Origin of the sequence: Enterobacter quasimori (genome assembly GCF_018597345.1) — a bacterium.
Classification (GTDB): domain Bacteria; phylum Pseudomonadota; class Gammaproteobacteria; order Enterobacterales; family Enterobacteriaceae; genus Enterobacter; species Enterobacter mori.
Genome location: NZ_JAHEVU010000001.1, coordinates 461,374 through 686,232, shown reverse-complemented (window position 1 = coordinate 686,232; position 224,859 = coordinate 461,374). Strand labels below are relative to the sequence as shown.

The window sequence follows — 224,859 nt, the reverse complement described above, 5'->3', positions numbered from 1 at the left end:
CACCAGCAACCGTATCCACTCGCCAAAAGGGCGTGCGACGCTGGTGCGCGAGTGGCTGCGACTGCTGGCGGACCGCGGCGTCGACCCGCTCAAGCTTGAGCAAGAATTGCCGGAAAAACGCGCCAGCCTGCGTTCCCTTATCGAACGTACCCGCAACAGCTGGCACGCGAATAAAGGCGAATACGACTTCTCGCATGAAGTGAAAGAGGCCATGTCCGGCTGCCTGGCCTGCAAGGCCTGTTCAACGCAGTGTCCGATCAAAATCGACGTGCCGGAGTTCCGCTCGCGGTTCCTGCAGCTGTACCACACGCGCTATCTGCGACCGATGCGCGACCATCTGGTGGCGACGGTGGAAAGCTACGCCCCGCTGATGGCGCGTGCGCCGAAGACCTTTAACTTCTTTATCAATCAGCCGCTGGTGCGCAAGCTGTCCGAAAAACATATCGGCATGGTGGATCTGCCGCTGCTCTCGACACCGTCGCTGCAACGCCAGCTAGTGGGACACCGCTCGGCAAACATGACGCTGGAACAGCTTGAAGCCCTGAGTGATGCGCAAAAAGCCAACGTGGTGCTGGTGGTGCAGGATCCGTTTACCAGCTACTACGATGCGAAGGTGGTGGCCGATTTTATCCGTCTGGCGGAAAAAGTGGGCTACCAGCCGGTTGTGCTGCCGTTCTCCCCGAATGGCAAGGCGCAGCACATTAAGGGCTTCCTGACCCGTTTTGCGAAGACGGCGCAGAAAACGTCTGACTTCCTGAATCGCGTGGCGCAGCTCGGGATACCCATGGTCGGCGTCGACCCGGCGCTGGTACTGTGCTACCGCGATGAGTACAAGCAGGCGCTGGGCGAAAAACGCGGTGATTTCCACGTTATGCTGGTACACGAGTGGCTGCCTTCAGCGCTACAGCAGACTGCCGCACGTGAGGCCAGCGGTGAGCCCTGGTATCTTTTTGGCCACTGCACTGAAGTCACGGCACTGCCGGGCGCACCAGCCCAGTGGGCCGCTATTTTTGCCCGTTTTGGCGCGAAGCTGGAAAACGTCAGCGTGGGCTGCTGCGGTATGGCAGGTACCTACGGGCACGAAGTGAAAAACCACGCCAATTCGCTTGGGATCTATGAATTATCGTGGCAACAGGCAATGCAGCGTCTACCGCGTAACCGCTGTCTGGCAACGGGGTATTCGTGTCGCAGCCAGGTGAAACGCGTTGAGGGTAACGGCGTTCGCCATCCATTACAGGCTTTGCTGGAGATTATCGGATGATCTGGAAACGTGCGGTGACGCTGCAGGCGTTAAACGCCATGGGCGAGGGAAACATGGTGGGGCTGCTGGACATCCAGTTTACCCGCATTGGCGAGAATGAGCTGGAAGCGACGATGCCCGTCGATAGCCGCACGCATCAGCCGTTCGGTTTGCTGCACGGCGGCGCGTCCGTTGTGCTGGCCGAAACGCTGGGTTCGGTTGCGGGCTATCTTTGTACCGAAGGGGAGCAGAAGGTTGTCGGGCTGGAGGTGAACGCTAACCATATCCGCTCTGTTCGCAGCGGGCGCGTGCGCGGTATTTGCCGCGCGCTGCATGCCGGGAGCCGTCATCAGGTATGGCAGATCGATATTCTCGATGAGCAGGAGCGCCTGTGCTGCTCCTCAAGACTGACGACGGCGGTTGTGTAAAGTTTCATGATGTTTTTGCCTGTGGTCAAAAACTAGCCAGCGCGTTGTGGTATACTGGTCAGGTTTTGTACATAAGCGAGGACATCATGGATACTGAAATAACCCCAACACAGCTGGCAATTGAATATTTACGTCGCGATAAGAGCAACCTGTCTCCGGCGCAGTACCTGAAAAAGCTGAAACAGCTTGAGCTGGAATTTACAGATTTGCTGGCGCTCTCTTCAAACGAGCTGAAAGAAGAGATCTACTTTGCCTGGCGGTTGGGCGTTCACGTCCATTGAGTACGAATGAAAAGGCCGCGTATGCGGCCTTTTTTGTGTCTGGAATTCAGTATTTGGCGGGAAGCTTATTGATTTTTATCAGCCTGCCTTCATCGATTTCAATAAACCCGCCTGTTTTGAGATCGGCCAGAATGCGCATAACGCCGCTGCGGGAGAGGTGGGTTTTATCGCGGATATAGCGTTCAGCGGTTATCGACTTGCGAAAGGTGTCTTCTTCGCGCATCAAATCAATTAACTGACCACGAATAATCTCATAGGCAGAGGGCGCAATTCGATGAAGCATGTTTTTGTAGAGGCGATTGGTAACATGCATAATATGTTGAGATAGAATGTTCCAGAGATTGTGGGTTTCCACAACTTCCCGCGCTTTTTCTACCGAGATAACGCCCGTCAACCCCGGTGTAATGACTTTGCAGTATTCATCAAAAAAGACGTCCGTAACATTGCCTATCCCAAACAAAGCGGGGGCCTGCACGGTGAACAACAGGGTCTCATCATCCCGGCGGTAAGAGGCCACGCTTCCTTCCATAATGAGGTAGCACATGGCCTCACCATTAATTGTATGATCTAAACGCTCCCCGGCTACCGTGGTATGAAAGGATGCAAAAGGCCGCAGATGTACAATTAGTTCACTCGCGAAAGGTGATGAGCGATAACGATCATCTGCGATTTCCTCAAAATCTGGCATAGATAACGACCTTACAGTTTCATTGCATTATCGAAACATTATAGCGCCGACGGGGCTTTCAAGCTCTACCTCAGCAAGGTGTTATCAGTACTTTAACGGTAAATGATTTATCTCCTGTAGAACCCCGCGCTGCATCGTAATGTATCCGCCTGTTCTGAGTTCTGAGAGGATTCGCATGATTCCGCTACGTGAAAGCCATGTGCGGCTCTTAATGTAATTTGCCGCAGTAGTGTGTTCGCGAATGGACTCGGGTTCCTGCATGAGCTCCACGAGCTGAGTGCAGATAATATCGTACGCGGACAGCTGCGATATCATCGCGCAATGCTCGTATACCCGCGAAGCCGAGTACATTAGCAGCCTGGCGAAGTGTTCCCACAAATTGTCATTCGCAATGATCTGATTGAAGCTGGCGAGCGCCAGCATACCAATCTCAGATGTTTCCAACGCCCTGACGTACATATGACCGTTGGTATGCTGGTTACTGACGCCCAAGACAAAGGGAGCCGACTCAGAATTGAGAATAATGCCATCCCCCCGACGGTGCAGCGCAACGCTACCGCTTAACAATAAAAAGCAATAGCGTGCTTCGTCGCGATAATAGTGCATAACCTCACCTTTCTCGATTACCATCCGCTCTGAGAATGGCACCATGTGATTAATGAGTAATTCAATTGCGGAGAAAGGTTTTGTCGCTAAGGCGGAGATCCGCGCCTGAGGGGATAACGTCTCTAGCCTGGTATTCATAGTTAACCTCTGTTTTAACCGGTGCAGTTGAGCATGCGCACATAGCCGCATTATCTAAAACGTTAAGCACCAGGGAAATATACCCTACCGGTCTAAATGTAGACCGTTAAAGTAATAGTTATTATAAGTGCTTGATTTATTTATTGGCGAGTAGCTGGTCTATGTTTGGACTGGTTTTTTATTTGAGTGTAAGAATTTTCTTGGGCTTTGATTCTGTATGTGAAGTTATTAAAAGGTTAATGTTTTCTTTATAGCGTTAAGGTCTACAGTTGGACTGAAAATTAAATTGTCTTTTATCGGGCATTTTAATAAATTTCGTTTCAGCCAGTGAACAGCATTGAAGCTCCTGTCTTGTTTGCAGACGTTGTCTGTTATTTAAAGGGAGAGGGTTCAACGTTATGCTTACGGCACTTTTAAAACCGGCACATATAAATGGTCGAATAAACCATAGGGATGATGTTGCCGAAATGATAGTTATAAATAAAGTTACTAAGGATATAAATCATGAAAAAGACGATTATTGCTGCTGCTTTCGCTGCGACTGCTGCTCTGACCATGTCTAACGCATTCGCTTCTGCTGGTACCGTTAATTTCACCGGCGAAATTATCGATGCAGCGTGCACCGTTGACGCGGGTTCTGTAAACCAGACCGTTGATCTGGGCCGTTACAGCAAATCTGAATTTACCGCTGCTGGCGATAAAACCGCTGCGACTAAATTCTCTATCGTTCTGACCGACTGCCCGGCAACCGTAACAGGTGCAACCATCAAGTTTGACGGTTCTGCGGACCCAGCAAACTCCAACCTGCTGGCTGTAACCGGTGGCGCAACGGGCGTTGCTATTAACCTGATGACGGCTGATAGCCAGGATCTGCCGCTGGCGGGTGTTAACACCCACGTATACAGCCTGACTGAAGCCGTTCCAAACACGCTGGACTTCTTTGCTCAGTACGAAGCAACGTCTTCAACCATCGGCGTAGGCCCAGCAAACGGTGTAGCAAACTTCTCCGTTAGCTACCAGTAATCTTCCTGACCGGAAAAATACATTGGGGCCGGTATACGGCCCTTTTTTATCGAGGTGTAAAATGAATTTTCTTAGCAAAACTTTAATTGCCTGCGCAGTCATTTCAGTAAGCGTGTCCGCCGCCAATGCGGGTGTTATTATTGGCGGAACGCGTGTCGTCTATGATGGCAATAAAAAAGAAGCTTCCATTGATGTTAACAACCCGGATAAGACGCCGTACCTTATTCAGTCATGGGTTGAAACATTAAATGGTGGCGCTGAGAAAGCTCCTTTTATTATTACTCCTCCGTTATACCGACTCGATGGCGGCCAGCAAAACATTGAGCGTGTCGTGGTGACCGGCAACTTAGCACAGGATAAGGAAAGTCTTTACTGGCTAAATATTAAAGCAATACCGTCAGCGCCTAAAAAAGATAATACGCTGCAAATTGCGATCAAAACGCGCATTAAGCTGATTTATCGTCCCGCAGGATTAAAATCTCAGCAGCCGCAGGAGTTGAGTCATCAGTTAACCTGGCGCCGCAATGGAAACCAACTTCAGGTTACCAACCCAACCAGCTATGTCATTAACTTCAATGAAATCAGTCTGGGCGGTAAAAAAATTGAAAATGTTTCGTATGTACTTCCTGGGGAATCAATGAATTTCACGCTGCCTGCTGGCGCTAACTCAACCTCTATTAATTATAAAGTCATTAATGATTATGGGGCGGTGAGTGACGTGCAAAGCGCAAGCTTGTGAAAATAATTGGTTTTGGAATGTCGTTTCCAAGGTGACGTGAATGATGATAGTAAGGGAATATAATAATTTTAAACCTGCGCGATTGGCTTTACTGATTGCATTTGCCCTTGCTGGCTCAATGCAGAATGCTATGGCGCGTGATTACTTCAACCCGGACCTGGTTGAACTCGATAATCCGCAAAATGGAGGCAAAGCCGATCTCGCTGCGTTTGAAGCGGGCTCGCAGGCGCCGGGAACCTATCACGTCGATGTGATGCTGGATAACGAACTCGTTGATACGCGAGATATCGAATTCAAAACCTCAGGTGCTCCCAATGATGAGGGGAAATTAGAACCTTGTCTGACCGTGGAGCAGCTGAAAGAGTGGGGCGTAAAAACCGAGCTTTTCCCGGCGCTGGCAGTGGACAACGAGCGTTGTGCGAACCTGCACGCGATACCTTCCGGAACCACTGAATTCCAGTTTGGCGCACAGCGTCTGCTCATCAGCATTCCGCAGGCGGCGATTTCTCGTCAGGCCCGCGGATACGTTCCGCCAGAACAGTGGGATGACGGAATCACGGCTGCGCTGCTCAACTACAGCCTGAGTGGCGCCAATAACCGCTCGCGCAACGGGAGCAGTGATACCAGCAACACGCAGTACGCTAATTTGCGTCCGGGAATCAACATCGGGCCATGGCGTCTGCGCAACTACACGACCTGGTCACGAGATGAAGATGGCAAGGACAAATGGGATAGCGTCTATACCTACGCTCAGCGCGCGATCGTTCCTCTCAAAGCGCAGATGACGCTCGGGGACAGTACTGCGCCCGCTGATGTCTTTGACAGCATGCCGTTCCGCGGTGCGCAGCTGGCCTCCGATGATGATATGCAACCCGATTCACTCAAAGGGTACGCACCCGTCGTTCGCGGTATCGCGCGTACCAATGCGCAGGTGATTGTTCGCCAGAATGGGTACGAGATTTATCAGACCTACGTTGCGCCTGGTGCCTTCGAGATCACGGATATGTATCCGACAGGGGGAGCAGGCGATCTGCAAGTCACGATAAAAGAGGCTGACGGCAGCATTCAACAATTTACCGTTCCCTTTGCGTCACTGCCTGTACTGCAGCGAGAAGGGCGATTCAAGTACGCCGTCACGGGTGGGCAATATCGTTCCTACAACAGTAGCGTAGATAAAACACCATTTGCGCAAATTACGGGCATCTATGGCTTACCGTATGGCTTAACGGCTTACGGCGGTGGTCAAACGTCGAGCCACTACCAGTCGGTCGCTGCCGGTATGGGCAAGAATATGGGTGACCTCGGGGCGATTTCTGTCGACGTCATTCAGGCATGGTCTACCCCACAAAATCTGCCGAGCGATAGCGGTCAGTCCTGGCGCGCGCGCTACAGTAAAAACTTTGTCGAAACCGGCACTAACTTTGCTATTGCAGGCTATCGCTATTCGACCAAAGGCTTTTACGGTATGCAGGAAGTGCTTGATTCCTATGGCGATAATGGTGTGATGCAAAACAGACGTCGTAACCGTATGGAACTGACGATGAACCAGTCTCTGGGCGGTTCATTAGGTTCGATCATGGTGAGCGCCGTTCGTGAAGATTACTGGAACTCCGGGCGAGCCATGGAGTCCTGGAGTCTGGGGTATAACAATTTCTGGAACGGCATCAGCTACGGCCTGACGTATACCTCCACGCGAAACGGCACGCCAGGCACCTATGGTAACCCTACAAGCTATGACAAAGACCAGATGGTGGCCTTTAACATTAGCGTGCCGCTGGATAAATTCCTGCCGCAGACGTGGGCAAACTATAGCGTCAGTAACAGTAAAAATAGCGGAACGACCCATACGGTCGGCATCAACGGGACCGCGCTGGATAACAATGCCCTGAACTGGAACGTTCAACAGGGGTACGGCAGTGACAATGTCGGATACAGCGGCAACGTGAACGGTGATTACAAGGGTACCTATGGTGAGGTGACGGCCGGATACAGCTACGACCAGAATAATGAGCGTCTGAACTATGGTATTCAGGGCGGCGTCATCGCGCATGCTGACGGCGTAACATTATCGCAACCGCTGGGAGAAACGAACGTTCTGATAAAAGTGCCGGGAGCGAAAGGTCTGACGGTACGAAACCAGACGGGCGCGAAAACGGACTATCGGGGATATACAATGGTAAACAACGTCAACGTCTACCGTAAAAACGATATCGTAATCGATCCAGAAAGCCTGTCCGATGATGTAGAACTGGATCTTACTACCCGGACCGTTGTGCCGACGCGTGGAGCTGTTGTTCGCGCTGAATACACTGCAAACGTTGGTCAGCGCGCATTGTTTACGTTATTGCGCGGTAACGGGCAGCCCATTCCCTTTGGGGCTATTGTCAGCATCAATGGGATTAAAAACAGCGGCTTTATTGTCGGCGATAATGGACAGGTTTATCTCACAGGCTTAGGCGAGAATGTCGACCTTATTGCGCAGTGGGGTGAGGGAAGTGATAAACAGTGTAAAGCCTCATACGTTTTAAAACCTACCGATGTTAAAAATAACATTGCGGTTGTCAGTACTGTCTGTCGATAGGAAAGAAGATGAACACATTTAAATTTTTTTTGCTTTTGCTTTTGACGTTAATATCCGTGGAAAGCTTTGCAGGCTGCACTAACAATATCGCTACGCAAAACTTTAATTTGAATTTTAATACAATAACAGCGCAGCGGGATGTGATGCCGGGAACGGCTGTTGCTACTCAGACGGGTACTTATAATGTGAATTTTACATGTACTGATTCCAGTAATACCTATCAAGAAGCGGTAAACGGTTCTTCTCTGGGAGATAGCCTCTATGATATAGGTGTGAGCGGGTATGGCTTGCGTATTTCAGAAAATGATACAGGCGGCGGTTTCCACCACTACTTTCCTATGGGGTTTAATCTTGGCAGCTATAGTGCATCTTATATGTATAAAATTGAGTTGGTCAGGACATCTGGTACTGCCGCATCCGGCGCACTTCGCACTGGACAAGTTGCCAATGTGTCAGTGGTAAACCAATTTTTTGTTGCGACATGGAACATCACCGGTGGAAACATCAATACTTTGGCATGTAGCCTTAAAACAGGGACACTTACTTTCCCTATAGGGAATATTCCAGTTGCGAATTTTGGTTCGGCAGTAGGAACAACGCCAGTCATCGCACAAGCCAGTCAAGACCTTGGGTTAACATGCGATCCCGGCGCAAATATTAATATTTCTTTAAGTGGCCCGCAAAATCCTGATGTGTCCGATAGCAGCGTTTTAGCTTTATCAGGTCAGGGGGGGAATGGGGTTGCAAAGGGAATTGGTGTACAGCTTTTATATAATAGTGTTCCGCTTAACCTTAATGGAAAAGTTTTCCTGAAACAGTCTGTTGGTGGTAACGAATCATTTCATATTGTTGCTCGTTATTATCAGACGAAATCAGCTGTTTCTCCCGGAACAGCAAACGCAACAGCAACGTTGAACATTACCTACCAATAAGGGGGGAATATGAATATTAAATTTTTAGTCCTGAGCTTGTCAGCATTGATACCGATTTTGTCTTATTCAGCAGATACGGTAAATATTAACGTGACAGGGAACATCGTGGCATCACCCTGTATTGTCAACGGAGGAGCAAACAGCCTTAATGTTGATTTAGGTAATATACAGGCAACAGCACTCGCAGCTCCTGACTCATCATCTACTACAGTACCGTTTACACTGACAGTCACCAACTGCCCAACAGGCACCAGTACTGTCCGAGCAGATATAGGGGGGGCTGCATCACATGATGCGCCTAATCTTTATGAGAATTCAGGTACGGCAGGGAATGTTTATGTTGTTTTGTATAATGGCGTGACGGGTGATTATTTAGGTCCTGGTTCTGTAGAATTTTTACCAGTGCAGAGCGACCGTACAGCTTCGATGGCACTTAAAGTTGGCGCATATTCTCTTTATGGCAATACGACGCCTGGTTCGATAAATTCGGCTATCATTGTTACAATGAGTTATCAGTGAAAGTAAAATTATATGAATACTAAACTTTTTTTATTTTCCTTCGTACTGAGTTCAGCCCCTTTAATTACCTGCGCTGATACCACTATCAATGTTACCGGCCAGGTCATTGCCAGCCCGTGTGTCGTTGACACGGGCACCGTTTCTAAAGTGGTCAATCTGGGGGAAGATACAAAGCAGAATCTCATTAATGCCGGTGATGGGGGCGTTTGGTCTGACTTTGATCTGCTGGTGCAAAGCTGTCCTGCAGGCACCAGCAGCGTAACGGCCAAATTTACCGGTAATGCCGATACGCAAGATCCCACGGCATGGAAAAACAGCGGAACCAGCAACAATGTTGCATTACGTATCGCCAGCAGAGATCATGCGACATCATATAGCGTAAACAGCACAATGCAGGTGAATGTCGATAGCAGCACGCGCAGCTCAACATTTCCGCTGTCAGCGAGAATGTTTACGCCGCAAGGAAATTCCACTGCCGGAACGTTCCAGTCAGTAATGAACGTTGATTTTACCTATCAATAACGGCTGAAATATCTATTTTAAAATTATTAGTTTGAGACTTTCATGTTGATTAATTCCTTGCTTGAGCATGCTATATGTGGTGTTCGGTTCCAGCCTATCTATTCTTTACAGGAAAAAAAGATAAAGGCATGGGAGATGCTAAGTTTCTTACGCCAGGGAATCGACTGCGAAACATTTTTTGAAAAGATGTCGTTAAATGCTATCTTTCGTTTATTACGCTGGCAGTTGCGTATAACTTCACTGTGTGCAGAGAGTGAAGTCTATTTTATTAATGTGCCTGCAAAATTACTGTGCCGTTCGGCTTTGATTGATGAAGTATTGCCCAGCCTGCATTCTGGTATTGTTATTGAAGTACAAGATCCCTGTAATTTTATAGCATTGACAAAAGAAGAGCAGGAGGTTTTTTGCTTAACGCGCCAGAAAATAAAAAGCACAGGTGCACAGATATGGCTGGATGATATCAAAAGTGAACATTTGTCACTGCTGGGTGAACGCATTTGTTTATTTGACGGTGTCAAGGTAGATAAAATGAGCCTATGGGAAAACAGAGGTTCCCTATGGGTATTAAAGTCAATGATTGCCTACTGCTCTTTGATGGTAGAACAGGTGCTTATAGAAGGCATCGAAGATAACGAACTACTTGCTTTGGCTCAGGGTACAGGATGCAATTTAATGCAGGGATTTCTTTGGCCTGAAAAAAGGTTGAATATCGATTATACCTCGGTCTGATAAATGATAAATGTTTTAATTAAAGAAGATGATTTTTTATATCACCATAGCCTCAGGTCATTTATTGGCGATTTTTTTAAAAATGAATATGCGAAAGATGTCAATTTTCTCAAGGGCTATGTAGCGGAGAATATTGCTCGGGCGGCAATTATCGTTTATGCGTTCAGCAAGGGTGAACATTATACCTGTTTCCCGGAGTTAAAATGTACGCGTAAATGCGTCATGATTGGTATTACCGAAGCGGAAGAGCCGTCATCATCGTTTTTACCGTTCTGCATTCAGCAGACTTTTTTTGTATCCCGCTCAGCGTCACTCTATCTGTTGAAAAGGGTATTCCGCCAGGCATGGGGGGCATACAGTGCGTCAGTTATCCCTGACTTTTTAAAAGCCTGTGAAAGCTGTAAGCATAAAACCTTATCACAGCGCGAACTCAATATTATGGCCGGTCTTTACAAGGGTGAATCCATCAAAAACATAGCCGAGGAAATGATGCTCACGCCAAAGACAATCTATGCCCATAAGTATGCCGTTATGCATAAGTACAACCTGAGCAGTGAACACGAGTTGCTTGAGCTCCTGAACCGCTTACTGGAAAAACGCTGTAACCCCAATTTGTTTCGCGAAGCATTAGAGCAGTTTCGTTAGTGTTTACCCGGCTCCAAAAGCACTTATCCTTGGGCCGGGTAGACCAGAAGCTACAGGGTTTTTTCCTTAGACATTCACCGCGCTAATCAGCCGCGACTTCATGGACTGGTAGGCCGACGCCGCAAAGTCCTCGGCCCAGCGCTGGTCCTCAATCGCCTCCAGCTGCACCGCGCAATACTTCGTTTCCGGCGTTTTGGATACGGGGTCGAGGTTATCCTGGGTCAGCTCGTTGCAGGCGCCAATCCACCACTGATAGGTCATGTAGACGGCTCCGGCGTTGATGCGTTCGCTGATGCTGGCGCGGGTTATCACTTTACCCCGGCGTGAACGTACCCAGACCAGCTGGCCGTCTGCAATTCCCAGTCTATGGGCATCAGCAGGGTTCATCTGGACGCGTCCAGGCTCGTCGGCCAGGCTTTGCAGCGCCGCGCAGTTTCCGGTCATGGAGCGACAGGAGTAGTGTCCCACCTCGCGTACCGTGCACAGCACCAGCGGGTAATCCTCATCCGGGGTTTCCGCTGGGGCGCGCCAGGCGGCGGCAAAAAGTTGCCCTTTGCCCGTTGGAGTGTCGAACTGATTGTCCTTGTACAGGTAGGGCGTGCCGGGGTGATCGAGCGTCGGGCACGGCCACTGAACATGGCCCATCTCGCCCATTTTTGCGTAGGTCACGCCGTAGAACAGCGGGCACAGTTCGCGCATTTCGTCCCAGATCTGCTGGTTGTCGTCGTAATGCATCGGGTAGCCCATCTCCGTCGCCAGCAGGCTAATGATCTCCCAGTCTCGCTTCACGTTGCCGCTGGCCTCAATGGCTTTCCCGAAACGCTGGAAGCCGCGATCGGCGCAGGTAAAGACGCCGCCGTGTTCACCCCATGATGTGGCCGGTAACAGCACGTCCGCCACTTCCGCCGTTTTGGTCATAAAGATGTCCTGAACCACCACAAAATCGAGCGCGTCGAAACCGCGACGGACCAGGCCGAGATCGGCTTCTGTCTGAAGCGGATCTTCCCCCATGATGTAATACGCTTTGACCTTACCCTCCAGCGCAAGATGCGGCACCTCGGTGATGCGCGTCCCGACGCGATCGTCCATTCTGTTGACGTCTATCTTCCACGCATCGGCAAATTTCTGTCTGACTGCCGGGTCCGTTACCTCCTGATAGCCGGGGAACATATTGGGTAGAACGCCCATGTCACACGCGCCCTGAACGTTGTTTTGCCCGCGCACCGGGCCAACGCCGACCGCCGGACGGCCCAGGTTGCCCGTCAGCAGCGCCAGGCTGGAAAGGCCTTTCACCACATCGACCGCCTGACCAAACTGGGTAACACCCATCCCCCACATTACCGTCGCTGACGGTGCCGCCGCGAACGTGCGCATTGCCTGACGCACTTCGCGCGCGGGGATGCCCGTCAGATGCTCCACGCGCTCTGGCGCGTAATCTTTGACGATCTGTCGGTACGCCTCCAGCCCTTTCGTAAAACGTGCGACGTAGTTTTTGTCGTACAGCTCCTCTTCCAGCAGCACATAGCCAAAGGCATTCACCAGCGCCATGTTGCTGCCGTTTTTCAGCTGAAGATGCTGATCGGCAATGCGTGCCGTTTCAATGCGACGCGGATCGCAGACGATGATCTTCGCGCCATTCTCACGCGCTTTCAGCACGCGTCGGGCGACGATAGGGTGAGAGTCTGCGCAGTTATAGCCGAACACCAGCAGGCATTTTGAGTTTTCAATGTCGTTGATCGAGTTACTCATGGCGCCGTTACCGAGCGTCTCCTGCAAACCGGCAACCGAAGGGCCATGGCAGACGCGCGCGCAGCAATCAACGTTGTTGGTATTAAGCACGGCACGGGCAAATTTCTGCATGACATAGTTGGTCTCATTACCCGTTCCTCGCGAGGAGCCGGTGGTCATGATTGACCGTGGACCGAACTGTTCTTTGATGCTCTTGAGCCTGTGGGCGGTATAGCGAATGGCCTCTTCCCAGGTGACAGGGGTGAACGCCTCTCCTTTGTGGTAGCGGATCATGGGCTGCGTCAGGCGGGGGGTGAGCAGGCGGGTGTCGTTAAGGAAATCCCAGCCGTAGAATCCTTTCAGGCAAAGCGTGCCCTGATTGGTGACGCCGTCTGCTGCTTCGGCTCGGATAATACGGTTATTTTCAACGACGAGGTTAAGTTTGCAGCCTGCACCGCAGTACGGGCAGACGCTGGCGATTTTTTTCATCAATAACAGACCTGTTAAGAAATGAAGCAATGTTTAACTGGAAAGCCCAGTCCCTAATTGGGCTTAAGCAGGAACCATGCCACATTGCTTGTGCTTGATTTACAGGATGTTATTGACGAGCGGCGTGTCATCGTCAGGCTGTTCGTCAGAATTGACGATGACACGCTCGATTTTTTGTGAGGAGGGGGTCAAAGATCGTCCATGGTGTAACCGACGACGATTTCCAGCGTCTTGCGGATCACATCCGCCTGAACGACATCGTCAGTGGCTTCCAGCGTCTGGATCAGCCAGAGGATAATGGCCTTATTGGTCAAATGCCCTTCAGAGGCAAGGACACAGCGTACTGCAGTAGAAAAAACAGCGGACTCTTCAGCAAAACGTTCGCCTGCATGACGGAAGTACTCCGATAACGCACTGTCTAAAAAAGCAGAGTGAAATTCGGGTTGAAGCTGAATATTTTGTCTCATTTGTTCTCACCGTAGCTGTATGGTTGCAGTCAATGTATCTTCTTTGGATCGGATGGTTTTCCATTACCAAATAACGGCACTACATTGTCTCGACTCTCTCTGAGAGATCCCTCTCTTTTTGGTCGTCCGTGTGCGGTTCTGCGACGTTTAAAGGCGAGGTCATTTGAACCGATTTCGGCAATCACCTTCGTCAGCGTCTCCCGCCGCTGGGGATCCTTTTCATGCGCTTTCATATTGCGCAGACGCTGGATGAGACCTTCGGTTGTCACGGGGCCACGCTCTCTCAGAAGAGAAAGAACGGCTTCACCGATTAGCTGGTCGATCAGGCGATCTGCGTCACTACTGTTCATCACGTTACCGTTCGAAAAGCAGTCCAAGCAGCATGTGGTAATGCTGTTCCTCTTCCGGGCCTTCAGCCCTTTCAAGGCGACTTAAAAGTTTGGTACAGAGCGATTTGCGATTGAGATGTCGCCCGTCGCTAAGAATTTCAACAACCACCTGACCCAGCGTCTCCTGCTGAGTAGGTAGCGCGGCTTTCTCGAAGTACTGCGCGATTGCTGCTGCTGAATCTGCGACATAACCGTTCTGGTTCATGTTTCGCTCCTGTAAATATCCGTAATCAGTAACGTTACAATTAAGGTATACATATTTTTCAAATCTGTACATTCAAAATGTACAGTTTTTTAAATTTTTCTTGATATATTTTATAATATTTATAAATATCAGTTGGTTGTGGAGGCGTAGTTTAGCGTTATCGTTGCAGAATATATTGTACAATCTCGATTGTGAGCAAAGAGTTGTACAACGGCAAAACAAGGCTTTGTAAATGCGCTAAATCATTGACGTGTAAATTATTTGTTAAGCAATGAATGTGCTATAACAACACTCTATCCACGATCTTGTCGTGGCCGAACCTATAAACCCCCAGGAATAGCATGCTAACAACCATCATTTACCGCAGTCATATCTGCGAGGACGTTCCGGTGAAAGCTCTGGAAGAAATGGTAGCTGCTGCAAATCGTAAAAATCGGCACTCCGATGTCACGGGGATCTTGCTGTTTAACGGCACACATTTTTTCCAGTTACTTGAAGGGCCAGTCGATAATGTGACGGCCATCTATCAGCATATCTGCCGTGACCCGCGACATCATAATGTGGTGGAACTCATGTGCGATCACGGCCCCTTCCGACGCTTTGGCAACGTGGGCATGGAGCTTTTCGATTTACGTCAATATGATACAGACGAAGTGCTCCAGCAGGTGCTTGATAAAGGGACGACGAAGTACCGGTTGACGTATAACGACCGTGCCCTGCAGTTTTTCCGCACCTTCGTTGAGGCCACAGAAAAAGCGAACTATTTTGAACTGCCTCCGGCGAACAGCTGGGAATTTATTCCCGAAGAGATACCCTTATCCGCGCAGTCAGAGGTTGTGGCAAAAGGTGCAGATTGCAGCTTTGCGTTTCAACCTATCGTCGATCCCTTTATGCAACAGATTGTCTCCTGGGAAGCGCTGATTCGTACGCCAGAAGGGGATTCACCTGCGACCTATTTTCAGACTCTGCCGCAAGACACGCTTTATGAGGCCGATCTGAAGAGCAAGCAGGTGGCACTGTCGATGGCCAGCGCGCTGGGGCTACACACCCAAACGCTGTCCCTCAATCTGCTGCCGATGACGCTGGTTAACGTGCCTGACGCGGTTGATTTCCTGCTTACGGTCATTGAGGCGAATGGTTTTGTGCCGGAACAGATCGTTGTCGAGTTCACGGAGAGTGAAGCGATCTCCCGCTTTGACGAATTTACACACTCAGTCAGGCAGTTAAAGAGCGCGGGTATCAGCGTGACGATCGATCACTTTGGCGCAGGGTTTGCCGGGCTGCAGCTGCTGGCGCAGTTCCAGCCGGACAGAATTAAGATTAATCGGGATTTGATTGCCAACGTGCACAAAAGCGGCCCGCGCCAGGCGATTGTACAAGCCATCATCAAGTGCTGCGCGTCCCTGGAAATCCAGTTCTGCGCGGTGGGGGTAGAGCTGGCTGAGGAGTGGATGTGGCTGGAATCCGCCGGGATTTCGCAGTTTCAGGGGCATCTGTTCGCCAGCCCGCGTCTGGGCGGGATCCCGGCTGTTGCCTGGCCTGAGAAAAAGAACGATTTCTAAAAACCTGTACATGACACTCGAGAGTTAACTGTACGAAGAGAGAAATTTAGACAACAATAGATAAACGAGTGAAAGGATTTGGCCCCTTTCACTTGTCTCATAACGGGGAGTTCGTTATACAAATGCGTTGTACAATCTGATAAGGTTGGTGCGGTTAGGTATGAAAGTGTTGAGCGTGAGGGAGTTAATGGCCTATTACAGTATCGGTGAAGTCGCCGAACGATGCGGTATCAACCCCGTTACGCTGCGTGCCTGGCAACGCCGTTATGGTTTGTTGAAGCCGCAACGCAGCGAAGGGGGCCATCGTCAGTTTGACGATGAGGATATCCTGCGTATCGAAGAGATCAAGCGCCTGATGAAAACCGGCGTCTCGGTCGGAAAAGTCAAAGCGTTACTGGAAAACAAAGAAGAGCTGACGCAGGGCAACTGGGTCTCTTTTCAGGAAGAGATGATGACGGTTCTGCGTTACGCCAGCCCGGGTAAACTACGCGCCAAAATCGGCGAGTTCCGCCGCGATCATGCGATGGATGCGCTGATCGATAACATTATTTCTCCGGTCCGACAGCGGATGAATCAGGACCAAAATACCGTGCGTCACATGGCGAGTCTGCTTGACGGCGTACTGATCGAATTCGCGGTTGCAAGCCTCGCGGACTCCCGCAAAAAAGCCGGTAAAGACGCGCTCCTGATCGGCTGGGAATGCGACGACCGAACGCATCTGTGGCTAGAAGCCGCGCGATTGGCACAGAAGGGCTGGCATATTGACGTGCTGGCTGAGCCCATCGATTCGCCGCGTCCTGAACTGTTTCCGGGGCAAAAAATCTTCGTCTGGACGGGAAAATCCCCCACGCCTCGTCAGCAGGAACAACTCGATCACTGGCGTGAACAGGGGTTTGCTGTTTCATTTCATCACTCATCGTAAGAGGCCTTGAGGGCCTTTTTTTGTTTTTGTCACTTCCTGAGCAAAAGCTATCTCAAAAATAGGCATTTCCGATGCATATTTTGCTTTTCTCCTTTCCTCCACAAATGCCGCGACGAAATGCACTATTAATCAATGCATTGAACAATTAAATCCATCCTGCCTGCATCCTTCCACAGGGTCTATGCTTAATAAAAGTAACCAAAAAGGGCGGTTTACCCAGATGCCCCTACTGACAGGGGGTTGAAGTGATAATCGTTATCACTAACATGGTGTTATGCCCTGATGGCTATTCAGACGAGGTGGACCTATGGAACTGCATTCAGAAACCTTTAATCCGGCCGATTTTGCCTGGCGAGGTTTAACGCTCACGCCAGCGGCGGCGGCACACATTCACGAGCTGGTGGCAAAAAAGCCCGAGATCCTCGGCGTGCGCTTGGGCGTCAAACAGACCGGATGCGCAGGTTTTGGTTACGTGCTTGATACCGTCACCGAACCCGAGAAAGATGATCTGGTCTTCGAAACCGATGGCGCGAAACTGTTCGTGGCGCTGCAGGCGATGCCCTTTATCGACGGCACCGAAGTGGACTACGTCCGCGAAGGCTTAAACCAGTTATTCAAATTTCATAACCCGAAAGCCCAGAACGAATGCGGCTGCGGCGAAAGCTTTGGGGTATAGGCGGTACTATGTCTCGTAATACTGAAGCAACGAGTGATGTGAACACCTGGAGCGGCGGACACCTGAATTATAAAGAAGGGTTCTTCACGCAGCTGCAGACCGATGAGCTGGCGAAAGGCATCAACGAAGATGTCGTGCGGGCGATCTCGGCCAAACGTAATGAACCCGAATGGATGCTCGAATTTCGTCTGAGCGCCTTCCGCGCCTGGCTGGAAATGGAAGAGCCGCACTGGCTGAAAGCGCACTACGACAAGCTGAACTATCAGGATTACAGCTACTACTCCGCGCCCTCCTGCGGCAGCTGTGACGACACCTGCGCCTCGCAGCCGGGTGCGGTACAGCAAACCGGCGCAGAAAACAGCTTCCTGAGCAAAGAAGTTGAAGAAGCCTTTAATCAGCTTGGCGTGCCCGTTCGCGAAGGGAGAGAGGTGGCGGTGGATGCCATTTTCGACTCCGTCTCGGTGGCGACCACCTACCGCGACAAGCTGGCAGAGCAGGGGATCATTTTCTGCTCCTTCGGCGAAGCGATTCACGATCATCCGGAACTGGTGAAAAAGTACATTGGGACCGTGGTGCCCTCTAACGATAATTTCTTCGCGGCGCTCAACGCGGCGGTGGCCTCCGACGGCACCTTTATTTACGTACCAAAAGGGGTCCGTTGCCCGATGGAGCTGTCGACTTATTTCCGTATCAACGCGGAAAAAACCGGCCAGTTTGAACGTACCATTCTGGTGGCCGATGAAGGCAGCTACGTCAGCTATATCGAAGGCTGTTCCGCCCCGGTACGCGACAGCTATCAGCTGCACGCGGCGGTGGTGGAGGTCATCATCCACAAAGACGCCGAGGTGAAATACTCCACGGTGCAAAACTGGTTCCCGGGCGACGGCAATACCGGCGGCATTTTGAACTTTGTTACCAAGCGCGCGCTGTGCGAAGGCGAAAACAGCAAGATGTCCTGGACCCAGTCTGAAACCGGCTCGGCCATTACCTGGAAATACCCGAGCTGCATCCTGCGCGGGGATAACTCCATCGGTGAGTTTTACTCGGTGGCGCTGACCAGCGGCCATCAGCAGGCCGATACCGGCACCAAGATGATCCACATTGGTAAAAACACCAAATCCACCATTATCTCGAAAGGGATCTCCGCGGGGCACAGCCAGAACAGCTATCGCGGGCTGGTGAAAATCATGCCGACGGCCACCAACGCGCGTAACTTTACCCAGTGTGACTCGATGCTGATTGGCGCTGACTGCGGCGCGCATACCTTCCCGTACGTCGAGTGCCGTAATAACACGGCCCAGCTTGAGCACGAAGCGACCACGTCGCGCATCGGGGAAGACCAGCTCTTCTACTGCCTGCAGCGTGGGATCAGCGAAGAAGATGCCATTTCAATGATTGTGAACGGCTTCTGTAAGGACGTGTTCTCTGAACTGCCGCTGGAATTCGCCGTTGAAGCACAAAAACTCCTCGCCATTAGTCTTGAACACAGCGTCGGTTAAGGAAAGCACATGTTAAGCATTAAAGATTTACAGGTTAGTGTGGAAGAGAAAGCCATCCTGCGTGGACTCAATTTTGACGTCAAGCCGGGTGAAGTTCACGCCATCATGGGGCCGAACGGTTCCGGGAAAAGTACGCTTTCCGCAACGCTGGCAGGACGCGAAGATTACGAAGTCACCCACGGTTCCGTCGAGTTTAACGGCAAAGACCTGCTGGAGATGTCGCCGGAAGATCGTGCGGGAGAGGGCATTTTTATGGCCTTCCAGTACCCGGTCGAAATTCCCGGCGTCAGCAACCAGTTCTTCCTGCAGACGGCGCTGAACGCGGTGCGCAAGTATCGCGGTCTCGACGCGCTGGACCGCTTCGACTTCCAGGATCTGATGGAAGAGAAGATCAAGCTGCTGAAAATGCCGGAAGACCTGCTGACCCGTTCGGTCAACGTCGGCTTCTCCGGCGGTGAGAAAAAGCGTAACGACATTCTGCAGATGGCGGTGCTCGAGCCCGAGCTGTGCATTCTTGACGAGACCGATTCAGGCCTGGACATTGACGCACTGAAGATTGTCGCTGACGGGGTGAACTCCCTGCGTGACGGCAAGCGCTCGTTTATTATCGTCACGCACTACCAGCGCATTCTTGACTACATCAAACCAGACTACGTCCACGTGCTTTACCAGGGGCGCATTGTGAAATCCGGCGATTTCACGCTGGTTAAACAACTGGAGGAGCAGGGTTATGGCTGGCTTACCGAACAGCAGTAATGCACTCCAGCAGTGGCACCGGCTGTTTGAAACGCAGGGGCAATCGCGTTCTGAACAGGCCCAGCAGCACCTTCAGCAGATGCTGCGTCTGGGTCTGCCGACCCGTAAGCACGAAAACTGGAAATACACACCGCTCGATGGCCTGCTGAACGGCGAGTTTGTGACCCGCCTGGCGGATCTCACCCCAGCACAGCGCGACGCGCTGGCCTTGCGTGTCGATGCCGTGCGCCTGGTGTTTGTCGATGGCCAGTTCCGCCCGGAACTGAGTGACACGATCCAGGAGAGCGGCTTTGAGATAGCGATAAACGACGATCGCCAGCGTCTGAGCGCTCCGGTTCAGCCCGAGGTCTTCCTGCACCTGACCGAGAGCCTGGCCCACAGCGTGACGCATATCGCCGTGAAGCGTAACCAGCGTCCGGCGAAGCCGCTGCTGCTGATGCACATCACTCAGGGGCTGGACGGTGATGAAATCAACACCGCGCACTATCGTCACCATCTTGAGCTGGCGGAGGGGGCGGAGGCCACGGTGATTGAACACTACGTCAGCCTTAACGAGGTGCGCCACTTTACCGGATCGCGCCTGACGATGAACGTGGCGGCCAATGCCCAGCTACACCACATCAAGCTGGCGTTTGAGAATGCACAGAGCCACCACTTTGCCCATAACGACATTGTCCTGGGCCAGGATGCCGCCGCGTACAGCCACAGCTTCCTGCTCGGCGGGGCGGTGCTTCGCCACAACACCAGCACCCAGCTTAACGGTGAAAATACCACGCTGCGCGTTAACAGCCTGGCGATGCCGGTCAAATCTGAAGTGTGCGACACGCGCACCTGGCTTGAGCACAACAAAGGCTATTGCAACAGCCGTCAGCTGCATAAAACCATCGTCAGCGACAAAGGGCGCGCGGTATTTAACGGCCTGATTAACGTGGCGCAGCACGCCATTAAAACCGACGGGCAGATGACCAACAACAATCTGCTGTTAGGGCGACTGGCGGAGGTGGACACCAAACCGCAGCTGGAGATCTACGCCGACGACGTGAAATGCAGCCACGGTGCGACGGTCGGGCGAATCGACGACGAGCAGATGTTCTACCTGCGCTCCCGCGGTATCGATCGGCAGGCTGCGCAGAAAATGATTATCTACGCGTTTGCCGCCGAGCTGACGGAAGCGCTGCACGATGGCGCGTTAAAACAGCAGGTGCTGGCCCGTATAGGTCAGCGTCTGCCTGGAGGCGAAGCATGAGTTTTCCCGTCGATAAAGTACGGGCAGATTTCCCCGTTCTGACCCGTGAAGTGAACGGTCTGCCGCTGGCCTATCTGGACAGCGCGGCCAGCGCGCAGAAGCCGAATCAGGTGGTGGATGCAGAAGCCGAATTCTATCGTCACGGCTACGCCGCCGTGCATCGCGGTATTCATACCCTGAGCGCCGAGGCAACCCAGCGCATGGAAAACGTGCGCACGCAGATTGCCGCCTTCCTCAACGCGCAATCCCCTGAAGAGCTGGTCTTCGTGCGCGGCACCACCGAAGGGATCAACCTGGTCGCCAACAGCTGGGGCAATGCACAGGTTCACGCGGGCGATAACATCGTCATCACGCAAATGGAGCACCACGCCAATATCGTGCCGTGGCAAATGCTCTGTGAGCGCGCTGGCGCGCAGCTGCGGGTGATCCCGTTGAATGCCGACGGGACGCTTCAGCTGGAGCAGCTTGACGCGTTGCTGGATGAGCGCACGCGGCTGGTGGCGGTTACACAGGTCTCCAACGTTCTGGGGACAGAAAACCCGGTGGCAGATATCGTCGAAAAGGCCCATCAGGCGGGCGCAAAGGTCCTGATTGACGGCGCCCAGGCGGTGATGCACCACGCGGTTGACGTCCAGGCGCTGGACTGTGACTTCTACGTCTTTTCAGGCCATAAGCTCTATGGGCCTACCGGGATTGGCGTGCTGTATGTGAAAGAAGATATCCTGCAGGCGATGCCGCCGTGGGAAGGGGGCGGGTCGATGATCGCCACCGTCAGCCTGACGGAAGGCACCACCTATGCGCGCGCGCCGTGGCGTTTTGAGGCGGGCACGCCCAACACCGGTGGGATTATCGGTTTAGGAGCGGCGATTTCTTATGTCTCCTCAATCGGCCTTGATAGCATTCAGGAGTACGAACAGCTGCTGATGCACTATGCGCTTGAGGAGCTTGCCAGCGTGCCGGATCTGACCCTCTACGGGCCTGCCGACCGGCAAGGGGTGATCGCGTTCAATCTCGGGAAACATCACGCCTATGACGTGGGCAGTTTCCTCGATAACTACGGCGTGGCGGTCCGTACCGGACACCACTGCGCCATGCCGCTGATGGCGTTTTACCAGGTGCCGGCAATGTGCCGCGCGTCGCTGGTGATGTATAACACGACGGAAGAGGTCGACAGGCTGGTGGCGGGGCTTAAGCGCATTCACCAGCTGCTAGGCTAACGGAGAGGCGAAAGATGGCGGAACTGCCGGATAAAGATAAATTGTTGCGCAACTTCGGGCGTTGCGCGAACTGGGAAGAGAAATATCTCTATATTATTGAGTTGGGGCAGCGTTTAGCGCCGCTCAGCGAAGAGGCGCATAACCCGGATAATATTATTCAGGGCTGCCAGAGCCAGGTGTGGATTGTGATGAAGCAATCTGACGATGGCACTATCGAATTACGCGGCGACAGCGACGCTGCGATTGTGAAAGGGCTTATTGCCGTCGTCTTTATTCTCTATCACCGGATGTCGGCGCAGGACATTGTCGCCTTTGATGTTCGCCCCTGGTTCGAAAAAATGGCGCTCACCCAACACCTCACCCCGTCCCGTTCCCAGGGACTGGAAGCGATGATCCGCGGCATTCGCGCCAAAGCTGCAATCCTTAGCTAGACTTACAGAACAGCATTCATTCTGTTTCGCGAGGTGGTTCCCGCCTCGCTGGTTTTTCAGCTTTCTGGCGTTCTGTCAGTGAATAAGGAATCTCAGCATGAAGCGCGCGTCTCTAATAACTCTATTACTCCTTGGTTCGCTCGGTGTGCTTAATTCGGCCCGGGCGGTGGATTATCCGTTGCCGCCCGCGGGCAGCCGTCTGATTGGGCAAAATCAAACCTACACGATTCAGGAAGGCGACAATAAGCTGCAGGCCATTGCCCGCCGTTTTAATACGGCTGCGCAGCTTATTCTTGAAACCAATAATACCATTGCACCGGTGAACCCCGCGCCGGGGACGGTGATCACTATTCCATCTCAAATGCTTCTGCCGGATACCCCGCGTGAAGGGATCGTGGTCAATCTGGCTGAGCTTCGGCTTTACTATTTCCCGCCGGGGGAGAATATCGTTCAGGTCTTCCCGCTCGGTATCGGGCAGCTGGGGCTGGAAACGCCGGTGACGACCACCCGCGTGAGTCAGAAAATCCCTAATCCAACCTGGACACCGACAGCGGGCATCAGGGCGCGCTCTCTCGCGCAAGGAATTAAATTGCCGCCGGTCGTGCCAGCAGGGCCAAATAACCCCTTAGGACGCTTTGCGCTGCGTTTAGGCATAGGAAACGGTGAATATCTTATCCACGGCACCAGCGCGCCGGACAGCGTCGGTTTACGGGTCAGTTCAGGCTGTATGCGGATGAACGCACCGGATATCAAAGCGCTGTTCGAACAGGTGCGGGTGGGCACGCGGGTCCAGATTATCAATGAGCCGGTGAAGTTTGCCGTCGAGCCGGACGGGAAACGCTACGTCGAAGTACACCGCCCGCTGGCGCAGGTTGAGGGGGAAAACCCACAGGTTGCGCCCATTAGCCACTCCGAAGATTTCGTGACCTTCGTGTCCCAATCGGGCAGTGATAAAGCGCTTATCGATAAAGCCCTGTCACGCCGTGCGGGGATCCCGGTGGTCGTCTCTGCCGCTAATGGCCCATCAGCCAGCAACAGTGTGCTGTCGGTGCAGAACAGTCGGGTGTCAGCTGCGGTAGCCGAAGAGGAAGGGGAGAAGGTGACGCAGTAGGGGTTTGACGAAGGCAAAAAAAATGGCGCACAATGTGCGCCATTTTATTAACAGGTACTATTACTTACGGTATTTAGTAGCCTGGTTGTCCAGACGCTGGTTAGCGCGAGCTGCGTCGTCTTTAGCAGCCTGAACGTCGGAACGGATTGCGTTCACGTCGTTGCTCAGCTGGTCAACTTTAGCGTTCAGAGTCTGAACGTCAGAAGACAGCTGATCGATTTTAGCGTTGCTGGAGCAACCTGCCAGCAGAGTAGAACCCAGGATTACCGCGCCCAGTACCAGTTTAGTACGATTCATTATTAATACCCTCTAGATTGAGTTAATCTCCATGTAGCGTTACAAGTATTACACAAAGTTTTTTGGGTTGAGAATATTTTTTTGATGGGAATACGCCTATTTTTGATCGTTCGCTCAAAGAAGCAACGAATTTGGCATTTTTGTCGAAAAAGCTATGTTAAAAAAGGCATTTTTCATCGGATTCATCTTAGATAAATCGCAATTAAATAGAAAAACCCGATTTGCTTTTTGAATAGATAGGGCTAATGGCAGGAATAAAAAAAGCGCCCCGAAGGACGCTTTCTATCAAAAAATAATTCGTTCGGGAATTATTACAGTACGTGAACAGATGCAGTGTTAGTGGTACCTGCTGGAACCAGGGCACCAGAAACCATTACCACAACGTCACCTTTCTGTGCCAGACCGCTTTCCAGCGCCATGGCTTTACCCTGAATGTAGAAATCATCGGTAGACGCGATCTCTTTCACCAGATGGGCAACCACGCCTTTGCTCAGCACCAGCTGACGCGCGGTGGTTTCATTGGTGGTCAGGGCCAGGATGGTGGCATCCGGGAAGTATTTACGCACTGCACGAGCAGATTTACCGCCCTGGGTCGCTACCACGATCAGAGGTGCGTCCAGTTTCTCAGCGGTTTCAACTGCACCGCGGCACACCGCTTCGGTGATGCGCAGTTTGCGGCTGTCGTTGTTGAAGTCCAGACGGCTGGTCATCACGCGGTCAGTACGCTCGCAGATGGTCGCCATGATGCCGACCGCTTCCAACGGGTATTTACCCTTCGCTGACTCACCGGACAGCATCACTGCATCGGTACCGTCGAGGATGGCGTTCGCCACGTCGCCTGCTTCAGCACGGGTAGGGCGTGGGTTTTTGATCATGGAGTCCAGCATCTGCGTTGCGGTGATAACCACTTTACGCGCGCGAACACATTTTTCGATCATCATCTTCTGCGCGAAGATCACTTCTTCAACCGGGATCTCAACGCCCAGGTCGCCACGTGCAACCATGATGCCGTCAGACGCTTCGAGGATTTCGTCGAAGTTGTTCAGGCCTTCCTGGTTTTCGATTTTGGAGATGATCTGGATCTTCTCGCCGCCGTGCGCTTTCAGGTGCTCACGGATCTCAACCACGTCGGAACGCTTACGGATGAAGGAGGCAGCAACGAAATCAACGCCTTGCTCGCAACCGAAGATCAGATCCTGTTTGTCTTTTTCAGCCAGTGCTGGCAGCGCGATAGAAACGCCCGGCAGGTTAACGCCTTTGTTTTCGCCCAGGTCGCCGTTGTTCAGCACTTTACAGATAACTTTGTTGCCTTCGATAGCGGTGACTTCCATACCGATCAGGCCATCGTCTACCAGAACGGTATTACCGACGGACAGATCGCTGGTGAAGCCTTCGTAGGTCACTGCAACGATTTCGCTGTTACCGACGACGGATTTGTCGGTGGTGAAGGTGAAGGTCTGGCCCGCTTTCAGCGAAACGTCGTTACCGCCTTCCAGTTTGATGGTACGGATTTCCGGACCTTTGGTATCCAGCAGAATAGCGGCTTTTTTGCCGGTCTTGCTCATCACGTTGCGCAAGTTCTGGATACGCTGACCGTGCTCAGCATAGTCGCCGTGGGAGAAGTTCAGACGCATCACGTTCATGCCGGCATCCAGCATTTTGCTCAGCATCTCTTCAGATTCGGTTTTCGGGCCGATAGTACAAACAATTTTCGTCTTTTTCATGACAGTCTTAGTCTTTAAGTTGGGAAGGATATGGAAATCTCGCTCCGGGGGCGCACCGCCGCGGAGTCAAACCTGTGTTGCAAAAGAGTATATGACACGCACTAAGGATAGGAGACATCAAATGAGCGTGCAGAAGAAAGTGTGCCTGAGTGTCAGCCCAACGAAGGAGAGGAGAAGTTGTACGTTGTTTTTTGTATTCCAAGCGCTGAAACCATTCACCAGGGATTTGGCGCGCATTATACGCTGATTTTAAGATAAAAGGAAAATGGAAACAGCGTTTCAAAAATAATCTGTGCAGATTCACATAAGTTTGTTATCAAGGCGTTAAGGCATAATGACAACTTATGGCGGCAGGTGCCTGACCTGCCGCGGTTTGTTTATTTTTGCAGCGCCTGACTGAGATCGGCAATCAGGTCTTTCGGATCTTCAATCCCGACTGACAGGCGGATCAGCTGCGGCACAATGCCGTTGGCCAGGCGTTGATCCAGCGGAATTGACGCGTGGGTCATGCTGTAGGGCTGGCTCACCAGACTCTCCACGCCGCCCAGGCTTTCCGCGAGGGTGAACAACTTCAGGCTGCGGATCACCTCGGTAGCGCGTTGCGCATCGCCTTTGACCACGACAGAAATCATCCCGCCCGGCAGGGCCATCTGCGTACGGGCAAGCTGATATTGTGGATGCGATTCCAGACCGGGATAGAAAACGTTTTCCACCAGGGGATGCTGTTCGAGCCATTGCGCAATCGCCAGCGCGTTAGTGCTGTGCTTTTCGACGCGCAGCGCAAGGGTGCGAATACCGCGCAGGGTCAGGAAGCTGCTGAACGGATCCAGTACGCCGCCCACTGCGTTCTGCAGATAGCCCAGCTTATCCGCCAGTTCCTTGTTGTCCCCGACAACCGCCAGCCCGGCCACCACGTCTGAGTGGCCGTTCAGGTATTTGGTGGCGGAGTGCACCACGATATCGAAACCTGATTCCAGCGGACGATGAATAACCGGCGACGCGAAGGTGTTATCCGCCACGCTGATGACGTTATGACGACGGGCGATTGCCGCGATGGCCGCCAGATCCGCCAGCTTCAGCAGCGGGTTGGTTGGCGTTTCAACCCACACCATGCGGGTTTCCGGACGAATGGCGGCCTCAAGCCCGGCCAGGTCGTCCGGTTTAACCCAGCTGACCTGCAGACCGGTGCTGCGCTTGCGCACGTTTTCAATCAGGCGGTACGTCCCGCCGTAAACATCATCAATGGCGACAATATGGCTGTCTTTATCCAGCAGTTCGAGCACCGTGGAGATGGCCGCCAGACCGGAGGCAAACGCGTAGCCGCGCGAGCCGCCTTCCAATTCGGCGATGGCGGTTTCCAGCGCGTGGCGGGTGGGGTTGCCGCTGCGGGAATACTCATAGCCGGTATGCTCGCCGGGTGACGGTTGCGCAAACGTCGAGGTAGCGTAAATCGGCGGCATGACGGCGCCGTGCTGGTCGTTGAACTCGCCGCTGTGAACGCTCAGGGTTGCCAGGTTTTTCATCTCTTATTCCTTTATTGTTGTAGACGGTTGCGCCAGGCGGTCAGGACGTCGCTGCGCGTGATCAGACCCAAAAAGCGGTCGTTGTCATTAATAACGGCCACCAGGCCACGGTCGAAAATAGCGTTCAGGGCGCTCTCAGGGGCATGTTTATCAAGGAACTCCACCTGACGCGTCATGGCTGCCGTTACCGGAAGGGCGAAGCGATCGCCATCGCCGCCGATGTGCCGCAGGAGATCCCACTCGTCGATGATGCCCACCACCTTGCCGTTCTCCAGCACCGGAAGCTGGGAGATGTCATACAAACGCATGCGCGCCAGTACGGTGGAAAGCGTGTCGTCCGGGGCGGCGGTGACGGTGGCACCTTCATCGTGACGCAGGGCAATATAGTCTGAAAGATCGCCGGCCTGAGGGCGCGTGATGAGCCCTTGCTGACGCATCCAGTCATCGTTGAACATCTTCGAGAGGTATTTATTGCCGCTGTCGCAGGCGAAGGTCACCACGCGTTTCGGCGTGGTCTGCGCCTGACAATATTTCAGCGCCGCCGCCAGCAGCGTGCCGCTGGAGGAGCCCGCCAGAATGCCTTCCGTTTTCAGCAGATCGCGTGCGGTGGTGAAGGCTTCCCGGTCGGTGATGCGCCAGGCGCGATTCACCCCTTCGATGTGGGCCAGAGGCGGAATAAAGTCTTCGCCAATCCCTTCAACCAGCCATGAGCCTGCATCGTGATAGCGTCCGGTTTCCACCTGGTCGGCGAGAACGGATCCGGCCGGATCTGCCAGGACAAACTCCGTATCGGGGGAATGTTCCGCAAACCACGCCTGTAATCCCCCCAGCGTGCCGCCAGAGCCCACGCCGACCACGATAGCGTCGATCCGCCCATCTAGCTGTTCAAACAGTTCCGGCGCCGTCGTGGTGCGGTGCGCCAGCGGGTTGGCCTCATTATTGAACTGGTCGATGTAAAACGCGCCGGGCAATTCGTTGGCCAGACGCTGGGCGTAATCCTGGTAATAGGCCGGATGCCCCTTATTCACATCGGAGCGGGTCAACACCACCTGCGCACCCAGCGCGCGCAGGTGGAAAATCTTTTCGCGGCTCATTTTGTCGGGTACTACCAGGATCAGCGAGTAGCCTTTCTGCGCGGCAATCAGGGCCAGGCCGAGGCCGGTATTGCCCGCCGTCGCTTCTATAATCGTGCCACCCGGCTGCAGCTGGCCGGTGCGCTCCGCTTCGTTGATCATTGACAGCGCAACGCGGTCTTTAATCGAGCCGCCAGGATTTTGGTTTTCCAGCTTCAGGAACAAGGAGCAGGGACCGGTATCCAGTTTGTGCAGCTGGATAAGCGGCGTGTGGCCAATCAGTTCGGTGACGGAGTGATAAATCGTCATGGTCTTTTTCCTTTAACGAGGTCATGACCGGATGATAGGACCATGAAAATTTCTCAATAAAGAACGTTTCACTGCCTTTTAGAACGGAAAGGAATATTCAGCCTGTTTTCGGATGTAAGGACAGCAAGACGTAAAGTTGTCTGGATGTGAGGATGGCTATATCGGGATAAAATGCTGCAAAAATAACCATTTTTTTTGAGGGTCAGCCATCGAATATGCGTATGGCAGATAATCATTGCTGAAAATAATCTAAATGCTTTGCACCTGTTAAATTCGCTGTTTATTTCCGAAAGTTATAACACATTCTTTTTTGTTCATTTAAAACCTGATAACGCCTGTTTACTATCGTTTGGACATCCATACTGCTAAACCGCCATGGGCGGCACGGATAACGATTAAGAATGATTGTACTGAGCAATATTTCGAAGGTTTTTGACAACGGAAAGGTGGCACTGACCGCCGTTGATAATGTCAATTTGACGATAGCACAGGGACAGATTTACGGGATTATCGGTTACAGCGGCGCGGGGAAAAGTACGCTTATCCGCCTGCTGAACGGTCTGGAAAAACCCAGTACCGGCAGCGTAACCATCAACGGGCAGGATATTTCTGCCGCCAGGGGCGAAGCCTTACGTCAGGCGCGACTGAAGATCAGCATGGTGTTTCAGCACTTCAACCTGCTGTGGTCGCGTACGGTAAATGAAAACATTGCTTTCTCGATGCAGATTGCCGGCGTGCCAAAAGCAAAAATCACCGCCCGCGTCGCCGAGCTGGTGGATCTGGTCGGCCTGAAAGGGCGCGAGAATGCGTACCCGTCCCAGCTGAGCGGCGGGCAAAAACAGCGCGTGGGCATTGCGCGCGCGCTGGCCAATAACCCGGACGTGCTGCTCTGCGACGAAGCTACGTCGGCTCTTGACCCACAGACCACCGATCAGATCCTCGATCTGCTGCTGGATATTAACCGTCGTTTCAAGCTCACCATCGTGCTGATCACCCACGAGATGCACGTGGTGCGCAAAATCTGCGACCGCGTGGCGGTAATGGAGAATGGCAAGGTGGTGGAAGAGGGCGACGTCCTGAGCGTCTTTACCCATCCGCAGCAGCCGATTACGCAGCAGTTCGTCCGTCAGGTGAGCCAGTACGCCGAGGAAGAGACCTTCAACGCCGAGCTGGCAAACGAACTGGAAGGCACGGTTATCAAGCTGACCTTTACCGGACACAGCACGCATAAGCCTGTCGTCGGTGAGTTAACGCTGCGCTATGGCCTGCCGTTTAACATCCTGCACGGCAAAATGACGCAAACTGCCCACGGTGTTTTCGGGCAACTCTGGGTGCACGTGGTGGCATCTGATGAACAACTGAACAATATCCTCGCCGACCTGCAGCACAGCGATATTGAAGGCGAGGTGATTAAACATGACTGAGGATCTCTTTCCCCATCTGAAGTGGGACCAGCTGTGGGCAGCAACCCAGGAGACGCTGTACATGACCGCGCTCTCCGGCGTGGCGACCTTTGTTCTGGGCCTCGTGCTCGGTCTGGCGCTGTTTTTAACCGCGCGCGGCGGGCTGTTCCATAACCGCACGGTCTACAGCGTGATTTCGATTGTGGTGAACGTGTTCCGCTCCATTCCGTTCATCATCCTGATTGTATTGCTGATCCCGTTCACGAAAACCATCGTGGGGACCATCCTTGGCGCCAACGCGGCACTCCCGGCGCTGATTGTGGGCGCAGCACCGTTCTACGCACGCCTGGTGGAAATCGCCCTGCGTGAAGTGGATAAAGGCGTTATAGAAGCAACGCGCTCGATGGGCGCACGACTGAGCACGTTAGTGTTTCGGGTTTTACTGCCGGAATCATCACCTGCACTGGTTTCAGGTATTACGGTGACGCTGATTGCGCTGGTGAGCTATAGCGCAATGGCGGGGGTGATTGGTGCCGGCGGTTTGGGAAATCTGGCTTATCTGGAAGGATTCCAGCGCAACCATGGTGACGTCACGCTGGTGGCAACGGTGACCATTTTAATCATCGTTTTCATTATCCAGTTCTGCGGCGATGCCATTACTTCACTGTTAGATAAACGCTAATAAATACACACAGGAACCACATCATGAAAAAAACACTGACACTGATCGCCGCAGCAACCCTGAGCGCCCTGAGCTTCGCCTCCTGGGCCGACACCCTGACCGTGGGCGCGTCCAACACGCCGCACGCTGAAATTCTGGAGCAGGCGAAGCCGATTCTGGCAAAGCAGGGTATCGATCTGGAGATTAAACCGTTCCAGGACTACATTCTGCCGAACACCGCGCTGGCGGGACGCGACATCGATGCGAACTATTTCCAGCACATTCCTTACCTGAACAGCGTGCTGAAAGATCATGCGGGCGATAAGGACTACGATTTTGTCAGCGCAGGCGCGATCCACATTGAGCCCATCGGCATCTACTCCAAAAAATACAAGTCGCTGAAAGACCTGCCGGAAGGCGGCAAGATCATCATGCGTGACGCGGTTTCCGAAGAGGGCCGCATTCTCTCTATCTTCGAGAAAGAGGGCGTGATCAAGCTGAAGCCGGGCATTGATAAAGTGACCGCGCGCATCAGCGATATCGTCGAAAACCCGAAAAAGCTGCAGTTCACGCCTAACGTCGAAGCGTCTCTGCTGCCGCAGATGTACAACAACGACGAAGGCGCTGCGGTGGTGATCAACGCCAACTACGCGATTGATGCAGGTCTGGACCCGGTTCACGATCCGATTGCGGTAGAGAGCGGTGAAAACAACCCGTACGCCAACATCATTACCGTACACCGCGGTGATGAGAAGAAAAAAGATATCGTTGCGCTGGTGAACGTCCTGCACTCCAAAGAGATTCAGGACTGGATCCGCACCAAATACAAAGGCGCGGTCATTCCCGTAAACAACTAATTAGCTGATTTTACAGATGAAGCCCGGCGAGTCTCTCGTCGGGCTTCTTTTTTGTATCCGGCAGGAGAATCATTTAAGCTCAACGTTTAAAAGGCAATGGAGTGATGACGATGGGTAACGTGACCAAAGACGAAGCGCTTTACCAGGAGATGTGTCGTGTGGTCGGGAAAGTGGTGCTTGAGATGCGTGATTTAGGGCAGGAGCCAAAGCATATTGTGATTGCCGGCGTGCTGCGAACCGCGCTGGCGAACCAGCGCGTCAAACGCAGTGAATTGACAACCGAAGCGATGGAAACGGTGGTTAAAGCGCTGGCCGGGTAAGGCGCCAGCGCTTCGCAAGCTGCTCGAGCGAGCAGCACAGCAGGTAGTAAACCACGCCCGTAAAGATAAAGATGGCCGCCGGGTAGATTTGCACCCGGTTGTTCACCTGGCCCGCCACGGTGGTCAGTTCAGGTACGTTCACAATAAACGCCAGCGACGTATCCTTCAGCAGGCTGATAAAAATCCCCACCAGAGACGGCAGAATATTGCGCATTACCTGTGGGAGCAGCACGCGCCACAGGGTTTGCCGCGTGCTGAATCCCTGAGTCAGTGCCGCTTCATATTGCCCGGCGGGCAACGCGTTTAGCCCGGCGAGTACCGAATGCATAACCGATGCCGCCGTGAACCAGGCCAGCGCCAGCGTCACGGTAAGAGCGCCGGGCAGATCGCCGCCGGTCATCAGCGGCAGCAGATACCACATCCAGAAAATCACAAAGATGAGCGGAATGCCGCGTATCAACTCTGCCCACAGAAACAGCGCCTTACGCCCAGGTCCGGGATAGCGCCACGCGGCGCACGCCAGCGCAATACCGCAGGGCAGGGCAAGTATGGCGGCTCCCGCGGCCATCAGCAGCGAGAGCAACACGCCGCCGGGTTCACCCGCAGCAGCACGCCCCCACAGCAGATAATCCAGGTTATCAACAATCACGTTAAATCCGGCAATCATGCTGAGTCCTCCCTGCGCGAGGGCCGAGTCGCGTCAGTAGCATACCCATTAGCACGCCGGTAAGCAGATACAGTGCGGTTCCCACGGTAAAGGCCTCCAGCGCGTGCGCGTTATAGCTTTCAATCTGCCGCACCTGATAGGTGAGTTCGGCAAAGCCAATGCCGCTGGCGAGCGAGGAGAGCTTCATCAGGTTGAGATACTGACCGATGACAGGCTGCCAGGCATTCGCCAGTCCTTGCGGCAGCAGAATGTAGCGAAATAACCGCCAGGCAGAAAACCCCTGCGCCAGCGCCGCCTCCCGCTGTCCGTTGGGGACGGAACGTAGCCCGGACTCAATCTCCTCAATTAAAAATGCCGAGGTGAACACGCCCAGCCCCCAGGCAGAACATAAAAATTCAGGCGTGAACCACCAGACGTCACCGGGCAAAATCGACCAGGCGTGATCGGCATTCACGACGTCCCGAAACCCGAGCGGCAGCCCGTTCCAGGCGGCGAAGTACCAGAACAGGAGCTGCACCAGCAGCGGCGTGTTGCGAAATAGCGAGACCCAGCCGCTGACGACGGCATGACCGAACCGTCCTGCGGAGAGGCGAAGCAGCAGAAAAAACAACGCAAGCAGGGTGGCAAGTCCCACGCCCGCGAGCGTGACCCACAGCGTGGTGAGAAAACCGGATACTATCCACTGCAGGGGCTGCCCGGTCAGCACTCCCTGCCAGTCGAGCGCGGCCATTACAGCGGCTCCTGGTGAAGCGGGTCGAGCACTTTTTGCAGGAACCGCTGGGCGCGTGGATGCGACGGTTGACTGAAAAATTGCGCAGGCGGGGCGGTTTCGAGAATGTGCCCGCCGTCGATAAAGACGATCCGGTCAGCAATCTCCCGGGCAAACTGCATCTCGTGCGTCACCACAATCATGGTGATCCCGCTGTGGGCGAGGGCTTTCATCACATATAACACTTCGCCAATCATCTCGGGATCGAGGGCTGACGTCGGCTCATCAAAGAGGATGATTTGCGGCGACGAGGCCAGCGCGCGAGCAATCGCCACGCGCTGCTGCTGGCCGCCGGAGAGCTGTGCGGGAAAATGATGGGCTTTTTCCAGCATCCCGACCTTTTCCAGCAGCGCCAGCGCGCGCTCCTGGGCGGGCTGTGGCTTCCAGCCGTGAACGTGCTCCAGCGCCAGAGTGATGTTCTGGCTGGCGGTGAGGTGGGCGTAAAGGTTAAATTGCTGGAACACAAAACCGACGCGGCTGCGTAACTGGCGCAGTGCCGCAGTGGCAAGCCGGGCGGTGGGTTTGTTATCAATCAGAATGTCGCCGTCACTGAGGGTTTCAAGCTGGTTGATAAGACGAATCAACGTCGATTTCCCCGAACCGGATGGACCGAGGATCGCCACCACTTCACCCGGAGAAATGCTGAGGTTAATGCCTTTTAATACCTCATGGTCGCCGTAACGTTTTACAACATCACGAAACTCGACGCTGGCGTGTTCCAGATGTGAAAAATCCGCGGCACCGGCCGCGGAGTGTGAAAATAAACCTGAGAGCATTTTACTGGGCTTCTATTTTAAAGGCGCGAGGCTGTGGAGCGGGCGTGTTTGGGCCAAACCAGACATTGTAGATTTTTGCCGCCTGACCGCTCTTCTCGAGATTAACCAGCTCGTCGTTAACGGCCTTAAGCAGCGCGGTTTCACCTTTTTTCACCCCAACGCCAATCTCTTCCTTGCTGAGCAGATCGGGCAGGATTTTAAAGTTCGCTTTATCCGGTGCCTGTGCCAGCAGGCCTGCAAGAATAGTGCTGTCCTGGGTGATGGCCTGCACGTTGCCGTTGCGCAGCGCCGTCAGCGCCAGAGGAATGTCGTCATAAGAGAGCACGCGAGACTGCGGGAAACGCTGGTGCAGCGCCTGCTCGCCCGTTGTCCCTTTCACCGCGCCAATGCGTGCCCGGCTGTATTCATCCAGCTTATCGGGTGACCTGGCGGGAACCAGGAACTGTTGTCCGGTCACGAAATAGGGGGTTGAAAAATCAATCACCTGTGCGCGTTCCGGGGTGATGGTGATATCCGCCACGATCAGATCTGCTTTACCGGACTGCAGCAGCGGAATTCGGTTCGCCGGATTGGTGGCAACCAGTTCAAGCTTCACGCCGAGTGCTTTTGCCAGCGCTTTGGCAAAGTCCACGTCGTAACCCACGATGTCGTGCGTCTTTGCATCAATAGAGCCAAACGGCGGATTGGCGTCAAAGGTGGCGACTTTCACCACCCCTGCGGCCTTAATGTCCGCCAGCTGATCGGCCTGTACCTGCGCTGAAAGCAGGCTCCCGGCTGCCAGTAATCCCAGAACCCATGTCCGTTTATTAAACCTTTTCATTTTTGCTGCCATAGTCAAACCATTCCCGTCGTTTTTTGTTTTGTCCCGCTACGCTCCCATAAGCGAAAGCTCTCGCCAAATAAGAAATCGTTCTTTGCTTTAAGCAAAAAAGCATTAGTGAACAGGGTGTTATGAACAGGTAAATGAACGGGGACGCTATTTGCAGATACTGCACATGAACAGTCGATATTGGTATTTCCCACGCGCCGACGTTGAGTGTTTAACTTAGGTCAGGCAAAGCGAAGAGGGGTAAAGACAATGAAAAAATGGATAAGCACGTTACGGCGGTTTTTTGCGACCCGGCGGGTCAACGCGGAGAACAGCGCGCAACGGGTTCTTGAGTCGATACTGCCTGTCGCCAGCCTGTATGGCGTGGACGTTGCCAACATCGATCCGGAGTGGTTCTATGATAAAACGTCACGCTGAGCTGCGCCGGACGCGCGAAATGTACTGGAATGAGCTGTGCGCTTTTTTGTTATGAGCATCGTTAACTGTTAATGTGACGGGATGTAAAAACCTGTCAGTTAACGGAATGAAAAACACACTGTTCACGCGCGCCATCATTGTCTGGATCGCCGTCTGCTTTATCAGCGGTATCCTGCTCTATGCCGAACAAATCCGCCGACAGTACTGGGAGCGCGATCGTGAGTATTCGGCGCTCTTTTCTCAGATTAGCGCCGTCCTTACCCAGAACGAGTCTGTATTGCCGCTACTGAGCGGTGATGAAGATATCACGGCACTGAATAAAAAATTCCCCCATCTTCTTGCGCTGGAGAAAACAACCGGACGCGCGCTGGACGCCGCCCGCGTTGAGCCCGCCAGCGATAGCCAATACTGGCTCTACAATCCCTGGCGGCAAATCCGTGTACGGGTTGATCTTGCCCCGCTACTCAATACGCATCATGCCTTTGACCGCCTCGACGTCTATTATTCGACGCGAAGCGAACCACACTCTTCAGATGCTTTTTGGCACTGGGCTCGCCACTTCCCACAGGTAACGCAACCTTTCGTGCTTTCAGCCGATGCTCGGCCGGACTGGCTCGGTATTCAGTGGTTTATCTTCGCGGCCGTCTTTCTCGGATGGGGTATGGTCATTGCGGTGGGCAGCGTGGCGCTCTGGCAGCGCAAGGCAAGGCGAGACGCAGAGCAGCGCGCCTTGTATTACCAGCATGCCCGACTCAACATGCTGGGGGAGATCACGGCGGGTATTGTCCATGAGATCAACCAGCCGCTCACGGCCGTGCAGACCTGGATCCAGGGCGCGCAGCGGCAGCAAAAGCTGGACAATCCGCAGGCGGTGTCCCAGGCGCTGGCAGCAGCGCTGGTGCAAACACAGCGTATCAGCGCCCTGTTAACCCGTTTTCGTGAACACGTGGTGCAGGAGAAAGTGACGCTGCGCGAAACCGACCTGGCGCAATGCTGGCAGCAGGTTGTGAATTTACTGGAGCACGAGAGACGCGCTGAACATATTATCGTCACCCATGCGTTTGCACCGGAGGCAACGACGGTTCTGGCTGACAGACTCTGGCTTGAGCAGGTCCTACACAATCTGCTCAGCAATGCGATTCAGGCTCAGCAGGCGAACGCGCAGGGTTGGGTGCGGATCGAAAGCCGGAAAGGCGCAAATGGCATTCAGGTCATCGTGACGGATGGCGGCCCCGGTTTTAGCCCGGAGGCGCTACAGAATGCCTTTATGCCGTTTTACAGCGGCAGAGAAGAGGGAATTGGCCTGGGGATGACCTTAACGGAGTCACTGATGACGCGCATGAACGGATCGATTACGCTGGGTAATTCGCCGGAGGGAGGGGCGCGAATCGTCCTGCAACTGGCTAATGGAAAGGAGACGACGCATGGATAATATCATCTGGCTGATCGATGACGATGAATCCATCAGAGAGTCGATGGCATTTTTACTTTCGGGCATGGGCTGGGAAGTGAAGACATTCGGGAGTATCGACGCGTTTACCTCGGCCCATGTTAAGGACTCAACGCTCGTCGGCTGCCTGCTGCTGGATATGCGGATGCCGGGAAAAGGGGGGCTGACGTGGCTGGAAGAGGGCGAGTGGCCGTGGCCGCTGCTGCCGGTGATTATCATGACCGGGCACGGCAGCGTCGACGCCTGCCGCCGGGCGTTCCGTAACGGCGTCTTTGAGTTTTTCACCAAGCCGCTGGATGCGGACAAGCTTATTGAATCCGTGGGGCTGGCGTGTGAGGAGAGCCAGCGACGGTTCGCCGCCTGGCAGGCGATTTCACGGATAAAAGCGCGCTTTGAACAACTCACCGCGCGGGAACATGAGGTGTTGGCGGTGTTGATGGAAGGGTTCAGCAATAAAGAGGTGGCGGCGCGGCTTAACCTGTCGCCGCGCACGGTGGAAGCGCATCGTGCAGCCGCGTTTGCCAAGCTGGGCGTCACGAGCCTGGTTCAGGCAAGCCGCGAGTACGATAAATTGCAATCCGTATAATTACCAGGATACGTGCGTAATCAACCGAATTACGCGTCGCTGCCTGCCCCGGTATCCTCGAATGGTCTTCTGTTATTCTATTCGAGGTTATGCAATGAAAAAGTTAATGATGGCGGCAGCGCTGGTCGCGGGTAGCGTAAGTCTGACTGCGCAGGCAGATTCCGTGAGCCAGAAGAGTCTCTCCCTGGCGCAGGCCAATGCGCTGGCAAACTCTGCCGTTCAGGCGTGTCTGGCGAAGAACTATCAGGTTTCGGTGACCGTGGTTGACCGTGCGGGCGTGGTGAAAGCGGTACAGCGCACCGATAATGCGGGTCCACACACGATCAAAGCCAGTGAAATGAAAGCCTTCACGGCGCTCAGCGCGAAGAATGCCTCAGGCAAAGTGATGGAAGCGGCGCAGAATAACGCGGGCGCGCAGAACATGCGTGATATCCCAGGCTTCCTGCTGCTGGCGGGTGGCTTACCCGTTAAAGAGGGCGACGAGGTGATCGGGGCGATTGGCATCGGCGGGGCGCCGGGCGGTCATCTGGATGAGGCCTGTGCTCAGGCAGCCATTGACGGGCTGAAGAAGTAACCTCAAAAAAAAGCACCGGCTTTACCGGTGCTTTGCAATCAGATCTTACAGGCGTCGCCGCAGTCATCATCGGCAACTATCGCCTGCGCTTTTTTGTCTGCGTCGTCCAGACGTTCGGCGTTACGCTCTTCTGCTTCATCCAGTCCGTTAAAGACCAGGTTATCGAGATCAATTTCCATGTGGCACCTGCTATGTTCAGTTTTTGATACTGGCACAGTATAGGGCAAAAAAAACCAGGAATGTACCTCGCAGCACATAAGGATAATCCCTGCCATACTCAGTGCGTTGTCACTGAGGAAAGCACATGATTATACTCTGTAAAGCCTGCGGGACCTCGTATGCGTACCAGCCCGACAGATGCCCTGTCTGCGAGGATGAACGCCAGTATGTTCCCGTTACCGGGCAGGCGTGGACCGAACTTGAAGGCGTCACTGCCGCGCATACCAACAAATGGCAGCAGCTGGAACCGCAGCTCCTGAGCATCAAAACGGTGCCCGCCTTTGCTATCAACCAGCGGGCACTGTTGCTGCGCACCCCACACGGCAATATTTTATGGGATTGCATCGCCAACCTCGACCCGGCAACCCGAACGCTGATCGCCGCCCTCGGGGGTATCAGTGCCATCGCCATTTCACACCCTCACTATTACACCACCATGCAGGACTGGGCGAAGACGTTCGACGCGCCGGTGTATCTTCATGCAAGCGATCGGGAGTGGGTCATGCGCGACAGCCCGGCCATTCGCTTCTGGCAAGGCGAAACGCTGGAGATTTTCCCCTCCGTGACGTTGCTGCGTCTCGGCGGCCACTTTGCGGGCGGAACGGTGCTGCACTGGCAGGAGGGCGAAGGGGTTTTGCTGGCGGGGGATATTCTGCAGGTCACGCCGGGGAAAGACGCCGTTTCGTTTATGTGGAGCTATCCGAATATGCTTCCGCTACCCGCCCACACCGTAGCGTCCGTCATCCATCGCCTTGAAGGCAGAAAATTTGAACGTCTGTATGGCGCGTTCGAGGGCCAGAACATCCAGGCTTTCGCGGACGATATTGTGCAGCGGTCGGGCCAAAAATATATTGCTTGTCTGAAGTAAAGTACGGTGGGTAAACTTTACGAGTGTGATCGCGATCATACCTAAACTACAACAGATAAAAGAGAAATTGCTATGCAACATATCATTGAAGGTTTTCTCAGCTTTCAAAAAGAGATTTTCCCGCAACGTAAAGAGCTCTTCCGCAGTTTAGCGTCCAGCCAGAATCCCAAAGCGCTGTTCATCTCCTGCTCCGACAGCCGACTGGTGCCAGAACTGGTCACGCAACAAGAGCCAGGACAACTCTTTGTCATTCGAAATGCTGGCAATATTGTGCCGCCGTTCGGGCCAGAGCCAGGCGGCGTCTCCGCCACTATCGAATACGCGGTTGTCGCGCTGGGCGTGACCGACATTGTGATCTGTGGCCACTCTAACTGCGGTGCGATGAAAGCGATTGCCGACAATGCGAACCTCGAGCCGATGCCTGCGGTCTCCCACTGGCTGCGCTACTCTGACGCGGCGAAAGCCGTGGTGGAGAAGAAATCCTGGGACCAGCCAATCGATAAAGTGAATGCGATGGTGCAGGAGAACGTGTTTGCGCAGCTGAGCAATATTAAGACCCACCCGTCCGTCGCGGTGGGCCTGCGTAATAATTCCATCCGACTGCACGGCTGGGTGTACGACATTGAAAGCGGCGACATTCGCGCGCTGGATAAAGCGACGAAAACCTTTATCTCGCTGTCTGAAAACCCTGAGGTTTTCTTCGAGTAATCAGACCGTTCAGGGCAGGGAGGCCCTGTCAGCTATCAGTAAAAGGTAACTTTTTGCGCGTAACCGACGCAGGTTTATCCGCCGCTTTTGCCATTGCCTCCCCAATCTCTGCGCACTCTGCCAGCCCCTGAACAAAGGGGTGGTCGTGCATCAGCCACGGTATCGCACCAAAGGCAATACGTCCGCGAAGCGTATCGGGCGCCAGCAGCGTGTAGTCTTCACCGACATCGGGTATGTCGTCGCCTGTCGTTTGTAGCTGTTTACGCAGTGACGGGAAGGGTAAATCTTCTGTCTTGAGCGGTTTCTGCCCGCGCGCATCAATAAAGACGTCAAAGCGGTAGCGGTTCTCTTTGGTGGTAATGACCGTTTGAGCACTACCGATATCCAGAGCGTAATCCTCACCCAATGCCAGTACGCTTACGATCCCGGCCTCGCGCAGGGCAAGCAGCCTGCGAATTGACTGAGGGGGGATGGCGGCATAGTTATCAATAAACACGCGCTCCAGCCCGGCTTTGAACCGCGATCTGTCCTTTTCGTTCAGGGCGGGTACGATTTCTGCAACGATCTCGTGCAGGCGAAGTACGGTATAGCGCCAGGCCACGGTGCGCCGTTCACGTTTGTTTCGCTCGACCTCTTTGAGATTCTCTTCCGCCCAGCTAAAAGGACCGTGCCGTTTACGCTCTTCAAACCACGCGTCGCGAAGGCTGTCGGCATCCTGTTGCCGCAGCGCGATGGTCTTACACCACGCCGGGTCGGCGAGTTCAAGCTCTTCAACCATCAGGGCAAAGATGCGGTCCAGCAAGCCGTCGGCTCCTTTGGCAATCTCGGTTTGAACAGCGAACTCGGTCAGTACCGACAGCGGCTCGTAAGGAATCGGGCAGTAAAAATCGGCCTCTGGTAAAATGCCGGTCCGGGACATCAGGACAATTTTTAGCGCCTCGCTGCCTTTATCCAGAATGAACGCGTCGTCCACAAACTGACCATGCTGCATCACCACCGCCATGGCCGCGTCCAGACCGCTCAAAGACGTTCCCATAATGCCCACCTTGCAGGGGCGGATTTCGGCGTCCATGAGTCCTGACCACGGGCTTGGGAAGAACGTGCGCGTGGCTTCATCTTCGTCTGGCCAGACGTGGCCGGTGGCGATAACCGCAAGGTCATACCGATCGGCAAACGCCTCACCGTTAACTGTAAGCGTGATGGCGTTTGAGTTGACCTCGATATCTGTGACTTCCGAGGATTCATGGATCTCGACCTTGAATCCTAATCTTTTAGCCTCTTTTACAACCGTGAGGAAGCTGTCGCGGAAATACTCACCCAGCAGGAGCCGGGGCAGGAACTGCCGGTCATGCAAACGGGCTTTATCCACCTTGAAGCGCGCCAGATGGGCTTCGCTCTGGCCCTTAAGCCAGTCGAGGTAGGTCATAAAAATGGGCGGGATTTCAATGCTCGCAATGTTCGCCAGCATCAGACGAGAGTTTTCGTCGTCGTTATAGGGCATACCCACGCCAGCTTCATCAGCTTGTTCAAAGACGGAGACCGAAAGCGGCTGCGGGTTTTTAAGAAGTGCGTAAAAGGTGTAAATCCCTGTTGGGCCGGAGCCAATAATCGCGATTTTCTTCATCGGCGTTCTTCCTGCTTTTTGGTCATGAGAAAAGCGTAGCAGGAGAATAATTAAGAAATCAGGAGATTGGGATAATTCAGAACATAAAGAGAGGATTTGCACCATTTCAGGACTGAAATGGTGCGTCCGAGTGGACTCGAACCACCGACCCCCACCATGTCAAGGTGGTGCTCTAACCAACTGAGCTACGGACGCAGAATGGTGCGTTCAATTGGACTCGAACCAACGACCCCCACCATGTCAAGGTGGTGCTCTAACCAACTGAGCTATGAACGCAACGTGTTGTCGGTGACAACGGGGACGAATATTAGCGGCACAGCATCGAGGTGGCAAGAGGCAAAATGCATTTTTCTCTCTGATTTCACGCGATTGCTGTATTACCGCGCAAAGTGAAGAGAAAGTAGCCGCCAGCCGGCGGCTACTGCCTGTTTAACGTGCGGCGCGTTGCAAAATGACCGTGGAAGGCTGGCGTTGCAGAAAACGCATACGCAGCATCATCATGATGGCCGCAGAGGTCAGACCGATGATAAAGCCCATCCAGAACCCTGCCGGACCCATGCGATCCACCACCAGATCGGTAAGCGCCAGGATGTAGCCTGTCGGCAGTCCCAGCACCCAATAGGCGATAAACGTAATAAAGAAGATAGAACGCGTATCTTTATATCCGCGCAGCACGCCGCTGCCAATCACCTGGATGGAGTCAGAGATCTGGTAAATCGCGGCCAGCAGCATCAGGTGCGACGCCAGCGTGACGACTTCCGGATTGTCGTTGTAGAGCAGCGCAATCTGCTCGCGTAATGCAACGGTAAAGAGCGCCGTACAGACGGCCATGCAGACGCCGACGCCCAGCCCGGTCCGGGCGGCCGTTTGCGCATCCAGCGTCGACCCCTGGCCCAGACGGAAGCCTACGCGAATCGTCACCGCCGCGGCCAGCGACATCGGCAGGACGAACATCAGGGAACTGAAGTTCAGCGCAATCTGGTGGCCCGCGACATCAATAATGCCCAGCGGGGAGACCAGCAGGGCGACCACGGCAAACAGGGTCACTTCGAAGAACAGCGCCAGCGCGATAGGCAGCCCTAACTGCACCAGGCGCGTCATGATGTTCCAGTCCGGCGTGCTAAATCTGTTCTCGTTGCGAATATCGCGCATGGAACGGGCGCGTTTCACAAAGACGATCATTGAGAAGAACATCACCCAGTAAACGGCTGCCGTCGCCACGCCGCACCCGACGCCGCCAAGCTCCGGCATGCCGAAGTGGCCGTAAATAAAGATGTAGTTCACCGGGATATTCACCAGCAGACCGATAAAGCCCATCACCATCCCGGGCTTGGTTTTTGCCAGCCCTTCACACTGGTTACGCGCGACCTGGAAAAAGAGGTAGCCTGGCGCGCCCCAGAGCAGGGCGCGCAGATAGCCCACGGCTTTATCCGCCAGCGCCGGGTCGATGTTATGCATCGCGCGGATGATATGCCCGGCGTTCCAGAGCACCACCATAATCAGCACGGAGACAAACCCTGCCAGCCAAAAACCCTGGCGAACCTGGTGGGCAATGCGCTCGCGGCGGCCCGAGCCGTTCAGCTGTGCGATAACTGGCGTGAGCGCGAGCAGCAGACCGTGACCAAACAGGATGGCCGGTAGCCAGATAGATGTGCCGATTGCCACGGCAGCCATATCGGTGGCGCTGTAGCCACCCGCCATCACCGTATCCACAAATCCCATTGCGGTTTGGGCCACTTGCGCGACGATCACTGGTATAGCCAGTGCCAATAACTGGCGCGCTTCATTCATGTACTTCTGCACGTGAACACCTTTATTTTGTAGTTATTTGAGAGACTAAAAAAGCCGCCGTAACTGGCAGCAAGAAGAAAATGCAGGGGGGTGCCAGCTATTGTAGCGGGCTTTAACTATTTATCTAGTGAAAAAATCGCCAGAAAATGCGCTCCACTGGCAACCTGTTTTTCCAACTGTTATTGTGATGGGATTAAACGGTGTCACCACCGTCCGGAAAAAACAGGAGTTGTAAGCATGTTTACTGGTATTGTGCAGGGCACCGCCAAAGTGGTGTCCATTGATGAAAAACCCAATTTCCGCACTCACGTGGTTGAGCTGCCGGAATATATGCTCGACGGCATAGAGACCGGCGCCTCGATTGCACATAACGGCTGCTGCCTGACGGTGACCGAAATTAACGGTAACCAGATTAGCTTTGATTTAATGAAAGAGACGCTGCGTATCACCAACCTGGGTGAACTGGTGGTGGGGGATACCGTCAACGTTGAACGCGCGGCGAAGTTCAGCGATGAGATCGGCGGCCATCTGATGTCGGGCCACATTATGACCACCGCCGAAGTCGCAAAAATTGTGACCTCGGAAAATAACCGTCAAATCTGGTTTAAAGTTCAGGATCCGGCATTAATGAAATACATCCTGTATAAAGGATTTATTGGTATTGATGGGATTAGCCTGACGGTCGGAGAAGTGACGCCGACGCGCTTTTGCGTGCATTTAATTCCCGAAACGCTGCAGCGCACAACGCTGGGCGCAAAAAAACTGGGGCATCGCGTGAATATCGAAATCGATCCGCAAACCCAGGCGGTTGTGGATACCGTTGAACGCGTCCTGGCGGCAAAAGAGGCGGCGATAATAAAAGCCGTTGAGGAAGAATAAAAAATAACCCCGGATATCCGGGGTTATTTTTTTAGCGGGCGACACGTAATCCGTGTTCAATGCCGCGACTGAAAACAACCTGCCAGAGCTGAATATCCCGCGCACGGAACGCACCCGCACAGGCATTCAGGTAATAGCTAAACATGCGTTTGAACCGTTCGGAATAGTTGTCTGCAATCTCAGGCCAGGCTTCCTGAAAACGGGAGTGCCATGCCATCAATGTGGTGTCGTAATCCGCGCCGAAGTTATGCCAGTCTTCCACAATGAAGTGGGGCTCGCTGGCGTTAGCAATCTGGCGCACGGACGGTAAACAGCCATTCGGAAAGATGTATTTATTGATCCACGGGTCCACGTTATTGTCTGTGCGCTTAGAACCAATGGTATGGAGCAGGAAAATACCGTCAGGCTTCAGGTTTCGGTCGGCAACGTCAAAATAGGTTCTGTAGTTTTTCGGACCCACGTGCTCGAACATGCCAACGGAAACGATGCGGTCGAACTGTTCGTTCAGGTCGCGGTAGTCCTGAAGCCGAATATCGACATCCAGCTCCTGGCAACGTGTCTGCGCCATTTTTTGTTGCTCAGCTGAAATCGTCACGCCCACAACGCTGGCACCGTAATGCTTCGCCATAAAATACGCCAGACCGCCCCAGCCGCAGCCGATGTCCAGCACGCGCATACCCGGTTTTAACTGCAGCTTCTCGCAGATCAGACGCAGTTTATCTTGCTGCGCCTCTTCAAGCGTTGTGGCCTTTTTCCAGTAGCCGCAGGAATATTGCATTAAGGGATCGAGCATACGACTGAACAGGTCATTACCGAGATCGTAGTGCTCTTTACCGACGATCCATGCCCGCTTTTTACTTTGCAGATTGAACAGTCGAGCGGAGGCGATACGCAGCGTGTCTTTGAAGTGGCGCGGGAGCTGATTTTCAAGACCGGCGCGCAATACGCTGGAGAAAAACATGTCCAGCCGTTCACACTCCCACCAGCCGTCCATATAGCTTTCGCCCAGGCCTAACGATCCCTCCTGCAAAACGCGTTTAAAAAAATCGGGATGTTTGACCTGCGGATCGGCGGGGGAAGACCCATTAATCGTGATACCCGCACGCCCCAACAGTTCACTGACGATCCGGGACCAGTTATCGTCCGGAACGCTGACTTCTTCTATACACGATGAACTCATAGCTTCTCCATCACCTTGCTGTGATCAGAACCTTAAAACAGCGTAGACGCTTTTTTGGGTTTGTGAGAAATCTCACGGTAAATGCCCGCGAGGCTAATATCCGACGTAGAACAGAGGAAGGGAGATAACCCTTGCCGAAAAGCCTTCCATGGTAAAACGGGAGCACTCCGGCTCCCGTTAACACTTAATATTTATCGTATTTAATCGAACCAAATTTAGTATAGGCCTCAAAATTTGGTGATTCAATAGAAAATTCTTAGCAACCTAATCACTATGTCTTAACATAATTTCTGGCGCGATTATGCGTGCGACCTTTCTACCGGCTGACGCGCATTCTGCTCGCGCTGAGCGGAAGACTGCATACGGTAGCCAAGGGCAGCCAGCGCAACGGTCACCAGCATCACGCTGGTGGTGGTCAGGAGCGGCGTGGCAATCAACGCAGAAACCACCAGACTTGCCAGGAAGCACAGACCCAGCTGTAACGTGTTCTGCAGCGCGGCGGCGCGTCCCGTCGCCTGTGGGAACGGACGTAATGCCTGTGCTACTACGATGGGGTAAATAGCACCGTTAGCAACCGCCATGACGCAGAACGGAATCAAAACTTCTGTCAGGCCCGTACCCGGAATAAACCCGACGGCCCATGTGCCGAAAACGCTTAACGCGAACAGCCCCAGTAGCCAGGGCAGCATCTGCTGACCTTCCCACTTCTGCAGGGCTGCGCGACAGCCGTAGCCGCCGACCAGGAAAGCAATGGTCTGTGGAACATAACTCAGGCCGATTGCCGCCGGGCTGTATCCCATGTCGTGCAGAATGAACGGCGAGCCGGTCAGCCACGCGAAGAAACTGGCGGAACAGGCCGCGTAAATCAGGACGTTGCCGCGATACGCTTTTGAACGCAGCAGCGAGGCAAAGGTAATCGGCTTCGCGTCAGGATGCGTCTCTTTTTTATGCGCAGGCTTGAGGAAAAATGCAGGCAGCATCAGTACCAGCGTGATGGCAAAGAGCGTGGCGAAGATCGCCTGCCAGTCGAAATGGGCCAGGATCCAGCTTCCGAGCAACGGTGCCAGGGCAGGCGAGAGACCGACCAGCGGCATAATGGTGGCGAAAATCCGGTTAGTGCGGGATGCCGGATAATAATCGGTCACCAGCGCCTGCCAGGTCACCGCCGCAGCACAGACGCCCACGGCCTGAATAAAACGCAGCACCAGTAGCCAGGTGGCATCGCGCACCCACAGCATGCCCAGGCAGCCCACGGCAAAAATAGCCAGACCCAGCAGCAGCACCGGTTTACGACCAAAGCGATCGGAGAGCGGCCCCCAGAGCAGCTGCGCGAAGGCAAAACCGGCGAGGAACAGGCTCAGGCTGGCGCTGATAGCAGCCGCGGGGGTTTGCAGATCTTCCTGCATCGCGGCAAAGGCGGGCAGATACATATCGGTCGCTAAAAAGCCCAGCACGCTTAAGCCGCCGAGCCAGACTAAAAATCCTTTCCTGGGTTGCATTGTTTTATTCTCCTGAGGAGGCAGGTGTACGTTGGCGCAGAGTGTAGGGAGTGCAAAGCGGGTTGTGAAACGCTAATATTTGCTGAGTGCATTCAAATTTTTTGCAGGCAGAACATGTGGTCAGATTATTCTCTTGAAGTTGTCGATGCCGTTGCCCGTAACGGCAGTTTCACCGGCGCCGCGCAGGAGTTACACCGCGTACCCTCGGCGATCAGTTATACCGTACGTCAGCTCGAAGAGTGGCTGGCGGTTCCGCTGTTCGAGCGGCGTCATCGCGACGTGGAATTAACGCCCGCAGGCGCGTGGTTTTTGAAGGAAGGGCGTTCTGTCATCAAAAAAATGCAGATCACCCGCGAACAGTGTCAGCAGATCGCCAACGGCTGGCGAGGCCATCTCTCCATCGCGGTGGATAATATCGTTAAGCCTGAACGGACCCGGCAAATGATCGTGGATTTCTATCGTCATTTCTCTGATGTCGAACTGCGGGTCTCCCAGGAGGTGTTCAACGGCGTCTGGGATGCGCTGGCGGATGGCAGGGTTGAAATGGCGATTGGGGCAACGCAGGCGATCCCCGTTGGGGGGCGCTATGCGTTTCGCGATATGGGGATGCTGAGCTGGACCTGCGTTGTCGCCAGCGAACATCCGCTGGCGGCAATGGAAGGCCCGCTCAGCGATGACACGCTGCGCAACTGGCCGTCGCTGGTGCTGGAAGATACCTCGCGCTCGCTGCCCAAGCGCATCACCTGGCTCCTGGACAACCAGCGCCGCGTGGTGGCCCCTGACTGGGAATCATCGGCAACCTGTCTTTCTGCAGGGCTGTGCGTGGCGATGGTGCCCGTTCACTTCGCGCGACCGCGTATCGATACCGGTGAGTGGACAGCGCTGACGCTGGAAAATCCGTTCCCGGATGCGGCCTGCTGTCTGACCTGGCAGCAAAATGACGTATCGCCTGCAATGGCCTGGCTGCTGGATTATCTGGGAGACAGTGAAACGCTGAACCGGGAGTGGCTACGGGAGCCAGCATAGCTGGCCCCGTAAAGCGATTAACGGCGATAGTCGCGGAACGGACCGTCCGCCACGGAGCGGCGCTCGATCAGGCGCGGGTGAACTTCAATCGACTGGGATTCTTCACGCTTGTTGACGATCCTGTCCATCAGCATGTTGAAAGCCGTTTCGCCCAGCGAATCTTTTGGCTGGTGAATGGTGGTCAGCGCCGGAGTGAAGAAGCGCGCGTTACGCACGTTGTCATACCCGATCACGGAGATATCCTGCGGCACCCGCAGGCCCAGCTCGTCGGCGGCGCAGAGCGCGCCCATCGCCATAATATCGCCGCCACAGAAAACAGCCGTCGGGCGATGCGGTTGGGAGACAATCTGCTGCATGGCGCGGTAACCGGATTCCGGCTCAAAGTCGCCCTGAACAATCCAGTTTTCCGGTACGGTGATAAGCGCCTCTTCCATTGCCTTCATAAATCCGGCCAGACGGCCCGCACCGGTGTTGCGCTCCAGCGGACCCGGGATCACGCCAATCTCGCGGTGACCGCGCTCGATCAGATAACGGCCCGCCATATAGCCGCCTTCAAAGGCATTATCGATAACGGAATCGGTGAAGTCCGCGCGCGCTTCGCCCCAGTCCATCACCACCATCGGGATGTGGCGGTACTCTTCCAGCATGGAAAGTACGGACTCTGGGTACTCAGAACACATTACCAGCAGGCCATCGACGCGCTTTTGCGCCATCATCGACAGGTAGGCGCGCTGCTTCTCGATACTGTTCCACGCGTTGCCCAGAATCAGGGTATAGCCTTTCTGGAAGCAGTTTTTCTCAACCGCTTCGATGATCTCGGCAAAATAGGCCGCTTCACTGCTGGTTGCCAGCAAGCCAATTGACTTGGTGTGATTCACCTTCAGGCTGCGCGCAACCGCACTCGGGGAGTAATGTAACTCCTTGATCGCCGCCCAGACGGCGTTGCGCGTCTCTTCCGCGACGAAGCGGGTTTTGTTAATTACATGTGATACGGTTGTAGTGGAAACGTTTGCGCGTTTTGCTACGTCTTTTATTGTTGCCATTCAATGTCACTCCAGACCATATCCTAAACTCCTGAAAAACTTGAAGGTAAACGTTTGCCTTCTCTCACCCTTATTACGCAATCTTGAGTTGCGACACGCCGGGAAAACGACACAGGACGTCAGGAGGGGGTCAATGGCCGGTACGCTAATAAATTTAGCGTGGAATTTTGTCCTATCTTGAAGAAAAGGGGAAGAGCTAAAGTGGATATCAGTTTAAATCCAGGAAGATTTTTGACGTAAACTGTGTAAAAATGAGCAAGCTCACTTTTCGTGGGGTGATTAAAAGGAGAAAAATTGATGAGTTCCGATCTGAAGTTTTCGCTGGTGACCACCTTTATCGTGCTGGCATTGATTGTTGCCGGTGGTTTGACGGCTGCGCTGCACTGATTTACGCGGGGGGAGCGTCCTCTCCCTCCTCATTTGCTTCCTATTGTTACCTCTCCGGCAAAAATCTTTTGCCAAAATGTTAACTTCTCAAATTTTGTGATTGATGTCATGCTTTTGACTTCTTAGTTCTGTGTCGCGTGATGACACGGCATCCGGAGTTGACTCATGAAAATCAATTTTCCTCTGCTGGCCCTGGCGATAGGCGCCTTTGGGATTGGCACCACTGAATTTTCCCCGATGGGGTTACTGCCTGTTATCGCACGCGGTGTAGACGTCTCTATTCCTGCGGCCGGGATGTTAATCAGCGCCTATGCCATCGGCGTGATGGTCGGGGCCCCGCTGATGACGCTGCTGCTGTCGCACCGCGCGCGTCGCAATGCGCTGATCTTTTTGATGGCGATCTTTACGCTGGGCAACGTGCTCTCCGCGATTGCGCCGGATTACACCACGCTGATGCTGTCGCGTATTCTGACCAGCCTGAACCACGGCGCATTTTTCGGTCTGGGCTCGGTTGTTGCGGCAAGCGTGGTGCCGAAGCACAAGCAGGCCAGCGCGGTGGCGACCATGTTTATGGGGCTGACGATCGCCAACATAGGCGGTGTGCCTGCGGCCACCTGGCTGGGTGAAGTGATTGGCTGGCGAATGTCTTTCCTGGCGACAGCCGGGCTGGGCGTGGTGGCGATGGTGGCGCTGTTCTTCTCCTTACCGAAAGGGAGCGCCGGGGAACGTCCTGACGTGCGCAAAGAGCTGTCGGTGCTGGTGCGCCCTCAGGTGCTTTCCGCGCTGTTGACCACGGTGCTGGGGGCCGGTGCGATGTTTACCCTCTACACCTATATTTCACCGGTGCTGCACGATATCACCCACGCGACGCCGATCTTTATTACCGCGATGCTGGTGCTGATTGGCGTGGGCTTCTCTGTCGGTAACTATCTGGGCGGGAAACTGGCTGATCGTTCCGTGAGCGGTACGCTGAAAGGCTTTTTAACCCTGCTGATTGTCATCATGATTGCGATCCCGTGGCTGGCACGCAACGAGTGGGGGGCTGCGATCGCGATGGTCGTGTGGGGCGCTGCCACCTTTGCCGTGGTACCACCGCTGCAGATGCGGGTGATGCGTGTCGCCCATGAAGCGCCAGGACTTTCTTCTTCCGTGAATATCGGTGCGTTTAACCTGGGCAATGCGCTGGGGGCTGCTGCGGGCGGGGCGGTGATTTCCGGTGGTCTGGGATACAGTTTCGTGCCGGTGATGGGGGCAATTATTGCCGCACTCGGCCTGCTGTTAGTGCTGATGTCCGGTCGAAAACAGCCAGAAGCTGCCTGCGCGGCGGAATAAACTAAAACGCAGAAGGGCGAACCCTTCTGCGTGTCTCTTACGCGGCGAAGTTCTTCGCCACAAAGTCCCAGTTAGCCAGTGCCCAGAAGTGCTCCAGATAGTTAGGACGCGCGTTACGGTAATCAATGTAGTAAGCGTGTTCCCACACGTCCACGGTCATCAGCGGTTTAGCGCTGGTGGTCAGCGGGGTGCCCGCATTAGAGGTGGAAACGATAGCCAGTTTGCCATCCGCTTCTTTGACCAGCCACGTCCAGCCGGAACCGAAGTTTTTGATGGCCGCATCGGTAAACTTCGCTTTGAAGTCCGCGAAGCTGCCGAAAGCGGCGGTGATGGCGGTCGCCAGTTCACCGTCAGGTTCGCCACCGGCATTTGGTGCCAGGCAGTGCCAGTAGAAGGTGTGGTTCCACACCTGAGCCGCGTTGTTAAACACGCCACCCTCTGAGCTACGGACGATCTCTTCCAGCGTTTTGCCTTCGAAATCGGTACCTTTAATGAGGTTGTTCAGATTGGTGACATAGGTTTGATGGTGTTTGCCGTAATGGTACTCCAGCGTTTCCGCAGAAATGTGTGGTGCCAGGGCGTCTTTTGCATACGGTAGTGCAGGTAATTCGAACGACATTGCTTCTCTCCTTATTTTATTTGTACGTTGTCAATAACCCTACAGACAACAGGGAAAGGATAGCAAATTGAAAGGGTATGCAAAAGAGGAACTTACCCTGCCACACGTGCGGCAGGGCAGGGGTTAGCGAATGGTTTTTGGCGTCATCACACGGCGCGCGCCAACGTAATGGCGCACCCAGTAGTCTTCACTGAGAGAGGTAATCTGGATGTCCTGGCCGCTACGCGGTGACTGAATGAATTTTCCGTTGCCGACATAGACGCCGACGTGGTCAGCCGTGCCGCGACCCTGAGTACGGAAGAACACCAGGTCACCGTTCTCCAGCTCACCGCGATTGACCGGTGCGGCGTCGCGCAGGTGGTACATTTCATTAGCGGTACGCGGAATACGGAATTTCACCAGATCTTTATAAGCGTAATAGACCAGGCCACTGCAATCGAAACCCGTACGCGGAGAAGTGCCACCCCAGTGATACGGTTTACCTATTTGCCCCATTAATTTATTCATCGCCGTTTTTTGCGCTTTCTGCATACGGACTTTATGCACTTCGGCTAATTTCGTGACTTTCGTGCACTTCGCTTTGTGACCTTTACGCGTTGTGCATTTTTCTGTTACGAGGTTGGCGGCCGTTTGCGACGCTTTACGTCGGGTAGAATGTGCGGTGTGGGTTGGGGCTGTTTTCGTCTTGCTGGAGGCGGTCTTTTTGGTCGATGTGGCTGTTTTTTTCTTTACGGTCTTACTGGTGGTTTTTTTCTTACGTTCTGTGGACTTAGCCAGATGCGTTTTTTGTACAGCAGAATGCCGCGCCTGTTCAGAGGCGTTCGCCGCTGGCGTGAAAGTGAGTGATGTAAACAGTAAAGCACAGAGCGTGATCGAGATTTTATTTATCCGCGCCACTGGGCAGTCCCCTGATTAATGCAGGCCATCAATAATACCCGCGTATGATTTACAAAGCCTGTCGATTCTAATCCATAAAAAGCCGAGAAGTTAATAGCATTTTTCATTCTAAAATCATGTTTCGTTAGCAAGTGCAAAAAAATTCATCGTTCTGTCGCACTATTGTTCACTCCCTAAGCAAAACCGTACGGCAAACAGGGATAAGCGTCATTTGCAATGCATCTTTTACCGTTAACCGTTAAAATAGTAAGACGTGACAAAAATGTTATTTTCCGATGTCTGTCTGAACCGCTACAATGTCAGACGAACGCCGTAACAGAAGTTAAAGGAAGCAAGACATGAGCACCACTATTGAAAAAATTCAGCAACAAATCGCTGAAAACCCGATTCTCCTGTACATGAAAGGTTCTCCGAAGCTGCCAAGCTGCGGTTTCTCCGCGCAAGCGGTTCAGGCGTTATCTGCCTGTGGTGAGCGTTTTGCTTACGTTGATATCCTGCAGAACCCGGACATCCGCGCTGAGCTGCCAAAATACGCAAACTGGCCGACTTTCCCGCAGCTGTGGGTTGACGGTGAGCTGGTGGGCGGTTGCGACATCCTGATCGAAATGTATCAGCGTGGCGAACTGCAGCAGCTGATCAAAGAGACGGCGGCGAAGTACAAAACGGAAGAGCCGGACGCAGAGTAAGTTTCTGTGTTAATAAAAAAGCGACCCGCTTAGTGTGGTCGCTTTTTTTTTGCCGGGTGGCGCTGCGCTTACCCGGCCTACGATTGGCGATCGGCCTCATCACCCATCGGCAGCGGCCAGCCGCCCAGACGTTTCCAGCGGTTCACAATTTCACAGAACAGTTCTGCCGTGCGCTCCGTATCGTAGAGCGCCGAGTGCGCCTGGGTGCCGTCAAACGCAATCCCTGCCGTGATGCAGGCTTTGGACAGGACCGTTTGCCCCAGCGCCAGACCGCTTAGCGCGGCGGTGTCAAAGGTCACAAACGGATGGAACGGGTTGCGTTTCAGCGAGGCGCGCTCTGCGGCGGCCATCGTAAAGCTGTGGTCGAACGTCGCGTTGTGGGCCACCATAATGGCGCGGCTACAGTCATTCTCTTTCATGCCTTTGCGCACCATTTTAAAAATGGCGTGCAGCGCGTCATATTCGCTGACCGCGCCGCGTAGCGGGTTTTTCGGATCGATACCGTTAAAGGCCAGCGCCTCTGGCTGCAGGTTTGCCCCTTCGAAAGGTTCAATATGGAAATGCAGCGTAGTGTCCGGTGTAAGCCAGCCCTGTTCATCCATCTTCAGCGTGATGGCGGCAATTTCAAGCAGCGCATCGGTTTTAGCGTTAAATCCGGCTGTTTCTACATCAATGACAACGGGATAAAAACCACGAAAACGGTCGCACAGACCGGTAAATTGAGCGTTATCGGACATCAGGGTCTCTTACAAGGGGAAAAAAGCAGTGCGCATTATGGCAAATTTTGAAAGGGGATGCAGTAAAACTACGGGCGCATAGTGCGCCCTGCGGGATCAGTTGCCCAGACCGCGGCCAGCGTCTTTGGCTTCGATCAGTTCGATTTTATAACCGTCGGGATCTTCAACAAACGCAATCACGGTGGTGCCGCCTTTTACCGGGCCCGCTTCACGCGTAACGTTGCCGCCGTTGCTGCGGATGCGCTCGCAGGCTTCCGCTGCGTTGTCCACTTCCAGCGCGATATGACCGTATGCGGTGCCCAGCTCATAGCTGTCCACGCCCCAGTTATAGGTCAGCTCGATGACGGCTTCATCGGTTTCCGGGCCGTAGCCCACGAACGCCAGCGAGTATTTGTATTCAGGGTTTTCGCTGGTGCGCAGCAGCGTCATGCCCAGAACGTTAGTGTAGAAATCGATAGAACGTTGCAGGTCGCCAACGCGCAGCATGGTGTGAAGTAGGCGCATAATTTCCTCATTAACCAATAGAATGGAGTATCTTTTTGAACAGAAACGATGTTTTAGTATAGCGGCGAAATGTCGCCGCTATCAATGCACAATGGGGGATTACAGCGAAGGGTAGTCGGTATAGCCTTCCGCGCCACCGCCGTAGAAGCTTTCAGGGCGCTGCGGGTTCAGCGCCGCTTTCTTCTGCAGACGGGCAACCAGGTCCGGGTTCGCAATAAAGTCACGACCAAACGCGACCGCGTCGATCAGGCCTTTGCCGATCAGATCTTCCGCTTTTTCTGGGGTATAAGCACCCGCACCGATGATCACGCCGTGGAAGCGCTCACGCACTTTCTGGCGGAAGGCTTCGGTGTAAGGCTGGCCGCCTGCCCAGTCCGGCTCGGACATGTGCAGATAAGCAATACCGCGTTTCGCCAGCTCTTCAATCAGATACAGCGCGTCCGCTTCTTCGTTCGGGCCGTTGTCGACGTTCTGGAAAGAACCAATTGGGGAGACGCGAATACCAATGCGGTCTGCGCTCCACTCTTCGCAAACCGCATCCACCACTTCCAGGACCAGACGCGCGCGGTTTTCGACGCTGCCGCCGTACGAGTCCGTGCGGTGGTTAGAGGACGGCGAGAGGAACTGGTGCAGCAGGTAACCGTGCGCAGAGTGCAGCTCAACCAGGTCGAAACCGGCTTCACGGGCGTTCGCCACGGCCTGACGGAAATCGTTCACAATGCCAGGGATTTCGTTCAGCTCCAGCGCGCGCGGCATGGAAGTATCGACGCGGATTGCATTGCCGTTTTCATCACGCAGGGAAGTACGGGTATTTGCGCTCAGGGCAGAAGCAGAGACCGGTGCCTGACCGCCAGGCTGGATGCTGCTGTGCGAAATACGACCGGTGTGCCACAGCTGAACCGCGATGCGGCCATCTTCTGCGTGCACGCCTGCGGTGATTTTCTTCCACGCGGCAATCTGTTCCGGGCTGTGCAGACCGGGCGCACCGGCATAGCCTTTTGCCTGGGCAGAAATCTGCGTGGCTTCAGAGATGATAAGGCCTGAGCTTGCGCGCTGACGGTAATATTCACCCATCAGAGGCGTTGGGATGTCACCCGGTTCGATGCTGCGCAGACGGGTCAGGGGGGCCATAAACACACGGTTTGGCGCGGTAACGGCACCCACTTTCAGTGGGGTAAATAACTTTTCAGCGGACATAACGACTCCTGAGTAGACCAGTCGACTAGTAATGATGTAAATAAAAACGCCTGCTAAGCGCCAGGCGCAGTAATACTGCTTTTTACATGTGCCAGCGCGCTTTCGAGCGGCACGGCACTGCGAGAAATCTTGGCCTGCAGGTTGGCTCCTAACCAGAGGGAGTACAACACCTGAGCCTGCGTCAGCGGTTCACCTGGGAAGGTGAGCGTGTTTTCATCACGCCCCTTCGCCAGCGCCTGCGCGAGCAGGGCGATAACGCCGCTGGCACCTTTATCCATCGCCGCGCGCATATCTTCGGAAAGATCGCACACTTCTGCAGAGAGTTTTACCGTCAGGCAACCGCTGATGATGCCCTGCTGACAGAACTGCGTCAGCGTCTCCTGATAGTAGTTCAGAACCCGATCCCGGTAGTTACCTGCACCGCTGGCGAAGTGGGTGGCAAGGCGCTGATGGTAGCTGGCGTAGTGCCGCTCCAGCATGGCCACGCCGAAGGCTTCCTTGGAGCGGAAGTAGTGATAAAACGACCCCTTCGGCACCTCAGCGGTTTTTAGTAGCTCACTCAACCCCATACCGGTAAACCCGCGGTGCATGCAAAGACGCTCGCCGGTTGCCAGTAAATGTTCGCGTGTATCGTGTTCAGTGTGTCTGCTCATGGATGCACTCTAATAGACCGTTCGGTCTAATGCAAGCCCGCTCAGTGACGACATGGCGACAAAATATCCATCTGTTGCTGATAAACCGTTGATTTCACGTCCATCATACCCAGTACGGTGGAGAACAAATTGTCCTGCGAAACCGCATCTTTTGCTGCATGGTCACGCAAACACTGCTCGTTGACGCCAAAATTTTTCGCGTAGTCAGGGGAGAGCCAGAACATAAAGGGAATATGCGTTTGCTGCTCTGGCGCCAGCATGTACGGCGTACCGTGCAGATAAATCCCGCTTTCACCCAGTGATTCACCGTGATCGGAAAGATAAATCAGCGCCGTGTTCATGTTGGCCTGACGGGCCTTTAAGGCGTCAATCGTTTTACTGACCACACTGTCGGTATAGAGGATGGTGTTGTCATAGGTATTCATCAGCGCCTGATGATCGCAGTCCTGAATTTCGTTGGTATCACAGGTTGGCGTAAATTTTCGGAAACTGTCCGGATAGCGTTTGCTATACGCCGGACCGTGACTGCCCATCAGATGGATAACCAGTACCGTGTCTTGCTTCAGACCGTCCAGTACATTATCCAGACGATAGAGATCCACATCATCAAGGCAGGTTTTGTCTTTGCAGAATTGGTCCAGTTTCCACTGCGTCATGTCTGTGTGCGGCACGCGGTCGCAGGCACCTTTACAGCCGCCGTCGTTATCGCGCCACAGCAGATTGACGCCTGCATGGTTAAGCACGTCGAGCAGACCTTCCTGGTGACGCGCGAGGTCGGCATCGTATTTTTTCCGGGTCATGCCGGAAAACATACAAGGGACAGAAACGGCGGTTTCGGTACCACAGGACGAGGCCTGCGGGAAGTTAATGACGTCTTGCTTTTTCAGCTCCGGGTTAGTTTCGCGCCCGTAACCGTTGAGCGAGTAGTTTGCCGCGCGTGAAGCTTCACCGACAACCAAAACCAGCACGGTTTTTTTCTGCTGCCCGACAATCAGCGGGCCTTTATGGGCATCTTCACCGATGCGTACCAGCGTTTGGTCGCCCGCAAACCAGCGCATTTTGCTGTATTTCACGACGGCGCTGACGTAGTTTGCCGGCGTGACCATTTTGACAATGCTTTTATTATTCCGAAACAGCGAGGCGTAGTCTTTATAAAAGACGGCAGCCACCAGAATAATGACCAGCAGTGCCCCCAGCATCGCTGCAAAGCGCATCAGGAGGGCGTACCACCATTTCCCGGTGCGGATCCTTGTGAGAGCGAGTATGACGGAAGGGACAAAACCGGCAACGGCAATCCACAGGATCATCTGTGGCGTGAGCAGTGCCGTCGCTTCCTGGGAGTTGGTTTCAAACACGTTAACAATCATGTTCTGATCGATAACCGCGCCGTAGGTGTACATAAAGTAGGTCGCGGCAGCACATCCCATGGTCAGGACAATCAGCAGCGGCTTACGAATAAAGGGAATATTGAGCAGGCTAAAGACAATCACCCATCCGCAAAACAGCACCAGCGGTACGGAAGCGGCGAAGAGGATATCGTGCAGATGTGCAGGGGCGATAATGGCCCAGCTGCGCTGAATAAAAAGTGCATTTAGCGCAGTGAAGAAAAGCGCACAGCCCAGAGTGAATTTTATATCGTTACAGTGTAACTTTTTTGCAAACCACATCATAACCAAACCATTCTTTATAGTGATGCGGCGAGTATAGAGAGGGAAGATTAGTGAAACCTTAATGCCACGAAACGGTGGTAAATCTCTTGCACAGTAGGCGCATAACGTCTTCACTGTAAGTGATGGTCGGTTTGTGGAGGTGAGTGTGGCAGAGCAACTGGAATTCTTCCCCATCCAGAGCCCGTGCCGGGGGATTTGTCAGGTTGATGAACGCGGCTATTGCCGTGGGTGTATGCGCACCCGTGACGAGCGGTTTAACTGGCAAAACTTTAGCGATACGCAAAAGCAGGACGTGCTTCGCCTCTGCCGACAGCGTCTGCTGCGCAAAATTCGCGCAAATAAAGCGGGCGAAACCGAAGAACCTCAGCAACCTTCACTGTTTTAACACGGTAATTGCGTATACTCATGACATCACGTTCCTGAGGAAAATGTTATGGTTCAGCGTATTACCCTTGCCCCGCAGGGCCCGGAATTCTCCCGTTTTGTCATGGGCTACTGGCGTTTGATGGACTGGAATATGTCCCCGCTTCAGCTGGCAAGCTTCATTGAAGAGCACATCGATCTGGGCGTCACCACGGTCGACCATGCGGACATTTACGGTGGCTATCAGTGTGAAGCCGCCTTCGGCGAGGCGCTCAGGCTGGTTCCGGCACTCCGCGACCGCATGGAGATCGTCACCAAGTGCGGGATCGCCACCACCGCGAAACCTGAAAACGCGCTCGGCCACTACATTACCGACAGCGCACACATTATTAAGAGTGCCGAGCAATCTCTGGTGAATCTGGCAACCGATCATATCGATCTGCTGCTGATCCATCGTCCGGACCCGCTGATGGATGCCGATGAGGTGGCGGAAGCGTTTCTGAATCTGCACCAGAGTGGCAAAGTCCGACACTTTGGCGTGTCTAACTTCACCCCGGCGCAGTTTGCGCTTCTGCAATCACGTCTGCCGTTTACCCTGGCCACTAATCAGGTCGAGATTTCCCCGGTACACCAGCCGCTGCTGCTGGATGGTACGCTCGATCAGCTGCAGCAGTTGCGCATCCGTCCTATGGCGTGGTCGTGCCTGGGCGGCGGTCGTTTGTTCAATGACGATGAATTCCAGCCCCTGCGTGACGAGCTGGAAACCGTTGCACGCGAGCTGAATGCCGAAAGCATTGAGCAGGTGGTCTATGCGTGGATCCTGCGTTTACCGTCTAAACCGCTGCCGATTATCGGTTCGGGTAAAATTGAGCGCGTGCGGTCGGCGTTGGCGGCCGAAGAGCTGCAGATGAGCCGTCAGCAGTGGTTCCGCATCCGCAAGGCCGCGCTGGGTTACGACGTGCCATAAACCGCCATAAGGTGACTTTCCGGTGAAATCTTTGCCTCTGGTATACACTTAAGAGGCAAAAAATAACCAGCGGAGGTCATATGAAGCGTTTTGCTCTGGCATTGGTCACGCTGGTTGTTTGCGCAGGGGCGCAGGCAGCCAGCGACGAAGTAGAAATGAATCTCGTCACTTCTCAGGGTGTAGGTCAGTCCATCGGTACGGTGAAGATCTCGGAGACCGATAAAGGGCTGGAGTTCGCCCCCAACCTCAAAGCACTTCCTCCCGGTGAACATGGCTTCCATGTCCATGCTAAAGGCAGCTGTCAGCCCGCTTTAAAAGAAGGCAAACCGTCGGCGGCGGAAGCCGCAGGGGGCCACCTCGATCCGCAGCATTCCGGCAAGCATGAAGGCCCGGAGGGTATGGGACATTTAGGCGATTTGCCGGTGCTGGTGGTGAACAATGACGGTAAAGCGACGGATCCGGTGGTTGCGCCTCGTCTGAAAACGCTGGACGAGGTGAAAGGGAAAGCGCTGATGATCCATGTCGGTGGCGATAACATGTCCGATCAGCCTAAACCCCTCGGGGGTGGCGGAGCACGCTATGCCTGCGGCGTGATCTGATCCCCAATCGTTCCCGGCGGTGGTGCCTGTACCAGCTGCGACAGCGAGCAGTGCAGGCGCCAGATTATCGAGGCCAAATCACGAGCCGCGGGCAGATGATGCCGCGCAAGGGTATCGCAGATCCGCTGCAGTTCAGCCAGCGTGGTTTCCAGCGGCCGCTGCTGGACACCGCGCTCGCTCATCACATCGCGTAGCAGGGAGAGGCAGACATCGCGCACCTGCGACAGCGGGTCGGAACGCGTTTCCCACCCACGAAGCTGCCAGACGACGTGTGAACAGTTCAGCAGTACCACGCCCCAGCGCAGCAGCCAGCGGCGGGAAAGAGAGTCCTGGCTATTATTGAGCTGGCTGACATGGTGATAAACCAGCGATTCATACTCGCTTTCACGCAGATGCGGTTTACGGCTAAGCTGGTCGACAAATCCCCGTCTTAGCTCACGGATATGTCTGCGGCTTTTACGCGCATCAGAACCAGGCCGCAGTACGGCGAACGCCAGCCACGCCAGACCCACACCGAGGATCTTCGCCAGATTGTCATTGAGAAAGTCGGCGTAATCATACACCGGTGGATTCGTCACGGAGATAAACGACCCCATAAAGACAATCAACTGCCCCCAAAGACCGGCCAGCCTGGGCATTTGCAGCTTCAGCAGCTGCATGGTGGTTAACAGCGGGAACAGGAACAGCAGGAACTGCCACAGGTCGCTTATCTGAACCATCAATCCGAACTTCACCACAAAACTGAACAGCGACAGCAACAGCAGCGTGCGTAACAGCAGCGTAAGCGAGTTAAACGGCGACGCCGCAACGGAATAGAGCACGCAGCTGATGGCGGCAAGCGTCAAGGCCGCAGAGCCGGATTCCCACTGGGTGGTGATGCTCCACGCGCCAACGAGGGTAAGGGCGCAAAAGGTGCGAAAACCGCTCCACAGCGCTTCCATAGAGTCGGTGTGGCGCGCCAGCGCCGGGCTGCTGGGGACGGTGAATTCCGTTATTGGACTGGCATTTTCGACCGCGTTGATCCAGCGACTGCTTCGCAGATACAGCCGACAAAAATAGTTCAGGCGCTGCCAGAACGCGCGGTGACGGTAATCGTACTCATCGACGGGGGCGAGCGGGGCGATGATCCTTGCCACGGTGTAGATGTCCGTATCCGGGCGGGCGAGGGCAGCCAGCAAGGTATCAATGACGGCGCGCGTGTTGGCAGGCGGCCCGGGCCAGTTGAGCAGCATCCGACGCAGGCTGGAGATCGCGCTGGTCATTCGCAACTGCTGATGCAGCAAATAGTTGAGGAGTTTGTTCTGCCGGCGGAAGCGATAGTGGCTCCAGAAGGCCTGAATGCGCAGCAGATTCATGGTCAGGATCTGTCCGATGACCTTTTCGTGTGCCAGACGGATTTCATCGTTAGTATCTGGCTGCCAGAGAAGGCTTGCGTGCTCCAGTAAGCGGGCGTGCATGGTCTTCAGAGCGGTGATAAGCGCTGTACCGTCGGAGGTACTGGGCAGGATCATCATCATAAAGCCGCCGCTAAGAATGCCGACAATCACTTCACAGACGCGCGCCTGGGCGATGTCCCATAGCTCGGTGGTGTCGAGTACATTCACTACGGGAAAGGCAATAATGGCGGCGGTATAACCCGCCAGCTGGAATGCGTAGGCAACGTTATTGGTAAAATGGGCGCAGGCCCAGGTACAAAACCCCAGCCAGGCCGCCATGCTCAGTAAAAAGAGCCACGGATCGTTTAGCGTATGCCCCGCAATGATTAACGCGGCGGTGGCTCCCAGCAGACTTCCGGCCACGCGTCCCAGACTTTTGCTGATGACGCCTCCGACGGTCGGGAAGCTCACCACCGCCGCAGAGGTCATCGCCCAGTACGGCTCATCCAGATTCAGATAATAGGCGACGGCCAGCGCAAGACACATGGCAATGCCGTTTCGCAGCGCGTAGCGCCACTGAGGGCGTGATGCTTTTACCCACGGTAGGTTTTGCCAGGAGAGCCCCTGCAGGTTCATCAGCGCGTTCCGATAGACACAGTACAGGTCGTGCCTGAGACCAGGGTGATATTCTGGGGCAGGCGATCAAACTCTACGCGAACCGGAACGCGCTGTGCCAGACGAACCCACGGAACGTTAGGTTTAATATCGGGTACCAGGCCGGAATCCGTTTCAACGCTTTGATCGTAAATGGCGCGCCCAATGCTGGAAACGTGACCCTGTAACCTGCTCGAACCGCTGTAGAGGGTGATGGTTGCGGGCGCTCCTTCCTGAATATGCCGAAGCTTGGTCTCTTCAAAGTAGCCCACGACATAAAAAGAGTGGCTGTCGACTAAGGCGAAAACGGGTTGCCCGGTAGTGGCATAGTTGCCCACGCGGGCCGAAAGGTTTGTCACCCAGCCATCGACCGGTGCTTCCACCACCGTTTGCGTTAACGCCCACTGCGCCTGCTTGAGCGTAGCTTCAGCGACGTGAACGCTGGCTTGCATAGCCTTAACGTTTATGTTGGCGGTGTCTAAGTCTTCAGCAGAGATATAGTTTTGCGACAAATGCCGGCGGCGGGTCGCTTCGTTATTGGCTTTCGCAAGATCGGACTCCGCTTTCGCAAGCTGTGCCTGGGCATTGAGGATCGCGATATGAAAGGGCGTATCATCAATCCGAAATAAAACGTCTCCCTTTTTGACGAACTGGTTATCCTTAACAAGAAGCGTCGTGATGCTTCCAGACACCTGCGGTGTGATGCTGACCTGCTCTGCACGAATTTTACCGTCGCGTGTCCAGGGTGACTGCATGTAATAGTTCCACATCCACCAACCGGCAACCAGCGCCAGCGCCAGAACGAGTAGGGTGGAAAAGTATTTCAGCGTTTTCAGAGACATATTCACCACACGGTCAACACAGCAAGGCCCAGACATACGGAGAGGGCAAACAGGGAGAGATCCATCAGCATGGGGTGCCAGATCTCGCCGGAATACATCCAGTCTCGCAGGAGTCGGTGAGCGACAAGCCAGATCGCAAAGCCCACCAGCACAGCTTTAAACAGGGGAGGAAAATAGACTGATGCACCAAAGATCAGGTCCTGGAGGGGTAACCCCGTGGAGTTTAACGAGAACGTCACGAGCAGTGGTCCTTTGCAGTGAACTGAGTGCCACGATGGCCTGTCTTACAATGATCTAACATGAGTATTCAGTGTAAATCATACTTTTATGAATGTTGAATGCAGTAATGCATTTGTTTTGGCAATATAAATACTGCACACTATTCTAAAATCAGTATAATAACTTAGCAAGCTAATTATAAGGAGATGAAATTGGAATCGCCATTAGGTTCTGATCTGGCAAGGTTGGTACGCGTCTGGCGTGCTCTGATTGACCATCGCCTGAAACCTCTGGAATTGACACAGACGCATTGGGTCACGCTGCATAACATTCATCAGCTACCGCCCGAGCAGTCCCAAATTCAACTGGCAAAAGCGATCGGTATTGAGCAACCGTCACTGGTGCGTACGCTCGATCAGCTGGAAGAGAAAGGACTTATCTCCCGGCAAACCTGTGCCAGCGATCGTCGCGCGAAGCGGATTAAGCTGACGGAAAAAGCGGCGCCTATCATTACTGAGATGGAAGCCGTTATCAGTAAAACGCGTGGTGAAATCCTGTCCGGGGTATCACCTGAAGAACTGGAAATGCTCATCAGCCTCATTGGACGCCTTGAGCAAAACATTCATGAGCTGCAGTCACGCGACTGAGAAGTAAAAAAGGCCTTGCATGAGCAAGGCCTTTCTCTTTTTACTGGAAAATCACCACGCGGTTTCGGCCAGTCTCTTTGGCCTCGTACATCGCCTTATCTGCATTTTCCACACACTTCTCGGCGGTTATGTCCGGCGATGCTGCCGTGAAGACGCCCATACTGATCGTGATTGGCTCGGGGAGTTGCCCCTCACTGCTGGCTTTATCAAAGCTGCTTAACTTTATGCGGATGCGTTCAGCGACCTGGCGGGCCTCTTCTGATGAGGTATTTTCCAGCATCAGGACAAACTCCTCGCCGCCGATGCGTGCCGCAATATCTTGCGGTCGTACGGAATCCATCAGCAGGTTAGAGACAAACTGCAGCACTTTGTCGCCCTGCAGGTGCCCGTAGTTGTCGTTGATGCGTTTGAAGCGATCGAGATCGCTGACAATCACCGAAACCGGACGGCTTGATTTGGCGATAGCCAGCGCCTGATTTAACGAATCATAAAAATAACTACGGTTATAAAGACGCGTCAGCGGATCGCGTATCGAGTTCTGATAAGACTGCTGATACTTTAAATGTGATTCACGATACAAATTGAAAACATCGTAGAGCAGGACAAAAATAATAAGCAGCGTCGCGACAGTTTCAAATAAACGGGCGCGATACCAGGAGATATCTTCGGCATGCCCACCCACTAGCAGCATTGACAGCGTGACCACATAACAGACGCAGAGGAAATTGCCCCCGACCCAGAAAAGATTGCGTACGCGCGTAATAAACATCAGCGCTGCTAATGTCACAATCCACAGCACAATTAATGAAATATTGATGCACTGGCTCCAGAGAACCATAAACTGGCGGGTTTCATTATCCACCAGGTCAATTGATAACCAGTCTGAATGACTTGAATAGACCCAGGCCAGAGACACGGCAAAAAAGGTAAAGACAAATAACCCGCTAATAATTGAAACATGCGCCAGCCGTGACAGTGGCCGACTTCGCGTGGTGTAGAGTAATGCCGAGACGATGATCAGTATCGCCATTAACAGATGGCGGAACATGTAGTAAATCATCGCATCGTTATAGTTGACGACGTTGAATTGGTAGAGATCCAGCCAGGCCGGGAAGCTCGACAGCGTGCCAATCATCAACAGCGCCGAACCGGCAAAGGCGAAGGCGATCGCTACCAGATACAACCGTTTCCTGTCACACCAGTATTTCATTGCCATAAAACAGGCAATAAAGAGGTGAAATACCAGCAGGAAAATGGTGAGTGTCGGGAACAGAAACGGTGAAAAGGAGGGGATCCATTCCACCAGTTTGATAAATAACGTTTGTAATATCCCGATGACAACAATGCAACCGAGACAGAACGAGATATAACGACCTTTTACAAAACGACTCATCGCAAGCATATAATTTTTAACAAAGTTATAATGAATTAAAAGAGGTAAGTGCGATGAGTCTAATCTATTAATTCAATAAATACTTTGCGCAGAAACAATATCAGATAACATTAATAATAAATGCAATAAATATATATTGTAAATATATTCATTCAAATGATGTATTTTGTAAATGGATGTGGCCCGAGAGCCACATCCGTTATCAGATTAACGCGGGGAAACCGTCACCTGACGGCCATTGCTCGCCAGAACAACGCGCTGGCCAGCGGAGAAACGGGTGCTGCCTTGTTTCTGAACGACCATAATGGTGCTGCCGTCATCTTTGCGGATTTCCAGCTCCACGCCCTGGGTTTTGTTCATCGCACCCTGAACGCCCTGGCCTGCCACACCACCGGCAACGGCACCAGCGGCTGTCGCCAGCGAACGGCCCGTACCACCGCCTACGGTGTTACCGAGGAAGCCGCCCAGAACCGCACCGCCGATAGCACCCATTACGTTGTTTTCATCGCCACCCTGAATTTGAACAGGACGCGCATTAACAATGGTGCCGTAAGTCACGTTCTGAACTTGTTTAGCCTCAGAAGCGCTATAGACGTCGCCAGAAAGTGAACTGTCATTCACACAACCAGCGAGTGTTAAACCAATCAGCGAAACGCCCAGTACACGTAAAATCATTTGAATCTCCTGTTCACCCAAAACGCCCGGTTCGGGCATCCATTATGGCTAAATTATATGGCATTACGGGCCATACTTCATATCTTTGCACTAACTATCAGAAAATTGTACTTGAATTTGGCTTAACGGAAGATAAACGGACTTTCCCCGGGCCGCCTGTCTGACATTGTTAAAAAATATTATCTCCGCATAGCAAAGCACCGCTGTTTATGGTGGAGTGGATATCCTTAGCCCACTCAACGTAAGGAAAGCGCATGAAATCGGGTCGCTATATCGGTGTGATGTCTGGGACCAGTCTTGACGGTGTCGATGTCGTTCTGGCCGCCATTGATGAAAACATGGTGGCGCAGCAGGCGAGTCTGACCTGGCCTATCCCCGTTTCGCTCAAAGAGGACATTTTGAGCATTTGCCAGGGTCAACAACTGACGCTTTCGCAGCTGGGACAGCTCGATGTGCGGCTGGGGGCGCTGTTTGCAGAGGCTGTATTAGCCCTGATGCAAAAAGAGAATCTGCAGCCGCAGGATGTGGTCGCCATTGGTTGTCACGGTCAGACCGTCTGGCATGAACCCACCGGCGACGCGCCGCACACCTTGCAAATTGGCGATAATAATCAGATTGTGGCAAAAACAGGGGTCACCGTGGTGGGGGATTTTCGTCGCCGCGATATTGCGCTGGGGGGACAGGGTGCGCCGCTGGTGCCCGCGTTCCATCAGGCGTTGCTGGCACATCCGGTGGAGCGCCGTATGGTGCTTAACATTGGCGGGATTGCAAACCTGTCGATGCTGATCCCCGGTCAGCCCGTGCGCGGGTACGATACGGGGCCGGGCAATATGCTGATGGATGCCTGGGTCTGGCGTCAGTGCGGAAAGCCCTATGATAAAGACGCGGAGTGGGCCAGCGAAGGCAAAGTCATTCTTCCGCTGCTGCAGTCCATGCTAAGCGATCCCTGGTTTGCGCTGCCCGCGCCGAAGAGTACGGGGCGCGAGTATTTTAACTACGGCTGGCTTGAACGCCAGCTGGCGCAGTTCCCGGCACTGGCACCACAGGACGTCCAGGCCACGCTGACCGAATTGACCGCTGTGTCGATATCGGAACAGGTTCTCCTCAGCGGCGGGTGCGAACGCCTGCTGGTATGTGGCGGAGGGAGCCGGAATCCGCTGGTGATGGCACGTCTGGCGGGGCTACTGCCGGGTACTGAAGTCACCACAACGGATGAAGCCGGGATCAGCGGTGATGATATGGAAGCGCTGGCTTTCGCCTGGCTTGCGTGGCGTACCGTTGCCGGTTTGCCCGGTAATTTACCTTCTGTCACCGGCGCGCGGGAGGCAAGCGTCCTCGGGGCGATTTTCCCGGCAAATCCGCGTCATAATCAGAGTTAACTGAAATTCATCGCGGCGTGCCGTCGTTAGAATGGAACGAAACAGGAGGGCAGCCATGCCCTCCAGGACCAGGAAAGTCTTCGGAATACGCCCATGAAAAAACTTCTTCTTATTGCCGCGCCTTTGTTGCTGTCAGGATGCAGCGTCTATAACCAGCTCCTTGAGCGCATGCAGACCGATACGCTGGCGTATCGCTGCGATGAAAAGCCGCTGACCGTGAAGCTGAATAATCCGCGTCAGGAAGCCAGCTTTGTCTACGACAACAAACTGCTGACCCTGAAACAGGGGATGTCGGCTTCCGGGGCGCGTTATACCGACGGGATTTACGTGTTCTGGTCGAAAGGTGACAGCGCAACGGTCTACAAACGTGACCGCATTGTGCTGAACAATTGCCAGCTCGAAAATCCGAAGCGTTGAGATTTTTACAGGGGCGGCGCACAATAGCGCCTCCCACTCTCAATGTCAGCTAACGCCATGTCAGATAACGACGAACTGCAGCAAATTGCGCATCTGCGCCGTGAATACACCAAAGGCGGCCTGCGTCGCCAGGATCTTCCCGCTGAACCCCTTGTGCTTTTCGAACGCTGGCTGAAACAGGCCTGTGAAGCGAAGCTCGCCGACCCCACCGCCATGGTTGTCGCGACGGTGGATGAAAACGGTCAACCGTATCAGCGCATCGTATTGCTCAAGCATTATGACGAGAAAGGGCTGGTGTTTTATACCAACCTGGGCAGCCGCAAAGCGCATCACCTGGAAAACAATCCTCGCATCAGCCTGCTGTTTCCGTGGCACATGCTGGAACGTCAGGTGATGGTGACCGGCAAAGCGGAACGTCTTTCGACGCTGGAAGTGGTGAAGTATTTCCACAGCCGCCCGCGCGACAGCCAGATTGGCGCCTGGGTTTCAAAACAGTCCAGCCGGATTTCTGCCCGCGGCGTGCTGGAAAGCAAATTCCTCGAACTCAAACAGAAGTTCCAGCAGGGTGAAGTGCCCCTGCCAAGCTTCTGGGGCGGTTTCCGTATCCCGATTGAGCAGATGGAGTTCTGGCAGGGGGGCGAGCACCGCCTGCACGACCGCTTTTTATACCAGCGCGACAACGGCGGCTGGAAAATCGACAGACTGGCACCCTAATCCCCGAAATTTGTTGATTTAAGCGCTAGCGCACACCGCGCTTGCGCTTTATTCTATGGTCCTTTCGCATCAGGCGAAAAGTCGTGTACCGGCAAAGGTGCAGTCGTTTATACATGGAGAATTTGATGGCAAGCAGTAACTTGATTAAACAATTGCAAGAGCGGGGCCTTGTGGCCCAGGTGACGGACGAGGAAGCGTTAGCAGAGCGACTGGCGCAAGGCCCGATCGCGCTCTATTGCGGCTTCGATCCCACCGCTGACAGCTTGCATTTGGGGCATCTTGTTCCATTGTTATGCCTGAAACGCTTCCAGATGGCGGGCCATAAGCCTGTTGCCCTGGTGGGCGGCGCGACCGGTCTGATTGGTGACCCAAGCTTCAAAGCCGCTGAGCGTAAACTGAACACCGAAGACACCGTGCAGGAGTGGGTGGATAAAATCCGCAAACAGGTGGCACCGTTCCTCGACTTCAACTGTGGCGACAACTCCGCAATTGCTGCTAACAACTACGACTGGTTTGGTGGCATGAACGTGCTGACCTTCCTGCGTGATATCGGCAAGCACTTCTCCGTTAACCAGATGATTAACAAAGAAGCCGTGAAGCAGCGTCTGAACCGTGACGACCAGGGCATCTCCTTCACCGAGTTCTCCTACAACCTGCTGCAGGGCTATGACTTTGCCTGCCTGAACAAACTGCACGGCGTTTCCCTGCAGATTGGGGGTTCTGACCAGTGGGGTAACATCACTTCCGGTATCGATCTGACCCGCCGTCTGCATCAGAATCAGGTCTTCGGCCTGACCGTTCCGCTGATCACCAAAGCCGACGGCACCAAGTTCGGTAAAACGGAAGGCGGCGCGGTGTGGCTCGATCCGAAGAAAACCAGCCCGTACAAATTCTACCAGTTCTGGATCAACACGGCGGATGCCGATGTTTACCGCTTCCTGAAGTTCTTCACCTTCATGGACATTGAAGAAATCAATGCGCTGGAAGAAGAAGACAAGAACAGCGGTAAAGCACCGCGCGCGCAGTACGTGCTGGCGGACGAAGTGACCAAACTGGTTCACGGTGAAGAAGGTCTGGCCGCGGCAAAACGCATTACCGCAAGCCTGTTCAACGGTACCCTGAGCGATCTGAGCGAAGCGGACTTCGAACAGCTGGCGCAGGACGGCGTGCCGATGGTTGAGATGGAAAAAGGCGCTGACCTGATGCAGGCGCTGGTGGACTCCGAGCTGCAGCCGTCTCGCGGTCAGGCGCGTAAAACCATCGCGTCTAACGCCATCACCATCAATGGTGAGAAGCAGTCTGACCCGGAATACACCTTCGTTGACGGCGATCGTCTGTACGGACGTTACACGCTGCTGCGTCGCGGTAAGAAAAATTACTGTCTGGTCTGCTGGAAGTAATTATAAGTACGCAGGGGCGTGGGAAACCACGCCCTTTTGTTTTTACAGGGTTTGGTAAGAAAAAATGAACAACATCCTCGCCATCCAGTCCCACGTTGTTTTTGGGCATGCTGGCAACAGCGCAGCGGAATTCCCGATGCGCCGCCTCGGTGCCAACGTCTGGCCCCTCAATACCGTACAGTTTTCAAACCACACGCAATACGGCAAATGGACCGGCTGCGTGATGCCGCCTTCGCACTTGACGGAGGTTGTGCAGGGTATTGCCGAAATCGACCAGCTTAGGCGCTGTGACGCGGTGCTGAGCGGCTATCTCGGTTCAGCAGAGCAGGGGGAACATATCCTGGGGATCGTTCGTCAGGTGAAAGCGGCGAATCCGGCGGCAAAGTATTTTTGCGATCCGGTCATGGGCCACCCTGAAAAGGGCTGTATCGTCGCGCCCGGCGTGGCGGAGTTTCACGTCCGCCACGCGCTGCCGGCCAGCGATATTATTGCGCCAAATCTGATCGAGCTTGAAATCCTCTGCGAGCATCCGGTCAACAACGTAGAAGAGGCTGTAAGCGCCTCTCGCGAGCTAATTGCTCAGGGGCCTGAGATTGTCCTGGTTAAGCATCTGGCGCGTGCAGGCCTCAGCCAGGACCGTTTTGAGATGCTGCTGGTGACGAAAGACGAGGCGTGGCATATCAGCCGTCCGCTGGTGGATTTTGGCGTGCGTCAGCCGGTTGGCGTAGGCGATGTAACCAGTGGCCTGCTGCTGGTGAAATTACTACAGGGCGCGACGCTGCGCGATGCGCTGGAGCATGTGACCGCAGCAGTTTATGAAATTATGATGGCGACGAAAAACATGCAGGAATATGAGCTGCAGGTGGTGGCTGCACAGGATCGTATCGCAAAACCAGAGCATTATTTCAGCGCAACCCAATTGTAAGAGCCGGGATAGTGTAGGCCGGGTCAGCGCAGCGCCACCCGGCAGTACAGAGTGCTCGGATTAATTCAACCCTTCCGCTTTCAGCGCCGCCGCGACGGCAGGGCGCGCCGCTACGCGCTCCATGTACGACGCAATATGATCTAACCCTTCCAGGTTCAGCTTCACCGCGCGCGCCCAGCGCAGAACGGTAAACAGATACGCATCAGCAATGGTGAAACGCGCGCCGCAGATCCACTGTTCGTCCTTCAGCGATTCATTAATGTACTGCATCTTTTTCTCAAGCAGCGCACGTACGGTCGGTTTGTACTCATCTGGGGTATCCGGGCGGAACAGCGGCGTAAAGCCTTTGTGCAGCTCGGTCGCGATGTAGTTGAGCCACTCAAGGGTTTTATAGCGAGAGATACTGCCTGTTGGTGCCAGCAGCTGACGATCCGGCACGTTGTCGGCCAGATACTGCATAATCGCCACGCCTTCGGTCAGCAGCGTACCGTCATCCAGCAGCAGAGCCGGAACTTGTCCTTTCGGGTTGATCGCGAAAAAATCATCGCCGTTTTCGAGGCGCTTTTTCATCAGGTCAACGCCGTCCAGCGTGAAATCTTTGCCGCTCTCGCGAAGAGTGATATGGGAAGCAAGAGAGCAGGCGCCCGGTTTGTAGAACAGTTTCATCGGTAACTCCTTTTTGCTGAGGTATCAGCTATGTTAGTGCGCGTTCGGATAAAAAAAAAGCCGCTAATGCTTTAGCGGCTTCTTTCCATTCAGTCGTTTCCCGATGACATTACGCGGTAGCGGTTTCGGTCGCTTTAGTCGTTTTGTCGTCGTCCTGAGTCATACGATTCAGCTTAGGCGCGGTCAGCAGCATCAGCACAGCGATAACCGCCGTGGCAATACCAATCTGCATGAACACGGTGCCGTACACGTCCAGGGAAAGCAGTGGATCAGTCACGTTTTCCGGAACCGCCATCAGGTTAGCAATCTTACCTGCAATGATTGCCGCACCCGCAGTGGTCAGGAACCAGCTACCCATGATGAAGCCCATCAGACGCTGTGGCACCAGCTGTGCAACCATCGCCAGGCCCAGACCGGAGATCATCAGCTCACCGATAGACTGCAGAGCGTAGCTCAGGATCAGCCAGTTAACGGAGACGATACCCGCGTCGGACGCAAATTTCGTTCCCAGCGGCAGCACCAGGAAGGCGCAAGAGCACAGCACCATGCCCACGGCGAACTTGTGCGGCATTGGCAGACGGTCACCCATCTTGTTATAGATAGCGGCCAGAATCGGGGAACCAATCATGATCCAGAACGGGTTCAGCGCCTGGAACTGCTCAGGTTCGAACGCGATACCGAGGATTGAATGTTCAACGTTACGGATAGCGAAGAAGTTCAGGGAAGTTGGCATCTGGCTGTACAGCACGAAGAAGATAATCGCTTCCAGCATCAGGATGAATGCAACAATCATCTTACGACGTGCAGCGCCCTGCATGGCGAAGGCTTCTTTCGCAAAGATGCAGACGATGCCCAGCGCAACCACGCCCAGAACCGCACGTGCAACGCCCTGGTTGTGCAGCAGCCAGGTGGCGATCGCGGCGAGAACGACAACGCCCGCGATGGTGGCCAGCAGTTTACCCATGTGAACCGGTTCGAAGTCTGGCTTAGAACCGTAGTCTTTAACCCAGCTGCGGCAGAACAGGAAGTTTACAACGGTGATCAGCATACCCACGAAGCTCAGTGCAAAGGCCACGCTCCAGCCGAATTTCGCTGCCAGCCATGGTGTTGCCAGCATGGAGAAGAATGATCCAATGTTGATGGACATGTAGTACATGGTAAATGCACCGTCCAAACGTGGGTCATCTTTGTTGTAGCAGGTAGAGAGCAGGGAGGACGGGTTCGCTTTGAACAGACCGTTACCGACGGCAATCGTTGCCATACCCATATAGACCACAGCCGCATCGTGTCCAGACCATGCAACCAGACCATAGCCAATCGCCAGGACAATGGCGCCCAGCATAATGACGCGTTTGGTGCCGAGGACTTTGTCACCCAGCCAGCCGCCGATAGCAACCAGACCGTACACCAGAGCACTGAAGGAGGAGAACAGCGTGATGGAATCCGCTTCGGACATACCCAGTTGTTTAACCAGGTAAACCGCCATGATCCCTTGCAGGCCGTAATAACCAAAACGCTCCCATAACTCGATAGAGAAGATGAGATAGAACGCTTTCGGCTGTTTGAAAGCGTTGAGACTCACGCTTTCATTTGTTGGTTTATTGTTTGCAGTAGACACATATACCTCTTTTTTTACATCCCATATTAACGGGGGTGTTCATAGCGTGATGACCGTAGTCCATCCGCTTTATAGTTATATTGGGAGGGGAAACGGCGGGTAATGTTCACTATCCTGACCCATCTGGCAATATGTTTGAAATACTCTGTTACATTTAACTGGAGTGGTATAATCCACGGGTCACACAAATGTTATTCAGCGTTAAATTTCATCCGTTGCGTTTTGTTGGTTTTTTTCACTGCCCCCAGCCCCTTTTCAGCCCGATATGGCGATATGTTCTGCTATTTGGCCTTTAAGGTAGTGATATAGCCCATAATCTGAAAAATGACTGGTCTTATATGCGGTAAATGAACGGTTAATTCTTGTCAGGAAAAGGTTTTGCGAGGGGTTTGACAACAAAAATCCAACATGACGTTATCAGAGTGATCTTGATCACAGATGTATAGAAATTTTTGGTGATGAAAAAACTATTAACCTGTTTGAGTGTTAAATGGCCGAACAATCCATAAGGTGGGATAGCGCAAAAGCGGACAAATTACGGTCAAAAGGAAGGTGTGCAGAGGGCCTTCCTTTTATAGGGTTTTGATTCGGGAGTGAAAAACGCTAAAGCGATCAGGGATAGACTTTTTCTTTATATTCGCAAAGATCTTCGATGATGCAGGAGCCGCAGCGAGGCTTGCGTGCGATGCAGGTATAGCGGCCATGCAAAATCAGCCAGTGATGACAGTCGACCTTAAATTCCGCCGGAACGACTTTTAATAACTTCTCCTCAACCTGTTCAACGTTTTTGCCAGGTGCAAAGTTGGTGCGGTTAGAGACGCGGAAAATGTGCGTATCGACGGCGATAGTCGGCCAGCCGAACGCCGTATTCAGCACCACGTTCGCCGTTTTGCGTCCGACGCCGGGCAGTGCCTCCAGCGCGGCGCGATCCTCTGGCACTTCGCCTCCGTGCTGTTCCAGCAAAATCCGGCAGGTTTTGATCACGTTCTCGGCCTTGCTGTTAAACAGGCCGATGGTTTTGATATACGACTTCACGCCTTCGACGCCTAACTCAAGCATCGCCTTCGGCGTGTTGGCCACCGGATAGAGCAGGGCGGTGGCTTTATTGACGCTCACGTCGGTAGCCTGCGCAGAGAGCAACACGGCGATCAGCAGCTCAAACGGGGAGGTAAAATTCAGCTCCGTCGTTGGGTGCGGGTTCTCGTCCCGCAGACGGGTCAGGATCGCAATGCGCTTTTCTTTATTCATGAAGCCTTCTCGGGTGTCCCTTCCAGAACGCTACGCTCAGCCGCGCGGCGCTTACGTTTTTCATCAATCAGGTATTTTATCGCCAGCATCATGCCAAGGCCAATAAAAGCACCCGGCGGCAGCATGGCCAGCAGGAATGGCGTATCGGTGTGGAACACTTCGATACGCAACGCTTTTGCCCAGCCGCCCAGCAGCGCATCTGCACCGTCAAACAGCGTACCGTTGCCGAGGATCTCACGAAGCGAGCCGAGGACAAACATGGCACCTGTCGCCCCCATACCGATGGCGAAACCGTCAAGCGCCGACATCGCCGGGCTGTTCTTCACGGCAAACGCCTCGGCGCGCCCGACCACAATACAGTTGGTCACGATTAGCGGAATGAAGATCCCAAGCGACTGATACAGGCCAAACGCGTAAGCGTTAATCAGCATCTGAACGATACTCACCACCGACGCGATGATCATGACGTAAATCGGAATACGGATCTCCGACGGCGTCCAGCGGCGCAGTGCGGAAATGGACAGGTTGGTCAGGGTCAGCACCAGCGTGGTTGCCAGACCCAGACCGAGCGCGTTGGTGGCGGTGGATGTTACCGCCAGCAATGGGCACATCCCCAGAAGCTGTACCAGCGCGGAGTTGTTCTTCCACAGTCCCTGGACAATAACCTCTTTAACCTGGCTCATGATTACTCTCCACAGGCCGGAAGATTGTTGATTTGCGCGGGCAGCGTTTCCGCATACAGCCCGGCGCGTTTTACGGCATTCACCACGGCGCGCGGCGTGATGGTCGCGCCGGTGAACTGGTCGAACTCGCCGCCGTCTTTCTTCACCGCAAACGCGGTGTCACCTTCGCCATGGATCGCTTTACCGGCAAAGTGCAAAATCCAGTCGCTTAAGCGCGTTTCAATTTTATCGCCAAGGCCCGGCGTTTCGTGATGCTCCGTCACACGGGTACCCAGTACGGTACCGGAAAAATCGCTGCCGACGAGCAGCTGAATGGCGCCGGAATAACCGTCGGGTGCCGTGGTTTCCATGACTGCACCCACCGGTCGATCCCCTTTGCGGGCGATAAAGACGCGGTGCGAGCCTTTCCCAAGCTGCGGCGCTTCTACAACAAAGCAGCTTTTCTGCAGGTCATTATCGTAGAAGTCCGACGGGATCACCTGATCAAACAGCGCTTTTTGCTGCTTTGCCGCCTGCTCATCAATCGTCGATTTGGTTAGCTCGTTCACCAGCGCCGTCAGGCCGGTCAGTACCGCAGCGAAAATAGCCAGCGTGACGCCGTGTTTTTGCATGGTCTTTAACATGGCGAAACCCTTAGCGATGACCGTACACGCGTGGACGCGTGTAGTAGTCGATGAGCGGAACGGTAATGTTGGCGAGCAGGACGGCGAACGCTACCCCATCCGGATAACCGCCAAAGCTGCGAATCAACCACACCAGCAGGCCCGCCAGCGCGCCGAAGATCAGGCGGCCACGGTTGGTGGTCGACGCCGTAACCGGGTCGGTAAGAATAAAGAATGCACCCAGCATGGTCGCCCCGGAGAGCAGGTGCATCTGCGGGCTGGCCAGTGACTCAGGCGAGAATACCCAGCCCAGCGTGGCGCAGACCGCCAGCGTCACGAGGAAGCTGACCGGAATATGCCAGCGGATCGCTTTCTGCTGCAGCAGGAACAGGCCGCCCAGCAGATACGCCAGGTTGACCCACTGCCAGCCGGCTCCCGCCAGCACGCCGCTGTAGATGGCGGATTTCATGATCTGCTCAACGCTGTGCCCGGCGTGCAGGGACGTCTTAAAGGTATCGAGAGGCGTCGCCTGGCTGATTCCGTCCACGCCCATACGCAGCGCGTTCATATCAGCGCCGAGAGCCGTATGGCCGGTAAAGATAACGTGCAGGGCATCCATAAAGCCAGGAACCGTGGCGGCAATGTCATGGGGTGGCAACCAGCTGGTCATCTGCACCGGGAAGGAGATCAGCAGAACAACGTAGCCGATCATTGCCGGGTTAAATGGGTTATGCCCGAGCCCGCCGTACAGCTGTTTGGCGATAATCACCGCAAACACGGTACCGAGCACCACCATCCACCATGGGGCAAGCGGCGGAATACTGATGGCCAGCAGCAGCCCGGTCAGCAACGCGGAATTGTCCGCGAGAATGCGGGAGACCGCCATTTTTCGCAGCTTCAACACGAGCGCTTCCGCCGCTAGCGCACTGGCACAGCCAAGGACCAACTGGAAAAGGGTTCCCCAGCCGAAAAACCAGAACTGAACGGCGATGCCTGGCAACGCCGCCAGGCAGACCAGCATCATGATGCGCGATGTCTGGCGCTGGTTATGGGTGTAAGGGGAACTTGCGATTCTGAAAACCATTTAATCCTCGTTAACTGCTTGTTGTGCGGCTTTCTTCGCCTGAACGCGCGCAATCGCGGCGGCGACGGCGGCTTTGCGTGGATCGTCGTTTGCGGCCTGCGGCTGCTCTTCCTGCTGGGCGGCTTTGCGCGCTTTGGCCCGAGCGATAGCGGCTTCGACAGCGGCTTTGCGCGGGTCAACCGGCACTTCGGGCTCCGCAGTTTGCGCCTGCTGCGCTGCTTTGCGCGCTTTCGCGCGTGCGATGGCCGCTTCGACGGCTGCTTTACGCGGATCCTCAGCGTCTTTCTCAACAACCACGTCCTGCTGGCCAGCTTTACGGGCTTTGGCACGGGCAATTGCCGCTTCAACCGCCGCTTTACGCGGATCGACGCCAGGTTCCGGCTGGGCAGTTTCTGCTTTTTCTGCCTGACGGGCGCGAGCCTGGGCCTTGCGCGCTTCGCGTGCCGCAATCGCTTCGCTGTTATCCGGTTTTTCGCCTGCCGGGATCACCAGGGTTTGCGCTGCAGTGGCTTTTTTCTCCCGCACGCGCGCCAGCGCAGCGTTGATGGCGTCCTGATCTTTCTCACCAGGCTGAACGGCAGCCTGTTTATGGCGCTCCTGGCGGGCGATTTTCTCGCGTTCGAGACGCGCCTGGCGGGCTTCAAAGCGCGCTTTGGCTTCGGCTGCGCGCTTCTCTTCCATTGAGATGGCATAAATCTCGGCCTTCTCCTGACGGAAGTATTGCACCAGCGGAATATTGCTTGGGCAGACCCAGGCGCAGGCACCGCATTCAATACAGTCGGCAAGATTGTGGGCTTGCGCTTTGTCGTGCAGCTGGCCTTTGCTGTACCAGTACAGCTGCTGCGGGAGCAGATCCGCCGGGCAGGCATCAGCGCAGGCGCTGCAGCGGATGCAGCCTTTTTCTTCCTGTTCTTCACCCATCTCGGTCGGAGAGGGGGCGAGCAGACAGTTAGTAATTTTGACGACCGGGACATCCAGCCACGGCAGGGTAAAGCCCATCAGCGGGCCGCCCATGATCACCATCTGGTCGCTGCCAGGGCAAAACTCAGCCTGCTCCAGCAGATGACGCACCGGCGTACCCAGACGCGCCCAGACGTTGCCCGGACGGGACACCGCTTCACCGGTCAACGTCACCACGCGCTCGGTTAACGGCTCGCCGTCAATCACCGCGCGTTTTACCGCATATGCCGTACCGACGTTTTGCATCAGCACGCCAATGTCAGAGGAGCGGCCACCGTGCGGTACTTGTTTACCGGTGAGGATCTGGGTCAGCTGCTTTGCGCCGCCAGACGGGTATTTGGTCGGGATTACGCGCAGGCTAATATCATGGCAACCCGCCAGCACGGCACGCAGCATGGAAATGGCCTGCGGCTTATTGTCTTCAATGCCTATCAGCACTTCTCGTGGCTGCAGAATATGGGCGAGAATGCGAATACCTTCCACCACCTGGGCGGCACAGTCCTGCATCAGACGGTCATCGGCGGTGATATAAGGTTCGCATTCCGCAGCGTTGATGATTAGCGTGTTAATTTTGTCGCCACCGCCGCGCAGCTTGGTACCCGTCGGGAAACCCGCGCCGCCAAGACCGGCCACGCCGAACTGATGAACGCGTTCAATCAGCTCTTCCCGGCTGCGGGAACGGTAATCGCTCCAGCCGTCACGGTCGATCCAGCGGTCTTCGCCGTCGGCTTCAATAATCACGCTTAGTTCAGACAGCGCTGAAGGGTGCGCGACGGTATGTGGGGCGATCGACACCACTTTACCGGAGGTGGGGGCGTGTACCGGCAGCATCCGTCCGCGGCCAAAGGTCAGCGGCTGGCCGCGAAGAACGGTATCGCCTTCTTTTACGCAGAGTTCGCCTTCCGCGCCGATATGCTGTTTGAGCGGCATGACGTAACGCGTCGCCAGCGGAATTTGCCGCAGCGGCGTGCCGTTTGACTGGGTTTTCATCTCCGGGGGATGGATACCGCCGTCGAAATCCCAAATCTTCTCTTTTCTGAAAGCAGAAAATAACTTAAGCATGTTGTTCCACAGGAATATTGCGAACCGGAATGGTCTGAAGATCCCATTTCCAGCTTTCGGTAGTCGTTTCAACCGGGCGCAGTTCTATGCACTGCGTTGGGCAGGGGGCCACGCAAAGGTTACAGCCGGTGCACAGATCGGCCACAACGGTGTGCATGGCGCGGGTTGCGCCCACAATGGCATCAACAGGGCAGGCCTGAATACATTTGGTGCAGCCGATACAGTTCGCTTCGTCGATCACCGCGAGGGCGCGAACCGGCTCCTGCACCTCGGCATCGCCGTCGACAGGCTGCGGGTCAACGTTAAGCAGGGCGGCAATTTTCAACATCACCGCTTCGCCACCGGGCGCACAGCGGTTGATTTTTTCACCCTGCACGCCAACCGCTTCGGCATAAGGCCGACAGCCGGGGTAGCCACATTGCCCACACTGGCTTTGCGGCAGCAGCTCGTCAATTTTTTCGACAACGGGATCGTCCTCAACCGCGAAACGGCGGGAGGCGTAGCCCAGAATCAGGCCAAACACCAACCCCAGTACGCTGATGGAGGCGATGGCAATCCAGATAGCACTCATTACAACTTCACCAGACCACTAAAGCCCATAAAGGCCAGAGACATTAAACCTGCTGTCACCAGAGCAATGGCGTTTCCGCGGAAGGGGGCGGGAATATCCGCTGCAGCCAGACGTTCACGAATAGAGGCAAACAGAACCATGACCAGTGAGAAACCGACGGCGGCAGAAAAGCCGTAAAGCGCCGACTGCATGAAGTTATGCCCGAGGTTGATGTTAAGCAGCGCCACCCCGAGTACGGCACAGTTGGTGGTGATCAGCGGCAGGAAGATACCCAGCAGGCGATAGAGCGCCGGGCTGGTTTTGCGCACCACCATTTCGGTAAATTGCACGACGACCGCAATGACCAGAATAAAGGACAAGGTGCGCAAATAGATCATGTCCAGCGGGATCAGGATCCAGGTATCAATCAACCATGCGCAGATGGACGCCAGCGTCATGACGAAGGTTGTCGCCAGCCCCATGCCCATCGCGGTCTCCAGTTTTTTGGAAACCCCCATAAAAGGACACAGGCCAAGAAACTTCACCAGAACGAAGTTGTTAACCAGCACAGTGCCGACAAAGAGCAGTAAGTAATCGGTCATTATTCAGCCTGAAATAAAAAAGCCGCCTATTATCGGACAAAGCACGACAGGCGACAACAGGTTAACAGTAAGGTTATTACGGGTTCACGAAGGTTTTCTTCACCCGCGTCGAACGCTTGAAGTAAGGGACCAGCAGCGCAGCAGCCAGTAACGGGAATAACAGCTGGCGAACCGCTAGCGCGTCAGAAACCGGAGAAAAAGCAAAGGCTTTCACCGCCAGCAGCACGGAAATTAGCAGCCAGATAATATAATGTTTTGGCACACTTTTTCGGCGCTTAAAGAACGCAATGGTCAGCCAGAGCGTGTAGTACCACATCCCGATGGCGAAGACGAACGAGGCAAACCACAACGCAATATTAAGCACGCTTTGCGACATCAGGGTCTGAATGGCATGAGGTGCGATCAGCGCGGTGGTATAGAGTAACAGCGCAAGCGATGCGCTTAATAATGCAACCAGCAGCCATGCCAGCGGGGCGATTAACCAGCCTCCAATTCTTTCTCCAGGCGATACGGTCATGCTCTCTCCCATAGTCTGCGCGAAAGGGTATACAGAAATTTGCAGGGCGGAGAGTATATAACATTTCGCGCGGATGGCTACTTTCTTATAAAACGTAACGCCATACGGACTTCGGCACTTCCCCGACGTTGAACAAACGGCCACCGGAGACCAGTTCAGCCCGGCGGTGGTCAGCGGCGCGATACATATTGATAATTTCGTGATTATCCGACAGCGTGTAGTTCAGATGGTCAAACAGTTTTTCCAGGCTCTCAAGGGAATTGATCTTGCGAAATTTTAATAAATAGTCCTGAACTGTCATGTTAATAAGTTTCCATATAAAAGTGAGTAATACCCGTGTCGGTAATTCGTTCGAATAATAAACGGATAAATAAAGACGTAAACAGCCCACTCAGGTAATGTGACGAAATTAGGAGTTTTCTTTGCAGAAAGATTCAGGCATCAGACGATGCCTGGAAGAGAAGGTTAACTCTGTTCAACACGGCTGGCAATATGCAACTGACAGAATGTGTCACAAGGGCGCTACTTCGGCTGTGCGACGGTGACAGGCTCCGGCGGTTGGTAGTTATCGATGTGGCTGGCAACGCCAAGCAAAATGACCGAAACCCCAAGGACAATCCATCCCGCTAATTCAATGATTCGATTAATTATTGATGACATGACTCGTGTTTGTAATTTATCCATAAATACAGATTGCAAATGTTACCGTGCAGCATTGACCTCGGCAAGCGGTTTGGGAACGATACCCTCAATCAATCTTAGTGAGTTACATCCTTGTAACAAAAACATCTGGTGCAAGGTGCTATTTTAAGTCATATGACACATTATTAATGTGTAGTAATACCCGCAAAGCCAGTGGGAAATAAGATAATGACAGGAGGACACTTCGATGAGTGAAAATATCCGTGTCGGGCTGATTGGTTATGGTTACGCGAGTAAAACCTTTCATGCGCCTCTGATTAGCGGGACGCCGGGAATGTCGCTGGGGGCGGTTTCGAGCAGTGATGCCGCCAAAGTACATGCCGACTGGCCAACCGTTCCGGTTGTTTCTGAGCCTAAACATCTTTTCAACGATCCGAATATTGATGTCATCGTCATTCCTACCCCAAACGACACGCACTTTCCGCTAGCTAAGGCGGCGCTGGAGGCGGGTAAACATGTTGTGGTCGATAAGCCCTTTACCGTGACACTGTCACAGGCGCGCGAGCTGGATGCGCTGGCAAGAAGTCTTGGCAGGCTGTTGTCCGTTTTTCATAACCGGCGCTGGGACAGTGATTTCCTGACGGTGAAAGCCCTGCTTGGTGAAGGCACTCTCGGTGAAATAGGCTATTTTGAATCGCATTTTGACCGATTTCGTCCACAGGTGCGTAACCGCTGGCGTGAACAGGCGGGCCCCGGAAGCGGTATCTGGTATGACCTGGCGCCGCATTTACTCGATCAGGCCGTAAATCTGTTTGGTCTGCCGGTGAGTATGACGGTTGATTTAGCACAGCTTCGGCCTGGCGCGCAGACGACAGATTACTTCCACGCCGTTTTGAGCTATCCGCAGCGACGTGTTGTACTGCACGGGACGATGCTCGCCGCCGCGGAATCGGCGCGCTATATCCTTCACGGCACGCGCGGCAGCTACGTGAAGTATGGTCTGGATCCGCAGGAGGATCGCCTGAAAAACGGTGAGCGTTTGCCGCAAGAGGACTGGGGCTACGATATGCGTGATGGCGTGCTGACGCGCGCGGAAGGTGAAGAGCTGGTTCAGGAAACGCTGCTGACCATTCCTGGTAACTATCCGGCTTATTACGCGGCTATCCGTGATGCGCTCAACGGGACGGGGGAGAATCCGGTTCCGGCCAGCCAGGCGATTCAGATCATGGAGCTGATTGAGCTGGGCATCGAATCTGCCAAACATCGCGCCACGCTCTGTCTGGCATAAGTTCTCAATGTTTTTGTAGGCCGGGTAAGCGCAGCGCCACCCGGCAAATGCTCAACCGCGAGCCACTTTATCTTTAAGCGCCTGCTTCTCTTCAGGCGTCAGGAACGCAATTTCCAGCCCGTTAATCTGCGCCTGGCGGATCTGCTCGCGGCTCAGGCCCGCCTGCGGTGCGGCGATGTTGTATTCGTGAATAATATCCACACCCTGAACCGCCGGATCGTCGGTGTTCAGCGAGGCCAACACGCCGTGTTCCAGGAAGGTTTTCAGCGGATGTTTATCCAGCGTTGCCACGGTGCTGGTCTGAATGTTGGAGGTCAGGCAGGATTCGATACCGATGCGCTGCTCCGCCAGGAAATCCATCAGGGCACGATCTTCGACGGCTTTCACCCCGTGGCCGATACGCTCTGCGCCCAGCTCGCGAATGGCCTGCCAGATGCTTTCCGGGCCTGCTGCTTCACCCGCATGAACGGTAATGTGCCAGCCCGCGTCACGCGCGCGGTTGAAATGAGAGAGGAACAGGCTACCCGGGAAGCCGAGTTCATCCCCGGCGAGGTCGACAGCGGTGATCTGGTCACGATGCGCCAGCAATGCTTCCAGTTCCTGAAGGCAAGCCGCTTCACCGAAGGTGCGGCTCATAATGCCAATCAGACGCGCCTGAACGTCGAAGGCTTTACACCCTTCGCGCACGCCCTCAATCACCGCTTCCACCACGCCCGCGACGGGCAGGCTGTGGGTCATGGCCATATAGCCCGGCGAGAAGCGCAGCTCGACGTAATGCAGGCCGTTACGGGCGGCGTCTTCAATGTTCTCGAACGCCACGCGGCGGCAGGCTTCCAGCGAGGCCAGCATCTTTACGCCCCAGTCGAGCTTGCTCAGGAAGCTGACCAGGTCCGGCTCATTCGAGGTGACCTGAACATGGGGGATCAGGGTTTCAAGCGTTTGTGCTGGAAGCGTTAAATTGAACTGGCGGCCAAGATCGAGGATGGTTTGGGCACGAATGTTACCGTCAAGGTGACGATGAATATCAGTTAAAGGCAGGCGTGTATCAATCATGGTCGCACTCTTTGCTGGTTAAAGTGCGCCATATTATAAAAACAAAACGGGGTAAAAAGCTATTTGCGCAAGGGAATATTCCGTTGCGCAATGGCATTACAGCAGAGTAGCGATCCCGGCGATGAGGCGTTGCACCCCTTGTTCCAGCTTGCTGCGCGGACAGCCTGCGTTCAGGCGCACGAAGCCATTACCCTCTTTTCCGTAGGTATATCCCGGCATGATCGCCACTTTTTCCTGCTCTATCAGCACTTTTTGCAGCGCCCTGTCGTCAATGTTCAGCGGGCGCAGGTCAATCCATGCCAGATAGGTTGCTTCCGGCGGCTGCCAGTTCAGTTTCGGAAAAGCGTGGTTTAATTCCTGCGCGATAAACAACAGATTCTCTTCCAGATAACCCCGCAAGGCATCCAGCCATGGCGCTCCCTGCTGATAGGCGGCGATATGCGCCGTCAGCGCCAGCACGGAAGGGGAAGAGAGTCCGTCGCGGCCTTTAAGCGCGTGGAGGTAACCCATGCGACTCGCTTCATCGCCGATCAGGCCGTAAGCACCGGTCAGTGCCGGAATATTAAAGCTTTTCGAGCCAGAGGTGAGGAGCGCCCATTTGCCGCGTGCTACCTCATTCCACGGTGTGTGACGATGTTTTCCCCACACCATGTCCATATGAATTTCATCGCTGATCGCCGCCACGTCATAGCGTGTGCACAGTTCCGCCATCTGCGACAGCTCATCCCGCGTCCAGACCTTACCGGTTGGATTTTGCGGGCTGCAGAGCAGCAAGATTTTATTTTCTGTTTTCGCCAGGGCCGTCTCCAGCGCGGCCATATCACCCATCCAGCCGCTCGCCTGCTTCACCATCGCGACCGGAACAACGCGGCGCGCGTTGCCTTCGATGGCGTTATAAAACGCATCGTATGCCGGAGTATGAACCACCACGCCGTCGCCGGGCTGCGACCAGAGACGGATAAGCTCTGACACCATGTAGATGACGGAAGGGCCATAAACGACGGATTCGGTATCGATACGGCTGTTAAAGCGTTGCTTGAACCAGTGCGCGACGGCAGCCAGAAACTCATCGTTTTTCCAGCGGCTGTAGCCAAACACGCCGTGATCGATGCGCTGATGCAGCGCGTCGGTGATACAAGGGGCGGTGGCGAAGTCCATATCCGAGATAGTGAAGGGCAGCAGATCGGCCGCGCCAAAGCGGTCGGCGACGTAGTCCCACTGCGTACACCAGGTGCCGTGTCGATCCACGACGGTAGAAAAATCAAACATGACGTTAATCCTTAAAGTAAAACCCCCTCATGAGAGGGGGCTGGGGCATCAGGCTTCTACTGTTCGCATCAGGGTTGCCAGTTCATCCTTCACCGACTGCACCTGCGGGCCGATAACCACCTGCAAATTATGCTGATTTAACTGTACCACACCGATGGCGCGGTTAGCTTTCAGCGCATTGGTATCCACTTTCGACATATCCGCCACCGACAGACGCAGGCGGGTAATGCAGTTATCCAGCGAGGTGATGTTATCCGCACCGCCCAGCGCTGCCAGAATGGCAGGGGTGTTGTAACCCGATTTTCCGACCGTCCCCGCAACCGCTTGTTCAACGCTGGTCGCTGTTTCAGCATCGCGGCCTGGTGTTTTCAGGTTAAAGCGGGTGATGGCGAAGCGGAAGATGCCGTAGTACACCGCAAACCAGATTGCCGCCACGACCGGCACCAGATACCACTTGGTGGACAAGCCGTGCAGGATCCCGAACACCACGAAGTCAATCACGTTGCCGTCGGTGTTACCGATGGTGACGCCCAGCACCGCCATCACGGTGAAGCCCAGACCGGTCAGAACGGCGTGAATGAGATACAGCACCGGCGCGACGAACAGGAACAGGAATTCGATTGGCTCGGTTGTTCCGCCAACGACGCAGGCGATCACGCCCGAAATCAGCAGGCCTTTAATCTTATGACGATTTTCCGGACGAGCACAGTGGTACATCGCCAGCGCCGCGCCCGGCAGGCCGCCCAGGAAGGCAGGCATTTTGCCCTGAGACAGGAAACGGGTTGCGCTCTCAGAGAAGCCGTGGGTGGTCGGGCAGCTCAGCTGCGCCTGGAAGATCGTCAGCGCACCGCTCACGTCGTGACCGCACACCTCCATCGTCCCGCCCGCTTCGGTGAAGCGAATCAGGGCCACCAGAATGTGCTGCAGACCAAACGGCAGCAGCAGACGTTCACCGGTACCGAAGATCATCGGACCGAAATCACCCGCGCCGTTAATGATGCGGCCAATACCGGTGATACCCATCGCGAAGACAGGCCAGATCAGCGGAATGATCAGACCAAACAGACCCATTACCACGAGGGTGATAATCGGCACAAAGCGGGTACCGCCGAAGAAGGCCAGCGCATCCGGCAGGCGGATATTGTGGAAGCGTTCGTGCAGCATCCAGATAATCACACCCGCGATCACCGCACCGAGGATCCCGGTGTCGATAGACTGGATACCGATCACGCTCTGAATATTATTGGCTTTCAGTACGGCAGCGTCGGTGGTAGGAAGAATGCCTTTTGCGGTCAGCCAGAAGTTAACCGCAAGGTTCATTACCGCGTAACCCACGAAGCCCGCAAAGGCGGCTACGCCTTTATTCTCGCGCGCCAGGCCCAGCGGGATGGCGATGCAGAACATGACGGGCAGGAAACTAAACGCAAAGGAGCCGACTTTGCTCATCCAGATGAAGATCGCCTGCAGCACTGGGTTGCCGAGGAACGGGATCAGCGTGATGACGTCATGGCTGCTCAGGGAGCTGCCGATCCCCAGCATGATCCCGCAGAATGAGAGGAGTGCCACGGGCAGCATAAAGGTTTTACCCAGTTGCTGAAAAAACTCCCACAGCGATATTTTTTGTGCTGCTTTCGCCGTCATAAAACGACTCCTTGATGGTTAAAAATAGTTTACCTGCTTCAATGCAGCGAGAAGATAAAACGTTTTATCAAACTTTAGTGCGCGCTAAATCACATTCTCAGGCTTTTACTGGTAGTATAAAGATAACGTATTGATAAAACGTTTTACCGATCTCATTATCAGGGAGTCACGCCGACACATGGCTGTAGCGAAAAAAATCACCATCAACGATGTTGCCCTCGCGGCTGGCGTTTCCGTCAGCACGGTGTCGCTGGTTTTAAGCGGGAAGGGGCGTATCTCTCCCGCCACCGGACAGCGGGTCAACGAGGCGGTTGAACAGCTGGGCTTTGTGCGTAACCGTCAGGCGTCCGCGCTTCGCGGTGGGCAAAGCGGGGTGATTGGTTTGATCGTTCGCGACTTAACCTCGCCGTTTTATGCGGAGCTCACAGCCGGATTAACGGAGGCGCTAGAGGCACAGGGACGGATGGTGTTTTTGCTGCACGGTGGTCGCGACGCCGGGCAGCTGCTGTCCCGGCTGGATATGCTGTTGACGCAGGGGGTTGATGGCGTGATCGTGGCGGGGGCGTCGGGCGTGGGCAGCGAGCTGTGCGAGCGCGCCGCTGAGAAGGGGGTACCGCTGGTCTTTGCTTCCCGCGCCAGCTATCTCGACGAAGCCGATACGCTACGCCCGGATAACATGCAGGCCGCGCAAATGTTGACCGAGCATCTGATTCGTCGCGGGCATCAGCGCATCGCCTGGCTGGGCGGGAAAAGCTCGTCCCTGACGCGCGCCGAGCGGGTAGGCGGCTACTGTTCGACGCTGATCAAATACGGGCTGCCGTTCCACAGTGAGTGGGTCGTGGAGTGTGGATCCAGCCAGAAGATGGCGGCGGAAGCGATTGGTTCGCTGCTGCGCGCCAGCCCGACCATTAGCGCCGTGATTTGCTACAACGACGTGATTGCGATGGGAGCGTGGTTTGGCCTGATCCGCGCCGGACGTCAGAGCGGTGAAGGGGGCGTTGAAACCTTCTTCGGCCATCAGGTGGCGCTGGGGGCATTTGCCGATGTGGGCGAAAATGCCCTCGACGACCTGCCCATCGTCTGGGCGACTACCCCCGCGCGCGAAATGGGCTACACCCTGGCGGACAGGATCATGCAGCGCATCGACAATACGGAAGTCCAGGCCGGGCACCAGATTGTGGCGGCGCGACTGGTGACGGTGAAATAATCTCTGCTGCACATCGCCCGGCGGCGCTGCGCTTGCACGGGCCTACAACGGCCCGGAATCGTAGGCCGGGTAAGGCGTCAGCGCCACCCGGCAATAAAAAACCCCTCTTGCGAGGGGTTTTGACGTTTACTGCTGCGGTGCCGCCGGTTCAGCCGGTTCCGGCATCCCCAGCGCGGGCATACCAAACATGCCGACAAAATCTTCCAGCGGCATTTTATCGCCGTTCAGGGTGACCTGGCCGTTGGCATACTGCAGGCTGGTGGAAATCGTGTTGTCTTCCACTTTCGTGATGCGGAACATCTGGCCCATTGCCGCCAGACCTTTCACCTGCTGGTTCGCCAGCTTGCCGGCGTCTTCATCGCCGTAACCTTCCAGCTTCGCAATTTGGGTCATGAACTCGGTCGCCATGTCCATTGGGATGGTCAGCTTGCTCTCGAGCGACTTCACGCTGCGATCCACTTCCTGCGCCAGCGTCTGCGGTTCACCCGTTGCGGTGGCCGGATCTTTCAGGAACAGAGACAGGTTGAAGCTGGTTTCGCCTTTGCTGTTTTTCCAGCTCAGCGGCGCAACGGTTACCACCGGCTCGCCTTTCAGCAGGATCGGCAGGTTGTTGAACAGCACCGCCATCGCCTGCTGCTGGTACACTTCCGGGTTCTGCTGCAGCGCGGCATCGGTCAGCAGCGCCTGGCTCTCTTTGCTGTATTTCTGGCTAAATTCGTGCCACGCCTGGCCGTCGATATTGCCGATCTTCAGCGTTAATTTTCCGGTCCCCAGATCCTGATTCTGCACCTTCAGGCTCTTCAGGGCGTAATCCAGCTGCGTATTGATATTCTTGCCGTCTTTGGAAATGTCGGATTTGCCGTTCACGTCCATGCCTTCCAGCACGGCCATCTCTTTACCTTCAACCGCGATTGCAATCTTATCGAGAGAGAGCTTTTGATCGCCAATTCGCTCTTTAAAGTCGGTCATACGGCTGTTGCCGTCCGCTTTCAGGTTGTTGAAGCTGAGCTGAACCTTTTGGTTATATTCGTTAACCGCGTTCACCACGCCGCTTTCAGCTTCACCGGTCAGAGAGAACACGTTTCCTTCGCGGTCAGCGTCCAGTTTGAAGTTACCCCCGCTGAAGGCAACCTTCTCGTTCTCTTTCTCGTAGTTCAGCGCTTTCAGCGCAATATCGGAACTCGTGTCACCGGCATAGCTGATGCGGGTGTTAATTTCGAAAGGCGAGGTATTTTTTGCCAGATCAAACAGCGGCCTGGTGACGTCGTTATTCACCAGCACCGTGTGAACGGACGCCATTGATGGGATCAAATTAAACGATTTTAACTGCGCCAGCGGGAACGGACCGTGGCTGACCACTTCATCCAGCACCACGCTCTGGCCTGGCTTCAGCCAGGCGTTGGCGTTTCCTGCTACAGGTTTCACCACCATCTGCATATGGCTGGTAAACACGCCGCGCTGATAGTTCTGATAGCTAAGCTCAACGCCTGCCTCCGGCGCGCTTCGCTTAATCTCTCCGTTAGCCTGCGCCACCATCTCAGCCAGACGGCCTTCCAGCTGTTTCCCGGTAAACCAGGAGGCACCCGTCCAGACCACGCCTAACGCTACAATCACGCCTACCGCTACGACCGATTTTTTCATTGCGACTATCCCTAAAATGAAACCAGGCGGTAAAAACCGCCTGGAGATATTAAGCCTGCAACTAGCTTAGCAAGAGTTGTTAAAAAATTCAGTAAGTGCTTATAGCTTATTGAAAACGCGCGCCAGGCGACCGGTGCCGCTCACGCTGACCGGGGACTCATTGGCTGCAACGAATGCTGACTCACCGGGCTTAAGCACCAGACGCTGTTCGCCTTTGTGCAGCGTCGCTTCGCCCTCCACGCAGAACAGGATCGCCGCGCTCTCCTGTGCGATGGCGGTTTCGGCATGGCTCAGGTCGTGCAGAGAAAACGCAAAATCCTCAACAGGAATCGGGAAGTCCAGCTCTGCGCCGTTTTTCACCGGCTGAGTCAGCAGCTCCGCGGCAGGTTTAGCCACGAACTTCACGTTGGCGACCAGCTCAGGGATATCGATGTATTTTGGCGTCAGGCCCGCGCGCAGCACGTTATCCGAGTTGGCCATTACTTCCAGCGCTACGCCCTGCAGGTAGGCGTGCGGGGTTTCGGCGAACAGGAACATTGCTTCGCCCGGATTGAGCTTCACCACGTTCAGCAGCAGAGGGGAGAACAGGCCGCTGTCGTCCGGGTAGAATTGGGAAATCAGACGAATAGTCTCCCACGGTTCACCCTGCTGGCTGTTCAGCGCGGCTTTCAGCACCGCCAGGGCGTGAGATTTCTCTTCCCCCTGCATATTCAGCAGGCTGGCGAACAGCTGGCTCAGCGCGTCCGCGTTCGGGTTTTCCAGGAAGTGGGCGATAGCCTTGTTGGCTCCCGCCACGGGTTGCAGCAGAGAAACGATCTCCGAAAACTCGCGGAACGCGTTCATCGCCAGGAACGGCGTCAGCGCGAACACCAGCTCCGGCTTGTGGTTCGGATCTTTGTAGTTACGTTCAGCCGCGTCTAACGGAATACCCGCCGCGTTCTCTTTCGCAAAGCCGATTTCAGACGCTTGCTTGTTCGGGTGAACCTGGATGGAGAGCGGCTGGTCGGCGCACAGCACCTTAAACAGGAAGGGCAGTTCGCCGAAGCGGTGAGCAACCTTGTCACCCAGCAGCGCGGCTTTATCGGCCTCTATTACGTCACGCAGGCTGCGTACATAGCCGCTGGCGTCTTCAATTTTTGAGCTGCTCTTCGGGTGCGCGCCCATCCACAGCTCTGCCATCGGCAGGTTGTTCGGGTTGGCGATACCGTAGAGATCCGTTAACGCAGTTTTACTTCCCCAGGCGTAGTTTTGCACTGAGTTGATGAGTTTTTGCATTATCAAGCCCTGATTCAAATGTGGAATTAACTCCGGGTATTAAAGCAATAAACCGCGTGGAAGTAACCTGCGGATGTAAAAAGTCGTACTAGTCTCAGTTTTTGTTAAAAAATTGTGTAGGATAAGCTGACTCGCTTTTAAGCCGGGCAGCGGAACATCTGCCCTGAACAATCAGACCGAAGCAGTAAGTGAGAGAACAATGTCGAACAAACCCTTTCATTATCAGGATCCTTTTCCCCTCAGTAAGGATCAGACCGAGTATTACCTGTTAACCCGCGATCACGTCTCCGTCTCTGAGTTTGAAGGCCAGGAGATCCTCAAGGTGGATCCGCAGGCGCTGACGCTGCTGGCGCAGCACGCTTTCCACGACGCCTCGTTTATGCTCCGTCCTGCACACCAGCAGCAGGTGGCCGATATTCTGAGCGACCCGGAAGCCAGCGAGAACGATAAGTACGTTGCCCTGCAGTTCCTGCGTAACTCAGACATCGCCGCGAAAGGCATTCTGCCAACCTGTCAGGATACCGGTACGGCGATCATCGTCGGTAAAAAAGGCCAGCGTGTCTGGACCGGCGGCGGTGATGAAGCCGCGCTGGCGCACGGCGTTTATAACACCTACACCGAAGACAACCTGCGCTATTCGCAAAACGCCGCGCTGGACATGTACAAAGAGGTCAACACCGGCACCAACCTGCCAGCACAGATTGACCTCTACAGCGTCGACGGTGATGAGTACAAATTCCTCTGTATCGCTAAAGGCGGCGGTTCGGCCAACAAAACCTATCTCTATCAGGAAACCAAAGCGCTGCTCACCCCGGGCAAGCTGAAGAACTACCTGGTTGAGAAGATGCGCACCCTCGGCACCGCGGCGTGCCCGCCGTACCATATCGCGTTTGTGATTGGCGGTACCTCTGCGGAAAGCACGCTGAAAACCGTGAAGCTGGTCTCAACCAAATACTACGACGGCCTGCCTACCGAAGGGAACGAGCACGGCCAGGCGTTCCGCGACGTGCAGCTTGAGCAGGAGCTGCTGGAAGAAGCGCGTAACCTGGGCCTCGGCGCGCAGTTTGGCGGCAAATACTTCGCTCACGACGTGCGCGTGATCCGTCTGCCGCGTCACGGTGCCTCCTGTCCGGTCGGGATGGGCGTGTCCTGCTCGGCGGATCGCAACATCAAGGCGAAGATCAACCGCGACGGCATCTGGATCGAGAAACTGGAGAACAACCCGGGCAAATACATCCCGGAAGAGCTGCGTAAAGCGGGTGAGGGTGAAGCGGTTCGCGTTGACCTGAACCGTCCGATGAAAGAGATCCTGGCGCAGCTTTCGCAGTATCCGGTCTCGACCCGTCTCTCCCTGAACGGCACGATTATCGTGGGCCGCGACATCGCGCACGCGAAGCTGAAAGAGCGTCTGGACAACGGCGAAGGGCTGCCGCAGTACATTAAAGATCACCCAATCTACTACGCGGGCCCGGCAAAAACGCCTGAAGGCTACGCCTCCGGCTCGTTAGGCCCAACCACGGCAGGGCGTATGGACTCGTATGTCGACCAGCTGCAGGCCAACGGCGGCAGCATGATCATGCTGGCGAAAGGCAACCGCAGCCAGCAGGTGACGGACGCCTGCCACAAGCACGGCGGCTTCTACCTCGGCAGCATCGGCGGTCCGGCTGCGGTGCTGGCGCAGGGCAGCATCAAGAGCCTGGAGTGCGTGGAATACCCGGAACTGGGGATGGAAGCGATCTGGAAAATTGAAGTGGAAGACTTCCCGGCGTTTATCCTCGTGGATGACAAAGGTAACGACTTCTTCAAGCAGATCCAGTCTTCTCAGTGTTCGGCGTGTGTGAAGTAGTCTGAAGAAAATGCCGGGTGGCGCTGACGCTTACCCGGCCTGCATTCTCGTAGGTCGGGTAAGCGTCAGCGCCACCCGACACCAAAAAGAGCGCACAAAGCGCCATAACGTTTCTCAGAAGTCATCAATACTTATCCCTTAGGCATGTGAGCAATCCCTCTTTTGTTATCAAGGAGAAAGTAATGACCACGGTACGCCATGAGAAAGACTCGATGGGCGCCATCGACGTCCCGGCCGACAAGCTATGGGGCGCGCAAACCCAGCGTTCGCTGGAGCATTTCCGTATTTCGACTGAAAAAATGCCCGTTTCGCTGATTCAGGCGCTGGCGCTGACCAAACGCGCTGCCGCCAAAGTGAATCAGGATTTAGGCCTGCTGGCGGCAGACAAGGCCACCGCCATTATTAATGCCGCCGACGAAGTGCTGGCGGGCAAGCATCCCGACGAATTCCCCCTCGCCGTCTGGCAGACCGGTTCCGGTACCCAGAGCAATATGAACATGAACGAAGTGCTGGCGAACCGGGCAAGCGAACTGCTGGGCGGCGTGCGCGGCATGGAGCGTAAGGTTCATCCGAACGATGACGTCAACAAGAGCCAAAGTTCTAACGACGTCTTCCCCACGGCCATGCACGTGGCGGCGGTGATTGCCATCCGCGAGCAGCTTATCCCGCAGCTCAAGGTTCTGAAATCCACGCTCAATGAGAAAGCGCAGGCTTTCCGCGACATCGTCAAAATCGGTCGTACGCACCTGCAGGACGCCACGCCCCTGACGCTCGGGCAGGAGATTTCCGGCTGGGTGGCGATGCTGGAACACAATCTGAAGCACATCGACCACAGCCTGCCGCACCTGGCGGAGCTGGCGCTCGGCGGCACGGCGGTGGGCACCGGGTTAAATACTCATCCGGAATACGCGGTGCGCGTGGCTGAAGAGCTGGCAAACATCACCGGACAGCCGTTCGTCACGGCGCCCAACAAGTTCGAAGCGCTGGCGACCTGCGACGCGCTGGTCCACACCCACGGCGCGCTGAAAGGGCTGGCGGCATCATTAATGAAAATCGCTAACGACGTGCGCTGGCTGGCCTCGGGCCCGCGCTGCGGCATCGGTGAAATCAGCATTCCGGAAAACGAACCGGGCAGCTCCATTATGCCGGGTAAAGTCAACCCGACCCAGTGCGAAGCCATGACCATGCTCTGCTGTCAGGTACTGGGCAACGATGTGGCCGTCAACCTGGGCGGCGCGTCCGGCAACTTCGAGCTGAACGTCTATCGCCCGATGGTGATCCACAACGTTCTGCAATCGATTCGTCTGCTGGCGGACGGGATGGAGAGCTTTAACGAGCACTGCGCGGTAGGGATTGAGCCGAATCGCGAGCGCATCAGCCAGCTGCTCAATGAATCCCTGATGCTGGTAACGGCGCTGAATACCCATATCGGCTACGACAAAGCCGCCGAAATCGCCAAAAAAGCGCATAAAGAGGGGCTGACGCTGAAAGCCTCCGCCCTGGCGCTGGGCTATCTGACGGAGGCGGAGTTCGACGCCTGGGTTCGCCCGGAGGCGATGGTCGGCAGCCTGAAATAATCAACTCGCCACGTACAGGTGCAGCCGTGGAATAATCAGCTGCAGCGGCTGCGCCTCAGGTCGGTAACGGTGCTGGACATTTTCAGCATCGTAATTCAGCAATTCACCAATATCCGGCACGATGGCCCCCCGATCGGCATCATAGAGCGCAATCAGCGGCGTTGGGCAGGCATGCTGCACCTGCTTTTGCTGCCCGGAATACCAGACGCGGGCGATAGGCTGAACCTTCACCGGACGCTTTATTTTGAGGCGCGTATCCGCCGGTAGCGAGGCGATGCTGTGATACTCCTGCTCCAGGCGCTCGATCCACTGCTCGCGAGACCACGGCGCGACGGTGCGCGGCGCCTTCAGGCTTTTTTCCAGCTGCGCCAGAATCTCATCCCGGGTGAAGTTTTTAATGATGTGCTTATTCGCCCAGCCGAAGCGCAGCGTGGCGGGCTGGCGCAGTACCGTTAGCGTGCGATAGGCATTCAGGGTAATCAGCCCAGGAAGCTGACGGTGCACCCACTCAAACCGGGCGGCAGGGGCGAGGCCCGACTCTTCGGTGACGATCTTTTCAAATGCCGCTTTCAGGCTGTTGATATGGGTAATCTGGCCTTCCAGCGTTTCACGCATTGTCGCATCGGTTTGCAGGCAGATCACGCCGGGCAGGCGTACGGCCGCCTTGCTGCTGCGGTTTTCAGACTGCTGCTGGATGAACAGGTGACGATAGTGTTTTAGCGTCAGCTCAAGGGCGGCGCTGCCGATGTGCTGTTCAACCTCGATGGTCTCCAGCGGATCGTGTTCTGCCCCCTTAGCTACCTCGGGCAGGGTAAAAACGCGCGCGGCCAGCAGGCGGCAGGTCTGCAAACGTTCTGTCAGGGTCAGCAGCTCGTGTTCTATTTCCCGAAACGTGCTGTTCAGCCGTTCAATAAGATCGTAGGTCGCCATGTTAATTCTCATTAGTTACAACATACTTACCATATAGCACAGCACGCCGGGTCAGGCCAGCGTGCGGTTGAGGTCAGGCAGGAACGGGAAGGGCGATGTTATGGTACACCGGCCAGCTAAAGCAGAAGCGCGCGCCGCCGAGCTCGCTCTCCTCGCAATGTACCGTGCCGCCCATGGCCTGCGCGATAGAGTAGACAATGGCCAGCCCCAGACCACAGCCTCCGGTGGCGCGATCGCGGCTGGGATCGAGGCGGACAAAGGGTTCAAACACGGTTTCGCGTGCCTCCGGCGCAATCCCCGGCCCGTCATCCTCTACGGTCAGGCTGGCCTGATTGCCCTGCAAATCCAGGCCAATCCGCAGCGTACTTTCGCTGTAGCGCATGGCGTTGTTCATCAGGTTATCCAGCACGCGCTCCATGAGGCGCATATCCAGTGCGCCGTAATCCCCCGGGGTCACCGCCGTTAACAGCGTGCGTTGGGGATTAACGCTCTGCACATCATCAATATGCGCCTGTAACCAGACGGGTAGATCCGGCGTGCTGAGGTTAAGCTCGTTTTGCGGACGGTCGAGGCGGGCGTAGGTCAGCAGCTCCTCAATCAGCGCTTCAAGCTGGCCAATGTCGCGATTCAGCGCCTGATTCTCCGCCTCGGTCAGGTTCTCACTCATCTCCAGCCGATAGCGCAGGCGAACCAGTGGCGTACGCAACTCGTGAGCAATCCCGTCGATCAGCTGTTTTTTGCTGGCAATCAAGGCGTTAATGTTATCGGCCATCTGGTTAAACGCAATGCCGAGGCGATCGAAACTGGAACCGCTGTCGAAATGAATCCGCTCGGTAAGATGACCCTCACCAAAACGCTGTGCGGCGGATTCCAGCTTCAGCATGTCCTGCCAGTGCGGGCGCATCCAGATAAACACCGGAAAAGCCAGTGAAATGGCAATAAACGCCAGCAGGGCGAGATCTAACAGGCGCATCTGATGCAGATAATACAGATAAGGCACCGGCCCGACGGCCAGCACGTAATGGCTGCGCGGAATACGCTGGATAAAGGTGTACTTCTCATCCAGCGCTACAATGTCCCCGTCACGCAAACGCTGCATGGTGGGGGCATCTAAATCGAAATCTTTTAATGGCTCGATGCGCAGATCGAACGACAGATTTAAATCCAGCTCTTTGAGGGTCTTCGCCCAGTCGTGCGGGGGAATTTCCCGCAGCTCGCTGCGCATCAGATAGAGCGAGCTTTTCATCAGATCGTCCAGCGACTGCCTGCCCGCACGTTCGGCGGTAAATTTATAGACCAGCCCAACCAGCATGGTCATCACCAGGAAGCAGACAAACAGCAAAAGATAAAACTGCACAAACAGCTTTTTCATTGGATCTCACCGAAAAAACAATACATGCAGAATATACATGAAAAACCCACGGTGTTTTCATGTCTCTTTAGCGTGTGGAAAGCGTTATCTCTTTCGGGTAGAGCGCATTACATCGCGCGTGCACTGCTTTTAATCTTAGCGATGAATGTTTCCGTTGCGGCCAGGCCTTCCGCAATATGCGTATCAATCACGGCAGTCCCGAATTCGTTAATTAAATCCAGAAGTATTTCGTAAGACTGGATGAGTTCAAGGAGATTAAAGAGCGCTTTTTGATCGGGGCTGAGGGGGAATAATGGCTGAACGCTGCCTGATTCACAATCCACTCAAGATTGGTTTTGATGGCTTCTACCTGATTGTAGCTATACATATTTCATGGGCTTAAATCCTCATTTCAAGATTTTTTGGGAGAGGTAGCGTGAGAGCTTCACGATGAACAGAGTCTGTATATAGACGGCACGGTACTGGCTGTAGAAAGGATGGGTGGAAATTTAATTATGGGATAGTTCGCGCGCTTAGCAAGTTAATTGTTGCGCAAACGGATAAATAAAAGCGCGAAGGCGAGGGCATCGCTGTGTAATGCCTTCATTTCGCGCATGTTATGCTAACCGGATAACGGAATCAGGTTTCCCAGGCGTGCGGGGCGAACAGGTAACCCTTGTTACGCACGGTTTTAATGCGGTAGGGCTCGGTAGCGTTATCCTGCAGCTTTTTGCGCAGGCGCGAAATCGCGACGTCCACGCTGCGGTCCATTCCGTCGTAGCTCACGCCGCGCAGGTTTTTCAGCAAAGCATCGCGGTCCATGATCTGCCCGGCATGCGTTGCCAGCTCCCACAGCAGGTCAAAGTCTGCGGTGGAGAGAGCGATAAGCTCGCCAGAGAGCAGCACCTGGCGGTTAACGGGATCAATAGACAGCGTACCGAAGCGCATTGCTTTGTGCGGCGTCAGAGACGGCGCGGGTGCTTCGCGTTCGCTGCTGGCGCGCTGGCGCAAATGAAGCCTCAGCCGGGCCAGCAGAACGGCCGGCGGCGTGGTTTTGAGAATGTAGTCGTTAGCGCCCATCTCCAGCGACAGAATATGGTTCATGTCGCTGTCCAGAGAGGTCAGCAGCACGATAGGCCCCTCCCACCGGGCGCGCAGGTCACGGCAGAGCGTCATGCCATCTTTACCGGGCAGCATGATGTCCAGCAGCACCAGATCCGGGTTTTCGCGTAGCACAACCTCTTCGGCACGATCGCCGCGAGGCTCAACGATGACGTCCATATCGTGTTTACCCAGGTAAGCGGCGATCAATTGTCCGACTTCGGGTTCATCTTCTACATAAACAATCTTATTCATACTGCGTCTGTTATCGCGAAAAAAGCCAACATACACCGCACAACCTTAACCTTCCATTAATCTTTCAAAATTAACGCCAGTTCCGTTATTCTGCCTCATATTGTTTCTTGATTGTTATGGAAAAAATGATGGGGCTGCTGATTAAAGCCGCGCTGGGTGCGCTGGTGGTGCTGTTGATTGGGGTACTGGCGAAAACGAAGAATTACTACATTGCCGGGTTGATTCCGCTCTTTCCGACCTTTGCGCTCATTGCGCACTACATCGTAGCGTCCGAGCGTGGCATTGAAGCGCTGCGGGCCACCATCGTGTTCGGAATGTGGTCCATCATCCCGTATTTTCTCTACCTGCTGTCGCTGTGGTACTTCACCGGTTTTATGCGGCTTCCGCTGGCGCTGGGCGGGGCAGTGGTCTGCTGGAGCCTCAGCGCCTGGGTATTGATCTTCTTCTGGAGCCGCTTTCACTAGCGAAGCGGGCGTCCTCCGTCCACGGAGAAGGTTCTGCCCGTCACGTAGCAGCTGGTGAGCAGATAATCGATAAGGTCGATCACCTCTTTCTCGCCCGGGGCGATTTTCATCAGTGATTTATTCAGCGCCTGCTGGCGATACTCTGCATCATCATGTTCGTTAAACAGAATCATCGCCGGGGCAATGGCGTTCACTTTCACTTCGGGTGCCAGCTTGCGGGCAAACGAGCGCGTCATGTTGTCCAGCGCGGCCTTGCTGGCCGCATAGGCGATATGCTTGTCGCTGCCGCGCTCCACCACATAATCGGTGAAATGAATAATATCACCCGCAGCATGCCCGTGCCCGCGCAGCAGGTCCTGCAACGCATGGTTCAGCAAATAGGGCGCATTGACGTGGATTTGCAGCATGCAGGAGAGCGTTTCGCTAAGCGGTGTTGCAGGCGTTTCGGCCTGCCAGGCGCTGGCGTTATGAATAATGGCGCGCAGCCCGCGGGTGGTGGCCTTCACCTTTTCAGCAAAGGCAAGAATCCCTTCATCGGTTGAAAAATCGGCCTGGATGCAAACTGCACCGGCTTTTCGTAATCCTTCAATCGAGGGATATTCACTGCGGTAACTGACAATAACCGGATGGCGAAGGTTGAGAAAGTGATGGGCGATGGCGAGGCCGATACGGCGGCCTCCACCGGTGATCAGTATTGGGCGTTGTTGTGCATTTCCCATCGTATTCTCCTTTTCAGTTCAACAATGGGAAAGGCGATGCTATCCCATTAACATCCACGTGGCCGGTACGGCTGCAATCAGTAACAGCCCGATCGCGGCCATTTCACGGCGCTTTAGGGCGTTCTCCAGCTGATGCGTGCGACGTGCATAGATAAACACCAGCAGACCCGGCGCATACAACACCACCGACAGCAGCAGATGCATAGGCCCGGAAGCATACAACAACCACAGGCCGTAAATACAGGCACCGACGCCAACAATATAGTGCGCCGGGCGCGACGCGATTTTTAACAAATACGCGCCCACTAAGAAATAGGGTACCAGAATCATTTCAGAGGCAATGGTCAACAGGGTGTTATAGTCCGAACCTGTGAGCCAGATCAGCACCAGACAGACCTGCACGCTGATGTTGGTGAGCCAGAGTGAGGCCGACGGCGCATTGTTTTTATTCTGGCGGGCAAACAGGCGGGGAAATGCCTTGTGCGTCGCGGCCAGGAACGGCACTTCAGCCGCCATGATGGTCCAGCTCAGGTAAGCGCCGCAGACGGAAACGATAAGCCCTGCAGCAATCACCACATCTCCCCACGGGCCGAGCATTTTCACCATCAGCCCAGCCATCGACGGATTACGCATTTCTGCCAGTTCAGGACGCGAAACTACGCCCAGCGACAGCAGCGTCACCAGCAGATAGACACCCAGCGCCGCCAGCACGGCCAGCAGCGTGGCGCGGCCGACATCGCGCTTATTACGCGCCCGGGCCGAGACCACGACGGCGCCTTCGACACCGATGAACACCCACAGGGTGATCAGCATGGTATTTTTAACCTGCTCCCAGACGGGCACGCCCAGTGCGATACCGGTGAAGTCGAGCTTAAAGACGTCAAGACGAAACGCAATAAATGCCAGCACGACAAACAGGCCAAGCGGGACCAGTTTTGCCAGCGTCGCGACCAGGTTGATGCTGGCCGCCGTCTGGACACCGCGTAACACCAGCCAGTGCACCACCCACAGCAGGACCGAGGCCCCGACAATGGATTGCCAGGTATTACCGTCCCCGAACAGGCGCAACTCAGGGGTATCGGTAAAGAAACTGAGCGCCGAGAAGACAATCACCAGGTAGGAGACGTTAGCGATCACCGCGCAAAGCCAGTAACCCCATGCGGAACAGAAGCCAATCAGCTCCCCGAAGCCTTCGCGGGCGTAGGTGAAAATGCCGCCATCCAGATCGGGGCGAATGCGGGTGAGCAGCAGCATGGCAAATGCCAGCAGCAGGATCCCGACGCCGGTGATCGCCCAGCCAATGATTAACGCGGCAGGGCTTGCGACCGCCGCCATGTTCTGCGGCAAACTGAATACACCCGCACCCAGCATTGAGCTTAAAACGAGTGCAGTTAATGCACTCAGGCCAAGTTTCTTTTCCATTGGCTTCCTGTTATGAAAGGTCCAAATCCAGAATAATTATTTCGCACGGGCGCATAAAAATGGTGGATCACACTAAGGCGCGCGATTTTACGGAGTGTCAGGAAAGCATGCAATGATGTGTGGCCGAAATTAGAAAAAAAGTAACAAAAAAGGCGGCATTACGCCGCCTCGGATCAACCGTTTTGTTACTTATACAGATCGGCGCTGATGGTCATGTTGTTACCACGTTCCTGCCACTGGCGGGTGATGTGGTAGTACTTCGCGCCTTTCTTCGCCGCACGTTTCGCGACCTGATAAGAGACTTCCGTTCCGTTGCCGTAGTTGCCGGTAAACTTGATGCTGTCGAACGGTACCATCTGCGCAGCAGTGGCGTTGTTCAGCTCTTCAATTTTGGTTCCGTCCGGCAGGGTGACGGAATAGCGTCCACCTTTGGTGGTTTGCGTTTCAAAGAAACGGCCCACTTCGGCGCTTGGCGCTGCAGAGGTCGCCACGCCTGGGATCTCAACTTTCTTCGCTTCTTCACCGCCTTTCGCTAACGCCGCACGTCCCGCATCGGAATCCGCAGGGATAGCGTCCGGGCTTTGCAGAACGCGTTTTTTCGCATCTTCTTTGTAGATGAACGCGGTAATACGCTGGTTGCCGCCCTGGTTAGCATCTACCTGACGCACGATATAGAAAGAGTAAGCCCCTTTCTGTTTCGCGGCTTTGGTGATGGCATCATTCACTTCAGGCTGGCTGCGGTAGAAGCCCTGAACGGTAACGGTGTCGTACGGCTCAAGCGCAATCGCCTGATCTTTTGGCAGCTCAACGATGCCGTTAATCACGCGGTTTTTCTGTTCATCCGCTTTAGGCGCATTTTCTTTGTACAGCGCAATGGTGACGCGCTGGTTACCGCTGTTGCCCTGATCGGACTGATCGAGCACATAAAACGAAGCCGCGCCTTTTTTATCAGCGGCTTTTGACGCGGCGGCAACGCCGTCGCCAATGGAGTTGTAGCGACCCACAATGACCGTCTGGTCAAAAGGTTTTAACGCTGCCGCTTGCTCCGGCGTTAACTCTGTCGCGGCATTCGCAGACAGGGCGGTCGCGGAAAGAAGTGCGGACGCCAGGAGTGTGTTCTTAAGCTTCATAAAAATAATCCTTCGCCTTGCGCAAACCATGTACTGGTATTGTTGTTAATTTGAGACGGTCCCGATTATGGCATTTAAATCCCGTCGCTGTCTGCGCCATTTTTCACAGCCTGTGCTCAGCGCATGACCCCATTCGATAACATTTAGTGATATGTTGAAAAAACAGACGTTTGACAAGTAAAACTGATAAAGCTTATGACTTTTACAAGTTAATTTAATGTTAATAAGATGTTCTGTTATGGCGCTATATCATGTTTTTGCCGCTTCGCTTGCGCGTTTTATCGGTCTCAGCGATGAATTTAAGGTAAATATATCTGTCCGCGATGCCGATCGCTTATTTTTCACAGATAAAGTAAGAAATAGTGTTTTTGGACGGTAGATCACGGGCGTTATTTTCAGTAGGTTATAGAAAGTTTGTTACTGTTTTATTTTCCGGGGTGGATCATTTTTCGTCGTTAGGTGGATGGCGAAATCTGCGACAGACCGCGGGCAATTATCGACAAACCATCATCAAAAACCGATGGAAGGGAAAACTATGCGTATTGGGGTACCAAAAGAACGGTTAGCCAATGAAACCCGTGTAGCGGCAACACCGAAAACGGTGGAGCAACTGCTCAAACTGGGTTTTACCGTCGCGGTTGAAAGCGGCGCGGGCAAACTGGCCAGTTTCGATGACGAGGCCTTTATCCAGGCCGGTGCGGAAGTGGTCGAAGGGGCAGAGGTCTGGCAATCACCGATCGTCCTGAAGGTCAACGCACCGGAAGAGAACGAGATTGCGCTGCTGAACGCGGGCACGACGCTGGTGAGCTTCGTCTGGCCTGCACAAAATCCAGAGTTAATGGAGAAGCTGGCAGCCCGTGGCGTCACCGTGATGGCGATGGACTCGGTGCCGCGCATTTCTCGCGCCCAGTCTCTGGATGCGCTGAGCTCCATGGCGAACATCGCGGGCTACCGCGCTATCGTTGAAGCGGCTCACGAGTTTGGTCGTTTCTTTACCGGTCAGATCACCGCGGCGGGTAAAGTACCGCCAGCGAAAGTGATGGTGATTGGTGCGGGCGTGGCCGGTCTTGCGGCGATTGGCGCGGCAAATAGCCTGGGCGCTATCGTCCGTGCTTTTGATACCCGTCCGGAAGTCAAGGAGCAGGTCCAGAGTATGGGCGCCGAGTTCCTTGAACTGGACTTCAAGGAAGAAGCTGGCAGCGGTGATGGTTACGCGAAGGTGATGTCCGAAGCCTTTATCAAAGCCGAAATGGAACTCTTTGCCGCGCAGGCGAAAGAGGTCGACATCATCGTTACCACGGCGCTGATTCCGGGCAAACCGGCGCCGAAGCTGATCACCCGCGAGATGGTCGATTCCATGCAGCCTGGCAGCGTGATTGTCGATCTGGCCGCGCAGAACGGCGGTAACTGCGAATATACCGTGCCGAATCAGGTGACCACGACCGCCAACGGCGTGAAGGTCATTGGTTATACCGATCTGCCGGGTCGTCTGCCAACCCAGTCTTCACAGCTGTACGGCACAAACCTCGTCAACCTGCTGAAGCTGCTCTGCAAAGAGAAAGACGGCAACATCACCGTTGATTTTGACGATGTGGTTGTCCGTGGCGTCACCGTGGTACGTGACGGTGAAATCACCTGGCCTGCGCCGCCTATTCAGGTTTCCGCGCAGCCTCAGGCGGCACCAAAAGCCGCGCCAGAGCCAAAAGAACCCGCTAAACCGGCTTCCCCATGGCGCAAATACGCGATCATGGCGCTGGTGATTATTCTGTTCGGCTGGCTGGCTGACGTCGCGCCAAAAGAGTTCCTTGGTCACTTCACCGTCTTCGCGCTCTCCTGCGTCGTGGGCTACTACGTGGTGTGGAACGTCTCCCATGCGCTGCATACGCCGCTGATGTCGGTGACCAACGCCATCTCCGGGATTATCGTGGTCGGGGCGCTGCTGCAGATTGGTCATGGCGGCTGGATCAGCTTCCTGAGCTTTGTCGCGGTACTGATCGCCAGCATCAATATTTTCGGTGGTTTCACCGTGACTCAGCGCATGCTGAAAATGTTTCGTAAAGGCTAAGGGGTAGCATATGTCTGGAGGATTAGTGACAGCCGCATACATTGTTGCTGCAATCCTGTTTATTTTCAGTCTGGCGGGACTTTCCAAACACGAAACGTCTCAGCAGGGGAATAACTTCGGTATCGCCGGGATGGCGATTGCGCTGATTGCCACCATCTTCGGGCCGGACACCGGCAACGTTGCGTGGATCCTGGTGGCGATGATCATCGGTGGCGCAATTGGTATTCGCCTGGCAAAACGCGTTGAAATGACCGAGATGCCGGAGCTGGTTGCGATTCTGCACAGCTTCGTGGGTCTGGCCGCGGTGCTGGTGGGCTTCAACAGCTATCTGTATCACGAACCGGGCCTGGAACCGATTCTGGTGAACATTCATCTGACGGAAGTGTTCCTCGGCATCTTTATCGGTGCGGTGACCTTCACCGGTTCGATTGTGGCGTTCGGCAAGCTGCGCGGGAAAATTTCCTCTAAGCCGCTGATGCTGCCAAACCGTCACAAGCTGAACCTGGCGGCGCTGGTGGTCTCATTTGTGCTGCTGGTGGTCTTCGTGCGTACCGAAAGCGTCGGCCTGCAGGTGCTGGCGTTGCTGGTGATGACCATCATTGCGCTGGCGTTCGGCTGGCACCTGGTGGCGTCCATCGGCGGTGCGGATATGCCGGTGGTGGTCTCGATGCTGAACTCCTACTCCGGTTGGGCGGCAGCGGCGGCAGGCTTTATGCTGAGCAACGATCTGCTGATCGTTACCGGTGCGCTGGTGGGTTCTTCGGGTGCGATCCTGTCTTACATCATGTGTAAGGCGATGAACCGCTCCTTCATCAGCGTCATCGCTGGTGGATTTGGTTCTGACGGCTCTTCTACCGGTTCCGATGAGGAAGTGGGTGAGCACCGTGAAATCAGCGCGGAAGATACCGCGGATATGCTGAAAAACTCACACTCGGTCATTATCACCCCGGGCTACGGCATGGCGGTGGCGCAGGCGCAGTATCCGGTTGCGGAAATCACCGAGAAGCTGCGCGCGCGCGGTATCAAGGTGCGCTTTGGTATTCACCCGGTGGCAGGGCGTCTGCCAGGCCACATGAACGTGCTGCTGGCGGAGGCGAAAGTGCCTTACGACATCGTGCTGGAGATGGACGAGATCAACGATGATTTCGCCGACACTGACACCGTGCTGGTCATTGGCGCTAACGACACCGTTAACCCGGCGGCGCAGGACGATCCGCGTAGCCCAATCGCCGGTATGCCGGTTCTGGAAGTGTGGAAGGCGCAGAACGTGATTGTGTTTAAACGCTCCATGAATACCGGCTATGCAGGCGTTCAGAACCCGCTGTTCTTCAAAGAGAACACCCACATGCTGTTTGGCGATGCCAAAGCCAGCGTGGATGCGATTCTGAAAGCGCTCTGACAGGGTAAAGCCCGGTGGCGCAAGCTTACCGGGCCTACCAAACCCGTAGGCCGGGTAAGGCGTAGCCGCCACCCGGCAAAAAAAAACCGCCGGTTCGCCGACGGTTTTTTTTCATCTTGCGGGTCAATCGTCTTCCGGGTCATCCAACTCAACCGGCGTCTGGAACTCATCCGGCTTAATCACCAGCAGGTCGCAGCGCAGATGGTCGATCACCTGTTCGGCGGTATTGCCGAGGAACGCGGCTGAAATACCGGTGCGCCCGATGGTTCCCAGTACCACAATCCCCGCCTGAAGATGTTCCGCTAAATCCGGGATCACCTCTTCAGGCAGACCTTTTTCAACGTGCGTCATTTTCTCATCAATGCTGAATTTTTGGCGCAGCGCTTTCATCGCCAGCAGGTGCTGTCCGCGGATCGCGTCGTTATAGACGCTCGGGTCAAATTCAGGCAGCTCAATGGCAATGTTAATCGGCGTGACCGGATACGCGCCCACAAGATGCACTTCGGTGTGATTGACCTGTTCGGCAAGCTGGATGGTTTCCTTCACCAGCTTCTCGTTCAGCGAATTGTGGTAATCCTCTTCGCTCGCGAGGTTTACCGCCACGACGGCTTTCCCGCCCTCAGGCCACGGCTGGTCTTTTACCATCCAGACCGGACAAGGACATTTACGCAGCAGATGCCAGTCGGTAGGGGTGAAGATCACGGATTCCAGCTTGTCATGCTGGTGCGCCATTTTCAGCAGCAGGTCGTGCCCACCGGCGACAACTTCCTGGATAATGGCTTCGAAAGGTCGGTTGTGCCAGACCACTTTGATATCAATAGGAACACCCGCTTCCAGGTAATATTTCGCCTGTTCACGGATCCACGCGGTACGCTGGCCGATCACGCCCTGACGCATAGCGGTGCGCTCGTCAGGCGACAGAAGGGTGGTCATCTCATACGAGAAGTCATAGATCGGCAAAAACGCTTTGATTTTGCCACCAATCCGTTGATGTAAATACACAGCACGTCGTAATGCCGGCTGATCGTCCTGATTCGGATCGATAGCTACCAGCATGTTTTGATACTTGGCCATACAGGTCTCCTTACTACTGTCACCACAGTCTGTAATTAAAAGAGTAACCTATATATCCTGAATGAAACAGGGGGAAGGTTTTGTCAGATCAATAATTCATGCAAATTTCTCAAAGAAGCAGAACGGTCATCGTCACGGCGATAAACGCAATCAACAGCAGCACCATCACCGCTATCGCAAAGGTCGTTGAATCCTGCACATAGGTCTTTTCCTCTCCCTTCATAGGGCCGACAAGCATGATCCAGATGAATATGAAGGTGATTGAGGCAATAACGACTGAAACGAAAAATAAACTTTCTCTCAAATCATAACCTCAACGGGAACGTGCCAGGCGCAGACCGGGGAGTGGGAGCGGTTGAAAAGGACAATGTAAAATGCCAGTCCCGTCATCATGAAAATGTACGAAACTGGCATGAATCATTCGGGGATGTTATGCGACGTTGCGGGCGTGCCCGGCGAGAACCGCCAGCGCTTCACCGTTTTCGATGGTGATGTACTTACCCTTAACGGCCAGCATCCCGCTTTTCTGGAAACGACCCAGCAGGCGGCTGATGGTTTCTACGGTCAGGCCCAGGTAGTTACCGATATCGCCACGCGTCATCGTCAGACGGAATTCACGCGGGGAGAAACCACGCTCGGCGAAGCGGCGGGAGAGGTTGTAGATAAACGCAGCCAGGCGCTCTTCTGCATTCTTTTTGGAAAGCAGCAGGATCATGTCCTGATCGCCTTTGATCTCACCGCTCATCAGACGCATCATCTGCTGACGCAGGTTAGGCATCTTACCGGAGAGATCGTCCAGGGTTTCAAACGGGATTTCGCAAACCATTGAGGTTTCGAGCGCCTGAGCAAAGCTCGGGTGATGGCCCGTGCCGATAGCATCAAAGCCTACCAGGTCGCCCGCCAGATGGAAGCCGGTGATCTGCTCATCACCCTGTTCGGTGATGGTGTAGCTCTTGATGGTGCCAGAACGGATAGCATAGAGCGATTTCAGTTCGTCTCCCGCTTTAAACAGCGTCTGCCCTTTCTGAATAGGCTTTTTACGCTCGATGATATTATCAAGCTGATCGAGTTCATGCTCATTCAGGGTAAACGGGATACAGAGCTGGCTGATGCTGCAATCCTGGCAATGGATAGCACAACCGCCAGACTGAATGCGTCGTATAATTCGCTTTTCCGGGATCATAGGTTTGCTCAAGCCTTAATTGATATTGGTCAATTTTAACATCTTTTTGGTAAGTACGTAAGCCTGGCAAACCCTCAATAAGGACAAGTGGCGACATTGTGTCGCCATCTTCTTGAAATTCCACAAATTGCTTATGGATTTTTAGCCTAACCGGTAGAAAATTAAGCACAAAAAGCCTGGAAACTAGAGCAAAAGATACCCTTCATGGCGCAGTAGCCACTCTTTTCGCTGCACGCCACCGGCATAGCCCGTCATGGTGCCGTTGCGGCCAATCACGCGGTGGCAGGGAACCACAATGCTGACCGGGTTGGAGCCGTTTGCGGCACCCACTGCGCGCGCCGCGCCCGCACGACCTAACTGCTCTGCAAGCTGGCCGTAATGCATCACCTGTCCGCACGGAATCGACCGCAGGGCCTGCCACACTTCGCGCTGGAAAGGGGTGCCTGCCGTGGCGGTCGGCAGCGTGTCAATGATGCTGAGATCGCCCTCGAAGTACGCCGTAAGCCTGTCGCTCAGCCCACCCGGGTTGGTGGCGCTGATACGCTCAAAACCCTGCGCGCGATAATGAATGTTCAGCAGCTCTTCCATGCGGTCGCTGTGCTCTTCCCATTCGACGGCGCGCAGATTGAACGCCTCATCGGCGATAACCCACAGCGGCCCAAGCGGCGTCGCAATCTTATCTTCGAGTAATCTCAGCATCCTCATTCCTTTAGTTCAGCCTCGGGTAAATCCCCGGCCCAATCGGCAGGCCGACAAGATACCACGCCACCAGCATCACCAGCCATACCCCTAAAAAGATAAGCGGGTAGGGTAAAACCAGCGAATAGTAGGTACCCAGTTTGGCCTCCGGTTTATAGCGCTGGAGGAAGCCTAAAAACAGCGGAACAAACGGCGAAACCGGCGCCAGCGGAATGACCGAAGAGTCCGCGATGCGGAACAGGATTTGCGCAAAAGCCGGGTGGAAGCCCAGCATCATAAACATCGGTACGAAGATCGGGGCCAGAATCGACCAGATGGCGGAGCCGCTGGCGATAAACATGCACAGCAGGGATGACAGCAGCGCCAGGCCGACAAACGCCGGTACGCCGCTTAATCCGGCAGCCTCCAGCGCGTCGGTCAGGCCCACGGCCATAAACTTGCCCATGTTGCTCCAGTTAAACATCGCCACGAACTGCGCCAGGGGAAACACCATCACGATAAAGCCCGCCATCTCTTTCATCGGCTCAATCATCAGCTGCGGCAGATCGCCCTGACGGCGGATTTTGCCGGTGGCGATACCGTAGGCGAGCGAAACGACAAAGAAGAAGAGGATAATCAGCGGCACGATGCCCTGAATAAACGGCGACGGCAGGACGGTATGTTTAACCGGATCGCGCAATATGCCGTTTTCCGGCACCACCATCAGCGCCACCGCGGCGATAAACGCCAGCGAGACAATCCCCGCCACGCGCAGGCCGAAGCGCTGCGCATCGCTCAGCGTCTCCAGCTTTTCATCACTGCGGCCTTCCCATCTACCCAGCCGCGGCTCGATGATTTTATCGGTAATTAGCCCGCCAACAATCGTCAGGACAATCACCGAGCTGGCCATAAAGTACCAGTTGTCGATCACGCTGACGTGCATTGCCGCATCAATGGTCTTCGCCGCCTCCGTACTGATGCCCGAGAGCAGCACGTCGGTGGTCACGATCAGCAGATTGGCGGTAAAGCCGCAGCCCACGCCCGCAATCGCCGACAGCAGGCCCGCCACGGGATGGCGCCCGACGGCGAGGAAGATCAGCGCCCCCATCGGCGGCATGATCACCAGCGCGGCGTCGGAGGAGATATGGCTGAAGAAGGCGATAAACAGCACCATGTAGCTCGCGTACCGCGCGCTGACGTGAGAAGCCATCTTCACCATCAATGCGGGCAGCAGGCCAACGCGTTCAGCCAGACCGGCGCCCAGCACCAGCGCCAGAATGGCGCCGAGCGGGGCGAATCCACTGAAGTTTTTAATCACGTTGGGTAAAAACCAGTGCAGCCCTTCAACGCTGAGCAGGTTTTTCACCGCCACCAGGCTGCCGTCGGCCGGGCTGCGCACGCTGACGTCAAAGGCGGAGAGCACGGCGGTGGCGACCATCAAAATCACAATCAGATAGATAAAAAGCAGGAAAGGGTGCGGCACTTTATTGCCGATCCTTTCAACCCAGCCATAGAGCTTACCGGATGGGGAATGCGAAGGTATGGATGACATACTCATGGGCGTTCCTCGGGAGTGTTGTGTTGTTGTGTTATGTTTTTTTATTTTAAAGGTGACGGTGTCACGCCCCGTGGGATCGGGCACACGTACGGTTTTTCTTGTAATTGTTGTTCGAACTCTTCACGGCATTTGTTCAGCAGCGCTGCGTCCAGCAGCAGATTGAGCGCGGTCGCACCCATCACTTTTCCGGCCAGCAGCATGCCTTTGTGAGCAATGGAGGTACGCCCCTGGGACACCAGCTGCCAGGTGTGCAGCGGCGTGCCGACGGTAAAGCAGGGGCTGAAGCACTGGGCGACCGGCATTTTCCAGCTGACGTCGCCCACGTCCGTTGAGCCCGCCAGCACGTTGTCGGTAATAGCGTAGGGCGCGACTTCATCCACCAGCAGCGTCGCCTGATGACGACGGGCAAAGGCTTTACCCGCTTCGCCACCCGTGGCGGCAATATTTTTCAGGCTGTTTTGCAGATCGTTGGGCGTCAGCGTGGCGTGGATCTCGCGGGCAAACTCTCGCTCCTCGTCGGTCCACTCCGGCGTGCCGTAGTGCTGCAGGGCGCGATACATAGCCGCCTCAAGCGTGCGGTTCGGCAGGTAGCTGGAGCAGGCTTTATCAAAGCGGCATTCGACGGTGGTTTCGGTCATCAGCGCCGCGCCCTGGGCGATTTTCTCGATGCGCTCGTAGATCTGCTGCGCATCCGCCATCTCCGGGGCGCGGATCAGGTATAGCACCTCGGCCTGCGCCTGCACCACGTTGGGCGAAATCCCGCCGGTATCGGTAATGGCGTAATGGACGCGCGCTTTCTCGATAATGTGTTCGTTAAGGAAGTTGGTGCCGGTGGTCATCAGCGTCACGGCGTCCAGCGCGCTGCGTCCCAGGTGAGGGGAGTTGGCCGCGTGCGCCGCCACGCCGTGAAAACGCCAGGCGGCCTGAATATTCGCCAGCGTGCTGACGTTAAACATCCCGGCAAAGGCTTCCGGGTGCCAGGTGACGGCGGCATCGACGTCATCAAACAGCCCTTCGCGCACCATAAAGGTTTTCCCGGAGCCGCCTTCTTCGCCGGGACAGCCGTAAAAACGTACCGTTCCGCTGCCACCGTGCTGCTCCAGCCAGCTTTTCACCGCCACCGCGCCCGCAAGCGCCGCGGTGCCTAAGAGGTTATGCCCGCAGCCATGGCCGTTGGCTCCCGGCGTGGCGGTCTGCGCGGTCGCGCAGTGTGCCTGCTGGCTTAATCCGGCCAGCGCGTCGTACTCGCCCAGCAGGGCGATAACCGGTTTCCCGCTGCCGAAGCTGGCGATAAAGGCATTTGGGATACCGCCTGCCTCGCGGATCAGCGTGAAGCCTTCGCCTTCCAGCTCGCTGGCCAACCGTTCGGCGGACCAGAACTCTTCAAAGCGGGTTTCGGGACGATCCCAGATCGCATCGGCAATATCGGTTAACGTCCGACATCGCGTGTCGATCGCATCGGCAATAAAAGCGTAGTTCTCCTGCATTACACACCTCGCGTCCACGGGAAATTGAGCGCAGTTCGCGCCAGCGTTTCGATGGCGACAGGCATGACCTGCTCATCAAAGTCGAATTTTTCGTTGTGATGTCCGGCGCTCAACTCCGTGCCAAACACCATATAGGACGCCATGCCGCCGTTCTGCTGCACGCGGGCCATCATCAGCGTGGCGTCTTCGGAGCCTGCCGGGGCTTTCACCTTATCGATGGCATGGACAACCCCGGAAACCTGGCTCGCCTGCTCGCGCAGATAATCCACCCAGGCCGGCGTCGGTGCGCTGGAGGTGGCAGCCCCCATCAGGCGCATCTCGGCGTTCACGCCGTAGAGGGCCGCCGCGCCGGTAACCACTGCCTGCGCGCGTTCAAAGACGTACTGATTAATCACTTCGGTTTCGCCGCGGGTTTCAACTTTGATCAGAGCATTGGCGGGCACCACGTTGCGTCCGCTGCCCGCCTGCATCACGCCGACGTTTACCCGGGAGGCACCTTCGCTGTGCGGGGCGATGCTGTGCAGGGCGAGGGCGGCCTGCGCGGCGGCGAGCAGGGCGTTACGACCGTCCTCCGGCTTACCGCCCGCGTGTGCGGCCACGCCGGTAAAGTTCACGTCGAACTTGGTGGTGGCCATAAAGTTATCGCTGCCGCAGATCACCGTTCCGGCAGGCACGCCGGTACCAATATGGATGGCGGTGAAATAGTCCACGTCGTCCAGCGCCCCGGCGGCAACCATGGCGCGCGCGCCGCGCGTACCTTCTTCGGCGGGCTGGAAGATCAGCTTGATGGTGCCGTTCAGCCGGGCTTCATTCTGCTTAAGCACCTGCGCCAGCCCCAGACCAATGGTGGTGTGGCCGTCGTGCGCGCAGGCGTGCATCATTCCCGCGTTGCAGGAGGCAAACCCGTCGCGGGACGGGCGATGGCTGTCGTCGAGCGCTTCGCTTAAATCAAGGGCGTCCATGTCCACGCGAAACGCCAGGGTTGGGCCAGGGCGGCCGGTATTCAGGGTCGCCACAATGCCGGTAAAGCCGCCTTCAAACGGCGCCAGCCATTTCTCAGGCGCGCCCTGCGTCCGCGCGCGGGCAAACTCATGCGCCAGGGTAGCGGCATCGGGCAGCCCCATACGGCTTTCGGCATCGACCACGTCGCGCCCCATCGCCAGTTCGTAACCCAGCGAGTCCAGGATTTCCGCGACTTTCGCGGCGGTACGAAACTCTACCCAGCCGGATTCCGCGAAATGGTGAAAATCACGACGCCATGCGCTCAGTTGCGGGGTTAACGTCTGGATGTACTGCGCCAGTGTGTCCATATCTGTTCCTGTCATCATTAAAATATGTGAACTGCTTCACGCTGTGATAGTTTTTACTTATCACTAACCGATTTTTCACAGTTTTAACCGTTCAGGAATTACCCTCGCACATCCCTTTCCATTAAAGTAGATGACAGTTTCTTTACTCTGATAAACAACGGTTATCGATCGGGCTATGACATTCCAGATTAAATTTCATCAAATCCGGGCGTTTGTTGAAGTCGCGCGTCAGGGCAGCATTCGCGGTGCCAGCAGAACGCTGAATCTTTCGCAACCGGCGCTGACCAAATCCATCAAAGAACTGGAGGAGGGCATGGCGGCGCAGCTTTTCGTGCGCAGGAGTAAGGGCGTCGCGTTGACGGAATGCGGTGAGGGCTTTTACCAGCGCGCCCGGTTAATTCTGGAAGAGCTGCGCGCGGCGCAGGATGATATCCGTCAGCGGCAGGGCGAACTGGCCGGGCAGATCAACATCGGAATGGGGGCCAGCGTTTCACGCAGCCTGATGCCCGCCGTCATCACCCGTTTCCATGCGCAACATCCGCAGGTCAAGGTGCGAATTATGGAAGGGCAGCTGGTGTCGATGATCAATGAATTACGCCAGGGCGAGCTGGATTTCACCATCAATACTTATTATCAGGGGCCTTACGACCATGAGTTTACGTTTGAAAAGCTCTTTGAAAAACCGTTTGCGGTATTTTGTCGGGAAGGGCATCCGGCGACGGGGGCAACCTCTATTAATGAACTTCTGCATTATAACTGGACAATGCCGACGCCGCGGGGAAGTTATTATAAGCAATTGGAGGAGGTATTTAGCCACCGCTCGCAAATACCGCGAATTGGTGTCGTCTGCGAAACCTTTTCTTCCTGCATTAGCCTTGTCGCGCAAAGTGATTTTTTAAGCATATTGCCGCAGGAGTTGGGCTGTGACCCTCTGCTGGCGCACCGTCTGGTCATGCTGCCGGTCGTTGAGTCGCTTCCTAAAGCAACCTATTATTTAATTCAGCGCCGTGATTCACGTCAGACGCCCCTTGCCGAATCATTAATTACGCAATTCAGAAGGGAAGCGAGAAAAATAGTCGTCGCGTGAAGTGCATAATATAAAAAAACAGGATCTGCCCGACATCAGACAGACCCTATAGTACACACAGCAGTACATCCTTTCGCCAGTCCTGAGTATTATATCCATGAGGCAGGTATATTTAGGTATAACATCTTTTCTGAAAAATGAAAGGCAGGCGAGTGATTGATTTTATAAAAATTTAACGCAAATCACTCATTTTAACTTTACTGAAGTTTTAGTTAAGTCCGCTTTAACTATTTTTAATAATGGCTATATATATTCACCAGGATAATATGTATCTCTCCCCCCGCATTCTGCAGGGGTGATTGAGGCGCCTGTCTGGTGCAGGTATAGTACAAGCCCAGATGTAGCCGGAGGATTTCCATGAACCCTGACGACAAATCCCTTTTTCTTGACGCCATGGAAGATGTTCAGCCCCTGAAGCGCTGCACGGATATCCACTGGCAGCAAAGCCGTAATTCACGGGCTCGCCAGGACATTGATACCGAACAGCTCGACAACTTTCTGACGCTGGGTTTTCTGGAATTGCTGCCGCTCGAAGAGCCGCTGATGTTCCAGCGCGAAGGGGTTCAGCAGGGCGTTATCGATAAGCTGCGTTCCGGTAAATATACCCGCCAGGCAAGCTTAACCCTCTTACGTCAGCCCGCCGAACGCTGCCGCCAGATGCTGTATTCTTTTATCCGGCAGGCGAGTCGTGACGGGCTGCGCAACCTGATTATCGTGCACGGCAAAGGGCGTGAGCTGAAGTCGCACCCTAACGTGGTGCGCAGCTATCTGGCGCGTTGGTTGACGGAGTTCGAGGAAGTGCAGGCATTTTGTGTCGCGCTGCCGCACCATGGCGGCAGCGGGGCTTGCTATGTTTCGCTGCGAAAATCCGACGAAGCGAAACAGGAGACCTGGGAGCGGCACGCCAAGCGCAGCCGCTAGCGGTACGGCCTAGAACGTTTCCCAGTGATTGTCGCCCGACGCGCTGGCCGTTGCCGGACGCAGCAGCTGCGGCGTTTTCACATTTTTGGGGCGCGGCGCGGCACTTTCCTGCACGTTCAGGCGAAATGCAGCCACGGCCTGACGCAATTGCTCGGACTGGTCTTCCAGGGCCGCTGCGGCCGTGGCGGATTCCTGCACCAGCGCGGCGTTTTGCTGCGTTACGCTGTCCATCTGCGATACGGCCAGGCTCACCTGCTCAATCCCGCGGCTCTGCTCGTCAGAGGCTGATGAAATCTCACCCATAATATCGGTGACGCGGGTGACCGCGGCGACGATCTCTTTCATCGTTGCACCAGCCTCGCTCACCTGTTCAGAGCCGGTGTTGACCCGGCTGACGGAATTCTCAATCAGCCCTTTGATCTCCTTCGCCGCCTGGGCGCTGCGGCTCGCCAGCGTACGGACTTCACCGGCAACAACCGCAAAGCCACGGCCCTGTTCCCCGGCGCGAGCGGCTTCCACCGCCGCGTTAAGCGCCAGAATGTTCGTCTGGAAGGCGATGCTGTCAATTACGCCGGTGATGTGCGCGATTTGCTGCGAACTGTCGGCAATTTCGGTCATCGTGCGAACTACGTTATCCACGACGTGACCACCGCGTGCGGCCGTTTCAGAGGCATTTTTCGCCAGCAGCGTAGCCTGACGCGCGTTATCGGAGTTCTGTTTAACCGTTGCGGTCAGCTCTTCCATACTGGCGGCCGTCTCTTCCAGCGAGGCCGCCTGCTGTTCGGTACGGGCCGAGAGGTCGTTGCTCCCGGCGGCAATTTCACCCGCGCCGGTATAGATCGAATCCGTGCTCCCGCGTACGGCACTGACCGTGTTAACCAGCGACTGCTGCATCTCATGCAGGCCAGCCGCCAGCTGTCCCATCTCATTGCGGCCAGAGATATCGACGTTTTGCGTCAGATCGCCGCCCGCGATGGTGCGGATGTGGTTCATGATGGTTTTGAGCGGTTTCAGCAGCAGGTGCTGTAAACCCTGCCAGATCACGACCAGCACGGCGATCACGGCCAGGAAAATCCCTGCCAGCGTCCACTGCATCTGCGTAAAGCTGCTCTGGTTTTCCTGTGTCGCCGCTTTAAGCAGGGTGTTGTTTTCGGCACGCCAGCGGTTATAGACCGCCTCCATCCCGTCCTGCGCCTGCTGGGCATCCAGGTCACCGTAAGCCTGGTAGTTGTCGGCGCGCAGATACTCAATCGACAGACGCATCACCTCGTGCATTTGATTCCAGGATTTCTGCATCTCTTCGGTTAACGCCGCGTTTTGGCCATTCACCTGCGGCATTTTCTGCCACTCTTTGTTATAGGCTTCGGCTTTCGCCAGTGAGTCATTGGCGGTGCCTAACAGCTTGTTGATCGCCGCGAGGGACGCAGGATCGCGCTGGTTTTTCAGGTAACGGATCGCCACGCGGGTGACGGTAACGCGCGTTTTTATCAGCGTATTGACGCTGTCGCTCAGGCTCTCCTGTTGGGCATTGAGCACCCCGGAGTTCTGGAAGTTATGGCGATCGTTGCTGACGGCAGAGTAGAACAACCCTCCCGTGACAACTTGCAGCAGACAGAATATGGTGAGGGCAAAGATAATACCGGTAATTACGTGCAGATTTTTCAGCATAGCGGTCGTCCGTTAGAGAGATGCAGAGGTACATCAATACTATCGTCGTATAGAATTTAAACTTTAATTTAACTCGTGCTTAACTTAGGGCTCCGATCGGAAACCTGTTGTAAATCCGGATCATTTTATGAGGAAGGTCAACATGAGCAGCATTGATAAAAGCGGAACGTACGCGCTCGGCACGCGAACGGTTAAACGACTGGGCTATGGCGCGATGCAGCTTGCCGGGCCGGGCGTATTTGGCCCACCGAAGGATAAGCAGGCCGCGCTGGAGGTGCTCCGCGAAGCGGTGGCCGCGGGTGTGAATCATATCGATACCAGCGATTTTTACGGCCCGCACGTGACTAACCAGCTAATCCGCGAGGCGCTTCATCCTTATCGGGACGATCTGACCATCGTGACCAAAATCGGCGCCCGCCGTGACGACAAAGGTGCCTGGCTCCCGGCCTTTTCCGCGCAGGAACTGACTCAGGCGGTGCATGATAATCTGCGCAACCTGCAGCTGGACGTACTGGATGTGGTCAATCTGCGGATTATGTTTAGCGCCCACGGTCCTGCGGAAGGATCGATCGCTGAACCGTTGTCCACGCTGGCGGAGCTACAGCAGCAGGGGCTGGTTCGCCATATTGGATTGAGCAACGTCACTGCCTCTCAGGTCGCCGAGGCGCAGAAGATGGTGCCCGTGGTGTGCGTGCAGAACATGTACAACATTGTGAATCGCGGTGATGATTCGCTGGTGGATACGCTTGCGCAGCAGGGGATTGCCTGGGTGCCATTCTTCCCGCTGGGCGGTTTCACGCCGCTGCAATCTTCCGGGCTGCAGACGGTTGCGGATGCGCTGGGCGCAACGGCAATGCAGGTTGCGCTGGCGTGGCTGTTGCAACGTTCCCCGAACATCCTGCTGATCCCCGGAACCTCCTCCGTGGCGCATCTCCAGCAAAACCTTGCCGCCGGGGATCTGGTGTTACCGCCGGACGCGCTGGACACGCTGAATTCACTGGTGGATTAAGCGAAAACAGAATACCGCCTGCCAGATGAAGCCCTGGCTTAGTCTGCTGCAGGCGTCATCGGGTTATTCTGCCGATGAAGCGCTAATGCTTCCGCCACAATCTCTTGCTTACTTTTGCGGGTTTCATAGGCGGTGGTTCTGATGTACTCCATCAGGTCGGGATCGATGCGGGCGCTCAACATCCTGAGATCGGCCTCCTTTGCTAAACCGCGAGCAACGCGCTTGTCGGGATAATCACGGGCTGGCATAGAAAACGTCCTCCAAAAAGTCTTGTTAATTTGTGCTGTAAAATATGCATTAGTCTAAATTTAAAGTCAATCATTAGTGCTTTTATAGTGATTGGTTTAGTTTAACCATCTCAATAAGTCATAAGTAAGTCATTATTTTAAAGATAACATGGTTATTTTTATTATTGTCGACCATGCTATTTATAATCATAACCCTGTAGGGTAGACACGTTGATGCGTAACACTTTTGTGCCTGTCGCAGCAGCAGTAGCCATTTTTATTGCGGGTATTTTTATCCTCAATATTCAACTCTGGTATTCAGCACGGGCCGACAGTCAGTCGGGAGCCCGATATGCTGTAAGTGATATCAATGACATTCTTGACGAGGCGCGCGTTGCCGCCCGAACGGCGACGGAAATTATCGTCAGGGGGTGCGATGCAGAAGGCCAGTACCAGCTGGGTACGGAGGCCGCTCTTCAGCCACATCTCAGAACCATCGTCGTCATCAGGCAGGGGCAGCCCTGGTGTTCCTCTCTGCCGGGAAATCGCGTGTTATTGCGGCATGTTAATACATTACCCGATACTCCCTTATTTCTTGTTCCGGCAAGCGATACGGTAAACGGGCAGCCGGTGTTGCTCTTCCAGACCCGGTTTGCGGAAAACCGTATTATCGTGACGATCAGCGATCGCCATATCCGGGATGCGTTAAGCACGCCGTTAAAGCACGTGAACTATTCATTAGCGGTGGGCGTGAGCGCAATTGACGCCTCTGGCGCACTGCACGTTATACCTCCCGGCGAACGTCTGGCCAGACAGGTTCACTCTGAACAATACGCCTATAGCATCCGATACAACCCTGCGCCTTTTTTTAGCCTGAAAAGACTTCTTATCCAGGGGGGCGGCATACTCCTTTTCTTACTGCTGGTTGCCGGTATTGCGGCTTATGTTCTGTATAAATACCTGAACAAACACACGCTTCCTGAAGAATCACTACGCGGTGCGATTGCGAAGAGAGAAATCATTCCGTTTTACCAGCCGGTGGTTAACGGCAGGGAGGGCACATTGCGGGGCGTGGAGGTTCTGGCAAGATGGAAACACCCCAAAGCGGGGTATATTTCCCCCGGCGCATTTATTCCGATTGCTGAAAAATCGGGGCTGATTGTTTCCCTCACGCAAAGCCTGATGGCGCAGGTGGTGACGCAAATGAATGCCATCTCCAGCAAGCTTCCGGAAGGTTTTCATGTCGGGATTAACTTCAGCGCTTCCCATATCGCGATGCCTGGCTTCGTGGACGAATGCCTGAAATATAAAAATAGCTTCGTCAGAAAGGATTTAAACCATGTGATTGAGGTGACAGAGCGAGAGCCGCTGGATATTGATGAACGCCTTGTGCAGACCCTGAACGTGCTCCATGAAAATGGTTTTGCCATTGCCCTGGATGACTTTGGTACCGGCTATTCCGGGCTCTCTTATCTGCACGATCTGCATATCGATTACATTAAGATTGACCACAGCTTCGTCAGCAGAGTCAATGAACACGAGGATTCCACCCGGATCCTCGATTGCGTATTGGATTTGGCGCGTAAGCTCTCCATCAGCATTGTGGCGGAAGGCGTTGAGACGAAGGCGCAGTTAGACTATCTCAACCGAAATGACATCGTATACCAGCAGGGATACTACTTCTTTAAACCGGTCGCCTTCACCGGGCTTATCCATATTTTGCTGTCTAAACCCAGAGTGAAGGTCGTGGTGGATTGATTTGTACAGGCTATGGCTAAATTAAATCCGCTCAAACTTCAACGCGTTTGGGTTCGCCTCCGGAAATCATCTTGATCCTTGTCCATAATCCGTAATACTGTATTTATATACAGTATCTGGCGAGAAAGGCATTATGGACACTCTCTTTTCTTATCACCCAAAACAAGTCATTGAATTACCGTTATTTTTAGAGCGCGTCGCCTGTGGTTTCCCGAGCCCGGCGCAGGATTACGTGGAGGATCGTCTCGATCTTAACCGGCTGGCAGTGAGACACCCCAGTGCGACCTATTTTATCAAGGTGAGCGGAGACTCCATGATTGGCGCGGGGATTAGCGACGGCGATCTGCTGGTGGTGGATCGGTCGTTAAATGCCGAACATGGGGATATCGTCGTGGCATCGGTCGCCGGTGAGTTTACGGTGAAAGAGCTACAGACCCGCCCGGTTCTGAGGCTATTGCCACATAATGTCCGCTATCAGCCGATCGCCTTTCAGTCCGAAGAGGAGCTGCAGATCTTCGGCGTCGTCACCCATACGCTTAAAACGCATAAACATGTTCGCGCTGGTTGATGTGAACAGCTTCTATGCCTCCTGCGAGCGGGTATTCCGCCCCGATCTGGTGGGGAAGCCCATCGTGGTGGTGTCCAATAACGACGGCTGCATAATTTCACTCTCGCGGGAGGCAAAGCAGTTCGGCATAAAAATGGGTGAGCCCTATTTTAAATTCAAAGAGAAGCGGTTTCCGGAACGGGTTTACGTCTTTAGCTCGAACTATGCGCTGTATGCCGATCTCAGCAGTCGGGTGATGCAGACGCTGACCGATCTCGCCCCGGCCATAGAAATTTACTCGATCGATGAGGCGTTCGTGAACGTTTCAGGGATCGGTAACTGCCTTGCGCTGGAAACGTTCGGTCACCAGATGCGCACGCAGGTCTTTAAAAATACCGGCTTAACCGTTGGCGTCGGTATTGCCCCGACAAAAACGCTGGCGAAGCTGGCCAACTATGCGGCGAAACGCTGGGCCAGCACCGGCGGCGTGGTCGATCTCTCAGGCCGCGAGCGGCAGCGTAAACTGCTGGCAAAGGTTCCGGTAGAGGAGGTATGGGGCGTAGGGCGGCGCATCACGAAAAAACTGAACGCGATGGGGATTACCACAGCGCTGGAGCTGGCGGAGGCCTCCTCGTGGGTCATTCGCAAACATTTTAACGTGGTGCTGGAGCGTACGGCGCGCGAGCTTCGCGGTGAGCCCTGTCTTGACCTGGAAGAGTTTGCCCCCACGAAGCAGCAAATCATCTGTAGCCGTTCGTTTGGTCATCGCATTACGCAATATGAAGAGATGCATCAGGCGATTTGCGCCTACGCGGAGCGCGCTGCAGAGAAACTGCGCGGCGAGCATCAATACTGTCGTTTTATCAGCGTGTTTGTGCGCACCAGCCCGCATGCGGACAACGAAGTTTATTACGGCAATCAGGCTTCGGTCACCCTGATGACGCCCACCAATGACTCGCGGGATATCATCCGCGCCGCCACGGAGGCGCTGGGGCGGATATGGCTCGACGGGTATCGCTATATGAAGGCCGGGGTCATGCTGGCGGACTTTTTCAGCAGCGGCGTCGCCCAGCTTAACCTGTTTGACGATAATCGCCTGCGCGCTAACAGCGCGGCGCTGATGGAGATGATCGACAGCGTAAATCACTCCGGCAAAGGGAAGATATGGTTCGCCGGGCAGGGGATTGAGAAACCATGGGCGATGAAGCGGGAAATGTTGTCACCGGCCTATACGACGCGATACGCGGATTTACCGGTGGCGAGGTAGAAGCTAACTATGTGTGACAAAGAACCGCAGACGGTTTGCGGACGCTGCTCCTGTGCAGCGCCCATAGCATCAGGGTTAAGGGCTTACTCAACCGTTAACGCATCGACAACCTCGGCCACGCTTTTCACGCTGCGGATATTCCCGATCCCCGTGCCGAGCGCGATATAGCCTTCATCGGTGTTATCTTCCAGCATGCCCAGGCGCAGGCCCCGTAATCCGCCCATCGCCTTGCCCAGCGCTTCGTTGCTTGCGCCTGCTTTGTCCATCGCCGCCAGTTTTTCCGCCAGCTTGCCGGGAAGAGAGCGGTAGTAATGGGGCACGGTGCGGAAAAGCAGCAAATCGAGGCCGTTGGCGGCAACAATTTTCTCTTTCACGCTCTGCGGCACGCGGCTTTCTTCCGTGCTGATAAAGACCGAGCCGGCAAACACGCCTTCCGCACCCAATGCATGCGCCGCTCTGGCGGTGCGATTATCGGTAATACCGCCCGCGGCCATCACCGGGACGTGCTTCACGGCATCGGCAATCAGCGGCACGATGGAAAAGGTGCCCAGCGCCGTTGCGGGTAAGGTACCGCCCTCATCGAAACCGGTGGCGACGATAATGTCTGCCCCCAGATCTTCTGCGAGGCGGGTGTTCTCCGGCGTTGGATTGATGTCGCGGTAGATAATGGCGATACCTGCCTCTTTTAACTCGCTGAACAGCGCGGGAATAATGCTGCCTTCTCCATAGCCCGTATACACCGCAACCCTGACGCCTTCTTCTTTCACCACCTGCAGGATCGGCCCTGTCCAGACGTCATTAACGGCTGTGGGGATCAGGTTCACGCCAAAGGGTTTCTCCGTCAGCCGTTTGGTTTTACGAATCTCCTCGCGCATTTTTTCGGCGGTCTCTTCTGGTGTGGAAACCGCGGTGTCGGCGGTTAAACCGGCATTGGGTCCCAGCACGCCGAGCCCGCCGGCGTTGCTGACCGCGGCAACTAAACGGGCATCAGTGAGCCAGGATAACGGCCCCTGAATAACAGGTTTTTCGATACCCAGGATCTGACAGATACGGTTATTTTTCATAGCAGACTGTTCCTCTTGTTTGAATGGAGGAGAGTGTAGGGTGAAGGATTGTTAGGAAAAATAGCCAAAAAAATTCATCACTGTTATAAGATTAATAACAATGCGTTTATCCTGCTCGCGGCAAGAACATCCTGTATGAACATAAACCTCTTTGAATCTATCCGAATTTTTATTGAAATTGTCGAGTCGGGAAGCTTGTCGAGGGCTGCGGAAAATCTGCAGATCCATCGCCCCGCGGTCACCAAAGCGTTACAGCTTCTGGAGCAGCACAGCGGCACGCGTTTGCTGCAGCGAACAACGCGTCGAATTAGCCTGACGCCGGATGGCGATGCGTTTTATCGCCGGAGTAAACCCCTGCTGGCGCAGGCGGACGAATTGCTGGAGTCGTTTGGTACTGACCGGGCAATACACGGTCAGCTGCGTGTGGACATGCCCATCGCTTTTGCGACGCTGCGGGTGATACCGAACCTGCCTGATTTTTATCGGCAGCATCCTGAGATTGACATCATTCTGAGCAGCTCCGATCGCCGCCGGGATATGCTCCGGGACGGCCTGGACTGCGTGCTGCGGGTGGGCGAACTGGACGATGGGGACTATATCGCGAGAAAAGTGGGGGACATCAAAATTACGACCTGCGCCAGCCCGTCCTGGCTGGCACAACACGGCACGCCAGAAACGCTGGATGATTTACGCCAACATCAGGCCATCAACTGGGTGAATAACAACAGCAGACAAATCCATCCGTGGACGTTTACGACGCCGGAGGGCATCGCGGAGATTAAACTTCCCGGTAAGCTTGTCGTGGACAACTCTGAAGCCTACATCGCGGCAGGTCTGGCCGGGCTGGGGTTAATGCAGGGGATGAATCTTTTTCTCCAGCCTTACATTGACCGCGGCCTTCTGGTTGAGGTTCTACCAAAGCATCGTTCCCCGGACCGCAAACTGTCGCTTCTCTACCCACACCGTCATCTCTCCCGCAAGGTGCGGGTCTTTACCGAGTGGCTGGAGAGTCTGGTGTAGCGGGGGCGTGCAGCAGGCCCCGAAGGATTACTTCTTCTTATCCATCATCGCTTTTAAATCGGCAAACGGGTTAAACGTGGCGACGCCCACGTCTTTTTGCGCGTCTTCCCCGGCGACCACGGTGGTGCCGTACCGATCCGCTTCGGTGTATTTTGAGTGCTCATGGTCATGGCAAAACAGGCACAACAGCTCCCAGTTGCTGCCATCTTCCGGGTTATTCGTATGGTCGTGATCGATATGGTGAACCGTCAGTTCACGCAGGTTGGAATAGACAAACTCCCGCGAGCAGCGTCCGCAGACCCATGGGTAGATTTTTAAAGCTTTTTCGCGATAGCCGCTTTCCAGCCGCGCGTAGTTTTTGGGGATCAAAGCCATTGCCGGTTTTACCTGCCATGAAAAGAGAGGGAAATATTATATCCCATTATGGCGCGTAATGACGCACTGCTCAATTCTGTCAATTTATTTGAATCACTCCGTTAAATAAACGCCATTTATTCTCACCCGGTAATGCGTAAAGTAGGTACAACGCAAAGCATTATCAGGACACAGAGTCATGAAAAAGATCGGGTTTTTATCCTTTGGTCACTGGACGCCGTCGCCGCAGTCCGGTACGCGCTCGGCGGCAGACACGCTGCTGCAGTCTATCGATTTGGCCGTGGCGGCCGAAGAGCTGGGTGCAGACGGTGCCTATTTCCGCGTGCACCACTTTGCCCGCCAGCTGAGCTCGCCGTTCCCCTTACTGGCGGCGATAGGTGCAAAAGCCAAACGTATTGAAATCGGTACGGGCGTGATCGACATGCGCTATGAAAACCCGATGTATATGGCGGAGGACGCGGGGGCAGCGGATCTCATTTCCGGCGGTCGTTTACAGCTTGGCATCAGCCGCGGTTCCCCGGAGCAGGTCATTGATGGCTGGCGTCATTTTGGCTATGTCCCACAGGAAGGGGAAAACGAATCGGATATGGCGCGCCGTCATACCGAAGTGCTGCTTGAGGTGCTGCGCGGAGAAGGATTTGCAAAACCGAATCCGCAGCCAATGTTCCCGAACCCGCCAGGGTTACTGCGTCTGGAACCGCATTCCGAAGGCTTACGGGACCGCATCTGGTGGGGCGCGGGGTCGAATGCGACCGCGGTATGGGCCGCTAACCTCGGAATGAATTTGCAAAGCTCGACGCTGAAAGACGATGAAACCGGCGAGCCGTTTCATATTCAGCAGGCAAAACAGATCCGCGCGTACCGGAAGGCCTGGGCCGACGCGGGGCATACCCGTCAGCCGCGCGTGTCCGTCAGCCGCAGCATTTTTGCCCTGATGGATGACCGCGACCGGATGTATTTCGGTTCAAGCCGCAATGAGAGCGATAGTGTCGGTTATCTTGATGAGAAAACGCGCGCTATTTTTGGTCGCAGCTATGCCGCAGAGCCTGACGTGCTGATCGAACAGTTGAAAAAGGATGAGGCCATCGCCGAGGCGGATACGCTCTTGCTGACCGTGCCGAACCAGCTGGGCGTGGACTATAACGCGCACGTTATTGAGTCCATTCTGAAGCATGTCGCACCGGAAATGGGCTGGCGATGATGTCCCGTGCACTCTGGAGCGCCGATTCGGCGATCCAGAGTCCGGTGCAGGGCGCTAGCGATGGTCCATATCGCTTAGCAGCACGGCGATGCTTTGCCCGCCCGCCGTTTGCTCCAGGCCAATCTTCACGATGATCGTCAGCGGAACAGAAAGCAGCATACCCACGGGACCCAGCAGCCAGCCCCAGAATATCAGGGACAGGAACACCACCAGCGTGGAAAGCCCCAGCCCGCGGCCCATCATGCGTGGCTCAAGAATGTTCCCGAACACCAGGTTGATTGCCAGATAACCCGCTAACAGAACCAGCGCATCATAAAGCCCACTGAACACCAGCGCCTGAAGAATAGGGGGGATCGCCGCCAGCACGGAACCGATGTTAGGAATGTAGTTGAGGGCAAAGGCCAGCAATCCCCAGACGAAAGCGAAGCGGACATCCAGCGCGACGAGCATCCCCCAGACCACCAGGCCAGTCACCAGGCTGATGGCGGTTTTCAGCACCAGATAGCGTGAAACGCTGTCCAGCGCGCGCTGAATCGCCCCCATACCTTCTACCGGACGAACCATGATTTGCTGCAGCTTTGCGGGCAGTTGCGGCACTTCCAGCAGCATAAACACGACCGTCAAAAACAGCAGGAAAATGGATGTCATAGCGTTAGAGAGCTGCGCCAGCAGGCTGGTAACGAGGGTCATGGCGGCATTCGGATCGATATACTTCAGCAGTTCCTCAACCGAGACCTCAATACCTGCCCGCTGCAGCCAGGGCTCGAGTTGCAGGAGCGGGATCGCCAGCGAAGAACGGTATTTTGGTAGCGTACGTGCCAGCTCGTTCAACGATGTCCCGAGATAGGCCACCAGTAGCACCATGATAACGATGATAATGCTGATGAGCAGCGTGATCGCCAGCACGCGGGGAACGCGTAGCCGCACCAGGCGCTGTACCAGCGGGTTCAGGATCACCGCAATAAAAAGCGCCAGAATAAATGGCACAATGATGTCGGCTGCAAAACGAACGCCGGTCAATATGATGACCAGCATGCCCAGCATAATGACAATCTTCAGCCCGTTCAGGGTAATGATGGGTTTAGCCATGGAAGTTCCTGAATAATGTTTTATTTATAATAGATGCATTATCCGAGTAAAAAAACTAACCAAAATCAAACGGAATGGGTAAAGAAATGAAAAGACTTTGAGTAAAACCCTGGCTTATGGTACAAATCTAGCGTGTTCAACTACCGAGGACAATTTTCATCCGCAAAGACGAGAAGCAACAACGCGGATAATTGTAATTTTATGGACAATTTGTTCAGGACGTATTTTTCAACAAACACCGCTGTATTCTCCACTTCCTTCTGCCTTCTGTCTGGTGAGCAACACTGGCGCAACGCGCTGTAGTCACGTCTTCTGCCTGAGCTGGCGCCCTGCGCTTAGCTGTCTGATCTCATTTAATATTTTTTGGTTTGCTGTCCAACGCGAGCCACGATGGATTATATTCTCAAGCAGGAGAAGAACATGTTTTACTGGATTTTATTAGCCCTGGCTATTATCGCTGAAATTACCGGCACCCTGTCGATGAAATGGGCAAGCGTGAGCGATGGTAATACCGGTTTTATTTTAATGCTGGTGATGATTACCCTTTCCTATATTTTCCTCTCATTTGCGGTAAAAAAAATCGCGCTGGGTGTCGCGTATGCCCTGTGGGAAGGTATCGGTATTTTATTGATCACGCTGTTCAGCGTCATGATATTTGACGAAACCTTGTCGACAATGAAAATTGCCGGATTAACCACGCTGGTGGTAGGGATCGTGCTGATTAAATCGGGTACGCGTAAACCGACGAAACAGCAGAAGGAGCAGGCTCATGCAGCAGTTTGAATGGATCCACGCGGCCTGGCTGGCGCTGGCCATCGTGCTGGAAATCGTGGCTAACGTCTTTTTGAAATTCTCTGACGGTTTTCGCCGTAAGTTTTATGGACTGATGTCGATTGCCGCCGTTCTGGGGGCATTTAGCGCCCTGTCGCAGGCGGTGAAAGGGATCGATCTTTCTGTGGCCTATGCGCTGTGGGGCGGCTTCGGTATCGCCGCCACCCTGGCAGCAGGCTGGATCCTGTTCGGTCAGCGTTTGAATCACAAAGGCTGGATCGGCCTGATTCTGCTGCTCGCAGGCATGATTATGATAAAACTCGCCTGATGTCAGTTTCGACATCCTCTTCAGGCAGCGATATTCGCTGCCTTTTTTATTGCTGCGCGAGCGCCTCCAGCTTGTCGCGAAAACCGGTAACCGACAGGGCACGGTTATCGGCGCGCCATCTGTCTTTAGCGGATGGCGCGGAGCTTTGAACACCAATCAACTGCCAGCCATTCTCGGTTTTCAACATCAGCGGAGACCCGCTGTCACCCGGTAGCGTATCGCACTGATGCGAGAGCACGCTGTTTTGCGCCCAGCCGGTGACCGTGCAGTCAGTGTGGGTGTAAAGCGAATCAAGATGATCGACCGGGTAGCCGGATTGCGTGACTTTTCGGTCGACAGCTTTCAGTGCCGCCGTCAGCGCGGCTTTGTCACCGTCGAATAAGGGCAGGGGTGTGATACCCGATGGCGGATAACGCAGAACAATCAGCCCAAAATCCCAGGATGCGGCGGCAGGGGGCACAATCCAGCCCTCACCATCCGGTTTTAAGCGTTTACCCAGAGAGGGATCAACCCGTCCTTCAATGCCGTGGATCTCATAGCGCCAGACGCCTTTTTGCGACACAAAGCGCAGGGCGATAGCTTTATCCGGTTTACCGGCTGGCGGCATGAGAAGGCAATGACCGGCCGTCAGTGCCAGTTGAGGCGTAATTAATGTTGCGGTACATAAGTTACCGCTGGCCGTTTCCAGTTGTCCTATGGCATCCCAGGGGGCCTGCGTTGGATCGGTAACCCGCGTGCGGTCATCGTGACCAAAAAAAAGGGTCTTGACCTCTTTGGCGCTGATAGCGTCTTCATCACCATCGTCCGCATGTAAGAATCCTGAAAAAAGACCAAACGTTCCCAGTAACAACACAACAGATTTACGCATATCACACTCTGGTGGGGTAATTATGATTATTAAAAGTGAACCCTATGAAAATACTATAGACGGGACGGCGCGAAAGTGGGAGTAAAATCAGCGTGCTACAATCAGGAAAGATAAAACTGGCTTGCGATGAGCGCGCATAAAATAAGCAAGATAAGAATGAGCTCAAACCGATAGCGCCGCAGCATACGCCCTCCGGATAAAAAAACGGCGCGGAACTGGTCGGTTCAGCGCCGGTTTACCAACGTGCCCCGAAGGGCACGGTTTAGCTTGTACGCTTACGCAGCTGGCTGTGCAGCTGGTTTAGCAGCTTCGTGTTTTACTGCTTTTTTGTGATGCTTTTTAGCAGCCTGCGCTTTCTGCTCTACAGCAGGTTTGGTCGCTTTTTTGTGGTGCTTTTTAGCGGCCTGGGCTTTCTGCTCTGCAGCAGGTTTTGCTGCTTTGTGATGTTTCTTATGGTGAACCGCTTTGGCTGGCGCAGCGTTGGTGGTTGCAGCTGGAGCCGCAGCAGGTGTTGCGGTCGCGGTAGTTTCAGCAGCAAATGCAGCAGAAGACAGACCCATAGCAGCGGCAACAACCAGAGCTAATACTTTTTTCATTTTCATACCCTCGAATTTGGTTTTTCATTTAACCCCACTGCGGGGCCGTTGAAAGAACTATATCCCTGTAAACTCGAGGTTTCCGTGAGTGATTGGTATCGGCGTGTAACCGTTTGTACAACGCCGGGATTGCCCCGGCGGTGTCGATTACAAATAGCGTGACGTCAGATGTTCGCGGAAGTAGCGGATATTCAGATCGTCCCCCGTCGCCTGGGTAATCAGCTGAGAGGTGCTAAACCGGCTGCCGTGCTGCCAGACGTTCTGGCGCAGCCAGTCGAACAGCGCTGAGAAATCGCCGTCAGCAATAGACGCCTGCAGACCCGGAAGCGCCGTTTTCGCGGCGTGGAAGAGCTGCGCGGCGTACATCGCACCCAGCGTGTACGACGGGAAGTAACCAAAGCCGCCGTCGGTCCAGTGGATATCCTGCATACAGCCGTTGCGGTAGTTATCTTTGGTCGACAGCCCAAGCCAGGCCTGCATTTTCTCATCCCACAGCGCCGGAATGTCGTCCACCTCAATGTCGCCGTTGATCAACGCGCGTTCAATTTCATAGCGCAGCACCACGTGCGCCGGGTAGCTCACTTCGTCCGCATCAACGCGGATATAGCCCGGCTTCACGCGCTGGTTCCAGGCGATAAAGTTCTCTTCGCTGAACGCGGCCTGGCTGCCAAAGCGGGCGTGAACGGCAGGCAGCAGATGCTTCAGGAAGGCCTCGCTACGCCCGAGCTGCATCTCAAAGAACAGGCTCTGAGATTCGTGGATTGCCGTTGAGCGCGCCAGCGCCACGGGCTGTCCGGCCCAGGCGCGCGGCAGGTTTTGTTCGTAGCGCGCATGTCCGGTTTCGTGGATCACGCCAAACAGCGCGCTCAGCAGCTCGTCCTCGTCGTAGCGCGTGGTGATACGCACGTCTTCCGGCACGCCGCCGCAGAACGGGTGGGCGCTGACGTCCAGACGACCGCCGTTAAAATCGAAGCCGAGCATCTTCATGGCTTCCAGACCCAGCTCACGCTGCGTCGCGGTCGGGAAAGGGCCCTGCGGCGGAACGAACGACCGCTGAGCCTGTTTTTCCACGACGTTTGCCAGGAGGTCCGGCAGCCAGGATTTCATGTCGCCGAACAGCACGTCCAGACGCGCGCTGGTCATGTCTGGTTCAAAAATATCGAGCAGCGCGTCGTAGGGCGAACAGCCTTTGGCGTCGGCGCGCAGGCGAGCCTCTTCGCGGCTCAGTTTCACCACCTCTTTCAGGTTGGCGGAAAACCCCTGCCAGTCGTTGGCGGGACGCTGGGTACGCCACGCGTGCTCGCATTTGCTGCCCGCCAGCGATTTGGCTTCCACCAGCGATTCGGGCAGCAATGTTGCTTGTTGATAATGACGCGTCATTTCACGCAGGTTGGCCTGTTCGACGTCGTTCAGATCTTCACCCGCTGCTGCCGCTAACAGGTCGCCCACTTTTTTATCGGTCAGGATCTGGTGCTGCAGGACGCTCATCTCCGCCAGCGCTTCACCGCGCGCGGCGCTGCCGCCCGGCGGCATCATGGTGAACATATCCCAGCTGGCGATGGCGGAGAGATGGGAGAAGCGGGAGAGACGCTGGAAGGTGCGGGTGAGTTGCTGGTAGTTATTGTTTTTCATGAAGTCCTCGTGTCTGAATCAGCCGATGACAAAAATTAGCATCGGCTCGATTTAAACACGAAGGGCGCAGAATGTTAATGCAGACGTTTATGCAAACTTGTCCCCACCAGCAGCGCCGCGCACAGCATCAGCGCGATAAACCCGCCCACGCCGTTCCAGCCGTAGTTGTGCCAGAACACGCCGCCGAGCGTACCGGCAATGCTTGAGCCAAGGTAATAGCTAAACAGATACAGCGACGATGCCTGGCCTTTGGCGCGACGGGCGCGCGGGCCAATCCAGCTGCTGGCGACCGAGTGGGCGGCGAAAAAGCCTGCAGAGAAGAGCAGCATTCCGGCAAAAATCAGCCACAGAGAGGAGAAGAGCGTCAGCAGCAGGCCGAGCAGCATCACCGCCGTGAAGACCAGCATCACCGGGCCACGACCGTAGCGTGCGGTCATCGCCCCGGCTTTTGGCGAACTCCAGGTACCGGTGAGGTACGCCACGGAAAGCAGGCCGACCACCGCCTGGCTGAGATGCCACGGAGAGAGCATCAGACGATAGCCAATGTAGTTAAACAGCGTGACAAACGACCCCATCAGCAGAAAACCCATCAGGAACAGGCGCGGCAGCCCTTTATCGCGCCAGTGCAGGCGGAAATTAATAAACAGCGTTTTGGGGCGCAGGGACGCCGGGCGGAAGTGACGGGATTCCGGCAGAATTTTCCAGAACATCAGCGCAGAGGCGAGCGCAAAGCAGCCAATCACCGCCAGCGCGATGCGCCAGTTAAAGAAATCCGTAAACACCCCGCTCAGCAAGCGTCCGCTCATCCCGCCGATGGAGTTCCCGCTGATGTACAGCCCCATAGAGAAGGCGACAAAGCTCGGGTGGATCTCCTCGCTGAGATAGGTCATCCCGACCGCCGCCACGCCGCTCAGCGATAACCCGATCAGCGCACGCATTATCAGGATGCCGTGCCAGCTGGTCATCATCGTCGAAAGCAGCGTACTGACGGAGGCCAGCATCAGTGCGGTGACCATGACCTGCTTCCGGCCAATCGCGTCTGATAGCGGCCCGGTGAACAGCAGACCCACCGCCAGCATGCCGGTAGAAATGGAGAGTGAAACGCTGCTGCTGGCAGGCGACACGCCAAACTCATGGGACAACACGGGCAGGATCGGCTGAACGCAATAGAGCAGGGCGAAGGTTGCAAGACCCGCGGAGAAAAGCGCCAGCGTGACGCGCATAAACTGAGGGGTACCACGTTTAATAAACTGCACCGGCTGCGATGCTGCAGGTAAATCATCAATATCATTTGCCGGAGTGATATCAATGGTAGTTGTACGACTCACACATGTTCCTTGCTTAAACATCCCCGTGATTTCTGGTGACGGGTATGACCACAGGATCAGGGTAGGAAAATGTAAATATTCTGTCTAATATATTAATAATCTCAAATGATACTTTAAAAATATGAATATCGAACTGCGTCATTTACGCTACTTCGTGGCGGTAGCGGAGGAGCTGCATTTTGGCCGCGCGGCGGCGAGGCTGAACATCTCTCAGCCACCGCTCAGCCAGCAAATTCAGATCCTCGAACAGCAGGTTGGGGCCCGTCTGCTGGCGCGTACGAACCGCAGCGTGAGCCTGACCGCCGCGGGCAAGCAGTTCCTGACCGACAGCAGGCAAATTCTGAGCATGGTGGATGACGCCGCTGCCAGGGCGGAGCGGCTGTATCTGGGGGAGACCGGCGAACTGCGGATCGGCTTTACCTCGTCGGCGCCCTTCATCAGCGCCGTGTCAGAAACCCTCTCATCGTTCCGCCGCCATTTCCCGGACGTGCACATTCAGACCCGCGAAATAAACACCCGCGAGCAAATTTCGCCGCTCAACGAGGGGGCGCTCGACCTGGGGCTGATGCGTAACACCGCGCTACCGGATTCCCTGGCATGGCAGGTTATCCTGCGCGAACCCCTGATGGCGATGATCCCGCAGGATCACCCTCTGGCGTCGCAGGCTTCCGTGACGCTGGCAGAGCTGGCAAAAGAGCCCTTTGTCTTTTTTGATCCTCAGGTCGGCACCGGTCTGTATGACGATATTTTGGGCCTGATGCGTCGCCACGATCTCGCTCCGGTAATTACTCAGGAAGTGGGGGAGGCCATGACCATCATTGGTCTGGTTGCCGCCGGGCTTGGGGTTTCTATTCTTCCGGCATCCTTTAAGCGGGTACAATTGCAGGAAATGCGCTGGGTGGCGATTGCCGAAAAAGAGGCGGTTTCCGAGATGTGGCTGGTCTGGTCAAAACATCGCGAACAGAGTCAGGCGGCGCAGCGTTTCAAAAAGCAGCTCATCACAGCCTCGGCAGGGCGATATTTATAGGGAAACTGGGGTAAAAATGTGCGGTAAATCACATGGCTAAGTAAATATTTGACGACGCCTGGTGAAGTGCTTCACCATAGCCAACAGTTTATTTCGAAGCTCGAAAATAAGGGAGTACGAGGTGGTTGCTGATAGCCAGCCAGGGCATATTGATCAGATTAAGCAGACCAATGCAGGCGCAGTGTATCGCCTGATTGATCAGCTCGGTCCGGTTTCGCGTATCGATCTTTCGCGCCTGGCACAACTGGCACCCGCCAGTATCACCAAGATAGTCCGCGAAATGCTGGAAGCCCACCTGGTCCAGGAGACGGAAATACAGGAGCCTGGCAGCCGTGGACGTCCTGCTGTCGGGCTGGTGGTAGAAACGGAAGCATGGCACTACTTGTCACTGCGCATCAGCCGGGGGGAGATCTTCCTTGCGCTGCGTGACCTGAGCAGCAAGCTGGTGGTGGAAGACCGGCTGGAGCTCCCGCTCGATGCGGAACAACCGCTTCTTGACGCCATTCTGACCCATATCGATCACTTCTTTATCCGCCATCAGCAGCGGCTCGAACGATTAACGGCGATTGCTATCACCATGCCGGGTATCATTGATACCGAGAATGGCATCGTGCACCGCATGCCGTTTTATGACAATGTCAAAGAGATGCCGCTGGGTGAGGTGCTGAAAAACCATACCGGCGTGCCCGTCTACATTCAGCATGATATCAGCGCCTGGACCATGGCGGAGGCGCTGTTTGGCGCATCTCGCGGCGCGCGCGACGTCATTCAGGTTGTGATTGATCACAACGTGGGAGCGGGGGTGATTACCGACGGTCGCCTGCTGCACGCCGGAAGCAGCAGCCTGGTGGAAATTGGCCACACGCAGGTCGACCCCTACGGTAAACGCTGCTACTGCGGAAACCACGGCTGCCTGGAGACCATCGCCAGCGTCGAAAGCGTGCTGGAGCTGGCGCAGGTGAGGCTCAGCCAGTCGATGAGCTCCTCGCTTCACGGTCAGCCGCTGACCGTGGATTCACTGTGTGCTGCTGCACGACAGGGAGATTTACTGGCGAAAGATATCATCACTGGCGTCGGTAACAACGTGGGCCGCATTCTCGCCATTATGGTCAATCTGTTTAACCCACAAAAAATTCTGATTGGTTCGCCGCTCAGCCAGGCGCCGGATATTCTCTTTCCGGCGATTTCTGCCTGCATCAACCAGCAGGCGCTTCCTGCATACAGCAAAAACATCGTGGTCGAAAGCACCCAGTTTTCGAACCAGGGAACGATGGCCGGTGCCGCGCTGGTGAAAGATGCGATGTATAACGGCTCTTTACTGATCCGTTTGTTGCAGGGTTAACTCTTTTCCATAGATTTAAGAAATATTGCGCTATCTCAAGCCGGGTAGCGCACGCATCCCGTAGACTTCCCCCACTGAATTATTTACCTGGTTTATATTTTCGAAGCATACCCAAGAGGTGGAATGAGTCATGCTTAAGCGTTTCTTTGTTACTGGTACTGATACCTCTGTCGGCAAGACCGTCGTATCCCGCGCATTGCTGCAGTCTCTGGCAGCCAGCGGTAAACGCGTGGCAGGGTACAAACCGGTCGCAAAAGGCAGTAAAGAGACGCCAGACGGATTGCGTAATAAAGACGCCCTGGTGCTGCAAAGCGTTTCGTCCATTGAATTACCTTATCACGCGGTAAATCCTATCGCGCTGAGCGAGGATGAGAGCAGCGTGGCGCACAGCGGTCTGATCAACTACAGCCTGCTTTCCGACGGTCTGGCAAGCCTGAGCGGGAAAGTAGACCACGTTGTGGTTGAAGGTACCGGCGGCTGGCGCAGCCTGATGAACGATTTACGCCCGCTCTCCGAGTGGGTGGTGCAGGAACAGCTGCCCGTGGTGATGGTGGTCGGCATTCAGGAAGGGTGCATCAACCATGCCCTGCTGACGGCACAGGCGATTGCCAATGACGGCCTGCCGCTGGTGGGCTGGGTGGCTAACCGTATTAACCCGGGGCTTGCGCACTACGCTGAAATCATTGATGTGCTGAGCAAAAAACTCCCCGGACCTTTAGTGGGTGAATTGCCCTACCTGCCGCGCGCCGAGCAGCGCGAATTAGCGCAGTACATCGACCTCTCTGCTTTCAGCAGTATGGGGTCCGTAGACCGAGTCGTGGCGTAACGTCCTCGACAGTACCGACGCGACGACGCACGCGACCAGCAGGCCGGGCAGTAAAAAATACTGCCCGGTCATTTCACAGACCATCAGTGCCGACATAATCGGCGCATGCGTCGTGGCAGCCAGCAGCGTTGCCATGCCTGCCAGCCCCAGCAAAATTGCTGTTTCAGAGCCCGGAAACCACAGCGCGAACAGCTGCGCAAACAGCATCCCCGTTGCCATCCCGACAAACAGCGTGGGCGTAAACACCCCGCCCGGCGCGCCCGAGCCGCTGCTTGCCAGTACCGCCAGCAGTTTGCAGATAAACACGCCTGCAATCACCGACAGCAGCGGCGGGGCGAGCAGAAAAGCCTGAACCACGCTGTAGCCATTCCCCCACACCTTCGGCGTCAGCAGCGACAGCAGCCCGACGATCAGCCCGCCCAGCGCCAGCTGCCACGGCGGCGAAAGCTTAAGGCGCAGAAACAGGGCGTGGCTGAAGGACATCAGCCACATCAGCAGCGGCCCGCACAGCCCGGCCAGCAGGCCCATGCCGACAATCAGGGAATAATCCACCGCGGTAAGGCTTTCGCTGAGGTGAACCTGATAAAGGGTGTTTGCGCCGGGGCTGAGCAGGCGGGTCGTAAGCAGCGCGACCACCGCAGCAATCACCACCGGGCCGAGCGAGGCCAGCATCAGCGTGCCAAACAGGATCTCCGCGATAAACAGGCTTCCGGCTAAGGGGGCGTGGTAGGCGCTGGCCATCCCGGCGGCGGCCCCGCAGGCAATCCACAATTTCCATTCTGATTTAGGGGTAAAGCGCCGGGCGAACAGGGACGCGGCGAGGGCGGCAAGCAGGATCATTGCCCCTTCGCGCCCGATGGCGCTGCCGCTGGCGACCACCAGCAACGAGGCGAGCGATTTCACAAGGCTGGCACCGTAATCAAACTGCCCGTCTTCGGTTTCCAGCGCTTCCATATAGTCGGTTGGCGCGTGAGGCCGCTGCGCGGTACACCGTTGCCACCCCCAGAGCAACAATCCTGCGGTCAGACCGCCCAGCGCGGGCGTCAGTACCCGTCGCCAGGGCGATAATGCGGCGGCGGCGTTCACCAGGCTGCCGCTGTCATTGCTCAGAAACAGCCACTCCAGCAGATACATGCTGTGGCGGAATACCGCAACGGCCAGCGCGGCCAGCACGCCGGTAACGGTGGCAATGAGCAGTCGGCGAAACATCGCGCGTATGTCGGGGTAGGCGTGAAGACGTTGCATGGATCGCGAGTCAACGGGAAAGATACAATATTGTGGCGGGAAATCGCGGGGCTAGCAAAAGGTATACGTGCGAAAAAGCCGGGCGATGCCCGGCCAGAAAGGTTAACTCTCACTATGAATATTCAGCGCCCGGCGCGTACGCCCTGAACTCAGGTACTCAGCAATGTAGTCCTGAGAAATCTCGCCGTTGTAGCGCCCGTCCTCATCCACGATCGGCATCCAGCTGGTATTACTCTCATACAGACGCGAAAGCACCACGCGCAGGTTATCTTCCGCTTTGCCGGTCATGCGGAACGGATGCAGGATGTCGGCGCAGGTGCCGCTGGCGTTACGCGCTTCTCGACGCTTCACAAAGCCCAGCGGTTTGCCGTGCTCGTCGACCACGGTAATTGCGCGAATGTCATTATCGTCCATGGTCGCAAAGGCTTCGGGAAGTGGGGTAGAACCCCGCACCGTAATGGTCGGCTGCTGGTCGGTGACGTCGCCCGCCGATACCAGCAGCAGACGCTTCAGCGTGCGGTCCTGACCGACAAACGAGCCGACAAACTCATTCGCCGGTTTCGCCAGCAGTTCATCCGGGCTGGCGCACTGCACGATTTTCCCCTGACGGAATACCGCAATACGGTCGCCGAGCTTGAGGGCTTCGTCGATATCGTGGCTCACCAGCATGACGGTTTTTTTCAGCTTGCGCTGCATCTCCAGGAACTGGTTCTGGATCACCTCGCGGTTGATCGGGTCTACCGCGCCGAAGGGCTCATCCATCAGCAGCACCGGAGGATCCGCCGCCAGGGCGCGGATCACGCCGATACGCTGCTGCTGGCCGCCGGACATCTCGCGCGGGTAGCGGTTGAGGAACTTATGCGGATCCATCGCCACCATGTCCATCAGCTCTTCAGCGCGGGTTTTGCAGCGCGCTTTATCCCAGCCCAGCATACGCGGCACGACGGTAATGTTCTCTTCGATGGTCATGTTCGGGAACAGGCCAATCTGCTGGATCACATAGCCAATGTTGCGGCGCAGGGTGACGGTGTCCATCCCGCTGGTGTCTTCGCCGTTGATGAGGATTGTCCCGCTGCTTGGGGTAATGAGGCGGTTAATCATCTTCAGCGTGGTGGTTTTCCCGCAGCCGGACGGGCCGAGCAGGACGCACATTTCCCCTTCGGGCACGTTCAGGTTGACGTTATCCACGGCCTTAAAGGTCTGGCCGTGCTTCTGTGAAAATTGTTTGGTGAGGTTTTCCAGTTTTATCATTATCGAATCCCCTTTGGAGTCAGAACCACCTGCAGACGGTGCAGCAGCCAGTCGAGCACAATCGCTAAAAGACAAATCATCAGCGCGCCCGCGATCAACATGCGAATATCACTTCCGCCGATGCCGTTGAGCAGCAGAAGCCCCAGACCGCCCGCGCCGATCACCGCGGCAATCGCCATCACGCCGATGTTCATCACCACGGCGGTACGGATCCCGCCGAAAATCACCGGCAGCGCCATCGGGATTTCGACCCAGCGCAGGCGCTGCCAGAAGGTCATGCCTATGCCGCGCCCGGCTTCGCGCAGGCCCGGCGGCAGGCTGTCGAGCGCCGTGTGGGTATTGCGCACAATCGGCAGCAATGAGTAGAGAAAAACAGCGGTGATTGCAGGAAGGGCACCGATACCCTGACCGATCAGCGAAAACAGCGGGATCATCAGGCCAAACAGGGCGATGGACGGAATGGTCAGCACGATGGTGGCTATCCCCAGCACCGGCGTTGCCAGCCACTTGTGGCGGACAATCAGAATGCCCAGCGGTACGCCGATGATGATGGCTAAACCTACGGCCAGCGCCACCAGCCACAGGTGCTGCAGCGTCAGGGTTAAGAGGTAATCCCAGTTGTCCAGAATGTAGTGAATCGTCTCCATAGCGCCTCCTACAGCAGCTGTTTGCTACGCAGGAAATCGCGGGCGACCTGCTGCGGTGACTGATGGTCGATATCCACCTTCTTGTTCAGCTCGGTGATAACGTCGTTGTTGAGCTGGGCCGAGAGGGTGTTGAGCGCCTCTTCCAGACCGGGGTTGGCCTCCAGCGTGTCCTTACGCACCACCGGCGTCACCGCGTAGCTCGGGAAGAAGCCTTTATCGTCTTCCAGCACCTTGAGGTCGAAGCCCTTCACGCGCCCGTCGGTGGTATAAATCAGCCCGGCGTCAACGAAGCCGTCGCGCACCGCGTTATAGACCAGGCCGGGGTCCATCTGGCGGATCTGCGGGCGGTCCAGCTCCATCTTATAGGCCGCCTGAAGCGGCTTCATGCCGTCGCTGCGCCCGGCAAATTCAAGGTCTAAACCCAGCAGCCAGTTTTTGTCCGGGTTGGTTTTACGGATCTGCTCAATCTTCGCCACCATCTCCGACATGGTGCTGATGTGTTCCGCCTCGGCGCGCTTGCGCTGCATGGCGAAAGCATAGGTGTTGTTCATGTCTGCGGGCTTGAGCCAGACCAGACCGTGCTTCGCGTCCAGGCGTTTCACCGTCTCCCAGGACTCCTGCGGCGTCATGCGCTTGTTGATGTGGTTAAAGATGATCAGCGACGTGCCGGTGTACTCCCAGGTCATGTCAATCTGCTTGTTGATCATCGCGTTGCGGGAGATCACCGTGGCAATGTTGGTTTGCGGCTGCACCTGAAAACCTTTCTTTTGCAAGTACTGCACGGTCATTGCCGAGAGAATGTGCTGCTCGGTAAAGCTCTTGGTCGCCAGAATCAGCGGGGCCGCCATCGCCTGGCTGGTGAACAGCGCCGCGGCACACAGCGCCGTCAGGCCGGAAAACAGTCTCATAAAAGCTCCTTGTTATTGTTATCGAGCGAGATGGGGGCTCATCACGCGACCCAGCGCCGCCAGCAGGGTATCGAGGATCAGGGCGAAGAGGGCGGTGGCCGCCGCGCCGAGGATCAGCGTCGGGAAGTCGTTCAGATAAATGCCGGGGAAAATCAATTCGCCGTAGCTGCTGGCACCAATCAGGAACGCCAGCGGTGCGGTACCGACGTTAATGGCGGTGGCGATGCGGATCCCCGAGAGCATGACCGGCCAGGCGGCAGGCAGCTCAACCTGACGCAGGCGCTGCCATTTGGTCATCCCGATGCCGTTTGCCGCTTCCAGCAGCGACGGCGGGACCGAGCACAGCCCTGCGTAGGTGTTACGCACTATCGGCAGCAGCGAGGCGAGGAACAGGGCGATGATGGCGGGCGTATCGCCAATGCCAATCACCACCATCGCCAGCGCCAGCACGGCCAGCGGCGGCAGGGTGTTGCCCACGTTAAAGATTTGCATCACATATTCGGCGATACCCCGCGCCGCCGGACGGCTCAGCAGAATACCGGCTGGAATACCCACCAGCAGGGCAAAGAACATCGACGAGAAAACCAGAATCATGTGCTGTTGCCCGAGATAGACCAGGTCAACCTGTCGCGCCCTGATCGTCTCCATCCCGATACCCCAGACGAGGAGGGCGAGAACCACGATAATGGCGCCGACAAACAGCAGCGAACGTTTGAGTAATGGGTGCATTGCGGTGTGTCTCCCTGTGCGCATGCGTTATAGCAACCACCGGTTGCCTGTTGTTATGCCATGTTTCGGCAGGGGTATTTCACCTATAGCAAGCGTTTGGGAAGGGTTCCAGCGAAGGGGTAAAATCAGTAACCCTATGAAAACAGTGACAACCTCGGGATAAGCCTTATGGCGTAAGGGCTGATAGAGGGGCGGGCAGAATAGTCCTAAAGAGAAGAATGAAATGTGACGTTGTCACGTTCCATGCGCCGCCCCCCTGTTGATGCGGCGAAAACATTACGCTGCGCCAGCCTCTTTTGCTTTCCACTCTTGCCAGAGGTTCTCGAGTCCCTGCCGGTATGACGTAACGGTGAACTCGGGGAAACGCTCCTTAAACTTTGTCGAATCAAACAGGTTGTCAGCATCGTACCGGGGCAACAGCTCGCGCATTTCGCGCGCCCCCTGCGAAAACAGCGCCGTCGCGGCGAAGGCCAGCTTGCCGAGGACGGCGTAGTCCGCTGGCTGTCCGAAGATTTCACAGGCGAGAGTGACGAACTGTTGGTACGTCAGCCTTTCGTCGCAGCAGGGCAAGTGCCACGTCTGACCATAGGCCTCAGGCATATTGCCCAGCAGGGCGAGCGCGCGGCTGGCATCCGGCGTCCAGATGAGAGTGCGAAGCGTATCGTCACGTACCGGAACGCGCGGACGTTTGTGCTGCTTCAGCCTGTCGATAATGAGCGTATTGGTGAAGCTCTGCGTTCTCTCAGGCCCGTAAAACTCCGGTGCCCGACCGATGAGGACGGGAATGTCGGCCCGCTGCATTTCGGCAAGCACCCGGTTGGCCATCATCGCACGCACGTTGCCTTTTCGTCCCCGGGGCGAAAAGCGCGTCTCTTCAGTTTGCGGCACGTCGCTCTGGGGGTACATGTAGGTATTGTCAAAATAGACGAATCTTGCGCCAGCCTTCCGCGTGGCTTCCAGGGCATTGTCCAGCATGGTCGGAAACTGACGCTCCCACAGCCCGGAATCAGGCGGCAGACCGGCGGTAAAATAGACCGTGTCACTGCCGTTAACCGCCTCCTGCGTCTGCTGCGCATCCAGGAGATCGGCTGCAACCGTGCTATCGCTGGCGTTGATTTTCTGCGGATGGCGGCTCACCAGCCTGATCTCGTTGGCGTATTCGCGTTTAAGCTCGCGGGCAAGTTCAAGGGCAATTTGCCCGCTGGCACCCAGAATAGTGTGCATTTTCGCTCCTGATGACATGACGATCCGGTTGACCGCATAAAAAGTCTAAGCTTAAAGTTAACTTTAAGGTCAATATGCCAGAGCGGATGAAATGAAAATTGGCGAGCTGTCGAAAATGACGGGAATTACCCCGTCGCGCATTCGGTTTTATGAGGCGGAAGGCTTACTGCCGCGCCCCGTCAGGCAGGGGAACGGATACCGCGTCTATTCCGCTGATGCGGTTGCGCTGCTGAACATTATCGACAACGCGCAACGAACCGGATTCACCCTCGAGCAAATACGCCGCTTCCTGCCGCAGCCGCAAAAAAGCTGGGATCATGAGGGACTGATCCAGTCCCTGAAGGCACGCATTGCTGAAATAGAGGCGATGCAGAAGCAGCTGGAGGAAAACCGAAGGGAGCTGCTGGACCTGGTCACGAGTATCGCCCACAGGCCGGAGGGAATCACCTGTGACGACAACAAGCAGCGCCTGCTGGGGCAGCTGCAACACTCAGATGCCAGCCCGAACCCGTCGAACCCGCGACGAGACGGTGATAATTGAGACGGTGGCGACAACCGCGAGCATCAACCCCAGCGCCAGCATGGCGTTAAAGCCAATCCATCTGAACAGCAGCAGCCCCGCGATACCGCCCGTAATGAACGAAAACAGGGTGGTTAAGTGGGTTTTTAGCTGGCTTTTTTGCGCCGCCGTATCTTTGGAATAATCCCTGCGAAGCATCGCCACCAGTACGGAGGCCAGGGAAATCCCCGCGTCCGTTAGCGTGCCGGTTATGTGCGTCGATCTTACCCGTCCGCTGGACAGCTGCGTGGAAGTGGAATTATGAATGCCCATCAGGCCGCACAGAAAAAGAATAATTTCGCGGTTGCTGGTGAGAGCATGAAAATACATCTCGTAGAAGGAAACGCCGGTCAGTAATATCCCCTCTACAAAAAGGATCTGGCAAAAAACCAGCCTGACGTTATGGATAATGCCCCATATCACGATCGTGCGGGCAATAATGGCGCCTGCGACAAAGGAGAGAATAATCGAGCCGAAGAAAATAATATCGCTCAGGTCTGTTGAAGAAACTTCGCTGGATAATTGAGAGGTGTTGCCGGTCATGTGTGAGGGGAAAAAGCCAAATGCGCCGAGGGCGATGGCGTTCAGCAAACCTGCCGAGGTCGCCAGCCAGAGAGCAAGCCGGCGATCCTCCTTATGCGTTCGTTCTTTCTTGAGTCTAATCAGCAAGAATACCTCCGGGTTGAGCTTTGCCTGACTATTCAGGCTAGCAAAGCGGTGCAATGGGCTGTCCAGGATATGGCTTAATTATTATTCTCTCTGACACGTTTCAGGGTTTAGTAATTAAATAAAATATCTTTGCTCAACATGGAGGCGTGAATTCTTTATATCATGCCGTTATTGCCGTGACGCAAAAAAGCCGGACGCTGGTTAAGGCGCTCGAACCAGGCCTCAATGGCGGGCACGTCTGGCTTATCAAACGGCGTCATCTTCCAGCGATTCACCGACAGCCCAAGCACCACGTCCGCGAGGGAAAACGTCTCGCCCGCCGCAAAGGCCCCGGTGCGCTGTAACTGGTTTTCCAGAATGGTGATGCAGTGGTTCCACTCTTTGATTCCCGCCGCAATGCGCTCAGGGTCGTTAAAGTCCGGGTTTTTACGCCCCAGCGCCGGGAAGACATAGCGCCAGGCGTTATTGAATTCGGTTGCCTGCCAGTCCATCCAGCGCTCAACGTTGGCGCAGGCCTGCGGCTCTGCGGGCAGCAGCTCGTGACGTCCGGCCTTGCGCACCAGATAACGGCAGATGGAATTGGACTCCCACAGCACGAAATCGCCATCAATCAGCACCGGCACCATGGCGTTGGGGTTCAGGGCGCGGAAGGCATCCGTTTCCGTTGAGGCAAAACCACTGCCGTAATCTTCCTGTTGATAGGTTATGCCTGCTTCTTCGCAGGTCCAGAGTACTTTACGCACGTTGATGGAGGTGGTTTTGCCGAGGATGGTGATCATTACGCAGGTGTCCTTTAATGGATGTTATTGTTTAAAAACAATACACGAACGGTGAAGAAAAGCGTCAAAAAATCATCCGGTGCGTTATTTGTGAAGACGCGAAAGCAGAAACGTTAGCGCTGCCGCAAAGAGGAGCACTATGCCACTCAATGCAAACGTGCTCTGCCAGCTATAACGATCGAACGCTATACCGCCCGCCGTTGAGCCGAGCGCAATGGCGAGCTGGATCACCGCAACCATCAGTCCACCGCCGGCTTCAGCATCCTTCGGCAGCGTTCGCGCAATCCACGTCCACCACCCCGTCGGTGCTGATGTTGCCAGCATCCCCCATAGGCCTGACAGCAGGGCCACAATCCACACGTTATGCCCGGCGAGAATCAACGCGACTGCGATGGCCGCCATCAGTAGAGGGATCGCGATCAGCGTTATGTAAAACGCGGCATTAAGCACCAGGGCAACGAAAAGGGTGCCCACAAAACCCGCAACGCCTATGGTGAGCAAAATCAGCGACAGCCCGGCTCCGCTGACCCGGGTGACGGTTTCAAGGAACGGGCGCAGATAGGTAAACAGCGCAAACTGCCCCATAAAGAACAGGCCGCAGGCCAGCAGACCAACGGAAACGGCAGGCTGGCGGAATAACCGAAAAACATTTCCTCGTGATGTACCGTTTTTACGCGCGTTCATGTCAGGCAGGCTTAAACACTGCCAGATGAACGCGACTATCGCCACGGGCACCAGACAAAGAAATGCGCCGCGCCAGCCAATAGTGCCCCCAAGATAGCTGCCAAGCGGGGCGGCCACCACCGTTGCCAGCGCGTTACCGCCGTTGAAAATGGCCAGCGCGCGCGCAACCTTATGCGGCGGAACAAGGCGAATGGCCGTTGCGGCAGACATGGACCAGAACCCGCCTATAGCGATACCGATCAGCGCGCGGCCTGTCATGTAAACCAGATAGTTTGGGGCGAAAGCGATAATCATCCCCGAGAGCGCCATCAGGATCGTCATGCCCAGCAGAAGGTGTTTGCGGTTCATATTCCCGGCAAGCCGGGAAAGGAAGAGGCTGGTCAGAACCGCCAGCGCGCCGGAAATCGCGATCCCCTGGCCAGCGAGCCCCTCCGTAACGCCCAAATCTCTGGCCAGGGGCGTGAGCAGGCTGACGGGCATAAATTCCGAGGCAATCAGGATAAATACGCACAGGGTCATGGCAAAAATACCGCCCCAGTGCGCGCGTTCCTCATGCTGTGAGGTGGAAGGGTTCAGAGTGGACATAGTCATCTTTCACGAAGCACCGCCCGCTCAACACGGGCGGCGGAGAGGTTTATTTCAGGCTGGTTTTGAAGAACTGCTCAAACTGGCCGAACGGGATCTTCCCGGCAGCATTATCGTAGAGATCGACATGGTTTGCGCCCGGAACAATCACCAGTTCCTTCTGCTTGCTGCCGACCGCTTTAAACGCATCTTCAGCAAAGTAGCGGGAGTGTGCCTTTTCACCGGTTACGATAAGCGTCGGGATAGTAATTTCCCCGGCATAGCTCAGCAGCGGCATATTCATAAAGGATAATGGTGTGGTCGCGGTCCATGCGCCGGTGGAGTTGATGGAGCGCGCATGGAAGCCGCGCGGCATGCGGTAGTAGTCATAGAACTCCTTCAGTACCGGGTGCGGGTCTGCTGGCAACGCCTCTGGCAGAATACGCTCAGCCGCCGTCACCTTGCCGTTCTCATCGACATAAATGTCATGACCGCCGTGCGCGAAGGTCCCATTCTCAGCATCTTTCCAGCGCTGTGCGTTCAGATACTGCAGAACGGCACGGCGATCAGACGTTGAATAGCGATCTTTCCCGTCGCCCACGCCGTGGCCCATCGCCCGGCTCATGTCATACATCACGCTGGTGGCGACCGCCTTCACGCGGGTGTCCATGGATGCTGCGTTGAGCGCCATACCGCCCCAGCCGCAGATGCCGAGAATACCAATGCGGTTACGATCAACCTCTTTCTGCAACCCGAGGAAGTCCACCGCCGCACTAAAGTCTTCGGTGTTGATATCCGGAGACGCGACGTTGCGCGGCTGGCCACCGCTTTCGCCCGTATAGGACGGATCGAACGCCAGGGTCACAAACCCATTTTCTGCCAGGGTTTGCGCATACAGGCCGCTGGACTGCTCTTTGACCGCGCCAAATGGCCCGCTGACCGCAATCGCTGCCAGCTTGCGGTCGCCGCGGTTTTTGGGAAGATACAGATCGCCCACCAGGGTGATCCCGTATCGGTTCTGGAAGGACACCTTACGGTGATCGACTTTGTCACTTTCGGCGAAGGTTTTATCCCATGTCCTCACCATCGAAACAGGCGCGTTTGGGTTGGTGGTTTCTGCGTAACTCATTGTTGTCACTCCACTTAATGATGCACATAGCAGCATCGCAACGGACAGTTTTTGGGTAAATGTTTTCATAGAAATGAACCCTGGGTTGTTGTGTTGCGGTCATTATAGTTAGCAGAAATAGTGCTGATTAGAGGGCGAAAGCTGCTAGGATTCATATCATATTGTTATAAATGGGTGGGGATGATGGCGAAACGGGAAAACTATAATGAGCTGTACCTGTTCATGCAGGTGGTACGGGAGGGGAGCTTCACGGCGGCCGCGCTTCGGCTTGGGCTGGCGCAATCCGGGATCAGCCGCTCGGTTCGCGAGCTGGAAGCTCGATTGGGCGTTCAACTTCTGGTCCGCACCACGCGCAAGCTCTCGCTCACCCACGCCGGGGAACAGCTTTATCAGACCGCCGAGTCTGCATTCGATACGCTCGATACGGGTCTGGCGACCCTGGCACACTATCGTCAGACGCCGTCCGGCACGGTGCGTATTAATGCCAGCCAGCACGCTATCGATAAATGTCTGCTGCCAAAGCTCGCCATTTTTAAACAGCGTTACCCGGACATCAGGCTGGAACTGATGAATGAAAGCCGCTTCGTCGACATTATCGCCGAGCGGTTCGATGCGGGTGTCAGACTGGGGCCGGAAGTGGGGCAGGGAATGATTGCCGTGCGTATCACGCCTGATATGGAAATGGCCGCGGTGGCTGCCCCGGAACACTTCAGACGCTACGGTTTTCCGCAGACGCCAGCCGATTTAGTGGCTCATCCCTGCATTGCTTACCAGTTTGCCGACGGTAGTGACTATCAGTGGGAACTGGTGCAGGACGGGAAAAAAATCACCCATCGGCCAGAGGGGCAATGGGCGCTGTCTGACAGCTACATGGAAGCCGAGGCCGCCCGGCTGGGGCTTGGGCTGGCCTATGTCCCGGTGGAGCTGGTGTCTGACGATCTGGAGCGCGGAACGCTTATCCGGGTGTTGCAGCGCTATAGCCTGCGCATGGACGGGTTGTATCTCTATTATCCGCACCGCAACGTGTCGCCTGCCCTGAGGGCTGTGATCGATACGCTGAAAATTTAGGGCAGCGTTGTCATTCTGGAAGGCGCCTCGCAAACCGAAAAGTAACCTTATGAAATTCAGCGTTATGTCTTTTCCTCTACGAGGCGCGGTCGTAAAGTGCCTGCGTTGCGGCACATCCGCAATCGGGCGTAGGAACCCGCATCTACAGAGCGATATTTATATGTCGCGACAGCGCCGATCTCGTTAAAATTGCGGTGGCGCTGACGGAGCAGCCGCAAGGCTGGCCGTTTTCTCTGTGGGCGGTATTCCTACCTCTGTCAGCGCTACCCCCTCGAGCGTAGGAACTCATCGGGTGGTTCACCCAATTTATACACTGAGGATGCCTTACGATGGCTACTATCCCAACCCTGACTTATCTTCCATCTGACGAAAACGTCATTCTGCAACTTATCTCCCGACCGCTTCCGGCCGATGCCGATCTCTTTGACGTCGCCGACAACTGCACCGCGCTGGTGAGCGTGCTGGTCGAAACCGATGATATCGCGAGCCGTACAGCGCTGTGCGAGCGTCTCCTTCAGGCCCTGCGCAAACTGCGTGAACTCTGTGATGTCGATCTTCCGCCATACCTGATTGAACAGTTGATCATGGGGGAGAAAACCAACTCCTGCGTGCCCGACTGCTGGCAGGACACCCTGACTCAGGTGGACTATGTTCTGGCGCTGACGCAAGCCGTTATGGGGGGAACGCTACCCGCTCACGTAGTGAAGGAGCTGACAGGCCTGCTGCACGATATGGTGTGGCTGCTGGCTGAGTTTGTGAAGGAGCCGCGCATTACTGCGCATTAAGGGGCTGGCGTGGAGGGGCGGCAGCGCCCCTTTGAAAGTGTGATTAACGCGATCGGTTCCCGGTATCCAGAAGCGACGTGCCGTAGGAGTTGTCGATAGTACAAAGCCAGCGACCGTCGCTTTCCTGCCGAAAAACATAGGTCGCGCGGCGCGACATTTCCGTTATTCCACCCTGATCATCAGGAAAACGCAGAACGGTTTCCATGATAACGAGGGCATTGTCACCGCCTTCGATCACCTGCTATTCCATCAGGGCGTCATAGTTTTTGGTGGTGATGGCGTGGTCACAGGATTCGATGATCTGGCGTAGCGGATGTGGGGTCGTGCGCGTTTCCTCGTTGTAGTGGGTAACGCGTATTAACATAACAGTCTGGTGTGTTTGTATAGCTACCAGGTTTTATGGCGGGGTGTTGTGGGAAAGTTGAGGGGGGAGATAACGTTAGGTCTGCTGTGAACGAACAGCGGACATCATTTCCGATGGTTGATAACGCAAAGCAGCCTGCTGTAACTTCCACCAGGCTGCGTTGAACAACGGCGCCAATAAGCTGGTTGCGCCAGTATTATCATAAAACCCAGACGATATGTCAGACAGGCTTATCGTCACAGTGGCTGGTATAGAAACTCACGCCATTGCCATCAGGGTCCTGCATTGAGAAGTAATAATGTCCATACAGCGAACCTTCTGCAATTTCCAAAGGGGAATACCCTTTTTCAATCAATCCGGTTCGATAAGTCTCAAGATCTGATTTGGAATGACCCGCGATCATCAGATCAATTTTTTCGGAAATAAAATTAGAGCGCTGGCCGACACGGCTGTCGTGAAGCGTATCGGTCATTGGATCGTCTTTTGCCGCTAACAATAAATGTGTGCCGCCGCGTAGTTCGATGATTGCCATTCCGGGAAATTTGTCGAATCCGCGAAGACCTAACCCCTGATAAAAATCGTAACTCGACTCAATATTTTTCACTTTCATGACAAAGTGTGCGATGGCTGCAGATGGGAAACACTCTTCCATTTCATTGCCTTATATGTGTTTAGTGGTGGAAAGTTACAGGAGCGATCTTGTCGTACCAGGATCGCAGTGCTAATCTGACTGGCCAGTCGAAAACATTATGCGACTGATCAGTCGAAAAAGACAAGGGGAAGTTGTGACACGTAAAAAAGAGATCGACAGAGAGCACGTTTTAGATGCTGCTGAAAGCATCATCCTTGAGTCTGGAGGGCGGATATTTACGCTGGATGCCGTCGCGGAGCGTGCTGGCATCAGTAAAGGCGGCCTTGTGTATACCTTTTCATCAAAGGATGGCCTGATATACGCCGTGCTTGAGCGCGAAGTGACGCGTTTCCAGCAGGCAGTCAGCCAGCGTCTTAAAGATACCGCCGCAGGACCACGAGAATTAATTCTTGCGCACATCGAGGAAGCGCTGGAGGAGGAGGATGCTGTAACACAGATGGCGGCGTTTCTTATCACGGCTCTCGTGCATGCGCCAGGTATGCTGGAACCCGTTCGCAACCTGTATCGCTCACTCCTCGAACCACTACGCGAGGCTGGAGAGGAGACGGCCGATGTCAGGCACGCGTTTCTCGCTGTAGAAGGCATATTCCTGCTACGCGGACTGGGGCTCGCTGATATCCCGGCAGACGAAATAAAATCGGTATTGCGTCACGCGCGTGAAATGATTTTGGCGGCGTTGGCACGAACCCGCTGAGACAATACAATAAAAGCACCTGTTCAGTAGATGCTTTTATTCAGAAAATATGTCTTAGATTTTGCCCAGCAGAATATTCAACATGCGGCGCAAGGGCTCCGCCGCGCCCCACAATAGCTGATCGCCAACCGTCAGAACCGAATATATTGGATCGTTGTTGAGTGACATTTTCTTGTAACGGCCAATACCAACCTGAAGCGAACCGCTGATATAAGCCGGGGTCAATTTACTGACGCTTTCAACTTTGTTATTGGGCACATAGTTAACCCAGGGATGAGAATGCGTCACTAACGCTGCGAATTCTTCTTCGCTGACGTCACGCCTGAGTTTCAGGGTGATTGCGGCGCTGTGGCAGCGTATCACGCCAACACGAATACACAATCCATTTACCGGGATCGCACCAGGAGACAAACCAAGAATTTTGTTTGTTTCGGCTTCACCTTTCCACTCTTCACGGCTATTCCCATCCCCCAAATCGCTGTCAATCCACGGTATAATGCTGCCCATTAAAGGCGCGCCGAAATTCTGTATCGGCATGTCAGCGCTGTTAATTAACATACTGACTTTATTGACTAAAGGCAGCACTGAACCTGATGATGCCAGTTCATCAGAGGACAAATGCTTACTGATCCAGGCACTTTGAACAATTAATTCCCTGACATATTGCGCCCCCGCACCTGATGCAGACTGATAGGTCATAACGCTCATCCATTCGATCAGGTCAGCCTTAATCAACCCAGCCAGCCCCATAAGACTCAGCGTGATGGAACAGTTGCCACCGACAAAAAGTTTAATTCCCTCTTTAACGGCACGATCAATCGTGGGGCGATTGACAGGGTCGAGAATAATGCATGCTTTCTCATCCATCCGTAGCGCTGAGGCCGCGTCAATCCAGTAGCCTTGCCAGCCACGATTAATCAAAGCAGGATAGATTGCTTTTGTGTAATCACCGCCCTGACAGGTAATGATGATATCCATTTCGGCCAGATCACTGATGGAATTAGCATCTTTGAGTGTGTAGCTGACGCCGCCAATGACTGGACCGGCGGCCCCGGGGCTTGAAGTACTGTAAAAATGCGCTGAGATATCGTCGAAGTCGTTCTCTTCGACCATTCTCTGTAATAAAACAGAACCGACCATTCCTCGCCAACCAACAATACCAACCTGCTTCATTTGTTTAGCCTTATCAACGTTACAAGAATGTTAATTTCAGCAGCAGGTTATATCTCATCCCAGGATGAAGATCACTACGGACTGCAGCTAATTCCTTCATTATTAAAATGTTTCATAAGACATCAGCGATATTTATACCTGATAAAACCATCAGTTTAAAAACGATCGCAGGCATGACGTGCAATGACTGTCATTGAAGAATGAAAGAGCAATTATTAAGTAGGGAATCTCTGGCAAAGGGGGAGCCCGGAATTGGCTGCCGGGCCTGGTGAAGAGTTCAAAATGAGTGATGATTGTTCTGGCAATCAGGCCGCTTTCACAGCCCTGATTTTTTTCGTGTCAGCCGCGTCGGATTCTGTTTTATCCGCTACAGCTGGAGCAGTGAGATCGGGAAATTTGCTGGTACGCAGAATATGCTGCACGGTCTCTTTCTGCTCGGCGAGATACAGGCCAAGATTTTCAGCCTGCGTTTCATCCATCTGCATTCCGCTTTGCAACAGCCAGTCGGTGAACGCGTCGGCCATATCGAGCAGCTTGTCGTGAGCGTCAGCCTCTTTCTTACTGGCAAATGTCATTTTCTCTTCACCTTTTCTTACGACAACAAATTTTGTTTCAACAGCCATCGTGCACCTCGCTATACTGTATTTATATACAGTATAGCAGCAACAGATCGATGTTGCAGCAAAATATGCATTACTGGCGAAGCTGCTGCGTTTCGGGGCCACCCATACTGCGTCGCCATGCCCCAGGCGCCTGACCATACTGGCGCTTAAAGCTGCGGTTGAAGGACTGCTGGGAGTCAAAGCCCAGCGCGATCGCCACGTTCAGAATCGGTTCGTCGCTGTGGGATAACCGCTCAACCGATTTTTGCAGCTTTTGCGCGCGAATATACCCGGCGAGGGGATAGCCCGTATGCTCTTTGAACAGGCGCTGGAGGTGCCATTTCGAGTAGCCGGAACGCCTGGCGACGGTCTCAATGTCCAGGCGGCTGTCCAGGTTGTTGTCGATCCAGTCGAGTAAATCATGCATAAATGCGCCAGTGTTCATCTGGGTACCCCCACGCAGCGGATGAAAAAGTATCTTTGTCTATTGCATTTAAAGGTGGCGCGTTTTTGCAGTAATTGCAAGTTTTATTGTTGCATTTAAATCCCTGACCGAAACGGGTCTTTTTACATCGACTCAAATAGCACATAAAGTGCAATAATTATTCTTGCACTTAGTTAAGCGCCTTCCTACAATCGCCGCGAATAGTGTATTCGCAACTGTTACAGTTTTGTGGCGATGAACGACACAAATGGCCTTAAGACAGCCCCCGGACAAAGGAAGTGGCGCGGTGCCTCCTGCTGCGTCTTGCCCGGTGGCGACAATTATCGGAATAAAAATAATGAGCCTGCAAAAAACCTGGGGTAATTCTCATCTGAGCGCGCTGGGGGCAATGTTGCTCTCCGTGCTGCTCGTCGGATGCGATAACAGCGTCGCGCAAAATGCCGCGCCACCTGCGCCTGCCGTGAGTGCCGCTGACGTGGTGGTGAAATCGATTAGCCAGTGGGATAGCTTTAACGGCCGGATTGAAGCGGTGGAGAGCGTTCAGCTGCGCCCGCGCGTCTCCGGCTACATTGATAAGGTGAATTACACCGACGGCCAGGAAGTGAAGAAGGGCGAGGTGCTGTTCACGATTGATGACCGTACCTATCGCGCCGCGCTGGAACAGGCGCAGGCGAACCTGGCGAGAGCCAAAACGCAGGCCAGCCTGGCGCAAAGTGAGGCTAACCGTACCGATAAGCTGATCAATACCCATCTGGTCTCACGGGAAGAGTGGGAGCAGCGTCGCTCGGCTGCCGTTCAGGCTCAGGCCGACATTCGCGCCGCGCAGGCGGCGGTTGACGCAGCCCAGCTCAATCTGGACTTCACTAAAGTGACCGCGCCTATCGATGGTCGCGCCAGCCGGGCGCTGATCACCAGCGGGAACCTGGTGACCGCGGGCGACACCGCCAGCGTCCTGACCACGCTGGTCTCGCAGAAAACGGTGTTCGTCTACTTTGACGTGGATGAGTCAACCTACCTCCACTATCAGAACCTGGCCCGCAGCGGGCAGGGGGCGTCCAGCAATCACACGGCGCTGCCGGTTGAGATTGGCCTGACGGGCGAGGAGGGCTATCCCCATCAGGGCAAAGTGGACTTCCTGGATAACCAGCTCACGCCGAGCACCGGGACCATCCGCATGCGCGCGCTGCTGGATAATGCGCAGCGTCAGTTCACGCCGGGACTGTTTGCCCGCGTACGCCTGCCGGGCAGCGCGGAGTTCAAAGCCACGCTCATCGACGACAAGGCGGTGCTGACCGATCAGGATCGTAAGTATGTTTACGTGGTTGATAAAGAGGGCAAAGCGCAGCGTCGCGATATCACGCCGGGACGTCTGGCTGACGGTCTACGCATCGTGCAGCAGGGGCTGAACCCTGGCGACAAAGTCATCGTCGAGGGTTTACAGAAAGTGTTTATGCCGGGTATGCCGGTTAACGCCAAAACCGTTGCCATGACTGCCACCAGTGCCCTCAACTGATCCCTTGACCTGAGAATCCAACCATGGACTTTTCCCGCTTTTTCATCGACAGGCCGATTTTTGCCGCGGTGCTGTCGATTCTGATTTTTATCACAGGGTTAATCGCCATCCCGCTGCTGCCGGTGAGCGAATATCCAGACGTCGTGCCGCCAAGCGTGCAGGTGCGCGCGGAGTACCCGGGCGCCAACCCGAAAGTGATTGCCGAGACCGTGGCGACGCCGCTGGAAGAGGCGATCAACGGCGTTGAGAACATGATGTACATGAAGTCCGTCGCGGGTTCCGACGGCGTGCTGGTCACTACCGTCACCTTCCGTCCGGGAACCGATCCGGATCAGGCGCAGGTTCAGGTGCAAAACCGCGTCGCGCAGGCCGAGGCGCGTCTGCCGGAAGACGTGCGGCGTTTGGGCATTACCACCCAGAAGCAGTCTCCGACGCTGACGCTGGTGGTGCATCTGTTTTCGCCAAACGGTAAGTACGACTCGCTGTATATGCGCAACTACGCCACGCTGAAGGTGAAGGACGAGCTGGCGCGCCTGCCCGGCGTCGGCCAGATCCAGATTTTCGGCTCCGGCGAGTATGCGATGCGCGTTTGGCTGGATCCCAATAAAGTGGCGGCGCGCGGGCTGACCGCTTCTGACGTGGTCACGGCGATGCAGGAGCAGAACGTGCAGGTCTCCGCCGGGCAGCTTGGCGCCGAGCCGCTGCCGAAAGAGAGCGATTTCCTGATCTCCATTAACGCCCAGGGCCGTCTGCATACCGAAGAAGAGTTCGGCAATATTGTCCTGAAAACGACGCAGGACGGCACGGTCGTCCGCCTGCGCGACGTGGCGCGGATTGAAATGGGCTCCGGCAGCTATGCGCTGCGTTCCCAGCTGAACAACAAAGACGCGGTCGGGATTGGTATCTTCCAGTCGCCGGGGGCAAACGCCATCGATCTGTCTAACGCGGTGCGCGCGAAAATGGACGAACTGTCCACGCGCTTCCCGGCGGACATGAAGTGGGCGGCACCTTACGATCCGACCGTTTTCGTGCGCGATTCCATTCGTGCGGTGGTGCAGACGCTGCTGGAAGCGGTGGTGCTGGTCGTGCTGGTGGTGATCCTGTTCCTGCAAACCTGGCGCGCGTCGATCATTCCGCTGATCGCGGTGCCGGTGTCGGTGGTGGGTACTTTCAGCATTCTCTACCTGCTGGGCTTCTCGCTGAATACCCTCAGCCTGTTTGGGCTGGTGCTGGCCATCGGTATCGTGGTGGACGACGCCATCGTGGTGGTGGAAAACGTCGAGCGAAACATTGAAGAGGGGCTTGCGCCACTTGCGGCGGCGCATCAGGCGATGCGCGAAGTGTCCGGGCCGATTATCGCCATCGCGCTGGTGCTGTGCGCGGTGTTTGTGCCGATGGCGTTCCTCTCGGGCGTTACAGGGCAGTTCTACAAGCAGTTTGCGGTGACGATCGCGATATCTACGGTGATTTCAGCGATTAACTCGCTGACGCTCTCTCCGGCGCTGGCGGCACTGCTGTTAAAGCCGCACGGCGCGCCGAAAGATTTCCCGACCCGGCTTATCGATCGTCTGTTCGGCTGGATTTTCCGTCCGTTTAACCGCTTTTTCCTCCGCAGCTCGAACGGCTATCAGGGGCTGGTAGGCAAAACGCTCGGCCGACGCGGCGCGGTATTTGTGGTGTATCTGCTGCTGCTCTGTGCCGCAGGCGTCATGTTTAAAGCGGTTCCCGGCGGGTTTATTCCGACGCAGGATAAACTGTACCTGATTGGCGGCGTGAAGATGCCGGAAGGTTCATCGCTGGCGCGCACCGATGCGGTGATCCGCAAAATGAGCGAAATCGGGATGAATACCGAAGGCGTGGACTACGCGGTCGCGTTCCCGGGGCTGAACGCGCTGCAGTTCACCAACACGCCGAATACGGGGACGGTCTTCTTCGGCCTGAAGCCGTTCGACCAGCGTAAACATACTGCGGCGGAAATTAACGCGGAGATCAACGCGAAAATTGCGCAAATCCAGCAGGGCTTTGGCTTCTCCATCCTGCCGCCGCCGATTTTAGGGCTGGGTCAGGGGTCGGGGTATTCCCTGTACATTCAGGATCGCGGCGGTCTGGGCTATGGCGCGCTGCAAAACGCGGTAAACACCATGTCCGGTGCGATTATGCAGACGCCGGGAATGCACTTCCCGATCTCAACCTACCAGGCTAACGTGCCGCAGCTGGACGTGCAGGTTGACCGCGACAAGGCGAAAGCGCAGGGCGTGTCGCTGACCGATCTTTTCGGGACGCTGCAAACCTATCTGGGCTCGTCGTACGTGAATGACTTCAACCAGTTCGGGCGTACCTGGCGCGTGATGGCGCAGGCGGACGGGCAGTTCCGCGACAGCGTGGAAGACATTGCGAATCTGCGCACCCGCAACAGCCAGGGCGAAATGGTACCGATTGGCAGTATGGTGAACATCACGACCACCTACGGGCCGGACCCGGTGATCCGCTACAACGGCTACCCGGCGGCGGACCTGATTGGCGATGCCGACCCGCGCGTGCTCTCATCAGCACAGGCGATGACGCAGCTGGACGGAATGTCGAAGCAGATCCTGCCGAACGGGATGAACATCGAATGGACGGACCTGAGCTTCCAGCAGGCCACGCAGGGCAATACGGCGCTGATCGTCTTCCCGGTCGCGGTGCTGCTGGCGTTCCTGGTTCTGGCGGCGCTGTATGAAAGCTGGACGCTGCCGCTGGCGGTGATCCTCATCGTGCCGATGACGATGCTGTCCGCGCTGTTTGGCGTCTGGCTGACCGGGGGCGATAACAACGTCTTCGTGCAGGTAGGGCTGGTGGTGCTGATGGGGCTGGCCTGTAAAAACGCCATTCTTATCGTGGAGTTTGCCCGTGAGCTGGAAATTCAGGGCAAAGGCATCATGGAGGCCGCGCTGGAGGCGTGCCGCCTGCGTTTACGCCCGATTGTGATGACCTCCATCGCCTTTATTGCCGGGACCATTCCGCTGATCCTCGGCCACGGCGCGGGCGCAGAAGTGCGCGGCGTTACCGGGATCACGGTCTTCTCCGGGATGCTGGGGGTGACGCTGTTTGGTCTGTTCCTGACGCCGGTGTTTTACGTGACGCTGCGTAAGTTCGTGACGCGCGGCAAAAAAGCGGAAAGGGACGTGCTGCCCGCGTAGGGATGGTGCAGATAATAAAAAACCGCCTTCACAGCAAGGCGGTTTTTTTTTGCACTCGAGGAAAGTTAAAGGGCTTCTTTATACTTGGCGATAAGTTCAGGCACCGGATCGCAGCCGCTGGTATCGGCTTTTTTCACTTCTTCCAGCGCGCTTGCCACGGTGTGGCGCGCCAGTACCTGTAACGAAGCCTGCTCCGCTTCTTCGGAGATAGACTTGAAGTACCAGCAGGCGTTAGCGCTGACCACGCAGCGGGCCGGTACGTCAGGACGCGATGCCCACAGCTTTTTATCTTCGATGACGGAAAGGTAGATATCGCGCAGGGTGATCTCTTCTGCCGGGCGTCCTAGATGAATCGAGCCGTTACGGCCAAGGGTTGAGACGATAATACCGTCACGCGTGAGAGGAACCATCAGTTTGCGGATGAAGCTCGGGTTTGCTTCCAGACCGTAGGCCAGAATCGCACTCGTCGAACGTTCACCCAATTGCTCCGCCATTGCTACGCTGAGAACCATCTGCAAAGCTGTCGGGAAGCGGTAATCTAACATTTTTGTATCCTGGGTTGCGGTGAATCTTGTTCTTTTTGGCACCGCAGAGGTGAATAAGCAATAAACAACAATATAACAAATACGGTAATTTTTTTGAAGCAATCTGCGGCATTTGCGATCGAACCCCCTGTTCTGCTTTAGCTATACGTGCGGTTAGGGAAGTCGACCGTCACCATCAGGCCAGCCTCTGCGGAAGTGCTCAGGTTTACGCTGCTGTTGTGCTGCTGAGCCACCGCTTTAACGATGGCAAGCCCCAGTCCACTCCCGCTTTGCAGTTGATTGGGATCGCGGAAAAATCGGTCGAACACGCGCTCGCGCAATTCAACCGGAATACCGGGCCCTGCATCGGAAACGCGTAGCCGCGCGAAGCCATCTACTGTGCGGACATCGACCTGAATCCGCCCGCCTTCAGGGCTGTACTTCACGGCGTTCTCAATAAGATTATCAATGAGCGACACCAGGCGTTCCCTGACGCCTGAGATCCAGATTTCATCCTCGGCGAAGAATTCCAGCTCAATCCTGCGCGCAGACGCCAGCGGTTCAAGCTCGGCCATTCGCTCTTGAATGAGCGTCGTTAGCGGCACGGGCTCCAGGTCCGTATCAAGGCGTGCTTCACTGTGCATCATCAGCAGCAGCTGATTGACGAGACGCGCAGCACGACTGTTGCTGCGAATAATCCCCGCAAGTAATTCTTGTTGGCTCTCGCTGAGTACATACGATTGCAACGCTTCCACGTTGATGCGCATCGCCGCTAGCGGCGTTCGCAGTTCGTGAGCCGCATCGGCAATAAAAACCCGCTCCCTTTCCGCGCTTTCTCGTACCCTGGCAAGAAAGTCGTTAATCGCATCGACCATCTGGCGAAGCTCCCTGTGTTTTGGTACGGCTTTTAAGGGGGAGAGATCGTCTGGCGTGCGCAATGCAATTTCATTGACCACCTTGTTCCAGGGGCGCATGGCAATGCGGATTGACAGCCACGCGGGGAACAGAAGAAAAGGGAAACAGACCAACAGCGGCATGACGTAGTAACCGCGCGAGTTGAGGTAGATAAAGAAGTTCCAGCCACCGGCCGGGGTGAAAAGGGTGACCTCCACATCGGAATGAGCGGATTTAAGGGTTCGGCTGGTCCAGGTACGACCGTCGCTCTGAACACGCTGCATTTCCCCAAACCGGGTGTTGGTTACCCCCGTTGGTGCATCAGGCGATGAAAAAATAACCGCGTTATTTCTGCGCACGATGAAGTTGATCGACAGGGCGGGATCTTCACCGCCGCCATAGCCCTCTCGTAACGCTTTGCTGAAGGCTGCCAGCACGGCAGTACGATCCTGCGGGTGTTCGTCCATCCGCTCGACCAGGGTAAAAAGCGTTTCATAGGTATGACTGCCCGTGAGGATGGGAGGGCTGCGCAGGTCCTCCCACAGAATGAAGGTTAAAAATAGACACCACAGCAGGGTAAGCAGCAGCAACTGGGCGATGATAATTCGGCGTACCAGCGTCGGGCGCCTCAGGTGATACCACAGGTTTCGCATTACGTCGTCACCTTCTGAACAGCAACGGTATCAATAACATACCCGACGCCACGCACCGTTCGCACATAGCCGTCGCCGATTTTTCTTCGCAAATTTCCCATGTGCACGTCGAGCGCATTACTGAGGTTCTCTTTGTTGCCGAATATCCGTTCTTCCAGAAACCGTCGCGTAATCACGCGGTCCGCACGCAGCATCAGCGTTTCAAGCAGCGCATATTCACTCGCCGTCAGGTCTATGTGGCGTGCGCTCACCGTCACGCGACGCGTTGGTACATGAAGAGATAAGCCTCGAATCTCTATCGCCTCATTCTCGAAACCGTAACTGCGCCGCGCAAGGGCTCTTACCCGCGCCAGCAGTTCGGCGAGAACAAAAGGTTTAACGAGATAGTCGTCTGCACCTGCATCCAGCCCCCAGAGGCGATCCTGCAGCGTGCCTCGCGCCGTCAGGATGATGACCGGGATCCCTTTAAGCTGCTGGCGTAAGCGCGTCATGAGGCTCATGCCGTCGCCGTCGGGCAGCCCCAGGTCGAGCAAAATAAGTTCTGGCACGCAGACGTCAAGCTGATGCAGCGCATCCTCTTTACGGCGAACCCATATAACGTCAAATCCTTGATCGGCAAGGGCGATACGTACGCCATTGCCCAGATCCAGGTCGTCTTCGATGAGTAGAATTTTCACACTGGTAACTGTATCAACCGTGAATGAAGAACATCTTAAGAAAAAACGGTATCAGGAAATCTGTCCGGTTTACAGCACCCGCGCGCGCTTCAGTGTTTCTTCATTTTCGGCTCATAAGAACCTTAGGGTCAGTATTCAAAATGGGCGTTCTGGCGTTTAACCGCTTGCATCGTCACTATTTGAATCCAGAAGGACTTCTTTAATGAGAAACATCGAACTGCGTCATTCGTCCCCACACTTGCTCTCGGGCCGCAGCCTGAAAAACATCGTGCCGGGCGTCGTTCTGGCGTTACTGACCACGCCTGTGCTGGCGGCAGAGCAGAGCCAGGGTAATGTTTTAACCCTGGGGGGCGGCGTGGACGTCGCGCCGCGCTACTCGGGTTCAGATAAAACCCGCGTCGGTGCGGCGCAGGTGGTGGATTACGCCATGGAAAACGGCTTCTTTATCAGCACCACGCGGGGCGTCGGTTACGGCAACAACATCGGCAACCTGGATTACAGCGCAGCTGTGAGCTATCGAACAGGCCGTAAAGATAAAGACGTGAGCAGCGATTCGATCAGCTCCGGCAGCGACTACCTGCGGGGTATGGGCGACATCAAAGGCTCTGCCATCGTTGTGCCTGGGCTGGGGTATAAGGTGACCGACTGGCTTCATCTGCAGCTGCAGGCTGAGGTTCCGGTTTCTGAAAGGGAAAACGGTGAGGCGGTACATTTCGGTATTATCAGCCCGCTCTATACCTCACCAAAAAATGAGGTGGCGCTGGCGCTGACCGGCAGCTGGGGCTCCGACAAGTATATGCAGACGTACTATGGCGTCAGCGCCGCCCAGTCGGCCGCATCGGGGTTTGCCCGACATGACGCCGGTGCCGGAATTTATGCGTACTCGCTGAATCTTGACTGGACACACAGGCTCACCTCGCGCTGGAGCGTACTTGCCGCAGCGGGCGTGACGCAGCTGACGGGAGATGCGGCCGATAGCCCCATTGTGCAACGCAAAACGTCGCCTACGGGAAGTTTGAAGGTGACGTACAGTTTTTGATGGTTGGTAACTTATGGAGATGAGCGCGCAATAGCGACGAATTCGAGCCGCCCCGGGAAGATGACGGACGGGGGGCGTAGGTCCGCTGTGAGCGAAAAGCGGACATCTTAAGTCGGTTGTTTTTAACTATTACCTCTATGTAGCCATGTTATATGGCTACATTTATACAGAAGTAAGGATTAGTCTTTTCCTGGACCATAATTGAATTTTGTACCTTTACCAATGGCGTAAAACTGTCCGCCAGCTACGTAATGGACAGTACGTAATTCATCAGGCGCATCATCAAAAATCCAGTGCCCATTTCTGAAAACGCGGTCATCACTCCATGCTCCGACAATTTCCCCCATGAACAAGTTGTGCTGCTTTTCATTTTCTACATTGGGTATGACCTTACAGACTAGCCAGCCAGCGCAACCTTCAACTAAAGGAAGATCGAACTCTTCCTGATAAAATAGTGGAATTTTACTGTTTTTATCGGGTGTGTCAGAATAACTGTGGCCTCCAGCATATAAAACCATTTCCATCTGTTTTACTACGGGGATCTGGACAACGTAATATCCACTTTTTTCTACAAGTCTGCGAGTAAATGCCTGTGGACCTATAAAAGCCATCACTTTGTTATTTCCTACTAACCCCACCCAGGCTGCTGCCATGACATTTTCAATTCCATCATTTTTAGCCGATATCATCGTTGTTGGCCCGACCTGCAATAAACGATAGGCTTTGTTTAACTCTACTGGTTGAATTGACATAATTTACTCTTTTGAGTTCTGATAAAAATTAAGACAGGTTACTTATTTGATTGTTCGATTATATGACTGGAATAGTTGCAAATTAATTGCTATTATCAAAATACATTATTGCAATTTTCACAACAATCATGAACAAACTTGATGCTCTAAAGTTTTTTATCATTGCCTCTGAAACCCTGAACTTCCGCGAAGCAGCCATAAAGCTGTCGGTTTCACCATCAGTAGTAACCCGAACAGTCGCTGAGTTGGAGAAACACCTTGGTGAACCACTTTTCAAACGTAATACTCGGTCGATCTTTCTCACCAGTTTCGGTGAGTTATTTTTACCCCAAGCGAAGCGACTGCTGGAAGATTCTGAAAAACTATTTCAGACAGCGAAAGATGATAATGAAATGAAGGGTATTGTTCGTATCACGTTACTTCGATTTCCAAATCATGAACAAATCTTGTATGAACTATTGACTGCACTACGCCCATATCCTGAGTTATTTATCGACTGGCGTTTAGATATGATGAAACTTGATACTATCGAGCATCGTATCGATATAGGTATACGTGTAGGGCGAGAACCTAATCCAAACTTTATAATTAAAAACATCGGGCAAGTTGAGCATATTTTGGTTGCATCCCCTGAACTCATTGCGCGCCTGGGAGCACCAACTGATTTAGAAGATCTTCGACAGCGTTATCCATTCAGTGGTTTAATTAATCCTGAAACGGGAAAAATATTTGAGTTTATGAGTGACGTAGTGAATACTTTTGTCCCTCGTCATATAGAGTTTTATACCACAGACCCATACGCCGAAATTCAGGCTGCATTGGCCGGAAAAACGGTCGTACAATCCAGCGATTTTATCTGTAGGGAGTACTTAGCAAGCGGCCAACTTGTTCCCCCACTGCCTGAACTGCGACAGGAAAAGTGGCAATTTTATTTATATCGGCCTTACCAGCTGATTACTCCAAAAAGGGTGACTGTCGTTTTCTCGCTATTAGAAAAAATATTACGCAAATATTTCGCATCAAAATAATCTTTTCCGCAACGTCCGCTCCTGGCACAAAGCGGACATTCTATTCTGACTTGCTTAACCCTCGCCTTCGCAGCATCTGCAACAAAACGTTCGAAAATTCGGGGAAATTTCCGTTTGGCATCACGGAAGCCATGCCGTCTGAATCTATCGTGACCTCTACCTTGCTGGCGCGCGAAGTACGCTTTGTACCCGAAGATGGATACGCGAAATAAAATTCCTTCTCTTAAGTCAGGGAGCAGGTGAGGGTGTCGCGAAACCTGGTCAGGTTGAACTATCGAGGCTACTGTTAAATATCTGCACACAGAAGAACAGTGGTATGCGCACAACAGCAATACCCAGGACTGCCGTATCCATCAGGGGCTTGTCGGGGTCGCTGGATAACAAAAGTTCAGTGATTCGTGACGCGAAAGACCACTAAACCGTTAAATTGGATGGAGAAGCAAAATGTTATTCAGACACTGCGTGCTCATTATTGTCTTAGGCCTTGTCGGTTGTACCAACACAAGCAATCTTTCCGGCGATGTTCATTCAGCCTCCACTGCAGGTCGGGTACAGCAGGTATATTACGGCACGCTAGTTCACGTTCGTGCCGTGCAAATTCAGGCGGGTGAGGAAAATAATGCCATGGGGGCGGTGGCCGGTGGTGTTCTCGGAGGTCTGGCCGGGAGTACGGTAGGCGGAGGCTCTGGTCGCAGACTGACGACGGCAGCTGGGGCTGTCGCCGGGGGAATGGCTGGGCAGGGCGTACAAGGGCGTATGAATCTTGTCCAGGGCGTAGAGCTTGAGATTCGTCTGGATGACGGACGCATGCTTATGGTAGTGCAACGCCAGGGGCCGACCCGCTTCTCCGCTGGACAAAGGGTGGCCATATCATCCGCGGGCGGGCAAACGACGGTGTCACCTCGCTAATTATTCCCCGGGACTCGGGTATCTATGCCTTCATTGATACGCTCAATGATATAAGGGTAGAAGGGGTTTGAAGACTGGCGCATAAGAGAATCAAGTCCGACGATCAGTACCGCGCGTTCTCCACGCGCGGCAAAGGTTCCCAGGCTAATACCGTATTGATTCTGTGGTTCAGGATAACGGCCATACAGGGAGTCAGTCAGAGGGAAAGGCAGGGCGACATGAGAGAGTGAGTAAACGTCCGGCAAATAGCGCAGCCCCATTTTTTCAACGATCTGTTCTGTTTTACCCGCTGGAATCGTGCGGATTTCCATCTCTGTGCTGCCCGCGGTGACATTCGTGATTATCGTTGTGTCGTATCGACGTGGGGGCGAAGGGAGTAATCTCGACAGCGCGGTGTAAGAAGATCTCCGCAATAGCGCATTAAACCTGACGGCATGGTTCAAATCGAATAAAACGACTTCGCTGTGGTTAACCGGCAAACGATTATATAACGCTGTAATGACCGCTCGGGCACTGACGGTAGAGTCCATTGCCGACTGAAATGTCATTATCGGCGGTAACTGGTCTAGTTTTTTGTTTCGTGAATCAGCCGCAATTTGGGTTTGCAGCGCACTGGTTAGCAGAAAAGACTGCCGGGCGGCATTCGTCGGGAATGAATTAAATTTAAACGGGTTGAACTCTGGCATGATGGTTAACCATGCTGCTTTCGCAAACGCGGGCAGAAATGATGGCCAGCCCGCAACACCTGAAAAACGCGCGAAACTGGTAACGCCAATCATCGGTGAAATCAGGATAACGCGCTGAGGTTTTGCCAGACGGGGATCATTAAGAGCGTCCAGCGTGTATTTCATGGCAAGAGCACCGCCATTGGAAAATCCGACAATATGTAGCGGTACATCATTACCCGCTAACTTTTTAGCTTCTCTGACTGCAAGGCGCGTCGCGGCCAGCCAGTCCTGCCATGTCACATTCGTCAAGGCTGCAGGGACCGTACCATGTGCCGGTAATCGGATACCAATAGCAATAAATCCATGCTGACGATAATTCTCTGCAATATGTCGCAGACTGTACGGGGTATCGGTTAAACCATGCAACATCACCACGACACCTTTGGGTTTGGCATCAGGGAACATAATGTAAGAGCGATTCCAGTTAGTCTGGAATCTGTCAGGATAAATGGGACTGCCGGAATAATAGCGATTGAGTTCCGTTTGCTGTTGAGCATCCAGCTTGTCCGTGACATTGAGTTTCACTTCTGTGAAAAGAGAACCCTCAACCTTCAGGTAATGGTTCCAGTCTGCTTTGTCTATTTCGTCAGCATCCATTTCATGAGGAACATAGGTATGCCAGAGTTGCAGGTCCGGTCCGCGCTGAATGTCATAAAGACGTAGGCCCATTGCGCCAATGACCAACAAAACAAGGGATAAGACAATGCGTTTGAACCATCTTAAGAATTTCAACGTCAGGCTCCTTGTCTGCCGAGGGCGCGTGGTACCTAAAATAATGGCACAGCATTACTCGCGTGGTATGTAAAAGATACACTGTGTTAACTCGTCCCCGGCTTTTCAAAATTTGCCCGACTCTTTAAAGGCATCACAGATAATGTCGGGACAGCTCATGCTAAAAAATATATAACTTTTGTTTTCACCGACGATAAAGAAGGGATTTCAATGGTTGAGGTTGAGGTAATAAAAATGAAGTATCCAGGCGTAGATGCCTGGCAAATGGGTGACAGCCCGGAACTCGCCAGCGAGCTTGCGGACCTGATCAAAAAAGGGATCAAAACGGCCTCTTGCGGATCTTTTGCCTCTTTCCAGCAGGAGGATTCTGCCCTGAGGATTGGGAGTTATAACATTATTCTTGATGGCCAGAATGTTCCGGTCTGCGTGATCAGACTGGTTTCATTGCGGCTTGTGCGTTTTTGTGATGTGACTGAGGCGTTCGCTCGCAAAGAAGGTGAAGGGGATTTAAGCCTTGAATACTGGCAGAAAGAGCATCAGAGATTTTTCAGCCGCGAAGGTCATTTTTCTGAAGATATGGAGTTGATCGCAGAAGAGTTTGAAGTGGTTGAGATCCTGTAGAACAGAGTAAACGGATTGACGTTCATCAATTTCCATTTATATGACTATCCGCTTCTGGCACGAAGCCGACAGTCAAAGTAGATATTTTTCATGGTTGTCCGTGCATATCCCACCGGGCAGAACCCATGTCGTCGTAAACATGCTGGTTAGTAAATGGTGGGAATTTTGCTTGCCTGGAGGCTTCAGCTAAAGCACGGCAGTAATCCTTATCTCCACTCTTTATGATGAAATTCTGCAAGGTGCCGTCCATATTGAAATCCAGATGCACATTACATCTTTTCCCACTCCAGGCATGGGGTTTGGTCAGTGCTGCATCGAGTGCTTTTTTTATACCTGATGCTTGTTCGCCATAAATGTCATTATCGGTTACTTTTCCTGAACGTTTGTAAGAGCACGAATCAAGAGCGCTTTTCTTCTGGCAATCTTTTGGGGTTAATGGAGTGCAACCAGCAATGGTTGCTACCATTGCTACCAGCATCAAGATTTTGGTCATGTCTAAGTCCGTTTATGATTTTTCCAAAAGTATCGATACGCACCGATGAATCGGGGCATTATGGCACGAAAATCAGAGAGGGGGGCTTGTTGGCTCATATACCCCCAATTTTAAGGGGGGCAGGCTTGAAAATTGCAGGAAAAATCAGCCTGGGCGCAGTAAGATTTACGTTGCGCTGGCTCCCTGGACTCGTCCATAGATCACCAAACCGTTCGCTGTATTGAGCTACGCTTAAATATGAACGTCGGCTATGAGCGAAGAGCGGACATTATGACCTTATCACTCTCTGCAAAAGTTGAACTTAATATTCATGACATAAGTCTCTTCAGCGAAGACTTTAAAGCATCCAGAAAGACAGTAACGCGGCATGGCAGGTAGCGCTTTGTCGGAAACAGCGCCCAGATTGCCAGCATGTGGCATTCCACATCACTCAGTGTTATTTCGACGAGTTCTCCGGTTGTCAGTTCAGAGTGAATATCGGCTTTTGTTAGCTGTGCCAGACCCGCTCCGGCCTTACACATACTTCGGACACCCTCCACATTGTTACAAATGAACCGTGGCTCAAACAGATGACTGATCAGGTTTTCATCTTTCACAAATGTCCACTGAGACACCATTGCCGTTCTCAAACACTGATGATTAGTCAGTTCTGCCAGAGTGGTGGGGATCCCGTGCCGGGAAAGATAAGCAGGTGAGGCGCAGAGGACCCGGGGGTTGCTGCTGAGTCTGTGGGCAATCAGGTTCGAATCCCTGAGCGGGGCGACCCTGATGGCCACATCGTATCCCTGACCCACGATATCCACCACGTCATCGCTAAGGTTGAGGTCGATTTTCATCTTCGGATTCCGTTCCATGAGTTCAGGCAGCAGGGGAAGTATGTAACGCCGGCCGATGCCGGAGGGTGCCGTGATCCTCAAGAGGCCTGTTGCCCCGCCAGCGTCCTCGCTGAACATAATCCGCGCGCCCTGTTCTGCTTCCATCATGGTTCTGGCATAGGGAAGAAACTCTTCGCCTTCGCTGGTCAGTGAGACCGCGCGGGTCGTACGCTGAAACAGACGCGCACCTAAATCCTTTTCCAGCTGGGCGAGATGTCGCGACACGCTCATCGCGCTCATGCCAAGTCTGCGTGCGGCCTGAGAAAGATTGCAGGTTTCCGCAAGAATGGTGAACAGTTCGACGTCCCGGAGATTCATTATATCGTTTTCCGTTATACAGTGATGCGTATTTTACCAGTATAACGTTCATGACAACGGCATTATAATTATTTTTATTATAATTGTTACCGGGGAGTCACCATGCGCCACGCATCATTATTCGAAGCCACATTTATCAACCGCACTCTGTTTCGCAATCGCATCATGGTTGCCCCTATGACGCGTATCTCCGCGTCTGAAACCGGCGTACCGGGTGAAAAGATGCAGGATTATTACCTCCGCTTTGCCAGGGGAGGTTTCGGCGCCATCATCACCGAGGGGATCTACATTGATCGGGCGTGGTCACAGACCTATGCGTTTCAGCCAGGCATCGTGAATGAAGAACAGATCTCCGGCTGGAAAAATATTGTCGAAAAAGCACATCAGCGCGGTGCACGGGTCATAGCCCAGCTCATTCATGCCGGCGCATTGTCTCAGAAAAATATCTACCGTCCGGACTCTGCCGGTCCTTCCGCCGTGAAACCTAAAGGGCAGCAGCTTGAGTTCTACTATGGTTCCGGAGAATACCGCACTCCCCGGACTCTCAGTGAAGAGCAGATCCGCGACATCATCTCCAGTTTTGCCGACAGCGCGGAGCGCGCCGTCAGTGATGCAACATTTGACGGGGTTGAGATCCATGCGGCGAACGGGTACCTGCTTGACCAGTTCCTGACAGACTATACCAACCAGCGTACTGATGGATGGGGCGGTTCCCTGGAAAACCGGCTGGCCATTACGCTGGAAGTTATCCGTGCCGTACGCGGCAAAATTGGCGCAGAAAAGACGCTGGGCGTCAGGATTTCGCAGGGAAAAGTAAACGATTTTCATCATAAATGGAAAGAAGGTGAGGTCGGTGCCAGGAAAATCTTCGGTCTGCTCGCCGATGCCGGCGTGGACTATATCCATGTGACCGAATACAAATCCTGGCTACCTGCATTTGAGAACAGCGACAAGAGCCTTGTTGAGCTTGCCCGTGAAGCCGCTCCGGAGACCATCATCATTGCTAACGGTGGGCTGGATGACGGTGAAACGGCAGAAAAGCTGCTGGGTATGGGGGCAGACTTTGTTTCCATTGGCAAGGCTGCACTTGCCAATCCTGACTGGCCACGAAAAGTCAGCAGCGGTCTGCCACTTCACGATCTGCCTGGCGATATTCTTTCGCCGGTTGCGGACATTAAGGAAAAAGAGCGTTTTTAATTGTTATCACCAGCTGTGCTGAAACCAGGGAGTTAACATGACTGACAAGTCGAAAAAAACCATCAGGATCTTATTTCCACAGTGGCAGGGTGGCAACCAGGCGCTCTACGGGTTTGGTGCCCGGTTGCTGCACTGGCTCTCTCCGGAGTCACGCTCCCCTCTGCATACTATCAGCGTGCCGGAATTTAACCCGGACACGCCTGAGCCTGAAGAGGGGCTGCTTTATCGCCGGCAGTTACTCAGCCAGCATGATGAGGCCTGGGCAGTGCTGGAAAAAGAAGAACCGGATCACATCGTGGTGTTTGGCGGTGACTGCCTTGTAGACCAGGCTCCGTTTGCCTGGATGAACGCCAGGCACAATGGTGAAATGGGCGTACTGTGGATCGATTCACACCCTGATGTGAAGACCCCGCGCGATTTTACCAACGGCCATACCATGGTACTGGGCAATCTTTTAGGTGGCGGCGATCCGGAGTTTGCTTCAAAAGTGAAAACTCCGGTAGCACCCTCGCGCGTTATGTATGCCGGTCTGATTGAAGAAGGGCTGACTGAGCAGGAATCGTCCGTTATAAGCGATCTTGGTTTGCAGATCGCCCGACCTGAAGAACTTTATGAAAACAGTGACAGGATCACTCGCTGGATAAAAGAACAGAACATCTGCAAACTTGCCGTGCATCTGGACCTGGATGTCCTCAACCCGGACGTCTTCCGTTCGCTGCTGTTCGCGGAGCCTGAACCTGAGTTTGACTGGCAGGCGGTGTATCCGGTAGGGAAACTGAACCTTACGCAGACGCTCAGGATTATCCGTGATGTCTCTGCCGAGACAGAAATTGTGATTATAGGTATTACCGAACATCTGCCGTGGGATGCCTGGAATCTTAAAGAGTTTCTAAACAAGCTTCCTGTGATGAACGAGTAAGAGCCCAGATCTAATTTTGTCAGCCCGTTCATCTTCAAGATGTACGGGCTTCTAACATAAGTTATTGGAAGTACTTATACTCTCACATCGTCCGCTTCTGGCACAAAGCGGGCAGATTCGGCAGATCGGTAACAATTGCCCAACAAAAATGCCAGCAATCCGTTGCCCTGGAAAGTTATCCGATAACATCCGCTCCTTCGGATAAAGAAAATATCTGCTACCGATTCACTTCTTGCTTTTCCTCCGCGGCTAAGCTTGCTCTCAGCACGAGATAACCGGGTAGGGCGGTGCGGTCACTGCTGCAACACGCCACTGACCAACAGGGTGAAAACCTCAATCGCTTTGGGCAATGCCTGCTTCGGATCGTCACTCGCGGCCACCCACTGGGCGGCATTCAGTGCGGCACCATTTAATAACCAGGCGGTGGCACCAACGTCTACCGGTTTGATTACGCCACGTTCAATCAGGTCTGAAAGGCTTTCGCGAGTGGCGTCGAGGCAGGTATTCTGACTTGGCCATTTTGTCGGATCCCCAAGAAAAGCTGGGCCATCAAGCAGAACGATACGCCGGACTTCTTCATCCAGCGCCATCTTGATATAAGCTATCCCTTCGGCCAGAAGCTTTTGCTGGTCATCACCGGACTGCGCCGCTGCATGTTTGGCGCCTTGCGCCATTTCAGAATCAATCTGGGTCACCACCGCGGCAAGTAACCCTTTTTTATCCCCAAAATTATGGTAGAGGGCGCCACGCGTCAGGCCGACGCTGGCGGTCAAATCATCCATCGACGCTGCCGCAAACCCTTTTTCAGCGAAGGCTTTTCGTGCAGCCGCAATCAACTTTGTGCGGGTTTCTTCCATCGTTTCGGCGCGGCGTTTGGCTGCCATACGGGCTCCTTATCCTGTACGCCGCGCAGGATGTTTGACATACGCGGCGTATGTGTGATTAAGTTGACATACGCTGCGTATCTTAATTCATTTATGGATGCCACGCATCCGCTGTTGCACATCCAAAGAAAGGATATGTTATGAACCAACCGAAACCTGTTTTTCCTGCAAATCGCCACGCACTCTATGAACAGCATGGTTATTCCGCAGCGATCCGCTCTGGTGATTTACTGTTTGTTTCCGGACAGGTGGGTAGCCGGGAGGACGGTACACCCGAGCCCGACTTTACTACGCAGGTAGAGCGTGCTTTCGAGAATCTCAAGGCTACGCTTGCCGCCGCGGGATGCACGTTTGACGATCTTATCGATGTGACCACCTTTCATACCGATCCGGAGAATCAATTTCCAGCCATTATGCAGGTGAAAAGCAGCATTTTCCCGAAGCCCCCGTATCCGAACTGGACAGCCGTGGGGGTTAACTGGCTTGCAGGATTTGATTTTGAGATAAAGGTTATCGCCCGCATTCCTGAACATTAAGAAGGCAAACGATGCACAGAGATATCAAGAGAAACGATATCTCACCGATCCGTAATGGCCACTCTTAACTGTTTTTGGATTCAGTCATTAGGAGCCTGACAATTCTGTCTATCATAAAGGGCGCGGCCTGATTAAGCTCCCGATCGCTTAATAGCTTCGCGGCAACGTTTAATGCGAAACGGCGAACGGCATCATTGTTCTCTACGCACGCCGTACGGCCGCGATCTTCATTCGCGTGAATGACGTTGGATAATTCGCGAATGTTACGCACTGGAGCCGCCGGGCTGCGCCTGTCCGGAAAAGGGATAACTGCCATACACTCTCCACTACAGGGATATGTTTTGAAGTGAAACCATCCTAGTAGTAGGATGGGGTGGTGTCAATGATATCAGGCGGCTTTTTCCCGTTGGTCCTTTGCGGGCCCGGCTATTTGACATTCCTGTTGCCGCTCAGTAGGTTGTCCCGGCGGGACGCGCCTGTCACAGACAGCACATTTTTTCACTGGATTGAACACTGGAGCGTGAAATGATCGAACGTTCGCCGAAAGCGCGCGAAATTATGGCAAATACGAGGCAGCTGCTCACAACGGGTGGGTACAAAAGCTTTAGCTATGCCGATCTTGCGGAGCGCGTGGGTATCCGCAAAGCCAGTATCCACCATCATTTTCCGGGCAAAGAAGATTTAGTCAAAGCTGTTGTGCAGGAATACCGTGCAGAAGCACGGAGTGGCATGGAAGCGATGGATCGTCAAACCAACGATCCTCTGATCAAAGTGAAAGGCTATGCTGATTTCTGGTCGGCCTGTATTAAAGAGGGGGCTTCACCATTTTGTATCTGTGTGATGCTGGCCGTTGAGCTTCCGACCTTACCTGCGGATATTGCCGCAGAAGTGACCGGCCATTTTAACGATCTCTCTGACTGGCTGACCGCATTACTGAGTGCTGGCGAAGCGCAAGGCGTTTTCACTCTGAGCGAAAGTGCTGAAGTCGAAGCCAGGGCTCTCATGGCGGGCATGCATGGTGCCATGCTGGCAGCGCGGGCGTTTAATAATCCGCACGTCTTTGAGCAAATTGCTTATCCACTGATCGATAAGGTTCTCACCGCAGCCTGAAGGACGCCCGGTTATTGACCGGGCTGTGCCTGTTTTCAACACGTCTTTCATTTTCCCGCGCCTTGACGATCCATTTGTAACGGTTAGCGTAAAACATATTGATCTTTTATCTACCTACTAGTAGGTTCGTTGTTGGGTGAGGCATGCTACTCTGCTTCGTTTGTTAAATATGCCAGGTTAAGAGGTCTATATGTCCGACACTATCCACCACGGGAATCAGCAGAACTGGCTACAACAGTATTATTTTATCCGGACGGTTTTCTCTGTTTTATGGGTTATTGCCGTGTTCACCGCTGGCCTGTCTTCGCCTCTTGGCGCATCGATTTTGCTCATTCTTTACCCCGCATGGGATGCAATGGCGAATTATCTTGATGCAAGAAAAAGCGGGGGATTTGGCCGCAACCGGATGCAGACCGTTAATATTATCGTTAGCGTTATAACAACGCTGGCCGTCGTGTTGGCTCTTAAAAGCAATATAAATGATGTCATTCGGGTATTCGGCTGCTGGGCGATATTATCCGGTCTGTTGCAGCTGGGCGCGGCAACACAGCGCTGGAAACATTATGGTGCGCAATGGAGCATGATATTAAGTGGCGCACAGTCTGCACTTGCAGGCGCGTTTTTTATCTATCAGGCCCGGACGCCTGAGCCACCGTCAATAGCAAATATCGCGGGGTATGCTGCGTTTGGTGCCGTCTATTTTTGCCTGTCAGCCCTGACGTTAACATTCCGACAAAAAAGAGAAGCGAAACGGTCATGCTGATTTCAGGCACGACGCGTCATCACCCCCTGCACGTTTCGTTTTGACATATCGTGAGCAGAATGAGTTAACAATATGAACAGTAAAGTACGTTTAAACAGACAAACGGTTGTACGTCTGGCGCTGGTCTGCATTATTCCCCTGATCCTTTTTTTATTATTCCTGTGGACTGGCGGTTGGCTGACGCCTCAACGTCTGACGTCGGATAAGCTCGTTGATGTATTACAGCAGTCGGGTGTAGTACATAAAGGCTATCGCCGTAATCATGCTAAAGGCATGTGTGTGCTGGGCTCGTTTATCTCAAACGGGAATGCCAGTGTGCTTTCACGTGCCTCTCTGTTCAGCAAAGGTGAAACCGCTGTCACAGGACGTTTTGCTATTGCGGGCGGGGATCCGGCTGCACCGGATTATGCCGTGCCCGTTCGGAGTATGGCGCTCTCCTTTCAGCAGTCGAATGGTGAGCAGTGGCGCACCGGTATGAACGCCATGCCATTTTTCCCCGTCAGTTCCGTTGAGAGTTTCTATGAACTCCAGACGGCCACCCTGCCGGATGCCGCAACCGGAAAACCGAACCCGGAAAAATTACGTTCCTTTGTCATGAACCATCCGGAAATAAAACCGTTTTTTGCGTGGGCAAAGCAATACACACCCTCCTCAAGCTGGGCCAGCGATCGCTTTAACAGCCTGAATGCTTTTCGCTTGATTGATAAGGCAGGCCATGAACAACTGGTGCGCTGGAGCATGGTGCCTCATGCCGGATTTACTCCCATAAGCGACGCCGATAAACAGAACAGCGATTTCCTGCAACAGGATCTTCAGCATCGTCTGGAGCAGGGCGCGCTGAAATGGGATTTAGTGTTCACGCTTGCTCAGGCAGGTGATAAAGGCGACGACGCCACCAGGGCATGGCCAGCCGACAGGAAAACGATTAATGCCGGAACGTTAGTCTTAAACAAGGCTATCCCTCAACAGCAGGGCCCCTGTAATGACATCAACTATGACCCGTTGATTTTACCCGACGGTATGGCACCGTCCGCTGACCCGATACTTAACGCACGCTCATCGGCTTATGCCAAATCCTATAACCTGCGCACCCATGAACAGGCGCAACAGAAGGGAGAGACGTTATGAAACAGGCCGTCTATTTTCATCCGGCTCTGCGCGTCCTGCACTGGCTGATGGCCGCAGCCACTCTCATGATGTTGTTTATCGGTGTTGCGATGGTCTCGACCGTCTCCTCCGCGCACAGCCTGCTGGTGTCGATCCACAAGCCTCTCGGGGTGATGATATTGCTTCTGGTCATCGTGCGATTATGGCTGCGATTCACGACGGCCAAGCCCGCGTTGCCAGCGTCCATTCCGGCCTGGCAGCGCGGTATGGCCCATCTCTCGCATTGGATGCTCTATCTGATGATGGTGGCCCAGCCGCTGATAGGCTGGGCAATGCTCTCAGCAGCCGGGTATCCCGTCACGCTGGGTAACGGCATCGTTCTGCCGCCGATCGTGGACATCAGTAATGATCGGTATGCGATACTGCGGCCACTTCATACCTGGGTTGCCCTGGCGTTATTCGCGATGATAATGCTTCACCTTGCCGCTGCGCTGCTTCACGCTTTCGTGCTGCGTGACGGTGTCTTCAGCAGTATGACTGGCCACCGTAAACCCTAGGCTCATGCTGTCGCCGTGGCGGGATCGGCAAGCATCGTATCGGCGATATCCATCATGACCCGCAGGCGATCCATATGCCGGAGGTCGGAGTGATACCCTACCCAGATATCTTTGGACGGCGGTGGCTCCGGCATGCTAATGGCCTGCAACCCGGTGATGGCATCACCCAGTGGACGCGGTAATACGGCGATGCCCATCCCCCGACTGCACATCTGCGCCTGCACGGCCCGGCTGGTGCTGGTGAAGACGCGTGGGGAATGTGGGAACCTGTCCAGCAGCCAGGCCACGTCAGAAAAGTGGGATTGGGCCGTATTCATCAGAATCAGCCCCACTGCGGCCGGGTCGTGTCGGGCGATATCGGCGATGTCTGGCGTCCCGTAAAGCGCGTAGGGAATGCACATCAGGCGGCGCTGGACAATATCGGGTTCGGTAAAGGGCACGATGCGAAACGCAATGTCGGCATCACGTCGCGACAGATTGAGTAAGCGGTAGCTCGCGATAAGTTCAGGGACAATCGCCGGATGACGACGCGTCAGCTCGCTCAGGACAGGTGCCAGAACATAGTTAGCAAACCACTCTGCTGACGATATCCGTAAGAGGCCTTCAAGACGGTCGTGATTTCCTGCCAGGCGTCGTTCCATCGCCAGCGCGGAGTTTTCCACCGCTTCTGCCAGCTTCAGAACCCTGTCGCCCGCGTCGGTCAGGACCAGGCCCTCCTTGGTCCGGCGAAAGAGGGCTTGCTGCGCCTCATCCTCAAGCGCCTTTATGCGGCGACCCACCGTAGGATGGCTCACGCCAAGGCTTCGGGCCGCTTCGCCGAAAGAGCGCTTACGCATAACTGCCAAAAATACCCGGACATCACCCCATTCCATGTCAGTTTCTCACCGTACAAAAATGAACATTGAATATACAAAAGTGGCAGTTCTAAAACAACTTTGTCGATATCAATATGACCTTCTCAACCACACCGCCACGGGCGGTAAATCAGGAAGCTGAAGACATGAACAAATTAAAAGACAAAGTTGCCATCGTCACCGGTGGCTCCAAAGGTATCGGAGCTGGTATTGCTCGTCAGCTGGCGGCTGACGGCGCGAAGGTCATTGTTAATTACGCCTCAAGCAGAAGCGATGCGGATAAGGTCGTTGCCGATATCGAAGCCGCGGGTGGAAAGGCGACGGCGGTTGGGGCGGATATCACCTGCCAGACCGAGGTTGAGGCGCTGATCAACGCGGCTGTAAGCCATTACGGGCGGCTGGACATTGTGGTGAACAATGCAGGCGTTTATGCCTTCGCGAGGATTGAAGAGAGCACCGAGACGCTGTTTCGCAGGCAGTTTGATATCAACGTGCTGGGCCCGTTGCTGGTGGCTGGGGCGGCTGCGCCGCATCTGACAAAAGGCAGCAGCATCATCAATATCAGCTCATTCGTCACCCGCGTCTTTATTCCTGAGAGCGCCATCTACAGCGGCACCAAGGGCGCGATTGACGCCATTACCGGCGTACTCGCACGCGAACTCGGCCCGCGCGGCATTCGCGTCAACGCGGTCAATCCCGGCCTTATCGAAACGGAAGGGAGTCATAGCGCGGGCGCGATGAACTCGGATTTCCAGACATGGAATGAAAGCCAGACGCCGCTTGGCCGCATCGGCCAGGTGCAGGATGTGGCCCCGATTGTTTCATTTCTCGCCTCAGACGATGCGGCCTGGGTGACCGGCGAGGTGATTCTGGCCTCTGGCGGCATGCGTTGAGCTAAGCCACGCGGCGGCCGCCCACAATCCACAATAATGTCTCTTAACGGGCACGGAACCGTTATCTATGGAGTGTTCTATGTCGACACATACCCTCACGCAAGCCGAGCCCCGTCGCTGGGCAATGTTTATTATCCTGCTGGTTGGCGCATTTTTGCCTCCGCTCGATTTTTTTATTGTCAATGTGGCACTGCCTGCAATTCAGGGCGAGCTGAGCGCCACGTCCTCTGCTGAACAGCTCGTCATTTCGTCCTATGCTGCCGTTTACTCGGTAACGTTAATCACCGGCGGACGGCTGGGGGATATTTACGGTCGCGGGAAGATGTTTTTTCTGGGGCTCATCGGTTTTGCTGCGGCATCGCTGTTGTGCGGTTTAGCCTGGTCACCGTGGGTTCTGATAACCGGGCGCATATTACAGGGCGCCACGGCCGCGATTATGGCTCCGCAGGCGCTGGCTTCCGTTCAGGCTATTTTTCCGGAGGCGGAAAAACCGCTCGCGCTGAGTATCTATGGCGCGGTGTTTGGTCTGGCTTCCGTTATCGGGCAGGTATTGGGCGGAGCCCTGCTTTCAGCGGATCTGTTTCATCTGGGATGGCGGGTTATTTTTCTGGTTAACCTGCCGGTGGCGATGCTGGTCATTCTTTTTGGACTGCCGCTGCTAAAAGAGACGCGCGCGCAATCTGCACAGCGTCTGGATCCCGTCGGAATGCTGCTGGCAACCGTCACGCTGAGTGCGCTGATTGTGCCGTTAATTGAAGGCCGCGAGGCGGGATGGCCCTGGTGGACGTGGCTGTCATTTCTTGCTGTGCCTCTGCTGGCGAGGCTGCTGTGGCGTTATGAGCGGCATCTTAGCCAGAGCGGTGGTTCACCGCTGCTCGATCCTTCCGTGCTGCGCGCGCCGGGGCTGGGGCGGGGGCTCACAGTCGTTTTGCTGTTTTATTCGATTGGTGCCTTCTTTCTGTTATTTTCTGTTTATCTCCAGGATGCGTTGCATTTAAACGCCCTGACGGCGGGACTGATTTTTCTGCCCTTTGGCATCGGCTTTCTGATCGGACCGTTGCTGACGCCGTACCTGAGGCGGTTTGTCGGAAATTACTTAAGCGCCATCGGGATGGGCTGCGAGACGGTGGGGCTGGCAGGCCTTGCGTGGCTGGTTGCCCACACGCTGACAGGGCGCCCGCCAGCCATGTTGCCGCTCGCGGCACTGCTTTTAGTTACCGGTCTTGGACAAGGGCTGGCAATGCCGACGCTGGTGCGCATGGTGACGGGCCGCGTGGCGCCTGCGTTCTCAGGCACGATCGCCGGCGTGACCAGCTCGACGCTGCAAATCAGCACCGCGCTGAGCGTTACCATCATCGGCGGCATTTTTTACAGCATGTTGGACGCTGGAAAAAGTGAAGCCGCTATCACGCACGCCTTTATCGTCTCCCTTCTGACCATGGCGGTATGCCTTGCCATAGGCGCAGGACTCAGCGTCCGGCTTATCAGGTATGCTTCGTGGGGACGTTTTCCAGAGCATAAATCAACGTGTTAAAAGAGACATCATCATGAAAAAATCGATAGTTCCTGACGCATTCCAGCATTACTTCGATGACTGGCACTTTTCCCCCGTCATCGAAGCTGATGGCACAGTCTATCTCTCAGGGGTGACCGCAGCGCGCAGGGACAAACCCATAAGCAAGGAGCCGGAAGAACAGTTTCATGATGCCTTTTATAAGCTGGGTGTGTATCTGAACGCCGCTGGCTTAGGCTATGAAAACATTCTTGAGATGACCACTTTTCATATTGATCTCAAGAAACATATCGCTGTTTTTTCTAAAGTGAAGGATGAGTATGTCAAGGCGCCATACCCGGCATGGTCCGCCATCGGTGTATCAGAGTTCATTCCGGAAAATGCCCTGGTGGAAATGCGGATCGTGGCAAAAAGATAGTTTCGGTCGTATGGGCTAAAAAGAAGGCTTGCTCGCCACCCGCGAGCAAGCCACACCCCTTAGCGATACAGCGTCTTTTCCGCAACCGGAATAAGTAACGCAGAACGCCAGTCTGCGAGCGTCAGCTGCGCGAGCTGACCCAGTGCGGTATAAAACGGATGCCCGGCGTTGTCGACAAACACCGACAGGAAGCGGGTGCTCCACGGCAGCAGGTGCCACGCCAGAAGCCGATCGCACTCCGCTTCACGGCCATTCTCGGCCAGCCACGCCGCCAGCAACAGCAAGGTGCCGAAATGATCTTCCGGTTCATTCTGCTGCATTTCAAATGCGATATTATTCTCACGCATCCACTGTCGCAGCGCGAGGGTCGAGTCGCCAAACAGCACGGATTCGCGGTCAAGCCAGACGGAACCCCACGGCGGTGCGGGCAGGGCATAAGGGCCAATAAACAGCCGTTGCCACGCGTCCGTCAGCGTCTCATCGGAAGAGGAGGCAAAGGTATCGGCTACGGGGCGCAGCGTTTCCGAAGGCAGGGGCCAGTCCTGAATCCAGTCGCCCGCGGTGAGGGCCTGCACCAGCGGCGCGGCCTGCTCGCTGTCGGGAGAAAAATAAAACAGTGCGCCCAATACCCGGGCACTAAACGCGAACGATTCACGTGGTGAGACATCATTCATTACAACCTTCCTTTCTCGCGCGGAAGATGTCCGCGCGACTGCGTTAACCGATAATACTGACCATAGAATAAACCACGGTCTCGCGTTTCACCCTCTACACCTTCTCGATCTGCACCAGATTGGTGTGCTGCGGGTTGCCTTTTGCCAACGGTGACGGGCGGTGCGTGGTCAGCGTATTGATGCACGAACCGTGGTCGATACGATCGCCACTCATATTGGCATCGTGCCAGGCGCCCTGGCCCATGGCGCTCACGCCGGGCATGATGCGTGGCGTCACTTTCGCTTCGGTTCTCACTTCACCGCGATCGTTAAAAACGCGCACCGTATCGCCGTTTTTAATGCCGCGTTTTTCGGCATCGACAGGATTAAGCCAGACTTCCTGGCGGCAGGCCGCTTTCAGCACGTCGACGTTGCCGTAGCTCGAGTGGGTTCGGGCTTTGAAGTGGAAGCCAAACAGCTGCAGCGGAAATTGTGCGCGCTCGGGTGCATCCCATCCGTCAAAGGTCGAGGCGTAAACGGGAAGGGGGCTGATGGTCTCATCCTTTTCCAGCTCCCAGGTGGCGGCAATGTTCGCCAGCCTGCTGGAGTAGATTTCAATCTTGCCCGATGGCGTTTTCAGCGGATTGGCCTCCGGGTTCTCGCGGAATTTTTTATAGGCCACAAAGTGTCCGTTTGGATCTTTACGCTTGTAAATACCCATTTTTTTCAGTTCGTCATAGGACGGCAGCTTAGGGTCTTTCTCAAGCATTTTGGCATACAAGAACTGCAGCCACTGTTCCTGCGTGCGTCCTTCGGTGAATTTCTGATGGATGTCGGGCCCGAGGCGTTTTGCCACTTCGCTCATTATCCAGTAGATAGGCTTACGCTCAAACTTCGGCGCGGTCACGGGCTGGAGGAAAATCAGGTAGCCCATGTTGCCTGCATAATCGTTAGGAATAATGTCTTCCTGCTCGACGGTCATCAGGTCCGGCAACACGATATCGGCGTACTTCGCTGACGAGGTCATGAAGTTGTCGATGACGACAATCATTTCGCACTTGCTTTCGTCCTGCAGGATCTCGTGAGTTTTATTGATATCAGAGTGCTGGTTAATAATGGTGTTGCCCGCATAGTTCCAGATGAACTTAATAGGCACGTCAAGCTTATCTTTCCCCCGCACGCCGTCGCGCAGGGCGGTCATCTCCGGCCCGCGGGCGATGGCGTCCGTCCAACTGAAGCAGGAGATTTGCGTTTTGACCGGGTTGTCCGGCAGCGGCATACGTTCAATGGTGATGGTGTAGGTTGACTCACGCGCGCCGCTGTTACCGCCGTTGATCCCCACGTTCCCAGTCAGAATAGGCAGCATGGCGATGGCGCGGGACGTCAGCTCGCCGTTTGCCTGGCGCTGTGGTCCCCAGCCCTGACAGATGTAGGCCGGCTTCGCGGAGCCGATTTCGCGGGCAAGCTTAACGATGCGATCCGCCGGAATGCCGGTGATGCGTGAAGCCCACTCTGGCGTTTTCGCCGTGTGGTCATCGCCCTGGCCGAGAATATAGGCCTTGTAGTGACCGTTAGCGGGCGCGCCTTCCGGCAGCGTTTTTTCGTCATAGCCGACGCAGTATTTATCCAGGAACGGCTGGTCCACCAGGTTTTCGTCGATCAATACCCATGCAATGCCCGCAACCAGGGCGGCATCGGTACCCGGACGGATCGGGATCCATTCATCTTCGCGTCCGGCTGCGGTATCGGTATAGCGCGGGTCGATGACAATCATGCGCGCGTTGGAGCGCTCGCGCGCCTGCTCCAGATACCAGGTAATCCCGCCGCCGCTCATGCGCGTTTCCGCCGGGTTATTGCCGAACATCACCACCAGTTTGGTGTTTTCGATGTCGGACGTGCTGTTACCGTCGTTGCTGCCGTAGGTGTAGGGCATCGCGCAGGCGATTTGCGCCGTGCTGTAGGTGCCGTAGTGGCTCAGGAAACCGCCGTAGCAGTTCATCAGGCGCGCCACCAGCGAAGCGTAAGGGGAGGAGCGGGTGATATTGCCGCCGACGATGCCGGAGGAGTAGTTAATGTACACTGCTTCGTTGCCGTATTTTTTGACCACGTCTTTCAGGCTGGCGGTGATGGCGCTCAGGGCTTCGTCCCATGTGATGCGCTCAAACTTGCCTTCGCCGCGTTTGCCCACGCGCTTCATCGGGTAGTTCAGACGATCGGGGTGATTGATACGACGGCGAATAGAACGTCCGCGCAGGCAGGCACGCACCTGATGGTTACCGTAAATATCCTCGCCGGTGTTGTCCGTTTCGACCCAGTAGACCTCATCGTCGCGGACGTGGAGGCGCAGCGCGCAGCGGCTGCCGCAGTTGACCGAACAGGCTCCCCACACCACTTTATCTTCCGCAGGCTGGACGGCGGTTTGCACTGCAGCAGCGGCAGTTTTCAAACCAAACGGTAATGAGAGTCCACCCGCGGCAAGCGCCAGCGAACCCATCGCTGTAGATTTAACAAGCGTTCGGCGGCTAATACCGCCGTGATGATCGACCTCAGACATGGCTCACCCCAACATTGAGATTACGTATTATTTTTACCCGTGATTACAACCGGGCTAATGATGGGGTGAGTGTTACTTATTTTGAGGTACTAAACGTTAATCCTTATCAAATCAATGGACATTGAGCGGGAAGTTACTGAGGTTCGCTCGGCGCATTGTCCTGGCTGCCAGAGGCAGCACCGCTTCCTGTGCGGGTGTATAAAATTTTAAAGGTGTCGTTGGCACAATGCCCAACCACCTGTGCATCCGGCTGGTCTGCCTGATCGTTTGGCACGATGTTCAGCGTAAAGCCAGACTCAGGCACGCCGTTGTTGACGATCTTCTGCTGAATGTCGCGCTTCACGCGCTCGCAGGAGTCCGGTGCCGCCAGCGCGGCCGTTGAAGCACTCATTAACAGCAGGGCGGTAATCCAGGGTAACCGTTTCATCTGTAGCTCCTTTCTCTGTGTAGAGATTAATTTTAGCAGGCTTCGTGTAAACATCTGTATTTGCTAATATGATTGGGAATAATCTCTCTGAAACGGTAATAGATGTGAAGAAATACGCAGCGATATCGCTACTGGCAGCAACACTGGTGGGGTGCGACAACAACTCCGCGCCGCTGTCGTATACGCCTGAGATGGCGAGCTTTTCTAATGAATTCGATTTCGACCCGCTGCGCGGTCCGGTGAAAGACTTTACCCAGACCCTGTTTAACGACAAGGGCGAAGTGTCAAAGCGCGTGACCGGTACCCTGTCGACAGAAGGGTGCTTTGATACGCTGGAACTGCACGATCTTGAGAACAACACCGGCGTGGCGCTGGTGCTGGATGCAAATTACTACCTGGATGCCGAAACCCAACAGCAGAAGGTGAAGCTGCAGGGGAAATGTCAGCTGGCGGAATTACCCTCAGCCGGGGTGACGTGGGAGACCGACGATAATGGATTCGTCGTCGCGGCGCACGGCAAGGAGATGGAAGTGAAGTACCGCTACGATGCGGATGGCTATCCGCTGGGCAAAACCACCGTCTCTGGGGACCAGCACTTATCCGTACAGTCGACACCGTCGAAGGATCTGCGCAAAAGAATGGACTTCTCGGCCGTGAGTGTGTTGAACGACAAGCCGCTCGGCAATGTGAAGCAGAGCTGCGACTACGACAGACATAATAACCCGGTGAGTTGCGATCTGACGATCACCGATGACAGCGTTAAGCCCGCCGTTGAGCGCAAGTACACCATCAAGAACACGATTGAATATTACTGAGAGTAAAGCCGCGCAGGTTACTGCGCGGTAGGTTTCAGCAGGCTGGCGCCTGACGGCTTGTGTCCGGCCAGGTGCTGGTGCTGGAAGATGCACATGCGGATGGTGTTGCGGTATTCACCGTTGATGAAGAACTCGTGAATCAGTTCGCCTTCCACCATAAAGCCCAGCTTGCGGTAGATATGGATCGCTTTCTCGTTCTCTTTATCCACGATGAGATAAAGCTTATAGAGGTTGAGAACGTTGAATCCGTAATCCATCGCCAGCTTTGCCGCTCGTGAGGCAAGACCTTTCCCCTGGTGCTCAGGCGAAATGATGATCTGAAACTCCGCCCGGCGGTGAACGTGGTTGATCTCCACCAGCTCGACCAGACCGGCTTTTTCACCTTCACACTCAACCACAAAACGGCGTTCGCTCTGATCGTGAATGTGCTTATCGTAAAGATCCGACAGCTCGACGAAGGCCTCGTAAGGCTCTTCGAACCAGTAGCGCATCACGCTGGCATTGTTGTCGAGCTGGTGGACGAAACGGAGATCTTCACGCTCCAGCGGGCGAAGCTTAATGTCATACAGTGCAGGCATCAGGGTGCAACCGTGCGGCCAGTGCGACGATCCAGGCAGCGCAGGGTGTTTGGCTCCCAGTAGGCGTTGACGTTGGCGCTTTGCTGGCACTTATCACGCGCGTCGAAAGCGACATCTTCTTTGTCCCACTCTTTCTCGGCACGCGTATTAACCTTCTGACGAAGGCTGCGAGTGTCATTCCATTGTTCTTTGTCCATCGCCGCGTTCTGACGGCTTTGTGCGCTATCGCCGGATTCAATAATCAGCTTGCTGGTTTCGGCGGTCGCCGTCGCGGTGAAAGCGAGCGTTGACAGCGCCAGCGCGGCGGTCAGACAAAGGCGTTTGCTTAATGTAGTCATAGCGTTTCCTTTTTAATGGGGGCAGATAATCACGTTACCCTGTTCAGATTCTACACCAAAGCGAGATAGCGTCATACCCGCGGTTATCATCGGGTAAGATGGTTAAATCAATCCTCACCAGAAGAGAATTATGTTCAAAACCACGCTGCTTTTTTTTGCTACCGCGCTCTGTGAAATCATTGGCTGCTTCTTGCCCTGGCTGTGGCTGAAGAAGGGGGCATCCGTGCTGCTGCTCATCCCCGCGGCTGTTGCGCTGGCGCTGTTCGTCTGGCTGTTAACGCTTCATCCGGCCGCGAGCGGACGCGTCTACGCCGCGTACGGCGGTGTCTATGTCTGTACTGCGCTGCTGTGGCTACGCGTCGTGGATGGGGTCAAACTCAGCGTCTACGACTGGGCCGGTGCCCTGGTTGCGCTCTGCGGGATGCTGATCATCGTGGCGGGATGGGGGCGCACCTGAGCGCCCTGATTTTGTGATCTCTCGCTGATATTATGATCAATATACTTGTATGGTAGTTGCGTAATTGCGTAAATTTCCTGCATCACAACATGCGATGTAAGGAAAGGAATTATGAAAATTGTCGCGGCTGACGTATTCGTTACCTGCCCGGGGCGTAACTTTGTCACCCTCAAAATCACTACTGATGAGGGGATCGTGGGTCTTGGCGATGCCACCCTGAACGGACGCGAACTCTCTGTCGCGTCCTATTTGAAAGATCACCTGTGTCCGCAGCTGATTGGCCGCGATGCGCACCGTATCGAAGACATCTGGCAGTTTTTCTATAAAGGCGCTTACTGGCGTCGCGGCCCGGTCACCATGTCGGCTATCTCCGCCGTTGATATGGCACTGTGGGATATCAAAGCCAAAGCGGCCAACATGCCGCTCTACCAGCTGCTGGGGGGCGCATCCCGTGAAGGGGTGATGGTCTACTGCCACACCACCGGGCACACCATTGACGACGTGCTGGAAGATTACGCCCGTCATAAAGAGATGGGCTTTAAGGCGATCCGCGTGCAGTGCGGCGTGCCGGGCATGAAAACCACCTACGGCATGGCCAAAGGGAAAGGCCTTGCCTACGAACCTGCCACCAAAGGCGACTGGCCGGAAGAGCAGCTGTGGTCAACTGAGAAATACCTCGATTTCACTCCGAAGCTGTTCGACGCGGTGCGCAGTAAATTTGGCTTCAATGAACATCTTCTGCACGACATGCACCACCGCCTGACGCCAATCGAAGCGGCGCGCTTCGGCAAGAGCATTGAAGCGTTCCGCATGTTCTGGATGGAAGACCCAACGCCTGCGGAAAATCAGGAATGCTTCCGCCTGATCCGCCAGCATACCGTCACGCCAATTGCGGTGGGTGAGGTGTTCAACAGCATCTGGGACTGCAAGCAGCTGATTGAAGAGCAGCTTATCGACTATATCCGCACCACCATCACTCACGCGGGCGGGATCACCGGAATGCGCCGCATCGCGGACTTCGCCTCGCTCTACCAGGTGCGCACCGGCTCGCACGGACCGTCCGATCTGTCGCCAATCTGTCACGCCGCGGCGCTGCATTTCGACCTGTGGGTGCCGAATTTCGGCGTGCAGGAATACATGGGCTACTCCGAACAGATGCTGGAGGTCTTCCCGCACAGCTGGCGCTTTGATAACGGCTATATGCATCCGGGCGACAAGCCGGGGCTGGGCATCGAATTTGATGAAAAGCTGGCGGCGAAATACCCCTACGATCCGGCCTATCTGCCGGTAGCCCGTCTTGAAGACGGCACGCTGTGGAACTGGTAAGCGAGGAGCGAACGATGAAAAGCGTAGTGATTCAACAGCCGAACCAGTTGGTGATTGAAGAGCGGCCACGCCCGGAGCCAGGCGCAGGCGAAGTCCGCGTCAAAATCATGCTGGCAGGAATTTGCGGCTCAGACAGCCACATCTACCGTGGACATAATCCGTTTGCGAAGTATCCGCGCACGATCGGCCACGAGTTCTTCGGCGTGATTGACGCCGTGGGCGAGGGCGTCGACAGCGCGCGACTGGGGCAGCGCGTCTCGGTTGATCCGGTGATCAGCTGCGGGCACTGCTACCCGTGTTCCGTCGGGAAACCGAACGTCTGCACCTCACTGGTGGTACTGGGCGTCCATCGCGACGGCGGCTTCAGCGAATATGCGGCTGTGCCCGCTAAAAATGCCTGGCCTATCCCGGATGACATTCCCGATCGCCACGCCGTCATGGTTGAGCCCTTTACCATTGCCGCCAACGTAACGGGGCAGGCGAAACCGACGGAACAGGATGTCGCGCTGATTTACGGCGCGGGCCCGATGGGGCTGGTCACCGTGCAGGCGCTGAAGGGCGTCTATAAGGTGAAGCAGGTTATCGTCGTCGACCGCATTGATGAGCGGCTGGCAATGGCCCGGCGCAGCGGCGCGGACTGGGTCTTTAACAACGACGAGCAGTCGCTGCAGGCCGCGCTGGAGGAAAAAGGCATCAAACCGACGTTAATCATTGATGCCGCCTGTCATCCGTCGATTTTACAGGAAGCCATTACCCTGGCCTCCCCGGCGGCGCGCATCGTGCTGATGGGCTTCTCCAGCGAGCCGAGCCAGGTTGTGCAGCAGGGCATCACCGGCAAAGAACTGGCGATCTTCTCTTCGCGCCTCAACGCCAACAAATTCCCGGTCGTGATTGACTGGCTGGAAAAGGGGCTGATCGACCCGGAAAAACTGATCACCCATACCTTTGACTATCACCACGTCACAGACGCCATCGAACTGTTTGAAAAAGACCAGCGGCAGTGCTGCAAAGTCTTGCTCACGTTCGCTCAATAATAAAACACGCGGTTAAGAGCCTGCGCAGACAGGCTCTATGTGGTACGCATCTTACCTTTTAGAGATAGCCATTATGACGCAAGCACAACCTCAACGAACCACCTCCGATCTGGTGAAAGCCGCCGTCTCCGGCTGGCTGGGCACCGCGCTGGAGTTTATGGATTTCCAGCTTTATTCGCTGGGTGCCGCCCTGGTATTCCACGAAATCTTCTTCCCGGAACAGTCTGCCGCGATGGCGCTGATTCTGGCGATGGGGACCTACGGCGCGGGCTATGTCGCGCGTATCGTCGGGGCGTTCATCTTCGGCAGAATGGGTGACAGCATTGGCCGTAAAAAGGTGCTGTTCATTACCATCACCATGATGGGGATCTGCACCACGCTGATTGGCGTGCTGCCGACCTACGCGCAGATTGGGATTTTCGCGCCGGTCCTGCTGGTGACGCTGCGCATTATTCAGGGGCTGGGCGCTGGCGCGGAGATATCTGGCGCTGGCACGATGCTCGCGGAATACGCCCCGAAGGGGAAACGCGGCATTATCTCCTCGCTGGTGGCGATGGGGACCAACTGCGGGACGCTGAGCGCAACGGCCATCTGGGCTGTTATGTTCTTTGCCCTCGACCGTGAAGAACTTGTCGCCTGGGGCTGGCGCGTACCCTTCCTCGCCAGCGTCGTGGTGATGATCTTTGCCATCTGGCTGCGAATGAACCTGAAAGAGAGCCCGGTCTTTGAGAAAGTGAACGACGCAGAAACTGTCGCGCCGGTGGCTGCCCCGGAAACCTCCCTGGGTGCGATGTTCAAAAGCAAATCCTTCTGGCTGGCAACCGGGCTGCGCTTCGGGCAGGCGGGTAACTCGGGTCTGATTCAGACGTTCCTGGCGGGCTATCTGGTACAGACGCTGCTGTTCGATAAGGCAATTCCCACCGATGCACTGATGATTAGCTCTGTCCTCGGGTTCATCACCATTCCTCTACTGGGCTGGCTGTCTGACAAGGTAGGGCGTCGGCTGCCGTACATCATCGTTAACACTTCCGCCATTCTTTTGGCTTACCCCATGCTGTCGATTATCGTCGATAAGAGCTACGCGCCGGGGACGATCATGCTTTCTATTATCGTCATTCATAACATTTCGGTACTGGGGCTGTTTGCGCTGGAAAACATCACCATGGCTGAGATGTTTGGCTCACGTAATCGCTTTACCCGCATGGCTATCTCCAAAGAGGCGGGCGGGCTGGTGGCGGTGGGCTTTGGTCCGGTACTGGCGGGGATCTTCTGCAACATGACCGGATCCTGGTGGCCGATTGTCGCCATGCTGGTGGCCTATTCCGTGATTGGGCTGGTCTCGGCAATCCTGATGCCGGAAGTGCGTGACCGCGATTTGAGCGCGGCAGAAGATGCGGCGGAAGCGCCCCGGCGCGAATCAGTTGGCTATGGCGCACTCTCGTCACGACGTTAATGGTTTATATCCTGAGTGACTTATCACACAACTTTTCGATCATGTCACACCACATGGACAAAAGTTAATATAAATCAATATCTGAAATTGAAGTATCAGTATGGTTGATGGCAGTTATTTTTTTACCCCAACTGCCATTCTAGTTGGTGTAGTCAGCAGGCGCTGCCGCGTTGGAAGAAGAGCGGCAGCGGATCGCAGCTTTCATTAATTAACGAGTCTCAATCATGGAAAACCGGTTATTACAGGCGAAAGCGACGCTGCCCCAGTACGATCGCGGCAGCCTCCAGGCGCGCATTGTTCATTTAGGGTTCGGCGCATTTCACCGTGCCCATCAGGCAGTGTATGCCGATATTCTCGCGGCTGAACACGGCAGCGACTGGGGATACTGCGAAGTGAATCTGATTGGTGGCGAACAGCAAATTGCCGATCTCAACGCGCAGGATAACCTCTACACCGTCGCGGAGATGTCTGCCGATGCCTGGACATCGCGCGTCGTCGGCGTGGTCAAAAAAGCACTGCACGCGCAGGTTGACGGGATGGAAGCCGTACTGGCGGCGATGTGTGAACCTCAGGTCGCGATAGTCTCCCTGACCATCACCGAGAAAGGCTACTGCCACTCCCCGGCGACCGGACAACTGATGCTCGATCATCCGTTAATCGTCGCCGACCTGACAAACCCGCTTCAGCCGAAATCTGCCCCTGGCGTCGTGGTTGAAGCGCTGGCGCGTCGTAAAGCGGCAGGTCTGCCTGCTTTCAGCGTGATGTCCTGCGACAACATGCCGGAGAATGGTCACGTCATGCGTAACGTAACCTGCGCCTACGCGCGCGTCGTAGACGGCGAACTGGCGGACTGGATAGAAGCCAACGTGACCTTCCCGTCAACGATGGTGGATCGCATTGTGCCTGCAGTCACCGCCGATACGCTGGATAAAATTGAGCGGTTGACCGGCGTGCGCGATCCGGCGGGCGTGGCCTGCGAGCCGTTCCGCCAGTGGGTTATTGAAGACAACTTTGTTGCTGGCCGTCCGCAGTGGGAAAAAGCAGGTGCCGAGCTGGTCGCAGACGTCATCCCGTTCGAAGAGATGAAGCTGCGTATGCTCAACGGCAGCCACTCGTTCCTGGCCTATCTCGGCTATCTGGCAGGGTATCAGCACATCAACGACTGCATGGAAGATAAAAACTACCGTGTAGCCGCGCGCGCGCTGATGCTAAAAGAGCAGGCTCCCACGCTGAAGGTGAAAGGCGTCGATTTAGGCCACTATGCTGACCTGCTGATTGCGCGCTACAGCAATCCGGCACTGCGTCACCGCACCTGGCAGATCGCGATGGACGGCAGCCAGAAGCTCCCGCAGCGTATGCTGGACTCCGTGCGCTGGCATCGAGTGAACCAGAAGCCTTTCCCGCTGCTGGCGCTGGGCGTGGCTGGCTGGATGCGTTATGTCGGCGGTGTGGACGAGCAGGGTAATGCCATTGAGGTGAGCGACCCGCAGCTGGCGGTGATTCAGGCGGCAGTAAAGGGAAGCGCAGAGGGGCAAAGTCGCGTTAAGGCGCTGCTGGGCATTGAAGCCATTTTTGGAAACGAACTGCCGCAGGATGTCGTGTTTGTGAATGCGGTGATGGAGGCCTATCAGACGCTGCTGCAGAAGGGGGCGAAAGCCACAGTGGCGCAGTACGCGGTACAACCCTAATGTATTTCATGCCGCCGCTGGCGGCGGCATGAACCTGCACGCTTAGTGCATTCCCAGACGAATCAGTTCGATCGGTTCGTACCTGCCTTCACTTCCTTCCACTTCAACCGTTTTGCTGCGGCGCACCTGCGCGGCGTCCAGCCCCTCGCTGTGAATCGCTTTAATCACGCCGGTGCGGCCGGTGCCGCTAATCATGACCCGGCTACCGGTGGTAATGGCGTTACGGTTACGGTCGTATGTCATCATGGTATTTTCTCCTCTCTTACTCTTCGCTACGGCGCTATTTTACCTGCTGCCGTTCACGGGCATTATTAATACGCCTCTCGCCGCATAAATTATTTGCTTTTGATCAAGCTCACACTTTTTTTATCCTCAGTGCAGCCCGCTGACGGTTCCGGACGGTAATTTACAAAGCCGACAGTTATTTTCCTTAATGGATAATTTCACCCTGCAAGCGTTGAGGGTTTGTTTATATTGCCAATGGCACTCTTGAGCCAGGAAATAATCCTCTCATCGGAATAAGGAGTCAGGCTTATGTACAAGAAAATATTGATGCCTGTAGACGTGTTTGAAATGGACTTGAGCGATAAAGCGGTTCGCCACGCGGCTAACCTGGCCAAAGCCGAAGGCGCGACGATTACCCTGGTCAACATTCTGCCTAACAGCAGCCGCTCGCTGCTTCGCGGGTTTAACGCGGACATAAAGAAGTTTGAAGAGTATATGACCGCGGAGTCCGAGAAAAAAATGACGGCGTTAAAGCGGCTCTTCGATATTTCGCCGAATGATATTCACTGCAAAGTGTGTTTTGGCAACGTGCGTGATGAAATTATCAGGCTCAGCAAAGAAGGGGAGTATGACGTTATTGTCATCGGGTCGAAAAATCCGAGCATCACTACCCATCTGCTGGGGTCAAATGCGGAATCTATCCTGCGCTACGCCACGATCCCGGTATTAGTCGTTCGCTAAATACATCGCCGCACCCGAAAGGTGGCGGCGAATATTACTCTTCGCTAAACCACTCGCTATTTTCCTGACGAATCAGCTGCACGGATTCGCTAATTTCCTGAAGATGCCGCGTCATCGCGGTTTCCACGCCGTCCGCGTCGCGCTTTTCCAGCGCGTTGAAAATATCGTGATGCTGTCGGAGCAGCATTTCCGGCGGAGAGACGTGATCGAGACTCATATAACGCACGCGGTCGATGGTGGCCTTGATGTTTTCGATGGTATCCCACGCCAGCTGGCAATCCGCAATTTGCGCCAGTTTCTGGTGGAATTCATCATCAAGCTGGAAGAAGTCGTTGAGCTGCTTGCGATCAATCGCAATCCGCTGCTGATGGAGGTTTTGCTCCAGCAGGTAACACTGGTTGTCATCGATAAGCGCTGCGGCACGACGTGCCACTGCGCATTCAATGGCCTGGCGGACGAAACAGCCATTACGGACTTGCGAAAGGGAAATCTTGTTCACATAGCTGCCGCGCTGGGGGCGGATCTGAATCAGGCCATTTTCAGCAAGTTTGATAAACGCCTCGCGCACCGGCTGACGGGACACGTCAAAACGCACCGAGACCTCTTTTTCAGAGAGCGGCGTTCCCGGCGGGATCAGGCAGTGGACGATATCGCGTCGTAAAATACGATAAATTTGCTGGTTAACGGGCTGGGTAGGATTGAGTTGCGATTCAGCGGCCATGGGTTGTGATTTCTCAGAGAGTTAACCTGTACATACTACCATTCTTTTGCCTGCCATCACATACCCGGCCCGCAGGCCGGGAAGGGCGTAATTAGCCTCTATGGACGCTAAGTCCGGCAAAGCTCTGGCTGACTGGCATCATCTCTACGGTGTTGATGTTGACGTGTTTTGGCAGCGTCGCCACCCACCAGACCGTTTCGGTGACATCTTCCGGCGTCAGCGCGTTAGCATTTTCGTAGGTTTTGCCCACTTTCGCGTCGTCGCCTTTGAAACGTACGTTGGAAAACTCGGTGCCACCCACCAGGCCCGGCTCGATATCGGTAACGCGAATGGCGGTGCCGTGCAGATCGGTACGCAGGTTAAGGCTGAACTGGCGCACAAACGCTTTCGTCGCGCCGTAGACATTGCCGCCCGCGTAAGGCCAGCTCCCGGCAGTCGAGCCGATGTTGATGATGTGACCGCGGTTGCGCTCGACCATACCCGGCAGCACGGCGCGGGTCATATACACCAGCCCTTTGTTGTTGGTGTCGATCATGTTTTCCCAGTCTTCAACGCTGGCTTTGTGGGCGGGCTCCATGCCCAGCGCCAGACCGGCATTGTTAACCAGCACGTCGATGGCGCGCCATTCTGCTGGCAGATTAGCAATCATCTCTTCAATAGCCGCGCGGTTACGCACGTCCAGCTGCGCGGTCAGGATGCTGTCACCTAACGCCTCTTTCAGCTCCTGAAGACGTTCCTGACGGCGACCGGTCGCAATCACCTTGTGTCCGTTGGCGACGAAGCGACGCGTGATGCTTTCACCAAAACCCGCTGTCGCCCCGGTAACTAAAATAATCATCTCACTGTTCCTCAACGCTTTTTGTGTTGTATTAACATAGCACGCTCTCAGGCGCGCCGTTAAGGCAACATTTGTATGACGCCATTGCAGGCCGGGGCTGCCTGTCCTACTCTGGGGAGATATACCGTTCTCAGGAGTGAAAGATGTCGGCCAATAATCCTTTTTTTAACATTAGCCTGTTGCCTTATCAGGCGCCGCGTTTTGATGAGATTAACGATACTCATTATCGCCCGGCCTTCGATGAAGCGCTTCGCCAGAAGCGGGCGGACATTGCCGCCATTGTCGCGCAGACCGCTGCGCCAGACTTCACTAACACCGTGCTGGCGCTGGAGAAAAGCGGCGCTTTGCTCGCGCGCGTCAGCAGCGTATTCTTCGCCATGGCCTCCGCGCACACCAATGCGTACCTGCAGGAGCTGGAGGAGCAGTTCTCTACCGAACTTGCCGCGCTGGCGAACGATATCTGGCTGAATGACACCCTTTTCGCCCGCGTGGAGAGCGTCTGGCAGGATCGTGCTGCGCTGGACGCTGAATCTCTTCGGCTGGTCGAGGAGACATTCCAGCGGTTTATTCTGGCCGGTGCGCGTCTAAATGAGACGGAAAAAGCCGAGCTGAAGGCGCTGAATACCGAGGTGGCCTCCCTGACCAGCCAGTTTAATCAGCGCCTGCTGGCTGCCAATAAGGCGGGTGGGCTGGTAGTGGATTACGCGCATCAACTTGAGGGGCTTAGCGCAGACGAGATCGCCACTGCCGCGCAGGCCGCTGCGGAGAAGGGGCTAAACGATCGCTGGCTGATCCCGCTCCTGAACACCACCCAGCAGCCAGCGCTATCGGCGCTGCGTAATCGCCAGACGCGCGAAAACCTGTTCAACGCAGGCTGGACACGTACCCAGAAAGGGGATGAAAACGACACTCGCGCGCTGATCCTCCGTCTGACGGCGCTACGCGCGCGGCAGGCCCGGCTGCTCGGATTTGACGATTATGCCAGCTGGAGCATCGCCGATCAGATGGCGAAAACCCCGGCCGCCGCGCTGGAATTTATGCGCGGCATTGTGCCTGCCGCCCGCGCCCGCGCGGAACGCGAGCAGGCCGATATTCAGAAAGTCATCGACGACGAGCAGGGCGGTTTCACCGTGCAGGCCTGGGACTGGGCCTTTTATGCGGAGCGCGTGCGCCAGGCAAAATATGCCCTCGATGAGTCGCAGATCAGGCCCTACTTTGCGCTCAATACCGTGTTGCAGGATGGCGTATTCTGGGCAGCCAGCCAGCTGTTTGGCATTCGCTTCGTCGAACGCTTTGATATCCCGGTGTATCACCCGGACGTGCGCGTATGGGAAATTTTCGACCACACCGGCGAGGGCATGGCGCTGTTTTACGGTGACTTCTTTGCCCGCGATTCCAAGCAGGGCGGAGCATGGATGGGGAATTTCGTCGAGCAATCCTTCGAGTTTGCTGCCCGTCCGGTGATCTACAACGTCTGTAACTACCCAAAACCGGCGAATGGCGGGATCGCGCTTCTCTCCTGGGATGACGTCATAACCCTGTTCCACGAGTTTGGCCATACGCTGCACGGTCTCTTTGCCAGCCAGCGTTTCGCCACGCTTTCCGGCACCAATACGCCGCGTGATTTTGTTGAGTTCCCGTCGCAAATCAACGAGCACTGGGCCAGCCATCCACAGGTGTTTACCCACTATGCGCGCCATTACGAAACCGGTGAGCCGATGCCGGACGCGCTGCGGGAAAGCATGCTCAACGCGACCCATTTCAACAAGGGTTATGACATGACGGAGCTGCTGGGTGCCGCGCTGCTGGACATGAACTGGCACGGGATTAGCGAAGCCGTTTCGAACGTTGACGCGTTTGAAGCGGAAGCGTTGAAAAAAGAGGGACTGGATCTGCCCGCCGTCCCGCCACGCTATCGCAGCAGTTACTTTGCGCATATCTTTGGCGGCGGCTATGCGGCGGGCTATTACGCCTATCTCTGGACGCAAATGCTGGCGGACGACGGCTATCAGTGGTTTGTCGAGCAGGGTGGTTTGACTCGCGAAAATGGACAGACATTCCGCGAGGCGATTTTGTCTCGTGGGAACAGCACGGATTTAGCTGAACTGTACCGTAACTGGCGTGGACACGACCCGAAGATTGAGCCTATGCTGGAAAATCGCGGGTTAAACGAGTAGCGTGAATTTTGCTGAATATAGAACCGGGCGCGATGCCCGGTTTTTTTATATAGCCTGGCAGCTTACGGAGGCGATAATTTTATTCCCACCAATGTTGCCCATAATCAGATCGAGTAATTTTCGATATTCCTCTCGAGTCATGACTTCGGCCCGTATTTCCGTGGTTCCTGTTATTTCCGTCGTAGCTGAAGAAATCGCTTTCAGGCCTAACGTCAACTCTTTTGCCATATTTACCACGCGCTGCCGTACGACGACACCATGTTCGTCACTGCAGGTGATTTTCAGGATGTAGCATTTCTCACCCTCATTAACCGCAGGAACCTGATTAATGCGTTGAGCGGCTTCGCGAAGCAATATGTTGGCGCACAGAATAATTAAGCTGGCCATGGCGGCGTTCCAGAACTGGCCTAATCCGCATAATACGCCTATACCGGCAGAGCACCACAGCGTTGCGGCGGTATTTAACCCACGAATATTCATTCCTTCACGCATGATCACGCCAGCCCCAAGAAATCCTATTCCGGAGACAATCTGCGCCGCGATGCGTCCTGGGCTATCGGGCGAGGTGGATACGGAACTCAAAATAAACACCGCCGCGCCGGTGGCAACCAGAGCATTGGTTCTAAGCCCGGCCATTCGCTGACGCCATTGTCTTTCCGCGCCAATAATCGCGCCCAGCAGCATCGCTGCGAGCAGATGAGAGATATAAGGGAACATAAGCCTGTCGCCTGTTAACATATTTCAAATAAGAAGCATCAGTGCGGCGTAAAGCACAGTGACACCGTTAAACGCTATGTCTGTCAGGACGAAGGTGGCGGGAAGAGGGTGTTATTAAACATGAACATCGCGATTACCCACAAATTAAGCGGTACGTATTGTGTCGGGATGCAATCGCTGAAAGGAGATTGCTGCCCACCGTGAGGGTAAGCAGCGAAAATATCGCGTTAGCTTACCTTCGTATTCACTATAAAATGACTTTCCAACGAAGGGCTCCTGTAAGATTTCTTGCCAGTATAATCACGCTTTATAGTGAGTAAAGCGAAAAAGCAGCGTTCTTTATGAATCGTTTAAGTTCAGGAAAAACGTTTTTTTAAGCCGTCATCTGATTTTCCACGCTATCCCGTATACTGCATTCTCTTCACTACAGGCGATAACATGCAAAGGCAGGAAGTATGTCTCTTCGTTCGCTGCGGGCGTTATGCCTGACAAGTTTTTTCATTGCCGATGTCCGTGATGGCCTCGGTCCCTTTCTCGGCATCTTTCTGACTGAACGCCACTGGAGCCCCGATAGTATCGGCATCCTGATGACGGCCGGTGGGCTGGCGGGGTTGCTGGCCACGCTTCCGGCTGGTTTTATCACCGATACCTCCCGGAACAAACGCTCCGTGCTGGCACTGGTCTGCATCTTGATCACCCTGAGCACGTTGCTGCTCTGGTTTAGCCAGCAAACTGGCGTTGTCGCCGCTTCGCAAATGATCACCGGCATCTGCGCGGCGTTTGTGGGGCCGCTGATTGCCGGGATTACGCTGGGCCTGACCGGTCAGGGCGGGTTCAGCGCGCAGATGGGCAAAAACGAGGCGTTTAATCACGCGGGCAATTTCCTGACTGCACTGATTGCAGGCGGAATTGCCTGGTACTGGGGCGTCGGGGGGATTTTCCTGCTGATGACCTGTACGACGCTGCTCACGCTCTGCGCGCTGCTTGCCATCCGCAACGAAGACATCGACAACGACGCGGCGCGTGGACTCTCCTCTTCAGCGAACCTGCCAGTGCCGGGCTTTGCGGTGCTGATTAAAAACCGCGCGCTATTTGTGACCGGGCTGACGCTACTGCTGTTCCACCTTGCGAACGCTGCGCTTTTGCCGATGCTGAGCATGGGGGTTGCAGCGGCACCCGCCTCGATCAACCCCGGTTTGTATGCCGCAGGTACCGTCATCATCTCTCAGGCCGTGATGATCCCCGTAGCACTTTGGGTCGCAGGCCGGGTTGAACGCTACGGCTACTGGCGCTTAATTATGCTGGCGCTGCTGGTCATGCCGGTGCGCGCTGCGCTGGCGGCGTCTACGGACGCGCCTCTGATGATGATCCCGGTACAAATCCTCGACGGTCTGGCTGCCGGGATCCTGGGCGTCGTGGTACCGTCGTTTATTGTGGTGCTTTTGCGTGGGAGTGGGCACGTCAATGCCGGGCAGAGTGTGGTGATGCTGATGCAGGGGGTTGGGGCATCCATGAGCCCGGCATTAACCGGGACGATCGCCGGTCATTACTCGTTTGCGACGGCATTCAGTGTACTGAGCGCGATTGCCCTTGTTGCCGTCCTGCTCTGGTGGCGATGTGCTCAACGGACCAGGGAAATACCTGCGCCGGGTGAAGCATAGCCCCACCCGGCGAAACGCTTAAGCCAGCTCGTTAGGGCAGGCTTCACCTTTTTCCAACTGCTGCAGGTTACCCAGCGTGGTTTCTGAAATACTGATTAACGCTTCGGCCGTCAGAAACGCTTGGTGTCCGGTAAACAGCACGTTATGGCAGGCAGACAGGCGGCGGAACACGTCGTCCTGAATCACGTCGTTGGACTTGTCTTCAAAGAACAGGTCACGTTCGTTCTCATACACGTCCATGCCCAGCGCGCCAATTTTCTGGGTCTTCAGCGCTTCGATAGCGGCCTGAGAGTCAACCAGTCCGCCGCGGCTGGTGTTGATGATCATCACGCCATCTTTCATCTGGTCAAACGCCGCCTGGTTAAGCAGGTGGTAGTTTTCCGGCGTCAGCGGGCAGTGCAGGGAGATCACGTCAGACTGGGAGAACAGCGTCGGCAGGTCAACATACTCCACGCCCAGATCCAGCGCGGCTGCGCTTGGGTACGGATCAAACGCCAGCAGGCGCATACCAAAGCCTTTCAGGATCCTCAGGGCAGCCACGCCAATTTTGCCGGTGCCGATAACGCCAGCGGTTTTACCGTACATGGTAAAGCCCGTCAGGCCTTCCAGCGAGAAGTTGGCATCACGGGTGCGCTGATAAGCGCGGTGAATACGTCGGTTCAGGGACATCATCATGCCGATGGCATGTTCCGCGACCGCTTCCGGGGAGTATGCCGGAACGCGTACCACCCTCAGACCCAGCTCCTTCGCCGCGTCGAGGTCCACGTTATTGAAGCCTGCACAGCGCAGGGCGATATACTTCACCCCATGCTTTTTCAGCTCTTCCAGCACCGGACGACTGCCATCATCGTTCACAAAAATGCAGACGCCTTCACAGCCGTGCGCCGTTTTGGCGGTTTTTTCGGACAGCAGAAAGTCGAAAAATTCAAGCTCAAACCCGTAAGCCTCGTTAACATGTTGCAGATACTTTTTGTCGTACTGCTTTGTGCTATATACCGCGAGTTTCATAAGACTTTCTCCAGTGATTTTGCATTCACGTTAGCATGATTAAAATAATCTTACAATTTCTAAAATATTATTGAATTCAATAAGTTCTATCAATTATTCTAGAACATATGTGCACCCTAACTCCATGATACTCATATCTAACGCTTTCTTAAGGGGGGGATACCAGAGACATGTCTGTTAGTTTTAATATTGGGGAGACTCAAGTGGTTTACCAATGCCTGAAAACGTGACCATGCGTAGTTATTGATATTGCGTAGCTCTTTGAATGTATTAACATCAAAGGTAGTATTATCGTTATTGTTTAAAAATGACAGGGAGACCGAATGTACAACCATAATCGGGGAAAAAGTCATTTCGAGGAGAAAGCCTCAGAGATTGAAAATCTTGCGCAGCGAATTGCCACAAAGCATTTGCTTTATGGTACCTCTGGCATGTTTTTTGAAACTCAACAACTAGTTGCTCGTTTGAGAAGGGAGATCGAATCGCATTGCTTGACTTGGTCAGGCGGGATTCAAGTTCTTGATGAACAGATACATCATCTTAAGGAACAAGATGACTTACTTACCTTCAATAAGGCTAAATTATTCATTGTTGTTGAAAAAAATCGGACAACAACGACGACGTTAGCGCTTAAACAGATCGGTTTCGTTGCCGGTGGGGCGCAAGTGTATGGGGGCGCTAGTTTATGCGTCGGTTCGCTGGGTCTTGCCTGTGCTGCCTATGGTGCACCTATGATTACTCATGGGCTAAACAACATGTATGAAAATGGATACTATCTCCTCTATCGTGAAGATCGGTCTGGCACGCTAAGAGATGCTTATCGCTACGCAGCAGCGAAGCTCGGCTATGGGAATAATGAAGCTGATATTGTCTATGGTGTAGTTGATATCTCTTTATCAGCCTATGGCGCGGGCAGAAAAGTTCTGGCTCCCAGAGAAAAATCCTGGAGTCTGTTTCGCAACATTGAATCTGATTATATCAGAGGATGGCAAGAGGCTTCTAAAACAGCTATGGCTCTGGATTTAACCAGTGGAAGCGTCACAGGTTGGCAGATGTACCAGATAGCTAAAGAGAATTAATTATGTCGGAACAGTTCGAGTTGTCATTAACCCCACCGATTCTACCTGCTGTGTGCTATTTTATTGTATCTATTGTCATTTTTTGCTTGTTGTACCTCGGGAAACTCAAGGTCAACAGGCTTCGTAAATATCCTCTGTTCATTGCCTATACGCTGTTTGTGATAGCCATTGCAGCCATCCAGATTAACGTTTTTGCCAACGGCTATGATTTTGTTCGCGGTTTTTTACATATCGATTTTGATCCCTGGCGGTACGACTCGGTGTACTGGGGGTCATTGATATTCGCAATGCTTTACCTGCTGGCAATGCCCAGGAACAGGTATTAATTACGCAGTTATTCCGGCTTCTTCGCCTGAAATTATGCGTAACCCACTGAATCTAAATTGTGTTCTTTAGGTTACGCATAGCAAAAAAGTTACCTCATACTATTTACAGCATCTATCCTTAATCTTGGCGTTAACTTCAACTCAACCGCTAAACATGCGACAATGATCGGCACTGCCGGCTTAATTCTTTCGCTAAATCAGGATATTAACTGCCCATGAAGGGTAAATACAAAGCCGCGATTGCGCTTTTACTGCTGTTCATACTGTTGCCGCTGACGCTGCTGATGACGCTCGCCCAGTGGGTGCCAACGCTCGCCGGGATCTGGCTCCCCGTCGGAACGCGTATCGCTTTCGAGGAAAGCCCAAAACTCACCCGTCACGCGCTGGTGATCCCCGATCTTCGTTATCTGGTGGATGAGTGTGAAATTGCGCGTATCGATAACGTGACGTTGTCACACCCAAGCCGCTGGAAGCTTGATGTAGGCACCCTTGAGCTTAACTCCGTCTGCCTCAGCAAACTCCCTCAATCTGCGCCGTCGACGGTGGCACCCAAAACGCTGGCCCAGTGGCAGGCGGTGTTACCGAATACCTGGCTGACGGTGCATCGTCTTTCTCTTGCCCCCTGGCAGCAGTGGGAGGGCGAACTTCATGCGTCACTCACGCCCGCCAGTCAGGAAATTACCTATAAAGGCGAACAGGTCAGCATTAAAGGCCAGCTACGCGGACAAACTCTCTCTGTCAGTCAGTTCGATATTCGCCTTCCAGACCAGGCACAGCCTGTCAAACTGGTCGGGAAATTTACCCTGCCGCTGGTGCCGGACGGTGTGCCGGTGAAAGGGCACGCCGTTGCCACCTTTAACGTGCCGCAGTTGTCCTCTCTGGTCGATGCCGATCTGGACTGGGAAGACAATCAGGGGCAACTGGTGGTGATGGCGCGGGACAATCCCGATCCGCTGCTCGACCTGCCGTGGCAGATTACAGCCGAACGGCTGAATATCAGCGACGGACGCTGGAACTGGGCGCTGCCCGGCCTGCCGCTGAGCGGGCGGGTTGGCCTGCGTATTGATAACTGGCAGCAGGGGCTGGAAAAAGCCACCGTTTCCGGGCGACTGAATGTGCTCACGCAGGGCGATGCGGGCAAAGGTAATGCGGTGCTGAATATTGGCCCGGGTTCGCTTAGCATGGAAAACAGCGATATGCCGCTGTATTTGAGCGGCGAGGCGAAACAAAACGATCTCATTCTCTATGCCAAACTCCCGGCCAAACTGACCGGAAGCCTCAACGATCCGCAGCTTTCCTTTGAACCCGGCGCGCTGCTGCGTTCGCGCGGTCGCATTATCGATTCGCTGGATATTGATGAAATCCGCTGGCCGCTGGCGGGCGTGAAGCTCACGCAAAAAGGCGTTGATGGCCGACTTCAGGCTATTCTGCGCGCGCATGAAAATGAAATGGGCGATTTCGAACTGCACCTGGACGGTCAGGCCAACGACTTTTTACCTGATAATGGCCTGTGGCAGTGGCGCTACTGGGGAAAAGGGAGCTTTACGCCTATGCACGCGCGCTGGGATGTCGCCGGTAAAGGCGAGTGGCGCGACGCGCTTATTGAGTTAACCGAACTCTCGACCGGATTCGACAAGCTCCAGTACGGCACCATGACGGTAGGTGAACCGCGCCTGGTCCTGGATACCCCCGTTCGCTGGAACCGCGATCCGGCCAAACCCTCCTTTAGCGGCGCTTTAGCGCTGAATGCCGGACAAACAACGTTCTCCGGCGGAAGCGTACTGCCGCCTTCGGTGCTGAGCTTCAGCGTTGATGGCACCGATCCGACACTCTTTCAGTTTAAGGGCGACCTCCATGCCGACAAAATTGGTCCGGTACAGGTCAATGGACGCTGGGACGGCGAACGCCTTCGTGGTCAGGCCTGGTGGCCGAAACAGTCGCTCACCGTGTTCCAGCCGCTGATCCCACCAGACTGGAAAATGACGCTGCACGATGGCGAACTGTATGCCCAGGTTGCCTTCTCGGCTGCGGCCGGTCAGGGCTTTGAGGCGGGCGGACACGGGGTGCTGAAATCCGGCAGCGTCTGGATGCCGGATAACCAGATTAACGGTATCGACTTTGTCCTGCCGTTCCGTTTCAGCGAAGGCACATGGTCGCTGGGTACGCGAGGGCCGGTCACGTTGCGTATTGGCGAGGTGCAAAACCTGGTCACGGCGAGGAATATAACGGCGGATTTGCAGGGGGACTACCCCTGGAGCGAGGAGAACCCGCTGTTGCTCACCAACGTTAAGGTTGAGGTACTGGGCGGGAAAATCACCATGCAGCAGTTGAGGATGCCCCAGCACGATCCGGCATTGTTGCGCGTGGACAATATCTCGTCCAGCGAACTGGTAAGCGCCGTCAATCCGAAACAGTTTGCGATGTCCGGGCCGGTCAGCGGCGCGCTACCGTTCTGGCTGGACAATGAAAAATGGATCATCAAAGATGGCTGGCTGACCAACCCGGGGCCGATGACGCTGCGTCTCGACAAAGACACGGCTGATGCCATTGTGAAAGACAATATGGTCGCAGGGGCGGCGATTAACTGGTTACGCTATATGGAAATTTCCCAATCGTGGACAAAACTCAATGTAGATAATCTGGGTGTATTAACGCTGCAGGCGACCATTAAAGGCACCAGCCGCGTTGATGGCAAAAGCAGCTCCGTGAACCTGAATTACACCCACGAAGAGAACGTATTTACCCTCTGGCGCAGCCTGCGCTTTGGGGACAACCTGCAAACATGGTTTGAGCAACATGCGGCGATACCGGGTCTCCGCAGTTCGACGGGCAAGGAAAGTGAGGAACAACAATGAAAAAGATGGCTGGTGTGCTCACCGTTGCCGTTGCCGCGCTGATGACAGGCTGTACGCCGCGCATTGAAGTCGCTGCGCCAAAGGAGCCGATTACCATCAACATGAACGTCAAAATCGAACACGAGATCCATATTAAGGTCGATAAAGACGTTGAAACCCTGCTGAAATCGCGCAGCGATCTGTTCTGAGGACGCCATGAAACGAACGTTAGCTCTCATTTTACTGGCGCTGGGAATGCACGTGCAGGCGGCAACGCTTACCCTGAATGACGCCCGTGCGCAGGGGCGCGTGGGGGAGACCCTGAGCGGCTATATCGCGCCGATCGCACACGATGCCGAAACGCTGGCGCTGGTTAGCCGCATTAACGCGGCGCGCACGGAAAGCTATCAGAAGCTTGCCGACAGCAATAACTTACCTGTTGATGAAGTGGCAAAAATGGCGGGGCAAAAGCTGGTTGCCCGCGCGCAGCCGGGTGAATATGTGAAGGGCATAAACGGTAAATGGCTGAAGAAGTGATCAGCGGAAGCGCTTGCGATACTCTCCCGGAGACACGCCAAAACGCTGCTTAAACGCCGTCGAAAAATGGCTGTGATCGGCAAAGCCCCAGCTGTAGCCGATCCCCGCCAGCTTTTCATCATCGCTGGCGGAGCGCAACACCTGCGCGCAAAGGTCCAGGCGGCGGTTTTTGATGTACTGTGCCACGACCAGTCCCTTATCGGCAAACATGCGGTACAGGCTACGTACCGACATCCCGCTCTCTGTAGCAATCCACTCCGGTCGCAGGGCATCAGACTGAATATGATCGTCAATCAGCGAGAGGACGTGCTGGAACTGGCGTTCCTTTCGCGGCTGGACGACGTCACGTTGCTGAAAGGCCGGACGGAGCAGGCAGACCATCGCCTCCAGCGCCGCTTCGCTCTCTCTGTCGCTCAGCTCCGCATTTCCCATACTCTCCTGCAACAGGCGGTGGCTCAGCTGTACGGTCGGCAGGCTACGCGAAAGCGTCAGGGCGCAGCTCACCTCCTGAAAACGACACTGCTGCTCAATGATTTGACGCGGCACGAGGAGTGAAATCTGGCGGGATTTATCCTGCCAGGAGATGGAGCAGGGGCGTGACGCGTCGATGAGCGTTATGTCGCCGGTATTGAGAATGGAACGTCGTTCATCCTGTTCAATCTCTGCACCGCCTTCAAGCTGAAACACGGCGTAGAACCAGGCATCGTTACTGTTTTTTATTTCCCGGCGGGTGCGGAACAGGTTGACGTTGCCTGCGGTCACGGTGCTGAGCTTCAGGCTTCTTGCGTAGCTGGTTTCCAGTTCGCCAATGAATGTGCCCTCTAACGGGCGAGCGTCAAACCGTCCGCAAACCTGGTTAATTTGCGCCAGCCACTGCTGATACTTTTCCTGTTCGCTCGCACATGCCATCGTTTATCTCGCCGCACCGTCAATGTTTTTGCATTGTTGCATTTGTGTTGCAATTTGTCAGAGCCATGAGGCTGACTATAGGAAAGAACACTCACCGGTAACAGCGTTATAAGCGGTAATTATCATGTTTTGCGGAGCCTGTCACAGGTGGCAAAGCGAATGTCACACAGACAAAAGCGGGAATGCGAAACGCCTCGTAGACTGCATTAAACACCCTACGAAGAATAACGAAGGAGTACCCTATGTCTGAATCACAGGTCGCCGTCCTGCCCGAGGTCCAGCGTTTTATGGATCGCCATCACGGCTTGTGGATTGAAGGGCGTCAGGTTGCGTCCGATAGCGAAAAGCGCCTGAACGTCTACAACCCGGCGACGGGAGAGGTGATTGCCTCAACCGCGGATGCCAGCGTCGATGACGTGGATCGTGCGGTGATGTCCGGCTGGCGGGCCTTTGTCGCCCGCAGCTGGGCTGGAAAACTTCCGGCAGAGCGTGAACGCATCTTGCTCTGTTTTGCCGATCTGGTCGAACAGCACAGCGAGGAGCTGGCGCAGCTGGAAACGCTGGAGCAGGGGAAATCGATCAACATTTCCCGCGCCTTCGAAGTGGGCTGTACCCTGAACTGGATGCGCTATACCGCCGGGCTGACCACCAAGATTGCAGGGAAAACCCTCGATCTCTCCATTCCATTGCCTCAGGGCGCGCGCTATCAGGCGTGGACGCGCAAAGAGCCGGTTGGCGTCGTTGCCGGGATTGTGCCGTGGAACTTCCCGCTGATGATTGGTATGTGGAAAGTGATGCCCGCGCTGGCGGCAGGCTGTTCCATCGTGATTAAACCTTCAGAGACCACGCCGCTCACCTTGCTGCGCGTTGCGGAGTTAGCGAGTGAGGCGGGAATTCCGGATGGCGTGTTCAACGTGGTGACCGGGAGCGGTGCGGTATGTGGCGCCGCGTTGACCTCGCATCCGCATATTGCAAAAGTGAGTTTCACCGGCTCGACCGCGACGGGAAAACAGATTGCGCGCGCGGCGGCGGATACGTTGACGGGCGTTACCCTGGAGCTGGGCGGCAAAAACCCGGCGATCGTGTTGAAAGATGCGGACCCGGCGTGGGTGATCGAAGGCTTGATGACCGGCAGCTTCCTGAACCAGGGGCAGGTCTGTGCGGCAAGCTCACGTATCTACATTGAAGCGCCGCTGTTCGACACGCTGGTGAGCGGGTTTGAGCAGGCGGTGAAATCCCTGAGCGTCGGGCCGGGCATGTCGCCGGAAGCGTTTATCAACCCGCTGGTATCGCGTGCGCACTGCGACAAGGTGCAGACCTTCCTGGATGAGGCGACGGCACGCAACGCAGAGCTTATCACCGGCAACCGCGGCCCGGATGGCAAAGGGTATTACGTATCGCCGACGCTGGTGGTGAACCCGGATGCCGCGCTGCGGCTGACCCGCGAAGAGGTGTTTGGCCCGGTGGTCAACCTGGTGCGCGTATCCGATGCAGAAGAGGCGCTCCAGCTGGCAAACGACACCGAATATGGCCTGACGGCCAGCGTCTGGACGCAGAACATCAGCAAGGCGCTGGAATATACTGACAGGCTGCAGGCGGGCACCGTGTGGGTGAACAGCCATACGCTGATCGACGCTAACCTGCCATTCGGCGGCATGAAGCAGTCTGGTACCGGGCGTGACTTCGGCCCGGACTGGCTGGACGGCTGGTGTGAAACCAAATCGGTTTGCGTGCGGTATTAAAAAACAAGCCGGGTGGCGGCTACGCCTTACCCGGCCTACAAATCCAATATATTCCTGAGATCCCGTAGGCCGGGTAAGCGCAGCGCCACCCGGCTTCTATTTAAAGCGACCACCGATTCCGCCCAGCCTCTTTTGCCCGGTACAGCGCGGCATCGGCGCGGGCGATGATCTCGGTGCCGGCCAGCCCATCCGCCATGCTCGCAATCCCCATGCTTACGGTTACATGGTCGCTGACCGTAGAGGCGCCGTGCGGTATGGCTTCCGTACACAGGCCGTCCTGAATACGCAGGGCAACCTTTTCCGCGATGTTTGCCGGGCAGTTAAACAGGATCACCACAAACTCCTCGCCACCATAGCGTGACACCACATCGTCAGGGGTTCGCACCGATTTCTTAAGCACCTCAGCCACGCGAGTCAGGCACGCATCACCGGCCTGATGGCCGTAGGTATCGTTGTAACGCTTGAAGTAATCGACATCCAGCATAATCAGGGTAAAGGCTTTTCCCTGCTCAACCGCATTTTCCAGCACCAGCTCCATCGCCCGGCGGTTAGCCGTTTTTGTCAGGGGATCCTGATGCGCCAGCGCATCCAGACGCGAAATCAAGAGTTGGTTCTGCTGGTTGCGACGCCAGGCTTCTTCAAACCAGCTCAGCAGGATGAAACGCCCGCAGACCAGAATGAGCGTAAACACCCCCCATACCACGCCAAAACGCAGATTAACGCCCTGATTCAGCGTGATACTGGCCACGGGTAGGGCAATCCACAGAGGCACAACGAAAGCCAGCAGCCCCGCTGGATGAAAATAGAGCGCCGTCAACCCCGCCATCAACAGAACCGCGAACATGGGCCAGGCGTGAGGAAGTTGCACGACGGTGATTAACCAATAGCAGGCCGCTGACCAGAGCAGGCTGCAGATGAACAAGACGGCGCTAATGCCCGCCATGTGCCGCCAGCCCATCAGCACTAACGTCGCTGACAGAATGATCACTCCCAGCATTGAGGTATCCACCATCAACCTGAGATGCTGTCCTGCGTGTAAAACGTTATCAATATCGTTAAATAACGTATTGCGTAGCAGGAGCATGAGCGCAAAGCTCGCATTCACAAATGCCAGCCATGACAGGTTCATTTCCAGACCGTGGAGTACCATCGATTTGCGGGTTGGCCATGTGGCAAGGTCCGGGGGGGGGTTGTGTCTTTTTTCCATGAGAGGCATTTTCCCTTCCAGGGGAGAAAACAAGTGGATGATATGTCACTAACTATAAGCAGAGTCGACAATTCCTCAAAGTTTAAGGGAAAAATAAACCGGGCATTGCGCCCGGTTCGTTATTTATTTCTGTTCGTCTTTCTTCTTTCCGAGCGTTGGCGTCTCGTCGAAGAAGTTCCACGGTTTAAGCAGGGTATGCACCCATTCCGTCGGCATGATCGGCCACTCTTCCGCGCGTGCGACGTGGGTAGTCCCGGTGGTCATCCAGACCACGTCATCCTGGTCGTGGAGCGACTCGTTATCCTTGCTGTACTGCCCCAGCCCCGTATCGTGGATGGAGCGGTTCGGGAATTTGCCTTCCGGGTAGAGCTCATCCGGATGGTAGCGCGTCACCCACAGCTGTTTGTCCATAAAGCTGAGACGATGGTAGATCCACTCGTCCGGCGCAAATTTCGCGCCGGTCGCCACCGGGTGCGTACCGCCCGCGTAAGGGATAATCTGGTACGAAACCGGGTTGCCCATGCGGTTCTCTTTACTTGTGTTGCTCAGCAGCCGAATGGTGCCTGGGTCGAACTTCTGCGCCGCCTGCTGTTCGGTGTCAATATCGTACTGATTCACCTGCATGGTACTGGTGCGCGGGCCACCGGCGGTATTCGGCTTCACTTCCGGGTCCATCGCCACCAGCTTGTTGTTGATGCCGTCCACATCCATATCCAGGCGGAAGTTGTAGATGTGTTGGTGCGTGGTGCCGACGATGTTATGGTCGATCAGCGTGCCGTATTTTGTGTCGTCTTTGGCGGTGGCATCATGCATGGTTTTCGCCTGAACGCCTTTTACCGCCTCGATACCCGTTGCACCGGCGTCAATGCCGATGGTGCCATTTTCATGAAACACCCAGTCGAAGATGTAATCGTAGTTGCCCACGGTACTTACCCAGCGCACCACCAGCTCGCGTCGCTCGGTGCTGACGTTCGGTTGGCCCATCTCCTGATGCTTATATTCCGGCCCCGCGTAGCGTTCGAAAATCGCAATCGCGCGCGGGATCTCCATCGGCGCGCCGGTGTAGTCCGGGATGGTTTCATTGAGCATCACGGCGTTAGACGGCACGTCTTTACCGCGCACCAGCGGTGAGGTCAGGGTGCCCATGCCGTAGTCGCCGGAGTCGAGATAGGCTTTAAAGTACCAGCCCACGTCCGGATCGCCGTAAGGGACGATCATGCCGCCGAGCGAACCCTGATACATCACCTGGCGTTTTTTGCCGTTGTCGTTATAGGTAACGGTTGAAATCATCGGGCCCACGCGGGAGTCCAGGCTCAGGTGGAAATCCCAGTTCTGCCAGTGCACCATATCGCCGGTGATGGTGTAGTTCTTGCCTTCCGGCTCGACGATCTCCAGGGGTTTTTTCACCGTTTCTACCCGGTCGCGGCCGTCATACGGGCGCGGGGTGAGCGGAACCGGGATGACCGGGCCTTCTTCGATCTTCTGAATTTTCTTCTGTTCAAGATCAACAACCGCGACCAGGTTCTCAATCGGGTGCGCCCAGTAGTTGCCGTCGCCCACGTCCAGATAGCTCACCACCTTCAGCAGGCGATCTTCCCGCTTCAGGCCGTCCTTGCCGTCGAAATAGCCGACGGTCAGCGGGGTGGTAATCACTTTCTTCGTATCGGTGATACCGCGCTTTTTCAGCACTTCGGCAAACTCGGTGCTCTCGTTGATGATCTGCTGTACCGTGGCGAAGTCATCCAGCAGAACCATGCCGTGCGCGTCTTTTACCGGTTCCCAGCGCAGAATTTTTTTATCCTTCAAGCCCACCACGCTTTCGATAACGTGCTTGCCATCGAGCATGACGATCTTCGCCAGGCGGGGGGAATCGACTGCCGTACCGTTGAGCACAAAGTCCCACACTTTGGCTTTCTCCGGCTCTGCAAGGGCGATCTGGGTAAAGCGGGTATTGGGTTTAAAATCCGCCGAGGTTTTCACAATCTCAACGGCTTGCTTAATTTCGTCCGCCGTTAGCGCGTTTAACGGGTGAGGGCGTTTTTCAACCTGGAAGGTCTGATCGAGGCCAGACTGGAAAACATCGTTGATGAAGGTCTCAGAGATAAAGGCTTTTTTGCCTTTCATCGCCACCGGTACCTCAAGCTTGAGGGTTTTACCGTTGACGATGGCGGTTTTTGCTCCCGGTTTGACCTTCACAAAGGCACCGTCTTTCGCAATGGTGAACATCTGTGCGTAATCATCCCACTGAACGTCCGCGCCAAAGTCCTGCAGCGTTTTGTCCATTGGGACCATATGCGCCTCGCTGCCGTGGGCGAAAACAGGGGATTGCCAGGCGCAACACAGCGCAACGGCCATGGCCAGCGCCGTTCTACGGGCAGAAAAAGAAGAATTGCTTCCCATCGTAGACCTCATCTTGTTGTGTTTATTGTGTTGTGACAGCCTTATCCTGACAGGCCCATGAGAAAAGCGTTTGCCTGCATCTGCCAGGTTATTTGTTGGTCTTGCCAGGTTAAAAAAAGAGCGGGGATAAATCACATGCTGGGCCATTTCCTCTCCCCACAAATGATGTCAGCACAGGCGACCCCCTCTCCCTTGAGGGAGAGGGCTGGGGTGAGGGGGTACATACGGCTCTGGTGGTCATTCCGTTCACTTTATGTTCCTTGCTACTCTGAAACTGCATGACCTGTGAACGTGCCAGGGTGGCTCAATCGCCACCACCCTGGCGACCCGGGCTCCCGGCGGTAAATCGCCGCTTCGCGGTGCCCTCAGCTTATTCCTTCAGGCTATCGGGGCGGGCATGAGCCTGCATCCCTGCAGGCCACGCCCTCTCGGCGCATCCCTGCGCCTCGCCCCGGCCTTACGGAAACGCCTCGGCGATTTACAGCCGGACCAGGGCATCGCTGTAAGCCATTAATTTTCCTGAAGCAACATTTATCGCTTCCGGTTAAAAAATTACTGGGATCCCTCTCCCCTTTGGGGAGAGGGTCAGGGTGAGGGGCGTTAGCTGAAATCACCCCGCTGGCGCGCCACCAGCGTCAGAATGGAGTAGAGCGCCACGGCCTGCTGGTGCTGGTTGAAGATCTCAACCGCCCATTCCACCACGCCGGTCGGTTTTTCCTCTGCGGTGCGCTGCTTCTTCAACGTTTTACGCTTGCAGGTCAGACGCACCTGAATGGTGTCGCCCGGCTTAACCGGCTCGATAAAGCGCAGGTTTTCCATGCCGTAGTTGGCAATGACTGGCCCGACACCCGCGTCGACAAACAGTCCTGCAGCAGCGGAGATCAGGAAGTAGCCGTGCACCACGCGCTCGCCAAAGATCGACTCTGCCGCACCGATCTTATCCATATGGGCGTAGAAGTGGTCGCCGCTCAGGCAGGCAAAGTTCACAATGTCTGCTTCCGTGAGGGTGCGGCGCGGCGTCAGCAGGCTGTCGCCCGGCTGTAGCTCTTCAAAGTATTTGCGGAACGGATGCACGCGATCTTCCTGCACCGTTGCGCCACGCACCCACTGTTTGCCAACGGCGGCCAGCATCGACGGGCTGCCCTGAATCGCGGTGCGCTGCAGGTAGTGCTTCACCGCGCGCAGGCCGCCCAGCTCTTCGCCACCGCCCGCACGTCCGGGACCGCCGTGCACTAGCTGTGGCAGTGGGGAACCGTGGCCGGTGGATTCTTTCGAGGCTTCCTCGTTGAGGATCTGAATACGCCCGTGGGCGCGCGCCGCGCCGAGAATAAACTGGCGGGCAATGTCCAGGTCTGCGGTAACCAGCGTGCCCGCCAGGCTGCCGCCGCCCGCGCGGGCAAGCTGCATTGCGTGCTGTGCGTTGCGATACGGCATCAGGGTCGCGACCGGCCCGAAAGCCTCCGTTGCGTGGACGGCAGGGGTTTCATCCGGCTGCGGGCAGAACAGCAGGGTCGGCGGGAAGAACGCGCCCGCGGTCTGCAAATCCGCTTTGCCTCCAAGACGGATCTGGCAGCCTGCGGCGATCAGCCGATCCACTTTCTGCTGCACGTCCGCGCGCTGTTCGGCGTTGACCAGCGCGCCCATCTTTACCCCTTCCTGCGCCGGGTCGCCCACCACCACCTTTTCCAGGCGGGCAATCAGCGCCTGGCTCACGGCGTCAATCTGGCTCTGCGGGACGATAATGCGGCGGATGGCCGTACATTTCTGCCCGGCTTTGGCGGTCATCTCGCGCACCACTTCCCGAATGAACAGGGCAAATTCCGGCTGCTCCGGCGTGACGTCTTCCCCCAGCACGCAGCAGTTCAGGGAGTCCGCCTCCATGGTGAAGGGAATGGAATTCGCCACAATATTCGGGTGCACGCGCAGGCTTTGCCCGGTGCTGGCGGAGCCGGTAAAGGTCACCACGTCCTGGCTGTCGAGCTGGTTCAGCAGGTCACCCGCGCCGCCGCAGATCAGGCTGATGGCGCCGTCCGGCACCAGTCCGCTTTCCACGATGGATTTCACCATCGCCTGCGTTACCTGTGCGGTAGCGGTAGCGGGTTTGATAATGGCGGGCATCCCGGCAAGCCAGGTCGGCGCCAGCTTTTCCAGCATCCCCCAGCAGGGGAAGTTAAAGGCGTTGATGTGCACCGCCACGCCGGATTTCGAGGTCAGGACGTGGCGCGCCGCAAAGCCGCCTTCTTTCGACAGCGGGATTAACTCATCTTCCGGCCACAGCGTATCGTCCGGCAGCTCGCGGCTGCCCAGGCTTGCGTAGGTGAAGAGGGTGCCGATCCCCCCTTCAATATCAACCCAGCTGTCCGCCTTCGTCGCGCCCGTCTGGGCTGACAGGGCATAGAACGTCTCTTTCTCGCCAAGCAGGTGCTTTGCCACCGCCTTCAGCATGGCAGCCCGTTCGATAAAGGTCATCTCGTGAAGCGCTTCACCGCCGCGCTCAATCGCATAGCGACGAGCGTGGGCCATATCCAGCCCTTCGCTGGTCACGCTCCAAAGCGCTTCGCCACTGATGGCGTGATGAATAGTGCGTTCGCGGCCCCGGCCAGACTGCCAGGTACCGGATAAGAAGCTGGCTAACTGCTGCATCGCTTATCTCCAAATGTTACGTGATTTACTCGTTAATAGTTTAATCATGAATCATAAAAATCAAGCTGCATTTTTAATGAAATGTTAACGATGTGATCTGCCAGGATGATTTGCAGAACACAAAATCCCGCCAATTAAGGCTTGTAGCAAAAGCCTTGCGAGCAACATCACAGAATCAGGAAACAATTCTTGGGGTTATATTTAACCTTTGTGTAACTTTTAAAAAACAAAGTGATTCAACATTACGCTTTAATTTGCAAACTAACGAATCATAAAGGTGATGACGTGACGCAAGAACAACGGTTTGAGCAGCGCATAGCGCAGGAGACGGCGATTGAGCCTCAGGACTGGATGCCTGACGCCTACCGTAAGACGTTGATCCGCCAGATTGGCCAGCATGCGCACTCCGAGATTGTCGGCATGCTCCCGGAAGGGAACTGGATCACCCGCGCCCCGACGCTGCGCCGAAAAGCGATCCTGCTGGCGAAAGTGCAGGACGAAGCCGGGCACGGGCTCTACCTCTACAGCGCGGCGGAAACGCTGGGCTGCGCGCGGGAAGACATCTACCAGAAGATGCTCGACGGCAAGATGAAATACTCCTCCATCTTCAACTATCCGACCCTGAGCTGGGCCGATATCGGCGCGATCGGCTGGCTGGTGGACGGCGCGGCCATCGTCAACCAGGTAGCCCTGTGCCGTACCTCTTACGGTCCTTATGCCCGCGCGATGGTGAAAATCTGTAAAGAAGAGAGCTTCCACCAGCGTCAGGGCTTTGAGGCCTGCATGGCGCTGGCGCAGGGCAGTGAAGCCCAGCGTCAGATGCTGCAGGACGCCATCAACCGCTTCTGGTGGCCGGCGCTGATGATGTTCGGGCCGAACGACGACAATTCGCCGAACAGCGCCCGCAGCCTGGCGTGGAAAATCAAACGTTTCGGCAACGACGAGCTGCGCCAGCGCTTTGTCGACAACACGGTGCCGCAGGTGGAGATGCTGGGCATGACGGTGCCGGATCCCGACCTGCGTTTTGATGAAGAGAGCGGCCACTACCGCTTCGGCGAGATCGACTGGCAGGAGTTTGACGAGGTCATTAACGGGCGCGGCATCTGCAACCACGAACGCCTGGCCGCCAAACGTAAAGCCTGGGAAGACGGGGCGTGGGTGCGCGAAGCCGCGCTGGCGCACGCGGAAAAACAGCGCGCCCGTCAGGCCGCATAAGAGGAAATAACCATGAGCAATGTCTACTGGCCGCTGTACGAAGTGTTCGTACGCAGCAAACAAGGGTTGTCCCACCGTCACGTGGGCAGCCTGCATGCCGCCGACGATCGCATGGCGCTGGAAAATGCGCGTGATGCCTACACCCGCCGCAGCGAAGGCTGCTCTATCTGGGTGGTTAAGGCGAGCGAGATTGTCGCCTCCCAGCCGGAAGAGAGCGGCGAGTTCTTCGACCCGGCGGAAAGTAAGGTTTACCGCCATCCGACGTTCTACACCATCCCTGACGGCATCGAGCATATGTGAGGCAAAGAATGAACTCAGTGACTGCCTATGCCCTGCGTCTGGGCGACAACGGTTTGGTGCTCTCCCAGCGCCTCGGCGCCTGGTGCGGCCACGCGCCGGAGCTGGAGATCGACCTCGCGCTCGCCAATATCGGTCTCGACCTGCTGGGCCAGGCGCGCAATTTCCTGACCTATGCCGCGCAGCGGGAAGGCCAGGGCGATGAAGACACGCTGGCGTTTGGCCGCGACGAGCGCCAGTTCCGCAACGTCCTGCTGGTGGAGCAGCCGAACGGCAGCTTCGCCGACACCCTTGCCCGCCAGTATCTGATGGATGCCTGGAACGTGGCGCTGTACGAACGGCTAACCCAAAGCCGCGACGGCCAGCTTGCCGCGATTGCCGCCAAAGCGATTAAAGAGGCGCGCTACCACCTGCGCTTCAGCCGCGGCTGGCTGGTGCGTCTGGGCGACGGGACCGAAACGTCCGCGCAAAAAATGCAGCAGGCCATCGACGGCCTGTGGCGTTTTACGGCGGAGCTGTTTGAAGCTGATGACGTCGAGCTGGCGCTGATTGAGTCCGGCGTGGCGGTTGACCCGCGCACGCTGCGCCAGCCGTGGGAAAGCGAAGTGTATGCCGGTCTGAATGAAGCCTGCCTGCAGGTGCCCGCCGAAGTGGCGTACCGCACCGGGGGCAAGCAGGGGCTGCATACCGAACATCTGGGCCCGATGCTGGCGGAAATGCAGTATCTCCAGCGCGCGTATCCCGGTCAGCAGTGGTAAAGGAGAACGCTATGCAACGCCTCGTCGACATCGCGCCCGCGCAAATCCCGCAGATCTGGGCGCTGCTAAGCCAGATCCCTGACCCGGAAGTGCCGGTGTTAACCATCACCGATTTAGGCATGGTGCGCAGCGTGAAGGCGCAGGGGGAAGGCTGGGTCATTGGCTTTACGCCGACCTACTCGGGCTGTCCGGCGACGGAACATCTGCTGGGGGCGATCCGCGAGGCGATGACCGTGCACGGCTTTACTCCGGTGCACATTGTGCTCCAGCTTGAACCCGCCTGGACCACCGACTGGATGACCCCCGACGCGCGTGAGCGCCTGCGGGCGTACGGCATCAGTCCGCCGGTGGGGCATAGCTGTCACGCGCACACGCCGGTGGAGGTGAGCTGTCCGCGCTGCGCCAGCACCGACACCTCGCTTATCAGTGAATTTGGCTCGACGGCCTGCAAAGCGCTCTACCGCTGCAACACCTGCCGTGAGCCCTTCGACTATTTCAAATGTATTTGAGGCTGCCATGACAACGTTTCATTCATTAACAGTGGCAAAAGTGGAACCCGAAACCCGCGACGCGGTGACCATTACCTTTGCGGTGCCGCAGGCGCTGCAGGAGGCCTACCGCTTCCGTCCCGGCCAGCACCTGACGTTAAAAACGACGCTTGGCGGAGACGAGCTGCGCCGCTGCTACTCCATCTGCCGTAGTACCGCCCCGGGCGAAATCAGCGTGGCGGTCAAAGCCATCGACGGCGGGCGCTTCTCCCGCTATGCCCGGGATGAGATCAAAGCGGGCATGGCGCTGGAGGTGATGGTTCCTCAGGGGCAGTTTGGCTACCAGCCACAGGCCGAACGCGAAGGCCACTACCTGGCAATTGCGGCAGGCTCCGGGATCACCCCGATGCTGGCGATTATCTCCGCGACGCTGGCGACCGAACCCAACAGCCATTTCACCCTGATCTACGGCAACCGCAGCAGCCAGAGCATGATGTTCCGCCAGGCGCTGGCGGACCTGAAGGACAAATACCCGCAGCGGCTGCAGCTGGTCTCCATCTTCAGCCAGGAGCGGCTGGACAGCGATCTGCTCTATGGTCGCATCGACGGGGAAAAACTGCAGGCGCTGGCGAAAACCCTGATCAACTTCCGCCAGTACGACGAGGCGTTTATCTGCGGCCCGTCGGCGATGATGGACGACGCCGACGCTGCGTTGAAAGCGCTGGGGATGCCGGACAAAGCGATCCACCTTGAGCGCTTTAACACCCCGGGAACCATCGCTAAACGCGCGGTGCACGTCCAGGCGGAAGGGCAGAAAGTGACCGTGCGCCAGGACGGGCGCGACCGTGAAATCACCCTGACGGCGGACGACGAAAACATTCTGGATGCCGCCCTGCGTCAGGGGGCGGATCTGCCGTATGCCTGCAAGGGCGGCGTTTGCGCCACCTGTAAATGCAAAGTGCTGCGCGGGAAGGTGGACATGGCGACCAACTACAGCCTGGAGCCGGACGAGCTGGCGGCCGGGTATGTGCTGAGCTGCCAGTCGCTGCCGTTAACCGCCGACGTGATCGTCGACTTTGACGCGAAGGGGATGGCATGAGCGAACTGATTGTTACCCGTCATGGCCGTGTGCTCCAGCTGACGCTCAACCGTCCGGCGGCGCGCAACGCCCTCAACAATGCGCTGTTGACGCAGATTGCTGAGCAGCTTGAGGCCGCGGCTTCTGACATCGAGATTTCTGTCTGCGTGATTTACGGCAGCGAGCGCTGCTTTGCCGCCGGGGCCGATCTCAACGAAATGGCGGAGAAAGACCTGCCTGCCACCCTGAACGATATTCGCCCGCAGCTGTGGGCGCGTATCAACGCTTTTCCTAAACCGCTGATCGCCGCCGTGAACGGCTTCGCGCTGGGCGCGGGCTGCGAGCTGGCGCTGCTGTGCGACGTGGTGATTGCCGGTGACAACGCCCGTTTCGGCCTGCCGGAAATCACGCTCGGCATCATGCCCGGCGCGGGCGGCACCCAGCGTCTTATCCGCAGCGTCGGGAAATCGCTCGCCAGCAAAATGGTGCTGACTGGCGAGAACATCTCCGCGCAGCAGGCGCTGAGCGCGGGGCTGGTGAGCGATGTGTTTCCAGCATCCCTTACGCTGGAGTATGCCCTGAAGCAGGCGGCGCTGATGGCGCGCCACTCTCCGCTGGCGCTGCAGGCGGCGAAACAGGCGCTGCGTCAGTCTCAGGAGGTGCCACTGCAGGCCGGGCTGGCGCAGGAGCGCCAGCTTTTTACGCTGCTTTCTGCCACCGAAGACCGACGGGAAGGCATCGACGCCTTCTTGCAAAAACGCACCCCCGACTTTAAAGGACGCTAATTGTGGAATGTATTCTCAGTCATGTAGAACAGGGCGTGATGACCATTACGCTGAACCGTCCGGAGCGTCTGAACAGCTTCAACGACGTGATGCACCAGCAGCTGGCCGAGTGCCTGAAACAGGCCGAGCGTGATGACACCGTGCGCTGCCTGCTGATCACCGGGGCAGGGCGCGGCTTCTGTGCCGGTCAGGATCTGAACGACCGCAACGTCGACCCCAACGGCCCGGCGCCGGATCTGGGGATGTCCGTTGAAACCTTCTATAACCCGCTGGTTCGCCGCCTGGCAAAGCTGCCGAAACCGGTCATCTGTGCCGTTAACGGCGTGGCGGCGGGCGCGGGCGCCACGCTGGCGCTCGGGTGCGACATGGTGATTGCGGCCCGTTCCGCCAACTTCGTGATGGCCTTCAGCAAGCTCGGCCTGGTGCCGGACTGCGGCGGTACCTGGCTGCTGCCGCGCGTGGCGGGACGCGCCCGCGCCATGGGGCTGGCGCTGCTGGGCGACAAGCTCAGCGCCGAACAGGCGCAGGCGTGGGGGATGATCTGGCAGGTGGTGGATGACGAGCAGCTCTCCACCACGGCGCAGCAGATGGCGCTGCATTTTGCGTCGCAGCCGACCTTCGGGCTGGGGCTGATCAAGCAGGCCATCAACGCTGCAGAAACCAACACCCTGGACGACCAGCTCGATCTGGAGCGCGACTATCAGCGCCTGGCCGGGCGCAGCGACGACTACCGCGAGGGCGTCAGCGCCTTCCTGGCGAAGCGCGCGCCGAACTTTACGGGGAAATAAGATGCTGAACATACGGACTGTCGCCGTGATTGGCAGCGGCACGATGGGCGCAGGCATTGCCGAAGTGGCGGCAAGCCACGGTCATCAGGTTCTGATTTACGACATTTCTGCCGACGCCATTTCCCGCGCGATTGACGGCATTCGTCAACGCCTCGCGTCCCGGGTAACGCGCGGAAAGCTTTCTGCGGACGCGAGCGGACAGATCCTCGCCCGACTGGTTCCGGTGACGGATATCGATGCGCTGGCATCGGCAGATTTGGTTATTGAGGCGGCCTCCGAACGCCTTGACGTCAAAAAAACGCTGTTTGCGAAACTGGCGGAAGTCTGCCCGCCGCAGACGCTGTTGACCAGTAACACCTCCTCTATCTCCGTCACGGCGATTGCGGCGGACATCCACCATCCGGAGCGCGTCGCAGGGCTGCATTTCTTTAACCCGGCACCGGTGATGAAGCTGGTGGAGGTGGTCAGCGGGCTGGGGACCTCGCCGGAAGTGGCCGAGGCGCTGTGCGAGCTGGCGCTGAACTGGGGGAAACAGCCGGTTCGCTGCCAGTCCACGCCGGGGTTCATCGTCAACCGCGTCGCGCGTCCGTTCTATTCCGAAGCCTGGCGTGCGCTGGAGGAACAGGTCGCTCCGCCGGAGGTGATTGACGCCGCCCTGCGTGAAGGCGGCGGCTTCCCGATGGGGCCGCTGGAGCTGACCGACATGATTGGTCAGGACGTCAACTTTGCGGTGACCTGCTCGGTATTTAACGCCTTCTGGCAGGAGCGTCGTTTTCTGCCTTCGCTGGTTCAGCAGGAACTGGTGCTGGCAGGAAGGCTGGGCAAAAAGAGCGGGAAGGGCGTGTACGACTGGCAGGGTGAAAAACCGGACGTGCAGTGGGTTGAGTCGGTGAACGACAGCTATAGCCCGATGCGCGTGGAAAAAAGACGTGACGGTGTCACAGAAATTGATGATGTGTACCTGATTGAAACGCAGGGCGAAACCGCGCAGGCGCTGGCGCTGCGGCTCAACGGCCCGGTGGTGGTGGTCGACCGCATTGAGCGTGACGTGGCGGTCATTGCCGCCGCCGCCAGCAACCCGCATACCGCGACGCAAAAAGCCATCCGCTACCTGCAGCAGCAGGGTAACCGGGTGGTGCAAATTGCCGATTATCCCGGCCTGCTGGTCTGGCGGACGCTGGCAATGATTGCCAACGAAGCGCTGGATGCCCTGCAAAAAGGGGTCGCCAGCGAGAAGGACATCGATACCGCCATGCGCCTGGGCGTGAACTACCCGAGCGGACCGATCGCCTGGGGCGAGCGTCTGGGCTGGCAGCGCCTGCTGACGCTGCTGGAGAACCTGCAGCGCCATTACGGCGAAGAGCGCTATCGCCCCTGTTCACTGCTGCGCCAGCGCGCGCTTCTGGAGAGTAGCTATGAGTCTTAACGCCTGGCATAACGCCCGCGCCATGTACGAACGGGACGCCTGCGCGCAGGCGATGGGGATGGACATTGTCGAGATGGATGAGGGCTACGCGGTGGTGACCATGACCATCACCCCGCAGATGCTGAACGGCCACAAAACCTGCCACGGTGGGCAGCTGTTTTCGCTGGCGGACACCGCCTTTGCCTACGCCTGCAACAGCCAGGGGCTGGCGGCGGTAGCCTCCGGCTGCTCGATTGACTTTCTGCGTCCGGGCTTCGCCGGGGACACGCTCACCGCCACCGCGCGCGTGATGCATTAGGGCAAGCTGACCGGCGTGTATGACATTGAAATCCAGAACCAACAACAGAAAACCGTTGCCCTTTTTCGCGGAAAATCTCACCGCATCGGCGGCAGCGTGACAGGAGAGGCAGATGCGTGACGCATTTATTTGTGATGGTGTTCGAACCCCTGTGGGGCGTTATGGCGGCGCGCTTGCCGCAGTCAGAACCGACGATCTCGGTGCCGTGCCGCTGCGCGCGCTGCTGGCCCGCTACCCGCAGCTCGATCTGGAGCGGATTGACGACGTGATTTTCGGCTGCGCCAACCAGGCGGGGGAAGATAACCGCAACGTGGCGCGCATGTCGTCCCTGCTGGCCGGACTGCCGCAGACGGTGTCCGGAACCACCATCAACCGCCTGTGCGGGTCGGGACTGGACGCGATTGGTTTCGCCGCGCGCGCCATTAAGGCAGGCGATGGCGACCTGCTGATCGCGGGCGGCGTGGAGTCCATGTCCCGCGCGCCGTTTGTGATGGGCAAAGCCACCGCCGCGTTTCAGCGTCAGGCGGAGATCTTCGATACCACCATCGGCTGGCGATTTGTGAATCCGCTCATGCATCAGCAATTCGGAACTGACAGTATGCCGGAAACGGCAGAGAATGTAGCTGAATTGTTAAATATCAGCCGTGCCGATCAGGACGCGTTCGCGCTGCGCAGCCAGCAGCGTACCGCGCAGGCGCAGCAGAACGGCGTTCTGGCGCAGGAGATTGTGCCGGTGCCGGTGCCGGGCAAAAAAGGGGCAGTCACAGCGTTCAGCGTGGATGAACATCCGCGCGCGGACACCACGCTCGAGCAGCTTGCCGGTCTGAAAACGCCGTTCCGTAAGAACGGAGTGGTTACGGCGGGAAATGCCTCCGGCGTCAACGACGGCGCTGCGGCGCTGATCGTCGCCAGCGAGAAGATGGCGCTGGCTCAGGGGTTAATCCCGCGCACGCGGATCGTGGCGATGGCGACGGCGGGCGTGGAGCCACGTCTGATGGGGCTCGGCCCGGTACCGGCCACCCGCAGGGTGCTGGAGCGCGCCGGACTCAGTATTCACGATATGGACGTCATTGAGCTTAACGAAGCGTTCGCCGCGCAGGCGTTGGGCGTGCTGCGTCAGCTGGGCCTGCCGGATGATGCCGCGCACGTCAACCCGAACGGTGGCGCGATTGCGCTGGGCCACCCGCTGGGCATGAGCGGCGCCAGGCTGGCGCTGGCCGCGAGTAACGAACTGCACCGACGCGGCGGGCGCTACGCGCTGTGTACGATGTGCATCGGTGTGGGTCAGGGCATTGCCATGATCCTTGAGCGTGTTTGAGCATAAAAACAATGTGAGTACCCTACAATGACAAATACAACAAAGCTTGATCCGATTGAAACGGCCTCCCTTGACGAACTACAGGCGCTGCAGACCGCGCGTCTGAAATGGACGCTGCATCACGCCTACAACAACGTGCCGATGTACAAACGCAAGTTTGACGCCGCGGGCGTTCACCCTGACGATTTCAACGAACTGGCGGATATCTGCAAATTCCCGTGCACCACCAAGCAGGACCTGCGTGATAACTATCCGTTCGATACCTTTGCCGTGCCGATGGAGCAGGTGGTGCGCATTCATGCATCATCCGGCACCACCGGCAAACCGACCGTGGTGGGCTACACGCAGGGTGATATCGACAACTGGGCCAACCTGGTGGCCCGCTCCCTGCGCGCCGCGGGTGGCAGCGCGAAGGACAAAATTCACGTGGCGTATGGCTATGGCCTGTTTACCGGCGGGCTGGGGGCGCACTACGGCGCCGAGCGTTTAGGGGCGACGGTGATCCCGATGTCCGGCGGCCAGACGGAGAAACAGGCGCAGCTGATCCGAGACTTCCAGCCGGACATGATCATGGTGACGCCATCCTACTGCCTCAACCTGATTGAAGAGCTGGAGCGCCAGATGGGCGGCGATGCCAGCGGCTGTTCCCTGCGCGTGGGCGTCTTCGGTGCCGAGCCCTGGACGCAGGCCATGCGTCGCGAGATTGAAAAACGCTTAGGCATTACCGCGCTGGATATCTATGGCCTTTCCGAAGTGATGGGACCGGGCGTGGCGATGGAGTGTATCGAAACCGTCGACGGCCCAACCATCTGGGAAGATCACTTCTACCCGGAGATCGTCAACCCGAACGACGGCACGCCGCTGGATGACGGTCAGCAGGGCGAACTGCTGTTCACCACGCTGACCAAAGAGGCGCTGCCGGTGATCCGCTACCGCACCCGCGACCTGACCCGCCTGCTGCCGGCAACCGCGCGCAGCATGCGTCGTATGGACCGGATCAGCGGGCGCAGTGACGATATGCTGATCATCCGCGGCGTCAACGTCTTCCCGTCACAGCTGGAAGAGGAGATCGTGAAGTTCGAACACCTTTCTCCGCACTACCAGCTGGAGGTGAACCGCCGCGGGCATCTTGATTCACTTTCGGTGAAGGTGGAGCTGAAAGAGAGCAGCCTCACGCTGACGCACGAGCAGCGCTGCCAGGTGTGTCACCAGCTGCGCCACCGCATTAAGTCGATGGTGGGGATTTCAACCGACGTGACGATCGTGAACTGCGGCAGCATCCCGCGCTCGGAGGGGAAAGCCTGCCGGGTGTTTGACCTGCGTAAAGCGGCGGCCAACGGTTAAAACACCTTACCCCTCATCCTAACCTTCTCCCCGAAGGGGAGAAGGGACTGCTCGGTTTGGCCTTTTCCCCTCTCCCCTCTGGGGAGAGGGTCAGGGTGAGGGTCCTGTGCTATGATTCATCCAGGACAAAAATTACAACAGAATGAATCACATGAATAAACTCGACGCCTTTATCCAGCACGCGGTTAGCTCCGTTCCCGTCAGCGGGACGTCGCTTATTTCTTCGTTATACGGTGACGCGCTTTCCCATCGCGGCGGTGAGATTTGGCTCGGCAGCCTTGCCGCTCTGCTGGAAGGCATGGGGTTTGGCGAGCGCTTCGTGCGTACCGCGCTGTTTCGCCTCAACAAAGAGGGCTGGCTGGACGTCTCGCGCATCGGGCGTCGCAGCTTTTACCGCCTGAGCGATAAAGGGCTGCGTCTGACGCGTCGCGCGGAGAATAAGATCTACCGCGCGGAACTGCCCGCCTGGGACGGCAAATGGCTATTACTGCTCTCAGAAGGGCTGGATAAAACCACCCTTGCCGACGTCAAAAAACAGCTGATCTGGCAGGGGTTTGGCACGCTGGCACCGAGCCTGATGGCCTCACCGTCGCAGCATCTGGCGGACGTGCAGTCCCTGCTTCACGATGCCGGGGTGGCGGAAAACGTGATTTTCTTTGAAGCCCACTCGCCGCTGGCGCTCTCCCGCGCGGCGCTGCGTTCGCGGGTGGAAGAGTGCTGGCAGCTGACCGAGCAAAACGCGATGTACGAGACGTTCATCGATTCATTCCGCCCGCTGCTGCCGCTGCTGAAAGAGGCCGGGCCGGAGGAGCTGACGCCGGAACGCTGTTTCCAGATTCAGCTCTTACTGATTCACTTTTATCGTCGCGTGGTGCTGAAAGACCCGCTGTTGCCAGAAGAGTTACTGCCCGCGCACTGGGCGGGACAAAGTGCCCGACAGCTTTGCATCAATATCTACCAGCGCGTCGCGCCGGGGGCGCTGGCGTTTGTCAGCGAAAAAGGCGAAACCTCGGTTGGGGAACTGCCCGTGCCCGGCACGCTTTACTATCAACGTTTTGGTGGTCTGAATACTGCGTAAGGAGAGGTTATGCCTGTTTATCAAATTGATGGTCTGACGCCAGTGGTACCTGACGAGAGCTACGTTCACCCAACGGCGGTGCTGATTGGCGACGTGATTCTGGGCAAAGGCGTTTATGTCGGTCCTAACGCCAGCCTGCGCGGCGACTTTGGTCGCATCGTGGTGAAAGACGGGGCGAACATTCAGGATAACTGCGTGATGCACGGCTTCCCGGAGCAGGACACGGTGGTGGAAGAGGACGGGCATATCGGCCACAGCGCCATTCTGCACGGCTGCATTATCCGCCGCAATGCGCTGGTGGGCATGAACGCGGTGGTGATGGACGGCGCGGTCATCGGTGAAAACAGCATCGTCGGCGCGGCGGCGTTCGTGAAGGCGAAAGCGGAGATGCCCGCCAACCATTTGATTATCGGCAGCCCGGCCAAAGCGATTCGTGAACTGAGCGAGCAGGAACTCGCCTGGAAGCAGCAGGGCACGCGGGAGTATCAGGTGCTGGTGGAGCGCTGCAAGTTAACCATGCATCAGGTAGAGCCGCTGCGCGAGGAAGAGCCTGACCGAAAACGGCTGGCGTTTGATGAGGATTTAAGGCCGAAGTCGACGGTGTAGGACGGGAAGTTCGCGCCACGGCACTAACGGGAAGATGTTACCCGCCTCATCATGCTATTAATCCTCCGGTACAGACTTATCACGACAGAGGACGCAGAGTTATGCTGAGAGGTAAAAGAGCTGTTATCACGGGTGGCGGTGGGGGATTTGGTCAGGCGCTGTGCGTCTGGCTGGCGCGGGAGGGCGTTGAAGTGATTTTTAGCGCCCGTCGGGAGGTGGATATTCAAAAAACCTGCAGCTTCATCGCGGCTGAAGGTGGTGAGGCGAAAGGGTATCTCTGTGATTTAGCCCTGCCGGAATCCATTTCTCAGTTCTCTTCGCAGGTCTTACATTCAGACAGGCCAATCGATATTTTAATTCTGAATGCTGCTCAGTGGTTGTCAGGGACAATAGACGAACAGTCGAGCACAGAAATCTTCAATACCGTCAGTTCAGGTCTGACAGGTTCAATCCTGCTCACTCAGGCAATGCTACCGGGTTTAAGACGCTCAGACAGTGCAGACATCATTGCGATTATATCTGCGTGCGGTATTCCGAACTTTACAGATTCGATTGCCCATCCCGCTTTTTTTGCCAGCAAACACGGGCTCAGCGGCTTTACAACGAAACTGTCAGAACACTTATCCAAAGAAAACATTCGGGTAACCGGGTTATATCCACCTGATTTCGAACTGACCGGCTTAGAGGCGCATGTCGATAATCGGTCAAGAATGGGGGAGCGTCTGGTGAATGGATGGTCAATATGGGAAACGATTCGTTTTGTACTGACTCAGCCTCGAAGTTGCCATATCAGCACGATCTACTTTCAGGGGCCGACTCGCGAAGATTTGGCGCATCAGGCCTGAATCTGACGGCGGGCGTTCAACACTATTGCGGATATACGCGTTTTGGAATCCCATACCAGCCTGACAAAGTTGCTGATATGATAATTTTTTGTTAATTGGGAGGGGCGATGGACACAGGATCGATTGTCGCGTTATTCAAATTCAAACGCTGGGCAGATACGGAAACCTTACAAGCAATACAGAGGGTCGATACCCCAGCAAATGCTGAAAAGCACCACCTAAGGATATGCTAACCGTTTTTCTAAGAGATCATAATCACTAATATGACCCACTTTCATCAACTTAGCGCCACCCGTCTGGACGGGCAGCTTATCTCAATGGCCGACTATGCGGGGAAGGTGGTTCTGGTCGTGAATACCGCCAGCCAGTGTGGATTCACGCCGCAATATGCTGGTCTTGAAGCGCTATACAAGAAATACGCCGAACAAGGTTTAGTGGTGCTTGGCTTCCCCTGCAACCAGTTCGGTAAACAGGAACCCGGCGGCGCTGATGAAATCTCAAAGACTTGTCACATTAACTACGGCGTGAGTTTCCCGATGTTCGAGAAAGTCGAGGTTAACGGTAGCGCAGCGCACCCGCTGTTTCGTTATCTGAAAAACGCATTGCCCGGCGTGCTGGGGGAGCGGATCAAGTGGAACTTTACGAAGTTCCTGATCGGCCGCAACGGGGAACCTCTCAAGCGCTTTGCACCGATGACCAAGCCCGAGAAAATGGAAGCAGCGATTGTGGCTGCCCTGGAAAGTTAATGATCTTCGTTTTTAGCAGCCTGATGGATTTTAAGGGGGACTCAGACTGCTGATACAGTGCGATTTGTGCGTTTCGCCCGGCGGCGCTACGCTTGCACGGCCCTACGTTGCGAAATGTAGGCCGGGTAAGCGCAGCGCCACCCGGCAAAAAGACGGTTAAAATGTTGATGGCGGGGGTTGTCATCAGTCCCAGGCCCCGTGAGGGGCCTGGTCTGTTTTAACGTCTGGATTAGAAGCGATATTGCAGACCCGCCGTAATGGTATAGTTGTGGTTAGAAATACCTGCTGCATCCCCGCCAATAGAGCCGGACTGCCCGGTATTGGTATCGATAATCTGCGTACCGCCTTTACCTTCTTCGTAACTGCTATAGGTAAATTCAGCAAAAACTTTGGCGTGCGGCGTCACGTAATATCCGGCATCAACGGATGCGCCATAATAACGGGAATCAGATGTTTTCTCGCGGAAGGTCAGATCGCGCATATAGTGCTCGTCGTTATCATGCGCGCGAACCCAGTCACTGAATTTGAACAGGGCGTTAAATTCAAAGTCATTAAAGCGGTACTGTCCTGCAAGGCCAATATACGGCATAGAGAAGCGCTGGCTATAACCAATACCGCGTTCGCCTGCAGGGAAATTACCCTGATAAGCACCATTGTCGTAATTGTAAGAACCCCCGGTCGCCGTCCAGCTGAAGCGGGTTTCCTGATAACCTGCGGTGACGCCGGCTTTATAGTTATCGCCCTGGAAGATCCAGCCTTTTACGTTGAGATCGTATTCATTGGCATAGTTCACGTTCGTTGCAGGATGGCTTGAATGATCTGTCCAGGAGGATTGTTTTGCATTCATCCAGTCATAGTCGTCCATATGACCTGAGCCTGATGCCAGGGACGTCCAGCCGCGGGCGTTCAGTGTCAAAAATGAGTATGCATCCCAGGAAATATCGCCTTTCAGAATAGCGACATTTTTTATTTTCCAGTCCAGCTGGCTAATTTTTCTTCCGGTGACTTCGTCATAAACCATCTCGTGGGATTTTCCGCTCAGCATCCCGGCAGAGGCTGAAACCGTTAAACTTTCCGGTGAAAAATCCGGTGTGATTTGTGAGGCACCTGCATATACCGCCCCTGAAAATGCGGCCATCATCATTCCCGCAACAATATTTCTTGTCATTTTTATTTCCCTAAAACAAATTAATCAATGAGTTGCAGGGGAATATTAAAAGTCATACAAATAAGAATCAACTGCCAGTTTTGGTAATTTTTTATAATTTGACGTAAGGGGCGATATTTAACTTTGGGCCGTCTGAAGAGGCGGCCGATAATATTTAAATCATTACTGGCTCGGTGCGAAATAGCAGTCAGCAGCAGATAAAACAATGCCCGTGCTGAATAGCGACATTACCGTGATGGCACGCCCAGTAGGGTAGTCAGCAGGCTGAATTGCGTAGCCGTTAGCCCCGCTTCGCGCTGAAGTACGGAAAACAACGGTCCGACAGAAGCCAGAATAGGGCGCAGGTTCAGCCCGACGATAAAAGCGATAACGGCGAAGAGTAATGGCGACGTGCGTTTCAACAGGGAATCCTTTTCAGTTGTGAATGGCTCGGGCAAATTGCCGCGAGCATTTGTCTTAACGTTAAGATAAAATACGTTTTTGCGTAAGATGTACCGCACAACAGGATAAATACCCACGCCAACAGGGGTGAAAATGAAAGACCATGTAGACTTCGTTGTCGACCAGTGGAGCCGTGCCATGCCGGAGCTGGACGCCTCGTCGATGAAAATTTTTGGCCGCATGCTCCGGCTGATGAAGCACCTGGGAAAAGAATGGGCGGAGGCCATGGCGCAGTTTGGTTTTCGCGAGGGGGAGTTTGACGTTCTCGCCACGCTGCGTCGCGCCGGTGAGCCGTACTGCCTTTCGCCCACGCAGCTGTATAAATCGCTGTTGATCACTTCAGGCGCGATGACGAACCGGCTCAGCCATCTCGAACAGCAAGGGCTTATCAGACGTATTGCCGATCCGGACGATAAGCGCAGCACCCTCGTAAGCCTGACACCGCACGGGCAAGAGCTTATCGAGGAGGCGCTGATCGTGCATACACAAACGCAAAATGCGCTGCTGAGCAGCTTGTCTGACGCGCAGCGCGCGCAGCTTGAGTCCCTGCTCAGGGAGCTGCTGCTGACGTTTCCGCCCGAGGGTCTGGGTGGCAAGTCACAGAGTGCCGATAATACAAAAACTGCATAGCCAAACCTCACTGAAAGGGAACGTATGTCTTTACCACCACTGTATGCCTTGCGCGCCTTTGAAGTTGCCGCGCGGCTGAACTCCTTCAGCAAAGCGGCTGAGGCACTGAATATCACGCCGGGCGCGGTCAGCAGGCATGTCCGGACGCTTGAAATGTGGTTCGACTGCGAGCTGTTTAAACGGCAAGGGCCGAGAGTTGAAGTCAGTGAAGCCGGGCGTATTCTGGCCGGACAGCTTAGCGAAAGCTTCTCGAACATCGAGTGGGCCTGCCGCGCGTTCAGAAGTGAAAATCACCTTTTGCGCCTCAAGGCTCCCAGCACCCTGACAATGAGATGGCTTCTTAACGTCCTGAAATCGTTTCGTGAAAACCATGCGAAACCGAAAGTAGAAATTGCCAGCGTCTGGATGGACTTCGACACCGTTGACTTCAGCCGTGAGCCCTATGATTGCGCGATCCTCCTCGGTAATGGCTATTTCGGCGAGTCAACAGAAAGCAGGCTGCTCTTCAGCGAATGGCTCATTCCGGTTTGTACCCCGTCTTTGCTTGAGTCTGCCCGGCATCAACTACCGCAGTGCGACCTTATTCACCCCTCTCCGGACAGACGGGACTGGCGACGCTGGCTGAAAAGAACGGGGCTATTTCCCGGTCTCGACATGAGCGGCGGGATTGTGTTTGACACCCTGGAGCAGGGAAGTCTCGCCGCCATGCACGGACACGGCGTGGCGATAGCCGATCTCCGGCTCACGCTGGAAGCGCTGAAAAGCGGCCTGCTCGCGCTGCCCTTCAGGGAGGCGATTGCAACAGGGGATGGCTACTACCTCGTCTGGCCGAAAAATTCGCTCAGAAGACAGAGTATTGAACGTCTGCTGGCCTGGCTAAACCTGAACTCGCCGGTAGTGCCTTCTCTGGATATCGTTTGTCTTGAGTACGATGAAAAACGGCTTTCTTAAAGTAAGCAGGATATTCCTGAAGGGATATCCCGCATATTCAATGCATTTATGCGTAGGGGATATTTGCCATTTTCTTATATCTTTCCGGCAGGGCGCTATTAAGGTTGAGTAATTTATCCAGAATATAAAGCGCAGGCGTACCCTTTGCGCGCTCTGCATCGATCAGCGCAGCGCGTAATACATTGGCAGCCGCGGTCATTTTATAAAAGTACGCTTCTGATTCAGGCGTCTGCGCTTCGCCAGACGTGGCGTACCGCACCTGGGGCCACTCGGCGAAGTCAAGCAGGGGAAGCGTTCCATCTTCTTTTGGTAAATGGGCAGCGAGCAGCTCCTCGGCGTTACCCGGATTGCTTTGGGCGAAAGACAGGAGATGCAGTCGATGGATAAAAGGGGAAAGCGCATCGGTTCGATGGTTTTCTGACGAAAGTAACGTTATGAGCGCAGGTATATTTT

General features: G+C 55.2%; 227 protein-coding genes, 2 tRNA genes and 3 pseudogenes (2 of these 232 cut by a window edge). 117 read left to right on the top strand and 115 right to left on the bottom strand.

Annotated features, from left to right (window positions below):
• The 3 genes from ydiJ to KK102_RS03195 all read left to right on the top strand — a co-directional run.
• On the top strand, positions 1-1,261 hold the final stretch of the coding sequence (gene ydiJ / locus KK102_RS03205; RefSeq protein WP_216356935.1) for a D-2-hydroxyglutarate dehydrogenase YdiJ. It extends 1,796 nt beyond the left edge of the window; the window shows 1,261 of its 3,057 coding nt (coding positions 1,797-3,057); its start codon lies beyond the left edge, outside the window; it ends in the stop codon at positions 1,259-1,261.
• A complete protein-coding gene (gene menI, locus KK102_RS03200) occupies positions 1,258-1,668 on the top strand; it encodes a 1,4-dihydroxy-2-naphthoyl-CoA hydrolase (RefSeq protein WP_042715638.1) in 411 nt (136 codons plus the stop codon). The genes ydiJ and menI overlap by 4 nt, the downstream gene beginning before the upstream one ends.
• Positions 1,669-1,754: 86 nt before the next feature.
• Positions 1,755-1,949 carry a YdiH family protein gene (locus KK102_RS03195; RefSeq protein WP_003857766.1) on the top strand — a complete coding sequence of 65 codons (195 nt, stop codon included), beginning with the start codon at positions 1,755-1,757 and terminating at the stop codon, positions 1,947-1,949.
• A 46-nt stretch (positions 1,950-1,995) separates the two neighbouring features.
• On the opposite strand, the gene KK102_RS03190 is transcribed toward KK102_RS03195, so the two are convergent.
• Together KK102_RS03190 and KK102_RS03185 are read right to left on the bottom strand one after the other, a co-directional pair.
• Positions 1,996-2,637: a winged helix-turn-helix transcriptional regulator gene (locus tag KK102_RS03190; RefSeq protein WP_126543804.1), complete on the bottom strand. Its 642-nt coding sequence runs from the start codon at positions 2,635-2,637 to the stop codon at positions 1,996-1,998.
• An 84-nt stretch (positions 2,638-2,721) separates the two neighbouring features.
• Positions 2,722-3,381 (bottom strand): winged helix-turn-helix transcriptional regulator, encoded by a 660-nt coding sequence (locus KK102_RS03185; RefSeq protein WP_032651561.1) that lies wholly within the window; start codon positions 3,379-3,381, stop codon positions 2,722-2,724.
• 504 nt (positions 3,382-3,885) lie between these two features.
• Here KK102_RS03185 and KK102_RS03180 point away from each other — a divergent pair.
• The 8 genes from KK102_RS03180 (at position 3,886) to KK102_RS03145 (ending at position 11,071) form a co-directional block, all read left to right on the top strand.
• Positions 3,886-4,404 (top strand): fimbrial protein, encoded by a 519-nt coding sequence (locus tag KK102_RS03180; protein WP_126543806.1) that lies wholly within the window; start codon positions 3,886-3,888, stop codon positions 4,402-4,404.
• A 61-nt stretch (positions 4,405-4,465) separates the two neighbouring features.
• Positions 4,466-5,143: a fimbrial biogenesis chaperone gene (locus KK102_RS03175; RefSeq protein ID WP_126543807.1), complete on the top strand. Its 678-nt coding sequence runs from the start codon at positions 4,466-4,468 to the stop codon at positions 5,141-5,143.
• A 40-nt stretch (positions 5,144-5,183) separates the two neighbouring features.
• Positions 5,184-7,724 (top strand): fimbria/pilus outer membrane usher protein, encoded by a 2,541-nt coding sequence (locus KK102_RS03170; RefSeq protein ID WP_235843652.1) that lies wholly within the window; start codon positions 5,184-5,186, stop codon positions 7,722-7,724.
• A gap of 8 nt (positions 7,725-7,732) precedes the next feature.
• A complete protein-coding gene (locus KK102_RS03165) occupies positions 7,733-8,656 on the top strand; it encodes a fimbrial protein (protein ID WP_148102925.1) in 924 nt (307 codons plus the stop codon).
• 9 nt (positions 8,657-8,665) lie between these two features.
• On the top strand, positions 8,666-9,175 hold the full coding sequence (locus tag KK102_RS03160) for a fimbrial protein (protein WP_126543808.1): 510 nt from the start codon (positions 8,666-8,668) through the stop codon (positions 9,173-9,175).
• A gap of 12 nt (positions 9,176-9,187) precedes the next feature.
• Positions 9,188-9,697 carry a fimbrial protein gene (locus KK102_RS03155; RefSeq protein WP_126543809.1) on the top strand — a complete coding sequence of 170 codons (510 nt, stop codon included), beginning with the start codon at positions 9,188-9,190 and terminating at the stop codon, positions 9,695-9,697.
• Between the two features lie 42 nt (positions 9,698-9,739).
• Positions 9,740-10,426: an EAL domain-containing protein gene (locus KK102_RS03150; RefSeq protein ID WP_216356934.1), complete on the top strand. Its 687-nt coding sequence runs from the start codon at positions 9,740-9,742 to the stop codon at positions 10,424-10,426.
• Positions 10,427-10,429: 3 nt separating this feature from the next.
• Complete coding sequence (locus KK102_RS03145; RefSeq protein ID WP_126543811.1) at positions 10,430-11,071, top strand: LuxR C-terminal-related transcriptional regulator; 642 nt, start codon at positions 10,430-10,432, stop codon at positions 11,069-11,071.
• Positions 11,072-11,137: 66 nt separating this feature from the next.
• Here the strand turns inward: KK102_RS03145 and fdhF are convergent, their stop codons facing one another.
• The 4 genes from fdhF to ycgZ form a co-directional block, all read right to left on the bottom strand.
• Positions 11,138-13,288, bottom strand: a complete 2,151-nt coding sequence (gene fdhF / locus KK102_RS03140; RefSeq protein WP_216356933.1) for a formate dehydrogenase subunit alpha — start codon at positions 13,286-13,288, stop codon at positions 11,138-11,140.
• Between the two features lie 188 nt (positions 13,289-13,476).
• Complete coding sequence (locus KK102_RS03135; RefSeq protein ID WP_010430215.1) at positions 13,477-13,755, bottom strand: biofilm development regulator YmgB/AriR family protein; 279 nt, start codon at positions 13,753-13,755, stop codon at positions 13,477-13,479.
• A 29-nt stretch (positions 13,756-13,784) separates the two neighbouring features.
• Entirely contained in the window at positions 13,785-14,105 is a 321-nt protein-coding gene (locus tag KK102_RS03130; protein ID WP_216356932.1) for a hypothetical protein, read from the bottom strand.
• A 4-nt stretch (positions 14,106-14,109) separates the two neighbouring features.
• The gene (gene ycgZ, locus KK102_RS03125) at positions 14,110-14,349 is read right to left on the bottom strand and encodes a regulatory protein YcgZ (protein WP_010430219.1); all 240 of its coding nucleotides are present in this window, start codon (positions 14,347-14,349) and stop codon (positions 14,110-14,112) included.
• Between the two features lie 341 nt (positions 14,350-14,690).
• On the opposite strand from ycgZ, the gene KK102_RS03120 reads away from it, so the two are divergent.
• The 9 genes from KK102_RS03120 (at position 14,691) to ldtE (ending at position 23,769) form a co-directional block, all read left to right on the top strand.
• Positions 14,691-15,911: a diguanylate phosphodiesterase gene (locus KK102_RS03120; RefSeq protein WP_216356931.1), complete on the top strand. Its 1,221-nt coding sequence runs from the start codon at positions 14,691-14,693 to the stop codon at positions 15,909-15,911.
• Between the two features lie 187 nt (positions 15,912-16,098).
• Positions 16,099-16,833: a MerR family transcriptional regulator gene (locus tag KK102_RS03115; RefSeq protein WP_126543815.1), complete on the top strand. Its 735-nt coding sequence runs from the start codon at positions 16,099-16,101 to the stop codon at positions 16,831-16,833.
• 307 nt (positions 16,834-17,140) lie between these two features.
• Entirely contained in the window at positions 17,141-17,509 is a 369-nt protein-coding gene (sufA, locus tag KK102_RS03110; protein ID WP_010430228.1) for a Fe-S cluster assembly scaffold SufA, read from the top strand.
• A gap of 8 nt (positions 17,510-17,517) precedes the next feature.
• Positions 17,518-19,008 (top strand): Fe-S cluster assembly protein SufB, encoded by a 1,491-nt coding sequence (gene sufB / locus KK102_RS03105; protein ID WP_126543816.1) that lies wholly within the window; start codon positions 17,518-17,520, stop codon positions 19,006-19,008.
• 9 nt (positions 19,009-19,017) lie between these two features.
• Positions 19,018-19,764 carry a Fe-S cluster assembly ATPase SufC gene (gene sufC, locus KK102_RS03100; protein WP_126543817.1) on the top strand — a complete coding sequence of 249 codons (747 nt, stop codon included), beginning with the start codon at positions 19,018-19,020 and terminating at the stop codon, positions 19,762-19,764.
• On the top strand, positions 19,739-21,010 hold the full coding sequence (sufD, locus tag KK102_RS03095; RefSeq protein ID WP_216356930.1) for a Fe-S cluster assembly protein SufD: 1,272 nt from the start codon (positions 19,739-19,741) through the stop codon (positions 21,008-21,010). The genes sufC and sufD overlap by 26 nt, the downstream gene beginning before the upstream one ends.
• The gene (sufS, locus tag KK102_RS03090; RefSeq protein ID WP_216356929.1) at positions 21,007-22,227 is read left to right on the top strand and encodes a cysteine desulfurase SufS; all 1,221 of its coding nucleotides are present in this window, start codon (positions 21,007-21,009) and stop codon (positions 22,225-22,227) included. Before sufD ends, sufS begins: the two co-directional genes overlap by 4 nt.
• 14 nt (positions 22,228-22,241) lie before the next feature.
• Positions 22,242-22,658 carry a cysteine desulfuration protein SufE gene (gene sufE / locus KK102_RS03085; RefSeq protein ID WP_216356928.1) on the top strand — a complete coding sequence of 139 codons (417 nt, stop codon included), beginning with the start codon at positions 22,242-22,244 and terminating at the stop codon, positions 22,656-22,658.
• A 97-nt stretch (positions 22,659-22,755) separates the two neighbouring features.
• Positions 22,756-23,769, top strand: a complete 1,014-nt coding sequence (gene ldtE / locus KK102_RS03080; protein ID WP_216356927.1) for a L,D-transpeptidase LdtE — start codon at positions 22,756-22,758, stop codon at positions 23,767-23,769.
• A gap of 60 nt (positions 23,770-23,829) precedes the next feature.
• Here ldtE and lpp read toward each other — a convergent pair whose 3' ends face one another.
• The 5 genes from lpp to KK102_RS03060 all read right to left on the bottom strand — a co-directional run bounded on the left by lpp (position 23,830) and on the right by KK102_RS03060 (position 28,695).
• On the bottom strand, positions 23,830-24,066 hold the full coding sequence (lpp, locus tag KK102_RS03075; protein ID WP_010430241.1) for a murein lipoprotein Lpp: 237 nt from the start codon (positions 24,064-24,066) through the stop codon (positions 23,830-23,832).
• A gap of 311 nt (positions 24,067-24,377) precedes the next feature.
• On the bottom strand, positions 24,378-25,790 hold the full coding sequence (gene pykF, locus KK102_RS03070; RefSeq protein WP_010430242.1) for a pyruvate kinase PykF: 1,413 nt from the start codon (positions 25,788-25,790) through the stop codon (positions 24,378-24,380).
• Between the two features lie 7 nt (positions 25,791-25,797).
• The gene (ynhH, locus tag KK102_RS22350) at positions 25,798-26,094 is read right to left on the bottom strand and encodes a protein YnhH (protein WP_419716694.1); all 297 of its coding nucleotides are present in this window, start codon (positions 26,092-26,094) and stop codon (positions 25,798-25,800) included.
• A gap of 73 nt (positions 26,095-26,167) precedes the next feature.
• Positions 26,168-27,313 (bottom strand): trans-sulfuration enzyme family protein, encoded by a 1,146-nt coding sequence (locus KK102_RS03065; protein ID WP_216356926.1) that lies wholly within the window; start codon positions 27,311-27,313, stop codon positions 26,168-26,170.
• A gap of 11 nt (positions 27,314-27,324) precedes the next feature.
• Positions 27,325-28,695 (bottom strand): pyridoxal-phosphate dependent enzyme, encoded by a 1,371-nt coding sequence (locus KK102_RS03060; protein ID WP_010430245.1) that lies wholly within the window; start codon positions 28,693-28,695, stop codon positions 27,325-27,327.
• A 401-nt stretch (positions 28,696-29,096) separates the two neighbouring features.
• Between KK102_RS03060 and KK102_RS03055 the strand changes: the two genes are divergently transcribed.
• The 4 genes from KK102_RS03055 (at position 29,097) to fumD (ending at position 31,936) form a co-directional block, all read left to right on the top strand.
• Positions 29,097-30,119: a methionine ABC transporter ATP-binding protein gene (locus KK102_RS03055; protein ID WP_126543823.1), complete on the top strand. Its 1,023-nt coding sequence runs from the start codon at positions 29,097-29,099 to the stop codon at positions 30,117-30,119.
• Positions 30,112-30,780, top strand: a complete 669-nt coding sequence (locus KK102_RS03050) for a methionine ABC transporter permease (protein WP_216356925.1) — start codon at positions 30,112-30,114, stop codon at positions 30,778-30,780. The genes KK102_RS03055 and KK102_RS03050 overlap by 8 nt, the downstream gene beginning before the upstream one ends.
• A gap of 23 nt (positions 30,781-30,803) precedes the next feature.
• Positions 30,804-31,616 (top strand): MetQ/NlpA family ABC transporter substrate-binding protein, encoded by an 813-nt coding sequence (locus KK102_RS03045; protein WP_010430254.1) that lies wholly within the window; start codon positions 30,804-30,806, stop codon positions 31,614-31,616.
• Between the two features lie 110 nt (positions 31,617-31,726).
• Positions 31,727-31,936 carry a fumarate hydratase FumD gene (gene fumD, locus KK102_RS03040; protein ID WP_008500615.1) on the top strand — a complete coding sequence of 70 codons (210 nt, stop codon included), beginning with the start codon at positions 31,727-31,729 and terminating at the stop codon, positions 31,934-31,936.
• On the opposite strand, the gene KK102_RS03035 is transcribed toward fumD, so the two are convergent.
• The 4 genes from KK102_RS03035 to KK102_RS03020 are packed head-to-tail and all read right to left on the bottom strand — an operon-like array spanning position 31,917 to position 34,980.
• Positions 31,917-32,603 (bottom strand): amino acid ABC transporter permease, encoded by a 687-nt coding sequence (locus tag KK102_RS03035; RefSeq protein ID WP_126543824.1) that lies wholly within the window; start codon positions 32,601-32,603, stop codon positions 31,917-31,919. The genes fumD and KK102_RS03035 overlap by 20 nt on opposite strands.
• Positions 32,587-33,333, bottom strand: coding sequence for an amino acid ABC transporter permease (locus tag KK102_RS03030; protein WP_216356924.1), 747 nt, complete (start codon positions 33,331-33,333; stop codon positions 32,587-32,589). Before KK102_RS03030 ends, KK102_RS03035 begins: the two co-directional genes overlap by 17 nt.
• On the bottom strand, positions 33,333-34,148 hold the full coding sequence (locus tag KK102_RS03025; protein ID WP_010430263.1) for an amino acid ABC transporter ATP-binding protein: 816 nt from the start codon (positions 34,146-34,148) through the stop codon (positions 33,333-33,335). Before KK102_RS03025 ends, KK102_RS03030 begins: the two co-directional genes overlap by 1 nt.
• 1 nt (position 34,149) lies before the next feature.
• Entirely contained in the window at positions 34,150-34,980 is an 831-nt protein-coding gene (locus tag KK102_RS03020; RefSeq protein WP_216356923.1) for an ABC transporter substrate-binding protein, read from the bottom strand.
• 246 nt (positions 34,981-35,226) lie between these two features.
• Between KK102_RS03020 and KK102_RS03015 the strand changes: the two genes are divergently transcribed.
• The 4 genes from KK102_RS03015 to KK102_RS03000 all read left to right on the top strand — a co-directional run bounded on the left by KK102_RS03015 (position 35,227) and on the right by KK102_RS03000 (position 38,004).
• On the top strand, positions 35,227-35,394 hold the full coding sequence (locus KK102_RS03015) for a hypothetical protein (RefSeq protein WP_185805585.1): 168 nt from the start codon (positions 35,227-35,229) through the stop codon (positions 35,392-35,394).
• Between the two features lie 106 nt (positions 35,395-35,500).
• Positions 35,501-36,826, top strand: a complete 1,326-nt coding sequence (locus KK102_RS03010) for a sensor histidine kinase (RefSeq protein WP_216356922.1) — start codon at positions 35,501-35,503, stop codon at positions 36,824-36,826.
• Positions 36,819-37,430, top strand: coding sequence for a response regulator transcription factor (locus tag KK102_RS03005; RefSeq protein ID WP_216356921.1), 612 nt, complete (start codon positions 36,819-36,821; stop codon positions 37,428-37,430). Before KK102_RS03010 ends, KK102_RS03005 begins: the two co-directional genes overlap by 8 nt.
• Before the next feature lie 94 nt (positions 37,431-37,524).
• A complete protein-coding gene (locus tag KK102_RS03000; RefSeq protein ID WP_216356920.1) occupies positions 37,525-38,004 on the top strand; it encodes a GlcG/HbpS family heme-binding protein in 480 nt (159 codons plus the stop codon).
• A 38-nt stretch (positions 38,005-38,042) separates the two neighbouring features.
• Here the strand turns inward: KK102_RS03000 and KK102_RS02995 are convergent, their stop codons facing one another.
• Entirely contained in the window at positions 38,043-38,183 is a 141-nt protein-coding gene (locus KK102_RS02995; protein ID WP_003857665.1) for a hypothetical protein, read from the bottom strand.
• Between the two features lie 125 nt (positions 38,184-38,308).
• Between KK102_RS02995 and KK102_RS02990 the strand changes: the two genes are divergently transcribed.
• Both KK102_RS02990 and KK102_RS02985 read left to right on the top strand, forming a co-directional pair.
• A complete protein-coding gene (locus KK102_RS02990) occupies positions 38,309-39,091 on the top strand; it encodes an MBL fold metallo-hydrolase (protein ID WP_126543830.1) in 783 nt (260 codons plus the stop codon).
• Between the two features lie 72 nt (positions 39,092-39,163).
• Positions 39,164-39,799 (top strand): carbonic anhydrase, encoded by a 636-nt coding sequence (locus KK102_RS02985; protein ID WP_010430283.1) that lies wholly within the window; start codon positions 39,164-39,166, stop codon positions 39,797-39,799.
• 28 nt (positions 39,800-39,827) lie between these two features.
• Here the strand turns inward: KK102_RS02985 and KK102_RS02980 are convergent, their stop codons facing one another.
• The 4 genes from KK102_RS02980 to mdtK form a co-directional block, all read right to left on the bottom strand.
• Positions 39,828-41,423 (bottom strand): FAD-NAD(P)-binding protein, encoded by a 1,596-nt coding sequence (locus tag KK102_RS02980; protein ID WP_216356919.1) that lies wholly within the window; start codon positions 41,421-41,423, stop codon positions 39,828-39,830.
• A 118-nt stretch (positions 41,424-41,541) separates the two neighbouring features.
• Positions 41,542-41,618, bottom strand: a tRNA-Val gene (locus tag KK102_RS02975).
• Between the two features lie 4 nt (positions 41,619-41,622).
• A tRNA-Val gene (locus tag KK102_RS02970) sits at positions 41,623-41,699 on the bottom strand.
• 153 nt (positions 41,700-41,852) lie between these two features.
• Complete coding sequence (gene mdtK, locus KK102_RS02965) at positions 41,853-43,226, bottom strand: MdtK family multidrug efflux MATE transporter (RefSeq protein WP_126543832.1); 1,374 nt, start codon at positions 43,224-43,226, stop codon at positions 41,853-41,855.
• A 225-nt stretch (positions 43,227-43,451) separates the two neighbouring features.
• On the opposite strand from mdtK, the gene KK102_RS02960 reads away from it, so the two are divergent.
• Positions 43,452-44,093, top strand: coding sequence for a riboflavin synthase (locus KK102_RS02960; protein ID WP_010430291.1), 642 nt, complete (start codon positions 43,452-43,454; stop codon positions 44,091-44,093).
• Positions 44,094-44,124: 31 nt separating this feature from the next.
• Here KK102_RS02960 and cfa read toward each other — a convergent pair whose 3' ends face one another.
• Together cfa and punC are read right to left on the bottom strand one after the other, a co-directional pair.
• Positions 44,125-45,273, bottom strand: coding sequence for a cyclopropane fatty acyl phospholipid synthase (gene cfa, locus KK102_RS02955; protein ID WP_010430293.1), 1,149 nt, complete (start codon positions 45,271-45,273; stop codon positions 44,125-44,127).
• A 299-nt stretch (positions 45,274-45,572) separates the two neighbouring features.
• A complete protein-coding gene (gene punC, locus KK102_RS02950) occupies positions 45,573-46,772 on the bottom strand; it encodes a purine nucleoside transporter PunC (RefSeq protein ID WP_216356918.1) in 1,200 nt (399 codons plus the stop codon).
• A 114-nt stretch (positions 46,773-46,886) separates the two neighbouring features.
• On the opposite strand from punC, the gene punR reads away from it, so the two are divergent.
• Positions 46,887-47,798 (top strand): DNA-binding transcriptional activator PunR, encoded by a 912-nt coding sequence (gene punR / locus KK102_RS02945; RefSeq protein ID WP_216356917.1) that lies wholly within the window; start codon positions 46,887-46,889, stop codon positions 47,796-47,798.
• Between the two features lie 17 nt (positions 47,799-47,815).
• Here punR and purR read toward each other — a convergent pair whose 3' ends face one another.
• Positions 47,816-48,841 carry an HTH-type transcriptional repressor PurR gene (purR, locus tag KK102_RS02940; protein WP_010430302.1) on the bottom strand — a complete coding sequence of 342 codons (1,026 nt, stop codon included), beginning with the start codon at positions 48,839-48,841 and terminating at the stop codon, positions 47,816-47,818.
• A gap of 297 nt (positions 48,842-49,138) precedes the next feature.
• Between purR and cydH the strand changes: the two genes are divergently transcribed.
• Complete coding sequence (cydH, locus tag KK102_RS02935; protein WP_042717882.1) at positions 49,139-49,228, top strand: cytochrome bd-I oxidase subunit CydH; 90 nt, start codon at positions 49,139-49,141, stop codon at positions 49,226-49,228.
• A gap of 165 nt (positions 49,229-49,393) precedes the next feature.
• The gene (locus KK102_RS02930; RefSeq protein WP_216356916.1) at positions 49,394-50,560 is read left to right on the top strand and encodes an MFS transporter; all 1,167 of its coding nucleotides are present in this window, start codon (positions 49,394-49,396) and stop codon (positions 50,558-50,560) included.
• Between the two features lie 37 nt (positions 50,561-50,597).
• On the opposite strand, the gene sodB is transcribed toward KK102_RS02930, so the two are convergent.
• The gene (gene sodB, locus KK102_RS02925) at positions 50,598-51,179 is read right to left on the bottom strand and encodes a superoxide dismutase [Fe] (protein WP_216356915.1); all 582 of its coding nucleotides are present in this window, start codon (positions 51,177-51,179) and stop codon (positions 50,598-50,600) included.
• A 123-nt stretch (positions 51,180-51,302) separates the two neighbouring features.
• Complete coding sequence (locus tag KK102_RS02920; protein ID WP_216356914.1) at positions 51,303-52,076, bottom strand: C40 family peptidase; 774 nt, start codon at positions 52,074-52,076, stop codon at positions 51,303-51,305.
• 338 nt (positions 52,077-52,414) lie between these two features.
• Here KK102_RS02920 and grxD point away from each other — a divergent pair, with 338 nt between their 5' ends.
• Positions 52,415-52,762, top strand: coding sequence for a monothiol glutaredoxin 4 (gene grxD, locus KK102_RS02915; protein ID WP_010430312.1), 348 nt, complete (start codon positions 52,415-52,417; stop codon positions 52,760-52,762).
• Positions 52,763-52,839: 77 nt separating this feature from the next.
• Here the strand turns inward: grxD and rnt are convergent, their stop codons facing one another.
• The 5 genes from rnt to eptA all read right to left on the bottom strand — a co-directional run bounded on the left by rnt (position 52,840) and on the right by eptA (position 57,520).
• Complete coding sequence (rnt, locus tag KK102_RS02910) at positions 52,840-53,499, bottom strand: ribonuclease T (protein WP_126543839.1); 660 nt, start codon at positions 53,497-53,499, stop codon at positions 52,840-52,842.
• Between the two features lie 96 nt (positions 53,500-53,595).
• Complete coding sequence (gloA, locus tag KK102_RS02905) at positions 53,596-54,003, bottom strand: lactoylglutathione lyase (RefSeq protein ID WP_023335436.1); 408 nt, start codon at positions 54,001-54,003, stop codon at positions 53,596-53,598.
• 99 nt (positions 54,004-54,102) lie between these two features.
• Positions 54,103-55,200, bottom strand: coding sequence for an alkene reductase (gene nemA, locus KK102_RS02900; protein ID WP_216356913.1), 1,098 nt, complete (start codon positions 55,198-55,200; stop codon positions 54,103-54,105).
• Between the two features lie 53 nt (positions 55,201-55,253).
• The gene (locus tag KK102_RS02895; protein WP_126543841.1) at positions 55,254-55,853 is read right to left on the bottom strand and encodes a TetR/AcrR family transcriptional regulator; all 600 of its coding nucleotides are present in this window, start codon (positions 55,851-55,853) and stop codon (positions 55,254-55,256) included.
• 41 nt (positions 55,854-55,894) lie between these two features.
• Entirely contained in the window at positions 55,895-57,520 is a 1,626-nt protein-coding gene (gene eptA, locus KK102_RS02890; RefSeq protein ID WP_126543876.1) for a phosphoethanolamine transferase EptA, read from the bottom strand.
• Positions 57,521-57,668: 148 nt separating this feature from the next.
• Between eptA and KK102_RS02885 the strand changes: the two genes are divergently transcribed.
• The 3 genes from KK102_RS02885 (at position 57,669) to sodC (ending at position 59,452) form a co-directional block, all read left to right on the top strand.
• Positions 57,669-57,908: a DUF1289 domain-containing protein gene (locus KK102_RS02885; protein ID WP_010430327.1), complete on the top strand. Its 240-nt coding sequence runs from the start codon at positions 57,669-57,671 to the stop codon at positions 57,906-57,908.
• 48 nt (positions 57,909-57,956) lie between these two features.
• Positions 57,957-58,853: an aldo/keto reductase gene (locus KK102_RS02880; protein WP_126543842.1), complete on the top strand. Its 897-nt coding sequence runs from the start codon at positions 57,957-57,959 to the stop codon at positions 58,851-58,853.
• Positions 58,854-58,933: 80 nt separating this feature from the next.
• A complete protein-coding gene (gene sodC, locus KK102_RS02875) occupies positions 58,934-59,452 on the top strand; it encodes a superoxide dismutase [Cu-Zn] SodC (protein WP_126543843.1) in 519 nt (172 codons plus the stop codon).
• Here the strand turns inward: sodC and KK102_RS02870 are convergent.
• Genes KK102_RS02870 through KK102_RS02860 form a run of 3 tightly spaced genes read right to left on the bottom strand, consistent with a single transcriptional unit; the run spans position 59,431 to position 62,563 of the window.
• Complete coding sequence (locus KK102_RS02870) at positions 59,431-61,464, bottom strand: FUSC family protein (RefSeq protein WP_126543844.1); 2,034 nt, start codon at positions 61,462-61,464, stop codon at positions 59,431-59,433. The genes sodC and KK102_RS02870 overlap by 22 nt on opposite strands.
• The gene (locus KK102_RS02865) at positions 61,464-62,324 is read right to left on the bottom strand and encodes an efflux RND transporter periplasmic adaptor subunit (RefSeq protein ID WP_126543845.1); all 861 of its coding nucleotides are present in this window, start codon (positions 62,322-62,324) and stop codon (positions 61,464-61,466) included. Before KK102_RS02865 ends, KK102_RS02870 begins: the two co-directional genes overlap by 1 nt.
• Before the next feature lie 2 nt (positions 62,325-62,326).
• Positions 62,327-62,563 (bottom strand): DUF1656 domain-containing protein, encoded by a 237-nt coding sequence (locus tag KK102_RS02860; protein WP_010430338.1) that lies wholly within the window; start codon positions 62,561-62,563, stop codon positions 62,327-62,329.
• Between the two features lie 186 nt (positions 62,564-62,749).
• Here KK102_RS02860 and slyA point away from each other — a divergent pair, with 186 nt between their 5' ends.
• Positions 62,750-63,190: a transcriptional regulator SlyA gene (slyA, locus tag KK102_RS02855; protein ID WP_029485052.1), complete on the top strand. Its 441-nt coding sequence runs from the start codon at positions 62,750-62,752 to the stop codon at positions 63,188-63,190.
• A gap of 40 nt (positions 63,191-63,230) precedes the next feature.
• Here slyA and KK102_RS02850 read toward each other — a convergent pair whose 3' ends face one another.
• Both KK102_RS02850 and slyB read right to left on the bottom strand, forming a co-directional pair.
• The gene (locus KK102_RS02850) at positions 63,231-64,592 is read right to left on the bottom strand and encodes a sensor domain-containing diguanylate cyclase (RefSeq protein WP_216356912.1); all 1,362 of its coding nucleotides are present in this window, start codon (positions 64,590-64,592) and stop codon (positions 63,231-63,233) included.
• Positions 64,593-64,790: 198 nt separating this feature from the next.
• Entirely contained in the window at positions 64,791-65,258 is a 468-nt protein-coding gene (slyB, locus tag KK102_RS02845) for an outer membrane lipoprotein SlyB (RefSeq protein WP_216356911.1), read from the bottom strand.
• A 254-nt stretch (positions 65,259-65,512) separates the two neighbouring features.
• On the opposite strand from slyB, the gene anmK reads away from it, so the two are divergent.
• The 5 genes from anmK to pdxY all read left to right on the top strand — a co-directional run bounded on the left by anmK (position 65,513) and on the right by pdxY (position 70,093).
• Entirely contained in the window at positions 65,513-66,637 is a 1,125-nt protein-coding gene (anmK, locus tag KK102_RS02840; RefSeq protein WP_216356910.1) for an anhydro-N-acetylmuramic acid kinase, read from the top strand.
• A 93-nt stretch (positions 66,638-66,730) separates the two neighbouring features.
• Positions 66,731-67,054, top strand: a complete 324-nt coding sequence (gene mliC, locus KK102_RS02835; RefSeq protein WP_010430347.1) for a C-type lysozyme inhibitor — start codon at positions 66,731-66,733, stop codon at positions 67,052-67,054.
• 57 nt (positions 67,055-67,111) lie between these two features.
• Complete coding sequence (gene pdxH / locus KK102_RS02830; RefSeq protein WP_003857601.1) at positions 67,112-67,768, top strand: pyridoxamine 5'-phosphate oxidase; 657 nt, start codon at positions 67,112-67,114, stop codon at positions 67,766-67,768.
• Positions 67,769-67,893: 125 nt separating this feature from the next.
• The gene (tyrS, locus tag KK102_RS02825) at positions 67,894-69,168 is read left to right on the top strand and encodes a tyrosine--tRNA ligase (protein ID WP_126543848.1); all 1,275 of its coding nucleotides are present in this window, start codon (positions 67,894-67,896) and stop codon (positions 69,166-69,168) included.
• Positions 69,169-69,232: 64 nt separating this feature from the next.
• The gene (pdxY, locus tag KK102_RS02820; RefSeq protein WP_216356909.1) at positions 69,233-70,093 is read left to right on the top strand and encodes a pyridoxal kinase PdxY; all 861 of its coding nucleotides are present in this window, start codon (positions 69,233-69,235) and stop codon (positions 70,091-70,093) included.
• Positions 70,094-70,153: 60 nt separating this feature from the next.
• On the opposite strand, the gene gstA is transcribed toward pdxY, so the two are convergent.
• The 12 genes from gstA to blr all read right to left on the bottom strand — a co-directional run bounded on the left by gstA (position 70,154) and on the right by blr (position 80,333).
• Positions 70,154-70,759 carry a glutathione transferase GstA gene (gene gstA / locus KK102_RS02815; protein WP_216356908.1) on the bottom strand — a complete coding sequence of 202 codons (606 nt, stop codon included), beginning with the start codon at positions 70,757-70,759 and terminating at the stop codon, positions 70,154-70,156.
• Positions 70,760-70,868: 109 nt separating this feature from the next.
• Positions 70,869-72,377 carry a dipeptide/tripeptide permease DtpA gene (gene dtpA, locus KK102_RS02810; protein ID WP_126543851.1) on the bottom strand — a complete coding sequence of 503 codons (1,509 nt, stop codon included), beginning with the start codon at positions 72,375-72,377 and terminating at the stop codon, positions 70,869-70,871.
• A 612-nt stretch (positions 72,378-72,989) separates the two neighbouring features.
• On the bottom strand, positions 72,990-73,625 hold the full coding sequence (gene nth, locus KK102_RS02805; RefSeq protein ID WP_008500570.1) for an endonuclease III: 636 nt from the start codon (positions 73,623-73,625) through the stop codon (positions 72,990-72,992).
• Complete coding sequence (locus tag KK102_RS02800; RefSeq protein ID WP_010430367.1) at positions 73,622-74,308, bottom strand: electron transport complex subunit E; 687 nt, start codon at positions 74,306-74,308, stop codon at positions 73,622-73,624. The genes nth and KK102_RS02800 overlap by 4 nt, the downstream gene beginning before the upstream one ends.
• A 2-nt stretch (positions 74,309-74,310) precedes the next feature.
• Positions 74,311-74,931 (bottom strand): electron transport complex subunit RsxG, encoded by a 621-nt coding sequence (rsxG, locus tag KK102_RS02795; RefSeq protein WP_126543852.1) that lies wholly within the window; start codon positions 74,929-74,931, stop codon positions 74,311-74,313.
• A 10-nt stretch (positions 74,932-74,941) separates the two neighbouring features.
• Positions 74,942-75,994, bottom strand: a complete 1,053-nt coding sequence (rsxD, locus tag KK102_RS02790) for an electron transport complex subunit RsxD (RefSeq protein ID WP_126543853.1) — start codon at positions 75,992-75,994, stop codon at positions 74,942-74,944.
• On the bottom strand, positions 75,995-78,016 hold the full coding sequence (rsxC, locus tag KK102_RS02785) for an electron transport complex subunit RsxC (RefSeq protein WP_216356907.1): 2,022 nt from the start codon (positions 78,014-78,016) through the stop codon (positions 75,995-75,997). It lies immediately after the preceding gene.
• Positions 78,009-78,587 carry an electron transport complex subunit RsxB gene (gene rsxB / locus KK102_RS02780; protein ID WP_042716342.1) on the bottom strand — a complete coding sequence of 193 codons (579 nt, stop codon included), beginning with the start codon at positions 78,585-78,587 and terminating at the stop codon, positions 78,009-78,011. The genes rsxC and rsxB overlap by 8 nt, the downstream gene beginning before the upstream one ends.
• Positions 78,587-79,168 carry an electron transport complex subunit RsxA gene (gene rsxA / locus KK102_RS02775; RefSeq protein ID WP_010430378.1) on the bottom strand — a complete coding sequence of 194 codons (582 nt, stop codon included), beginning with the start codon at positions 79,166-79,168 and terminating at the stop codon, positions 78,587-78,589. Before rsxA ends, rsxB begins: the two co-directional genes overlap by 1 nt.
• Before the next feature lie 76 nt (positions 79,169-79,244).
• Positions 79,245-79,685 (bottom strand): DUF2569 domain-containing protein, encoded by a 441-nt coding sequence (locus tag KK102_RS02770; RefSeq protein WP_126543855.1) that lies wholly within the window; start codon positions 79,683-79,685, stop codon positions 79,245-79,247.
• A gap of 85 nt (positions 79,686-79,770) precedes the next feature.
• Complete coding sequence (gene ydgT, locus KK102_RS02765) at positions 79,771-79,986, bottom strand: transcription modulator YdgT (RefSeq protein WP_010430382.1); 216 nt, start codon at positions 79,984-79,986, stop codon at positions 79,771-79,773.
• A gap of 221 nt (positions 79,987-80,207) precedes the next feature.
• Positions 80,208-80,333 (bottom strand): division septum protein Blr, encoded by a 126-nt coding sequence (gene blr, locus KK102_RS02760; RefSeq protein ID WP_168112406.1) that lies wholly within the window; start codon positions 80,331-80,333, stop codon positions 80,208-80,210.
• Positions 80,334-80,574: 241 nt separating this feature from the next.
• Here blr and KK102_RS02755 point away from each other — a divergent pair, with 241 nt between their 5' ends.
• Positions 80,575-81,615: an oxidoreductase gene (locus KK102_RS02755; RefSeq protein ID WP_126543856.1), complete on the top strand. Its 1,041-nt coding sequence runs from the start codon at positions 80,575-80,577 to the stop codon at positions 81,613-81,615.
• A 51-nt stretch (positions 81,616-81,666) separates the two neighbouring features.
• On the opposite strand, the gene add is transcribed toward KK102_RS02755, so the two are convergent.
• The 3 genes from add to malX all read right to left on the bottom strand — a co-directional run bounded on the left by add (position 81,667) and on the right by malX (position 85,578).
• Positions 81,667-82,668, bottom strand: a complete 1,002-nt coding sequence (add, locus tag KK102_RS02750; RefSeq protein WP_126543857.1) for an adenosine deaminase — start codon at positions 82,666-82,668, stop codon at positions 81,667-81,669.
• 96 nt (positions 82,669-82,764) lie between these two features.
• Positions 82,765-83,937 carry a MalY/PatB family protein gene (locus KK102_RS02745; protein WP_216356906.1) on the bottom strand — a complete coding sequence of 391 codons (1,173 nt, stop codon included), beginning with the start codon at positions 83,935-83,937 and terminating at the stop codon, positions 82,765-82,767.
• A gap of 48 nt (positions 83,938-83,985) precedes the next feature.
• Positions 83,986-85,578 (bottom strand): maltose/glucose-specific PTS transporter subunit IIBC, encoded by a 1,593-nt coding sequence (gene malX, locus KK102_RS02740; RefSeq protein ID WP_089599526.1) that lies wholly within the window; start codon positions 85,576-85,578, stop codon positions 83,986-83,988.
• Positions 85,579-85,756: 178 nt separating this feature from the next.
• On the opposite strand from malX, the gene KK102_RS02735 reads away from it, so the two are divergent.
• Positions 85,757-86,785: a Mal regulon transcriptional regulator MalI gene (locus tag KK102_RS02735; protein WP_126543859.1), complete on the top strand. Its 1,029-nt coding sequence runs from the start codon at positions 85,757-85,759 to the stop codon at positions 86,783-86,785.
• 126 nt (positions 86,786-86,911) lie between these two features.
• Here KK102_RS02735 and KK102_RS02730 read toward each other — a convergent pair whose 3' ends face one another.
• Positions 86,912-88,426 carry a YdgA family protein gene (locus KK102_RS02730; protein ID WP_216356905.1) on the bottom strand — a complete coding sequence of 505 codons (1,515 nt, stop codon included), beginning with the start codon at positions 88,424-88,426 and terminating at the stop codon, positions 86,912-86,914.
• A 99-nt stretch (positions 88,427-88,525) separates the two neighbouring features.
• Positions 88,526-89,701, bottom strand: coding sequence for a mannose-6-phosphate isomerase (gene manA / locus KK102_RS02725; protein ID WP_216356904.1), 1,176 nt, complete (start codon positions 89,699-89,701; stop codon positions 88,526-88,528).
• 199 nt (positions 89,702-89,900) lie between these two features.
• On the opposite strand from manA, the gene fumA reads away from it, so the two are divergent.
• Together fumA and fumC are read left to right on the top strand one after the other, a co-directional pair.
• A complete protein-coding gene (gene fumA / locus KK102_RS02720) occupies positions 89,901-91,547 on the top strand; it encodes a class I fumarate hydratase FumA (protein ID WP_216356903.1) in 1,647 nt (548 codons plus the stop codon).
• A 182-nt stretch (positions 91,548-91,729) separates the two neighbouring features.
• Positions 91,730-93,124, top strand: a complete 1,395-nt coding sequence (gene fumC, locus KK102_RS02715) for a class II fumarate hydratase (RefSeq protein ID WP_126544483.1) — start codon at positions 91,730-91,732, stop codon at positions 93,122-93,124.
• Here the strand turns inward: fumC and tus are convergent, their stop codons facing one another.
• From tus to rstA, 3 genes are all read right to left on the bottom strand, one after another.
• Positions 93,125-94,054 carry a DNA replication terminus site-binding protein gene (gene tus / locus KK102_RS02710; RefSeq protein ID WP_126544484.1) on the bottom strand — a complete coding sequence of 310 codons (930 nt, stop codon included), beginning with the start codon at positions 94,052-94,054 and terminating at the stop codon, positions 93,125-93,127.
• A 73-nt stretch (positions 94,055-94,127) separates the two neighbouring features.
• Positions 94,128-95,426 (bottom strand): two-component system sensor histidine kinase RstB, encoded by a 1,299-nt coding sequence (gene rstB / locus KK102_RS02705; RefSeq protein ID WP_216356902.1) that lies wholly within the window; start codon positions 95,424-95,426, stop codon positions 94,128-94,130.
• 618 nt (positions 95,427-96,044) lie between these two features.
• Positions 96,045-96,761: a two-component system response regulator RstA gene (rstA, locus tag KK102_RS02700; RefSeq protein WP_216356901.1), complete on the bottom strand. Its 717-nt coding sequence runs from the start codon at positions 96,759-96,761 to the stop codon at positions 96,045-96,047.
• A 128-nt stretch (positions 96,762-96,889) separates the two neighbouring features.
• Between rstA and KK102_RS02695 the strand changes: the two genes are divergently transcribed.
• A complete protein-coding gene (locus KK102_RS02695) occupies positions 96,890-97,225 on the top strand; it encodes a GlpM family protein (protein ID WP_089599552.1) in 336 nt (111 codons plus the stop codon).
• Here the strand turns inward: KK102_RS02695 and folM are convergent.
• The 3 genes from folM to ydgH all read right to left on the bottom strand — a co-directional run bounded on the left by folM (position 97,222) and on the right by ydgH (position 100,496).
• A complete protein-coding gene (folM, locus tag KK102_RS02690) occupies positions 97,222-97,944 on the bottom strand; it encodes a dihydromonapterin reductase (protein WP_126544488.1) in 723 nt (240 codons plus the stop codon). The genes KK102_RS02695 and folM overlap by 4 nt on opposite strands.
• A gap of 39 nt (positions 97,945-97,983) precedes the next feature.
• Positions 97,984-99,366 (bottom strand): amino acid permease, encoded by a 1,383-nt coding sequence (locus KK102_RS02685; protein ID WP_126544489.1) that lies wholly within the window; start codon positions 99,364-99,366, stop codon positions 97,984-97,986.
• Between the two features lie 185 nt (positions 99,367-99,551).
• Positions 99,552-100,496: a DUF1471 family protein YdgH gene (gene ydgH, locus KK102_RS02680; protein WP_010430434.1), complete on the bottom strand. Its 945-nt coding sequence runs from the start codon at positions 100,494-100,496 to the stop codon at positions 99,552-99,554.
• A gap of 535 nt (positions 100,497-101,031) precedes the next feature.
• On the opposite strand from ydgH, the gene pntA reads away from it, so the two are divergent.
• Complete coding sequence (pntA, locus tag KK102_RS02675; RefSeq protein ID WP_216356900.1) at positions 101,032-102,561, top strand: Re/Si-specific NAD(P)(+) transhydrogenase subunit alpha; 1,530 nt, start codon at positions 101,032-101,034, stop codon at positions 102,559-102,561.
• 10 nt (positions 102,562-102,571) lie between these two features.
• A complete protein-coding gene (pntB, locus tag KK102_RS02670; RefSeq protein ID WP_010430438.1) occupies positions 102,572-103,960 on the top strand; it encodes a Re/Si-specific NAD(P)(+) transhydrogenase subunit beta in 1,389 nt (462 codons plus the stop codon).
• 123 nt (positions 103,961-104,083) lie between these two features.
• Here pntB and uspE read toward each other — a convergent pair whose 3' ends face one another.
• The 6 genes from uspE to KK102_RS02635 form a co-directional block, all read right to left on the bottom strand.
• Entirely contained in the window at positions 104,084-105,034 is a 951-nt protein-coding gene (uspE, locus tag KK102_RS02665; RefSeq protein ID WP_010430440.1) for a universal stress protein UspE, read from the bottom strand.
• A 430-nt stretch (positions 105,035-105,464) separates the two neighbouring features.
• Positions 105,465-106,217, bottom strand: a complete 753-nt coding sequence (gene fnr, locus KK102_RS02655) for a fumarate/nitrate reduction transcriptional regulator Fnr (protein ID WP_006174991.1) — start codon at positions 106,215-106,217, stop codon at positions 105,465-105,467.
• 183 nt (positions 106,218-106,400) lie between these two features.
• The gene (gene ogt / locus KK102_RS02650; protein ID WP_216356899.1) at positions 106,401-106,916 is read right to left on the bottom strand and encodes a methylated-DNA--[protein]-cysteine S-methyltransferase; all 516 of its coding nucleotides are present in this window, start codon (positions 106,914-106,916) and stop codon (positions 106,401-106,403) included.
• A 10-nt stretch (positions 106,917-106,926) separates the two neighbouring features.
• Positions 106,927-108,453: a p-aminobenzoyl-glutamate transporter gene (gene abgT / locus KK102_RS02645; protein ID WP_126544493.1), complete on the bottom strand. Its 1,527-nt coding sequence runs from the start codon at positions 108,451-108,453 to the stop codon at positions 106,927-106,929.
• 41 nt (positions 108,454-108,494) lie between these two features.
• Positions 108,495-109,940 (bottom strand): M20 family metallopeptidase, encoded by a 1,446-nt coding sequence (locus KK102_RS02640; protein WP_216356898.1) that lies wholly within the window; start codon positions 109,938-109,940, stop codon positions 108,495-108,497.
• A complete protein-coding gene (locus KK102_RS02635; protein WP_216356897.1) occupies positions 109,940-111,250 on the bottom strand; it encodes a M20 family metallo-hydrolase in 1,311 nt (436 codons plus the stop codon). Before KK102_RS02635 ends, KK102_RS02640 begins: the two co-directional genes overlap by 1 nt.
• A 175-nt stretch (positions 111,251-111,425) precedes the next feature.
• Here KK102_RS02635 and KK102_RS02630 point away from each other — a divergent pair, with 175 nt between their 5' ends.
• The gene (locus tag KK102_RS02630) at positions 111,426-112,337 is read left to right on the top strand and encodes a LysR family transcriptional regulator (protein ID WP_010430458.1); all 912 of its coding nucleotides are present in this window, start codon (positions 111,426-111,428) and stop codon (positions 112,335-112,337) included.
• Between the two features lie 357 nt (positions 112,338-112,694).
• Entirely contained in the window at positions 112,695-113,258 is a 564-nt protein-coding gene (smrA, locus tag KK102_RS02625; protein WP_126544497.1) for a DNA endonuclease SmrA, read from the top strand.
• A gap of 9 nt (positions 113,259-113,267) precedes the next feature.
• Here the strand turns inward: smrA and tcp are convergent, their stop codons facing one another.
• Positions 113,268-114,926, bottom strand: coding sequence for a methyl-accepting chemotaxis citrate transducer (tcp, locus tag KK102_RS02620; protein WP_126544498.1), 1,659 nt, complete (start codon positions 114,924-114,926; stop codon positions 113,268-113,270).
• A gap of 142 nt (positions 114,927-115,068) precedes the next feature.
• Between tcp and KK102_RS02615 the strand changes: the two genes are divergently transcribed.
• Positions 115,069-115,935, top strand: a complete 867-nt coding sequence (locus KK102_RS02615) for an aldo/keto reductase family oxidoreductase (RefSeq protein ID WP_120158790.1) — start codon at positions 115,069-115,071, stop codon at positions 115,933-115,935.
• A 38-nt stretch (positions 115,936-115,973) separates the two neighbouring features.
• Here KK102_RS02615 and KK102_RS02610 read toward each other — a convergent pair whose 3' ends face one another.
• Positions 115,974-116,183 (bottom strand): hypothetical protein, encoded by a 210-nt coding sequence (locus KK102_RS02610; RefSeq protein WP_029485054.1) that lies wholly within the window; start codon positions 116,181-116,183, stop codon positions 115,974-115,976.
• Between the two features lie 213 nt (positions 116,184-116,396).
• On the opposite strand from KK102_RS02610, the gene KK102_RS02605 reads away from it, so the two are divergent.
• The 3 genes from KK102_RS02605 (at position 116,397) to umuC (ending at position 119,734) form a co-directional block, all read left to right on the top strand.
• Positions 116,397-117,920, top strand: coding sequence for an EAL domain-containing protein (locus KK102_RS02605; protein ID WP_216356896.1), 1,524 nt, complete (start codon positions 116,397-116,399; stop codon positions 117,918-117,920).
• A 133-nt stretch (positions 117,921-118,053) separates the two neighbouring features.
• The gene (gene umuD / locus KK102_RS02600; protein WP_010430481.1) at positions 118,054-118,488 is read left to right on the top strand and encodes a translesion error-prone DNA polymerase V autoproteolytic subunit; all 435 of its coding nucleotides are present in this window, start codon (positions 118,054-118,056) and stop codon (positions 118,486-118,488) included.
• Positions 118,472-119,734 (top strand): translesion error-prone DNA polymerase V subunit UmuC, encoded by a 1,263-nt coding sequence (gene umuC / locus KK102_RS02595; protein ID WP_216356895.1) that lies wholly within the window; start codon positions 118,472-118,474, stop codon positions 119,732-119,734. Before umuD ends, umuC begins: the two co-directional genes overlap by 17 nt.
• 83 nt (positions 119,735-119,817) lie before the next feature.
• Here the strand turns inward: umuC and KK102_RS02590 are convergent, their stop codons facing one another.
• Positions 119,818-120,798 carry an NAD(P)H-dependent flavin oxidoreductase gene (locus KK102_RS02590; protein ID WP_216356894.1) on the bottom strand — a complete coding sequence of 327 codons (981 nt, stop codon included), beginning with the start codon at positions 120,796-120,798 and terminating at the stop codon, positions 119,818-119,820.
• Positions 120,799-120,933: 135 nt separating this feature from the next.
• Between KK102_RS02590 and KK102_RS02585 the strand changes: the two genes are divergently transcribed.
• Positions 120,934-121,818 carry a LysR family transcriptional regulator gene (locus KK102_RS02585; protein WP_126544503.1) on the top strand — a complete coding sequence of 295 codons (885 nt, stop codon included), beginning with the start codon at positions 120,934-120,936 and terminating at the stop codon, positions 121,816-121,818.
• A 27-nt stretch (positions 121,819-121,845) separates the two neighbouring features.
• Here KK102_RS02585 and yajD read toward each other — a convergent pair whose 3' ends face one another.
• The gene (gene yajD, locus KK102_RS02580) at positions 121,846-122,193 is read right to left on the bottom strand and encodes an HNH nuclease YajD (protein WP_023617218.1); all 348 of its coding nucleotides are present in this window, start codon (positions 122,191-122,193) and stop codon (positions 121,846-121,848) included.
• A 178-nt stretch (positions 122,194-122,371) separates the two neighbouring features.
• Here yajD and KK102_RS02575 point away from each other — a divergent pair, with 178 nt between their 5' ends.
• Positions 122,372-123,394, top strand: coding sequence for an LLM class flavin-dependent oxidoreductase (locus KK102_RS02575; RefSeq protein WP_216356893.1), 1,023 nt, complete (start codon positions 122,372-122,374; stop codon positions 123,392-123,394).
• A gap of 54 nt (positions 123,395-123,448) precedes the next feature.
• Here KK102_RS02575 and KK102_RS02570 read toward each other — a convergent pair whose 3' ends face one another.
• Positions 123,449-124,483: an AI-2E family transporter gene (locus KK102_RS02570; RefSeq protein WP_126544506.1), complete on the bottom strand. Its 1,035-nt coding sequence runs from the start codon at positions 124,481-124,483 to the stop codon at positions 123,449-123,451.
• Positions 124,484-124,615: 132 nt separating this feature from the next.
• Here KK102_RS02570 and KK102_RS22345 point away from each other — a divergent pair, with 132 nt between their 5' ends.
• The 3 genes from KK102_RS22345 (at position 124,616) to mdtI (ending at position 125,582) form a co-directional block, all read left to right on the top strand.
• Complete coding sequence (locus KK102_RS22345) at positions 124,616-124,786, top strand: protein YdgV (protein WP_085928911.1); 171 nt, start codon at positions 124,616-124,618, stop codon at positions 124,784-124,786.
• A gap of 117 nt (positions 124,787-124,903) precedes the next feature.
• Positions 124,904-125,266 carry a multidrug/spermidine efflux SMR transporter subunit MdtJ gene (mdtJ, locus tag KK102_RS02565; protein ID WP_010430538.1) on the top strand — a complete coding sequence of 121 codons (363 nt, stop codon included), beginning with the start codon at positions 124,904-124,906 and terminating at the stop codon, positions 125,264-125,266.
• Complete coding sequence (gene mdtI / locus KK102_RS02560) at positions 125,253-125,582, top strand: multidrug/spermidine efflux SMR transporter subunit MdtI (RefSeq protein WP_216356892.1); 330 nt, start codon at positions 125,253-125,255, stop codon at positions 125,580-125,582. The genes mdtJ and mdtI overlap by 14 nt, the downstream gene beginning before the upstream one ends.
• Positions 125,583-125,628: 46 nt before the next feature.
• On the opposite strand, the gene KK102_RS02555 is transcribed toward mdtI, so the two are convergent.
• The 5 genes from KK102_RS02555 to KK102_RS02540 all read right to left on the bottom strand — a co-directional run bounded on the left by KK102_RS02555 (position 125,629) and on the right by KK102_RS02540 (position 130,006).
• Positions 125,629-126,450 carry a trypsin-like serine peptidase gene (locus KK102_RS02555; protein WP_010430540.1) on the bottom strand — a complete coding sequence of 274 codons (822 nt, stop codon included), beginning with the start codon at positions 126,448-126,450 and terminating at the stop codon, positions 125,629-125,631.
• A gap of 101 nt (positions 126,451-126,551) precedes the next feature.
• Positions 126,552-126,635: a small membrane protein YdgU gene (gene ydgU, locus KK102_RS22440; protein WP_020688251.1), complete on the bottom strand. Its 84-nt coding sequence runs from the start codon at positions 126,633-126,635 to the stop codon at positions 126,552-126,554.
• Between the two features lie 90 nt (positions 126,636-126,725).
• On the bottom strand, positions 126,726-127,046 hold the full coding sequence (asr, locus tag KK102_RS02550; protein ID WP_216356891.1) for an acid resistance repetitive basic protein Asr: 321 nt from the start codon (positions 127,044-127,046) through the stop codon (positions 126,726-126,728).
• Positions 127,047-127,193: 147 nt separating this feature from the next.
• A complete protein-coding gene (locus KK102_RS02545) occupies positions 127,194-128,678 on the bottom strand; it encodes a carboxypeptidase M32 (RefSeq protein WP_216356890.1) in 1,485 nt (494 codons plus the stop codon).
• 74 nt (positions 128,679-128,752) lie between these two features.
• Positions 128,753-130,006 (bottom strand): MFS transporter, encoded by a 1,254-nt coding sequence (locus KK102_RS02540; protein ID WP_216356889.1) that lies wholly within the window; start codon positions 130,004-130,006, stop codon positions 128,753-128,755.
• Positions 130,007-130,127: 121 nt separating this feature from the next.
• Between KK102_RS02540 and KK102_RS02535 the strand changes: the two genes are divergently transcribed.
• The 3 genes from KK102_RS02535 (at position 130,128) to bioD (ending at position 133,201) form a co-directional block, all read left to right on the top strand.
• On the top strand, positions 130,128-131,033 hold the full coding sequence (locus KK102_RS02535) for a LysR family transcriptional regulator (RefSeq protein WP_126544509.1): 906 nt from the start codon (positions 130,128-130,130) through the stop codon (positions 131,031-131,033).
• A 121-nt stretch (positions 131,034-131,154) separates the two neighbouring features.
• A complete protein-coding gene (gene mlc, locus KK102_RS02530; protein ID WP_216356888.1) occupies positions 131,155-132,375 on the top strand; it encodes a sugar metabolism global transcriptional regulator Mlc in 1,221 nt (406 codons plus the stop codon).
• Between the two features lie 130 nt (positions 132,376-132,505).
• Positions 132,506-133,201 (top strand): dethiobiotin synthase, encoded by a 696-nt coding sequence (gene bioD, locus KK102_RS02525; protein ID WP_216356887.1) that lies wholly within the window; start codon positions 132,506-132,508, stop codon positions 133,199-133,201.
• On the opposite strand, the gene clcB is transcribed toward bioD, so the two are convergent.
• The 6 genes from clcB to KK102_RS02495 form a co-directional block, all read right to left on the bottom strand.
• Positions 133,136-134,446, bottom strand: coding sequence for a voltage-gated ClC-type chloride channel ClcB (gene clcB, locus KK102_RS02520; protein ID WP_216356886.1), 1,311 nt, complete (start codon positions 134,444-134,446; stop codon positions 133,136-133,138). The genes bioD and clcB overlap by 66 nt on opposite strands.
• Positions 134,447-134,548: 102 nt before the next feature.
• A complete protein-coding gene (gene osmV, locus KK102_RS02515; protein ID WP_148399419.1) occupies positions 134,549-135,697 on the bottom strand; it encodes an osmoprotectant ABC transporter ATP-binding protein OsmV in 1,149 nt (382 codons plus the stop codon).
• Positions 135,697-136,344: an osmoprotectant ABC transporter permease OsmW gene (gene osmW / locus KK102_RS02510; RefSeq protein WP_006808875.1), complete on the bottom strand. Its 648-nt coding sequence runs from the start codon at positions 136,342-136,344 to the stop codon at positions 135,697-135,699. The genes osmV and osmW overlap by 1 nt, the downstream gene beginning before the upstream one ends.
• Positions 136,345-136,352: 8 nt before the next feature.
• Positions 136,353-137,252 carry an osmoprotectant ABC transporter substrate-binding protein OsmX gene (gene osmX / locus KK102_RS02505; protein WP_126544514.1) on the bottom strand — a complete coding sequence of 300 codons (900 nt, stop codon included), beginning with the start codon at positions 137,250-137,252 and terminating at the stop codon, positions 136,353-136,355.
• A gap of 18 nt (positions 137,253-137,270) precedes the next feature.
• Entirely contained in the window at positions 137,271-137,981 is a 711-nt protein-coding gene (gene osmY / locus KK102_RS02500) for an osmoprotectant ABC transporter permease OsmY (protein WP_126544515.1), read from the bottom strand.
• A gap of 276 nt (positions 137,982-138,257) precedes the next feature.
• Positions 138,258-139,205, bottom strand: a complete 948-nt coding sequence (locus KK102_RS02495) for an NAD-dependent epimerase/dehydratase family protein (RefSeq protein ID WP_216356885.1) — start codon at positions 139,203-139,205, stop codon at positions 138,258-138,260.
• 91 nt (positions 139,206-139,296) lie between these two features.
• Here KK102_RS02495 and KK102_RS02490 point away from each other — a divergent pair, with 91 nt between their 5' ends.
• The gene (locus KK102_RS02490; protein WP_126544517.1) at positions 139,297-139,746 is read left to right on the top strand and encodes a MerR family transcriptional regulator; all 450 of its coding nucleotides are present in this window, start codon (positions 139,297-139,299) and stop codon (positions 139,744-139,746) included.
• Here the strand turns inward: KK102_RS02490 and KK102_RS02485 are convergent.
• From KK102_RS02485 to KK102_RS02470, 4 genes are all read right to left on the bottom strand, one after another.
• Entirely contained in the window at positions 139,696-140,433 is a 738-nt protein-coding gene (locus KK102_RS02485) for a YoaK family protein (protein ID WP_126544518.1), read from the bottom strand. The genes KK102_RS02490 and KK102_RS02485 overlap by 51 nt on opposite strands.
• 155 nt (positions 140,434-140,588) lie before the next feature.
• Entirely contained in the window at positions 140,589-141,212 is a 624-nt protein-coding gene (locus KK102_RS02480; RefSeq protein ID WP_216356884.1) for a glutathione S-transferase family protein, read from the bottom strand.
• A gap of 84 nt (positions 141,213-141,296) precedes the next feature.
• Positions 141,297-142,481, bottom strand: a complete 1,185-nt coding sequence (locus KK102_RS02475; RefSeq protein ID WP_216356883.1) for an MFS transporter — start codon at positions 142,479-142,481, stop codon at positions 141,297-141,299.
• 49 nt (positions 142,482-142,530) lie between these two features.
• On the bottom strand, positions 142,531-143,658 hold the full coding sequence (locus tag KK102_RS02470; RefSeq protein ID WP_216356882.1) for an alpha/beta hydrolase: 1,128 nt from the start codon (positions 143,656-143,658) through the stop codon (positions 142,531-142,533).
• 114 nt (positions 143,659-143,772) lie between these two features.
• On the opposite strand from KK102_RS02470, the gene KK102_RS02465 reads away from it, so the two are divergent.
• Together KK102_RS02465 and KK102_RS02460 are read left to right on the top strand one after the other, a co-directional pair.
• Positions 143,773-144,657 carry a LysR family transcriptional regulator gene (locus KK102_RS02465; protein WP_216357355.1) on the top strand — a complete coding sequence of 295 codons (885 nt, stop codon included), beginning with the start codon at positions 143,773-143,775 and terminating at the stop codon, positions 144,655-144,657.
• A gap of 329 nt (positions 144,658-144,986) precedes the next feature.
• Entirely contained in the window at positions 144,987-145,442 is a 456-nt protein-coding gene (locus tag KK102_RS02460; protein WP_216356881.1) for a hypothetical protein, read from the top strand.
• 43 nt (positions 145,443-145,485) lie between these two features.
• Here the strand turns inward: KK102_RS02460 and KK102_RS02455 are convergent.
• Together KK102_RS02455 and KK102_RS02450 are read right to left on the bottom strand one after the other, a co-directional pair.
• A pseudogene (locus KK102_RS02455) lies at positions 145,486-145,806 on the bottom strand (YybH family protein).
• Positions 145,807-146,026: 220 nt separating this feature from the next.
• Positions 146,027-146,458 carry a VOC family protein gene (locus KK102_RS02450; protein ID WP_216356880.1) on the bottom strand — a complete coding sequence of 144 codons (432 nt, stop codon included), beginning with the start codon at positions 146,456-146,458 and terminating at the stop codon, positions 146,027-146,029.
• Between the two features lie 133 nt (positions 146,459-146,591).
• Between KK102_RS02450 and KK102_RS02445 the strand changes: the two genes are divergently transcribed.
• Positions 146,592-147,152, top strand: coding sequence for a TetR/AcrR family transcriptional regulator (locus KK102_RS02445; RefSeq protein WP_216356879.1), 561 nt, complete (start codon positions 146,592-146,594; stop codon positions 147,150-147,152).
• A 54-nt stretch (positions 147,153-147,206) separates the two neighbouring features.
• On the opposite strand, the gene asd is transcribed toward KK102_RS02445, so the two are convergent.
• The 3 genes from asd to KK102_RS02430 form a co-directional block, all read right to left on the bottom strand.
• A complete protein-coding gene (asd, locus tag KK102_RS02440; RefSeq protein WP_216356878.1) occupies positions 147,207-148,325 on the bottom strand; it encodes an aspartate-semialdehyde dehydrogenase in 1,119 nt (372 codons plus the stop codon).
• Positions 148,326-148,630: 305 nt separating this feature from the next.
• Positions 148,631-148,948, bottom strand: coding sequence for a YebG family protein (locus KK102_RS02435; RefSeq protein WP_196364655.1), 318 nt, complete (start codon positions 148,946-148,948; stop codon positions 148,631-148,633).
• 70 nt (positions 148,949-149,018) lie between these two features.
• Positions 149,019-149,372 (bottom strand): helix-turn-helix domain-containing protein, encoded by a 354-nt coding sequence (locus tag KK102_RS02430; protein ID WP_025911432.1) that lies wholly within the window; start codon positions 149,370-149,372, stop codon positions 149,019-149,021.
• 337 nt (positions 149,373-149,709) lie between these two features.
• Here KK102_RS02430 and oqxA point away from each other — a divergent pair, with 337 nt between their 5' ends.
• The gene (gene oqxA / locus KK102_RS02425) at positions 149,710-150,885 is read left to right on the top strand and encodes a multidrug efflux RND transporter periplasmic adaptor subunit OqxA (RefSeq protein ID WP_216356877.1); all 1,176 of its coding nucleotides are present in this window, start codon (positions 149,710-149,712) and stop codon (positions 150,883-150,885) included.
• 23 nt (positions 150,886-150,908) lie between these two features.
• On the top strand, positions 150,909-154,064 hold the full coding sequence (gene oqxB / locus KK102_RS02420) for a multidrug efflux RND transporter permease subunit OqxB (RefSeq protein ID WP_126544529.1): 3,156 nt from the start codon (positions 150,909-150,911) through the stop codon (positions 154,062-154,064).
• A gap of 65 nt (positions 154,065-154,129) precedes the next feature.
• Here the strand turns inward: oqxB and oqxR are convergent, their stop codons facing one another.
• The 3 genes from oqxR to KK102_RS02405 form a co-directional block, all read right to left on the bottom strand.
• Positions 154,130-154,609 carry an efflux pump transcriptional repressor OqxR gene (gene oqxR, locus KK102_RS02415; protein WP_010430601.1) on the bottom strand — a complete coding sequence of 160 codons (480 nt, stop codon included), beginning with the start codon at positions 154,607-154,609 and terminating at the stop codon, positions 154,130-154,132.
• Between the two features lie 137 nt (positions 154,610-154,746).
• Positions 154,747-156,135 (bottom strand): sensor histidine kinase, encoded by a 1,389-nt coding sequence (locus KK102_RS02410; RefSeq protein WP_126544530.1) that lies wholly within the window; start codon positions 156,133-156,135, stop codon positions 154,747-154,749.
• Complete coding sequence (locus KK102_RS02405) at positions 156,135-156,812, bottom strand: response regulator (protein ID WP_126544531.1); 678 nt, start codon at positions 156,810-156,812, stop codon at positions 156,135-156,137. The genes KK102_RS02410 and KK102_RS02405 overlap by 1 nt, the downstream gene beginning before the upstream one ends.
• A gap of 202 nt (positions 156,813-157,014) precedes the next feature.
• Between KK102_RS02405 and KK102_RS02400 the strand changes: the two genes are divergently transcribed.
• On the top strand, positions 157,015-157,851 hold the full coding sequence (locus KK102_RS02400) for a MipA/OmpV family protein (RefSeq protein ID WP_126544532.1): 837 nt from the start codon (positions 157,015-157,017) through the stop codon (positions 157,849-157,851).
• 179 nt (positions 157,852-158,030) lie between these two features.
• Here the strand turns inward: KK102_RS02400 and KK102_RS02395 are convergent, their stop codons facing one another.
• The gene (locus KK102_RS02395; protein ID WP_126544533.1) at positions 158,031-158,603 is read right to left on the bottom strand and encodes a flavin reductase family protein; all 573 of its coding nucleotides are present in this window, start codon (positions 158,601-158,603) and stop codon (positions 158,031-158,033) included.
• 128 nt (positions 158,604-158,731) lie between these two features.
• Between KK102_RS02395 and KK102_RS02390 the strand changes: the two genes are divergently transcribed.
• Together KK102_RS02390 and KK102_RS02385 are read left to right on the top strand one after the other, a co-directional pair.
• Positions 158,732-159,631, top strand: a complete 900-nt coding sequence (locus KK102_RS02390) for a LysR family transcriptional regulator (protein ID WP_126544534.1) — start codon at positions 158,732-158,734, stop codon at positions 159,629-159,631.
• A 444-nt stretch (positions 159,632-160,075) separates the two neighbouring features.
• Positions 160,076-160,540 carry an outer membrane lipoprotein gene (locus tag KK102_RS02385; RefSeq protein WP_216356876.1) on the top strand — a complete coding sequence of 155 codons (465 nt, stop codon included), beginning with the start codon at positions 160,076-160,078 and terminating at the stop codon, positions 160,538-160,540.
• Here the strand turns inward: KK102_RS02385 and KK102_RS02380 are convergent.
• The gene (locus KK102_RS02380) at positions 160,537-161,937 is read right to left on the bottom strand and encodes an alpha/beta hydrolase (protein ID WP_244991899.1); all 1,401 of its coding nucleotides are present in this window, start codon (positions 161,935-161,937) and stop codon (positions 160,537-160,539) included. The two genes, KK102_RS02385 and KK102_RS02380, sit on opposite strands and share 4 nt — an antisense overlap.
• A 273-nt stretch (positions 161,938-162,210) precedes the next feature.
• Between KK102_RS02380 and KK102_RS02375 the strand changes: the two genes are divergently transcribed.
• Entirely contained in the window at positions 162,211-162,621 is a 411-nt protein-coding gene (locus tag KK102_RS02375) for an ASCH domain-containing protein (protein ID WP_216356874.1), read from the top strand.
• An 88-nt stretch (positions 162,622-162,709) separates the two neighbouring features.
• Here KK102_RS02375 and KK102_RS02370 read toward each other — a convergent pair whose 3' ends face one another.
• Both KK102_RS02370 and KK102_RS02365 read right to left on the bottom strand, forming a co-directional pair.
• Positions 162,710-163,114: a cell envelope integrity TolA C-terminal domain-containing protein gene (locus KK102_RS02370; RefSeq protein WP_216356873.1), complete on the bottom strand. Its 405-nt coding sequence runs from the start codon at positions 163,112-163,114 to the stop codon at positions 162,710-162,712.
• 308 nt (positions 163,115-163,422) lie between these two features.
• Complete coding sequence (locus tag KK102_RS02365) at positions 163,423-164,307, bottom strand: LysR family transcriptional regulator (protein WP_216356872.1); 885 nt, start codon at positions 164,305-164,307, stop codon at positions 163,423-163,425.
• 102 nt (positions 164,308-164,409) lie between these two features.
• Here KK102_RS02365 and KK102_RS02360 point away from each other — a divergent pair, with 102 nt between their 5' ends.
• Positions 164,410-165,504, top strand: a complete 1,095-nt coding sequence (locus KK102_RS02360) for an oxidoreductase (protein ID WP_126544539.1) — start codon at positions 164,410-164,412, stop codon at positions 165,502-165,504.
• Between the two features lie 37 nt (positions 165,505-165,541).
• Positions 165,542-166,423: an arginase family protein gene (locus tag KK102_RS02355; RefSeq protein ID WP_216356871.1), complete on the top strand. Its 882-nt coding sequence runs from the start codon at positions 165,542-165,544 to the stop codon at positions 166,421-166,423.
• A 293-nt stretch (positions 166,424-166,716) separates the two neighbouring features.
• On the opposite strand, the gene KK102_RS02350 is transcribed toward KK102_RS02355, so the two are convergent.
• Positions 166,717-167,307 carry a TetR/AcrR family transcriptional regulator gene (locus KK102_RS02350; protein WP_216356870.1) on the bottom strand — a complete coding sequence of 197 codons (591 nt, stop codon included), beginning with the start codon at positions 167,305-167,307 and terminating at the stop codon, positions 166,717-166,719.
• A 140-nt stretch (positions 167,308-167,447) separates the two neighbouring features.
• Between KK102_RS02350 and KK102_RS02345 the strand changes: the two genes are divergently transcribed.
• From KK102_RS02345 to KK102_RS02325, 5 genes are all read left to right on the top strand, one after another.
• Positions 167,448-167,843: a RidA family protein gene (locus KK102_RS02345; protein ID WP_010430630.1), complete on the top strand. Its 396-nt coding sequence runs from the start codon at positions 167,448-167,450 to the stop codon at positions 167,841-167,843.
• Positions 167,844-168,368: 525 nt separating this feature from the next.
• Positions 168,369-168,953 (top strand): TetR/AcrR family transcriptional regulator, encoded by a 585-nt coding sequence (locus KK102_RS02340; protein WP_042714665.1) that lies wholly within the window; start codon positions 168,369-168,371, stop codon positions 168,951-168,953.
• 190 nt (positions 168,954-169,143) lie between these two features.
• A complete protein-coding gene (locus tag KK102_RS02335; protein WP_216356869.1) occupies positions 169,144-169,716 on the top strand; it encodes a DUF308 domain-containing protein in 573 nt (190 codons plus the stop codon).
• Positions 169,717-169,788: 72 nt separating this feature from the next.
• Positions 169,789-170,844, top strand: coding sequence for a catalase family peroxidase (locus tag KK102_RS02330; RefSeq protein WP_216356868.1), 1,056 nt, complete (start codon positions 169,789-169,791; stop codon positions 170,842-170,844).
• Positions 170,841-171,380 carry a cytochrome b gene (locus KK102_RS02325; RefSeq protein WP_216356867.1) on the top strand — a complete coding sequence of 180 codons (540 nt, stop codon included), beginning with the start codon at positions 170,841-170,843 and terminating at the stop codon, positions 171,378-171,380. Before KK102_RS02330 ends, KK102_RS02325 begins: the two co-directional genes overlap by 4 nt.
• A 2-nt stretch (positions 171,381-171,382) precedes the next feature.
• Here the strand turns inward: KK102_RS02325 and KK102_RS02320 are convergent, their stop codons facing one another.
• Positions 171,383-172,252 carry a LysR family transcriptional regulator gene (locus KK102_RS02320; RefSeq protein ID WP_216356866.1) on the bottom strand — a complete coding sequence of 290 codons (870 nt, stop codon included), beginning with the start codon at positions 172,250-172,252 and terminating at the stop codon, positions 171,383-171,385.
• A gap of 128 nt (positions 172,253-172,380) precedes the next feature.
• Here KK102_RS02320 and KK102_RS02315 point away from each other — a divergent pair, with 128 nt between their 5' ends.
• The 3 genes from KK102_RS02315 (at position 172,381) to KK102_RS02305 (ending at position 175,058) form a co-directional block, all read left to right on the top strand.
• Positions 172,381-173,127: a glucose 1-dehydrogenase gene (locus KK102_RS02315; RefSeq protein WP_216356865.1), complete on the top strand. Its 747-nt coding sequence runs from the start codon at positions 172,381-172,383 to the stop codon at positions 173,125-173,127.
• A gap of 79 nt (positions 173,128-173,206) precedes the next feature.
• Positions 173,207-174,661, top strand: coding sequence for an MFS transporter (locus KK102_RS02310; protein WP_216356864.1), 1,455 nt, complete (start codon positions 173,207-173,209; stop codon positions 174,659-174,661).
• Positions 174,662-174,674: 13 nt separating this feature from the next.
• Positions 174,675-175,058 (top strand): Rid family hydrolase, encoded by a 384-nt coding sequence (locus KK102_RS02305; RefSeq protein WP_010430656.1) that lies wholly within the window; start codon positions 174,675-174,677, stop codon positions 175,056-175,058.
• A 59-nt stretch (positions 175,059-175,117) separates the two neighbouring features.
• Here the strand turns inward: KK102_RS02305 and dmsD are convergent, their stop codons facing one another.
• The 3 genes from dmsD to KK102_RS02290 form a co-directional block, all read right to left on the bottom strand.
• Positions 175,118-175,732 (bottom strand): Tat proofreading chaperone DmsD, encoded by a 615-nt coding sequence (dmsD, locus tag KK102_RS02300; RefSeq protein WP_216356863.1) that lies wholly within the window; start codon positions 175,730-175,732, stop codon positions 175,118-175,120.
• Between the two features lie 94 nt (positions 175,733-175,826).
• Positions 175,827-178,265, bottom strand: a complete 2,439-nt coding sequence (ynfE, locus tag KK102_RS02295; RefSeq protein WP_216356862.1) for a selenate/tellurate reductase subunit YnfE — start codon at positions 178,263-178,265, stop codon at positions 175,827-175,829.
• A 133-nt stretch (positions 178,266-178,398) separates the two neighbouring features.
• A complete protein-coding gene (locus KK102_RS02290; RefSeq protein ID WP_126544549.1) occupies positions 178,399-178,692 on the bottom strand; it encodes a DUF1161 domain-containing protein in 294 nt (97 codons plus the stop codon).
• A gap of 104 nt (positions 178,693-178,796) precedes the next feature.
• Here KK102_RS02290 and KK102_RS02285 point away from each other — a divergent pair, with 104 nt between their 5' ends.
• Complete coding sequence (locus tag KK102_RS02285; protein ID WP_216356861.1) at positions 178,797-179,507, top strand: YnfC family lipoprotein; 711 nt, start codon at positions 178,797-178,799, stop codon at positions 179,505-179,507.
• A gap of 17 nt (positions 179,508-179,524) precedes the next feature.
• Here the strand turns inward: KK102_RS02285 and speG are convergent, their stop codons facing one another.
• Both speG and KK102_RS02275 read right to left on the bottom strand, forming a co-directional pair.
• Positions 179,525-180,085: a spermidine N1-acetyltransferase gene (gene speG, locus KK102_RS02280; RefSeq protein ID WP_042714685.1), complete on the bottom strand. Its 561-nt coding sequence runs from the start codon at positions 180,083-180,085 to the stop codon at positions 179,525-179,527.
• Positions 180,085-180,423 (bottom strand): DUF1283 family protein, encoded by a 339-nt coding sequence (locus KK102_RS02275; protein WP_042714686.1) that lies wholly within the window; start codon positions 180,421-180,423, stop codon positions 180,085-180,087. The genes speG and KK102_RS02275 overlap by 1 nt, the downstream gene beginning before the upstream one ends.
• 130 nt (positions 180,424-180,553) lie before the next feature.
• Between KK102_RS02275 and KK102_RS02270 the strand changes: the two genes are divergently transcribed.
• From KK102_RS02270 to KK102_RS02250, 5 genes are all read left to right on the top strand, one after another.
• Positions 180,554-180,880 carry a YnfA family protein gene (locus KK102_RS02270; RefSeq protein WP_010430670.1) on the top strand — a complete coding sequence of 109 codons (327 nt, stop codon included), beginning with the start codon at positions 180,554-180,556 and terminating at the stop codon, positions 180,878-180,880.
• Between the two features lie 111 nt (positions 180,881-180,991).
• A complete protein-coding gene (gene manD / locus KK102_RS02265) occupies positions 180,992-182,206 on the top strand; it encodes a D-mannonate dehydratase ManD (protein ID WP_126544551.1) in 1,215 nt (404 codons plus the stop codon).
• A gap of 14 nt (positions 182,207-182,220) precedes the next feature.
• A complete protein-coding gene (locus KK102_RS02260) occupies positions 182,221-183,240 on the top strand; it encodes a Zn-dependent oxidoreductase (RefSeq protein WP_216356860.1) in 1,020 nt (339 codons plus the stop codon).
• A gap of 73 nt (positions 183,241-183,313) precedes the next feature.
• Positions 183,314-184,693, top strand: a complete 1,380-nt coding sequence (locus KK102_RS02255) for an MFS transporter (protein ID WP_216356859.1) — start codon at positions 183,314-183,316, stop codon at positions 184,691-184,693.
• Positions 184,694-184,917: 224 nt separating this feature from the next.
• On the top strand, positions 184,918-186,381 hold the full coding sequence (locus KK102_RS02250) for a mannitol dehydrogenase family protein (protein WP_216356858.1): 1,464 nt from the start codon (positions 184,918-184,920) through the stop codon (positions 186,379-186,381).
• 42 nt (positions 186,382-186,423) lie between these two features.
• Here the strand turns inward: KK102_RS02250 and ydfZ are convergent, their stop codons facing one another.
• Positions 186,424-186,627, bottom strand: a complete 204-nt coding sequence (gene ydfZ / locus KK102_RS02245) for a putative selenium delivery protein YdfZ (protein ID WP_010430680.1) — start codon at positions 186,625-186,627, stop codon at positions 186,424-186,426.
• 288 nt (positions 186,628-186,915) lie between these two features.
• Here ydfZ and KK102_RS02240 point away from each other — a divergent pair, with 288 nt between their 5' ends.
• Positions 186,916-187,347 carry a universal stress protein gene (locus tag KK102_RS02240; RefSeq protein WP_126544555.1) on the top strand — a complete coding sequence of 144 codons (432 nt, stop codon included), beginning with the start codon at positions 186,916-186,918 and terminating at the stop codon, positions 187,345-187,347.
• Between the two features lie 34 nt (positions 187,348-187,381).
• On the opposite strand, the gene KK102_RS02235 is transcribed toward KK102_RS02240, so the two are convergent.
• Positions 187,382-188,068: a GntR family transcriptional regulator gene (locus KK102_RS02235; protein WP_126544556.1), complete on the bottom strand. Its 687-nt coding sequence runs from the start codon at positions 188,066-188,068 to the stop codon at positions 187,382-187,384.
• A 91-nt stretch (positions 188,069-188,159) separates the two neighbouring features.
• On the bottom strand, positions 188,160-188,906 hold the full coding sequence (gene ydfG, locus KK102_RS02230; protein ID WP_126544557.1) for a bifunctional NADP-dependent 3-hydroxy acid dehydrogenase/3-hydroxypropionate dehydrogenase YdfG: 747 nt from the start codon (positions 188,904-188,906) through the stop codon (positions 188,160-188,162).
• 143 nt (positions 188,907-189,049) lie between these two features.
• Here ydfG and dcp point away from each other — a divergent pair, with 143 nt between their 5' ends.
• Positions 189,050-191,083 (top strand): peptidyl-dipeptidase Dcp, encoded by a 2,034-nt coding sequence (dcp, locus tag KK102_RS02225; protein ID WP_216356857.1) that lies wholly within the window; start codon positions 189,050-189,052, stop codon positions 191,081-191,083.
• 45 nt (positions 191,084-191,128) lie between these two features.
• Here the strand turns inward: dcp and KK102_RS02220 are convergent, their stop codons facing one another.
• Complete coding sequence (locus KK102_RS02220) at positions 191,129-191,821, bottom strand: MgtC family protein (RefSeq protein WP_420842077.1); 693 nt, start codon at positions 191,819-191,821, stop codon at positions 191,129-191,131.
• Between the two features lie 434 nt (positions 191,822-192,255).
• Here KK102_RS02220 and KK102_RS02215 point away from each other — a divergent pair, with 434 nt between their 5' ends.
• A complete protein-coding gene (locus KK102_RS02215; RefSeq protein ID WP_216356855.1) occupies positions 192,256-193,461 on the top strand; it encodes an MFS transporter in 1,206 nt (401 codons plus the stop codon).
• An 18-nt stretch (positions 193,462-193,479) separates the two neighbouring features.
• Here the strand turns inward: KK102_RS02215 and KK102_RS02210 are convergent, their stop codons facing one another.
• Complete coding sequence (locus KK102_RS02210; RefSeq protein WP_216356854.1) at positions 193,480-194,469, bottom strand: 2-hydroxyacid dehydrogenase; 990 nt, start codon at positions 194,467-194,469, stop codon at positions 193,480-193,482.
• A 323-nt stretch (positions 194,470-194,792) separates the two neighbouring features.
• Between KK102_RS02210 and KK102_RS02205 the strand changes: the two genes are divergently transcribed.
• From KK102_RS02205 to KK102_RS02185, 5 genes are all read left to right on the top strand, one after another.
• Positions 194,793-195,548, top strand: coding sequence for a DUF4225 domain-containing protein (locus KK102_RS02205; RefSeq protein WP_126544562.1), 756 nt, complete (start codon positions 194,793-194,795; stop codon positions 195,546-195,548).
• A 2-nt stretch (positions 195,549-195,550) separates the two neighbouring features.
• Complete coding sequence (locus tag KK102_RS02200) at positions 195,551-195,874, top strand: hypothetical protein (protein ID WP_048030654.1); 324 nt, start codon at positions 195,551-195,553, stop codon at positions 195,872-195,874.
• A 215-nt stretch (positions 195,875-196,089) separates the two neighbouring features.
• Complete coding sequence (locus tag KK102_RS02195) at positions 196,090-198,729, top strand: YdbH family protein (RefSeq protein WP_216356853.1); 2,640 nt, start codon at positions 196,090-196,092, stop codon at positions 198,727-198,729.
• The gene (locus tag KK102_RS02190) at positions 198,726-198,917 is read left to right on the top strand and encodes a YnbE family lipoprotein (protein WP_010430706.1); all 192 of its coding nucleotides are present in this window, start codon (positions 198,726-198,728) and stop codon (positions 198,915-198,917) included. The genes KK102_RS02195 and KK102_RS02190 overlap by 4 nt, the downstream gene beginning before the upstream one ends.
• Positions 198,918-198,924: 7 nt before the next feature.
• Positions 198,925-199,245 (top strand): YdbL family probable chaperone protein, encoded by a 321-nt coding sequence (locus tag KK102_RS02185; protein WP_216356852.1) that lies wholly within the window; start codon positions 198,925-198,927, stop codon positions 199,243-199,245.
• Here the strand turns inward: KK102_RS02185 and feaR are convergent, their stop codons facing one another.
• The gene (feaR, locus tag KK102_RS02180; RefSeq protein ID WP_089598779.1) at positions 199,246-200,154 is read right to left on the bottom strand and encodes a transcriptional regulator FeaR; all 909 of its coding nucleotides are present in this window, start codon (positions 200,152-200,154) and stop codon (positions 199,246-199,248) included.
• Positions 200,155-200,396: 242 nt separating this feature from the next.
• Between feaR and KK102_RS02175 the strand changes: the two genes are divergently transcribed.
• The gene (locus KK102_RS02175; protein ID WP_216356851.1) at positions 200,397-201,896 is read left to right on the top strand and encodes an aldehyde dehydrogenase family protein; all 1,500 of its coding nucleotides are present in this window, start codon (positions 200,397-200,399) and stop codon (positions 201,894-201,896) included.
• A gap of 100 nt (positions 201,897-201,996) precedes the next feature.
• Here KK102_RS02175 and KK102_RS02170 read toward each other — a convergent pair whose 3' ends face one another.
• The 3 genes from KK102_RS02170 to paaZ form a co-directional block, all read right to left on the bottom strand.
• Positions 201,997-203,103, bottom strand: a complete 1,107-nt coding sequence (locus KK102_RS02170) for a GGDEF domain-containing protein (protein ID WP_216356850.1) — start codon at positions 203,101-203,103, stop codon at positions 201,997-201,999.
• A gap of 123 nt (positions 203,104-203,226) precedes the next feature.
• A complete protein-coding gene (gene tynA / locus KK102_RS02165; protein ID WP_216356849.1) occupies positions 203,227-205,503 on the bottom strand; it encodes a primary-amine oxidase in 2,277 nt (758 codons plus the stop codon).
• A gap of 600 nt (positions 205,504-206,103) precedes the next feature.
• Positions 206,104-208,146, bottom strand: coding sequence for a phenylacetic acid degradation bifunctional protein PaaZ (gene paaZ, locus KK102_RS02160; RefSeq protein WP_216356848.1), 2,043 nt, complete (start codon positions 208,144-208,146; stop codon positions 206,104-206,106).
• 285 nt (positions 208,147-208,431) lie between these two features.
• Between paaZ and paaA the strand changes: the two genes are divergently transcribed.
• The 15 genes and pseudogenes from paaA to KK102_RS02085 all read left to right on the top strand — a co-directional run bounded on the left by paaA (position 208,432) and on the right by KK102_RS02085 (position 221,216).
• Positions 208,432-209,361: a 1,2-phenylacetyl-CoA epoxidase subunit PaaA gene (gene paaA / locus KK102_RS02155; RefSeq protein WP_338070874.1), complete on the top strand. Its 930-nt coding sequence runs from the start codon at positions 208,432-208,434 to the stop codon at positions 209,359-209,361.
• 12 nt (positions 209,362-209,373) lie between these two features.
• Positions 209,374-209,661 (top strand): 1,2-phenylacetyl-CoA epoxidase subunit PaaB, encoded by a 288-nt coding sequence (gene paaB, locus KK102_RS02150; RefSeq protein WP_003857353.1) that lies wholly within the window; start codon positions 209,374-209,376, stop codon positions 209,659-209,661.
• A gap of 8 nt (positions 209,662-209,669) precedes the next feature.
• Positions 209,670-210,416: a 1,2-phenylacetyl-CoA epoxidase subunit PaaC gene (gene paaC, locus KK102_RS02145; RefSeq protein ID WP_216356847.1), complete on the top strand. Its 747-nt coding sequence runs from the start codon at positions 209,670-209,672 to the stop codon at positions 210,414-210,416.
• A gap of 11 nt (positions 210,417-210,427) precedes the next feature.
• Positions 210,428-210,925 (top strand): 1,2-phenylacetyl-CoA epoxidase subunit PaaD, encoded by a 498-nt coding sequence (gene paaD / locus KK102_RS02140; RefSeq protein ID WP_126544570.1) that lies wholly within the window; start codon positions 210,428-210,430, stop codon positions 210,923-210,925.
• Between the two features lie 7 nt (positions 210,926-210,932).
• Positions 210,933-212,003, top strand: a complete 1,071-nt coding sequence (paaE, locus tag KK102_RS02135) for a 1,2-phenylacetyl-CoA epoxidase subunit PaaE (RefSeq protein ID WP_126544571.1) — start codon at positions 210,933-210,935, stop codon at positions 212,001-212,003.
• Positions 212,000-212,767, top strand: a complete 768-nt coding sequence (paaF, locus tag KK102_RS02130; RefSeq protein WP_216356846.1) for a 2,3-dehydroadipyl-CoA hydratase PaaF — start codon at positions 212,000-212,002, stop codon at positions 212,765-212,767. Before paaE ends, paaF begins: the two co-directional genes overlap by 4 nt.
• The gene (gene paaG, locus KK102_RS02125; RefSeq protein ID WP_126544573.1) at positions 212,767-213,555 is read left to right on the top strand and encodes a 2-(1,2-epoxy-1,2-dihydrophenyl)acetyl-CoA isomerase PaaG; all 789 of its coding nucleotides are present in this window, start codon (positions 212,767-212,769) and stop codon (positions 213,553-213,555) included. Before paaF ends, paaG begins: the two co-directional genes overlap by 1 nt.
• 1 nt (position 213,556) lies before the next feature.
• Complete coding sequence (gene paaH / locus KK102_RS02120) at positions 213,557-214,981, top strand: 3-hydroxyacyl-CoA dehydrogenase PaaH (protein WP_126544574.1); 1,425 nt, start codon at positions 213,557-213,559, stop codon at positions 214,979-214,981.
• A pseudogene (gene paaI, locus KK102_RS02115) lies at positions 214,971-215,399 on the top strand (hydroxyphenylacetyl-CoA thioesterase PaaI). Before paaH ends, paaI begins: the two are co-directional and overlap by 11 nt.
• Positions 215,392-216,597: a 3-oxoadipyl-CoA thiolase gene (gene pcaF / locus KK102_RS02110; protein ID WP_216356845.1), complete on the top strand. Its 1,206-nt coding sequence runs from the start codon at positions 215,392-215,394 to the stop codon at positions 216,595-216,597. The pseudogene paaI and the gene pcaF overlap by 8 nt, the downstream one beginning before the upstream one ends.
• Positions 216,598-216,624: 27 nt before the next feature.
• Positions 216,625-217,941 carry a phenylacetate--CoA ligase PaaK gene (paaK, locus tag KK102_RS02105; protein ID WP_216356844.1) on the top strand — a complete coding sequence of 439 codons (1,317 nt, stop codon included), beginning with the start codon at positions 216,625-216,627 and terminating at the stop codon, positions 217,939-217,941.
• 142 nt (positions 217,942-218,083) lie between these two features.
• Positions 218,084-219,019 (top strand): phenylacetic acid degradation operon negative regulatory protein PaaX, encoded by a 936-nt coding sequence (gene paaX, locus KK102_RS02100; RefSeq protein WP_126544577.1) that lies wholly within the window; start codon positions 218,084-218,086, stop codon positions 219,017-219,019.
• A 9-nt stretch (positions 219,020-219,028) separates the two neighbouring features.
• Complete coding sequence (paaY, locus tag KK102_RS02095) at positions 219,029-219,625, top strand: phenylacetic acid degradation protein PaaY (protein WP_126544578.1); 597 nt, start codon at positions 219,029-219,031, stop codon at positions 219,623-219,625.
• 101 nt (positions 219,626-219,726) lie between these two features.
• Positions 219,727-220,470, top strand: a complete 744-nt coding sequence (locus KK102_RS02090; protein WP_126544579.1) for an SDR family oxidoreductase — start codon at positions 219,727-219,729, stop codon at positions 220,468-220,470.
• Between the two features lie 263 nt (positions 220,471-220,733).
• Positions 220,734-221,216 (top strand): glutathione peroxidase, encoded by a 483-nt coding sequence (locus tag KK102_RS02085; RefSeq protein WP_126544580.1) that lies wholly within the window; start codon positions 220,734-220,736, stop codon positions 221,214-221,216.
• A gap of 229 nt (positions 221,217-221,445) precedes the next feature.
• On the opposite strand, the gene KK102_RS02080 is transcribed toward KK102_RS02085, so the two are convergent.
• Positions 221,446-222,384 carry an omptin family outer membrane protease gene (locus KK102_RS02080; RefSeq protein WP_126544581.1) on the bottom strand — a complete coding sequence of 313 codons (939 nt, stop codon included), beginning with the start codon at positions 222,382-222,384 and terminating at the stop codon, positions 221,446-221,448.
• A 248-nt stretch (positions 222,385-222,632) separates the two neighbouring features.
• Positions 222,633-222,785: pseudogene (locus KK102_RS02075) on the bottom strand (MFS transporter); the annotation flags it as partial.
• 133 nt (positions 222,786-222,918) lie between these two features.
• Here KK102_RS02075 and KK102_RS02070 point away from each other — a divergent pair.
• Both KK102_RS02070 and KK102_RS02065 read left to right on the top strand, forming a co-directional pair.
• On the top strand, positions 222,919-223,455 hold the full coding sequence (locus tag KK102_RS02070) for a MarR family winged helix-turn-helix transcriptional regulator (protein WP_126544582.1): 537 nt from the start codon (positions 222,919-222,921) through the stop codon (positions 223,453-223,455).
• Between the two features lie 24 nt (positions 223,456-223,479).
• Entirely contained in the window at positions 223,480-224,406 is a 927-nt protein-coding gene (locus KK102_RS02065) for a LysR substrate-binding domain-containing protein (RefSeq protein ID WP_216356843.1), read from the top strand.
• 46 nt (positions 224,407-224,452) lie between these two features.
• Here KK102_RS02065 and KK102_RS02060 read toward each other — a convergent pair whose 3' ends face one another.
• On the bottom strand, positions 224,453-224,859 hold the 3' portion of the coding sequence (locus KK102_RS02060; RefSeq protein ID WP_216356842.1) for a hypothetical protein. 64 nt of this gene lie beyond the right edge of the window; only the last 407 of its 471 coding nucleotides appear in the window; the start codon falls outside the window, past its right edge; it ends in the stop codon at positions 224,453-224,455.

Bases quoted from the DNA above. Each gene is read 5' to 3' on its own strand.
- menI (WP_042715638.1), top strand. From the start codon at position 1,258: ATGATCTGGAAACGTGCGGTGACGCTGCAGGCGTTAAACGCCATGGGC.
- KK102_RS03195 (WP_003857766.1), top strand. From the start codon at position 1,755: ATGGATACTGAAATAACCCCAACACAGCTGGCAATTGAATATTTACGT.
- KK102_RS03190 (WP_126543804.1), bottom strand. From the start codon at position 2,637: ATGCCAGATTTTGAGGAAATCGCAGATGATCGTTATCGCTCATCACCT.
- KK102_RS03185 (WP_032651561.1), bottom strand. From the start codon at position 3,381: ATGAATACCAGGCTAGAGACGTTATCCCCTCAGGCGCGGATCTCCGCC.
- KK102_RS03180 (WP_126543806.1), top strand. From the start codon at position 3,886: ATGAAAAAGACGATTATTGCTGCTGCTTTCGCTGCGACTGCTGCTCTG.
- KK102_RS03175 (WP_126543807.1), top strand. From the start codon at position 4,466: ATGAATTTTCTTAGCAAAACTTTAATTGCCTGCGCAGTCATTTCAGTA.
- KK102_RS03170 (WP_235843652.1), top strand. From the start codon at position 5,184: ATGATGATAGTAAGGGAATATAATAATTTTAAACCTGCGCGATTGGCT.
- KK102_RS03165 (WP_148102925.1), top strand. From the start codon at position 7,733: ATGAACACATTTAAATTTTTTTTGCTTTTGCTTTTGACGTTAATATCC.
- KK102_RS03160 (WP_126543808.1), top strand. From the start codon at position 8,666: ATGAATATTAAATTTTTAGTCCTGAGCTTGTCAGCATTGATACCGATT.
- KK102_RS03155 (WP_126543809.1), top strand. From the start codon at position 9,188: ATGAATACTAAACTTTTTTTATTTTCCTTCGTACTGAGTTCAGCCCCT.
- KK102_RS03150 (WP_216356934.1), top strand. From the start codon at position 9,740: ATGTTGATTAATTCCTTGCTTGAGCATGCTATATGTGGTGTTCGGTTC.
- KK102_RS03145 (WP_126543811.1), top strand. From the start codon at position 10,430: ATGATAAATGTTTTAATTAAAGAAGATGATTTTTTATATCACCATAGC.
- fdhF (WP_216356933.1), bottom strand. From the start codon at position 13,288: ATGAAAAAAATCGCCAGCGTCTGCCCGTACTGCGGTGCAGGCTGCAAA.
- KK102_RS03135 (WP_010430215.1), bottom strand. From the start codon at position 13,755: ATGAGACAAAATATTCAGCTTCAACCCGAATTTCACTCTGCTTTTTTA.
- KK102_RS03130 (WP_216356932.1), bottom strand. From the start codon at position 14,105: ATGAACAGTAGTGACGCAGATCGCCTGATCGACCAGCTAATCGGTGAA.
- ycgZ (WP_010430219.1), bottom strand. From the start codon at position 14,349: ATGAACCAGAACGGTTATGTCGCAGATTCAGCAGCAGCAATCGCGCAG.
- KK102_RS03120 (WP_216356931.1), top strand. From the start codon at position 14,691: ATGCTAACAACCATCATTTACCGCAGTCATATCTGCGAGGACGTTCCG.
- KK102_RS03115 (WP_126543815.1), top strand. From the start codon at position 16,099: ATGGCCTATTACAGTATCGGTGAAGTCGCCGAACGATGCGGTATCAAC.
- sufA (WP_010430228.1), top strand. From the start codon at position 17,141: ATGGAACTGCATTCAGAAACCTTTAATCCGGCCGATTTTGCCTGGCGA.
- sufB (WP_126543816.1), top strand. From the start codon at position 17,518: ATGTCTCGTAATACTGAAGCAACGAGTGATGTGAACACCTGGAGCGGC.
- sufC (WP_126543817.1), top strand. From the start codon at position 19,018: ATGTTAAGCATTAAAGATTTACAGGTTAGTGTGGAAGAGAAAGCCATC.
- sufD (WP_216356930.1), top strand. From the start codon at position 19,739: ATGGCTGGCTTACCGAACAGCAGTAATGCACTCCAGCAGTGGCACCGG.
- sufS (WP_216356929.1), top strand. From the start codon at position 21,007: ATGAGTTTTCCCGTCGATAAAGTACGGGCAGATTTCCCCGTTCTGACC.
- sufE (WP_216356928.1), top strand. From the start codon at position 22,242: ATGGCGGAACTGCCGGATAAAGATAAATTGTTGCGCAACTTCGGGCGT.
- ldtE (WP_216356927.1), top strand. From the start codon at position 22,756: ATGAAGCGCGCGTCTCTAATAACTCTATTACTCCTTGGTTCGCTCGGT.
- lpp (WP_010430241.1), bottom strand. From the start codon at position 24,066: ATGAATCGTACTAAACTGGTACTGGGCGCGGTAATCCTGGGTTCTACT.
- pykF (WP_010430242.1), bottom strand. From the start codon at position 25,790: ATGAAAAAGACGAAAATTGTTTGTACTATCGGCCCGAAAACCGAATCT.
- KK102_RS03065 (WP_216356926.1), bottom strand. From the start codon at position 27,313: ATGAAAAACCTGGCAACCCTGAGCGTTCACAGCGGCGAGTTCAACGAC.
- KK102_RS03060 (WP_010430245.1), bottom strand. From the start codon at position 28,695: ATGACGATTTATCACTCCGTCACCGAACTGATTGGCCACACGCCGCTT.
- KK102_RS03055 (WP_126543823.1), top strand. From the start codon at position 29,097: ATGATTGTACTGAGCAATATTTCGAAGGTTTTTGACAACGGAAAGGTG.
- KK102_RS03050 (WP_216356925.1), top strand. From the start codon at position 30,112: ATGACTGAGGATCTCTTTCCCCATCTGAAGTGGGACCAGCTGTGGGCA.
- KK102_RS03045 (WP_010430254.1), top strand. From the start codon at position 30,804: ATGAAAAAAACACTGACACTGATCGCCGCAGCAACCCTGAGCGCCCTG.
- fumD (WP_008500615.1), top strand. From the start codon at position 31,727: ATGGGTAACGTGACCAAAGACGAAGCGCTTTACCAGGAGATGTGTCGT.
- KK102_RS03035 (WP_126543824.1), bottom strand. From the start codon at position 32,603: ATGATTGCCGGATTTAACGTGATTGTTGATAACCTGGATTATCTGCTG.
- KK102_RS03030 (WP_216356924.1), bottom strand. From the start codon at position 33,333: ATGGCCGCGCTCGACTGGCAGGGAGTGCTGACCGGGCAGCCCCTGCAG.
- KK102_RS03025 (WP_010430263.1), bottom strand. From the start codon at position 34,148: ATGCTCTCAGGTTTATTTTCACACTCCGCGGCCGGTGCCGCGGATTTT.
- KK102_RS03020 (WP_216356923.1), bottom strand. From the start codon at position 34,980: ATGGCAGCAAAAATGAAAAGGTTTAATAAACGGACATGGGTTCTGGGA.
- KK102_RS03015 (WP_185805585.1), top strand. From the start codon at position 35,227: ATGAAAAAATGGATAAGCACGTTACGGCGGTTTTTTGCGACCCGGCGG.
- KK102_RS03010 (WP_216356922.1), top strand. From the start codon at position 35,501: ATGAAAAACACACTGTTCACGCGCGCCATCATTGTCTGGATCGCCGTC.
- KK102_RS03005 (WP_216356921.1), top strand. From the start codon at position 36,819: ATGGATAATATCATCTGGCTGATCGATGACGATGAATCCATCAGAGAG.
- KK102_RS03000 (WP_216356920.1), top strand. From the start codon at position 37,525: ATGAAAAAGTTAATGATGGCGGCAGCGCTGGTCGCGGGTAGCGTAAGT.
- KK102_RS02995 (WP_003857665.1), bottom strand. From the start codon at position 38,183: ATGGAAATTGATCTCGATAACCTGGTCTTTAACGGACTGGATGAAGCA.
- KK102_RS02990 (WP_126543830.1), top strand. From the start codon at position 38,309: ATGATTATACTCTGTAAAGCCTGCGGGACCTCGTATGCGTACCAGCCC.
- KK102_RS02985 (WP_010430283.1), top strand. From the start codon at position 39,164: ATGCAACATATCATTGAAGGTTTTCTCAGCTTTCAAAAAGAGATTTTC.
- KK102_RS02980 (WP_216356919.1), bottom strand. From the start codon at position 41,423: ATGAAGAAAATCGCGATTATTGGCTCCGGCCCAACAGGGATTTACACC.
- KK102_RS02960 (WP_010430291.1), top strand. From the start codon at position 43,452: ATGTTTACTGGTATTGTGCAGGGCACCGCCAAAGTGGTGTCCATTGAT.
- cfa (WP_010430293.1), bottom strand. From the start codon at position 45,273: ATGAGTTCATCGTGTATAGAAGAAGTCAGCGTTCCGGACGATAACTGG.
- punC (WP_216356918.1), bottom strand. From the start codon at position 46,772: ATGCAACCCAGGAAAGGATTTTTAGTCTGGCTCGGCGGCTTAAGCGTG.
- punR (WP_216356917.1), top strand. From the start codon at position 46,887: ATGTGGTCAGATTATTCTCTTGAAGTTGTCGATGCCGTTGCCCGTAAC.
- purR (WP_010430302.1), bottom strand. From the start codon at position 48,841: ATGGCAACAATAAAAGACGTAGCAAAACGCGCAAACGTTTCCACTACA.
- cydH (WP_042717882.1), top strand. From the start codon at position 49,139: ATGAGTTCCGATCTGAAGTTTTCGCTGGTGACCACCTTTATCGTGCTG.
- KK102_RS02930 (WP_216356916.1), top strand. From the start codon at position 49,394: ATGAAAATCAATTTTCCTCTGCTGGCCCTGGCGATAGGCGCCTTTGGG.
- sodB (WP_216356915.1), bottom strand. From the start codon at position 51,179: ATGTCGTTCGAATTACCTGCACTACCGTATGCAAAAGACGCCCTGGCA.
- grxD (WP_010430312.1), top strand. From the start codon at position 52,415: ATGAGCACCACTATTGAAAAAATTCAGCAACAAATCGCTGAAAACCCG.
- rnt (WP_126543839.1), bottom strand. From the start codon at position 53,499: ATGTCCGATAACGCTCAATTTACCGGTCTGTGCGACCGTTTTCGTGGT.
- gloA (WP_023335436.1), bottom strand. From the start codon at position 54,003: ATGCGCCTACTTCACACCATGCTGCGCGTTGGCGACCTGCAACGTTCT.
- nemA (WP_216356913.1), bottom strand. From the start codon at position 55,200: ATGTCCGCTGAAAAGTTATTTACCCCACTGAAAGTGGGTGCCGTTACC.
- KK102_RS02895 (WP_126543841.1), bottom strand. From the start codon at position 55,853: ATGAGCAGACACACTGAACACGATACACGCGAACATTTACTGGCAACC.
- eptA (WP_126543876.1), bottom strand. From the start codon at position 57,520: ATGTGGTTTGCAAAAAAGTTACACTGTAACGATATAAAATTCACTCTG.
- KK102_RS02880 (WP_126543842.1), top strand. From the start codon at position 57,957: ATGGTTCAGCGTATTACCCTTGCCCCGCAGGGCCCGGAATTCTCCCGT.
- sodC (WP_126543843.1), top strand. From the start codon at position 58,934: ATGAAGCGTTTTGCTCTGGCATTGGTCACGCTGGTTGTTTGCGCAGGG.
- KK102_RS02870 (WP_126543844.1), bottom strand. From the start codon at position 61,464: ATGAACCTGCAGGGGCTCTCCTGGCAAAACCTACCGTGGGTAAAAGCA.
- KK102_RS02865 (WP_126543845.1), bottom strand. From the start codon at position 62,324: ATGTCTCTGAAAACGCTGAAATACTTTTCCACCCTACTCGTTCTGGCG.
- slyA (WP_029485052.1), top strand. From the start codon at position 62,750: ATGAAATTGGAATCGCCATTAGGTTCTGATCTGGCAAGGTTGGTACGC.
- KK102_RS02850 (WP_216356912.1), bottom strand. From the start codon at position 64,592: ATGCTTGCGATGAGTCGTTTTGTAAAAGGTCGTTATATCTCGTTCTGT.
- slyB (WP_216356911.1), bottom strand. From the start codon at position 65,258: ATGATTTTACGTGTACTGGGCGTTTCGCTGATTGGTTTAACACTCGCT.
- anmK (WP_216356910.1), top strand. From the start codon at position 65,513: ATGAAATCGGGTCGCTATATCGGTGTGATGTCTGGGACCAGTCTTGAC.
- mliC (WP_010430347.1), top strand. From the start codon at position 66,731: ATGAAAAAACTTCTTCTTATTGCCGCGCCTTTGTTGCTGTCAGGATGC.
- pdxH (WP_003857601.1), top strand. From the start codon at position 67,112: ATGTCAGATAACGACGAACTGCAGCAAATTGCGCATCTGCGCCGTGAA.
- tyrS (WP_126543848.1), top strand. From the start codon at position 67,894: ATGGCAAGCAGTAACTTGATTAAACAATTGCAAGAGCGGGGCCTTGTG.
- pdxY (WP_216356909.1), top strand. From the start codon at position 69,233: ATGAACAACATCCTCGCCATCCAGTCCCACGTTGTTTTTGGGCATGCT.
- gstA (WP_216356908.1), bottom strand. From the start codon at position 70,759: ATGAAACTGTTCTACAAACCGGGCGCCTGCTCTCTTGCTTCCCATATC.
- nth (WP_008500570.1), bottom strand. From the start codon at position 73,625: ATGAATAAAGAAAAGCGCATTGCGATCCTGACCCGTCTGCGGGACGAG.
- KK102_RS02800 (WP_010430367.1), bottom strand. From the start codon at position 74,308: ATGAGCCAGGTTAAAGAGGTTATTGTCCAGGGACTGTGGAAGAACAAC.
- rsxG (WP_126543852.1), bottom strand. From the start codon at position 74,931: ATGTTAAAGACCATGCAAAAACACGGCGTCACGCTGGCTATTTTCGCT.
- rsxD (WP_126543853.1), bottom strand. From the start codon at position 75,994: ATGGTTTTCAGAATCGCAAGTTCCCCTTACACCCATAACCAGCGCCAG.
- rsxC (WP_216356907.1), bottom strand. From the start codon at position 78,016: ATGCTTAAGTTATTTTCTGCTTTCAGAAAAGAGAAGATTTGGGATTTC.
- rsxB (WP_042716342.1), bottom strand. From the start codon at position 78,587: ATGAGTGCTATCTGGATTGCCATCGCCTCCATCAGCGTACTGGGGTTG.
- rsxA (WP_010430378.1), bottom strand. From the start codon at position 79,168: ATGACCGATTACTTACTGCTCTTTGTCGGCACTGTGCTGGTTAACAAC.
- KK102_RS02770 (WP_126543855.1), bottom strand. From the start codon at position 79,685: ATGACCGTATCGCCTGGAGAAAGAATTGGAGGCTGGTTAATCGCCCCG.
- ydgT (WP_010430382.1), bottom strand. From the start codon at position 79,986: ATGACAGTTCAGGACTATTTATTAAAATTTCGCAAGATCAATTCCCTT.
- KK102_RS02755 (WP_126543856.1), top strand. From the start codon at position 80,575: ATGAGTGAAAATATCCGTGTCGGGCTGATTGGTTATGGTTACGCGAGT.
- add (WP_126543857.1), bottom strand. From the start codon at position 82,668: ATGATTGATACACGCCTGCCTTTAACTGATATTCATCGTCACCTTGAC.
- KK102_RS02745 (WP_216356906.1), bottom strand. From the start codon at position 83,937: ATGTTTGATTTTTCTACCGTCGTGGATCGACACGGCACCTGGTGTACG.
- malX (WP_089599526.1), bottom strand. From the start codon at position 85,578: ATGACGGCGAAAGCAGCACAAAAAATATCGCTGTGGGAGTTTTTTCAG.
- KK102_RS02735 (WP_126543859.1), top strand. From the start codon at position 85,757: ATGGCTGTAGCGAAAAAAATCACCATCAACGATGTTGCCCTCGCGGCT.
- KK102_RS02730 (WP_216356905.1), bottom strand. From the start codon at position 88,426: ATGAAAAAATCGGTCGTAGCGGTAGGCGTGATTGTAGCGTTAGGCGTG.
- manA (WP_216356904.1), bottom strand. From the start codon at position 89,701: ATGCAAAAACTCATCAACTCAGTGCAAAACTACGCCTGGGGAAGTAAA.
- fumA (WP_216356903.1), top strand. From the start codon at position 89,901: ATGTCGAACAAACCCTTTCATTATCAGGATCCTTTTCCCCTCAGTAAG.
- fumC (WP_126544483.1), top strand. From the start codon at position 91,730: ATGACCACGGTACGCCATGAGAAAGACTCGATGGGCGCCATCGACGTC.
- tus (WP_126544484.1), bottom strand. From the start codon at position 94,054: ATGGCGACCTACGATCTTATTGAACGGCTGAACAGCACGTTTCGGGAA.
- rstB (WP_216356902.1), bottom strand. From the start codon at position 95,426: ATGAAAAAGCTGTTTGTGCAGTTTTATCTTTTGCTGTTTGTCTGCTTC.
- rstA (WP_216356901.1), bottom strand. From the start codon at position 96,761: ATGAATAAGATTGTTTATGTAGAAGATGAACCCGAAGTCGGACAATTG.
- KK102_RS02695 (WP_089599552.1), top strand. From the start codon at position 96,890: ATGGGGCTGCTGATTAAAGCCGCGCTGGGTGCGCTGGTGGTGCTGTTG.
- folM (WP_126544488.1), bottom strand. From the start codon at position 97,944: ATGGGAAATGCACAACAACGCCCAATACTGATCACCGGTGGAGGCCGC.
- KK102_RS02685 (WP_126544489.1), bottom strand. From the start codon at position 99,366: ATGGAAAAGAAACTTGGCCTGAGTGCATTAACTGCACTCGTTTTAAGC.
- ydgH (WP_010430434.1), bottom strand. From the start codon at position 100,496: ATGAAGCTTAAGAACACACTCCTGGCGTCCGCACTTCTTTCCGCGACC.
- pntA (WP_216356900.1), top strand. From the start codon at position 101,032: ATGCGTATTGGGGTACCAAAAGAACGGTTAGCCAATGAAACCCGTGTA.
- pntB (WP_010430438.1), top strand. From the start codon at position 102,572: ATGTCTGGAGGATTAGTGACAGCCGCATACATTGTTGCTGCAATCCTG.
- uspE (WP_010430440.1), bottom strand. From the start codon at position 105,034: ATGGCCAAGTATCAAAACATGCTGGTAGCTATCGATCCGAATCAGGAC.
- fnr (WP_006174991.1), bottom strand. From the start codon at position 106,217: ATGATCCCGGAAAAGCGAATTATACGACGCATTCAGTCTGGCGGTTGT.
- ogt (WP_216356899.1), bottom strand. From the start codon at position 106,916: ATGCTGAGATTACTCGAAGATAAGATTGCGACGCCGCTTGGGCCGCTG.
- abgT (WP_126544493.1), bottom strand. From the start codon at position 108,453: ATGAGTATGTCATCCATACCTTCGCATTCCCCATCCGGTAAGCTCTAT.
- KK102_RS02640 (WP_216356898.1), bottom strand. From the start codon at position 109,940: ATGCAGGAGAACTACGCTTTTATTGCCGATGCGATCGACACGCGATGT.
- KK102_RS02635 (WP_216356897.1), bottom strand. From the start codon at position 111,250: ATGGACACACTGGCGCAGTACATCCAGACGTTAACCCCGCAACTGAGC.
- KK102_RS02630 (WP_010430458.1), top strand. From the start codon at position 111,426: ATGACATTCCAGATTAAATTTCATCAAATCCGGGCGTTTGTTGAAGTC.
- smrA (WP_126544497.1), top strand. From the start codon at position 112,695: ATGAACCCTGACGACAAATCCCTTTTTCTTGACGCCATGGAAGATGTT.
- tcp (WP_126544498.1), bottom strand. From the start codon at position 114,926: ATGCTGAAAAATCTGCACGTAATTACCGGTATTATCTTTGCCCTCACC.
- KK102_RS02615 (WP_120158790.1), top strand. From the start codon at position 115,069: ATGAGCAGCATTGATAAAAGCGGAACGTACGCGCTCGGCACGCGAACG.
- KK102_RS02610 (WP_029485054.1), bottom strand. From the start codon at position 116,183: ATGCCAGCCCGTGATTATCCCGACAAGCGCGTTGCTCGCGGTTTAGCA.
- KK102_RS02605 (WP_216356896.1), top strand. From the start codon at position 116,397: ATGCGTAACACTTTTGTGCCTGTCGCAGCAGCAGTAGCCATTTTTATT.
- umuD (WP_010430481.1), top strand. From the start codon at position 118,054: ATGGACACTCTCTTTTCTTATCACCCAAAACAAGTCATTGAATTACCG.
- umuC (WP_216356895.1), top strand. From the start codon at position 118,472: ATGTTCGCGCTGGTTGATGTGAACAGCTTCTATGCCTCCTGCGAGCGG.
- KK102_RS02590 (WP_216356894.1), bottom strand. From the start codon at position 120,798: ATGAAAAATAACCGTATCTGTCAGATCCTGGGTATCGAAAAACCTGTT.
- KK102_RS02585 (WP_126544503.1), top strand. From the start codon at position 120,934: ATGAACATAAACCTCTTTGAATCTATCCGAATTTTTATTGAAATTGTC.
- yajD (WP_023617218.1), bottom strand. From the start codon at position 122,193: ATGGCTTTGATCCCCAAAAACTACGCGCGGCTGGAAAGCGGCTATCGC.
- KK102_RS02575 (WP_216356893.1), top strand. From the start codon at position 122,372: ATGAAAAAGATCGGGTTTTTATCCTTTGGTCACTGGACGCCGTCGCCG.
- KK102_RS02570 (WP_126544506.1), bottom strand. From the start codon at position 124,483: ATGGCTAAACCCATCATTACCCTGAACGGGCTGAAGATTGTCATTATG.
- mdtJ (WP_010430538.1), top strand. From the start codon at position 124,904: ATGTTTTACTGGATTTTATTAGCCCTGGCTATTATCGCTGAAATTACC.
- mdtI (WP_216356892.1), top strand. From the start codon at position 125,253: ATGCAGCAGTTTGAATGGATCCACGCGGCCTGGCTGGCGCTGGCCATC.
- KK102_RS02555 (WP_010430540.1), bottom strand. From the start codon at position 126,450: ATGCGTAAATCTGTTGTGTTGTTACTGGGAACGTTTGGTCTTTTTTCA.
- ydgU (WP_020688251.1), bottom strand. From the start codon at position 126,635: ATGCTGCGGCGCTATCGGTTTGAGCTCATTCTTATCTTGCTTATTTTA.
- asr (WP_216356891.1), bottom strand. From the start codon at position 127,046: ATGAAAAAAGTATTAGCTCTGGTTGTTGCCGCTGCTATGGGTCTGTCT.
- KK102_RS02545 (WP_216356890.1), bottom strand. From the start codon at position 128,678: ATGAAAAACAATAACTACCAGCAACTCACCCGCACCTTCCAGCGTCTC.
- KK102_RS02535 (WP_126544509.1), top strand. From the start codon at position 130,128: ATGAATATCGAACTGCGTCATTTACGCTACTTCGTGGCGGTAGCGGAG.
- bioD (WP_216356887.1), top strand. From the start codon at position 132,506: ATGCTTAAGCGTTTCTTTGTTACTGGTACTGATACCTCTGTCGGCAAG.
- clcB (WP_216356886.1), bottom strand. From the start codon at position 134,446: ATGCAACGTCTTCACGCCTACCCCGACATACGCGCGATGTTTCGCCGA.
- osmV (WP_148399419.1), bottom strand. From the start codon at position 135,697: ATGATAAAACTGGAAAACCTCACCAAACAATTTTCACAGAAGCACGGC.
- osmW (WP_006808875.1), bottom strand. From the start codon at position 136,344: ATGGAGACGATTCACTACATTCTGGACAACTGGGATTACCTCTTAACC.
- osmX (WP_126544514.1), bottom strand. From the start codon at position 137,252: ATGAGACTGTTTTCCGGCCTGACGGCGCTGTGTGCCGCGGCGCTGTTC.
- osmY (WP_126544515.1), bottom strand. From the start codon at position 137,981: ATGCACCCATTACTCAAACGTTCGCTGCTGTTTGTCGGCGCCATTATC.
- KK102_RS02495 (WP_216356885.1), bottom strand. From the start codon at position 139,205: ATGCACACTATTCTGGGTGCCAGCGGGCAAATTGCCCTTGAACTTGCC.
- KK102_RS02490 (WP_126544517.1), top strand. From the start codon at position 139,297: ATGAAAATTGGCGAGCTGTCGAAAATGACGGGAATTACCCCGTCGCGC.
- KK102_RS02480 (WP_216356884.1), bottom strand. From the start codon at position 141,212: ATGATCACCATCCTCGGCAAAACCACCTCCATCAACGTGCGTAAAGTA.
- KK102_RS02475 (WP_216356883.1), bottom strand. From the start codon at position 142,481: ATGTCCACTCTGAACCCTTCCACCTCACAGCATGAGGAACGCGCGCAC.
- KK102_RS02470 (WP_216356882.1), bottom strand. From the start codon at position 143,658: ATGAAAACATTTACCCAAAAACTGTCCGTTGCGATGCTGCTATGTGCA.
- KK102_RS02465 (WP_216357355.1), top strand. From the start codon at position 143,773: ATGGCGAAACGGGAAAACTATAATGAGCTGTACCTGTTCATGCAGGTG.
- KK102_RS02460 (WP_216356881.1), top strand. From the start codon at position 144,987: ATGGCTACTATCCCAACCCTGACTTATCTTCCATCTGACGAAAACGTC.
- KK102_RS02450 (WP_216356880.1), bottom strand. From the start codon at position 146,458: ATGGAAGAGTGTTTCCCATCTGCAGCCATCGCACACTTTGTCATGAAA.
- asd (WP_216356878.1), bottom strand. From the start codon at position 148,325: ATGAAGCAGGTTGGTATTGTTGGTTGGCGAGGAATGGTCGGTTCTGTT.
- KK102_RS02435 (WP_196364655.1), bottom strand. From the start codon at position 148,948: ATGGCTGTTGAAACAAAATTTGTTGTCGTAAGAAAAGGTGAAGAGAAA.
- KK102_RS02430 (WP_025911432.1), bottom strand. From the start codon at position 149,372: ATGAACACTGGCGCATTTATGCATGATTTACTCGACTGGATCGACAAC.
- oqxA (WP_216356877.1), top strand. From the start codon at position 149,710: ATGAGCCTGCAAAAAACCTGGGGTAATTCTCATCTGAGCGCGCTGGGG.
- oqxB (WP_126544529.1), top strand. From the start codon at position 150,909: ATGGACTTTTCCCGCTTTTTCATCGACAGGCCGATTTTTGCCGCGGTG.
- oqxR (WP_010430601.1), bottom strand. From the start codon at position 154,609: ATGTTAGATTACCGCTTCCCGACAGCTTTGCAGATGGTTCTCAGCGTA.
- KK102_RS02410 (WP_126544530.1), bottom strand. From the start codon at position 156,135: ATGCGAAACCTGTGGTATCACCTGAGGCGCCCGACGCTGGTACGCCGA.
- KK102_RS02400 (WP_126544532.1), top strand. From the start codon at position 157,015: ATGAGAAACATCGAACTGCGTCATTCGTCCCCACACTTGCTCTCGGGC.
- KK102_RS02395 (WP_126544533.1), bottom strand. From the start codon at position 158,603: ATGTCAATTCAACCAGTAGAGTTAAACAAAGCCTATCGTTTATTGCAG.
- KK102_RS02390 (WP_126544534.1), top strand. From the start codon at position 158,732: ATGAACAAACTTGATGCTCTAAAGTTTTTTATCATTGCCTCTGAAACC.
- KK102_RS02385 (WP_216356876.1), top strand. From the start codon at position 160,076: ATGTTATTCAGACACTGCGTGCTCATTATTGTCTTAGGCCTTGTCGGT.
- KK102_RS02380 (WP_244991899.1), bottom strand. From the start codon at position 161,937: ATGGGCCTACGTCTTTATGACATTCAGCGCGGACCGGACCTGCAACTC.
- KK102_RS02375 (WP_216356874.1), top strand. From the start codon at position 162,211: ATGGTTGAGGTTGAGGTAATAAAAATGAAGTATCCAGGCGTAGATGCC.
- KK102_RS02370 (WP_216356873.1), bottom strand. From the start codon at position 163,114: ATGACCAAAATCTTGATGCTGGTAGCAATGGTAGCAACCATTGCTGGT.
- KK102_RS02365 (WP_216356872.1), bottom strand. From the start codon at position 164,307: ATGAATCTCCGGGACGTCGAACTGTTCACCATTCTTGCGGAAACCTGC.
- KK102_RS02360 (WP_126544539.1), top strand. From the start codon at position 164,410: ATGCGCCACGCATCATTATTCGAAGCCACATTTATCAACCGCACTCTG.
- KK102_RS02355 (WP_216356871.1), top strand. From the start codon at position 165,542: ATGACTGACAAGTCGAAAAAAACCATCAGGATCTTATTTCCACAGTGG.
- KK102_RS02350 (WP_216356870.1), bottom strand. From the start codon at position 167,307: ATGGCAGCCAAACGCCGCGCCGAAACGATGGAAGAAACCCGCACAAAG.
- KK102_RS02345 (WP_010430630.1), top strand. From the start codon at position 167,448: ATGAACCAACCGAAACCTGTTTTTCCTGCAAATCGCCACGCACTCTAT.
- KK102_RS02340 (WP_042714665.1), top strand. From the start codon at position 168,369: ATGATCGAACGTTCGCCGAAAGCGCGCGAAATTATGGCAAATACGAGG.
- KK102_RS02335 (WP_216356869.1), top strand. From the start codon at position 169,144: ATGTCCGACACTATCCACCACGGGAATCAGCAGAACTGGCTACAACAG.
- KK102_RS02330 (WP_216356868.1), top strand. From the start codon at position 169,789: ATGAACAGTAAAGTACGTTTAAACAGACAAACGGTTGTACGTCTGGCG.
- KK102_RS02325 (WP_216356867.1), top strand. From the start codon at position 170,841: ATGAAACAGGCCGTCTATTTTCATCCGGCTCTGCGCGTCCTGCACTGG.
- KK102_RS02320 (WP_216356866.1), bottom strand. From the start codon at position 172,252: ATGGAATGGGGTGATGTCCGGGTATTTTTGGCAGTTATGCGTAAGCGC.
- KK102_RS02315 (WP_216356865.1), top strand. From the start codon at position 172,381: ATGAACAAATTAAAAGACAAAGTTGCCATCGTCACCGGTGGCTCCAAA.
- KK102_RS02310 (WP_216356864.1), top strand. From the start codon at position 173,207: ATGTCGACACATACCCTCACGCAAGCCGAGCCCCGTCGCTGGGCAATG.
- KK102_RS02305 (WP_010430656.1), top strand. From the start codon at position 174,675: ATGAAAAAATCGATAGTTCCTGACGCATTCCAGCATTACTTCGATGAC.
- dmsD (WP_216356863.1), bottom strand. From the start codon at position 175,732: ATGAATGATGTCTCACCACGTGAATCGTTCGCGTTTAGTGCCCGGGTA.
- ynfE (WP_216356862.1), bottom strand. From the start codon at position 178,265: ATGTCTGAGGTCGATCATCACGGCGGTATTAGCCGCCGAACGCTTGTT.
- KK102_RS02290 (WP_126544549.1), bottom strand. From the start codon at position 178,692: ATGAAACGGTTACCCTGGATTACCGCCCTGCTGTTAATGAGTGCTTCA.
- speG (WP_042714685.1), bottom strand. From the start codon at position 180,085: ATGCCTGCACTGTATGACATTAAGCTTCGCCCGCTGGAGCGTGAAGAT.
- KK102_RS02275 (WP_042714686.1), bottom strand. From the start codon at position 180,423: ATGACTACATTAAGCAAACGCCTTTGTCTGACCGCCGCGCTGGCGCTG.
- KK102_RS02270 (WP_010430670.1), top strand. From the start codon at position 180,554: ATGTTCAAAACCACGCTGCTTTTTTTTGCTACCGCGCTCTGTGAAATC.
- manD (WP_126544551.1), top strand. From the start codon at position 180,992: ATGAAAATTGTCGCGGCTGACGTATTCGTTACCTGCCCGGGGCGTAAC.
- KK102_RS02260 (WP_216356860.1), top strand. From the start codon at position 182,221: ATGAAAAGCGTAGTGATTCAACAGCCGAACCAGTTGGTGATTGAAGAG.
- KK102_RS02255 (WP_216356859.1), top strand. From the start codon at position 183,314: ATGACGCAAGCACAACCTCAACGAACCACCTCCGATCTGGTGAAAGCC.
- KK102_RS02250 (WP_216356858.1), top strand. From the start codon at position 184,918: ATGGAAAACCGGTTATTACAGGCGAAAGCGACGCTGCCCCAGTACGAT.
- ydfZ (WP_010430680.1), bottom strand. From the start codon at position 186,627: ATGATGACATACGACCGTAACCGTAACGCCATTACCACCGGTAGCCGG.
- KK102_RS02240 (WP_126544555.1), top strand. From the start codon at position 186,916: ATGTACAAGAAAATATTGATGCCTGTAGACGTGTTTGAAATGGACTTG.
- KK102_RS02235 (WP_126544556.1), bottom strand. From the start codon at position 188,068: ATGGCCGCTGAATCGCAACTCAATCCTACCCAGCCCGTTAACCAGCAA.
- ydfG (WP_126544557.1), bottom strand. From the start codon at position 188,906: ATGATTATTTTAGTTACCGGGGCGACAGCGGGTTTTGGTGAAAGCATC.
- dcp (WP_216356857.1), top strand. From the start codon at position 189,050: ATGTCGGCCAATAATCCTTTTTTTAACATTAGCCTGTTGCCTTATCAG.
- KK102_RS02220 (WP_420842077.1), bottom strand. From the start codon at position 191,821: ATGTTAACAGGCGACAGGCTTATGTTCCCTTATATCTCTCATCTGCTC.
- KK102_RS02215 (WP_216356855.1), top strand. From the start codon at position 192,256: ATGTCTCTTCGTTCGCTGCGGGCGTTATGCCTGACAAGTTTTTTCATT.
- KK102_RS02210 (WP_216356854.1), bottom strand. From the start codon at position 194,469: ATGAAACTCGCGGTATATAGCACAAAGCAGTACGACAAAAAGTATCTG.
- KK102_RS02205 (WP_126544562.1), top strand. From the start codon at position 194,793: ATGTACAACCATAATCGGGGAAAAAGTCATTTCGAGGAGAAAGCCTCA.
- KK102_RS02200 (WP_048030654.1), top strand. From the start codon at position 195,551: ATGTCGGAACAGTTCGAGTTGTCATTAACCCCACCGATTCTACCTGCT.
- KK102_RS02195 (WP_216356853.1), top strand. From the start codon at position 196,090: ATGAAGGGTAAATACAAAGCCGCGATTGCGCTTTTACTGCTGTTCATA.
- KK102_RS02190 (WP_010430706.1), top strand. From the start codon at position 198,726: ATGAAAAAGATGGCTGGTGTGCTCACCGTTGCCGTTGCCGCGCTGATG.
- KK102_RS02185 (WP_216356852.1), top strand. From the start codon at position 198,925: ATGAAACGAACGTTAGCTCTCATTTTACTGGCGCTGGGAATGCACGTG.
- feaR (WP_089598779.1), bottom strand. From the start codon at position 200,154: ATGGCATGTGCGAGCGAACAGGAAAAGTATCAGCAGTGGCTGGCGCAA.
- KK102_RS02175 (WP_216356851.1), top strand. From the start codon at position 200,397: ATGTCTGAATCACAGGTCGCCGTCCTGCCCGAGGTCCAGCGTTTTATG.
- KK102_RS02170 (WP_216356850.1), bottom strand. From the start codon at position 203,103: ATGGAAAAAAGACACAACCCCCCCCCGGACCTTGCCACATGGCCAACC.
- tynA (WP_216356849.1), bottom strand. From the start codon at position 205,503: ATGGGAAGCAATTCTTCTTTTTCTGCCCGTAGAACGGCGCTGGCCATG.
- paaZ (WP_216356848.1), bottom strand. From the start codon at position 208,146: ATGCAGCAGTTAGCCAGCTTCTTATCCGGTACCTGGCAGTCTGGCCGG.
- paaB (WP_003857353.1), top strand. From the start codon at position 209,374: ATGAGCAATGTCTACTGGCCGCTGTACGAAGTGTTCGTACGCAGCAAA.
- paaC (WP_216356847.1), top strand. From the start codon at position 209,670: ATGAACTCAGTGACTGCCTATGCCCTGCGTCTGGGCGACAACGGTTTG.
- paaD (WP_126544570.1), top strand. From the start codon at position 210,428: ATGCAACGCCTCGTCGACATCGCGCCCGCGCAAATCCCGCAGATCTGG.
- paaE (WP_126544571.1), top strand. From the start codon at position 210,933: ATGACAACGTTTCATTCATTAACAGTGGCAAAAGTGGAACCCGAAACC.
- paaF (WP_216356846.1), top strand. From the start codon at position 212,000: ATGAGCGAACTGATTGTTACCCGTCATGGCCGTGTGCTCCAGCTGACG.
- paaH (WP_126544574.1), top strand. From the start codon at position 213,557: ATGCTGAACATACGGACTGTCGCCGTGATTGGCAGCGGCACGATGGGC.
- pcaF (WP_216356845.1), top strand. From the start codon at position 215,392: ATGCGTGACGCATTTATTTGTGATGGTGTTCGAACCCCTGTGGGGCGT.
- paaK (WP_216356844.1), top strand. From the start codon at position 216,625: ATGACAAATACAACAAAGCTTGATCCGATTGAAACGGCCTCCCTTGAC.
- paaX (WP_126544577.1), top strand. From the start codon at position 218,084: ATGAATCACATGAATAAACTCGACGCCTTTATCCAGCACGCGGTTAGC.
- paaY (WP_126544578.1), top strand. From the start codon at position 219,029: ATGCCTGTTTATCAAATTGATGGTCTGACGCCAGTGGTACCTGACGAG.
- KK102_RS02090 (WP_126544579.1), top strand. From the start codon at position 219,727: ATGCTGAGAGGTAAAAGAGCTGTTATCACGGGTGGCGGTGGGGGATTT.
- KK102_RS02085 (WP_126544580.1), top strand. From the start codon at position 220,734: ATGACCCACTTTCATCAACTTAGCGCCACCCGTCTGGACGGGCAGCTT.
- KK102_RS02080 (WP_126544581.1), bottom strand. From the start codon at position 222,384: ATGACAAGAAATATTGTTGCGGGAATGATGATGGCCGCATTTTCAGGG.
- KK102_RS02070 (WP_126544582.1), top strand. From the start codon at position 222,919: ATGAAAGACCATGTAGACTTCGTTGTCGACCAGTGGAGCCGTGCCATG.
- KK102_RS02065 (WP_216356843.1), top strand. From the start codon at position 223,480: ATGTCTTTACCACCACTGTATGCCTTGCGCGCCTTTGAAGTTGCCGCG.